Origin of the sequence: Vibrio tubiashii ATCC 19109 (assembly GCF_000772105.1) — a bacterium.
GTDB lineage: Bacteria > Pseudomonadota > Gammaproteobacteria > Enterobacterales > Vibrionaceae > Vibrio > Vibrio tubiashii.
This window is the reverse complement of sequence record NZ_CP009354.1, coordinates 1,093,349-1,324,034: the sequence shown is the minus strand read 5'-3', so window position 1 is coordinate 1,324,034 and position 230,686 is coordinate 1,093,349. Positions and strand designations below refer to the sequence as shown.

The following is a 230,686-nucleotide window of genomic DNA, read 5'->3' as shown; positions in this document are numbered from 1 at the left end:
TAGAACTGTGCATGATTAACGCCCCATCATCAGAGAGGATGATTGTATGGTGGTGAACTCTTCATCAAATAAAGGCCCTGCCCAGTTATCGGTTTCGTAACACAAGGTCACGCGATAGAGGGTTGCTCGGCGTCCCCATGAAGTCACCATAGAAAGGTCTTCCTGCTGCGAGATTGTTTGTCCCAAAGCGCATCCGGTGCCTTTGGAGATTCGCGTCGAAGATGGCTTGCCGTTAAGATCAAAAGTAAGCAGTTCAAACTCGCCACCCACATTACTGGCCTGATAACTGCCCATGGTTCTCTGCATTGAACCAGTGGCTATCTTATAAATATCGGTCACCATCTTGTTATCGATATCGTAATTGTCTTTACCATAGAACTGGGTACGCTCTTTGATCACATTAACTAGGGAATAAGACAATCTATCTAGCTTTCCTTGCACCGAGAGTTTACCCACAATGTCAGCAGTAAAAATCAACATGGTTGAGAATACGACCCCAAGCAAAGCAAACTCTATAGAGAACACACCACGTTGGTTAGATTTTAAATTGGTCACGCTCGAACTCCTGAATTACAACGACTTCTCTTGTCAGGCTGCTGCTCCCTTGCATAAAGAAGGCGAGCATTGGCGTGTAGTCATATTCGACTCTATATATCGCAAGCGCACTGTCTGTTGGATTTCCGCACTCCGCTTCACTTTGACTTTCGTTCTGTGAACAGGTGTCATCAATCGCTCCATTGTGACGACCTAACTCATCAATAGAAGCAAAGTAGTGTACGGTTAGTTTGTATTTGTTAGGGTCAATAATATTGCCAAGAACACCCGCTTGCTGACGAATGATTCGTTTGAACTCAGCCATAAACTGGGTTTGCTGTGAGCCTCGACTAGCAGCCATATTGGTGGTTTTAGCACTGCGTGAAGCTTCAGCAATTGCAAGGTCATTAGCGGAGGAAACGTAAGCCAAATAACCCATTTCGGCCCAGAGCATAATCATCAAGAAAAACGCCATAAAACCAAGGCCAAACTCTATAGACGCTACACCGCGTTGTTTGCGTAGAATTAACATGGTTTAAGACTCAAAGTTCGCATTGCTGAAATCACCAACGCGGATTGAATTTATGATTTGCTGTGTCTGTTTAGGATCATATTTGTCTTCAAGCATTTGCTGAGCTTGGTCGAGATCGCCTAACTTCACCAAAGCAATAACGAGGTTAGCTTCGGTTTTGGCATCTTTTGGATTAGCCTGATAAACAGAAAGTAATAAGTCGTAACTACGTTTGTAATGTCCCTGAATCAGATACAAGGTTGCTAGGTTGTTTTTCACTGCGTCATCGCTGTAGAACAGTTTTCTTGCCTCGATGAAGTTCTGCTCCGCTAGCTCAAATTTCCCTTCCACCGCAGCTAACACGCCAGCAAGATTATACGCTTCACCACTCTTAGGGTTTAACGACAGCGCTGCGGATACATTCTCAACTGACGGTTCGATCTCTCCTAGCTGAAAGTGAGCTTTGGCTAATATCAGATAAGCATCAAAACCTTTCGATTTTTCATCAAGTTGACTGATAGCAAAAATTGCGGACTCTGGGTCCTCTATCGCTAAATAGGTGCGCGCTAGTTTGATACGAATGTCAGCACTTTCCTGCTCGCGCAACTCTTGCTTGTAAAACTCAATGAGCTTTTCCTGGTTGTTTGCTTCAACATACATCTGCTCTTTATTCGCATTAATCACTGAACTAGGGTCTGAAGTCTGTGTGGTTGCGCAACCACTCAGTAGCAAAGCTGATAACAGTATTAATTTATACATGGTCCATAAACCTCATTACAGCAGGTGCCAAGATGATCACCACAATCGGCATCATGATGAATACAATCAATGGCATAGACATTTTTGCAGCCAGTTTGCCAATGCGCTCTTCAGCCGCGAGCATGTTGACGTCACGAATGTCTGACGCAAGCGTGGTCAGCACTTGATAAATGGATGAGCCATATTGCAGGCTCTGTTTTAAGGTCATGACAAAACTACGGATCTCAGGAGTCGGCAGTTTTTCATACAGTTCGTCTAGTGCCCTCTCTAGACTGACAATTTTTGCCCGGTCATCCACTTTAGTCAGTAGCAGAGCAAGTTCTTTATCAAACGCCCTTAGCTCTAAAGAGAGATACTTAATCGTTGCTTCTAGCGTCATGCCGGTTTGAACACAAATGGCCATCAGATCAAGCAAATAAGGTAACTGTCCGGAAATACGTTGCTGGCGCGCCTTCTTTTTTGCCGCGAGTAACGAGTCAGGAATAATGATACACGCAATAAACCAAACGGCCATACCCGCTATCATTTTTGAAGAAGGCAATGAGTACATATTTGCTACAAGGTAGATAAGAAAAACACCGAGTATTGATACCCCATACTTAAAGTGCATGTAGTACTTAGCTAAATTCTGATTGTGTAGGCCAGCCTCCTCTAACTTCTCCTTAATGTCATCTTCCTGAGAAGAGAATGAAGAAGTCAGTTTTTCTAATGCCTGTTCTAGATGGCTATCAGTATCGTGCTTCTTTTCTTGGCTTTTATCGTCCAGTAACGCGTAGGTTTTTAGCATCTTACGACGCTTGGCCGTACTCCAGATCTGGTAACCAACAATCGCGATACCTAGGGTGATAAGCACAAGGGTGATAAAAATGATCAAATGCGCTGACATTATTTTTGCGCCCCTCTCATCAACATCCAAACAATCAACAGACCGATAAATTCACTGCCAATCAAGTAGTAAAGGATGGGTTTTCCTGCCGGATCAAATAGCAAGAACTCAAAATTGTCAGGACTAACAAACTGGAGCAAGAACAGCACAGAAAAAGGGATCACCGCGACGATCTTCGCTGACATCCGCGCTTCCGCAGTCAGAGCGTATTTTTTCTTCTCTATTGCTCTCGCATCGAACATCAGTCGATTTAAGCGCGCAATAACATCTTTCAACTGACCGCCACGCTGCATGTTTGCGCGCAAGGTTATAACGAAAAAATAGAAAGAAGGATAAGGAAAGCGGTCACAAGATTTACGAAATACATTGTCTGGTGTTTCTCCGAGCTGAAGCCTCTCCCCCATACGCTTAAATTCATTACCAACTTCACCCTGTAGAGTACGTCCGACATAGATGATGGCATGCATAATACTCTCACCCGAACTTACCGCACTAGAAAGCATATTTAACGCATCAGGGAAGGCACTTTCGAAAGCCTGACGCTGACGCTTTTGCAACCATAAATAGCCAAATACCCAGCCAAGCACTAACACGCTTGAAACGACCACCAACAAGTTTGTCTGCAAATACTTATTGTTGAGCACTATTCCACCAATCACTAAGACGAGGCTAAAGATCGTCAATTTCACCTCAGCCATTTTGCCTAACTGACGCTTTACGTTTTTGCTTCTTGCTTTCAATACATCGATGAAGGTTTTGTCAGATAGCGCTTTAAGGTCAACCGCTTGTTGAGCTTCATCAATGGAACTAACCATTAATGATGTGTTTGCTTCTTCCAAATAGTAGTTTTTTTGCTCGCTTTTTCTTGGCCAAAACGCCACCAGCAAGGTCAATCCACCAAGAATCAAGGCCAACCAATAGATCATGCAGGTTCACCAACATTAAAGGCTTCGGTTAGCTGCTGTTCTAGACCAAAGTATTTGGCTTTCTCAACCAGAACCGAGCGCTGCATAAGGCCTGCAGTGACAAAGCGCCCACGAATTTTGCCATCTTCATTGCCCATTGAAGCGGGTTGAAAACGGAACATTTCTTCCAATACAACGTTTGAGCCTTCGATACCAACAACTTCAGTAATACTCATCACTTTGCGGCTACCATCGTGCAAGCGACTGATTTGCACCACGAGATCGACAGCACTAACAATCGTCCGGCGAATCGCTTCTAGTGGCAAACTGCTCGTCGCCATCATCACCATTGACTCTACCCTTGCCAGTGCATCTCGGGGGGTATTGGCGTGCAGAGTAGACATAGAACCATCGTGGCCGGTATTCATAGCCTGAAGCATTTCAAACGCTTCTGCGCCACGACATTCACCAACAATAATTCGATCAGGACGCATACGGAGTGAGTTGATCACTAAATCGCGCTGATTAATAGCACCTGAACCTTCGATACCTGCGGTACGAGTTTCCAAACGCACAACATGTGGCTGCAACAGTTTCAACTCCGCCGCGTCTTCGATAGTCACAATGCGTTCTTTCTCTGAGACGTATTGAGACAAGGCATTAAGCATGGTTGTCTTACCTGAACCCGTACCACCAGATATCAAAATATTGAGTCGGCAGCGAGCAGCAATCATTAAGATGCGTCCCATCTCAGGGCTCATCGCACCAAATTCAACCAGTTCAGAAAGCTCTATGGATTGCTTTTTAAATTTTCGGATTGAGATAGACGTACCATCAATCGCAATAGGTGGAATAACGATATTAACGCGACTTCCATCAGGCAATCGGGCATCACAGGTTGGCGAAGATTCATCAACACGTCTACCGACTCGGCTAGCGATACGCTTAGCAATTTGCTGTAACTGGTCTTCGTCAATAAAGGAGACATTGGCTTTCTCTACCAGGCCGTAGCGCTCGACAAACACGTTGTCACAGCCATTGATCATGATGTCACTGATCGACTCATCTTCCATTAAAGATTGCAAAGGACCGAGTCCATGCAACTCGTCGACAAGTCCTTTGACATACTCACGACGGATAATACTTGCTACTGAGAACCCAAGTTTGTCGATCAGCATATCGACGGCGTTAGATAGCTGAACCGTTAGCGCCTCTTTAGACAGACTTTGAACAACTTCCGCATCTAGCGCTTCGAAAATCTGCTTGCGGATCTGAACATAAGCTGACTTATTGATGTCCATTATTTGCCTCGCTTCAGCATTCGACCCAGCCAACTGTTTTTGTCGCCTTCATCGGATTGACCGAGCAGCATAGCGGTGAGCTTATGCAGGTTTTGGCTGACTTGATAGTCATGCTGGTAAATGTGTTTTTGTTCTAAAACTAACTTACTCATTCTTGGCTCATTCGGCAGAACCACATCAGGCTCACGGCCTAAAAACTCTTTAATGTCATCAGGGCTAATCGTTGCGGCTTTTTCTGCAATGGTGTAGTTCAGAACAAACAAGCAACGAGCGTTAGAATCCGCCATTTCCAAGCTACGCATCGTACGCTTAGCTTCGCGAACACTAGAGACCGTTGGCTCCATTAGCAACACAATCACATCGCAGGACGTTGAGATATAATCGAGATCTTGCTTAGAGTTACTCGCTCGGGACAAATCTTCGATAATGAAGTTGTAGTTGCCGGCAAGCTCTGCCGTTAGCGTACGAACGTACTCCTTCAGCTCTAGCTCATTAAGGTCATCCGATTCAAGCGACATGACCGCCAACATGTTGTCGACCTTTTTCACCATGCTCTTGGCATAGGTTGTATCGACGCTTGATGCGAGCGAGGCTCTCGAAACGGGTTTCTTCTCAAATCGCTTAAGACCCAAGAAGATATCCAAATTGCCGCCACGAAAATCATGATCGACCACCAAACTACTCGATTTTTTTAGGTTCGATAGTTCAAAAGCAATTTCAGCCGTCAACATAGTTGCGCCGACACCACCTTTTGTACCCCAAATACCGACTTTTTTTGCTGTGCGATCCTTACCTAAACCAGAGTTTCGTTGGCGGTTATTGTTTACGTTACGAACAAAATCTATCAGCTCTTGTTTAGTGATTGGCCAAAACACATAGTAAAAGCCCATCTCTTTTAGGTTACGAATGGTAGAAATTGCGTCTTCGCTACCAATAACAATCACCGAAGCACTGTTAGGCAGCAAGTGACTGATGCGTTCCATATCCTTAGTGACATTTTCACTAAGGTTCAACTCAACAATGACGATCTCTACCAGAGATTCACGCACATGCTGTTTAATCTTTTCATCGCCATTTGGCACCATAGTAGGAACATTGATGTTCTCGAAACGAAAGGCTTCATCAACCAGATCGACACACTCTTGGGTTTGATGAAACAAAACCGAGGTAATGGTCTCTTTTTTAACCGTATCCTCTAGAGGCTTGCTTTGTAGCTTATCGACTAAATCAAACATAAATCTGTCCCCTACTTAGCAACAGGCTGTGATGACAGCATTTTTTCTGGATTAACCATCGCTTGCCAACGCGCATTTTCAGCAAAGCAACCTTCAGAGTACGCGCCGAACTGGCCGATTTTACTTGGCGTGCACAGCTCTGTGACCACCTTGGTGTAATGAAACCGAACAGCGACATCCTTATTGTTACCTAAGCTCTCTTGGCTGAACGAAATCTGCTTTGCATCAACACCACGCTCGATTAGCTCCTGACGAAGCGAAGTTGCCAACTGCTTACCTCGATTTGTCGACCATTGGAGATCTAACCCTTTGTTCGCCACTAGATCCCAGTTCTTATTGATCAGCGTGCGTACATCTTGCTTAGCGCTTTCCAGACCCACCTGCTCAAATGAAGCAGACCAGGTATAAACCATTGGCACGGTGTGAATAGCTTGACCTTCTCGGGTTGAGACTGTTTCTGCACAGCCACCCAAAACAAAGAGCGTGCACAAACTCGCCGCTTGCCAAAGAGATTTACGAGTAATCTTCCTCATAGCTTGAAGCCTCCGGTGGCGTAGATTTCATTTGCCCATTTATTTTGTTCTATATTCGATGAGGTTGGTTCAACATTAAAAAATCGCTCAAGACTCGTGGTTCTCTGCATTGTTGGTAGTTGAACTGCACTTGGTTCAACGGGCTGAACAAGGTTGACCGTCGCTACAATCACGAGTTCGGTACGTGTTCTTTCAGTGCCTGAAGAACGGAACAGTGCACCTAACACCGGAATTTCACCAATGAACGGAATTTGGCTTAATGACTCTTTATCTTCGGTACTCAGTAATCCACCCAAAACGAAACTTTTACCATCAGCAAGCTGAACAGTGGTTCTGGCACGGCGAGTCTTTAATGCTGGCAAATTGTAAGAAGCATTACTGTACTGGGTATCTAGCGAGCTCACTTCTGGCATTAACGACAATTTAATCTTGTCGTCTTCAAGCACCTTGGCCATAAGGTCAAGACGGATACCGAACTCTTTGTACTCAACGTTAGTCGTTCCATCTACTACTGTGACTACTGGTAGTTCACCACCAACTAGGAAATTCGCTGTTTCACCAGACATAACTGAGAGATTCGGCTGGGCGAGAATTTGCCCGACTGTGTCATTACCCATTGCGGTAATAACCGAAATAATATCCGAAGCACTAAATGAGGTTAGCGGATTAACAAAAACACCCGCACTCTGGCCTTGGCTACCGTACTGAACACCAAACTCTTCAAGGAATGAGTGAGACACTTCCGCAATCGACAGTTTTACGTTAACTTGTTTTTGGGTAACGACTTCGATCTGATTGACAACGCCAGTGAAATGAAAGCGCTTCATAAACTCCATTTCATTGTCTTCATCACCATAATTCCATTCTATCGTGAATTCTTCTTTCTCTTTCTCTAACAGCTCACCGACCATCAGATTGATGGCATCTTTGGTTTTGTCGTTTGCAACGGTGCCAGTTAAGACCACATTGTCACCAATATGTGTCAGCTTTACGTTGGCATTGGGATACAACAGTTGAACTTGGCTTTCTAATTCCGTAAGCGAGGTATTCACTGTTACCTTGCGTTTAGTGAGTGTCTTTCCGCTAGTGCCAAATACAGCGAATCCAGTCTCACCTAAGGCTTTGCCGAATAAAGCAACTTTGCGTTTATCAATCACTTGATAGTCAGCCACTTTTGGGTTGGAAATAAAGACTGAGTCTATATCTTCGCCAACTGAGATTATTTCCATCTCACCTTCAGAGAGATAGGTACTTCTTTGCGCGCTTGAAATAGAAGGCACTAAAAAAAATAAGGCACAAAGAGAGATAAGTAACTTTTTCATTGAAGCCTCAGTTAATGGTTACATCGCTCGAGCGATATTCGACCACAGATTTGAAGTTAGATAGCACATCACCCGCATCAGCATGGAGATCTGACTTTTGGTATTCACCGATAGATTTATGAACTTCAAGTTCAGAGATTCTTTTTGCCACAGTAATGGTCGCAACTTGCTTACGAGTCAGCTCAAGGATTAAGTTAATTTCACTCGTTGCAGGGGTAGTGCGAGTCGCATCGATTACGCTTTTGTTTACTTGCAATACTTTGACACCAGTGAGTACTGGGGTAACAAACATATTTCGCTTACGTGTGGTTTGGGTCTCTGCCGTTTCGAGCGAGAATTCAGTGGGTAAAGAAAGCGCTAATACATCAATCATTGTGCCGTGGGTAATCACGCCACCAACAATGGATTGCGGCTGCACTTTTATTGCGTAAGGAACGCGATTATCACCAATCACGAGATCGACATAACCTTCTTGGTCTGGTGCAACGATCCGCTCTTTAAAGGCCAAATCACCCGCATTAAGGTTTTGGGCATAAATAGCCCCAGTTGCAAAATCAAATGACATATCTTTCGCCACACCTAAAGCATTGGCTTCACGCTCAGGTAAACGAACTAGCTCTATGTCATTTCGCTCTACCTTATCGCCAAGGTAGACATCTTTATTCAAGCGCCAAACTGATACATAGACTTCTTTTTTGGTTTCAGGTTGCACATTAGATTTTGGAGAACTGCTTAACGTTCCCGCCAGTCCGAACAGACCAAAAAGAACTGCAAAGCTTGCTACAACAAGAATTACTTTCTTTTTCAATTGAACTCCCTACATAGAAGCAACGATGCCGACTAACCCGCCAGCAGAAATAGCGATTCCATAGGGAATACCACTGAATGTGTTGCGACTAAGCATTTTTTTTATCAAATAAGCCAAGCTGACCAAGCCTCCAACCAAACAGATAGTGATAAGAGCTATGGGCAACACTTGCGGCTCTATCGCGATCGAGTAAGCACCAAAAAGCTTTGAGTCCGCACCACCTAAGATGTTGAACTGGCTAAGTAATAGCCCAACTAACAAAATAATAACTGGCGAAATAATTTGAACTTCAGAATATAAATAGGCGTAGCCAAAGCTGACAATTGCTATAAGGAAGCAAACCCTATTACTGATTTTTCTCTCTTTAATATCAATGTAGATAGCAAAAAGAGAAAGAGTAGCTAATAGGATTAGCCACTCTAATTTATAAGACAATTTAATGACTTAAGCTTTAGGAGTACCTGCGACTAAAGCATCCTTAACAGAATCAAAAATGTTGCTAAGGCGCGTTGAAATACTATCTTCTCCTAAGAAAGCTGCACCAACGACTACGGCAACACCAGCCGCAATTAGGCCGTATTCAATTGCAGTTACACCGCGCTCGTCATTTTTGTAGTTTTCTAGGGCTAATTTAGCGTGTACGTATAGTTTAGTTAACATGCTCTTTCCTTTCTGAATTGTGGTTTTAAATTCAATATTTAATTAATTTGAATCCGATAAAAATGAATTCGGATAATTTAGGGAGCGCATATTAGTAATTTAAAAATAGGCAATCAATCAAAAAATAAATCTTAATTAAATCGAATAAATAATATAAACAGAGTAAAAATGGATAAATTTATAAATTCAATCAAAAATAGATCAAAAATTTACCAATTATATGTAAGGCATTTCTTATAGTTATATTTTTAATTATTAATTTATATAACAATAGATCTTATATAGATCTATTAAATGTCACCGAGAGGCCAGAGTCTTACTTTTGAGACAAAATGAAAACTGTTACATCCAGTTAGTTCTCTACTCTAATCAAGATTTGTCAGTTTATTGTGCGAATTTTCTCACAATAGTTAGTTGTATTAACTTAAACGTGCAAGAGGTTCTTGTTGTTGAGATGCAAAAAAAGCGCCTATGTAGGCGCTTTAACAACTCTAGTTCGTTTGGTCTTACTTAAACCTGAGTACTTTCAACGAAGCCTCAGGGTCGATGTCTTCAAATTCCGTTGGGTTATCCAAACGTTCGACAAAGTTTAATTGCGGCGCCTCTTCCTGCATGCTGTCGATTAAAAACTGGCTTGTGACTTGAGGAGAGTTAACACATGCAATCACTTCACCGCCTTCCGCTAATAACTCAGGCAATTTTCTAAGGATACGTTTGTAATCTTTAGTTAAAGCAAAACTGCCTTTTTGAAATGAAGGGGGATCAATCACGATAAGATCATAGCGACCCATTTTTCTGATTTTTCCCCATGAGCGGAAAATATCGTAGCCTAAGAATTTAACTTGATTAACGTTGTGACCATTTAATTTATGGTTCTCACGCCCTTTAGATAATGAAGAGCGAGACATATCCACATTCACTACTTGGTCTGCCCCGCCTTCAATTGCAGCAACAGAAAAGCCACAGGTATAAGCGAAAAGGTTAAGGACATTTTTATGTTTGGCGTGCGCTTTTACCCAGTCACGGCCAAGACGCATATCCAGAAATAAACCAAAGTTCTGGTTACGGCCAATATCAAGCTGATATTTTAAGCCCGACTCTTCGACAATAGGTCGATTGTCCAATTCGCCTAGTAATATTTCTGACGGCGCGCCTTCAGCATAACGATACTGAACAACAATGACTTTCCCTTGCTTCTGTTGCCATAACTCACTTTCAGATAAGGTCTTCAGCCCTTGCTTTAACTCGTCAATAAAATCGTCGCTAACCTGCTTAAATAGGCTGACAATCAGCTGACCTTGAATCCAGTCACAGGTTAGTTGCTCTAAGCCGGCGAATTTACGCCCACGACCATGAAACAGGCGGCGAACCTCATTCGGTGCGATTTCGAGTTGAAGTTTCAATTGTTCAAAAAAGATAGGAAGTTGCTCTGACTGCATAGGTACAGGCATTACTTGTTGATCTTCGGCCATGATAGCTCCCAAGGTTTTAGCCAAGCCTCAATGCCTTGACTGGTAATTTCTTCATTCCACTTCTTGCCAAGCACGTTGTTGTTGCGTGGGTCACATACAAACTCGTAAGCTTGGTGATTCAGTTCGAAGCGAAGTGCAAACGCGTGTAAATAACCACGGTCAGACTCACTACCACTGTTGTATATCGGATCACCAACGATACCCGAACCTACGGACTTTAATGCAACGCGGATTTGATGCGTCTTACCTGTATGTGGCTTACATAGAAACAGTCTCTCTCCCGGCAAAGAGGACGTAGAAAAAAACTGGGTTACAGCGGGGTTATTTTGCGTGTTAGTCAGTTTCCAAGAAGCACGCCGAGAACGCTCCATGTCACCAATCACTAAGCCCTGCTTCTTCTTTGGTTTCTTACTGCCAATGGCGAGATAGAATTTCTCAACGCTACGCTGAGCAAATTGATTCGATAATTCTCTGGCAGCAGATGAGCTTCTCCCAAGCAATAAGATGCCTGACGTCATTTTGTCTAAACGGTGAATAAGAAAAAGCTGCTTATCTTTGGTTTGCTTAGCCACCTCTTGCAGTAGCATGGTATCGCCATCATCTTTGTGTACGGAAACATTAGGGTGTTTATTGATGACGATAAAGTCAGGATGGGTATATAAAATATCAAACATTCGACTGGCTCCACTTCGGAGGCATGAGTATACCCATTCTCCTTGTGAAAGCCAGCCTCGCTTGGTTTAGCTCAGTTTGAATTTACTGACTAAACTCTCTAGCTCCGCGACTTTAGAGTTCAAGCCGTTAACATTATCTGAACTGCTATTGGCTAACTGCAGTGATCGCTCAGATATATCACTAATGGCGGTAATATCGGCGGCAATCTCTTTAGTAACCGCGGTTTGCTCTTCCGCTGCTGTCGCAATGGAGTTGACCATAGATTGGACATTGGCTGCGCCAGCGACAATTTCTTCTAGCGCAGTAACTGCACCAGAGCTACGCTCCACACCAATTTCTACCAGTTTGCAGTTTTCTTGTGTATAGGTCACCGCTTCTTGCGTACCAGTTTGAATTTGCTGGATTATTCCGGCCACTTCCTGAGTTGCCGTCGTTGTTCGCTCGGCTAAAGCTCGAACCTCATCGGCAACGACAGCAAAGCCGCGACCAAATTCACCTGCCCTTGCGGCTTCAATTGCGGCATTCAATGCAAGCAAGTTTGTCTGCTCTGCAATACCTTCAATAACGCGAATAACCGACCCAATCTGCTCACCATGTGCACCAAGCTCGTTCATTTGCGTCGACATCTCCGTCATCTGCAAACTCACCTGTTGAATGGAATCCACCATTTCAGTAATAACGTTACGACCGGATTCCGCACTTTGCTCAGACTTCTGTGCTTCTTCAAATGTCGCAGAGCCTTGTTGCGCCACTTCAGAGATGGTTAAACTGAGTTCTTCCGCTGCGGTCGCAATCAGGTTAGCCTTATCTGCCTGCGACGATGCACCAGCAACAATATCTTGACTAACATTCGATAAGTCGGCTGTCACATGCTGAACTTGGTTGGAAACAGACGAGATAGAGCCGATCAAAGTGGTTAATGATGATTGCATCTTATTGATCGAGCTGGCTAGATTCGCCAGTTCATCTCCCGACTCATCCACAATATCATCCGCAGTTAAGTCCCCTTCTGCCACTTTCTGCGCCACAAAATCAAGGTTGGATAAACGGGTTGTTATCGAGTTGGATAGCCAATAGGCAATAATGCAGGTGAGGACTAACGCGATAACAAACAACACAACAATGGTGTTTTCAATCGTATCGAACGAATCGGTTAGATAAAGAAGAGAAGCATCGGTCTCGGTAATTTCAGCCGATGAAGCCTCATCAAGCAGTGCTTCGATAGGTGTTAGATATTCTTCATAAAGACTGCGTAGCTCGGTAATCTCTTGTTCTAGCGCACTTTTATCACCAAGAAGTGGCACTATGTCTCTTTCAAAGCCTTGGGTGAAGCCCTTCATCAGGCGTTCTATCTGTTCAATACGTTGATGATCAGCCCCGCCAGGAGTTTCCAGTTTTTTCACTGCTGCAATAGCATCCCAAAACTCTTGTTTATTCCTTTGGTAATCGCCTAACGCGCTCGCTACGCCTGTGATAGCTCCTGTCGCATCACGATAAACATCACCCGCTTCATCAATTAGGATTAGATAACCTACTACTTCTGGTACATCGTCATGACGAATTTCTGTCGCAACGTCATGCGATTGAGTCACTTCTGACCAAATAGCCCCTGCCATTACTGTCATGATGGCTAGGACACAACCAAAGCCAGCATAGAGTTTTTTCCGTACAGACCACTTCACAAAGCACCTTCCTTAACGACTTACATTTGGATTACATTCTTATACCGAATATTATCGGCTTAGTGATAAGACTCTTTAATAAAAGTAGCTGATAGAAACGAAAAAACCTCCCAGTTGGGAGGTTTTGTTTAACTTTAGTACGACTTCTAGTTTAAAGCTTCTTAGAGAAGACTCCGGCTAGAGCGATGATACCAATACCTAACAGCATGATTTCACCTTTACCGCTATCGAAACCAGACTTAATGCCCATGAATGCTACGATTGCGATTGCTACTGGGATGATGTACTTAACTAGGTTGTACCATAGACCAAATAGTGGGAAAGATACTTCACCATCGTTAGTGATCTCTTTCTCAAGCTCTGAGCGTGATAAGCGCCAGCCAGCAAAGATACACACCAACATACCGCCAACCGCTAGGAAGATCTTATCTGTTAGTAGGTCGAAGATATCGAACGCACCAGTGCCAAATAGCGTTGGTCCTACACCACCTAGAGAAAGTGATGCGAACACACATAGTGTTGCCATTACCGCACTTGCACTGATTACCGCTGTAGAACGTTTCATGCCTTTCTCATCGATTAGGTAAGAAACTACTACTTCAAGTAGAGATACAGAAGAAGTCAGTGCCGCTACGGTTAGACCAATGAAGAACATTAGTGCGAACAGAAGACCAATTACGCCGCCCATTTCAGCAAATAGCTGAGGTACAACAACGAATACTAGACCTGGACCTGCTGCTGGCTCCATACCGAATGCGAACATTGCAGGGAACATTGCCACACCCGCAAGGATTGCAACACCTGTGTCCATCGCGGTAACCATACCCGTGGTTTGAACTAGGTTCTCTTTCTTCTTCAAGTAAGAACCGTAAGTCAACATACAACCCATACCTAGACTTAGCGAGAAGAACGCTTGACCTAGAGCTGCAAGTACCACGCTGCTGTCTACTTTAGAGAAGTCTGGCATGAACAGGAATTCAAGACCTGCCATTGCGCCAGGTAGCATTAGACCTTTCACTGATACCACGATCAGGATTAGGAATAGTAGAGGCATTAGGATCTTACCTGCTTTCTCGATACCGCCGGAAACACCTTTCATAACGATAGCGATGTTAAGCATCAGGTAGATACCCATCCACATTAGAGGTTGAACAGGGTCTGAAATAAAACCACCGAAGCTATCACCGATTGCTTCAGGGGCGCTTAGTAGACCACCACCCACTTTAAAGATGTATGCCAGTGCCCAACCACCGACCACTGGGTAGAAACCCATGATCAGTAGACCACTTAACACACCCATAACACCTGTAAATGTCCAACGACGGTCTGTCGTTTTAAATGCACCTACAGCTGATAGACCTGTCTTACGGCCAATAGCGAATTCCGTTAACATTACGCTAAAGCCGATAAAAATTACGAAAAGAAGGTAAATTGCAACGAACGCGCCGCCGCCGCTTTCACCCGCCGTATAAGGAAATTTCCATATGTTGCCCAAACCAACAGCAGAACCTGCTGCGGCCATAACGAAGCCTAATTTAGACCCCCATGTATCACGGGCCTGTGCACTTGAACTAGTAGCCACGGTTACTCCATTAAATCGTTTTCTAAGTTGTGTTTGCTTCTGTTAGGCGTCTTAAAAAGTGGTGTATAATTATTTTTACACTTAATAAAATTATCAGTGACGCTAACGTTATGGCAAGTAAAGCAGTTTAAGATTAAAATTGGAAGCCCAATTAGTTTAATTTCCCACCACAGTTGTGAAAAATATGTTTAAATGCTGCTTTTTTAGCCTTTAACATCCACTATACACCAGATTTTACATTCTCATAACAGAATCATACTTTTTCTTTCTACTTCCTGTTCGTTACATTCTTTGAAAATTTGTCGCTTGTCGTCCTTCGTCCAGAGTTCTAATATTGGATAGCATTAGATTACCTAGGTTACTGAATGGAAAAGTTTTATCACTTTCTTACACTTGCTGGGATTGTCTTTTACTGGATTTTGGTTGCCGGTGTGACAATTCGAGTGGTGCTAAAGCGTCGTGCAGTGAGTGTTTCACTGGCCTGGCTGATGATCATTTACATCATTCCTATCTTAGGCGTTGCCTGTTATTTCCTGTTTGGCGAACTTAACCTTGGTCGAAAAAGAGCAGAACGCGCGAAGGAAATGCTTTCCCCTTTTGCAGACTGGTTCTCTAACCTTAACGACTGTCATGCTCACTCCCCAGAGAGCTTTGGTCGTCATATCTATCGCATTGATGAGCTGTGTAACAACCGCCTAGGCCTACCTGCTCTGTCAGGGAACTCGCTCTCTTTACAAAGCTCACCCGACGATATTCTGCGCTCAATTATCGAAGATATAGAAAATGCGCAAACCAGTATTCGTATGGTTTTCTACATTTGGCATCCAGGTGGACTGGCCGATTCTGTGGCTTCCGCTCTGATTCGAGCCGCAAAACGAGGCGTAAATGTTAAATTGCTGCTTGATTCTGCAGGGAGTCCGCGCTTCTTTCGTAGTGAATGGTTGAAGATGATGCGCAGTGCGGGTGTCGAAGTCGTTCAAGCATTAGAAGTCAGCCCTTGGCGTATCTTCCTGCGACGATTAGACCTTCGTCAACACCGTAAGATCATCGTAATAGACGAGAAGGTCGCCTACACAGGTTCAATGAACCTCGTCGATCCCGCCTACTTTAAGCAAGATTCTGGTGTTGGACAGTGGATCGATATAATGATTCGCGTTACTGGCCCTACTGTTAATGTCCTTTCCGCTATACATTGCTGGGACTGGGAAGTTGAAACGGGTTCACGTGCCTTTCCTTCTATTCCAGAATGCCGTATTAACCCTGAAGAGCCTCAACATCCAGTGCAAGTGGTTCCTTCAGGGCCTGGTATGCCGGAACATTTGATTTCTCAAGTTTTAACGCTTGCGATTAATCAGGCTAACCACTCGGTTCGTATCACGACCCCTTACTTTGTCCCGAGCTCTGACTTACTTGAAACTCTTAAGATGACAGCCCAACGTGGCATTAATGTAGAACTTATCATTCCACACAAAAATGACTCGTTGATGGTTCAATGGGCGTCACGCGCATTTTATAGCGAGCTGCTAAGCGCAGGTGTCAAGATCTACGAGTTTTACGGTGGATTACTCCATACAAAATCGGTTGTCATTGATGAGGAGTTTTGCCTCGTTGGGACAGTAAATATGGATATGAGAAGCTTATGGCTCAATTTCGAACTCACTTTAGCCATTGATGATCTTGCTTTCACCAAAGAGATGTTCTGGCTCCAGCAAAGTTATATGGAAGAATCGCATATCGTTGATATCGAAGAATGGAAAAAGCGAACGCTATTCTCTCGCTTTTTAGAGCGTGTATTTTATCTGTTTAATCCTCTGCTTTAATCCCTTGCTATTCATGCTTTGCCGTGGTTTAAATAAGGTAAAGTATTCGATAAGGACTTCCGATGTCAGAAAGTAAGCAGACCAAGTTCGTTACCGCTGGTCGCGATAAAAAGTGGACTAACGGTGTGGTTAACCCTTCCGTTCAAAGAGCCTCAACCGTCGTTTTTAACACCGTTGCAGAAAAGCATCACGCAACGGTGAACCGAGCAAACAAAACTCTGTTTTATGGTCGCCGCGGCACCACGACTCACTTTGCGTTCCAAGATGCAATGACAGAGATTGAAGGTGGTGCAGGTTGCGCCCTTTACCCATGTGGCACCGCCGCTATCTCTAATGCTATTTTGTCTTTTGTTGAAACGGGCGATCATATTCTTATGGTCGATACCTGTTATGAACCCACGCGCGACTTCTGCGACAAAATTCTCAAGAAGATGGGCGTAGAAACCACTTACTACGAACCAACGATTGGGGAAGGGATCAAAGAGCTCATCAAACCAAACACAAAAATTCTATTCCTTGAGTCTCCAGGCTCTATCACCATGGAAGTGCAAGACGTACCTACTCTGTCAAGCATTGCACATCAACACGATATCATCGTTATGCTCGATAATACTTGGGCGGCTGGGGTGAATTTCTCTCCATTTGAGCATGGTGTTGATATTTCAATTCAAGCGGCAACCAAATACATTGTCGGACACTCAGATGTGATGCTTGGCACTGCGGTAGCCAGCGAGCAATATTGGGATCAGTTACGTGAACAAAGCTACCTGATGGGTCAGTGCGTGTCTCCTGACGATGCCTACTTAGGCTTACGCGGAATTCGCACTTTAGATGTGCGCTTGCGTCAACACGCGGAGAACAGCTTGAAAGTGGCGCAGTGGCTTCAAAACAGACCAGAAGTCGATCATGTTCGCCACCCTGCCCTTGAAACCTGTCCTGGTCACGAGTTTTTCACACGTGATTTTACCGGTGGAAATGGCCTATTTTCATTTGTGCTGAAAACCAGTTACCCGCGAGCAACAACAGCCCTGTTAGATGGAATGAAGCATTTTAGCATGGGGTATTCTTGGGGCGGTTTTGAAAGTCTGATTCTTGCCAATGAACCGAAAAGCTTCAATAGTCTGCGTACAGTTGCTAACCCTAATTTTGAGGGAACCTTGATTCGTGTCCATATTGGACTTGAAGACGTCGATGATCTGATCGCTGATTTAGAAGCAGGACTAGAACGATACAACGCTCTGGTTCTCGAAAAAGAAGCGACCGCCTAGTACCTTCAAACAATTGATTATTTAGCCTCGCTCGCGAGGCTTTTTAATGCACTGATTTTATTAACAATTTAATCAAAACAGTTTTCTAAAACCTTTCGTTAATTAAAGCTGTTGTTTTTTAATTCAACATCACGTTTTAATCTTTCTTTAACAATTCATATTTCGTATAGCTCAATTTTTCTTCTACGTTTAAATATCTCATCAGAGGTCATACCAGAAGGAGCTAACATTGAAACTGATCTACTCACTTGTCCTGACTTGCGCACTCGCAATTGGACAACCGACACTCACCAACCTTGCCCACGCAGGTGGTTATACACAAACTCAACACCCCATTGTCCTCGTCCACGGACTCTTCGGCTTTGATACTCTCGCTGGTGTCGACTATTTCTACGGAATACCGCACTCGCTAACCCGAGACGGCGCGACTGTCTACGTTGCTCAGGTATCTGCCTCTAACAGTACTGAGGTCAGAGGCGAGCAACTTCTCAAACAAGTAGAAACACTGCTCGCTGCTACTGGGGCGACTAAAGTCAACCTAATAGGCCATAGTCATGGTGGACCAACGGCTCGGTACGTTGCATCCGTGAGACCGGACCTTGTCGCCTCTGTCACGAGTATTGGTGGTGTAAACAAAGGCTCAAAAGTCGCCGATCTGGTAAGAGGAACTGTCCCTGAAGGTTCAGGCTTAGAAGGATTGGCCGTGAAACTTGCTGGGGGTTTAACCACTCTTATCAATCTCCTATCAGGAGGTACAGATCTTGAGCAAGATCCTTTAGCCTCTTTGGAAGCACTGACTACTGAAGGCTCTCTGGCATTCAATCAGCATCATCCATATGGCATTCCTACCACTGCATGTGGCGACGGGGATCTTCTCGCCAGCAATGGCGTCTATTACTACTCATGGACAGGATCTTCCACTTTTACCAACCTTTTGGATCCAACTGATGGAGCGATGGTGATACTCGGCTGGGCATTTGACGAACCCAATGACGGACTTGTTGGGGCATGCAGTACTCACCTAGGCAAAGTGATTCGTGACGACTACAAAATGAATCATCTGGATGAAATAAACGGGCTCTTGGGCATTCACCACCTATTCGAAACTGATCCCGTCACACTCTATCGACAACACGCCAATCGCCTCAAACAACAAGGACTGTAAGGGTAAACCAATGAAAAAGACCGTTCTAATCACCATTTCTGTCATCACTTCAATTGGATTTGGAGCGGTCTTATATTTGTCCGAGAGGCAACAGGAAACTCCAGCCCCGATCCTTTCTCAAGCTGATGTAGACGTTGACACAACTACCCCCAAGCACTTTTTTGATTTTTCACTCAGCAGCTTAGGTGAACAAAATCTTGATGAGATAAAAAAGAAAGTGAATAAGCGTGCTTCAACAGAGAGCAAATTGAGTAACGAGGAAGTGTTGTTTGCCACTTATTTGGAGTACAAAGAAGCATTAGCGGAGCTTGAACCTTTACAAGCTGCCCAACTCACTGCTCTAGACCTCGAACAACTTCACTCTCAGATCTTAGCGTTACAGTCTCGCTACTTCTCTGAGCAGGAAATAAAGCTGCTATTTGAAGAAGAGAATCTGTTGCGACAATTGGCGATTAACAAAGCGAGAATCACTGAAAATGATTTGGATGCCGAGCAAAAAAAGAGCTTACTAGAAGACCAACTCAATAACATGCCTAACTACATTCAGGCAGCAGAAAAAAACAATCTGCTGGTTGTAGAATTGGACTCTGTCTCAAAGCTTGATGACCAAGACAAATACATCGCAAGAAGCGAGTTAGTTGGTGAGGACGGGGCTAAGCGATTAGCGGAACTCGATCAACAACGTGCAATATTTCAAACAGCACTGGATTCCTATTTAGTAAGCAGGGATGAACTACTCACGTCTAACTCTCTATCCGATCAAGACAAAAAGCGACAGATCGCACAGCTTAGAGAAAAGAGCTTCGATTCAACACAGTTGCGACGTGTCGAAGCACTTGAGAGGATTCATGACCAAAGTCGTTAGCCAAACATGTTGGCAGCACAAAGTGTGCCGCCTAATGCTATTTAGCCCCTTTCTTTGGGCAGTCAACTAGGTGATCATCAACCATACCGACCGCTTGCATGAAGGCGTAACAGATCGTTTCGCCAACAAACTTAAAGCCTTTCTTTTTGAGAAATTTGCTCATTGCCTTCGATTGCTCTGTCGAAGCAGGCACACCACTCATTTGCGTCCAGTTATTTACGATCGGTTTACCATCAACAAACTGCCACAAAGCGTTCGATAAGCTGCCATATTCTTCAATCAGTGCCAAAGCCGCACGCGCATTTCCAAATACAGAGGTAATCTTGCCTCGATGTTTGACGACATCATAATTTTCGATAATTTGCTCGACCTGACTTTCATCATACTGCGACAGACGAGACAAGTCATAGCCTTCAAACGCTGCTCGGTAACCCTCACGTTTCTTTAGAATCGTAATCCAACTCAGCCCTGCCTGAGCCCCTTCTAAGGTTATGAACTCAAACAGTACATTGTCATCATAAACCGGCACGCCCCATTCCGCATCGTGGTATTCGCGCTCAAGTTCATGATTCATCGCCCAAGCACAAGTTGTATCCTTGCTCATTGATTCTCTCCTTAAAAACAAACGCCCCCGACAAAGTCAGGGGCGTTTACTTCTAGTTTAGTTAGTTTGGCACTTTTACTTTGTGGAATAGACGATACAACACTGGTACGACAATAAGTGTCAGTACTGTCGCAAAACCTAAACCAAACATGATGGTTACCGCCATTGGCTTGAAGAAGATGTCTGGAAGCAAAGGAATCATACCCAAGATGGTCGTAATCGCCGCCATACAAACAGGACGAACACGACTTAATGCAGCGTCAACGACTGCCACATATGGGTCTTTGCCCGAGTGCATTTCAATCTCGATCTGATCCAGCAAGACAATCCCGTTCTTAAGCAACATACCCGACAAGCTCAAGAAACCGAGCAAGGCCATAAAGCCAAATGGGGTGTTCAGTGCCAGTAGGCCCGTTGTCACACCAATAATTGCCAGTGGTACTGTTAACCAGACGATCAACGGCTCTTTCACCGAGTTAAACAAGAACACGGTGACTAAGAACATAAACAGGTAGCCCATCGGCATGGTAGTAAAGAGTGACTCTTGGGCATCACCCGAAGACTCATACTCACCACCCCACTCTAATGAATAACCCGGCGGCAGCTCAATCGCTTCAATCTGCGGCATTAGACGAGCTTGAAGTGTCGCGGCAGTCTCTTCACCTAGCAAGTCAGGATCAGCAAAGACTGTTAGCATACGCTTACGGTTCTTACGCACTATGATTGGGTCTTCCCAACGAATTTCGTAGCCCATTGTGACTTGTTGCAGCGGGATGTACTCGCTAAGTGCAGGACTCCATATCTTCATACCTTCGATATTTCGAATGTCGACACGTTCATCTTCTGGTAAGCGTGCCACTATCGGCATCAAGGTCGTACCATCTCGGTAAACACCAATTGACTTGCCAGAGAATGACATCGCAAGAAACTCATCCACATCAGACTTACTGATACCGTAACGACGAGCTTGGCTTTCATTAAACTGCGGCTCAAGCACTTTCGTACGTTCACGCCAGTCGTGACGAATATTGGTGGTGCCTGGGTCCGCGTGCATGATGTCTTCAACTTGCTTGGCTATTCCACGCAGTACCGTTGGATCTGAGCCAATAATACGAGCTTCGATTTTCGCACCGCCACCTGGGCCAAGTTCAATCTGTTTAAGCTTGTAGTTAATTTCAGGGAACTTGTCCTCCAAGTGGAGCCTAAAGTTCGTCATTAAGCTGGCAAGTTGCTCGTAATCAGCCACCCTAGTCGTGATTTCACCATACGCCGCATAGCTCTTCTCTGGTGCATAGGTCAGCATAAAGCGTTGCAGACCTTTACCAGCAGTAGTGGTAATGTGCTCGACACCCTCTTGATCAGATAACCAAGATTCCAAGGCTTTCAGTTTCGTGTTTGTCGCACGAATATCGGTCCCTTCAGGCAACCAGATGTCTGCTTGGAAGATAGGCGTTGTTGAAGATGGGAAGAACGACTGCTTAACTTGCGTAAAGCCAACAATGCTCGCAGCTAAACCCAGAATAAGCACAACGACGGTTAACCAAGCTCGCTTCATACAGAACTCAAGGAAGCCTTTGTACACCACGAAGATCATTCCATTGTATGGATCGCTTTCTGCCCCATCTTGCTTGAACTTCTGACCTTTAAAGAAGATATCAGCAAAGAATGGAGTAAGAGAAATAGCCGTAAACCAGCTCAACATCAGCGAAATAAGAAGCACACTAAATAAGGTGCCACAATATTCACCTGTCGCGTCCTCCGACAAACCGATTGGCGCAAATGCCGTCACCGCAATCACTGTCGCACCGAGCAACGGCCATTTGGTTTGAGTCACGATATCTGTCGCGGCTTGCATCCGCGTCCGCCCTTTCTGCGTGCCAATCAATATCCCTTCGACCACCACAATGGCATTATCCACCAGCATACCTAAAGCGATAACCAGAGCACCTAGGGAGATACGTTGTAAATCGATAGCAAAGTACTTCATAAATATGAAAGTACCCAGAACGGTGAGTAGCAAAATAAGACCAATCAACAGGCCAGATCTTAGTCCCATAAAGAACAGCAGTACGATGATAACGATCGCGACCGCTTGACCTAGGCTGACGACAAATCCGCTTACAGACTTATCAACTTCTTTAGGTTGACTGTAGATCTCAGAGATCTCAACACCTACGGGCTGCTGGTACTTAAGCTCAGCTAAACGTCGATCAAAGCGTTGGCCTACTTCAACAACGTTTACCCCTTGAGCAAAGGAAACCCCTAAGTTAAGCGCTAGTTCACCATTGAAAGTGACAATATTGCTCGGAACTTCAACATAGCCACGAGTAATGTCTGCGACGTCTTTCAGGTAGATCAGTCCCTGTGCACCACTCTCAGTAATGATTAAATCACCGAGCTGATCCACATTTTTGAACTCACCGGTAGGATGAATTCGAATGTATTCATCACCGATTCGAATTGCGCCCGCATCAGAAACCACGTTCTGAGTGGATAACAAGTTAAATACCGTGTTCGGTGCGATTCCGAGGGTGCTCAAACGCTTCATCGAAATCTCGATAAAGACCTGCTCTTGCTGTTCTCCGGAGACCGAAACCTTACTGACACCATCTATAAGCTCCAGCTCTCGACGTAGATAGTCCACATAATCGAGTAGCTCTTTGTAGCTGTAGCCATCACCAGTTACCGCTAGTAAGATGCCGTAAACATCACCAAAGTCATCAATCACCGATGGGTCATTAACCCCCGGCGGTAGCTGACCTTTTAGATCGTTCACTTTTCGGCGTAACTCATCCCAAATCTGGGGTAAATCATCGGGGCCATAGTTGTTTTTCATCGAAACGGTTATTTGCGATAAACCGCGACTTGAAATGGAGTTGACTTCATCGACATAGGTTAGCTGCTGGATAGCCTTCTCTATAGGATAAGTCACCTCTTCTTCTACTTGCTGTGGCGTCGCACCCGGGTAGGAAGTCACAACCATAGCATCTTTGATGGTAAATGCAGGGTCTTCCAATCGACCTAAACCAAAGAAAGCCGCAGCACCACCAATCAAGAAGATTAACGAGATCATCCAACTGATCACACGGTTGCGGATAAAGTAAGCCGCGATACCCGTTACATCATCATCGCTTTGCGGCGAGTTGTTCTTATGTTCACTCATTACCCGCCTCCTGCTTAACTACTTGCACCTGCATACCTTCCCTTAATCTAGAAACACCTGCTATCACAACTGACTGCTCACTAGTTAATCCATCTAGAATTTGAATGGCGTCTTTACTCGCCTTGCCAGTCACGACTTTTCGCTTTGTAACAGAGTTATCTGGATTGAGTACCCAAACATATTTGCTTTGTCTATCCAGCGAGTCTCCATCACCATTGAAAATGGCTTCAATAGGTACTTGAACCCCACCTTTAAGCTCTAAACCAACATCTTTACCCTTAGACGTTACCTCTACTGCCATACCATCCAGAATGTACTCTTCTTCAGGCATAGGTAGTGTTAAAGTCACGGTAAATGTACCGGTCGCCGGGTCTGGCTCAGTGGTAAACTCTTTGATAGTCGCATTGTATTCATTGCCACTCGGTACTCGCACAACAGCTTCAATGTTTTCTAACGACTCTTGAGTCGGCTGGCTGGCATGGAGTTGGTCAGGAAGTTGTATCAACACCTCGACGCTCTCGACACTGTGGATATTGACGACTTGTTGACCGACCTGAATGTTCTCAAACTGATCAACGTTAACGCGTGAGATAATCCCATCAACAGGCGCTTTCAATTTAGTAAAAGATAAACGAAGTTTGGCTAATTGAAGCTCTGCATAAGCAATCTGACGGTTCGCTGCTATCTCGTCGAATTGAGACTTAGCCAGCAAACCTTTATCCACAAGCGGCTTTGAGCGCTTGTACTGACTATCTACCACGCTGTAACGCGCAGTGGCATTATCAACCTCAAGTTTGTAGTCGGTAGGGTCTAACTCTGCAATCAAGTCACCCTGTTTAAGGTGATCACCTTCTTTAACGTAAATTTTGCTGATTTCCCCTGCCACGCGGAAGCTTAAGTGCGAGCGTTCTGCTGCGTTTGCTACCGCAGGAAAATAGAGGCGGTCTTCGTTTACAACTTGGTTGGAAAGTGCCAACACTTTCACTTTAGGTGTACCAAAATCCACATACTGTGGTTCACCACCACACCCAGCTAACAGTGCAGCCGAAGAGAGCGCACATAGATTAAACCATTGCTTCATCTTACAGCCCTCGCTCTTTGATCCACTCTCGAACCTTAATCCCAGATTCGATGCCATTCACACCAGATATAACGACCTGATCGCCTTCGTTTAAGCCACTTTGCACTTGCTGTTTGTCATTTAATTCAACTAACGCTTTCGCAACAATGCCCTGTGAATCGACTCGCCAAACGTAAGTCTGACCGTTCTCTTCCATCAATGCAGACTGAGGAATTCGAGTAGCCCCCGTTGACTCGACCGCGACATGAATAGAGCCTGCCATACCCGGCAAAATGCCAACATCTTCGGGTCTTTCCATCACCATGGTCACTTTATAAGAGCCCGTTTTTGGATCGGCTTCGGTATCAACCTCTTGGAACATAAGTTCATATTGGGTTCCGGGAAAAGCATCAAAGGTCATGTGCGCTGTCAGATTAAGTCCACTAGCGAAGCGATTAAGAAGATGATCAGGAAGTTGGAAAATCACTTTCATCAATTGGGTCGTCTGAATGTTCATCACCCCTTCTTTGGCGGCAATGTATTCATGAGCTTCAGCAGGAACAATAGATATAGTGCCGTTGTACGGCGCCACTAAGCGCGTGTAGCGTAAGTTGGCTTGTGCTTGTTCCAATGTAGCTCTGGCAGAATTTCGTTTAGCTTTCGCTTCATCAAAGTCTTGCTCTGATACCACTTTGTCTTTACGAAGTTTCTTATAACGTTGGTACTGTACATCTGTAAGGCGATATTGTGCTTCCGCTTGCTTGGCTAAAAGAGTGTACTCGTCAGGGTTAAGTGCGGCCAGTACATCGCCTTTATTAACAGATTGCCCCGCAACTACATCAATAGACTGGAGTTGACCGGGAACACGAAAGGCAAGAACGGCTTTATCACCAGCTTCAGAAGTCGCTGGGAAGGTACGCTCAAACTGAGCATTACCGATGGAAACAGTAAATAGTTTAGCTGGCCTTGAATCAGGCTCGGGAACAGGAGGAAGTTCCTTGCCACAACCACTCAATACAGCAGCTGTCGCAAGAAACAAAATGGATTTGCGCATAATCAATCATCCGTTTGCAGCGATTAGTTACAAAGATAGATGAATGATACCGTCTCTTCCATAGAATAGGCAGGAAATATTATTAAAATTAATAATTTGCCTAATGAATGAGCGAATCGTCGCACTTTTAAGCCTTCACTGTGTCGGATGCACCTGAAGGCTCAATTTGGCTAACTCAACTAGGTCGTTATAGCGTTTTAAACTCTTTATCGACTTTAAACGCATCTGAAGTGACGTAAGCCTCAATATCGCGAATTTGGATTTCTAAGTTATGGAAGTCTTTCTCAATCGTGTTGAGTAACATTTCAGGGGTTTGACCTTGCTGCCAAGGCTTGTTTTTAAGCTTGTGCTCTTGCTCGGTTTTGATCGCTTCTACATAGTTAGGTGGCTGCTTTTCGATCATCAACGTCATCGCGATATAGGCGAGAATAACCAAGAAACTACCGCCCAGTAGAGCGGCTGAAATCACCAAGATGCGTACTAACCACACTTCCAACGCAAAGTAGTTCGCCAAACCTGCACATACGCCAGTGATCTTGCCATTTACAGTATCGCGGTATAACTCACGCTTATTCATAGCGGCGCCTCCAGCTCGGTGATTCTGCATCTAAAATACGCTCCAACGTATCGACTCGGCTCTGCATACTGGCAGCCTTCTCGGATAAAGACTCTAGTCGCTGTAAATCTTCTTGAGATAATCCTGTGCTTGCATTCTTCTTACTTCGGTAGTGTAAAAACAGCCATAGAGGAGCAACGAAAATCAGAAATACGATCAGTGGACCAGCAATGAAAAATGACGACATAAATAACTCCTTAATCAAAGGTAGATGAACGGCGCTCTGCACTAACGTTATCTACCTAAATAATTTAACAAAATAAAACTGGAATTACTTTTTATCTTCCATTTGCTTTTTAAGCTTTTCTAACTCTTTTTCAATTTCATCTTGAGCTTGCAGCTCCGCAAACTCTTGATCTAAAGATTTAGCGTTGCCCGTTTTTGCATACAAATCGGCTTCAGCTTCCATCTCATCAATCTTGCGCGAGTATTGCTCAAACTTAGCCATGGCTTCGCTAGTACGCGCAGTATGCAGATGTTTTTGAACATCTCGGCGGTTAGAGGCTGTTTGACTGCGAATCGCTAAAGCCTGTTGCTTAGCGCGAGTCTCGGTAATTTTGATTTCTAGCTTGCTGATTTCACCCGTCAACTTGTCGATTGTTTCTTCAACTAAGGTTTGCTCAGTGTGTAGACCTTTCAGCATATCTTGCAGTTTTTGCTTTTCAATCAATGCCGATCTTGCAAGATCTTCGCGCTGCTTAGTTAACGCTAAGGTCGCTTTTTGCTGCCACTCATCAATGGCCGCTTCCATTGACTCAACTTTGCGTGCCAACTCTTTTTTATCAGCAATCGCTTTTGCCGAGTTAGTTCTTACTTCAACTAACGTATCTTCCATTTCCTGAATGATTAAGCGGATCATTTTTTCAGGATCTTCTGCTTTATCCAATAGAGCACTGATGTTTGAATTAACGATGTCTGCGAATCGAGAGAAAATACCCATAGCTAGGCTCCTTGTTTTGTTGCAATCAGGTCATGCTAAGCATCACCATCAAATCTGTATTTGTTTTACTTCGGTAACTGACTCTTAGTATTCCAAGTTGCGTGCCAACTTTTCAACCCATAAAAATCAGATAGTTACGAAATAATTCATTGCAATCCTTTTTAACCTGTGTTGAATTTAACCTACAGTTGGTAAATTTCACCACGGAGCAATCATGCAGCAAAATCTTATTGGCGAATCCCCTGCCTTTCTTTCTGTATTAGACAAGGTATCTAAGTTAGCCGCTATTGAGCGACCAATATTGATCATTGGCGAACGAGGAACTGGTAAAGAATTGATTGCTCAGCGACTTCACTACTTATCTAAACGTTGGGATCAGCCGTTAATTTCACTCAACTGCTCTACCCTCAGCGAAGGCTTGATTGATTCAGAGCTTTTTGGTCATGAACAAGGCTCATTCACCGGCTCTAAGGGGCGTCATAAGGGGCGATTTGAGCGCGCTGAAAATGGCACCCTATTTTTAGATGAGTTGGCCACGGCACCATTACTTGTGCAAGAAAAACTTCTCCGAGTGATTGAATACGGTCAATATGAGCGTGTTGGTGGCCATCAGCTCTTGAATGCCAATGTGCGTCTAGTCTGTGCCACCAATGCAGATTTGCCTCAAATGGCGAGTGAAGGCGCTTTTCGTGCAGATTTACTCGACAGGCTGGCATTTGATGTTATCCATTTACCGCCTCTTCGCGAACGCCAAGAAGATATCCTATTACTGGCCGAATACTACGCAATAAAGATGTGCCGTGAGCTCGGCTTCGAGTACTTTGTCGGCTTTTCGACTCCAGCAGAACAAAGTTTGCTTAGCTATCATTGGCCAGGAAATGTGCGCGAGTTGAAAAACGTGATTGAAAGAGCGGTTTACCAACACGGCATGCAAGAAGACCCCATTGAACAACTCGTCTTTGACCCTTTCCAATCGTCTTGGCAAAGCATACGCCCAGAGGAAGAAACAACAGCAGGCCTTGAAACGCCTGAGTTTCAATTCCCAATTGACTATAAACAGTGGCAAGAACAACAGGACCAACTCATACTTACCGAAGCATTAAAGCAAAGCCAGTTTAATCAGAGGAAGGCGGCTGAACTACTTGGGTTAAGTTATCACCAATTGCGAGGCATGGTTCGTAAGTATGACCTGACCAATCTCAGTTAACCCACCAATTTTGTGGTTTTGCTTTGGTTACAACGGGTAATTAGTGGTAAATTATTAGGATCTTAAGGCATAATGGTGAGTTCCATTGTGCTTTGTCCCAGACACTTGTTCTTTCTATGAAAGCATTCATTCAGTTTACATTAGGTTTGTTCAGCCTCAGCCTATTAGCCGGTTGTGGTGAAGAAATTGACCATGACAAAATTCGTCAGAAGGGTTTTGTCTATTGTGGTCAAGGTGGTCCTTCGACTTTTAACCCTCAATTGGTCGATAGTGGCATTACAACCGAAACACTCAGCCCTCAGCTGTTTAATACCTTGCTGACCCTCGATAGCCAAACCTATCAGCCAGTGCCAAGCCTTGCGACTAAATGGTCAGTAAATAAAGAAGGTACGGAATACATCTTTACGTTGCGTAAAGGTGTCCAGTTCCAAACAACCGCTTGGTTTACACCTTCCAGATCGATGAACGCGGAAGATGTGGTCTTTAGTTTTAGACGCATTATTGATACTACCAACCCTTTTCACTATGTCGGAAGCGGTCTTTACCCTTGGTTCAGTGGTATTGATTTTCAAAACCTCGTTGTTGACGTATCAGCACTATCCCAACACAAAGTGATATTTACTCTTAACCGACCTGACAATAGCTTTCTGTCGAACATTGCGACCAGCCATGCGGTTATCCACTCTAAAGAGTATGCAGGGCAACTTGAACTTAGCGACGAGAAAAGTATGCTCGATAGCCATCCTGTTGGTACGGGTCCATTCTACCTAGCCGAGTATCAAGTCAACGATCTCATCCGTCTTAAACGTAATAATCGCTATTGGCAAGACAGACCAAAGATGGAACAGGTCGTATTCGACATATCTCAACGTGGTACAGGTACTTTGGCAAAACTGCTTCGCAGTGAATGTGACGTGCTCAACGCGCCGCTCTCTAGTCAGTTGCCAATTATCGAGCAAACATCAGATGTTGAGTTAACCGCAAAACCCGCAATGAACATCTCTTTCGTTGCCGTGAACACTTCTCACCCTGCTTTGAATGATGCTCGCGTGCGTAAAGCGCTTAACTATGCCATCAACCGTCAGAACATTTTGGATTCGGTCTACTACGGCACAGGCAGTCAGGCGTATTCCGTTTTACCGCCTTCTTCGTGGGCCTATCAAAAAGATTCGGTACAAATTCGCTATGATCGCAACTACGCTATCGCACTGTTACGTGAAGCGGGTTATAGCAAAGGATTAGAGCTGACAATGTCGGTCCCATTGGAGCCACGTGCCTACAACCCTAGTCCAAGAAAAACGGCAGAATTAATCCAAGCAAACCTAGCAGATGTCGGGATTAAGCTCAATTTGATGACAGATGATAGATACGATCGCAGCAATCTCAATGACAATACAAACATTGATCTCCACTTAACGGGTTGGATCGCCAATACCGGAGACCCTGACAACTTTTTAAGGCCGCTTCTTTCTTGTGAATCAAAACGCGCTGGCCTGAATGTTTCAAGTTGGTGTAATCCTGACTTCGATTTTCTGCTCGACCTTGCACTTGAAGTCGATAAGCCTCGCTATAGACAGAACCTTTATAAACAGGCGCAAAACATACTTAATGAAGAATTTCCTGTGATTCCACTAAATCATGGCATGCAGCTACAAGCGCATCACACCTCACTTCGAGGCTTTAAGGTTAGCCCATTCAACGCGCAGCCGTTTGATACTGTCGAGAGGTTCAAGTAATGCTGTTGTATTCTGTTCGACGCTTTAACCTGTTTATTATCACCTTACTGATGCTCACTATGGTGGGTTTCAGTATTTTAAGGCTAGAACCTAACTCTCCGTGGGCTATCCATGATTTCTGGAGCGGCTGGATGCTCTACGTTGGTGAGCTAATGCAGCTTAACCTCGGCGTGACCAAGTCAGGAACACCGATCATTGACGAGCTCAGCATTGTCTTTCCCGCGACGCTAGAGCTGTGTTTTATCGCCTTTGTAATTTCGCTGCTTGTTGGTATTCCTGTGGGAACATTAGCGGGAATGAAGCAAGGAAAGTGGATCGATACTGTGATTTCGTTTACTTCCATGTCTGGCTATTCTGCACCGCTGTTTTGGGTCGCGCTTTTGATGATCATGGTATTTTCTCTGCACTTTCAGGTATTCCCTGTCGCTGGTCGCTACGATTTACTCTATCAAATTGACCACGTAACAGGATTTGCGATTATTGATGCCTTCTTTGCAAGTGGTGAATATCGTGCTCATGCGCTGCAAAGTGTTTTGGAACACCTCATCCTGCCTTGCCTTGTGCTGGCCCTTGCGCCAACCACTCAGGTCATAGGTTTGATGCGAGCTTCCGTTGCTGAAGTGATGGGGCAAAACTATATTCGCGCTGCGCGTATTAAAGGTTTGTCTACGCACGAAATCGTGACCCAGCACGTGTTACGCAACGCTATCCCACCGATTATTCCAAAAATCGGTGTGCAGCTTTCTAGCATGCTAACCCTAGCCATTATTACTGAATCTATCTTTAACTGGCCGGGCATTGGTCGATGGTTACTTGATGCCCTCTCAAATCAAGATTACGTTGCCATACAAGCTGGGGTCATCGTCGTGGCGACGTTTGTCCTAACCGCTAACATCTTGTCTGATCTGATTGGTGCTATGGTCAATCCATTGGTAAGGAAGGAGTGGTATGCTAACCGATAATGTCTACCAAGAAGAGCGTATCCCTACCCAGTTTGAACGTTTCTGGCGTAGTTTCCGTGCAAACAATCTTGCTATGTTTGGCCTGTGGTGTTTACTACTGCTATGCCTAATTACACTTGTTTCACCTTGGATTACGCCTCATGACCCTCAAGCACAAAGTGGTGAGTTACTCGTGCCTCCATCTTGGAATCCAACTGGTACAGTTGAGTACTTCCTTGGAACCGATGATCTCGGCAGAGATATTCTTTCACGCTTAATTGAAGGCTCGCGACTTACCTTTGGAGCTGCTTTTCTGATAACTGTTATCGCTACAGTGATTGGATGTATCATCGGCGTATTGGCGGGAATGACCAAAGGCTTACTATCAAGTGTCTTAAACCACTTACTTGATACCGTCATGTCCATTCCATCGCTGCTGCTCGCGATTATTTTTGTCGCTTTCCTAGGCTTTGGCGAGTTCAATATTTTGCTGGCTATCTGTTTAGCCTTGATTCCAAGATTTGTCCGCTCGGTTTATATCGCAGTGCATACCGAAGTGGAAAAAGATTACATCATGGCTGCACGTCTTGATGGGGCAAACCAATTCTATCTACTTTGGAATTCGATATTGCCCAACATTCTTGTCGTCATTGCCACCGAAATCACTTTGGCATGGTCTATCGCTATTTTGGATATCACCGCTTTGGGTTTCCTTGGATTAGGCGCACAAGCACCTAGTACCGAGTGGGGAGCAATACTCGGTGATTCCGTTGAACTCATCTACCTTGCGCCTTGGACCGTTACCCTCCCCGGACTCGCAATAATGTTTACTGTTATTGTCATCAACCTTGTTGGTGAGGGTATCCGCCAAGCGCTTAATGCGGGGATCGAATAATGCCGTTATTAGATATTCGACATCTCACTATCGAGATTGAGACGCCTCAAGGGATGATGAAAGCCGTTGACCGAATGAGCCTGACCATGAACGAAGGTGAAATTCGCGGTTTAGTGGGTGAATCAGGCTCAGGGAAAAGTCTGGTCGCTAAAGCCATCGTTGGTGTATGTAAAGACAACTGGAAAGTGACCGCAGACCGAATGAGGCTCGGAAATGTCGATTTACTGCAGCTGACTCCTAAAGAGCGTCGACGCGTTATCGCCCGCGACATTGCGATGATCTTCCAAGAGCCATCAACCTGTTTAGATCCTTCAGAAGAAGTAGGCAAGCAGCTTATTGAAGCGATTCCCTCACGCTCTTTTGAAGGTAAATGGTGGGAACGCTTTAAGTGGCGCAAGAAGCAAGCCATCGCTCTGCTGCATAAAGTCGGTATTAAAGACCACCAGCAGATTATGGATAGCTTCCCATACGAGCTGACAGACGGTGAATGTCAGAAGATCATGATCGCGATGGCGATCGCTGCCAAACCAAAGCTATTGATCGCAGATGAGCCAACCAACGATTTAGACCCAATTACCCAATCACAGATCTTGCGCTTATTGAGTCGAATGAATCAGCTACACAATACTTCGATCATGCTAATTGGCCATGACCTGACAACCATTACTCAGTGGGCAACCCGCATTACGGTTATGTATTGTGGTCAGTCGGTTGAGTCTGCTGATACTTCTAAGATCTTAGACAAACCTAAACACCCATATACCGCGGCGCTGCTTAAAGCCATGCCCGACTTCAACGATTGGATTCCGCATAAAGAGAAGCTGCAATCCCTACCGGGTTCCATTCCACCGCTACAGCATTTACCGATTGGCTGCCGACTTGGTCCTCGCTGCCCATATGCGCAGCGCCAGTGTGTTGAAATACCGATGACACGTCGAATTAAAAACCACAAATTTGCATGTCACTTCCCACTGAACATGGATAAGAAAAAAGCATGAGTGCTCTATTAGAAGTTAACCAACTATCAAAGACTTTTGTGACTCGCTCAAGCCTGTTTCGCAAGAAGGTTCAAGAAGCCGTAAAACCGCTTAGCTTTAGCCTTGAAGCCGGACAAACCATTGGCTTTATCGGTCAAAACGGCTCAGGTAAATCGACATTAGCACGCATGTTAGCGGGGGTAGTAGAACCGACTTCGGGCGAAATTCGCGTTAATGGTGAGCTTTTGGAGCATAAAGACTACTCCACTCGCTGTAAGCTGATTCGCATGATTTTCCAAGATCCAAATACCTCTTTGAATCCTCGAATTCAGATTGGACGTATCTTAGAAGGGCCTCTAAAACGTAACACCAATATGCCGCCAGAGGCGCGCATAAAGCGCGTCAAAGAGACGCTTCTCAGAGTGGGGTTGCTACCAGAGCACGCTTATTTCTACCCTCAGATGCTCGCCACAGGCCAAAAACAGCGTGTTTGTTTGGCCCGTGCACTCATCCTTCAGCCATCAGTAATCGTTGCTGATGAAGCTTTGAATGGATTGGATATGGCCATGCGTTCGCAAATCATCAACTTGTTTCTTGAGCTTCAAGAAGAGATGGGGGTTTCGTTTATTTATGTGTCACAGCATATCGGCATTGTAAAACACATTACCGATAAAGTGATGGTGATGCATGAAGGGGAACTCGTCGAGAGCGGTGAAACCCATGAAGTGCTTAGTTGCCCAACACACCCTGTGACACAAAGATTAGTAGAAAGTCATTTCAATAAGGCGACCTGCTTTAAATAGGACTACTCATGCTAAGGAAAGCAATGCTTGGAATAATAGTGCTTGCCACTTCATTCCACTCTCAGGCATACACCACGCAACAAACTTGGCTCGATACCCAGTTTGTCGAGAAGGCTTTTATCAATGTTGCGCTGCGCAATGAATACTCGTCTGGAAGTAAACCATTAGTCAAATGGAATGAGCCTATAAAGATATGGGTTCAGCACAAAGTACCGGACAAAGCCCTTCACGATGAGCTCACAGATGCACATTTACGTCACTTAGTGCAGATAACTGGACACCGAATTCAAAGAGTGGCATCGCGTGAACAAGCGAATATCGTCTGGGTGTTTACTAAAGAATCTAAATGGCGTGAAGATATCGAACGAGAGCTAGGTAAACCAGCGCTTGCAAACGTATATGGCGCGATCTGCAAAGCAGGCTACCAAGTCGGTCGTAATGGCGCGCTTTCTCACGCCGCCATCATCATCCCTGTCGATCAAGCGAGGGAGCATGGTAAATTGCTTGCCTGCATCGTTGAGGAGATCACTCAAGTCTTAGGCTTACCGAACGACTCAGAGAGCGCTTTCCCTTCGATTTTTAATGATGAGACTCCCGAAGATCTGCTCTCTCCTCTTGATGTCGTTCTGTTGAAACTGCTCTACGAGCCGGAACTCAAACCTGGAATGAGTCAAAAGCAAGTCACACCTATCATTAGAAAGCTATTATCCAAATATAAAAAAGACGGCACATTAAATCGTGCCGTCTCTATTGCAAAGCAAGGAGAGCTGTTTCAGCTAATAGGCTATTAGTGTCTGCCCTATCCGCGCTTTTTCAGCTCGACTTCAAATTCGTCTGGGTATAGCACGACACCTTCTTCGTTGTCGTTAGGAAAAACAACAACAGATAGCTCGTCATCTTCAAGGCCGTACGTCCAACGACTAAACCATTTTGCCGTCGAAATTGGCTCTGCTTTACAATGCTCCCAGTCTCCGGTTGCCCACTGCTCAGCAAACTCTTGATGAGGCCACACTGGCACACAATCTTCGTCTTCGGTGTTGAGCATGACGCAGCCATGCTCATCAGTCAGAATCCAAACCTTACGGTTTTTGGCTATTTCTTTAATGCAGTAATTAAAGCGCTCATCTGGGCGCATTTTATTTACTGTCTCTAGCTGCTCATTTGATAGTGACATATTCACTTCCTCGCAAAGAAAACGCCCATGGCGTGACCATGGGCGTTAAGGTATACGTTATAGAGATAGAATTAAGCTAGTTCAGCTTGAAGCCAAGGCCAACCTTGCTTCTTACGACTTAGCGTATTTTCCATCATTAGCATGCCGTCTTTCTCATGCTTAACAAGTTTCTCAGCCCACTCACCTTTGTAAAGTAGACGAGTTTGAGCGGTAGTGATGTCTGTCAGCATTACTGCTGCAAACGCCAAACCTTGTTCAGCACAGCGGCTTTCTAGGTCTGCTTCTAGCGCTTCAATCATGCCGTCAACTTGCTCAAGAGTTGCAAGTTCAACCTGACCAACAACAACATCGCGACCATTGAATGGGTAACCTTTCAGGTCTTTTTCAACCAGCTCAGCCGCTGATAGGCCTTCGATGTTTGTTTTTGCGATAAGTAGATCTTTAATGAATGCATCTACATCGCATACGTCAGCGATTTTCGCTAGTTCTTCAACTGCATCTTTATCTTTTTGAGTACAAGTTGGAGAAGCAAAACCGACTGTGTCAGATAGGATTGCTGACATCATTAGCTTAGCGATCTTAGGCGTGATTTCGTGGCCTTCGATTTTAAACATGTTAAACAGTACTGTGTTAGTACAGCCAACAGGCCAGATCCAAGCTTCCATTGGGTTTACAGTCATCACGTCACCTAGGCGGTGGTGATCAACGATACCTAGGATTTCTGCGTCAGCCACATCATCCGGAGCTTGCGCTAGATCCGAGTAGTCTACTAACCAGATTTTCTCGCCCGCAACTGAAGTGCGTAGCTCAGGAACTTCTGCGCCAGCCACTTCTAGAATGTGTTGAGTTTCACGGTTAATTTCACCTTGGCGAATAGGCATTGCTTCAACACCACGAGCGGTTAGTAGCTCAGTTGCTACTAGTGCACTACAGATACTATCGCTATCAGGGTTCTTGTGACCTACAACTAGAATCATCTTTTTTCCTATCTGACTAAATTTCTTCCCAACAAGGGGCAATTACTCACAAACCCGATATTTTACCGAATTCTGATGATTTGTCATCGGTTGGATAGAGATTATTTGGTCATAAGCCATGACCAATCATCGTTATCAAACCTAACCCTCTCTTAAGTTTAGCACTAATGACATAACACCCATTAATAATTGGACTCACTTCACAGGTTGAGATGGCAACCACAATTGACAAAAACTTATTGCAAATAATTCTCATTAGCATATATTTGATAATAATTCGCATTTACATTTTTTGGTCGCCTATGGACACTTTACGATTTTCGCACCACTTACCCACTTGGTTGTCTCTTACTCAGTTTCGACCTGCGTACAAGCGTTTGTTGCTTCCTATTGCTCTCATTGTCTTATTACTTAGTGATACAACCAGAGATGTGTCTGTAAATACGCTTGCGGATGCGTTTTGGGCAGTCTCTAGTTATGTCGCCTTTACTCTGGCTATCTATCACTACTTGTCGGTTTTCTTTAGCAAGGAAAACCGCCTGGTAAACCTTTACCAGAGTTCACGTAATCATCAGGTGTTCTTCGCTGCCCTGCTAGGTGCTTTGCCTGGCTGTGGTGGGGCTATCATCGTCACGACCCAATTTGTTAGTGGCCGTGTTGGCTTTGGCGCCATTGTCGCGGTCTTAACCTCGACGATGGGTGATGCCGCATTCCTACTACTCGCGAGCAAACCTGATATCGGCTTTGCCGTCATTGGCCTAGGGGTCATGGTTGGCTGCGTTTCAGGCTGGGTGGTCAATGGTATCCATCGCGATGATTTTCTTCGACCTGAAGCAACGTCGGTTGCGAACCGTTTTAGTTGTGCCAGTGAAAGCTCAAACAGTCTTGAGCAGAAGGCCATTAATCTACAAGGTGCATTTTGGAAATGGCTTCTTGTTCCTGCAACCTTCATCGCTGCTCTGGGCTCTTTCCAAATAGATGTCAATCAACTGCTCCACCTACCTGAAATGACCATAGAATGGGTCGGTGCCATTCTTATCATTGTTAGTATGTTACTTTGGTCGTTAACCAAAGAAATCAAAGATTACGAGTCAACGGTCGCTGAAGATACAAAGCAAGTTTCGTCTCATCCGATACAAAAAGCAGCGCAAGATACCAATTTCGTTACAGCATGGGTCATTCTAGCTTTTATGGCCTTTGAGCTGATTACTTTCTTTGGTCAAATTGATCTTGCCACAACATTCTCTGGATGGGGAGTGTGGATGCCACTGATGGGCTTGACGGTAGGTTTACTGCCAGGTTGTGGACCGCAAATTCTCGTGACGAGTTTGTACATTTCTGGAGCCGCGCCATTATCTGCGCAATTAGCGAATGCGATATCAAACGATGGCGATGCTCTATTCCCTGCAATTGCCTTGGCCCCTAAAGCTGCTTTGGTCGCAACCATCTATTCAGCATTACCTGCTTTAGTTGTCGGTTACGGTTATTACTTCTTGTTCGAAATTTAATATTGACAACATTGGCTAAAAAAAAGCGCCCTCAATTGAGGGCGCTAGTTATTTGGAGGTCTGAGATTATTTGTGACGTTCTTTCAACTTGTTGACCACATCGTTCATCGACAGACCTTGATCTTGCAGAAGCACTAGTAGGTGGTAAATCAAATCCGCTGACTCGCACACTAGCTCCGCCTTATCACCCGACGTCGCCGCAAGCGCGACTTCAACGCCTTCTTCACCCACTTTCTGCGAAATACGCTTGGTGCCACGGGAATAGAGGTTGGCAGTATAAGAGGAATCAGGGTCGGCACTCTTGCGGGCAGCCAATAGCTGCTCAAGTTGATGAAGCCACACCATTTGCGACTCCTCTTGTGGGTCGACATCCCAACAAGTGGTGTTGCCCAAGTGACACGTAGGACCAATGGGATTTACTTTCACCAAGAGCGTATCGTTATCGCAATCTAGCTGCATGTTCACCAATTGCAATACATTGCCAGAGGTTTCACCTTTGGTCCACAAACGCTGCTTAGTGCGAGAGAAAAAGGTGACTTGACCTGTTTCACCTGTTTTCGCCAGTGCGTCTTGGTTCATGTAACCCATCATCAGCACTTGGCTCGATTGGAAATCTTGTACAATAGCAGGTACTAGACCATCCACCTTGTCCCAGTTGATACGCTCAGCTAAAGAACTTACTTCGGCGGTGTTTACACTCATAGTCGAACCTCAATACCTTGTTGTTTTAAATACTGCTTTAGTTCACCAATATTGATGACTTGCTTGTGGAAGACCGACGCGGCAAGCGCACCATCCACATTGGCCTTTTGGTAAGCTTCTGCAAAGTGCTCCATAGCCCCTGCACCGCCAGATGCAATCAATGGTACGTTACACACTTCTCGCACCATATTGAGCTGTTCGATATCGTAACCGTTACGCACGCCGTCTTGGTTCATCATGTTCAACACGATTTCACCTGCACCACGTTTTTGTACTTCTTGCACCCAATCGCGCGTTTCCCATTGGGTCGCTTTGGTGCGCTCTTCATCACCCGTAAACTGGTAAACCTGATACTTGCCCGTCTCTTTGTCATAGTACGAATCAATACCGACGACGATACACTGAACGCCAAATTTGTCCGCAAGGTCAGTGATTAACTGTGGGTTCGCCAATGCTGGTGAGTTGATAGATACCTTATCTGCACCAAACTCAAGAATACGCGCCGCGTCTTCCGCTGATTTAATGCCACCAGCCACACAAAACGGAATATCAATCACTTCTGCAACGCGAGCCACCCAACTTTTATCTACCACTCGGCCATCGCTAGAAGCGGTAATATCGTAGAACACGAGCTCGTCTGCGCCTTCTTCAGCATAACGCTGCGCAAGAGGAACGATATCGCCAATGATTTCGTGGTTACGGAACTGAACGCCCTTCACCACTTGTCCATCACGAACATCAAGACATGGAATTATTCGCTTTGCCAACATGCAAATGCCTCCTCTGCTGTGAACTTGCCATCAAGTAGTGCACGACCAACAATCACGCCAGCGACACCAGAGCCTTTCAGTGCTTCAATATCTGCTAATGAACCAATACCACCTGATGATTGGAATTGCACTTGTGGGTATTGTTTACATAGGTCTACATACAACTCTACGTTTGAGCCTTCTAGCGTACCGTCACGAGAAATATCGGTACAAAGCACATGCTGTAAGCCAACGGTTAGGTAATCATTAATCAGAGCTTCGATAGTCACGCCTGAGTCTTCTTGCCAACCAGAGATCGCTACCTTACGAGTGCCGTCTTGAGCGATGTTGATATCTAGCGCGAGAACAATTTTTTCCGCGCCGTATTTTTCCATCCAACCTTTTACCAGTTCAGGTTGTTTTACCGCTGTCGAGCCAACAACAACGCGCTGGGCACCGGCTTCGAGTAGATCGACAACGTCTTGCTCTGTACGTACACCACCACCGATTTGGATATTCGCTGGAGTGCTCGCGAGTAGCTTGGCAATCAAATCAAGTTGGCGCGCTGTCGTGTCTTTCGCACCTGTTAAGTCCACCAAGTGCAACCAGTTAGCACCGGCTTGGTGGTACAAGTTGAACTGCTCTGCTGGGTCGACTTTGTACTCGGTTACTTGGCCGTAATCACCTTGATAAAGGCGAACCACCTGTCCTTCAATTAAATCAAGAGCTGGAATAATCACACTAAATCCCTTTTATAATTCTAAGAAGTTTTGAATAAGCTTCGCGCCCGCTTTTGAAGAACGCTCAGGGTGGAATTGCACACCGTAGTAGTTACCGCTTTGCACAGCAGCCGTGAATGGATTTTCGTATTCACATTCTGCAATCGTGTACTCACCAACAGGCATAGCAAAGCTATGTACGAAATAGAAGTACTCTCCTTCTTCAATCCCTTTGAATAGTGGATTGCCTGTTTTAGCTGATACTGTATTCCACCCCATGTGAGGCAGTGGTAAATCGCCAGTTTCAAGTAGCTTCACTTCACCATCACAAAGCCCAAGGCACTCAACCAGCTCATCCGCTTTCTGCCCTTTTTCTTGCGATACTTTGCCTAACAGCTGCATACCTAAACAGATCCCTAGCAGCGGCTTTTCTACCTGTTTTACCAAGTTAATTAGATCGCGCTCTTCAAGGTTCTTCATCGCTTCACTTGCTGTCCCTACACCTGGTAGAAATAGCTTATCTGCTGCAAGCACTACTTGAGGGTCTTTAGAAATCGTTACATCATAACCTAAACGTTCAATGGCAAACTTCACCGAAGAAACGTTGGCACAACCAGTATCAATAATGACGACTTTCTGTTCTGTCACTGTTTTTCTCCTTGCTAACGTTAGCCTTAAAGTACGCCTTTACTACTTGGTAGCTCAGTGCCTTCTACTTTGATTGCTTGGCGTAGCGTACGACCAAACGCTTTAAATAGGCTCTCAATGATGTGGTGATCATTGTCGCCAGCTGAAGATAGGTGCAACGTACACGCTAGCGTATCTGTCAATGAGCGGAAGAAATGAACCACCATCTCTGTGGATAGGTCACCTACCTGCTCGCGACCGAACTCAGCGTCAAACTTAAGATAAGGACGACCAGACAGATCAAGTGCACATTGTGCCAAGCACTCATCCATTGGCAGGCTAAAGCCAAAACGACCGATGCCACGCTTGTCACCAAGTGCTTCTTTCAGCGCTTGCCCCAATGCAAGAGCGGTATCTTCTACCGTGTGGTGATCATCAATGTGTAAGTCACCTTCCACTTTGCACACCATCTGGAATCCGCCGTGAGTCGCGATTTGATCTAGCATGTGATCGAAGAAACCAAGACCAGTAGAGATTTGGTTGCTTCCCTGCTCATCAAGATTAACGGCAACTTTAATGTCCGTTTCTTTAGTGGTTCGAATCACTTCGGCAACACGTGCTTTGACGGTCAGATCTTTAAGGATCTGTTTCCAGTTCATGGTTTCTGGGTTGTATTGAATGCCACGAATTGCCATGTTTTCAGCAAGCTGCAGATCCGTTTGACGGTCGCCAATCACAACCGAGTTTTGGAAATCGACTTTTCCACCTTGAAGGTATTCTTTAACCAAACCCAATTTAGGCTTACGGCAAGAACAGTTGTCTTCATCAAAGTGAGGACAAATCAGCACATCATCGAACTTCACACCTTGAGATTCGAAGATCTCCATCATCATATTGTGTGGCGCATCAAAGTCTGCCTGTGGATAGCTGTCGGTGCCCAAACCGTCTTGGTTAGTCACCATCACTAGACGGTATCCCGCATCTTGAAGAGAGAGTAGACTTGGAATAACAAACGGCTCTAGCTTTAGTTTGTCTAATCGGTCTACTTGAAAGTCCACCGGCGGCTCAACAATTAAGGTGCCATCTCGGTCGATAAATAGAATTTTTTGTTGCTTGCTCACTCGAACTTCCTTATTTCAAATTTAGTGGCTCTCGCAAAGGCCAGAGCCAATGGTATTTAGCTGTAATAGTTTCTAATAAATCCGAGTGTCTTTTCGCACTCGTCTCGACTACCAATACTAATACGAACACAGTTTTCGATAGGAGAATTGCGTAAAATAATGCCGCTCTCCCATGCTGCTTTAAATAGTTCGTCACCTTGTGGGAATTTAACCAATAGGTAATTACCCCAACCTTCAAATATCTCTAAACCTTCAATCATTGATAAACCAACTTGTAGATACGCACGGTTTGCATTGAGGTCGAGAACTTGAAACTTCGCTCTAGCTAATCCCGCTTCAGATAACGCCTGAGTCGCGATTTCTGCTACTGGCACTGGCACTGGGTACGGGGCGATAACCTTAAGAAGTACATTAATCAGCTCTTCGTTTGCAAGGGTGAAACCGCAGCGCAAGCCCGCAAGCGCGAAAGCTTTAGACAGAGTACGCAAAATCGCTAGGTTCGGATATTGCGCTAATAAATCGACCGTCGACGCTTCAGGGCAGAAATCGATATACGCTTCATCCATCACGACAATGGCGCGATCTTTTGTCATCTCAAGCAGAGAGACAATATCTTCACGCTTAACTAGATTGCCCGTTGGGTTATTTGGCGAACAGACAAATACCAGTTTGGCATTATCTAGGTTGGCTTCGATGCCTTCTAGGTCGAGTTGCCAATCTGACGTTAGCGGCACAGTCTTACGCTCTACGCCAATGGTTTCTGCGCTAATTGCATACATTCCGTAAGTCGGTGGGCAATAAAGAATCGCATCTTCACCCGGCTCACAAAACGCACGAATCAATAATTCGATACCTTCGTCAGCTCCGCGAGAGGTCAATGTTTGCTCTGGTTTTACACCCGCATAAGCCGCATACGCTTCAATTAGCTCTTTTGGCTGACATTCGCTGTAGCGGTTCAAACGAGCAAAGTCTGTTTTGTATTCATTGTTGAATGGCGATTCATTCGCGTTCAACCAAACGTCGCCTGTACCACCAATTCGGCGAGCCGATAGGTAAGGAGTCAGTTGTTGGACTTGTTTACGCGCTAGCTTTTCCATCTCATTACCCTCTTACTTAGCTGCCAGTTTTTCGACACGAATCGTCACAGCACGCTTGTGCGCATCCAAACCTTCTGCTTCCGCCATGGTGACAACGGTTGGCGCTAACTCTTTCAGGCCATCTGCCGTAAGCTCTTGTACTGTCATTCGTTTAGAGAAATCAGCCAATCCAAGACTTGAGTAAGTACGGGTGTAACCGTAGGTAGGAAGAACGTGGTTTGTCCCTGACGCATAATCACCTGCTGACTCAGGGGACCAATCACCTAGGAAAATCGAACCTGCATTATCGAGTAGAGGCAGAAGCTCACGCGGATTCTTAGTTTGTACAATCAGGTGCTCAGGACCGTAATAGTTCGAAATCGACACTGCTTGAGTCAACGACTCAGAGATAATGATTAAACTTGATGCTAAGGCTTTTTCAGCAATATCTGCACGAGATAATTCTTTAAGCTGACGCTGAACTGCATCGGTAACCTGATCAGCAACAATCGGTGATGGTGTAACAAGCACGACTTGTGAATCTGGTCCGTGCTCCGCTTGGCTAAGCAAATCGGCAGCAATAAAATCTGGGTCAGCGGTTTCATCAGCCAAAACCAAGACTTCAGAAGGCCCTGCTGGCATATCAATCGCCGCACCACGGAAGTCATTGCTTACCTGACGCTTTGCTTCTGTCACGTAAGCATTACCCGGCCCGAAAATCTTATCTACTTTTGAAACGCTTTCGGTACCATACGCCATTGCAGCAACCGCTTGACCACCACCGACATTGTAGACTTCATCAATACCACATAGCTTCGCGACATATAGGATCTCATCTGCGATCGGCGGAGGAGAACAAAGAACCACTTTGCGACAACCTGCAATTTTCGCTGGCACCCCAAGCATCAAAACAGTCGATGGCAATGGTGCACTGCCACCCGGAATGTACAAGCCCACTTTTTGAATTGGACGAGTCACTTGCTCACACAAAACGCCAGGCTGAGTCTCAACCTTGATTGGCTGAGGTTTTTGCGCCTTATGGAACTTAGAGATATTGGCGTAGGCCTGCTCAAGCGCCTGTTTCATGTTGGAAGACAAGCGTTCACATGCCGCTTCTACCTCTTGCTCAGAGACACGAATCGACTCAGGCTTAACGCGATCAAACTTTTCTGTCAGCTCTAGTAACGCAGCATCGCCTTCTTCGCGAACCTTGGCGATCACTTGCGAAACCGCTGCGGTGATATTCGCACCTTCAGTAATTGCCGGACGCTCTAAAATAGAGTCTTGCTGAGATTCACTTAATGATTGCCAAACAACTGTTCTCATTGCGATTACTCCATCATTTTCTCAATTGGCAATACTAGGATTGAGCTCGCACCCAACTCTTTTAGCTGTTCCATTGTTTCCCAAAACAAGTTTTCAGTACTCACCAAGTGAACCGCGACTTTTTGCTGATCAGCCGAAAGAGGGAGAACCGTTGGATCTTCAGCGCCCGGTAGTAGAGATTTGATTTGGTCTAACTTATCCGTTGGAGCATGCAGCATGATGTATTTCGATTCTTTTGCTTGCTGTACGCCTTGCATACGAGTCAGTAGTTTTTCGATTAGCGCCACTTTGTCAGCATCAAAATCACCAGTACGTTGAATCAGTGTCGCCTTTGATTTGAAGATGATTTCTGCTTCTTTAAGGCCGTTCGCTTCGAGAGTTGCGCCAGTAGACACCAAATCTGCAATTGCATCTGCAAGACCCGCTCGCGGAGCTACTTCTACAGAGCCAGTGAGCATACAGGTCGAGAAAGGAACACCTTGCTCATCCATGTACGCTTTAAGTAGCTGAGGGTAAGTCGTTGCAATGCGTTTGCCTGCTAGGTCCTGAGGGCCGTTGTACTCTTCATCCTTATCAATCGCGATAGATAGACGACAGCCACCAAAATCTAGACGGCGCAGCTGAACAAACTCACTTGGCTCGCCCAACGCCTTACGATCTAAACGTACTTCTTCAAGTTCGTTTTCACCGATAAAGCCAAGGTCAACGACACCATCCATGATAAGACCTGGAATATCATCGTCGCGTACTAGCAATAGGTCAATTGGCATATTTAGTGAGTGAACAACAAGACGCTCACCCATGATATTGAATTTAACGCCGCACTTTTTAAGCAGAGTCTGACACTCTTTACTCAGGCGACCTTTCTTTTGGATTGCGATTCTTAGGCGTTGTGTTTGCATTGCTGTATCCCTGTGCAAGATTTTGAAATTTATAAACTTTTTAAGATTCAAATACTGAAAAACCCTCGGAAGAGTTGTTCTCCCGAGGGTTCTAAATCTTGTAGTTTGCGATTTTAGCCTCCGGGAGTTTCCTGTCTCCCGGGTATGCGTGCATCTCCCGAAAGACTAAACTGGGTGATGATGGTGATGAATGTTCATGACTAATTTACGCATACTTAATAAGCTCTTCTGTTCGCTTTGTTGATATCCACACTAACCAAGCCGAAAACATTTTTCAACCATTTATTTAAACTTTTTTCAATTTGTATATGACAAATAAAAAGGGAGCCTGAGCTCCCTTATCTAATAGCAATAACTTCAATCTGTTACGCGTTTTGGCAACTCGCCATCTTTGACTTAGACAGAACAGATAGCAAGACACAAATAGCGATAAATGCTACCGACGCCGCTGCGAATGACATGCCGATAGAAGCGGTCATACCTAGAGTAATAAAACCAATACACGACACGACTGCAACTGACAGTGCATATGGTAACTGAGTCGCTACGTGGTCGATGTGATTACAACGAGCACCTGTTGAAGAAAGAATGGTGGTATCTGAGATTGGTGAACAGTGGTCACCAAATACTGAACCCGCTAATACAGCACTTAGCATTGGTAGCATTAGCGCCAGATCCGTTGCACCTGCCATATCACCCGCGATTGGCAGCATGATACCGAATGTACCCCATGATGTACCTGTAGAAAACGCCATAAGGCCAGACAATAGGAACAAAATAACTGGCAACCAATGTGGGTTGATATTGCCTTGAGCTAAAGTCGACAAATACTTACCTGTGTTCATGTCACCGATAACTGAACCAATCGTCCAAGCAAACACCAGGATCAGGATCGCGCCAAACATTGATTTCGCACCAATCCAAAGCGTACGAGAGATCTCACTTACCGCAATACCTTGTTTAACAACGGTAAACAGCGCAACAGCCAAACCAACTAGGCCACCGTAAATAAGAGATGTACCTACATCAGTGTTTTCAAATGCGCCGAGTAAGTTAAACGCAATGCCGTCCGCAGCAAGAGCTTGACCACCGGTGTAAAGCATCGAAGCAACCGTCGCAACAATAAGTAAAACGATCGGCAAGATGAGATCAGAGACTTTACCCTTATCGCTCTCTTCGATATCCAACTCTTCGTTTAGCTCGTGAGCTTCTTCCGAGTCTTCCGCTTGCTCTTTTGCAAACCCGTGCCCACGTGACGCCGCAATTTCATGCTCACGCATCTTACCGATGTCTAGTCCGAACCAAGCAACAGCAAATACCATAAGTAGCGCGAATATCGCATAGAAGTTCATCGGAATTAGGCGAACGTATGCGCCAAGTGCTGAATACTCAGTAATACCATGCGAAACTAAGATGCCACCAATGATTGTCATGATGTAAGCACCCCAGCTAGAAGCAGGCATGATCACACACATTGGAGCAGCAGTTGAATCAAGGATATAAGCTAGCTTAGCTCGTGATACGTAGAAACGGTCAGTGACAGGACGAGAGATAGCACCCACAGCCAAGCTGTTAAAGTAATCATCAACAAAGATGAAAACACCTAAAAATGCAGCAAGAAGCTTAGAGCCACGCTTACTTTTAACGCGAGTTTGCGCCCACTCTGCAAACGCACGTGTACCACCGGATAGCGTCAATAGCGCTGTCATCATCCCTAGTAAAATTAGGAAGCCGACAATACTCATATTCCAAGTATTGATACCGCCATCTTCAATAAAGACACTTGAAACGGTAGAACCAACATATCCAAGCGCACTACCGAATGAGTAGTCGTTAAGTAGGATTGCGCCTAAAACAATACCGACACCAAGCGATACGAGTACGCGGCGGGTAATAATAGCAAGACTCAGTGCCACAATTGGCGGCAAAAGAGATAAAGGAGATGATGCAAAATCAATTAAATTCATGATCTTCAAAAACCAGTAATAAATGGTTAGAGATCTACTGCAGACTAATTGAAGGAAATCATTTCCAATCAATTAAGTTGAAATTAGCGATAGGTCAGCGAATGCGAAACCCAGCCCTACAGTAGCGCTCCATAGTTTTACAAATTATAGACTATGGCAGTGTTACCCCTTTCGAGTGTAACCCCAGCAAACCTCCTTGATGAGAGAATTCACTTCGGCGAAATAACCTTTTATGTTTGCTCATTGGCATCACCCCAGCAAACACTACTTATTTATTCCGCGCCTCTACCGCGATTGTTGAAACTTTAAACTACCGAAAAATCATTTTAACAATAATTTAACCAACAAAACGCATTAGGTTGCGCCCATTGTACTCATATCACCACCTCTTTCAACATAATATTCCATTTTCTACTGTTAAAAATATCGTTAGCCAACTTCGACTAAGCTTTCAAGATTGATGAATAGTCATCCAATTGGATAACTTATTGGCCCATCCATTGAACTCAAATGGTCTGATTTCTTAGAAATCCACTCTACTAATGACGTTTTTTTAACCATCCTTACATGACAGATACATTTTTTTGATACGCCAGACTTGTTTTTTTGTACTGATACATACTAAAGGCATATAGCTCAGGGATACGGTTATATTTTCGATAACATTTAATATGAAACCGGACTCCCAGATAGGCCTCTGTTAATATAAGAGATAAGCGCGATAGAAAATCTATTTATTGCAAGCAACTAAATTAATAATAAAACGGCTCTCAAACAACATTCTGATAGTTTATTTTACGTAAATTTATGTCAGTGAGATTGTAATATTAAATTTAGAGGTTTATGATTCATACATCGACAACTTATATTGTGAAGAGATGAATAAATGTCGGAACTAACAAAAACACTATTAAACATTCGTAGTCTACGTGCTTTTTCTCGAGAGCTAACACTTGAGCAATTAGAAGAAGCGTTAGATAAACTAACTACTGTTGTAGCTGAGCGTAAAGAAGCAGAAGAAGCTGAACGTGAAGCAGCTGCAGAGCAAGAAGCTAAATTAGCCGCCATTGCTGAACAGATTACTAAAGACGGCATCGACGTCGAAGCGCTTATTTCTGCATTGGCAGGTGAGTCTAAAGGAAGTAAGCCAAAAGCGAAGCGTGCTCCTCGCCCAGCAAAATATAAATATGTAGATGCTTCAGGTGAAGAGAAAACTTGGACAGGTCAAGGTCGTACACCTTCAGTAATCCAAGAGCAACTAGATGCCGGCAAGTCACTAGACGACTTCCTAATCTAATCACTTTTAATGATTTACAAAAAGCGCCTATATGGCGCTTTTTTATTATTGCCGCAAATAAAAAAGCCTCAATTTAATGAAGCTTTTATCGTTCAATAACGGAATTAACGTTCCCAGTACGCTTCTTCCAAGCTATCTTCTCGCTCAGGAAGTCCACGAGATAAACGCGGTGAATGCTGCACTAACACTTCGTAACTGGCGCGATTAGAGTATTTACATACTTGCGAGAACGATGAATAAGTTAAGTATGAATGTGCGTGCTTGCTTGAGTTAGGCACATTTTCTTTATGGTATTTGTTCGCTGCCATATCATGTAATAAAGCAGAAAGAGCGGCATCACCAGCACCATTGGTATTCTTAATTTTCTCTGGGCCACCCATATAAGGTGAAATATGCGAGTAAACTTTAATTGGATTATCGCAAAGCCCTTTTGAAGCAGGTCGGCTAAATTCGTAGCGGTTAAATTCTGCAATACTGCCTGGCAATAATGGTAAAGACGTTTCACGTTTTGCAGACTCTTCAGTATAACCCGCCATAAATAGGCCTACTGGCCCAGCGGTACATAATACTAAATCAACCCACTCTAGCGTTTTATCAGAAGCTGCAAGAGGATCGGATTCTCCGGTTAGTGCTTCCGCTTCATCTTCATTCATTGCTACTACTGAAACATGCTCGTTTAAAAAGTCTTGCCAGAACTTTGGATCATCTTGAATAACGAATTTAGTGCCTAGAGTCAGTACGACAGGTACGTCATGTTTTTTTGCGTACTCGATCGCTCTCATCGTCGCTTCAGGCATTGGGTCGCCTTTCTTGCAACGCACCAAGTAAGCGGTTAACACCAAAGCAGAAGCGTTTTTAAATATTTTCTCAGGAATGCTATCTGGATGGAGCTGGTTCATTTGCCCTTCACTAATAGCAAAAGTGCGCTCACCGTCTTCAGTAATTAATGCGAAACAGCGACCAATTGCCCCGTCGACACCTTGAAGGTGGTTTAGATCCATACGGCTTGATGTATTGCATAAGTAGCGGTAACCATAACTGCCAATTTTAATATCTTGGCTCATTACGCCTAAAAGCGTAGAGCGGTCATCAGCCAGTACTGAATAGTTGTGGAGCGTATTACCAATCGTACCACCAGCGTATTCATTGGTGATCAAATCACGTTCTTTGAGTTCGTTATATAGCGCTTCTGCAGTCTCATCATCAATAACGAGCGAGTGTCCCTTACTCAGTTGGTATTTTTCGATAAGCTCACTGCTTACTTTGGCCTCAATATCAACAAGAGTTTGATCAATGCCGATAATATGCGTGCGCGACATTTTTTTACTTTCTTGTGATTGACTCACTAATGGATCACGAGCGTGAACAGGAAAGTAATGCTTCGATTTACGTTGACCAGGAAATTTCATAACAATGCTTCTGCAGTAAAGAATCTGAATAAGGGATGAAAGGATGCCGGATTCTACCTTGCAGGTTTTAGGACGGCAACAAAAGGTATTATAGCAAACGTTTGCATCGGCAATTAAAATCTGAGCAGCTATGAATGTAATAAATAAGTGGGATGGTCGATTGATGAAGCACCCACTTTTGGTGAGTGCTCTTAGCGCTATAGGCTGGCTGTTTTATCGAAAGGAGTCGTGGCTTATTCACCTTCCATAAAGCTAAGGTCCGGTAAGCGATCTAGGTTCTCAGCATAGCGCTTCAAGTTGAACTCACCTTCGTTTTTCATTACATCAAAGATTTCAATCGCTACTGCGCACGCCATCATAGCGATAGCGTCTTCACGAGGCGTGCCCGTCATCATCAAACGCATTAAGGTCTCTTTTACCTTAACTGGATTTCCATCTTCTAGTTGGTTTTCGATAACTTCAATCAACTGGGCTTCTTCGATGATTTGGTTTTCTTCGCTCATTAGATTCACTCTGGCTCTCTTGAATTTTCGCCACTATGCCACATATACAGGTTAATAGTTAAGTTTCCGCGATTTTCACTAAGCAAACGTCTAATAAACGCCCGAAATCGAAGTGTGAGTTCGATCTCGGATCTGTCCCCTCGCTATGCTTTCTGATAAAATCTGCGTCCAGTTAAATTAAGTGGTGTTTAGTAATGTCTGACAACAGTCAAAAGAAAGTCATCGTTGGCATGTCCGGTGGCGTTGATTCATCTGTATCTGCGTATCTTCTTAAGCAGCAAGGCTATCAAGTTGAAGGCCTGTTTATGAAGAACTGGGAAGAAGATGACAACGAAGAATACTGTACAGCAGCTGAAGATCTTGCCGATGCGCAAGCGGTCTGTGACAAGCTAGGCATTCACCTGCACACGATTAACTTTGCTGCGGAATATTGGGATAACGTATTCGAGTATTTCCTTGCTGAATACAAAGCAGGTCGTACACCTAACCCAGATATTCTGTGCAACAAAGAGATCAAGTTTAAAGCATTCTTAGAGTTTGCGGATGAAGTGCTCGACGCAGACTATATCGCTATGGGTCACTATGTACGCCGTACATTCCCAACTCCAGAAGAAGTTGAAAATGGCGACAAGCCACGCATGCTTCGTGGTCTAGACAACAACAAAGACCAAAGCTACTTCCTGTACACGCTAAGCAGCGATCAGGTTGCACGCAGCCTATTCCCTGTTGGTGATTTAGAGAAACCAGAAGTTCGCCGCATAGCTGAAGAACAAGATCTGATCACAGCGAAGAAAAAAGACTCTACTGGTATCTGTTTCATTGGCGAACGTAAGTTCACAGATTTCCTAGGCCGCTATCTACCAGCGCAACCAGGCGACATTGAAACACCAGAAGGTAAAGTGATTGGTAAGCACAACGGATTGATGTACCACACCTTAGGTCAACGTAAAGGCCTGCATATCGGCGGCCAAAAAGGCGGTGGCGGTAATGAAGACCCGTGGTTCGTTGGTGACAAAGATCTTAAGCGCAATGTCTTAATTGCTGTTCAAGGTAAAGATCACCCAATGCTCAAATCTCAAGGTTTGATTGCATCTCAACTACACTGGGTTGCTCGTGAAGCGATTAAAGAACCGTTACAATGCACTGTAAAAACTCGCTACCGTCAAACAGATATCCCATGTACTATCATCCCTATCGATGATGAAAACATTAAAGTGATCTTTGACGAGCCTCAAATCGCTGTAACACCGGGGCAATCTGCTGTTTTCTATAAAGATGATGTTTGCTTAGGTGGCGGAATCATCGAAGAACGCATTTAATTTTAGGAGTAGAACTACGTGGCTAACACACTATATGACCGTACCATCGCCTTTGCAGGAATTTGCCAAGCTGTCGCCTTGGTCCAACAAGTCGCAAAAAACGGTCACTGTGACTCTGACGCGTTTGAAACATCCCTAAAAGCGATCTTAAACACCAGCCCAAATAATACCGTTGGTGTTTTCGGTCGTGAATCCGACCTCAAGCTTGGTCTAGAGTGTTTGGTTAAGGGGATCGACAGTACTCCTAATGGTAGCGAAATCACACGTTACATCATTAGCCTCATGGCGCTTGAGCGTAAGCTTCAGACTCGAAACGATGCCATGTCTCAGTTAGGCGATCGCATTCAAATGTTGGAACGCCAACTCGAGCATTTTGATCTACTTGATGAGCAGATGATTAGCAACCTTGCCAGCGTCTATCTCGATGTAATCAGCCCAGTTGGTCCACGTATTCAAGTCACTGGTACACCATCAGTGCTGCAACAGACATCGAACCAACACAAAGTTCGCGCTCTTCTTCTATCAGGTATTCGCAGTGCCGTTTTATGGCGTCAGGTTGGCGGCAAACGTCGTCACCTAATCTTTGGACGCAAGAAAATGGTTGAGCAGGCACAAATACTATTAGCTCGAATCTAACGTTAATTAGTAGCTCGCGCATGACGCGAGCTTCTTCTTTTATACCAAAGCACTTTCTATCCAAAATAAGAGCAAAGCAAACGTTTGCGCAATGTTCGTGACAAACGCTTTGGTAATTGGTATAAAGCACACAAAATTTAGAAACTCAATTTTCAGGAGAACATCATGGAACTGTCAGCATTGACTGCTGTTTCACCAGTAGACGGTCGTTACGGAAGCAAAACAATCGCACTTCGCAGCATCTTTAGTGAATTTGGACTACTAAAGTACCGCTCTATCGTTGAAATTCGTTGGTTACAAAAGCTTGCAGCTACAGATGCAATCACAGAAGTACCAGCATTCAGCGCTGAAGCAAACAAGTTCCTAGATGAGTTAGCAGCAAACTTCTCTGAAGAAGACGCAGCACGCATCAAAGAAATCGAGCGTACAACTAACCACGACGTTAAAGCGGTTGAGTACTTCCTAAAAGAAAAAGTGGCAGGAGTTCCTGAGCTTCACGCTGTAAACGAGTTCATTCACTTTGCTTGTACTTCAGAAGACATTAACAACACCTCTCACGCGCTAATGCTAAAAGAAGCTCGTGACGAAGTGATTCTTCCTGAAATCAAAAACATCATTGACGCTATCAAAGCACTTGCTGTTGAGTACCGTGACATCCCTCTTCTATCTCGTACACACGGCCAGCCTGCTTCTCCTTCTACTATGGGTAAAGAGATGGCGAACGTGGCGTACCGTATGGAGCGTCAATACAAGCAGATCGCTAACGTTGAAATCCTAGGTAAGATTAACGGTGCTGTAGGTAACTACAACGCTCACCTTTCTGCTTACCCAGAAGTAGATTGGCACCAGTTCTCTGAAGAGTTCATCACTGAGTCTCTAGGCGTAACGTGGAACCCATACACAACTCAAATCGAACCACACGATTACATCGCTGAACTGTTCGATGCAGTTGCACGTTTCAACACTATCCTAATCGACTTCGACCGTGACGTATGGGGCTACATCGCGCTAGGTCACTTCAAGCAGAAGACTATTGCTGGTGAGATCGGTTCTTCAACAATGCCACACAAAGTTAACCCGATCGACTTTGAAAACTCAGAAGGTAACCTAGGTCTTGCAAACGCAGTATTCGGCCACCTAGCGCAGAAACTACCAATCTCTCGCTGGCAGCGTGACCTAACTGACTCAACAGTCCTACGTAACCTAGGTGTTGGTGTGGGCTACGCAATCATCGCGTACACTTCAACACTAAAAGGCATCAGCAAGCTAGAAGTTAACCGTGAAGCACTGCTTGCGGAACTAGACCAAAACTGGGAAGTTCTAGCTGAGCCAGTACAAACTGTTATGCGCCGTTACGGCATCGAGAAACCATACGAGAAGCTAAAAGAGCTAACTCGTGGTAAGCGTGTAGATGGCGAAGCAATGCGTAACTTTATCGACGGTCTTGAGCTACCAGAGCACGAGAAAGCACGTCTAAAAGAGATGACGCCAGCAAACTACATCGGCCAAGCGATTGAGCTAACTGATAAGTTGTAAGAGCTGGAAAGCTGGAAAGCTGGAAAGCTGGAAAGCTGGAAAGCTGGAAAGCTGGAAAGCTGGAAAGCTGGAAAGCTGGAAAGCTGGAAAGCTGGAAAAATATGAGGGTTGACGTGAAAGCGTCAACCCTTTTTGTTTGGGAGATCTGGAAAACTGGAAAACTGGAAAACTGGAAAACTGGAAAACTGGAAAACTGGAAAACTAAGGTTGAGTGAGCACGCTAGAGAGTCAACTTTATATTTCCCGCAGGGCGAAGCCCGATCCCGTTTTCCAAAAGCGTAGCGTTCCATAGGACGAAGTCCGTTCCTTTCTCCCCTCACTGCTTCTGGAAAAACAGCGTAATTTTCCCGACTTCAATGCCAAACTTCTTAATCCTAGTTAGATTAAAGACATGATTTTTATCTTGGCGGTATAACCAATCATCGAAGCTCACGACCACGGTAGAGTCTTCCATCTGTAGTTCAAAATCATATTGCCACTGAAGTGCATTGCCAACTTCTCTCCCTGTTGCGACCCCAATGATGTCGTCAGCACTCCCTTGGTAGCGCCCATCCCCTAAACGTTCAATGGTCCAAATTCGTTGGGATTTTTCACCATCATCAAACACGAAATCTTCAACTAAGGTCAAAGTATTCTCTTTTACACTACCGACAATCACCACCTCAAAGCGGCGAGTTTGCTTGTTGGTGTAATCTTGCACCATGCCCCAAGCCATTGACTCCCCTTCAAAGTACTCAAACAAGTTGAATTCAGGTTTGCTGTCTCTGTAGTCATCTAAGTCGCTCGTACAACCTAAAGTAAGTTGAGTACATAGCAGTAGTAATATCGTCTGCCCTAGGCGCTTAAACATCAATTTCTCCCAATTAAACGTTCTCTGAGTCCCGGATACTCAGTATTTGGTGATAACCATATTGCGAGAAAAGCATCGTTAAACGCCTCTTCTTCAATAGAGCCGATAAGCCGATCGTTTACCATAGGTTTAGAATAGAAAAAGCTACCTCTGTACCCGTCTGTCACATAGGTCAGGCTGTTGCCTTCTTCTATGTCGGGGAAGATGTTTTCTAGCCTAGCCGCCCACTCTAGCATTTCACTCTGCTTGTAACCGAGTTTTTGCCACTGTTCGACCGTTGCGTCTAACAATTGTTTTTGAGAAATGTCTCTTTGATAAGTAATCGAAAGCGCGAGAGGGTGTGGCGTAATATCTTGATCAACAACATACCCACCATTTGGCGTCAGCAATTGTGACTCGTAAATATCAAAGAAAAACATCGTCAACTGAGCCTGCCCCACACTAGACCAGTTTTTCCAGCTCTCTACGTTATGTCTTGAGGACTCAGACGCAAAAACGTTACCGGTCAGCACTAGGAACGCTATTATTACTGTTATGCACTTCATGTCCATATACCTTCATAATCAATGCAATGATTAGAGTCCACTCTACGAGCAATATGCCCACAATAGTGAAAGTAGAAGCCCCAAAAGATACGGCTCCAAGGCTTTCTCCTGCTACATAGCTAAGTGCGCCTCCAATCCCTCCTACCATTGATACGATAGCTAATGGATACTGGCTCAGTATCGGGTACAAAAAATGCGTATACCAAGCAAAGATAAGCCACAATGCAAACAGCCATACCGGGAAGTATTCATGTTGAAACTGAAACCAGCCAATCGTTAGGTTGGTAAAATCAACCAACACGCCTATTACAACGATCAAAGCATACTTAAACCAACTCAAGTTCTCTTTAACGGCGGATATAGCGAGCGTCAGTACAACAAGTGAGAGCGTCGCATATTGCAGGTCATAATTGCCAATAACAGCGCAGAACCAAATAACTTGAAACCAAGTCGACACAATAAGTAACCGTTTCATTACCTGCTCCTTTAGTTCAGCTTCTATGGACGCTGAAACGTCATGTGAACTGTACTGATCGATTTGGCGCGGAAACCACCTTCACAATAGCAAAAGTAGTAATTCCACATTCGGACAAATCTGTCATCAAATCCCAGTTCAGAAACCTGTTCGCGCGCTTGGTTAAACTTCAAATACCAATCTTTAAGAGTCTTGGCATAGTCTTCCCCAATGTCGTAGAGATCTCTAAGAATTAGATCACTATGTTTTGTTGTGCACTGTGTTAATGCAGTGATCGACGGTAAAAAGCCACCAGGGAAGATATACTTCTGAATAAAATCAACGTTATTGCTGTAATAATCGTATCGTTGGTCTGCGATGGTGATGGCTTGGATTGCCATCAGTCCACCCGAATTCAATAATGATTGGCATTTTTGGATGTAGGAGGTCAAAAACTGCTTGCCAACAGCCTCGATCATTTCAATTGATACGAGCTTATCAAAGGTCCCTTCCAGCAAGCGGTAGTCTTGTTTGAGCAGGGTAATCTTGTCTTGCAAGCCCTTCTCTTCAATCTTCTGCTTTGTGTATTGGAACTGCTGCTCAGAAATAGTGGTAGTGGTAACGTGGCAACCATAGTTTTCTGTCATATAGATCGCCATTGCTCCCCACCCAGTTCCTATCTCAATCACGGAATCTCTAGACGAGAGCTTCAGTTGCTGACATAAGCGATCCATTTTATTAATCTGGGCTTGCTCTAGCGTGTCATTAGGCGATTCATAAATGCCTGATGAATAAAGCATGCGACTATCAAGGAATGTTTCGTAAAGTTCATTACTCAGATCGTAGTGAGCCTCAATGTTTTTTGCCGAGTTCTCTACCGTGTTGCGATTCAACCAGTGGCCAACTTGATAAATGAGCTTCGACAGAAAGCTTGAACGACTTTCTATAGTGTCTAAAGTTGACAGGTTCATTGCCATCAACTCCATTAAAGCGGTGAGATCAGGGCTTTCCCACCATCCGTCCATGTACGCTTCACCAGCAGCAATGCTGCCACCTTTCAGTAAGCGTGCATAAAAGGCAGGATTTTTAACCTCAATAATGGCACTAGGTTGCCCCTTCCGTGGACTACCAAAGCTCTCTCTGACTTGAGGAGCCCCTTGCGAACCAAAAGATTCGATGATGGTCAAAGAGCCATACTGGATCTTGTACAAACATGAAAATGCGATGTTTCGCGCTGTTTTTTGCACCGAAGTTAATTGCGTAGGCAAAGGTAGCGTTTGTGAATTAATCATTTCCTAGGCTCCTTGTTATTTTTCTATTTTCGCGCTTTGAGTCTGTTCAATTTCATCACCCTGCCTAAATTTGGGGTGAGAATAAAACGGCGCTCCTTTGATCCAGAGTTTTAATGCGTGCCAATAAATGCCCACAGTCACTTTTACTGCCATTATTGGAGTAACGATCAAATGTTTAAGTAGAACTCGCGAACACAGTGGTTCCCTAACCATTTTCATTGTGGCATCAAACTCTTTGTGGCTGCGATGACACTCCAAATGAATAGAAAGACGCTGGTCAATTGGCTTAATTTTCCAAACATACTCTTGCTCAATCGGATTAAAAGGCGAGACATGAAACGCTTTTGCGTGCCTCCAAGTGCCTTCGTCATTTGCATCCAATAAATAGTAGTAACGCTCATTCCAAGGTGTGTTACTAACCTCAGCCAGTAAGTAGCGCCACTTTCCGCTCTCATCGTAAATGTAGTAGAAATTAACTGGACTAAAGTAGATACCAAAATACCTTAGGTGAACCACCGCTTTGACGCTTCCTTTAGTGGCTTCTCCACCTAGATCAACGACCTTATTTAATACCGCCTGTTTTAAGTCCCCAGAGCCCAAATAATCTTCACGTTTAAATCGAGCCCAATGCCACCAGCGAGTACCGAATCCCCACACCTTGCCTTGTAAAGATTCAAGCTCATCTAAGTCGAGGCATGGCATAAACAAACGGTAGTTCAACGCATGTTGGATGGGAGTAAAGCGCCGGTGCCTTACATCCCCAACAAACAGGCAGCTCCCATTCCCTTCAGACATCTTAAGCCGCTCCCTGAGAACGCAGACTAGTATCAAGTAAGTTAATACCTCTCACTATGTCTAGAGCGCTACGTACGCCATCCTCATGAAAGCCGTTGTACCAATACGCACCACAGAACCAAGTTCGAGATAGACCGTTAATTTCGTCGCGTCGAGACTGAGCCTCTATTGATTGCTGGTTGAAGACTGGATGATGATAAACAAAGCGCTTCAATATCTTCTCTTGCTCAATCTGCTCACTACTGTTGAGTGAGACGCAGAAGGTTTTCGGTGCGTCAATGTGCTGCAATATGTTCATATTGTAGGTCAAAGTCGGCGCTCTACTCTGTTCACCTTCACTACCTTCAAGCCAATAGTTCCAAGACGCCCAAGCCGCTTTTCGCTTCGGCAGTAAGCTTTCATCGGTATGCAAAATGACTTCATTGGCTTGATAAGCGAGATTGGATAAAACAGATTGCTCAGTTGCGCTCGAATCTTTGAGAAGTTGCAATGCCTGATCACTATGGCAGGCAAACACAACTTGATCGAACCTCTCGGTCTGTCCATTGAAATGCAGCGTCACGCCAGCTTGATCTCTGACGACAGACTCAACGGGAGTGTTAAGGCGGATCTTATCGGCAAACCCTCGGGTAAGTGGCTTTATGTAGGCTCTTGACCCACCTTTAATGACATACCATTGCGGGCGATTGGTCACATCCAGTAGGCCGTGGTTAAGGAAGAATCTTGCAAAGAAAGGCAACGGAAACGCTCGCATATCTGCTAGCGTCGAAGACCAGATAGCTGCACCCATTGGCAAAATATAGTTGTCGCAAAAGTAGTCACTAAACTCACGCGAAGTGAGGAAGTCTCCGAGTGTTAAATCAACTATATTGGGCTGATTGGCTATCTCCTTCACTTCTTTGTTGAAGCGAAGAATTTCAAAGATAAAAGAGTAAAATTTAGGATTTAACCAATTGCGCTTTTGAGCAAACAGCGTCGACACTGTATGGCCATTATATTCAAGACCATTGCTATCGTTTCTTACGCTGAAGCTCATTTGGCTTGGTCTGCCCTCCACGCCAATCTCTTCCATCAAAGCGATAAAATTAGGGTATGTTCTGTCGTTGTAGACAATGAAGCCTGTATCGACAGAATAAGAGCGACCTTCTACCTCAACATCGACGGTAGCTGTATGCCCACCGATGTAATCATTCGCTTCAAACAAGGTGACGTCGTGCTCTCTATGTAAATAATAGCCACAAGTTAGTCCTGAGATTCCCGTTCCTATAATTGCTATTTTCATGGTCTTATTCCTATCCTTGAGCAAGTAGCTTGGCAGTCAGTGCGTTTTGCCAGCGATATGGGAGAGCGCCGATCAAGCGTAAAATTGAGGTGAACTTCCTAGGGAAATAGATATGGTCCTTTCCTTTCGCCAGCCCGTCTCTGATCTCTTGAGATGCCCTCTGTGGAGAGATCAACATCGGCATTTCAAAGGTGTTCTTGTCGGTGAGCGGTGTTTTGACAAATCCGGGGTAAATAATCGATACATCTATACCCTGCGGCTTAAGATCTACCTGAAGTGTTCGTGCTAGATAGCTCACTGCTGCTTTTGATGCGCCATAAGCTTCTGCTCTCGGCAGGGCGACTTCACTCGCTATCGACCCTACGATGGCGATTCGTTGTCCAGGTGCAAAATACTTCTGGCAAGCCTCGATGGCATTAGTGAGCCCGATAACGTTAATGTCGAAAACGCGCTTCATAAGCAGCGCATCAAGCTTGCCATCATCGATATACTCGCAATCCCCCGCATTCAAAATCCAGAGGTCCGGAATGCTGTGCAATTTACTCAGAGCATGAGTTGTGGCTGCTAGGTCAGTGAGATCAAAAGCGATCGGGTGTAAGTTGGTGTACGTGTCTTTGAGCTCGCTTAACCGCTCTTCATTTCTTCCGCAGGCATAGACCTCGAAGCCATTACCGGCGTAATCTGTTGCAAGTTGGAGACCAATCCCTGAAGTGGCTCCGGTTATCAATACCGTCTTCATTTGCCCAACCTTTGCTTAATCGTTTTAATCACTGAGCCGAGCAGAGGCAGGTTTTCATAGAGCATCTCACCAAGGTCAAAGTAATCGCGATGGTAAATCACTCGACCTTGCGAAAACTTTAGGTGGCTGACGCCATTCACGTGTACCACAGAACCTTTTGATAGCTTTGGATGCTCTAACGCCATCTGCCACGTTAGAAATCCGCTATTTCCCGTTTGTTGGTGCTCTAAAATATTGAAATCGCAACGCGTCACATTGGTATAAAGCGATTCAAAGTAGTTCTCTAACTCTTGCCACCCTTCTAGTCTGTGAGCAGCATCTTCAAACACTACCTCGTCATGATAAACATCAGACAAAAGATGAAGATTTGATTTGTTCAGCTGCTGATAAACCTCGCCTACCGCCTGTACATCCATTTAAAGCACCTCTCACAATCTTGTACATATATTTATTTTGTACAATAATTTAACCATAGATGATTTCTTAAAGTTGTACAAATTTTTATTTGTTTAATATTTTGTATAACTTGTACGAGAGGTTTTTTAAAAGGGATCAAAAAAAGGCTTGGTTATAAACCAAGCCTTTTCAATCAATTAAAAGTTAACTCTACGAATTGCGCAGTGCTGAGATACGTTTATCTAGCGGTGGGTGACTCATCAGTAGTTCTGTCATAGAGCGTTTGCCGTTGATGCCAAACGCCATCATAGAGCCTTCTAGTTGAGACTCGTGGCTTACTTTTAGTCGCTCTAGTGCTGCAATCATCTTATGCTTACCCACTAACTGGGCCGCACCTGCATCAGCATGAAACTCACGATGACGGCTGTACCACATGGTGATGAAGCTCGCCAAGAAGCCAAACAACAACTCCAACACCATACTTACACCAAAGTAGACCATCATGTTGCTGCCACCTTCTTCTTCATTGTCGTTAGACGCGACAATGTTGGCGATAAAACGCGATAAGAAGATGACAAAGGTGTTCACTACACCCTGCATCAAAGTCATGGTTACCATGTCACCATTTGCAATATGGCTCACTTCATGCGCCAGAACTGCTTCTGCCTCATCGCGGGTCATATTGTGAAGAAGACCTGTTGAGACAGCAACTAAAGAGTCATTACGCTTTGCGCCCGTCGCAAATGCGTTGATATCTGCTGAGTCGTAAATCGCAACTGTCGGCATACCAATACCCACTTGCTCTGATTGACGACGAACCGTTTCTAATAACCAATGTTCGGTCTCGTTACGTGGACTTTCAATGACCATGCCGCCAACAGAGCGAAGCGCCATTCCCTTTGACATCATCAATGAGATAAATGAACCACCGAAACCAAAAACAGCAGCCATCACAAGCAAGCCAGATAAGCTACCTGGTTGCATTCCCGTCATTGCATAAACAATGTTAAGAACAACACTTAACACCAGAACAACAGCTAAGTTGGTTGCAAGAAATAACATTACTCGCTTCATTACTTTTCTCCAAAAACCGGAAGCATTTTATTATCGCCCCTAAGAATCACTCTTGGGACTGTTCTTTACCTAATAGATATAGTCTATCCCCTTTAATTACAAGGTTAAGAAGTAAATTGAAACATTTGATTTCTAGAAAGTAAGTTTAGATTTAACACTTAACAAACAATAGATATGACAAATGATTGGAGAGCCAGAAATAAGGCTACGACTTTTGCGTTAGACTTTGGTCGTATTGTGACTGTTTTCAAACGTGCTAGATTTAGCTGAGATTAAAAATCCATGTAATAAGGGAACAAAATCATGGTTGAAACTAACAACTATCAAATGGCTATTGATCTGTTGTGTTGTCATCTAGGTATTTCTGAGGATGAAGCAAAGCAACAACTTGGAATCTCGGTAGAGGATCAAACTCAAAAACGCATTATCGAAACACAAAGTGCGTTAATGGGTTTAAACCAAGACAAGTAACAAAGACTAATGTTTAAAAGGCTGCCAGTTTGAATTGGCAGCCTTTTGCTTTTTATCGATTAAGAAGTGGCGAAACATCGATATACTTCGCCAGATCTTTGCGCTTAACTTTGGGAACATACGGAATTTCTCCAAGTTTTGGCGCTGCAATTTTGTTTTCAAGCATTTCAATAATTTCAGCGTAGTGCTCCGTGCCTGGGTTAACTCGGTTTGCTACCCAACCAATCACTTCCACACCATCGGCTTTAATCGCATCGAGCGTTAGCATTGCATGGCTAAGACACCCAAGTTTAATACCAACTACCAATACCACGGGCAGTTTTTCTTGCTGTACCCAACTTGATAAGCATTCCTGCTTTGAAACCGGGACGCGCCAACCGCCTGCACCTTCAACCAGTACGATATCCGAGTTTTGTTTGTGCTCAGAGAGTTTGTCACTCAATACTGAATATTCGATTTCCACATTCTCACGAATAGCGGCAATGTGAGGAGAGGCAGGAAGCTCTAATGCATAAGGATTTACGTCATCGTATGCAACACTCACTGTTGCAGCTTCTTGTAGATACAAAGCATCCGAGTTGCGGAAACCTTGCTCAGTTTTGTCACTGCCTGCCGCTACTGGCTTATAGCCAATCGTTTTTAAATCCTTTTCAGCAAGCGCATTCAAGATTGCTTTCGAAGCAACCGTTTTTCCAACATCGGTATCCGTACCCGCAATAAAAAATGCATCAATCATAGATTAATAACCCCTAAACAGACCTGATATGTTGCAGGTAGAAGACCCTGATGATTTCGATAAGTTTGATATTCATCTTCGACTCTGAGTAATGCACGACGACTTGTTAGTCCATTCGCTCGCCCATCGATGTGGGTAGCGCCTATGCCTTTTAAGTCACGCATTAGCGCAAAAGACGTTTCATACCAAACCTTGATAGGCGCTAAGTCTAGTTGATGCGCATGGCATTCAGATTGCGCTAACGCAATTTTTACCTGATTGAATGGAATAAAGTTGTTGACGTGTTGATATGAGTCAATTTTTGACCATGCCTGTTTAAGTTCAAGTAACGAACCATCGAGTAACGTGGATAAATACGCACATCCCTTCGGCTTCACTACACGTTTAATCTCTCTCAAAGGAATACTAAGGTCGTCGCACCACTGCAATGCTAGGCTAGAAAATACGTAATCGAACTCATTGCTCTTAAATGGCAAACACTCCGCATCTCCCTGCTGATAGTGAGCATTGACCACTCCACACCGTAGTTTAGCTTCTGCGAGCATCTTGTCAGATAGATCGAAGCAGACGACAGTTGCACCGCGCTTTAAAAGCTCAAATGAAAAATATCCGGTTCCGCAGCCGATATCGAGCACCGTTTTTCCAGTAAGGTTTTGAGGCATCTTGTCTAGTAAGCGATGTCCAACGTCACGTTGAAACGCAGCATGTTGATCGTAGGTATTTGCAGCTCGGCCAAATGCCTCAGCAATCGCCGCTTTGTTAACCATGTCCTTAGAATCTATCACTACAGCTTGATTCATTAACTTACATTCCTTTCACAGCTTGCTTAAGTGCATCAGCTAATTTGATGACATCTTGCCTATTGTGTTTGGCGGTGAGTGTAATTCTCAACCGTGCGCTGCCTGCTGGTACGGTAGGTGGGCGAATCGCCGTCACCCAGAAACCCTGTTGGCGAAGTTGATTGGATACACTCAGCGCTTTGTCAGCAGAGCCCAAAATGAAAGGCTTAATTGGGGTAATCGTCTCTCTGTAGCCTTCACAATCCTGAAGTTGCTCATCAAAACATTGAGACAGCTCAGCCAGTTTTTCTCTGCGCCACTCGTGTGTCTCGATCATCTCTGCTGCTTTACTTAGTGCCACAGCTTGAGAAGGAGGAATCGCCGTTGAGTAAACATGATGTTTAGCAAACTGGGTTAAGTAGTCTCCGACCGAGTTGCTACAAATAATAGCCGCTCCCGATAGACCAAACGCTTTCCCAAAGGTCACCACCAATATCTCTGGTTGGATCCCAGCGTAATCACAGCTGCCCTTCCCCTTGTTACCCAACACTCCTACACCATGAGCATCATCAACCGCTAACCAAGCGTTTTGTTCAATCGCCGATTTAATCGCCTCAAGCGGAGCAAGATCGCCATCCATGCTAAACACACCTTCAGTCACGACCAAGGCACTCTGAGTAAGTAAGGTTTTTAAGTGTGTAACGTCATTGTGCTTGAAGCGCTTCATCGTTGCGGGAGAAAGCGTGCCAGCCTCAATTAATGAAGCATGGTTCAACTTATCTTGCAGCAAAAGATCTTGTTTTGTTAGCAAAGAGAACAGTAGCGCTTGATTGGCAGAGAAACCGGATCCAAACAATATCGCTCGCTCAAAGCCAAGCCACTGACACAAGGTCTCTTCAAGCTTTTGGTGCGCAGAGCTAAAACCCGTGACGAGTGGAGACGCACCACTCCCATTGCCATATAGGTCGAGCCCTTCCTGCCATGCCTTAGTTAGCTCCTTATCTGAAGCTAAGCCAAGATAATCATTACTGGAGAAGTTTAGATACTCTTGCTCATCATGAGTTAAGCAGACGGTGTTGTTTGACTCTACAGCCTTAAGCGAGCGAGTTAAGCCCTTCGCGTTTCGCTCACTAAGGGCAGATTCAATACGTTGCTCAAACACTTGCATCGTAGAATAGGTCGTCTTTGGTTGGTCTCGCTGCAACACGCTCTACAACGCGATCAAGAAGATCATTCTCTTCAATTTCATCAGGCTTTTGAGAAACTTCTTGGCTGTTAATACCAAGCTTGTTAAATAGCTGCATATCTTTATCTTCTGACGGGTTTGGCGTTGTCAGCAATTTGCAGCCATAGAAAACTGAGTTAGCGCCAGCCATAAAGCATAATGCCTGCATTTGCTCATTCATGTTTTCACGGCCAGCCGAAAGACGAACAGCAGAGCCAGGCATCATGATACGTGCAATCGCGATAAGGCGGATAAAGTCGAATGGCTCAACATCATCAACCTCTTCTAGTGGTGTACCTTTCACTTTAACAAGCATGTTAATAGGCACACTTTCAGGGTGAGTAGGCAGATTCGCAAGCTCAACCAGTAAGCCAGCTCTATCATTAGCACTCTCGCCCATACCAATAATGCCGCCAGAACAAATCTTCATTCCCGCATCACGCACATGTGAAAGCGTGTCTAAGCGATCTTGGTAAGTACGCGTGGTGATGATGCTGCCATAGAACTCAGGTGAGGTATCTAGGTTATGGTTGTAATAGTCTAAACCTGCATCCGCAAGTGATTTTGCTTGGTCAGAGGTTAGCATACCCAGTGTCATACAGGTCTCGAGGCCCATCCCTTTGACACCTTTGATCATTTCAGTCAGGTGCGGCATGTCACGCTCTTTTGGGTTCTTCCACGCAGCGCCCATACAAAAACGCGTCGAACCTGCACTTTTCGCTTTTTGAGCAGCATCAAGCACGCGTTCAACTTCCATTAAGCGTTCTTTTTCAATATCCGTGGTGTAACGGGCACTTTGCGGGCAATACTTACAATCCTCTGGACAAGCCCCTGTTTTAATAGAAAGCAGCGTACTGACTTGTACATGGTTATGTTGTTGATATTGACGGTGAACCAATTGTGCTTCGAACAACAGATCCATAAATGGTTTTTCCATAAGGCCGCGAACTTGCTCAATAGTCCAGTTATGACGTACTTCCACGTGCTTTCCTTTGATTATTGTTGGTTTGATTACTTGGCTAGTCTACTGACACCATGTAGACTGTCAACACAACAAAAAATCAAAAGTTTACAATTGATTGTTTTTTAATCAATAAAGTTTCAGGAACTGGACATGGATCTCGCTTTCGACCGCCGTCATATATGGCATCCTTATACTTCAACGTTAACACCTCTGACCTGCTACCCCGTCACATCAGCAAAAGGGGTTCACTTACAACTCGAAGATGGAAAACAGCTCGTAGACGGTATGTCTTCTTGGTGGTCGGCAATACATGGCTATAATCATCCTCACCTCAATGAAGCGGCTCATACTCAGATTGATAAAGTGTCCCATGTTATGTTTGGCGGGATCACACATGACCCTGCAATCAATTTGTGTAAAAAATTACTCTCATTTGCGCCAAGTAATTTGCAGCATGTGTTTCTCGCAGACTCAGGGTCAGTAGCGGTTGAAGTCAGCTTAAAAATGGCTCTGCAATATTGGCATGCGAAGGGTGAGTCTCGACCTAAATTCTTAACCCTGCGTGACGGTTATCATGGCGATACATTTGCCGCAATGTCAGTCACCGATCCAGATAATTCCATGCACTCTCTGTACAAGGGCTTCCTACCTGAACACATTTTCGCAGCTTCGCCAAAATCAGGCTTTTGGCAAGATTGGGATCAAAGCGATCTTGATGACTTCAAGTCTAAAATTTCTCAGCACCACGAAGAGATTGCTGCCGTCATCTTAGAGCCGATTGTTCAGGGTGCCGGGGGAATGCGAATTTATCACCCAGAGTTCCTTAAAGGTGTACGAGAGCTGTGCGATCAATTTGGCGTTTTGTTGATTCTCGATGAAATCGCAACGGGATTTGGACGCACAGGCAAAATGTTTGCTTGCGAGCATGCAGAAATTCAGCCTGACATTTTATGTGTAGGCAAAGCATTAACCAGTGGTTATATGACGCTTTCAGCAACGCTAGCCTCAAGTGAAGTAGCAAATACCGTTTGCGGAGGTGAAGCGGGCTGCTTTATGCATGGCCCGACCTTTATGGGTAACCCACTAGCCTGCGCCGTCGCCACTGCGAGTATGGAGCTGCTAGAGAACAATAAATGGCAAAGCCAAACCAGCCAAATTGAACAGCTGTTTGCAGAACTGCTGCCTAAACTAAAAAAATATCAATTGGTTAAAGATGTTCGCTGGTTAGGTGCCATTGGCGTCGTTGAGACAACAGTTCCAGTTAATATGGAGAAGATTCAAGCGCTATTTGTTGAGCAAGGTGTGTGGATACGTCCATTTGGCAAGCTTATCTATATGATGCCACCTTATATCAGCGAGCCAGAACATATCGAAAAGCTAATTTCAGCAATAGAGGCTGCGCTAAACAGCCATGAGTGTTTTAGTTAGTTATTTGTATTACTTCTCGCGAAAACAAAACAGGCTTCCAATTGGAAGCCTATTTTAGATTCGATTCTAGTAACCATCACTCTTGGTCAATCATCCAACGGCGGAACGCTTTACGCTCTTCTTTAGATGCTTTTAGGTACCAAGCTTTTAGCTGTTCCACGTTGCTAGTCACCACTGGTTTAGCCGGAGAAGTTTTCTCGACTTTACTTGAAGTAGAAGTCACTGCAGCTGTCGTCGTTGCTGCTACAGCAATCGCTTGGACTTCAACTGGCTTGTCGATAAGTTGGCCGTTATTGAAGTAAATGCCTTTCGATTGGTTGTATTCAGAAACCAAATCATCAATGGCGAAGTATGGTAATAGTCCGCCTTTGGAAGGAAGTTTCTCTTGAGAGTAGCTGAGGTTTACATCGTCTTGACGTAATACCCATTTAGGTTGTTCATTGTTGAACGCTCTTGTCGCTTCTTGAACACTTCTTGCTTGCGGGTTGTTGATCTTAATCTCGTCACCCGTCACTTTAAAAGAAAGTACATAAGGCTCAGAAGTAAACACTTTCGCTGAACTGCCTCGACCTAATTCTTTATCCATTTTGATGACTAGTTGAACATCACCGTCAGGGATCTGCTGTTTACCTATTTTCGATTCTGCTTGCTGACCATTGACATACAGTACAGACAGCCCTTTCTCTGGAATTAATGTTGCTGCACCCGCTGACATCGATGAGAAAGCGAATAGAGTTAACATCCATTTCTTCATAATAATACTCTTTATTCCTGCGTAGTTTTGCTGTCAATTTTAACAAGGCATGTCGAAAGTGAAAAGCAATAAACATTTGTTATTTAGACAAAAAAAGCCACCCATTGGGTGGCTTCGTATTCAATCATAAAGCTTCAATTAGAATGTAGCTTTGATACCAACGCCGTAACCTACGTCAGTGTTTTTCTTGTCGTTGTCACCAACTTCTACGTAAACTGTAGTGTTTGGAGCAAGAGCGTAACCTGCGTTTAGGAACCACTCGTTGTAATCTTCTTTAGAAGCTACGCTGTTGTCGATTTTAGCGAAGCCACCAGCGAAAGTAGTCTTGTTCCAAGTGTAATCTGCTGCGATTGCAACTGTATCAGTGTCAGACTTAGTACCAGATTTTGGCTTAAGTTCTGTCTTGTAGTAACCAACTTCTAGGTTTAGGTTTTCGAAACCAGCGTAACGAGCTTCAAGAGCTAGTAGAGATTGGTCTGCATCGTAAGTAGTTGTTGCACGTGTAACTGTTACAACTTTAGTTGTTGCATCAACAGTTTCAGTATCTTTAGTTGTAGTACCTTTAAGCTCAGCAGCACCGTAGAATGCTGTGAAGTCAAAATCAGCTACACGGTAACCAAGTTTAGCATCGAAGTAGTTGCCGTCTTTACCGATTGCTTGTGCGTCGTGCTTATCTTGGATAAGACCTAGACCTGCGTAGAAAGAACCGTTGTCGTAGTCGTAACGAACTGCTTCTTCACCACCGAAACCTTGATCTTCGAAGAAAGAGCTAACACCGAACAGGTAGTCAGAACCGATACCAGCGTCATCTAGTTGAGTATCTAGTTTACCGATTTTAAGTGAACCAACAGTTGTGTGGTAGAAACCTACGTATACGTTACCAACTGAAGTTTTGTCGTTTGCACGGTCGCTGTTATCACCAGAGAACTCTAGGAAAGCGCCAACTTGTAGGTCATCGTTTACTGCGTAACGAGTGTCGAAGCCGAAGTCAGCATCATCGATTTCTTGCTTAGTAGTTTGGTCGTTACCGATCGCTTTCTTGTAACGTACTTCAACGTCACCAGTCATGTTAACTGTTACGCCGTCCTGGTTGTAAAGTTCGATAGCTTGAGCAGACGTCGCTGCCATAAGTACTGAAAGAGCTACTAGAGTCTTTTTCATAATAATCCACTGCCTTTTCTATAGAATGGGAATTCCTTGTCCGGTTCCCTTTATGTTTTTTGATGATGATTCCAATCTCTTAATGGTCGGATATCATCGCCACTTAATTTCGGGGTCTAGATTGCAAAAGATTATGCGACGTGTCAAATGTTCTAAAAAACTTTGATAAAAAAACATAAAACCCATACATATCAGTGACTTACATATTTTCAAGGTTAAATTTCGAGCGACATCATGGTTTAATGACGACTTTGTTAGTTTCTTCTAACAAAACTAATTTTAGATTTTTATCCCGAATATTCCGAAATAGTCAGCATCCAACAAGATAATCAACCACAAAAACAAAACCATTGGCGTGATATATTTTTTACATTTAGAATTAATTGTAAGTACCTGAAGGTTCAGTTTTTTTTTGTGAACAAGATCCACATTTGATTAATAAGGATTCTATTTCGTGAACTAAGTAGTACTTAGAGAACTGTGCTATGATGCGACACCCGCAATATAGGTCACAGTATGCTAACCAGTAAAATTCAACAATCCATTCGTACCAGTTATCAAAATCTACAATCACAGCTAGAAAACTTTGTACCTCGTCGAGCTCAGAACTATCTTGTTGCGGAGATAGCAAAAACATTGTGTGGCGAATATCACAAATCGACACGGATGATTGTCGCCGAAGCGGGCACAGGAATTGGTAAATCTCTCTCTTATTTAATGGCGACGATTCCTGTTGCCGTGCTGAATAATCGTAAAGTGGTTATTTCAACCGCAACCGTTGCTCTTCAAGAGCAATTGGTTGGAAAAGATCTGCCTCTATATAGAAGACTCACAGATCGAGAGTTTTCATTTATTTTGGCGAAAGGTCGCCAACGCTACTGCTGTGCAGAAAAACTGGCTTCAGCGAGTGGCGTTGATGGCGGTCAGCTCGCTATGTTTGAATCGAAACCAAAGAAGAAAGACGTTGAGCTACTCGAAACCATGTATAAGTCGCTAGCTCAAGGTAAGTGGGATGGTGATCGTGACAGTTGGCCCAAGCCAATCAAAGATGAAATCTGGCAATTGATAGTCAGTGATAAGCACAGCTGCAACCTTAGTATGCCTGCGCATAGAGATTGCCCGTTTCAAAAAGCGCGTTCTGAGCTTGATAAAGCCGATGTCATCATTGCTAACCATAGCTTGGTCATGGCCGATGCGGATCTTGGCGGCGGTGTCATTCTGCCAGAACCAGAAAACACCATTTATGTTTTTGATGAGGCTCACCACCTGCCTCACGTTGCTCGTGACCACTCTTCTGCCGCGGCGAGTTTAAAAGGCGCTGCGAGTTGGCTTGAAAGACTTAATCAATCGGTAACCAAGTTTGCCAATATGGCCGATGAGAAAAGAGTCGCTCGGTTTAGAAATGAATTACAAGATTCAGTTCAACAGCTCATTCCTTCATTGAGCCAACTAGCAACACGCTTTGACCCGGCTCATTTTGAAGAGAACATCTATCGTTTCGAAAATGGAGAACTGCCGAGCTGGCTTGAAGAAGAAGCCAAAGAGCTGAAAAAACTCTCCCAAAAAGGTGCACAGGCAGTCGCCAAGGTCGCGGACCTAATCTCAGAGCGAGTTAAAGATGGTGAGCTCGCTAACCGACTCGCAGAGCCCGCTTTAGCAGAATTAGGCTTCTACATTCAACGCATGGATAACCTCGCACAAGTTTGGAATCTAATGGCAGAGCCATTAAGAGAAAAAGGCGCCCCACTTGCCCGCTGGCTAGAAGTGAGCCCAGAGCGTGAAGGTGATTTTGTCGTCAATGTTTCTCCGCTCGAAGTTGGTTGGCAACTTGACCAACAAATATGGAGCCGCTGCGTAGGAGCTGTCCTCACATCCGCTACCATGCGAGCGCTTAATTCCTTTAGCTTTTTCTGCCGTCAGGCCGGCGTGAGTGAAAAGACGGAAGATGGCGTAAGGTTCCTCGCGCTCGCTTCTCCGTTTGACTATCAAAACCAGGCAGAGCTACATATACCCAAAATGTCCTGTGAACCTTCTGCGCCTCAGTTTACCGAACAGTTAATCGAAAAACTGCCTGAACTGATTGAAAGTAATAAGGCAAACCTCGTTCTGTTTTCTTCTTATTGGCAGATGAACCAAGTGGCCGACGCCCTCTCAGCAAATTTCGTAAAAAGGGGATGGGGCTTGCAGGTACAAGGGAAAGAGTCGCGCTCAGAAATACTAAAAAAACATAAAACACTGGTTCAATGCCAGAAAACGAGCGTTCTTTTTGGTACTGGGAGCTTCTCTGAAGGGCTAGATTTGCCAGGAGAACTATTAGAAAACTTAATTATCACCAAGATACCTTTCGCTGTTCCTACCTCTCCTGTTGAACAAGCTCACGCCGAATACATTGAAAGCCGTGGCGGAAACCCGTTTATGCAAATCACTGTACCAGAGGCAAGCAAAAAGTTGATTCAGTCGGTCGGTCGTTTGCTGCGTAAAGAGCGTGATTCTGGTAAAGTCATCATCCTTGATCGAAGAGTAGTGACGAAACGTTACGGCAGCGCGTTATTAGACTCACTCCCTCCGTTTAAACGTATTATTGAATAACAGAGGTCTACAGGCCTACTCCTACTCTCTATATATAGAAATAAAGAAGAATAACTATATGGAATTTTTCGAGCCAACCATGTTGTTGGTGTTGGCACTGGTCGCTTTCTTGGCGGGATTTATCGATGCGGTTGCGGGTGGTGGCGGTATGCTTACCGTCCCGGCTCTGCTCTCTTTGGGATTACCTCCGCATATTGCGTTGGGCACCAATAAGCTTGCTGCTACATTCGCATCATCTACTGCCGCATTTACCTACTATCGTAAAAAGTTATTTAAACCCCAATGTTGGCTTCGCGCGTTTGTTGCCACTTTAATTGGTGCCATATTAGGTACTCTGTTTGTTGACCTCATCAGTACCCAGTGGCTAGAAAAAATATTACCACTGGTCATTCTTGCTGCGGCGATTTATACCATTTGGCACAAAACGCCGAGTAATGTGAATAATGAATCTCCGCAACCTTGCCCTGTGTTAAACAAAAAGCAGTATGCGCAAGGTTTAACGCTTGGGTTCTATGATGGTGTTGCTGGCCCGGGTACAGGCGCATTTTGGACAGTCAGTTCAATGGCACTGTATCGACTCAATATTTTGCTCGCTTCCGGCTTAGCCAAGGCGATGAATTTCACCAGCAACTTCACTTCTTTAGTGACCTTCGCGATACTTGGTCATATAGATTGGGTACTTGGCTTGACCATGGGCGTGTGCTTAATGGCGGGCGCATTTGTTGGCGCTCACTCTGCGATACGCTTTGGCGCAAAATTCATTCGCCCTGTTTTTGTTACTGTCGTCAGTATCCTTGCAGTAAAACTCGCATACGAAGCTTGGTTTGTTAACCTTTAGGCCCATTTATGAGTAAAGTTAAGCAGTTACAATCAACGCTTGAACAACTCGCCATCAACGCTGCGGCTTTAGATCGACAGCGTGGTGAGCACCATCTCGCCCTTTTTGACGAGCGACTGTTTCGGTGTAAAGCCAAATTACTCGTTCCATGCGTCAAGGAAACTCAGTCGACACTAGACAGTATCATTCGCGAAGAAGATGCAGGAAAGCTGACGGCTATGCGTGCCGAGTACCTGACTGAACGTTTGCTGGCCCAGATCAGTGCTATTCAGCGTGAACTTGCCACCACAACTATTCGTAAAAACGAGCCCAAACACAGCAGCTATTTCAGAAAGCCGATCAACGAGCTCTACCAACATTTGGCGCAGCACCAAGAATGGGAGCGACGCTTAATGGAGATGGTACGCGATAAAGAACTTGCGCTTCAATACGCACCTCCTTTTCAGCAACAGTCTGCCCAACAAGCGCTAATGGCCACCGAGCAAAGACTTCAACGCTGCCAAGAAGCCAAACTCAAAATAGAAAAGCAAATTACTTACAGAGAGAGAAACCAGTAATGTCTTCGTCGAACTCAGGACTAGATAACGCGCCGGATGAGATCAAACTTGCGGTTGATCTTATCTACCTTTTGGAAAGCAATGAGGTTGATCCTAAAGTCGCACTCGAAGCCATCAAGATTGTCCAAGCGGATTTAGAAAGTAAGTTGGAGAACTCATGTACCAACTAAGCTTTGATCTTGAGCATTTCCTCGCAGAGTTTTGGCACAAGAAACCAACCGTCATTAAGGGTGGATTTACCAACTTCATTGATCCTATTTCTCCTGATGAGTTAGCTGGCCTCGCGATGGAAGAAGAAGTGGATTCACGCTTCATCACCAACAAAAATAACAATTGGACAGCGCAACATGGGCCGTTTGCTGAATCTCACTTCGAATCTTTAGATGAGTCACATTGGCAGTTGGTCGTGCAAGCGTGTAATCATTGGCACATAGGTGCCGCTGAGTTAATTGAACCTTTTAAACCATTACCTAACTGGTTGTTTGATGACTTAATGGTCTGCTTCTCGGCACCTAAAGGGGGGGTTGGTCCCCATATCGACCAATACGATGTATTTATTATTCAAGGTAGTGGTAAACGTCATTGGCGAGTTGGCGATAAAGACGTTGGCCAATACAAAGAGTCGATTCAAGCGGGCGCTTTACGACAAATTGAAGGGTTTGATGCGATTATTGATGAGATTTTAGAACCCGGCGACATTCTTTATATTCCACCTGGTTTCCCTCATGAGGGCGACACACTTGAACCAAGCATGAGCTACTCTATCGGCTATCGTTCACCGAAAGAGCAAGAGCTGCTCAGTAACTTTGCCGATTATGTCTTAGCGCATGATATGGGCGATGTTCATCTTCACAACCCAAATATGAAGCCTCAAGCAAGTTACGGCGAAATCTTATCTTCAGATACAGATTTGCTCGCTGACATGCTAATGAACGCTTTAAACTCTGACGCTGATATTAAGCAGTTCTTAGGTGCTATGCTCAGCCAATCTCGCCACCAGCTTGACGTTGTTGAGCCAGAAGAGTTACTGACCCCATCGGAGGTTTCCGAGCACCTTGATGCTTCGGGCACACTACGTAAAGTATCGGGAGTTCGTGCTTTATATCACCAGCACGATGCCAACGCGGCTTATATTAACGGCGAAGCTTTCCAAGTCAGTGAAAAGTGGCTACTTGATGCGTTATGTAATCATGAATGCATTGATATTCATTCTTTTACTAATGTGACCGATGAGCAGGTAGTAAGCCTTCTTACTGAGCTTGTCAACAAAGGCTATTGGTATCTCGATTAAGTCGCTAATTGACGCTAGGCACTGATACAAAAAGGGTTTCGTACAACGAAACCCTTTTTTTATTTTTTAACGGTGAGAATCCATTATCTAGACTTTAAACTGATTCACCAACTGCTGCTGCTTATCAGACAGATCGGCAATTTGGGCACTAACCGTCTCTGACTCTTCAGCTTGAGTGAGAATTTGCGCGCTCAAATCTCGGATATTGCTAACACTCTGGTTAACCTCTGCCGAAACAGATTGTTGCTCTTCGGCCGCCTTAACGATCTGAGTGTTCATATCATTGATTGATGCGATTGCTTCAAAAATCTGACCTAGCTCTTTCGCTGCATTTTGTACTTGAACAGCGGAATCATTGGCAAGGTCGTTGCCATCTTGAATCGCTTGAACCACATCTCGCGTGCCGTTTTGCACGTTTTCGATCACCTGCCTGATTTCACCAACGGATTCTTGAGTTCGGCTCGCAAGATTACGAACTTCGTCGGCAACGACCGCAAAGCCACGACCTTGATCTCCTGCCCTTGCCGCCTCAATAGCGGCGTTAAGTGCTAATAAATTTGTTTGCTCTGACACACCTTCTATCACCGATAAAATCTCCGTGATATTGGCGTTGTTCGCCGCGAGTTCTTCTACAACAGGAACCGCAGCTGTCATACGTTCCACCAAACGCAGCATTTCTTGTTGAGACTTATCTATCACATCTTGACCAGATGCAGCCGCTTCATTTGCTTTTTCAGCTTCTCTTACTGCAATTTCTGCATTTTGAACCACTAAGCCCGCCGTTTGTGTCATCTCTTCTGATGCCGTTGCGACTAGATCAACTTCTTTGAACTGCGAGTCGCTACTGGTGCGAGTTTGCTGCGCGGCAACTCGCGACTGTTGGGTTGTTGTTCCTACTTGAATCGTCGTATCGATAACTTCACTGATAATTGATTGCAGCTTATCTAAGAAGCGGTTGAAACCTATCGCGAGCTGTCCGATTTCATCTTGCGACTTCACCTCTAAGCGTTGGGTTAAGTCCCCTTCACCTGAAGCGATATCATCTAAGCGTACAACCACTTCTCGAATTGGCTTCACTAATCGCGAGGCAGAGAAGGCAATCGTAGCAAGACCAAGCACTACAAGCACAATACCTGCGATAAGCTCTGTCGCCACACTCGACTCGACTTGCTGGCTGATTATCTCATCTAGAGCCTCTGCATCTGCAAGCACACTAGAGCGGGGCAGATCAAATAGCACACCCCAAGTCTGATTCGCGACCATAATTGGTGCAAAAACATTAAGCCACTGGCCGTCTTCACTCCACTGTGTCTGAACGGATTGCCCAAACAGTAGGTCAGTTAACTTATCCGGGGAAACAATATCACTCACAAATGGCTGACCGACCGCACTAGATGGATTATCACTGGCGATCAATGACCCGTCTAAGCTGATCAGATTGACATGACCACTGCCAGAGAACAGCTGTTGATCAGAGTTAACGACAATCCCTGACAGACCATCTAATCGCAGGTCGATGCCAAAGAAGCCAATTGTTGTATCATCAATCAAGAGTGGAATTGAAATTGAACTGGTTAAGAATGCCCCGCCATCTTGAGTGACCACTCTTGGCGTGGTTATACAGGTTTCACCCGATGCTAATGGACAGTAGAAACGCTCACTGTTGGTTGCGTCTTCTAATACGGCTTCAGATAAAACACTCGAAACAATGTTTTCACCATTTTGCGCTGTCATCCAATATGGCGAAAATCGACCAATTTCATTGGAGCCAACATACTCCGCGTCAACATAGTTACTATCTTCGTTATCAAGCATATTGGGCCTAAACACCAAGTAGGCACCTTGTACACTGTCAAAATCTATAACCGCTCTGCGTACCATCTCATCCAATGCAGTTCGTAACTCCTCACTATCACCAAAGTTTTCTTCACTTAGGTTCTTTTGAAACATCACGCTAGATGCGAGCATCTCTGCTCGATACAAGGCTTCATTTAGAAACTCAGAAACTTGCGTTGCATTAAGCAAGGCGCGAGTCTCTACAATCTGTTCTGACTTGTCGATAACAGACTTTGAACTCTGCTGTTTGATCTGGTGTTGATTAGAAATCGCGTTATAAACGGAAAAGCCAATCAAAGAAAGAGAAGTGACAAGCAGGCAAAAACCTGCTAGGAGAGTGATTTTCCACTGCACTGATAACGTTCGCATAATACATCCTTATAGCAAACTCGGTGTTTCGAATAGACAAATTAATTAATAAGTATCCTTGGAATTACACCATAAACGAAGTAGATATCAATCGAAAGTTTAAAAAAATGTTAAATACTGCCAAGTGCGTTCATCGCCTTCGCCGCGACTGATAATTGATGCTAGTATTGCCTTACAAAAATTCGAACAGCCACAAGCAAGGAACGGAAATGAAAGTTATCTCTTTCAATATCAACGGTCTTCGTGCCCGCCTTCATCAACTACAAGCCGTGATCGATAAGCATCAACCTGATGTTATCGGCCTACAAGAAATCAAAGTGCACGACGAAGCCTTTCCTCTAGAAGATGTGGAAGCGATGGGTTACAAGGTGTACTTCCATGGGCAGAAAGCGCACTACGGCGTGGCTATGCTGTGTAAGAAAGAACCTATCTCAGTTCAAAAAGGTTTCCCAACCGATAACGAAGATCATCAAAAGCGTATGATCATGGTGACGTTAGAAGATGATAACGGTGAAAAGGTCACGGTACTTAATGGCTACTTCCCACAAGGCGATAACATCAGCCACGAAACCAAGTTCCCGTATAAGCGTCAGTTCTATAAAGACTTAATGACTTACCTGAACGATCATCACAACAATGATGAACAGCTTATCGTTATGGGCGACATTAACATCAGCCCAATTGACGCAGACATCGGCATTGGCGAGCCAAACCGTAAGCGTTGGCTGAAAACCGGTAAGTGTTCGTTCCAACCGGAAGAGCGCGAATGGTTGAAGACACTATTAGACTGGGGCTTTGTCGACACTTTCCGTCAAATCCACCCAGATGTAAACGATCGTTTCTCGTGGTTTGATTACCGCTCAAAAGGGTTCCCAGATAACCGCGGCCTACGTATCGATGTGGTTCTAGCCACTCCAAAACTTGCCGAGAAATGTATCGAATCAGATGTTGACTACGAATTACGTGGTATCGAAAAGCCTTCTGATCACGCACCGATTTGGTCGACGTTTAAGTAAAGAGCTGGAGAGCTGGAGAGCTGGAGAGCTGGAGAGCTGGAGAGCTGGAGAGCTGGAGAGCTGGAGAGCTGGAGAGCTGGAGAGCTGGAGAGCTGGAGAGCTGGAGAGCTGGAGAGCTGGAGAGCTGGAGAGCTGGAGAAAATTAAAGGGTTGGCACTATGTGTCAACCCTTTGTTTTTTATGTCATCCCCGAGAGGGAGGCACGACCGAGTTGGGGATCTCTTGAAACAAGTAGATAACTGATTGAGATTCCCTACTCGCTCCTTCGTCACTCTATGGAATGACTGAGTAATGCACGGGGTTCATCTCGAAGGGTAAAGCCCGATCTCGTTTTCTATAAGCGAAGAGTTCCATAGGACAAAGTCCGTTCCCGATCTCCACAAGCGAAGCGGTCTAGACTCTCGGAGCGCAGCGTTCCAAATCTAGATCGCAATAAAATCTGCTTTGTAGTCTGGGTTTACGTCAGCTTCGTAATCTACGCCTTCAACACCAAAGCCGAATAGCTTCAAGAACTCTTCTTTGTACTCAACGTAGTCAGTTAGCTCTTTTAGGTTTTCAGACGTGATTTGTGGCCATAGGTCACGACAGTGTTGCTGGATGTCGTCACGTAGTTCCCAGTCATCTAGACGTAGACGGTTTTTGTCGTCCACTTGTGGTGCACTACCGTCTTCTTTGTATAGACGCTCACTGAACATACGGAAGATCTGTTCCATACAGCCTTCATGTACGCCTTCAGCACGCATCTTCTTAAATACCATCGCAATGTATAGTGGCATTACAGGAATAGCAGAACTTGCTTGAGTTACAACAGACTTAAGTACTGCAACATTCGCCGTACCACCTGTTGCCGAAAGCTTGTCGTTAAGAGCCGTTGCAGCGCGGTCAAGGTCCATCTTCGCTTTACCTAGTGCACCATCCCAGTAGATTGGCCAAGTCAGTTCAGTACCAATGTAGCTGTATGCAACCGTCTTACAACCGTCAGCTAATACGCCTGCTTCAGATAGAGCGTTGATCCAAAGTTCCCAATCTTCACCGCCCATTACAGTAACAGTGTCTTTGATCTCTTCTTCTGTCGCCGGCTCAACGCTCGCTTCGATGATCACGTCTTTGTTGGTATCAACCGCTGTAGAAGTGTAAGTATCACCGATTGGCTTAAGTGATGAACGGATTAGTTCACCGGTTTCTGGCATCTTACGTACTGGAGAAGCCAGTGAGTAAACTACCATATCAATCTGACCAAGGTCTTCTTTGATCAATTCGATTGTCTTTTCTTTCGCTTCGTTAGAGAACGCATCGCCATTTAGGCTCTTTGCGTACAAACCTTCTTCACGAGCAAGCTTTTCAAACGCTACAGAGTTGTAGAAACCCGCTGTGCCAGGTTTTTTCTCTGTGCCTTCTTTCTCGAAGAAAACACCGATCGTTGAAGCACCGCCACCAAATGCCGCTGCGATACGAGAAGATAGACCGTAGCCACTTGAAGCACCAACAACAAGTACACGCTTAGGTGCATCTTTAATTGGGCCTTGCGCTTTTGTGTAAGTAATTTGTTCTTTTACGTTAGCTTCACAGCCCACTGGATGCGTTGTAGTACAGATAAATCCACGAATTCTAGGTTTGATGATCATATTCAACTTCCTTTAAAAAACCCCGCTAGGATAAAAGGTTCATCTAAAGATCGCATCTAATTTCTGTAAAAATGTCGCCAAAATGTAAGTGGTTGGAGCACTTTCAGCGGCTATCGAGATCTTTAGCAAAAAAGAAAGGCACCATCAGGTGCCTTTCGTATCTTTATTGTTACTTTGCTAAGCTGCAGTATTTAGCTTAGCTTTGCCCTTTTTTGGCTTACCATTGGTGTGAATCGCGCTAAAGTCATGGCTAAAGTGGTCCACTTGAATCGCTTTATAGCGAAGCTTGTCTGCCGCGACAATCTGATCTACTTCTTCCTGAGTTAGGACATCCGCTTCTAGTGCCTGTGCTAATCGGTCTGCCAGCAACCCTTTACGAGCAACCTTACCTTCCTTCGCCGCACGCATTAGCTTACGCTCCAGACCCTTAATGTCGTACATAGCTAAGAATGCCGTCTCCATCAGGCCAACACTGTCATTCTCATCTTTGCCAACGTAGCAAAGGTTAGTCAAGCGATCGCGCTGCGCACCTGGAGTCATCAAGGCTTCTGCTAGTTTCACCGTTAAATCATCACTAGGCTTCGCAAAATGGTTACCCAACGGGAAGATAAGTACTTTTAATAAACGTCCTACTGCTTTGTGAGGATAGTTAGTGAAGGCTTCTTGTAGTGCATTAGCCGCATTGTATAAACAGTGCTGAACAGCATAGTGAACAAAGTCTAGATCTTGTTGCTGACGACCTTCATCCTCATATTTCTTAAGCGCTGCTGAAGCCATGTATAGATAAGCAAGCACATCACCTAAACGAGCAGAAATCATTTCTTTACGTTTCAGATCTCCGCCTAACGTCGCCATCGCAATATCAGCACTCACTGCAAGCGCACGGCTTAGGCGAGTCATCTCTTTGTAGTATTTCTGAGTCGCACCGCTCATGTCGGCTTTAATGAATCGAGAACCTGTCAACGCCGCACCAAACGCACCGAAGGTATTACCCATCGCATGTTTAATATGCTTAAACAGCAAATCATCAAACTCTTTCGCACCTTGCTTGTGATCAGGATTTGCTGCCGCTTCCATCTCTTTAAGTACGTATGGATGACAACGTGTTGCACCTTGCCCAAAGATCATCAAGTTACGAGTAAGAATATTGGCACCTTCTACCGTAATCGCCACCGGAATACCCAAGTATGGCGATGCCAAGTAGTTCATTGGGCCATCCTGAATTGCACGACCAGAGTGAATATCCATTGAGTCATTAAGAATGGTACGGGCCATCTCTGTCATATGGTATTTAGCGATCGCGGTAACAATGCCCGGTTTCTCTTTAAGATCGAGAGAGGTTGTCGTCAGGGTTCGACTTGCTTCTAGTAGGTAAGTTAAACCACCAATTCGACCTAGCGATTCTGCTACCCCTTCAAACTTACCAATCGACATGCCAAATTGCTTACGAACATACGCATAAGCACCTGTCGTACGTGAAGTTAGGTGACCAACCGCAGTGCCCAATGCCGGAAGTGAAATACCACGACCTGCTGATAGACACTCAACGAGCATACGCCAGCCTTTACCTGCGTAATCTTGACCACCGATCAGCCAGTCCATTGGAATGAACACATCTTTACCAAAGGTTGGGCCGTTCATAAATGCTAACCCTAGTGGGTCATGGCGCTCACCGTTTTCAACACCTTTATGATCTGCTGGGATAAGAGCACAGGTGATACCCAATTCTTTCTTGTCACCCATCAAACCATCTGGATCGTACATCTTGAACGCTAAGCCAAGAACAGTCGCAACAGGTGCTAGTGTAATGTAGCGCTTGTTCCAGTTGATACGAACACCTAAGACTTCTTTGCCTTCATGCTCGCCGTAACAAACAATACCTTCATCTGGAATACCACCAGCATCAGAGCCCGCTTCTGGGCCAGTAAGCGCGAAACATGGGATATCAGTACCATCCGCTAGGCGAGGCAACCAATAATCTTTTTGTTCCTGAGTACCGTAGTGTGACAGAAGCTCACCTGGACCTAACGAGTTTGGTACCATCACACAAACCGCTGCACTGATACTACGGGTTGCAATTCGCGTTACAATTGTTGAGTTAGCCAATGATGAAAACTCACGACCACCGTACTCTTTTGAAATGATCAAAGAGAAGAAGCGCTCTTTACGCAGGTACTGCCAAACTTCAGGTGGCAAATCGCGATCTTCTTTTACGATCTTATGGTCATCTAGCATAGCTAGCAGAGTTTCTAGCTCGTTATCCATAAACGACTGCTCTTCAGCCGTTAGGGTTGGCTTCGGATAATGGTGAAGCTTAGTGAAGTCAGGGCGACCAGAGAAAAGCTCTCCATCCCACCAAACACTACCCGCTTCCATTGCTTCCTTTTCAGTACTCGATAGTGGTGGCAGCACTTTTTTAAACATTTTAAAAGCTGGGTCACTTACCCATTTTCTTCTTAGAGAGCCCATAATCAGATCCTTTTGTTCACTATTTAGTGGTCCAATATTTTTGTTATTTGTAGGTACTAGTTAAAACTTCTATTCTGCAGCGACGCCTGCTGCTAAGAATGGAATCAGTTGGTCGACAACGGACTTGGCATCCATTGCTTTTCCGTAATCATTTTCTGCAATCTCAAGTAACGCTTGGCTTGAAGCCATTGTGAAAACACAAGTTCCGAGCGTGAAATGTAAACGCCAGAACAACTCTTCTTGAGTGAGCTTCGGATTCGCTTTCATTACCGATTCAGTAAACAGAGATAATGCATCCGAATAACGAGTGGTGATAAACCAACGTAAATGGCCCTGCACATCGGTGTAACCGCGACCGATTAATAGCATAAAGCGACTGGTTCCATTTGGCCGTACATCATTTAGATTACGTAACGGACCGCGTAGAGACTCAAACACGTCAGCCATCTCAAAACTTTCATTTAGGTTGAGGTTAATCAATGCATCTTGAACGGCTGGCATAAATGCTTCGAGGTATCGATCCAACACCGCTCTCACCAAGGTTTTCTTATCACCAAAGTGATAGTTAACCGACGCTAAATTCACACCCGCTTTACTGGTAATAGTGCGTAGAGAGGTATCTTTGAAGCCATGTTCTGCAAACAGCGCTTCTGCTACATCAAGAATTTTCTCTTTGGTGGAGTTTCTACTTGCCATTTTAATCACTCGTATTAAACAACTGTTTGAAAATATACATCCGAAACAACAAAGCAACAAGCTGTTAACATCACATTTTTATAGATTGGTCTGACCACCTTGTCTGAATTGGGTTCTAAGCGCTTGAAAGAAGAAAATTAAATATTTTTTGAAAAAAGTTGGAACTGTTTTGAAAACGCCCGGTCTGAATAAGTGTAGTTAGCAGAGCATTCGAGGGTTTGGACAACCCACTAAGTTTACAGGCCGTCAAACTTGTTTTCTTACTGAAGCTACTAATTTACGCTGCTTTTTCTTATTAACTCCTATGTTTATTTGTATCCGCCCAGAGCCTGATTGCTCTGGGCTTTTTTTATTCTGCGCGTTTAATACCAACCTGAGCAAAAGCCCAACGAGAACTTAGCAAGTAATTACTCACCATCCCTACCAGTACCCCAGCAACTAAGGCGATCACTGGCCCAAGTCCTGCTTCTCCTAAAACAGATGACAACAGCTTAAACACCAAGAAGTTTGGCAAGGCAGAAAAGCTCGCTCCACACATAAACTTGATCCATTGCCGAACCACTTTTTGTTCTGTGTTTTGAAAAGTGAAGATGCGATTACCAAACCATGTCACCGTCGCGGCGCACACAAACGCCATTGCACGGGCAACCATAATTGGCGTGTCTGCAAGATAAAACAGAACCGAAAAAACCAAAGCATCGGCGATAAAGCCGATGCATCCAATCACTGCAAAGCGAAAAAACTTGCTGTTCATGACTGTTGACCACAACGATACAATGAGCGACGACTCTTTGCGGTAAACTCGATAATGCAGCTTAATAGCTTTTCTTTAACCAGTTTATCTACTGCATTGCGTTCACCAATCAGCTGCACCTGAGACAAGGCATTCAGTTCCGATTCATCACTGAGTAACTTTGCCTGACCAGAACTGTAAAACTGACCGGAGAAAGGACGTGAGCCAACATAGTAGGTCGCGACGTCAGGCTGAGCCATTCTAAGAATGACTTTGTCGCTACGTTTATCCCCGGCATCTAAATGAATAAATCCGACCGCAATCACCAGTAATGCGGGTACGATACTCGCGGTGACCTTAAACCACTTTTTATCTTGTTTTAGATCCGAAACCAGAATCGACATCAGCAAACCAATCGCTGGCACACCCGGCAGCACATAAGCGGGCAGAATATTTCCTGAGAAGGTAAATAGAACCAAAGGCGCTACCATCCAAAACAGTAAGAAGCTAACAATGCCATTTTTAGGTTTGATCCTTGATTTCAAACTGCGACGTTTTTTCCACAGTAAAATCGGCAACACAATTGACCAAGGCGCAGCGGAATATAGCCAGAACAACCAGATAGTGCCGCGAACTTCATTGTGTGCTGTCCCGTAAAGATCGCCCTCCCAACCACTGACTAGAAAGCGCTTAAAGTGCTCACCTACGATGAAATAATCGATAAAGCCCGGAGTTGCACGTTCTGCCAACACATACCAAGGTAAGGCAATGATTAGCATCAGCAGTGTCCCTGTTGCGATCGGGAAACGCTGCCAAAGCACTTTTAGCGCCTGAGTGAAACCATGCTGCAAAACAAGCCAAGGCACGACAGCAAGCCCCATTAACACAATCACAAGCGGCCCTTTAGCCAATAAGCCGATCGCTAAGCCGACAAAACCAATGTAGCCCCATCCCCTATTGGGCTTATCTTCCTCATAGCTAAGCCAGCATAAATAGAAACCAAGCATGGCGATGGTCATGCCTAGGGTTAGCGCCATATCCGTCATTACCGCGCCTGCAGCAATTGAAAAGATCCCACAGGTTGCTAAGACCAGTGCCGTGATTAAGCCGTTGTAACCTACCCGTTTGGCAAACAAGCCCATAAACAGCAAAATCAATATACCAGCCATCCAATGGGGAACTCGAACGGCAAACTCGTTGATACCGAACGTTTCGATACCCACTGCACTCATCCATGTAAACAATGGCGGCTTGCCCCAGAAAGGCACGCCATAGTCAAATTGAGGCGTAATCCAGTTGCCCGTCTCAATCATTAACCGCGCCATTTCACCGTATCTGGCTTCGGTGGTATCCATAAGTGGATAAGCGCCTAAAGTCAGCAGTCGAATCAAGAGTGCCGCGCCTAAAATCGCCCATAAGTGAACTCGGTTAAAACTCACGCCCGCTTCTCCCTTTTTTGTACTTGGTGCCTTGCTTGTTTTTCACTGACCGACTGCACTAGGTAGAGTGGCCTTTGTTTGGTTTCAATGAAGATTCGACCAATGTATTCGCCCAATACACCTATACTGAGAAGCTGAATGCCACCTAGTGCCAGTTGCACAACCATCATTGACGGATAACCGGTGACAGGATCACCAAACAGCAGTGTTTTAATCACGATCATCACGCCATAGATGAATGCGCCCCCTGCAATCAAGCTTCCAAGCACTGTGGCAATCCTAAGAGGACGAATTGAGAAAGAGGTAATACCATCAACGGCTAAACCGATCAGCTTGAGATAATTCCACTTCGTTTCGCCGCTAAATCGTGCATCGCGTTGAAACTGAATCGTTGCTTGCTTGAATCCCGGCCAAGCGAAGATCCCTTTCATGTAACGATTTCTCTCCGGGAGACGATTAATATGATCAACAACTTCTCTCGACAAAAGACGAAAATCTCCGACATTTTCAGGGATCTCAGATTTGACCATCGAATTAAGAAGGCGATAAAACACAGCCGCAGACTGACGTTTAAACCACGTTTCACCGAGCCTTTCTGCTCTTTGCATATTGACCACATCGTAACCCTCGCGCCATTTATCTAGCATTTGAGGAATTAGCTCAGGCGGATCTTGAAGATCGGAGTCAATGAGAATTACCGCTAAACCATGGCAGTGTTCTAGTCCTGCACTCATGGCTGCTTCTTTACCAAAGTTACGGCTTAGCGACACACTCTGAATCGATGAAGAACGACTGGTGAAGCTTTCCACAATTGCTAAGCTATTGTCTGTGCTACCATCATCGATGTAGATGATCTCACTGGTGTCAGCCAAGCTGTCTAAAACAGAGCTTAGTCGTTGGTGCAGTTCAGGCAGCACCTCTTGCTCGTTGAAGTAAGGGACAACAACGCTAAGAGTGACTGGTGACTGAGTATGACGTGGCACTGAGGTTACAATTCCCATATGGCCCCCTATTTGGGTTAAATTCTCAAACGCAGCTCAAGTGAACTGCTGTGTTGCGATCGAATCTATCAACGAGGGTGTGAAAAGCTTGTTGTTCACGTTTTTTTCACGGCGTCATTGAGATCATAAAGCCCCATAAAATGAGAGTGTGCGATGAACAGAGTATTACTGGTTGAAGATAACCGAGAGGTTGCGGGTATCTTGTTTGATTACTTCGAGTGTGAAGGAATGGAACTCGATTACGCAGACAACGGCGAACTAGGTCTGCAACTGGCACTGGAAGGCACTTTTGACTTAATACTGCTCGACCTCATGCTGCCGAGAATGGACGGTCTGACCGTGTGCAACAAGCTAAGAGAAACTGGCGTTAACACACCTGTGCTGATGCTGACTGCGCTTGATAATCGAGACGATATGCTTAACGGCTTTAAACATGGTGCCGATGACTATCTGACGAAACCGTTTGATTTAGAGATTCTTGAAGCGCGCATCCACGCTTTGATCAAACGCTACAAGGGCCAAGTCGCTAGCTCCGTTTTACAATTTGGCAGTTTGAAGATCGACCAGAGAACTCGCCAAGCTTATCGCCAAGATAAGCTATTGGCCTTAAACCCGACCACTTACACGATTCTAGAGATGCTTTGTCAGCGCGCCCCTGAGGTCGTGACTCGACAAGAGATCTCCGAAAAGCTGTGGCAAGAAAGCGAACCCAACAACGATGTTCTGCGCAGCCATATTTATCAGCTACGCAACCAGCTCGATAAGCCTTTTCATGCGCCGATGTTAACCACTATCCCTAAAATTGGCTTTCGCTTAGAGGACATCTGATGCCAAACGGTTTTCTCTCCAATACCCAAACGCTCACAGGAAGGCTTGCGGTATTTTTTACTGGTATGTCTTGCGTCATCGGGATTGTTACCTTTCTCATCTTCTACCTTGCGTTGCAATGGTCGGAGGATCGAGTAGGTGAACGCCGCATTCTTATTGACCGCGATAGTGCCGTTGAGCGCTTTCTAGCTGGAGAACAAGGAAAAATCCGCCTCGACTCACTCACTGTTGCCTACAACGACGCGGATTTAGTCCCCCAAGAATATCGAGGTTATGTTGAAAACCACGTAACCTTTCTCGGAGAAGTGGGCTCTTTGCTTTCTCCTCACGGACATATGGTTTACAAAGGTTACTATTCAGATAATGGCGAGCAAAAAACCATCGTACTGCTCTCTTTGATCGACAAAGTTGAGTTTGGCAACGAGGAAATTCTGTATTCAGGTATCATCGTCATCAGCTTTGTTTCTCTGCTGATGTTTACGTTTGGCGCGCTGTTGTTTCGCCTTTCTAGGCGCTTGATTGAGCCCGTTAATGACATCACTAAACAGCTTAATGAGCTATCAGGTGACACTACCAAAGCCTTTGAAATACATCATGAAGCAGCCGAAGAGTTCCAGCTACTGACGACCCACCTCAATCAATATCGTAATGAACTTAACCTTGCCTTAAAGCGAGAACAAGCGTTTGCTCGTTATGCTAGTCATGAACTAAGAACGCCACTCACTGTGGTAAAAGGGGCAAACAAGCTCCTTACGCGCTCTAACCCGGATGAGTTTCAGCATCGACAGATCTCGCGTATCGAAGACGCGACGTTAGAGATGATTACTATGGTTGACGCTTTGCTCTCTATCGTACGCTACGAACGCAATGTCGACGATGCGCCGCTGAGGAACATCGAGCATGAAGAGATCAATAACGTCGTCACGGCCAACAAGGTACATGCTGCAGAAAAAGATCTCGACATCAATGTGAGCTTCCTTGCGCAGCCTAAGCTAAGAGCAACTCCCGCGGTTCTAAACATGGTGCTGGGCAACCTAGTTCGTAATGCCATTGCCGCCTCTGATCATGGCAGAATCGATATCGAGGTTTCATCCGAGCATATTAAGGTGATTGACGACGGCCCGGGGCTCACGGACTCTCCAGACTCAGAAGGACATGGACTTGGGCTGCTGATTGTCGACGACCTCTGTCGACGCTACCAATGGCACTTTGAACTGACCAATCATCAAAACCGCGGTTGTTGCGCCACTATAAAATTTTGATCTAGATTGATACTCATGGTCGCCAATCCGTTAAGATAGGCGGCCAAATTTTCACGATCGATTTTTATGAAGCTCGCCAATACGCCCATCACACAGCACCAGTTTGCAGAGATACCGTTTTTCCTAAAACGCGATGATCAACTGCACAGCCATTTTAGTGGTAATAAAGCACGCAAATTTATGGCTGTGCTTGAGCAAGATTATCCGACCATTAAAACACTGATAAGTTACGGCAGCACTCAGTCGAATTCGCTTTACTCGTTGTCAGCGCTTGCTGCGATTAAGGGTTGGCAGCTAGAGTTTTATGTCGACCGCATCCCTCATTGGTTAGATGACAACCCACTTGGCAACTATCGAGGCGCATTAGAGTTAGGGGCTAATATCATCCCTACGGCGGAATACCACCTTCATCCGCTAGAGTATATCGAGCAGATTCGTCAGCCAGACAATTCTTGCCTGTTTTTGCCTGAAGGGGGACGGTCAAAGCTTGCTAAACAAGGAGTTAAGCAACTCGCAAGTGAAATCCTCTCTTGGACAAGATATGAGTCCAATCACCAATTTGTTGTTGCACTGCCTGCGGGTACTGGGGCAACAGCCCTCTATCTACATAAGTTTTTGAAGCCCCACTCTATCCCCGTATTAACTTGTCCATGCGTGGGCGGAAAAGAGTACTTAATCAAACAGTTTCAAGAGCTAGGCGAGAACGATTTTCCACAGATACTAGAGTTAGAAACAAAACATCATTTCGGTAAACTGTATCAACAAGATTATCGAATTTGGCAGCAATTACTTGATGAGACCGATATCGAGTTCGACCTTCTCTACGATCCTATGATGTGGCAGTGTCTACAATCATGGTATAAAGAGAATCAAGATAAGAGCATCATTTATGTTCATCAGGGAGGTTTGCTTGGTAATGAAAGCATGCTGCCACGATACGAACGTAAGTTTGGTCAACGCTTCGGAGAACAAAAATGAAGTCCTACATGATAGTACTAGTTGCTGCACTGGCTCTACCTGTGTCTGCCAATGTCATCTCAACTCCTGCTAAGCCGATCATCGGAATCAACGCCGGAGAAGTGGGCAAGCGCGTTTGTTACTACCAAGATAAAGCGTACTCTGATGGCGCTATCGTCCAAATCGATGAGTATTACATGATCTGCGCTGCTGCTAACGATTACGAACTCAATGGGGCATTAAAGTGGCACAGCATTGATCAATACCAAGCAGAACAATCCACCAGCAACGAGCAAAGTGGAAAACCAGTAAAAAGATACTCGGTAAACTAACCTCTTTCCTGATAACAATAGATAGGCACAGATTGATCACTCCAATAGCGGTTCGCCTCACCAAAGGCGATGACCTTAAGCAATGCATTCAACACTTGGTCACGGAACATAATATCAGTGCAGGTACCATCGCCTCTTGTGTAGGGTGCTTTACTCACCTAAAGATCCGCTTGGCTGGCGCAACGCAAACTCTCGAATTAAACGAGCCCGTAGAGATCGTCTCGGTAATGGGTACACTTACGCCCAATCATCAACATATCCACATCTCGGTTGCAAAACAAAGCGGGGAAGTTGTCGGTGGTCATTTGATGGTAGGTTGCCTGATCGATACCACTGCGGAACTGATCATTCACCAGTATCACAACTTAACCTTTAGCCGCCAAGCAGATCCGCAGACGGGATATACAGAACTCACGGTGAGTCAGTTAGGTCACTGACACACCTTTCTTCCCATTGGCAATTCAACTTTACAAGCCTACTCCTTATCCTTAACAACAGTGGTGAATAGCACTAGCTTTACTATCATTAGCAGAAAGAAGTAAAGTGAGATGCGCTATGAAAGACACGCAATCCGTCGGTCTCTTTGGCAATTTGTCCGTACGTTGGAAATTTCTGCTCGCCGCCGGGGGTAGCCTAATTATTACCGCTTCGGCATTGATGGTGTCATTTTTGTACGCCAGTGACCAAGCACAACAGCTCGTCCGTCGCCAAACTGAACACAACCTAAAACAGTCTGCCGAGCAGTACATCAGCGAACTTGCAAATCAACAATCGCTGAAAATGCAAAGCTTCTTTGACGGTTCCTTTGATCGAGCCGATATGCTGGTGAAAAACATTGTTTCACTAAAAGAAAATACTGACCAAGGGTTAGTCGACTCCGATTCACTACGGCCTCTCCTTAATCAAATCATCAAAAAAACCGTAAGTGACCACAGCGAGATGTTAGGTCTATACGTGGTGTCAGAAACAGAGGCACTTGATAACAGTGATGTGTATTACGTCGATAGTGAAGAAGCCGCGTCCAACGAAGCCGGTCGATTTGCGCCTTACTGGGCTCGCTCAAGTGATGGCAGCGTAGAGCTTGAGGTTCTGCTCGAAGAAGATATCAATGATACCGAACTCGACGAAAGCAATACCCCTATCAATGAATGGTATGCCTGCTCTATTCGCAATCGAAATGCCTGCGTTCTTAACCCATACCTAGATACTGTGGGTGACGAAGAAATACTGATGACCTCGCTTACTCTGCCCATTCAATCCAAAGGGCAGCTTATCGGTATGCTAGGCGTTGATTTTGGGTTAAATAAAATTCAGACCCTAATCACGCAGGCCGACCAAAATATGTTCTCAGGCCACGGTCAAGTATTATTGCTCAGTCATGGTGGGTATGTCGTCGGCTACGATGCGGATCAAAGCCTAGTGGGGACTCACTTATCCGAGACCAACATCACTGACTCTCAAGCACTTCTCAGCTGGCTTAGCCAACCTGCCTATTCCGTCAATTGGGAGGATAACGGTGAGACGCTGCGTGCCAAAATCCCCGTTAAATTATCAGCCAACTCGCAACCTTGGGGCCTCGTTTTTGATGTGCCACGACAAGACGTGATGCAACAAGCACTCGAACTAGAAAAGACGTTAAATCAAGCGAACCGTGAGTCGGTAGCAAATATCTTTCTAATTGGGGTCTTCATTACCGTCACAGTACTGATACTAAATGCTCTACTCGCCGCCAAATTAGTCAGCCCAATACGCGTGGTTGCTCGGAGCTTAGAAGATATCGCAGGTGGTGAAGGTGATTTAACCCGACGTTTGACAGTAAATAGTAATGACGAAATCGGTGCCCTCGCCTCTGGTTTTAACCAGTTTGTGAGCAAGCTACAAGGCATTGTGACACAGATTTCGACCTCGGTTTCCGGAGCAAAACTCAATGCTGAAGAAGCTTCAAGTATCTCTCAACGTACCAACCAAGGAATGCAGCAGCAATTTTCCGAAATTGATCTGGTCGCCAGTGCGTCTGCTCAACTCGCGTCGACGGCACAAGAAGTCGCCAACAGTGCCAGCCAAGCGGTAAATTCAGCCAAAGAGGCTAACGATGCGGCCGAACAAGGGAAAATCGTCATCGACTCTACCACTCACGCCATGGAATCTCTGGTTGCGGAGGTAAGTGCGGCTGTGCCTGTCGCAGACAATCTGGCGCAAAACAGTGAAAACATTACCTCGATTCTAGTGGTCATTGAAAGCATTGCTGAACAAACCAATCTATTGGCACTGAATGCGGCGATCGAAGCAGCCCGTGCCGGAGATCAGGGCAGAGGCTTTGCTGTTGTTGCAGATGAAGTTCGGACACTGGCAGGAAGAACTCAAGACTCAATCAGTGAGATTCGCGAAGTGATCAATCAGCTAAAAACGGGCACCAATGAGGTGGTTATTGCGGTGCAAAAAGGGAACGAAAATGCTCAACAGACCGCAGAACAAGTCAACAATACCGTGACCGTGCTGGAGCAGATCATTACTCACATCGTCAGCATAGATGAGATAAGTAACCGCATCTCTGAAGCCGCAATGGAACAACGCGGGGTTGCTGAAGAGTTAAGTCACAATGTCACCAATATACGAGACGTGAGTCAGTCGGTCAGCCAAGAGGCAGATTCTTCCGCTAGGGTGAGCCAAGAGCTATCGAACTCAATGTCTGAGCTGAAAGGATTGGTTCAGCAATTTAAAGTCGAATAACCCGAGTTGATAGATGTAAGCCCCATCAGATAAGAAAAAAGCTCCATCGGATGATGGAGCTTGGAGCATAAATAGTTCGGGGGAACTATTTGACTAAATTTCGTTTCGATTTGATCAACGCTGCCGCATTGTGCATGGCATCTTTGGTACTAACATCGATAATCGCAATATTGCTAAACCTTTCTGGCTCTTTTATTGCCACGTCATGAGCGAAGATAACCAGTTTTGCTCGCGCGATATCTAGCTCGGTGATGCGGTTGTTAATGCCATCTGCGCCTTGGGTTTCTACTTTAATTTTTATGCCCATAGAATAGGCTGCTTTCTCTAATGATTTAGCCGCTAGAAACGTATGGGCAACACCGGAAGGACATGAAGTCACCGCAAGTACATCGGCTTCCCCCTCTGTTTGCACTGAAGAGTATGCGCGGCGAAACGAGTCATACTCTTCATCTTCTCGGACCGTTTTTTTCAATAGAATAACAATACACGCCGTCGTGAGTGCGCCCGCAACGGTTCCGACGATATAGCCCAACTTGCCATCGACAACTGGAAGTACGATCCAACCTCCCCAAGGGGCATGGTTGATGACATGGAACATAAAGCCCGTCACATTACCGACAATACCACCAGCAACAATGGCAGGAAGAACACGCGCAGGGTCAGCGGTTGCAAACGGAATCGCCCCTTCGCTGATCCCAATCATGCCCATAATGCCAGCGGCCTTTCCGGCCTCACGTTCGTCACGCTTGAATTTATTGGGCGATATAAGTGTTGCTAAGGCTAAGCCAAGAGGAGGCGTACAAATTGCGATGCCAACGCCACCCATCAGCCAAGGCTGGGTGTTAACTTGTGTTTGGGCAAAGAGCGTCGCCACCTTATTGACTGGCCCACCCATGTCAAATGCAGTCATTGCACCAAGAACGGTTCCAAGCACCACTTTTCCTGAGCCTGCCATATCAGTCAAAAGCAGGTTCAATGCGTTCATGGTTGCGGAAATCGGAGCGCCTATTAGCCACATCACTAACCCACAAGTGGCAAATGTCCCTGCGAGCGGGTAAATGAAGATACTTCCTAGTGAGCTCATGCTATCTGGCAACTTAATCTGCTTGAGCAACAACACAAAGTAGCCGGCAAAAAAACCGACGACAATAGCACCGAGAAACCCGGTATTGTATTGATCAACCGCTACCCAAGAGCCAATCATTCCCGGTGCCAGTCCAGGTTTATCGGCAATTGAATACGCGATGTATCCACCCAGTACCGCGGTAAAAAGCGTTAAACCCGCGATTCCCATGTGCGCCATATCAGCCAGAATTCCCTGCTCTGGTAGTGCGGCATGGCCTGTCATCATCACCGACAGTGAAAGGAGAACCCCACCCGCGACAATAAACGGGATCATATGAGAAGTGCCAAACAATAAATGCTCTTTCACACGAGCTAAGTGCCTTTTGACAGGACTCATCGGCTCTAAGCGTGCATCTTGCGCGAGGTAATCCTGATCCAAAAATGGCTCGGGGGTACTTTCAGTAATCAGCTGCAACGCCGCCTCGACGCTTTGCGCTTGTTTTAGCTGATGGATAAACTCCTCTTCAATCAGCTTACTGGAAAGCTGCGCTAAAACCTCAATATGATGGTGGTCGTCTCCATCGGGGGAAGCGAGCATAAAGAAAACGTCCGAAAGCTCTCCATCCTCAGCGCCATAGTCAATCCCATTGCGGCTTATCCCTACCGCAACAGCGGGCTTAGCCACCGCAGAGCTTTTGGCGTGTGGAATCGCAATACCATCTTCAAAACCCGTATTACCAATTTCTTCGCGAGCCCATAAATCGGCAATAAATTGCGATTTGTCGGCAAGGTTTCCGGCAGCATCGAGTAACTCCACCAACTCCTTGAGCGCTTCTTCTTTGGTGGTTGCTTTTAGGTCGAGACATATCGTCTCCGCCTGAACCAGGTTTGTAATATCCATTATTTCTTACCTTGCCTTACTCGCGCTCGACTATAGATTAGTCACCTAGCCTTGCCCAATATATAGGACTAAAACGGCTTTAACTGGATTATTGTAACACTCGAATAAAAGTGTGAAGCCCATCTTTCAATTTATCGCTTTGAACCAAGGCAATCTGCTGCTGCTATGCTAATATCCGCGAAAATAGCCACAGAGAATTACTATGAAAATCATTGCTGTCACTGCCTGTCCAACAGGTATTGCACACACCTACATGGCAGCAGATGCACTAAAGAAAGCTGCGCCAAAACATAACGTGCAAATTAAAGTTGAGACCCAAGGTGCAATGGGGATCGAAAATCAACTCACTCCCCATGATATTACTTGTGCCGACAGGGTATTAATTGTCTCGGATATAGAGATTGAGCAATCGAGCAGATTTGATGGGTTACCTTGTGTAAGAATCCCCATTGAAGACGTACTGATTAACGTTGATAAAGTATTTATCCTCCACTGCCGAGCATAATGCTGCTAATGACAGAGTATCAAATTACCTTTCTTGTTAATGACTCCGGTGCCAGTGCTCACGCCACTAAACCGCTGTGTAGTCTTGCGAAAAAGTTCAAAAGCAACATACGCATTATCAACATCACGCGCAATCGTAGTGCTGACCTCACTAAATCTGTTGCCTTACTGCAAGCGGGATTGGTCGAAGGGGATTTGTGTCAGATTACCGCTTTTGGTATCGATGCCGAACTCGCCTGCTTTGTGCTCAAAGATGTCATCTCTGAGCACTATGCCTTAGTCGGCTCTAACATTAATTATGAGTTTTCCAATCAGTTAGCACAGCGATTACCGCAGCTAAAAACGCCAAGTGCAGTCAATTGGTACTATGCTAAGGCTCATACCGAACTGTCCAAGTTTGAATGTTTAAAAGGGTTGGCTCAGCTTATCTACCCTCAATCAGCCGATGATCTGATCCTTGCCTTCATCAAAAGAGAAGAACGTTCGTCAACCTGCGTAACGTCAGGCATAGCCTTACCTCATGTGATGTTCGATGGCATCAATGAGATCAACATCGCCGTAATAAGCAGTGATACACCGATTGATTGGGCTTCTAAAGTGGGACAGGTTCACTTAGCTATAGCACTGGTGATGCCTTCATCCCCTACTCGCGATCAAATAATTACCGCAACCAATTTGACCAGAAACCTACTCTGCGGCCAATTTGCAGAACGTCTCTTAATGACAAAAAGCAGTATCGATCTTCAAGCCCTGCTGATGTATTCCATGTCACGCTTAATTACATAACCGCTAGATTGATCCGCGATAGTCAGATGGGGTTCTGCCAGTGCGATTTTTGAATACTCGACAAAAGTAGTTCACATCCTTAAAGCCACACCTAACCGACACTTCATTAAGTTTAAAATTGTATTTCTTGAGCATGAATTTCGCTCGATCAATTCGGACCCAAGTGATGTAGTCTGCTAACGTCATGTGCCCTTGTTGGCGAAACAATCGCGATAAGTGATTGGCAGAGATGCTAAATCGAGCGGCGATACTGTCTCGGGTGATCTGGCGGTGGAAATTCTCCTGAATGTAGATACAGATCCCCTGATAAAGATCCTGAACTCGGTTGTGAGACTTTTCTAATGGCGTATCTAACATGGTTTTGCAGTATTGCAACAACGCCTGCAACAGCAGCTCATCCATTGGCTTTTTGGCATTTTCTCGTGCAAGCGAACTCAGCGCCTCAAGAATGTTATCGAGTGCGAAGCCAGAACGCGTCTGAATACTGTGCTTTTGGATGTCGTAAAAGTTGGTTTCCCCTTTACGCTTGCTAACTAAACTTAAGCCCAATTGACGTCGGCCAAACAGGATACTCAACACCGAACAATTGGTATCCCAATCAGGCTTGTTCCAGCAGTTCGGCGGAATAAAGATCGCGTCTCCAGCCTTAGCGATAACTTGAGTGACTTTACGCTCATGATCTTCCATTTCATTAATGTATTCGCCATCAAGCACCAACTCCAAGCGAGGAAAATTAACCTGATAACTGCATTCCGGTGGCGTGTGAAAATCTCCAGCAAACCATATGTGATGAAAAGCTTCTCTTTCACCGAGTACCGATGAAATTAAGTCATGAAATACCATTTGGATACTCTCAATAAATCGCGCGTGTGCTACGCGCATAGGTATACCGCTAGTAGAGACTTTGCGCTATTGAGCAAAATCACAATTTAAGATTAATGGTACAAAAATCCAGCCATGGCAATAAATTTATAGTTATCCAACTTCTAATCGACAGAGTAGACAAGCCAATAAACCCTCATAAACCATTGTTTTAAATGAGCTAAATCTTCTCAAACCAGTGTTATACCTGACTCATCCGGCGATCTAAATCACACCTCGAAAATACAGTTACAATCTTCTAGTAAATGCATTTTTTCTTCACTACAGACTCTTTCTCACAGCTTCCAAAATACCCCTGATACAACAATAAAATTATTAGGGGTTCACAATGATCACCAAACTCATCAATGAGAATTTGATTGCGCTCGATCTTAAAGCGCAATCCAAAGAAGAGGTTTTTCACGAGCTAATCGAGGTACTTTATTCACAGGGTAGAATCACCGACAAGCAGCAATTTCTCGCCGATATCAAGGCTCGCGAAGAGCTAGGCAATACAGGGTTTGAAGAAGGCGTAGCCCTCCCTCATGCCAAAAGTGCTGCAGTTATCGAACCCGCTGTCGTTATTGGCGTTCACCGTACAGGTATCGATTACGGCGCAGAAGATGGATTGCCATCAAAACTCTTTTTTATGATCGCCTCTCCAGATGGCGGTGACAATCATCACATCGAAGTACTGGCAGAACTCTCTTCTAAGTTGATTGAAGAGGGCTTCATTGAACGTTTCTTAAGCGCGACATCAAACCAACAAGCGTTAGAACTGCTACTGCAAAAACAGACTCAAAACGAAGTAGTTAGCGATACCTCCAATGGTTTTGTTATCGGAGTGACAGGGTGTCCGGCGGGCGTTGCACACACCTACTTAGCTGCAGAAGCTCTGGAGAAAGGAGCGGCCAAGTTAGGCTATGAAATCAAAGTCGAAACGAATGGCTCTATCGGCGTAAAGAACAGCCCGACAGCAGAAGAGATTGCCCGAGCAGACGCCATTATTGTTGCCTGTGATAAACAGGTTGATATGGCGCGCTTTGCAGGGAAACGCGTTGTAAAAACCAATGTAAAGGCACCGATTAAAGATGCACCGGGCTTGATCACACAGGCGTTAGATGCGCCGACTTATCACGCTGACACTCAAACCAATGATTCCTCTGTCGCAGATAAAGCTTCTCAGGCTCGCTCTGACTTGTACCGCTTTTTGATGAATGGCGTGTCTCACATGATCCCATTTGTTGTCACTGGCGGCCTATTGATCGCGCTAGCCCTAGCAATAGGCGGTGAACCAACTGAGTCCGGTATGGCGATTCCTGCCGGCAGCATGTGGAACCAAATCCTAGAAGTGGGTGTGGTCGCCTTCACGTTAATGATCCCGATTCTTGCTGGCTATATTGCTTACGCCATTGCAGACCGACCAGCTCTTGCTCCAGGTCTTATCGGTGGTTGGATTGCCAATAATGGCTCTTTCTATGGCGCAGAGGCTGGAACTGGGTTCATCGGAGCGATTGTTGCTGGCCTACTTGTCGGCTACTTCGTTAAATGGGTCACCTCGATCAACTACCACAAGTTTATCCAACCACTTGTGCCTATCATGATCGCTCCCATCACTGGCTCGCTATTTATTGCTGGCTTATTCATCTTTGTTATTGGCGCGCCGATTGCCGGACTGATGGATAGCTTAACAGCCCTTCTGACCTCAATGAGCACAGGTAACGTGGTATTGCTTGGCATTGTATTAGGTGGCATGGCTGGCTTTGACATGGGCGGCCCTTTCAACAAAGTCGCGTTCCTATTCTCTGTCGGCATGATTGCCAGTGGTCAAACTCAGTTTATGGGTGCGATGGCTTGTGCAATCCCTGTAGCACCTCTTGGTATGGCATTGGCAACTGCTCTGGGCCGTAAATTCGAGCTGTTCGAATCTTCAGAAATTGAAGCAGGTAAAGCAGCTGGCGCAATGGGCTTGGTTGGTATCTCTGAAGGCGCGATTCCATTTGCAGCTCAAGATCCCATGTCGGTCATCCCAGCCAATGTTCTTGGCTCTATGGTCGCCGCTGTTATGGCGTTCTCGTTTGGCATCACCAACAGCGTCGCACACGGCGGTCCAGTCGTCGCGCTTCTTGGTGCAATGAACTACCCGCTTCTTGCACTCGTGAGCATGGCTGCTGGTACTGCTGTTACCGCACTGACCTGTATCACGCTTAAAAAGCTACGCAAAGAAAAACTGGTTACCGCAGCAGCTTAACCCTTCTCCTTTAACGCTTATCTCCTTTAACGCTTAGTGGCTTGAGCTCCCTCAAGCCACTCTTTCCCTATGGTGAATGCAATGCCAGAACTCACAACGTCTGTTGCCAGTGAACAGTACACTTCAACCACAGCGGTTCCTGCTTTTGACCAGACTAAAAATCTTAACTTAGAGCTGTGCCAAGCCTTCTTTCCAATGAAGAACGTGATTCAAAACTACGCTTGGGGCAGTAAAACGTCACTGAATCAGCTGTTTGGAATCAGCAACTCAGAATCTGCTCCGCAAGCAGAAATGTGGATGGGCGCCCACCCAAATGGCTGCTCGTTGGTTACGAGCCAAGGTATTTCAGTCAAGCTTTCTGAACTTATCGCCAGTAACCCACAGCACTACCTTGGGGAACAAACCGCCAACACATTTGGCGAGCTGCCGTATCTATTTAAGATCCTAGCGGCAGAGCAAGCTCTATCAATACAAGTCCACCCGAGCAAAGCCCAAGCAGAATCTGGATATGCTAAAGAGCAACAGCTAGGGGTACCATTGACTGCGAGCCATCGTAATTACAAAGATCCCAACCACAAACCAGAATTGGTGTACGCCCTTACCCAATACCAAGCTATGAATGGCTTTAGACCAATCGAAGAGATCATTGAGAACTTCACCCAGTTAGCCATTCCAGAGCTTAATTGGTTACTTGAAGCGTTCACCGAAGAGCCAAATTCACACGGATTGGCGAGTTTCTTCTCTGGGATACTTTCCTTACAAGGTGAACAAAAAGAGATGGCACTCACCATGTTGATGGTCAAAGCCAAGCTCTCTATAGAACCTGTGTATGCGCTTATTACCGAATTGGAAAAACAGTACCCGAACGATGTTGGACTATTTGCACCCTTGATGCTTAACGTCATTACCTTACAACCAGGAGAGGCGATGTATCTAGACGCGCAGACGCCTCACGCATACTTGCATGGCACTGGGCTAGAGATCATGGCGAACTCTGACAATGTACTTCGAGCAGGACTGACACCTAAGCATATCGATGTCGAAGAGCTTGTCTCGTGCACTCAGTTTGTCTCAAAACCAAAGCATAGCCTAAAACTAGCGCCCTCAATTGACGCAGGAATTGAAAGCTTTGAGGTGCCAGTTGATGACTTTAAGTTTGCGATCCTTCATAACTCTGATAACCGTCACCTAACAGCGACCAGCGCTGAGATTCTACTACCACTAGACGAACCAATGACCTTAACGCATAACAATGGAGAAACATGCCAAATAGCTATTGGCGACTCGGTGTTTGTTGCGGCGAATACATGCAATTACACGCTCTCCTGCCAAGGACGAGTGGCACGAGCATACAGCTAAATTAATCCAATCACTTTATTGAGCCTCACCATCGTGGGGCTTTTTTCTATCTGGAGAAATAGGCGTTTATCGAAATAGTAATGACGCCAATCACAATTAAATTTAGCCGGTACAAAAGTATAGCTATAGCCTTATTTTTGCTATTTCGACGATAGCAGCAATGGATTAATTTTAACTCATCGAAAAGCATTCGTGAGTTTAGAAATGATTACACAATTAACCAATGTCAATTTAATTAAAAAGCAATTATCCGCGACAAATAAACAACAAGTATTCGAAGAGCTTGCTCAATTACTGGCAGACAACCAGCGCATTAATAATCTGGATAACTTCCTAGCAGATATCAAGGCTCGCGAAGCACTTAGCGTCACATCGATGGATGGCATCGCCTACCCTCACGCGAAAAGCAGCGCCGTATTGGAGCCTGCTATTGCTGTTGGCATCAAACCAACTGGCATTGATTACGATGACGAAGACGGTATTAACCCAACCCTATTTTTTATGATTGCCTCACCAGATAATGGTGCAGACCATCATATCTACGTTCTTCAAGAGCTATTTGGCAAGTTCAGCGAAGAATTTATAGAAAATATTATAAAAGCAAAAGATGAACATCAGATCTTAGATATTTTAATTAATTCATAAGGTAAATTAGATATGAGTACAATAACCGCTCAAGCTGCTAATAGTAGCGATCTTAAAAAAAACCTCAGTACCCTAAAGCAACATCTTCTATTTGGTACCTCACATATGTTGCCATTTATTGTCGCGGGCGGTGTCTTGCTCGCACTGGCAGTAATGGCATCAGGTAAAGGAGCAGTCCCAGCAGATGGTTTACTCGCTGATATTTCAAACATCGGCATTAAAGGTCTAGTCCTGTTCCCAATTATTCTCGGTGGTTTCATCGGTTATTCTATTGCCGATAAACCAGCGCTTGCACCTGCGATGATCTCTTCTGGCATCATGGCGGATATGGGCGGCGGTTTCTTAGGCTGTATTGTGGCAGGTTTTATCGCAGGTGGCGTGGTTTTCCAACTGAAGAAAATCCCTCTTTCTGCCAATATGACCGCGCTAGGTGCCTACTTTATCTACCCTCTTATCGGCACGTTAATCTCTGCAGGTATCGTTCTTTGGGGCATTGGTGAGCCAATCAAGATCTTTATGGCATCAATGAACGAGTTCTTGGCTTCAATGGCAGGCGCTTCTAAAGTTGTACTTGGTACCATTCTTGGCGGTATGACGGCGTTTGATATGGGCGGTCCAATCAACAAAGTAGCGACCCTATTTGCACAAACACAGGTTGATACTCAACCATGGCTGATGGGCGGCGTTGGTATTGCTATTTGTACGCCTCCGCTGGGTATGGCACTAGCCACTTTTCTATTTAAGAAGAAATTCACCAAACAAGAACAAGAAGCGGGCAAAGCTGCTGCGATCATGGGCTCTATCGGTATCTCTGAAGGGGCTATCCCATTCGCTGCCAACGACCCAATGCGCGTGCTTCCTTCCATCGTGGCTGGCGGTATCGTGGGCTGTGTATTTGGATTCTTAACCGATGTTCTACTGCATGCACCTTGGGGCGGTTTAATCACTGCGCCAGTTTCAAGCAACATCCCAATGTATGTAGTGGGCATTGCTCTTGGTTCATTAACAACGGCTTTAATTGTTGGCTTCTGGAAACCAGTAGCGGAAGAGTCAGAAGACGAAATCGAACAAGAAGCACCAGCGCAAACTCAAGCGGCTCCAGTAGCAGGCGAAGGCGAGTACGATATTGTTGCAGTCACTTGCTGCCCATCCGGTGTTGCCCATACCTTTATGGCAGCCAAGGCACTAGAAAAAGCAGGCGCTGCGGCTGGAATTAAGATTAAGGTAGAAACTCAAGGTCAAAACGGTATTCAGAACCGCATTACAGACCTAGACGTTGCTAATGCCAAACTGGTTATCTTAGCTCACGATATTCAAGTAAAAGATGCCCATCGTTTTGTCAACGCGAACGTGGTGGAATGTTCAACCAAAGAGGCAATGAAGAAAGCGAGCGAACTTATTCAAAACTAGATGTTTTGTGAAAATCAGAAACGAAAAAGCCCCAGCATTTCTGCTGGGGCTTTAGAATGTGGCGAGTGAGGGATTCGAATTACCTAGTTATCTTATTGAAAGTCAATAACTTATGGCAAGTCGACTTTCGGGAATATACACTCTGTCATACATGTCAATTTTGTGAAGCTAATCACTATTTTGTATATCAAAAAGCCCAGCTTTGTTACATGCTATTAAAAACGACCTTCTTAAAAATCGTTTATCTACAAAAGGATCGAGTTCTGTATCCAGTTCGATATTTTCTACGTACTGCTTAGTCGATAACTTAAGCTTATTAGAGCGTTCAAATACTTCCGATAACCATGCCTTACCTGAGTTTTTTGAGCAACATTCTGCTTTGTAGCGTTCAGAAATTCCGTACAAATCATCCCATGTATCAAGCTCTTGTTGAATAGAGTCTGGGCCCATGCTTAGAGTTACGTCAGTAGCTTCTAATTTTTTCCAATCTTGCGTTTTGATAGACAAAGATAAACTAATCAGATTCGTATGGTTTGCGTAAGGATAGAAAACCTTGCGAGGAACTCGTAAAGGATTTTTTGCCTTAGCCTTAGCGGTATCTGGCTTCTCTATATTGGGGTCTTTGACTAATTTATAGCTGCTGTTGCAATGTGGGCAGGCTGGGACCAAATTAAGGAAGTTAATACTGTTAAATGGATATTTACCTTTTGGGAAGTAATGGTCATAAGCTTCTCGTGGTTTAGTAAACTGATTTAAAATACCCGACAACCCACAAAATGGGCAGACATCTCGATCATTCAACTGAGTAAATTTCAAATTATGATCCGCGATGAGACCTATTCGATCTCTAACTGATGCTAGCTTTAGAAAATCGCCTGAGTAAATATTTTTATAAAACTTCTCAAGCTCGCTGACTAAACCAGGATACTGTTCATCTGGATATAGCTCCTTAACTGTTTTATAAGTAGCAGGTGTACACTGGTCACCATCTTCACAAAGCCTCTTAATATCATTATTAAGGGTAAACCAATCCTTAAACTGCTGCTTTTGGACACCATTTAACAGCTTGAACTTTTCAAAAAGAGAGTTTAAAGGGCCAAGAAAGTTCTTAGCTCCTTTAACTTCAACATCATGAATATCGAGCTCTTTTATCATATCCCTTAGGTCAGGTTTAGCAGCAAACAAAGTATCGATTTCATAGTCCATACCATCTATAGCAATACACCATACATCTTCTAAAATGAACTGGATGTATTCTTGCATTGTGTTCATTTTATGGTCTAAAAATTGATACGGGAAGAGCATCAGTCCTGCTCCTTTAAACTGTCCATAATCGTTTTCATGAGTAAGAGCTTTTCAACAGAATCGCCGAGTCTATTATCAATACGCTTTAACAAGCTATCAATATTAACCCCTTCTTTTTTAAATTCTTCTTTGAAATCATCCAATAATTTTTGTGCATAGCCGCCGATCGTCTCGTGCTTTCCAAACGTTTCGATGGTTATTTTGTTTATTGATGCTCCTAAGGTTTTATATTTAGGATGCTGGATAGTGACCTGATTACTTTCAGGATCTTTCTCAAAAACCATAACCTTATGACGCTCGCTATCAGAAATTAAAAACGGTGTGTGCGTCGTAATTAACATCTCATGGCTCGCTTGCTCTTTATTCTTTTCTGGAAAGCATGACCTTAACCGACTAATAAAGTTAGATCGCCATGCAGGATTGAAATGTGTCTCAGGTTCATCTAATAGAAATAAACTATTAGTGTCCTTGAATAGCAGGCACAGCCCAAGGCTATGTAATAGCTGATGTTCCCCATCAGACAAAGATTTAAGCAAAACTGGCTCTTGTATACCTTCTTTGTTAAACCAAAAGTTCTTAAAACGCATGATTCGTTGATCAGAAGCTAACGTGGGTACTGTTTCATTAACGTATAAACTATCTGATTTATATAAATCAGATTTAATTTGATTGCTAACCGTATACAAGTTCAATGACAACAAGACCTGAAAAGCTTGAAACAATTCGATAGGTGATTTGTTAACTTCAAAACTGAAATTTTCAGCAAAAGCCTCTCTGGTCGCACTATTGACACAATAGTCCAGATATAACGTATCTGTTTCTTCATCTACAAAGAAACAAGTAGCACATCGCTTTAATCTAGTGATCATAGGATCAAATCTATCTGAAGAGTCTTCATCTGCTTCTAACAAATCAACAAGGTTTAGTGTGTACCTATTGTGTTCCTCATCGACAGCCAGAGCAGGATGTTTCAGTCCAAACAAGTTAGCTTGCTCCAAGCTAATATCAATACGACGTTTGATGACAATACGAAACTCATGCAATGCACCTAACCCCATATCAAACTCAAAAAGCTCTCTCGCTCCTACTTCATCATATAGCAAATTACAAAGCAGAATCGCTTGGCTATACGAATTGTCCATATAAGCCATGCGTGTTTCTGGACTGCCAGAATAAGGAAGCTGATCTCTTAATGCACTCCAATACTCATCAAATTGAATAAACCTCATCTTGAAAAAAGGTAAACTCAGTACTTCGTTTTCACCAGAGGAATAACCTAATACAAAGTCTGGAAGTAACAGCTTAATTTCATCTGGTGATAGTGGATTATGGTCTTTATACAGTTGTTCACGGTTTAACCATTGCACTTTTGGCGATTCACCTGATTTCTTCGTGATTAATACATGCGCATTTATTCGAAAATCACTACTTCCAATCGGCATCAAGTACTCAATTTCAAAGCCATCAGGATTAGCTATGTCACTTCTAAAACCAGTATCATTAGTCTCTTCATCATACCCAAATGTCTGCGGAAGGTTATCTAAATACATGCATTCCAAGTGATAGAATATTGCAGCTAAAGCTTCTAGAAGATTAGACTTACCACTACCATTGGGTCCCGCACAAACAAAAGGTGCGAAGCCTTTTTCACTAAACTGAGGTAAGTCAGAGGATTCATCTTGTAGCGTCCATTCCGAACGAAAAACATGCTCAAACCCCGTTTGTAAACTGCGAAAGCCCGTTGGGTCTGTTATCTTAAGGCGAATTAATTTCATTTCTTATTCACCTTGAATTTTATACCATTCGACACTTCTTCATATTCTTGGAGGAGCACACCATTTCGAAGCTCGCTAAAAATAAAATCTTTATATACTTCATAGTCTTCTATTGAAAAACAATAGTTTTCACCATCTTCTGATGTAAAGTTACTGATCCAGTTTTGTGCTGACTCCCAAAAATCTTGCAGAGACAAGGACGTTGTATCATGGTCTGTTAAAAAATCCTTTAAAAGTTTAATTAACCACTTTTGACGTATTTTATCCTTACTAAAATCCAACATCATTTTAGGTAGAGCAATAGTTTCTAAACGTTTTGTAATTTGTTCGATCGGCCTTGTGAGGCTATCAATCTGTTCAAATGGCTTAGTAATACGGTTTATTTGCTCCAATTGCTTAGAGAAATGATCAATTTTTTCCAGTGGATTAGCAGATAAATTCCCCAAACCCTGATCTATTTTACTTATAAATTGAGGCTTATCTTCAACAATCTCCACTAGTTCTTCTTTATCATCAAACACTTCAGTTAAAGGTATATTTCTTAAATTCAACTCACCCTTAAATGCTTTATGACTTAATGACTCGCTTAACAGTTCGAGGTCCTTAAGGCTCACCTTATAAGAATTTTTTATCTCTTCAATCTTATTAACAACTTCAGAAAATTTAAGTTGTAAATCTATATCAGGAACCGGAATCAAAGCCGAATTTAAATTGGCTTTGGAAATATTAGGCATAGAGCCAGCAGCCCCACCTGCCAAACTTTGTATTTTTTTACGCTGAGAAGGATATGAAAGCAATTTCCATAAATAGATCGGATTAATTTCATTTTCATCTTCAATAACAAGACGAAAAATTAAGTCCGGTAGAAGAAGTTTAGAACGTGTTTCATGTACAAAAGCGGTTGCAGCAACTAACTCATAAGTGTTTTTTCGAGTAAAAAGTAAGTCACCAGCCTTTACTTCATGCTGAACCTTTGGTGCAACATTAGACAGCATTGCCTTATTTTCATCTTGCTTAAACACACCAGATGTAACTGCTCCAAGTTTCAAAACGCCCCATTGGTCGTTATTGGCTGGTACTGATTCACATTTAGGACTCCAACCACTATCGATTTGAGAAAGAAGCATACCTAAAGGTTTTTTATTCCACTGCTTATTATTCTGAACTGGATCGCCAAACATCTCAAAAAACACACTCTGAAGCAGTTCATCTAATTCTTGTAACTGATTTTTTCGTCGAAGAATAAGGGACTCTACCTTACACAACAAATAAGCAATACGTTTTTGATCGTTTATATTAGAAGGTACTGGGATTCTATATTTTTTTATATCTTTTAGACTAATCGAAGGATAAGCAGGGTCCCTAATTAATTTAGATGGAGAAAAATAATTTAATGCTAATCTTAAGTATGATTGGTCAATATTATCTTTTGGCAGCAGAATCGCCAGGTGACTAACAACATAAGCTGGGCTTTTAAGTGAATAAATACGCCCTTTGGTTGCCGACATCCCGCTTTTTGCAAAAAGAATAGAGCCTTTCGGATATAGTTTTAACTTTTTGATTTTTGCAGTTTCTTCGCTTATAAGCTCAAATTCGCTCTCTGACTGACCTTCTATAAGTCCTTTAAGAGAGCCAGCTCGAATAAATGGAGTACCGCTTTCTGAAAATTCACTTTTTTTAGGAGCACTTTGACCCGCTGAGACTTCGGCCACAGAACCAAGTTCGATCTCAATCACTGATCATACCTCGTAATACCACCAACTCTTTTACAATACCACTTTCTATTTTGACTAAGTCGCTATCAGAAACATTACCAACTTCAGCCGACAGTAGTCGTTCTAGAATAACGTCTGGTGCTTCATGATGAACCTTATCAAGTTTTTCTTTTTTATAGTGATTGAAACTAAGGTTATAACCATTCATTTCAATTTCAGTTCGAGGGATCGCAAAAAGCCTTTGGTTTCTATCCCATTCAAGGGATTCACCTTTTTCATCTAACCTTTTTTCATTACGAGTATGGTACTGAGCAACAATATCTTGCAAGTCACCACAATCGTCTTTTTTATTACGCTTATCATCTAAACTGTAACCGTCATCCTCCATATCATAGAACCAAACATTCTCAGTAGCAGGCGTGCTCACTTTGTCCTTTGGTCCCCATACTTTGGTGAAAATCAATATTGCAGTACTGACACCAGCATAGGGTTTAAATACACCACTAGGCATAGTTATAACAGCTCTAAAATCACAACGTTCAAGCAACAATTTACGGACGAACTGGAAAGCTTTTCCAGTACCAAACAGTACCCCTTGGGGTATAATTACGCCAGCAGTGCCGCCAACTTTAAGCAAGTGGTAGATGTTTTCTAAAAATAATAATTCAGACTTAGTGGTCCCAGATTGAAAGCGGTCATTGATATCCCCCTTATCAATACTACCTGTAAAAGGTGGGTTAGCCATGATGATGTCGTATTGGCCTTCTTCCTCGAAGCTTTTACTTAACGTATCTTTATAGTCAATTTGTGGTTCATTAATTCCATGCATCATCAGGTTCATTAAACCTAAACGTACCATAGTGCCATCGATGTCAAAGCCAAATAAACTGGTATCTAGTATCGCTTGAGCGTCAGGCGTTAAAGTAGAAGCCACTGACGTTCGAATAAAACCGTCTTCATCAGGGAGCAAATTCTTTGTACCAGCTTTGAGAGCAAGTTGAGTAACAATGTATTGGTAACCGCCAAGCAAGAAACCACCAGTACCGCATGCTGGATCGCAAATCTTATCACCAAGCTGTGGTTGAACTAACTCTGCCAAAAGTTTGATGATATGACGAGGAGTGCGAAATTGACCGTTTTTACCCGCAGTAGCAATCTCAGATAGTAGAAACTCGTATACATCACCTTGGATATCTTGAAAGTTTTGTCCTTGCTCAGCATCTTTCTCCATGATGACAAATATTTCATCAATGATTTTTACCGCTTCGACCAATAGGGATGGCTTGGGAATAATAAACACAGCATTTTTCATGTGGTGAGTAAAATTCGAATCTGCCCCGTTCAAGTCTTTTAGAAAGGGAAAAACCTTGGTTTGAACGTGCTGCAGCATTTGTTCCGCTGGCTTTTTATTAAATTGACTCCAGCGTAGCTCCCTTCTATCGATACCATGCTTTTTCTCGTCGTTAGCACGATACTCAATCTTCTCTGACTCAGAAGCATTGTCAGGAACTGTACTGCGTAACTCTGGTGGTACCCACTTACCTTCAAACTTTGATTTATAAGGCTCATCAGTCCATTCAGCATCCACCTGCTTCTTTAGATCTAGCTCATCTAAACGCTTCATAAAAAGTAAGTAGGTAATTTGTTCGATTGCCGTCAGGGGGTTTGAGATACCACCGGACCAAAACTTGTCCCAAAGTTGGTTGATTTTACTTTTGAGTTCTGCGTTATGCTGTAGCATGATTATTCTCTATTAATTAAGCAGCTAACTGCATTGTTAGCTGTAAAATGTCATTGATTTCATTAGGACTAAAGACGCCACGAATCCCTTGAGGATGTATCACGGTAAATGGTGTGCTAATGAGGTCTTTTTTCTCGATTTTTTCTCGCTCTATTATCACATTTTTTAGCAGTGACAAAAACTCTAACTGGCGGCTAGTAAGCGTAGTATGAGTATGAATAAACTGCTCAAACGCCTTACCAACCGTTTCTGGAAAACTATCCAGAACCTCAACACCAAGAATGTGGCGTATGAACTGAATAAACTGGGCTTTCTTATTTTTATATACTTGTCTAAGAAGGTCTTCTGTAATGTGAGGATGTTCTGCATGAAGAATGTCAGCAAGTTGAATGACTTCATCACCGCCAATATCTCCACCAGCTTGAATTTTCTGCAATATAGGATTGTTTTTCGTAAGTTCTAGTATCAGTTCTTCCACCATCTCTTTGTAGCGTGAAATACTCACTGCTTCATGCTGAGGACCGAACTCAACCATCTCTTTTTTGTGGAGGCTGTCTATAAGGTTGAGGTGGACCTGAGATTTACCATCACGTTCTTGTTCACGGAACTTCATCAATGGTCCTAACTTGTTACAAAGGTGGTCTAGATCACTTTCACTAATATTGCTCCAATAATGGTTACTTTGAGCATTACGTACTAATGTTTCCTCAATTTTTACAAAAGGTACAGTAAGAGGGAGTTCACTTACTTGCTCTACAATTCCGGCTTTTAGTGCCTGCGCTTTTTCTTTCTCTTCGCTTAAAGCAGCTAGCGAATACTCCAATAAGTCTCGTTCAAATCGCATTTCTTTAAAATCTGTATTCGATACAGTTCTAAATAGTGGCTTTATATCTGTTCGTAAAAATTCTAGTTTTTGATGATCTAGTGACTCCCAAAAACCAAGCTCAGTTAATCTATCTAAAAGCGCAGAAGCCTCTTTGATGATTACTGAGCTATTCGGTAACTGTTCGATTTGTTGCTGTAATTTTTTTGTCTCTCGTATAGCAACTTCTTGCTCTCCGATATCAATAGCTTTTTCAATTTTATCTATACGCAAACCAACTAACTTTACAGGTAAAGGAAGTTGGGGTTTGAGTTCCTTACCGTTAGGTTTAAGTTTGAAGTATTCAAAGTTATCCCAGCAATCAATTATTAAAAATGCGTCCTTCTCTGTACACCAAGGTTTGATTTTTTTTGGTTCAAGTAAGCGAGTTCCTCGTCCTATCATCTGCCAAAACTTGGTATAAGAATAAATTGGTTTCGCAAATACCAGATTCACCAACTCTCGAACATCAATACCTGTATCGAGCATATCAACACTAATAGCTACACGAGGCATGTCGTTGTTAGTAAATTGGTCTAAAAGCCCACCTTTACCGTACACTCTAGGGTCATCAGAGACTAATACTTTAGCTAACTCCCCAGTGTATTGTGGGAAAAGCTTGTCGAACGTACTTTCAATGCGGCGAGCGTGAGCTTTCGAAGAGCAAAAGAAAATTGTCTTCCCAGGTAAAACACCATCAGAGTCTTTAATGCACTCATCCATAAACTCTTTTACAATTAGAGTGTTAGTTCCTTGGTTAATGACCTGCTTTTCTAACTGAGTCCCTTCAAAATTGAGCTCTTCTATTTCTTTACCTTCAAGAATCAACTTTTTTTGATCTTCAAGTGAAATGGTGCGCTTGCTTATTCCTTCCATCTGGAATTTCGTTTGTATTTTCATTACCTGAAAATTGCTCAAATACGGAGGAGTATTGTTCACCGCTTCTTCGTAGGTATAGGCAAAGGTTGGTAAGCCGTCTTCACAATCAAAAAGCTCAAAAGTACTGCGGTCTATAGTGTTGACAGGCGTAGCAGTTAACCCTAATAAGGTGGCATTAAAATACTTTAGGATTTCGCCAAAGGTGTTGTAGATAGAGCGGTGGCTTTCATCTACAACAATGATGTCAAAAAAGTGAGGAGACAGGTGTTGTTGTTCGTCTTGAATGATATTAAGCATCGTTGGATAGGTTGAGACATAGATACGCCTATCTTTCGCTATTATTTTCTCACCAACATTAGGCCAACGAGGCTCGTTAGGTAAATGTTCTTTAAAAGCAGATAAAGCCTGCTCTCTTAGTGCTATTCTGTCGACAAGAAACAGGACTCGCTCTGCATACCCAGCCCGCATCATCGCATCGACATAAGCAATACAAGTACGAGTTTTCCCCGTACCCGTTGCCATCACTAGTAAGAACTCACGCTTTTTATTTTCTATACCTTCTAGTACTGAACGAATCGCTCTGATTTGATAATCTCGACCAGCTATATCTTTGTTAATAAATTCTTGAGTTAGTGATTTTTTGTTTCGGCGGATATATTGAAAACGCTCCAGATCACCTCTAGAAGGGAAACCAATAATTTTACGGGGGGGATAATTTTCAAGGTCCCAGAAATATATTTCATGTCCATTGGTATAAAAACAAAACGGAAGTTCAATACCTAACTGGTTTTGAATGTTGTAGCAGTACTGCTTGGCTTGCTCTCGACCTATTTCGGCATCTGTGCTCGATTTCTTAGCTTCAACGACAGCAAGTGGTTTTCCATCCTTCCCTAAAAGCACGTAATCGCTAAACTGATGACCTTGATAAGGAATTTGTGAATCTTGGACCTCTTCGGGTAGATCTACTAGGATGTCAAATTCATGCACTACCTGTGTAGGATCTGATATATTCCAACCTGAAATTTCTAATTGTTTGTCAATCAACTCCACACGAGTTTGTGCTTCTGACTTTGCCATTCCATTACCCTTAAACTTCAAAAAACTCTTCGTCTATTTTCTTCAGGTGTAACACCTGCTCATCTCGGCTACCAATGTTGTAGCGCAGCATCAGCTTAGCCAACTCTTTACCATTGATAAGCACTATGCGCATACCTAGGTCTTTCACTGTTTGGATAGCTGATGAGGTAAATTCTGATGTGGTAATGAAAATACCTTTTTGTGCTTTCTTCAGATTAAGCGCACCAAAGAAGTCTCGAATTTCACCAGCACCAACATTGTTACCGTCTGCATAACGCTTGGCCTGAATGTAAACCTGGTCAACCCCAAGTGGGTCTTGATTAATCACGCCATCGACACCGTTATCGCCGCTCTTTCCTAGCGTATGAGCCATACCCTCATCGTTCCCGCCATATCCCATTGCTAGTAGCAAGTCGATCAGTAGTTGTTCAAAGAAGGCTGGAGACACTTTACGGGTTCGAGATAAGATGTCTGAGGCTAACGCGTCGTTAATCTGTTTGTAAGCAGCTCTTAGTACTTCATCTGGTGTCGCATCATTGTCAGACACCGTTGCCTCTTCAACTTTGTCTGAATCACCGTTTTTTTGCTTAGTGAACGCATTGAAGTCATCAAAACGTTTTAGGTATTGGTTATTGATCTCTTCACCACTGTTTAGTGCATCTTGCCCCAATTCTGTTATCACGAAATGACCACGTCTTGTCGAATCCAAAAGCCCTGCTTTCGCTAAATAGGTTTTGGCCCATCCAACTCGGTTCGTGAATGCCGTTTGTCGTCCACTAGGAAGGAGCTCAGTTCTCTCGTCTTCTGACAGATTGAATTGCTCCGCTAGCAAGCCTACAACGTTGCTGAGCTTAACTTCTTCATTCTTCGCAGCCTCTAACACTGGCTTCATTAAATCCTGATAACTTGGAAGCACTACACACCCTAACCATTTTGACTTTTAGTTCGGCAATATACCAAGATATACAATCAGTTACATTGATATCCGTTACGTTTATTTGGACTTACCAGCCAATCCAACTATTAATGCTCCCAAGGCCGCTCCCGCTATGAAAGTACCTACATTGCTCCCCCCTTCAGACTTCGCTTTCGTTGCGTTACCTCTGAGTTGGGCTTGAACAGACACCTGTTCACTTTCCTTGAGATTATTAACTGTATTCACAACCGAATTAAAAAGTTCATCTGGAGCTATACGAAGAGCTTTAGCACATTCAAACATCTGATCAACAGAGAACGTTGACTTTCCTGATTCCAAACGACTATAGCTAGCTTGTGAGAGCCCCATTTTTTCAGCTAATACGCTCTGCTCTATGCCTAGTTCTTTGCGCTTATTCGCGACGACCACACCCAGAATCGATGAGTAAGAAACCATTTTATCTTGCATTTTTACCACCAATAACTAAATAACACTTGATCAATTAAGTGCATAGGTATAACTTAAATGCATTGATATACGTTTTACGCATTTCAATGTTAATTTTGAATACACATACTTTAAATCAAAAAGGGGAAATTATGAATAGTAATCTTAGTATTGGTGACCTACTTTATCGTTCAAAGCTGCTGGTAGAGCATGCCGGAATCTACCTAGGTAAAGGGCGAGTACTTCACAACTCGCCAGATGGCAACGTAGAAATTTGTGCCTTAGAAGAGTACGCGAATGGAAAACCAATCAAGGTAGTCTTAAGTCACCTATGTGACGAAAAGAAAAATGAACTGTTCAACCAAGCAGAGCAATTGATTAAGAAAGCGAGAAAATATGGGGTGTTAGATAATAACTGTGAGCATTTAGCCTCTACAGTACTACACGGCAAACCTTCAAGTGAGCAGCTACAAGGTGCAGGCCTTGGCGCTGTTGCAGGCTTACTTTTGTCTCACTACAACCAATCGAAAAACTCTTTGCTGTATATTTTAGCTGGTGGTCTTATCGGATGTATGGCTGTCAATGCAGCTCGTAAATACGATTGTGTTGTATAAACATGAAAGGAGTGGGATGCACATAACCCACTCCTTTCTGATATTTGCTAGAAAACTAATAGAATGCCCAAACAATGTGCTGTTCACATATTAGATTACCTGCATACCACATTGTTTCAAGTATTCGAACGTTTCCTGGTCATCACACTTTATGACCAAACCACTACGCCCACGACTGAGCAATACTCTATAACTCCCCTCCGTGTAATGTTCGTACTGGCGCCGGTCTTCAGCCACCAGCTTTCCTTTGCGATAGACCATATCCTGCCCCCAGTTAAACAGAGCAAGTGATAGTTCTAAACCTTGACAACTAAACTCAGTACAAGCCGCTTCAAATTGACAACATGAATTTTCAGAACTTGGTGGCTCAACGTACCAAGGGCCAATATGTTTCCCTGGTTTGTATTTATCTTTCTGGACTTCCTCAATAAACTTGCCACCTTGGCTGGACATCAACCAGCCTGTTCTAAAGGCATCTTGAAGCTTGTTTCCCTCGTGCATAGTTTGTTGTACACCCAGAGCATAAGTTTCAGCAGTTTGCTGGTTTTGAGTCAGTCGCAATGGGTAGTAAGCCTGAATATCCAAAGCGACTTTTTGAGCTTGGTCAGAATTGTTAGATAGAACCGCTTCAATCCACTTGTCTAAACTCTCTGTATAGGCCTGCCGAATGGGCGTTTTAAGGTTATACACGTCTTTCTTAATTGGCATAACGAGTTGCATTTTATCGGCGTGCAGCGATGGCATAATAGGGATGACTTTGCCGTTTTGCGCTCTTATTGCTGCATCTAGGTCTGCTAGCATCTGATCTAACTGCATCTCATTGCGATGGATCGCTTGACCATCCCCCACCAAAAGCACCAACACTCCAAACGGTTGACAAGCAAGCCAGTTACAAAACAACATTAACTCAGACGGTGATTGTGATTCTCTAGGGCTTGCTTTGTCCCACGCTCGCTGTGCTTCATCAAATACGACAAAAGTCTCTCTGCGTGATGTTAGTGAGCGCTTCAGATCCTTCTTGAACGGGAGCAGGTCTTGGATCATCACCCGACCATCAATGACCTTATCTCCTGTCCGGCCAACTGACTGCTTACCACTATAATCTAACGTATGTTGTAGCACCTGAACGAGAGGTCCATTGCCAGAAAGAAAAATAGGTTCGCTCTGCTTTGCGCTCTCACTACGTGCAATTTCCGCAACAGAACTAATGCCCAGTAGAGTCTTACCGGCACCAGGGCGCCCATGAACGACAACAACATATCTTTGCTGCTTGTCCCTAGCATGCTGATAAAGGTTTAACAGTGCCGCGCGTGCCTGGTCAATATTTTCACCGGCCGAGGTTTTTAGCGTAGGTATTTTAGCGTCGAAAAAGACCTGAGCAGTGCCATGCAATATGCTTGGTTGGCGATAAAATTCACCTTTTTCCCACTGGAGCACATTATAGTAACTAGGTTTACTTAATGACGTTATAAGCTGTGAAGCTAACTGGGGAGCCAGACCATCATCTGCGATGTCACACACAACATTTGGGTATTGGAACGGCTTAGCACCAGGTTTAGTGAGTACAACAAAGCCATGACCGACTAGGTCGATAGATTCACTGTGATAGCGTCGCATTGTTTGCAAATCAGAGTTTGCTCGAAGAATTTCGTATTCAGAGGCTTCTTGCTTATGTTTGAACTCGACTACAAACAATTCGCCAGCTGGAGTAACTAGGTTAACATCCGCCGCTCGTTTTCCGCCTTCACCAATCAATTCTTGTTCAAAGGCTATCCAGCACTTCTCTGGTTCCACTTGAGTTTCTGTAATAACGTGATTAAGGGTAGATGTCATTACATCGTATTCAGTTTCCCATGCGTAGCGTTGCGCAGGATCGAGATCTTGCGTCCAACTCAAACTACGATGGAAAGATACTAACGACTCTAGAAAACTAGCTTTGTCTGTAGAAAGAAAGTCTTGCCAAGTCCCATCCCAGCCTGCTTTTAGGTCCATTTTCGTAATCCTTCAGAACGTAGACTTGAGTTTTTCAACAGCCGGTATATCGGCCGCAGCCCAATCAACACCCCAAAGTTGGTCTTTCGATAACCAGCGAGAGTCAATATGCTCCGTGAGCTCAAGTTCGCGCGTTATTACCTCAATAACAAAGCAATGCATGGTGATATCAAAATCAGGGTAGCTATGCTCAATCGTCAACAAAAACTGTGGTTCAGTAACGGCAATTCTTAACTCTTCATCTAGCTCCCTGGTAATAGCTGCAACAAGCGTTTCTCCTGCTTCTACTTTACCGCCTGGAAACTCCCATTTTTCGCTAACATAATCTAGCTTTGATGGCGCTCTTTGTACGGCTAGGAATTCACCTTCATTTTTCAGTACAGCCGCAACGACTTCAATGTGTTTCTTACTCATTGATTTAGCTCTTCTAACAATTTATTGCTACGAGATTTTAAAACCTCAACATCCTTTGCGTCATCTACGATATGCATTTTCTTGTGGCAATTGGGGCATAATGCGACTGTATTTTCAACCGTATCGTCTCCACCTTTGGCGAGCCAAACAATATGGTGTGTCTCGAGATATGGCTCGCCTTTCGCATTTTTAAATGGCGCCGGTTGTAGACAAAGTTGGCACTGACCTTTAGCAAGGCGTTTAGCCAGTTCTGCTACCCAAATATTTCGCTCATAGCTGGTGGATTGTTGTTGGTACCGTGTAGCGATTTTTCCACCTTTTGTCGCCAAAGACTGAAGCTCCTCAAGAGTCAATTTCTTGGCCTTACGAACTCGGACACTCTCTACGTTCTCGCGATCTTCTTTTCTAACCTAGCGCTCACCCGTTATAAGCTTTAGAGGAAATATATATGCTCTTCTTGGGTTATCTTGTTCATCATCTTGCGTTTCCGAGTACGGTTCACCGTCGAGAGCGACTTCGCCAACATAGGTGTATTCTTGGTCCGTAAACACCTCAAATAAGTGAACAGCGACACCATTGGTTCTCGATTCAGCTAGCGTTTTATTCTGCTGAAACGTCAGGCTTTGATCGCCTTTAGAACCCATGCCAGTATAGTGGAGAACGTCCCCTACCCAGCGATCATCATAAATAGACTTGATATGGTTCGATACAATGACCAATGTATTGGTTTTATGAGAGCGACGCATCCCACCTTGTGGGCTACAACCGAAGACTTCGCATAACTCTGCGTTATTGAGTTTTGTGCCGGCGGGAAGAGAGTTATGTTCATACATGGTGCTATTTCCACTCTATTGCTGAAGTGTCGTTGTGCAGTAAGTATTGTTTTAGTTGATGAGCTCTATTTACTGCTTCAGGTTGATTGTAAATATAAAATCCATCATGCAACCAGTCCCAAAAGTTCAATAGTTTTCCCAACGCATCTGCATCTACTCGGCCATAAGCTTTTATGAATGCTTTGTTATAGTGCTCATTAATCAAGACAACTAATCGTTCAACGAACATATTTAGGGCTTCTTCAACCCAATCTTGTTCGTTAGCTTCTAGCTCTGAAGGGTCTTCAACGCGCAGCAATAATCCCGCCCTTTCGATTGAATCTCGATAAGTAGAATCAGGGTTCCAGGTCCCCATCAAATCTTTCCAATTGGTATTCAGAAATTGTGTTTTGGTCCTGTTCTTAATCTCATTCAGTTTCTCTTCAAACATTTGGGTTTCTGCAGGCGACTTATAGGTTAAGTACGCTGATTGCTGTTGCGACATCTCGATTGCCAATGGACTACGAGATTCAAAAAGTTGCATACGTTTCTCAAGTGAGTAGCTGAGAAGATCATTAGTGATTCTCCAGAGAGCCATAGGCTTAGGTAAATCTTTGGTAAGCAATTCTGTTTGGTCACCAATGTTTGTTAAAAGAAGATTCAAATAACGCTCCCAAACGCTAGAAGATAGATCACTAGATATAACATTCCAGTAATTACTCGCAACATCTGCCAGGCGGTACCTGAGCGATGTTAGTTCTTGAATTGTAATACTTTGTTTTAGCGCTTGTCGGACATAAATCAATTGATGCCGTAACCCTCTAAGCTCCTTGGCATGCTCTATGCGCTGAGCTTTCCTTTGTCGCTCTTCAAGCCTAGCTCTTTCTAGGGCGATTGTTTGACGAGTTAATCCAAGTAGGGAGCTCCGTTCATCATACTCCAGTAATACATAATCAAAGCACTCATTTATCTCATCTGATAAATGCGTCAGTGATAACGATGAAAGCTCACCCTTCTCTCCACAAGAAGCAATCTGATCAAGCACTTGATAGATTCGTTTTACTGACTGCCGAGACTCTCGTTGAGCCTTTTCCTGTATAGCAGCTGACAGTTCTTGTTGCTTTCCATGCAAAGCAGCTTTTGTATTGATTGCGTATGGTAGCCTTTCTGGAGACAATATTAAGTCACTCAAAACCACCATTTGACACCCATAGCTCATCTCTAAGAAAAGCTCTGTTGATTTAAAATCAAACTCGGGGAAATGTGCCTCGAAGTAGAACTCTCCACTCTCTTGGCTTTTATCTAACGCTTCTTGAGAGAAAACAAAGGCATTACATTGGATGTCTTTCACTTTGCTCTCAAACTCCGCAAAACTTTCAGGATGAGCCTCTAAGGCGGTACCGTACATGATGTAATAGAAAATAGAATCGCTTCGACCTTCACTAAACAACCAAATCAGGTTGATCTCTTCCCCTAAGAAGAACTGCTCGCGAGCATGAATTATTTCTGGGTCCAACCAACCTTGAATCAACTCTATCGCGAATCGATTACCATTGGTGTCTTCAAAGTAAATATCCGGCTTGCGCCATTTTTTGGAAGTGCCTTTTTCTGCAAAGACAAACTTTTCTACTTGGATAGAATCACGCTTTATCTGATCTGATTCCCTCAATGTACCGGCAATAAAGTGCTTTGTGCGAAAGTGCCATTGAGTTTCATGCATTTCGGCTTCAGTGAATACAAAGTCACCCTTGTAGTCACTGTGGAATGGACAATCGACCTCGTCTAATTCAGGAATATGCTTATGATAGAAAGCAGCCCTGCTAGTGGCGCTTCGTGCTCGATACCTTACAGGGAGACCACAATAACCACATTGAATAAAGTCTTCACCTTCCGCGTTATGAACTACAATTTTCTTCTTTATTGATGCTGTACGAGCTTCATCAGGTATCGAACCATAAAGCCCTAGATACTCACTGGCTAATATTGGGTCTTCGATACCTTTAATTTCAAGTTCCCACAAGCCATTTTTGTTTTCGCTGTTAATGTAATTCATAAAGGCCACCCGCCAGTGTGTTACGCTGTTCTGGTTACTCTCTTGACGATTTTCAGTTTCAACAATAATATGACGTCATTAACTACAGGTAAACACTGATTACATACACATGTCGCATAACTAGACAGGAACCAAATAATGAGTAAATGGCCAATAAGGTGGGATCTACTATTCCGGTATAGAATGATTGAAGTCATTGCTCAGTGGGAAGGAAGATTAACTACCAACCATTTGATTAAGAGCTTTGGTATTGGTAGGCAACAAGCGTCCAAAGACATCAACACTTACCTCGCCGATGTAGCACCTGGCAACCTCGTTTATGACAAGCAGTTAAAAGGCTACAAGCCCAGTGATAGCTTTATCCCACAATTGACGAGCGGTCATGCTGATGAATATCTACACATTCTTGCAAGGAGTGAAGATATTACGGTCACATTTGATGAGCTTGATATGGGTTTTGAGAATGTCGCTATGGTTCGCCCTGTTACGCGTAGTATCTCGCCGCAAGTATTGCGTCCACTCGTTCAAGCAATCCGAGAGAAAAAACGTGTCGATATTTGCTACACACCTTTAAAGGATGGCGAAGAAGTCGAGAGAATAATTTCTCCTCACACTCTAGTGTGCACGCCTATACGTTGGCATGTACGGGCTTATTGTGAACATGCCGGAGACTATCGAGATTTCGTATTGAGCCGCATTCAAGGGATACCTGAACTAAATGATAGCGCCAGCTTCAAGAAGCAAAGTGACACTTTGTGGAATAAGAGTGTTAATGTTGAATTGGTAGCAGACCAGAGATTTAGTGACAAGCAGAAAGCCGTTATCGAGAAAGACTATGCAATGAGGGAAGGCGTTTTAACAATCCCAACCAATGCTTCATTAGTTAGATATGTACTTGACGCCTACAACATTGATATTCATACACAAAAATCTAATCCACGCGGACAGCAGATCGTGCTCAGAAACGCAGATGAACTCATGAAGTATTTGTAAAGACACCAAGGCTGAAGACACTCAAAAAACGAAAAAGCCCCAGCATTTCTGCTGGGGCTTTAGAATGTGGCGGTGAGTGAGAGATTCGAACTCTCGATACGTTGCCGTATACACACTTTCCAGGCGTGCTCCTTCAGCCACTCGGACAACTCACCGAATCAAATTGTGGTTGGTTTCGTTAACCAACGAGGCGCTAATTTAATGATTCTATTGGGTTAGGTCAAGTCTAATCCCTAAAAAAACCGCACCATTAGGACTGTTTGGTTACTAACTGGCTAATTCGATCATGAATCAGTCAGTTTAGGCTTCTTGATAGTAGCCAGGAACGCGGAACCACTTACGGCACATATCTAAGAAGTAGCCATACAAAACACCCATTCCACATGAAACAACCGCATTAGAGGCCACGGCAGTAATGATCTGATCAGTCGATGCACCCACAACCAATAGAATTGCTGCGTACACTGGAGACTGGAACAGTACGTAAGCCAAAAGATCAGAGATGTTTTTCATAACGCCAGTGTCAGATAAACGAGCGCCTTGGCGTAATACGTAGTCGCGGAACAAACCGTATGGCCACGCGATGGCGATGTTAACTGGGATTGAAAGCGTTCGTGAAGCTAGCGATTGCTCGAAGGTCATACCGGATACAAAAATTTCAATGAACATTCCGGAAATAAAACAAAACACAACCATTGCAAACGTATCAGCAGCAGCGTTACGAATACAGAAAGGCCCACGAGACTTCATTCTTACCTCAACACAAATAACTAGAAATAAAACCAAAAAGCAAAACGAAAAACCAGCCAAACAACAATCAACCAGTCAATATCGCTATTAGAACATTATTTTTTCAGTTTTAGATTTCAAAGTTATTTAACAAAGGTAAATAAACAACCAAATTTCGTAGTAAAACTAGATTAAGTCGCTACCATTTCGCGTAAAGGTTATTATTTAAGCAATATCTCGTAATTTAGTTACAGTAATCTTTTACTTGTACAGCAAGTAGATCCAACTCTTCTTGCTGAGGGAATTCCCCTGCAATCAATCTAGACTCAATGTTAAATAAATTATCGTCTAGTATCGGAACCTGAATACCATCAAGGCTTTGCTTTATCTGGGCGAACTTACTTTTAGCATGAGGTAAGTCTTCGTTTTCTATTGCCATAAAGAACATCATCAATGGCTCTTCCAGCTCTATTTTGAGCTCATTTGAATTCGTAGAGCTGTTTAGAAGGTGAGGCTGAAATTGATACAGCTTGTCGGAATAATTAACCAATGCGTCATCGAGCTCCGTTTCATCTATCGGCTTCGAGATAATGTAATCAACACCCGCCCCCAACATTCGTTCTCTGGTATCTCTGAACACATCGGCGGTACAACCAAAAATCAGCATATTGGCTCTCTCATCAGCCAAGCTACGAATTGCTGTTGTGGCTTCGACACCATCCATCACGGGCATGTGGTTATCCATCAAAACAAGATCAAACCCACCTTGAGCAATAGCCTCAACACCAAGCTCTCCATTTTCAACACACTCACAAGAGAAGCCTTTATTGGTCATAAACGTATTCAGAATAATCGCATTAGTGCGGTTATCTTCGACGATCAAGACTCTTAAACCGTTATAGTTGAGCTTTCTTAGCTCGCGATATTCAGCAAAAGCAGGTTGGCTAATTTCAGCGCGAATGGCGGCTTCAAAGCTCGAACCAATTCCGAGCTCACTTTTTACCGTTACGGTGCCTCCCATTAGTTCACATAGCTGCTTTACAATCGCAAGGCCCAATCCGGTTCCACCAAAACGGCGCGTTGTAGAAGACTCAGCCTGTTCAAAAGGCTTAAATATCTTGCTTTGGGCTTCACGGGCAATCCCTATACCGGTATCTCGCACGCGAATAAGCAGGTAGTTTTCCTCGCCTCGTTGCTCTTCTTTGAAATACACTTCCACATAGCCACGAGAGGTAAACTTGACGGCATTGTTAAGAAGGTTAAACAGAATCTGTCTTAATCGCGCTTTATCACATAGGTACCAACGCTCATGGGGTACTTCAGAGTAGACCTTGAACTGCAACCCTTTCTCGGAACAGAGTGTAAAGTAAACACTGTTGATACTGCCGATAATCGACTCTAACGGGAAAGGTGATGATTCCAGCTCTAAATGCCCTTGCTCTACTTTCGAGAAGTCGAGAATCTCATTGAGCAGCGTCATCATATGCTCGCCAGATTCATACAGTGTTTTAAGATGCTTTCTCTGCTCTTCACTTAAATCGGTTTTTAAAAGTATTTGCGCGGTCCCCAGTACCCCATTCATTGGTGTACGGATCTCGTGAGATAAAGTGGCAAGGAATGCACTTTTTGCTTTCGTCGAAGCCTGAGCTTTAACCTTTTCTTCTTCGAGATAAACCGTTTTTTCATTTAAAGAGTCGATAAGGTATTTGATTTCATCTTGGCTATTGTAATCAATCTCTATTGCCCCTCCCTCTTTGGACTCATCGAGGCTACGTGCAATGACAACAATCGGTGAAATCAGAAAGCGGTTAATCAAAAAATAGCCTAGCATTACACAAGCAAGCATGATCGGTACAATGACGGCTTCGACTTTAGAGACCAGATCATACACCTGTTCGGCTACCAACCGTTTGGCGTTCACAACGTCAACACTCCAGTTAAAATCACCAAAGCTGTTTTGACTGATATAGATATTTTTAGCGAGCTGGAAGTTGTGCTCTGTGATGACATCTCCGTAACCGTCACGCAGGATCACGCCTAAGTCGTACTCTTCCGCATGCAGGCGAACAAACGCAACCAAGGTTTCTAATGAGATATCAATGGTTGCTACGCCAGCAAACTCACCATCAATGTAGTAAGGTGATGAGGCGGTGATCATCTGCACATGGGTAAAGGGGTCTATGTATACCGGAGACCAAGACACAGTTCCGCTTGGTTTTTTCACAACAGAGGTATACCAAGACTCTTTGTCGTATCCCCCTGACTCGGGGTTATCCCATGAGAGCACCCTGTCGATCTTGCCATCACTTGCTCGGTTAAAAAACAGACTTTTATAAGGGACTTGCTGATCAATCGAGTAAGGCGTCGGCCAAAGACCACCACTCACCGCAACCCCTTCAACAAGTGAAAAAAGCTTATGCAGCAAAACCGCTTGGTGTTCTTGAGTTTCGTGGTTACTACCGATACTGACCACGGCTTGCAAGATCCCGACGGAGCTATTTATCGGCTCTTCTATCTGAACAGAGATAAGCTCAGTTCGAAGATCGAGGTTTCTTTCTAGCTGCGCTCTGGTCGGCGGTTCAACGATCAAGTAGCTGACAGTACCGATAAGGGCGACAGCCATAGCTAGATAAATAGCTAAAGCAAAAATGCTCTTCCTTTTTAGCGATGAACGAATATCCATAAATCTTTGAATTTTGACCGTTTATAAAAAATTATAGCGAATATATCTGAGCAGCAACCTTTTTCTCACTTCTGTTGGCTGTTACCATTGCGATATCACAACTCCTGATTTACATAGGATGTCTATTTTGACCCTACAAGAACTTCTGTCCTTGCCTGAGCTTGAAGGTAAGTTGATTAACGAAGCCAAGACTCATGGTTTTGTTACCGCTATGGCTGCAGCGCCTCACACGTTGACTCCTCACGAATGGCTTCCATTCCTTTGGGGTGGTGAAGAAGTTGCCCCTTTTGCAGATGGCGAACAGTTAGAGATATACATTGAGCATATCATTGCCATTTGGAATGAGTCGCGTCCTGCCCTACTGGAAAATCGTTGGCAATGGCCTGAAGGTTGCGCTCTAGACGAAGAAGAAATCGTGACAGAAGCAACGCGCGACTTCTGTGAAGGAGTACTACAAGGTTGGCAACTTGCACGTGACGATTGGGAAACCATCATGCCAGAAGATAGCGAAGATAACGCCCTATTAGGCGGTGTGTTGCTATCTGTGAGCATGCTCTATGATCCTGAGACGTCAATCGCAACGCTTGCTGAACAAGGTATTGAGGGTCTTGAACAGTTTGAAGAGATCTTTAATGCAATGCCAACCATGCTATGTGGCTTGACGATGCGTGGTTCAATGCTGGCAGATCAAGAATAACAAAATAAAAAATCGCAGCTCAGGCTGCGATTTTTTGTTGTCAGGTTCACTCAATTTTTTGCCAATTAAAATCTTCAATACGCTCATCCGCAATATAGAATATCTTAGCGCTAGGTAAAATCTCCCTATCGAGTTCTGGGTTGAGTTCAATCCCTTGCCCTACATCCAATGCGATCAGCGTTGCTTGATAGTCTCGCTTCATAAACTGAAAAGCATCTTCCACTTTTATTGTTTTCTGCTCACTCGGATAAGTCGTCGAATATTGAGTCATGCCCCGAGTTGAAGCCAATAACTCTTGGTGCAGAGCGCTTGAACCCGGGTCTACCGCGGCTTTAGCGAGCATCTCTGCCCCTACTGCTGGAATACACTCAGCATTTGGGCAATGCTGGCTTAGAAGGTTACTGAGAGCCTCATCTTTAAAGTAAGCAAGCAGGTGAGCATTTGGGTTGATGTTGGCACTGTATAGCGCAGCTGACAAAGTAATGTCGTCTTCGAGGTTATCGACGACAATACAACTCGCTCTTTCAATTGCGGCTTTCTCCATCTCTTGCGAGTCGGTATAGCTGTTTACTTTTACAAATCCAATTTCGCCAGGAAGCGGGTTTTCAATATCTGAACGACTGCAAAGTACAATTGGACGTTTTCCCTCTTCTTCATGCTGTAACATGCGAATCAAATGCATGGTACGTTGCCCATTCCAACCTAAAAGTACGATATGATTTTCCACACCAATTCTCCGCTTTCCTAAAATACCTGCGCGCCAATACTCGACCATCCCCGCTGCCAGTCGACCAATCAAAGCCGCAAAAAGTGACAAGCCCCCAGGGATGACAAACAAGATAACGACCCACTTTCCCATTGAAGTTTCGGGCGAGTGATCACCGTAGCCGACGGTTGAAGCCGTCACCATCAAGAAATAGAGAAAAGTTGAGAGGTCATCGGTAAGCGCGTGCTCACTACTCGCTCTCAGTAGAATCCAAGAGGCGGCAATATAGATAACCAACAGCAAAGCTAAGTTACGATTACTAAGATTAAATATATTTGAGTTCAACCACTTTCTAAATGTTAGCCAAATAGACATAGTGCTCCTTCACTTGTTCGCTTAAGGGTATTTAAGCCTAAGAGCTAATACAAAAAAACCAGCCAATGAGGCTGGTCTTGATAACTGTGACAAATATCCGCTTAAGCGTTGCCTTTTACCTGCATGTTTAGTTGCTCGGCAAAATCTAGCATGCGGTTCAACGGGATAAGCGATTTAACACGTAGCTCTTCATCAACAAAGATTTCGTGCTCTTCACCACCATCACGTAGCGCAGCTTCAATCGCTTTTAGGCCGTTCATTGCCATCCAAGGGCAGTGTGCACAGCTACGACAAGTTGCACCTGCACCCGCAGTTGGCGCTTCAATCAGCTCTTTCTCTGGAACTAGCTGCTGCATTTTAAAGAAGATGCCTTTATCAGTCGCAACAATCATTTTCTGCTGTGGCAGCTCTTTTGCCGCTTTAATTAGCTGACTTGTAGAGCCGACAGCATCTGCTAATTCAACAACGCTAGCAGGTGACTCTGGGTGAACAAGAATGGCTGCGTCTGGATATAAACCTTTCATCTTACGCAGGGCATCAGCTGAAAACTCATCGTGAACCACACATTCACCTTGCCAAAGCAACATGTCTGCGCCAGTTTGGTTAGCAATGTACGAACCTAGGTGGCGATCAGGGCCCCAAATAATTGGCGTATCTTCAGAGTCTAGGTGTTCAACGATTTCTAATGCGATGCTCGATGTTACAACCCAGTCAGCGCGTGCTTTTACTGCAGCAGAGGTGTTTGCGTACACAACAACTTTGTGATCAGGGTGAGCATCACAAAACTCAGAAAACTTATCAGCAGGACAACCAAGATCTAGAGAACACTCCGCCTCTAGCGTTGGCATAAGAATACGCTTTTCAGGTGTCAGGATCTTAGCTGACTCACCCATAAAGCGCACACCACCGATGATCAGTGTGCTTGCTGGGTGGCGGTTACCAAACTTTGCCATTTCAAGTGAATCACCGACAAAACCGCCAGTCTCTTCTGCCAAAGCTTGGATCTCAGGATCTGTGTAATAGTGAGCAATCAATACCGCGTCTTTTTCTTTAAGCAACACTTTGATGTTGGCAATGTGTGCTTGTTTTTCTTCTTCTGTTAGCGGAATTGGTTTTGGTGGGAATGGGTAAACTGTCTCAATTGTATCTAATATGTGGCTCATTGCTTTTGCGCTACGCTACTTCCAGTAATCCGAGTATTGTAACCTTAACGCTATTGTAGATTCCAGCGTCGACACAAAGGAAAACAAAAAAGGAGCGCTTTGCACTCCTCTTCACTACAAATTATGAACGGTTAGAGACGCTCTTTTGCCAACTTAGCTGAAGCACTATTTGGATACTCATCAACCACTTGCTGATAGTACTTTGTCGCTTGAGCTTGGTTATTATTGCGAGCTGCGATATCACCAAGTTTCACCAAAGCATCTGCACGCTTGTTGGATTCTTTATAAGTGATCACGGCGGCAAAACTCTTCACTGCTTCTTTATCTTGCTTCTTGGCAAAATAAAGTTGGCCTAGCCAATAATGCGAGTTTGGCGTGAAGCTTGAGTCCGGGAAGTCTTTCTGAAACTGCTGGAATGCAGCAATTGCACCCGTATAGTCACGCTTCTTAAGGATTAAGTCTACCGAGTTCTGATACGCAGTCTGCTCATCTACATTAGAGCTAAACGTTCCGCCTGCAGGTTTCGCTGAGTCTTCCGGTGTCGTTTGAGCAACAGGCGTTGATGCTTGGCTGCGAACCTTATCTAACTCAATGAAGAGCTCTCTTTGACGCTGCAACATCTGCTGCATGTCATAAGTGCTTTTTTCTAATTGACCGCGAAGCTCACTGATTTCAAGAGCCATGTCATCGAGCTGTTGCTGCATTTGCAACTGGACGCGATTGCGGTTTTCCAATAGGCGCTCTAAGCGCTGAACATCAGTTTCGTTACCACGAACTGACGATGAAGAAGTGGCAGTATTGCTACCGCTTAGATCGGATACTGGAGCTGGTGCAGCGAGTACACTACTCGCTGCACTTGCCAGTAACGTAAGCGTAACAACGCGCTTAAGGTTACTGAACATGAGGCAATTCCTCAATTAGTACACTAGAACTGCGCGGCGGTTCTTAGCGTAAACATCTTCTGATTGACCTAGAAGAAGTGGCTTCTCTTCACCGTAGCTTACAACTTCGATTTGATCCGCTTGAACACCTAGAGCTTGTAGGTATTTCGCTACAGCTTCTGCACGGCGCTCGCCTAGTGCGATGTTGTATTCTGGAGTACCACGCTCATCTGCGTGACCTTCGATTTTAACTTCTAGAGATGGATCTTTGCTTAGGTAAGCTGCGTGAGCCGCTAGCATCTCTTCGTAGTCACCCGCGATAGTAGAGTTGTCGAAAGCAAAGTAGATTGTTGAAGTTTCGCGTAGTGCTTGCTCTTTAAGCTCTTGCTCAGAAAGCTGGCCATTTGCTTCTAGTGGAGAAACAGCTGTGTTATCTGTCGTTTGAACTTGGTTAGTTTCAGTAGAACCAGTAGAGTTCGCTGCGTCATCACTTGAGCTACATGCTGTAACCGCTAGAACTGGTAGCGCAATTAGAAGCCCTTTAAGAACTTTATTAAGTTGCATTGTTATAGTTTCCTTTGTTATTGATACTTACTTGCTACAAAAACGGTGACCATGCAGGTGCACGAACTCGACCATTTGTTGCCGGTAACCTTGCTTTAAAGCGTCCATCAATGGAGACCATTGAAAGAACATTGGTCTTGTTATAGATCGAGCTATAAATGACCATACCACCATTTGGCGCAATACTTGGTGATTCATCCAACAATGTTTTGGTTAGAATCTGCATCGCTCCGGTTTCCATATCTAGCTTGGCTAGATTGAACCCTGTATTGCTGCGATTCACCATCACTAAGAAGCGACCATCTGGTGTAATTTGCCCACCAAGGTTCTGGCTGCCTTGCCATGTTAAACGCTTGGTCGAATTACTTGCCAAATCTACTTGATAAATTTGAGGTTTTCCACCCCGATCCGAGGTAAAGATCAGAGATTTACCATCTGGATGCCAAAATGGTTCGGTATTATTCGATCTACCGCGGGTAATTTGAGTCAGTTTTCTGGTGTTCAGATCCAACGTATAAACTTGCAGGCTACCGGTTTTTGATAAAACCAAAGCAAGCTTACTGCCATCTGGAGAGAATCTTGGCGCACCATTGTGACGAGGGTATGACGTTACTTTCTCGCGTTCACCTGTGTAGATATTCATAATGAAGATCTCAGCTTGGCCGTTTTGGAAACTCACATAAGCAAGCTTTTTACCATCAGGAGACCAAGCTGGAGACATCAATGGCTGCTTAGAACGCAGTACTAGGCGCTCATTGTAACCATCATAATCAGATACGCGTAGCTGGTATGGGAAATTGTCTTTGTCATTGACAACAACGTAAGCAATACGAGTTAAAAACGCACCTTTTTCACCAGTTAATGCTTCATAGACTAGATCTGAGATTCTGTGCGCATATTCTCTAAGGCGCTTACCCGGTACTGTCGCTCGTTTGTTAAAAATCACATGATCTTTAGACAGAACTAGCTGACCATCGCCACTTAAAGACTTACTCTGGCCCTGAGTCAACTGACCTCTCACTACGTCTACCAGCTGATAGTTAATAACGTAGTTACCCTCTGCATTTTGCGAAATTGAACCTGTCACTAGAGCATCAACACCCAACCCAGTCCAAGCATTGAAATCAACTTCCGCTTCGCTGTATGGCGTTTGTGGCATTTTACTCGTTGCTACAGGGCTAAATTTACCACTGCGCTGCAAATCTGAAGCAATCACTTTTGATACATCTTCAGGAAGTTGTGTATTGCCTTCCCATTTAAATGGCACGATCGCGATTGGTCTTGCCGAATCGATACCATCTGTAATTACTAGCTCCAACGCCGCATTTGCCGTTTGGAACACGCTCATTACAGTGAGCACACATCCTATTACTAGTCGCTTTAACACAAGCTTTTCCTTATAACTCAGGTACTACGGTTAAATTGATATTCTTAATTTTATTCACAACGTCTGGATCTTTAGGCAGAGGAAAGCTGTTCACTTGCGCCACAGCACGCTTGGTCGCCGCGCATAAACGGCTATCACCATCCAGAACGGAAAGATTGCCAACAATTGCGTCTGCTCCCGTAGGGATCAAACGCAGGTTAACTCGACAAGACTTTCCCCGAAAACTGTCCTCCAGCAATAAATTTTGCTGAATGAGCTGAGTGTAAATTGCGCCATAACGGTCAGCCTCGCTAGAGACGTGGCTAGAACGCGCCGAGGTGTTCGCCTCAGCTTCCGTCTCTAATCCCGCAAAGATATCGTTCAATGCCGCTTCTTGCTCTTTACGCTCACGTTCAATGCGCTCTAAACGTTCTTTCTCTTTGCGCGCCTTCTCAGCCGCCTCTTTGGCTGCTTTCTCTTTCGCTATACGTTCTTTCTCAGCTTTCTCTGCCGCTTCACGTTGACGTCGCGCTTTCTCTTCCGCTTCTTTTGCCGCTTTTTCACGGGCAATACGCTCTTGCTCCGCTTTGGCAATCGCCGCTTCTTTCGCTAAGCGTTCTTGTTCTGCCTTCTTAATCGCTTGCTCTTTCGCTTTACGTTCCGCTTCAAGTTTGGCTACGCGCTCTTTTTCTTTTTTCACACGAGCTTCTTCAGCTTTACGCTCTTTCTCTTTAGCAACACGCTGTTTTTCTGCTTCACGAGCCGCTTTAGCCTCTTTCGCTTGTTGCTCTTTGAGCTTACGAATACGTTCTTCTTCGGCTTTGCGATTCTTTTCAAGCTGTTCACTTTCACGGCGGAGCTTGTCTAAACGATCTTGCTCTTTCTTCGCTGCTTCTTCACGCTTGCTACGAATTTGTTGTGCTTGCTGCCTGACAAGATCTGGGTCGATGACGACCGCTTGAACCAAACGCCCAGTAGGCTCCGGCTTAGACATTGTAAAGTCAGTGCCCCAAATCAAAGCCGCAATAAGAAGTCCATGCAAAGCAGCCGATATGATAATCGGCTTCTTGAAATCGTTCTTTTTAGATTTGTTCTCTTTCATCGCAGCGACGATTATTCCTTAATATCTGTCAGCAATCCGACTTTCGGAATGCCTGCACGACTCAATTCGTCTAATACCAAAACAACTTCTGCATAAGGCGTAGCGGCATCACCACCTACAGCAACAGGTGAGTCAGGCTTTAAAGACAGTTCTGCTTTAACACGAACAATCACGTCTTGTAGAGAGATACCGCGAGATACCTCTTCGTCATTGACGCTAAGACCAAGGTTTCCATCTTTATCGATTTCAACAATGATAAAGCTTGCGTCACTGTCGCCAGCCAGCTCGGAAGCAGGCTTGGCAGTGGCGGTTTTTGGCAGCTCAACGTCGACGCCTTGAGTGACGAAAGGTGATGTCACCATGAAAATGATCAACAGAACCAACATAACGTCGATATAAGGGACAACGTTAATCTCGGCAGTCATTTTGCGCTTTTTAGGTTGGTAACCAGCCATAGCAACTATTCCTTACTTGCAGTATCTCGACCAGCCATTGCCTGGCGGTGCAAAATACTATGGAACTCTTCTGAGAAGGTTGCGTAGTTGTGCTCTAGCTTACCCACTTTACTACTGAATCGGTTGTATGCCATTACCGCTGGAATTGCAGCAAATAGACCCATCGCCGTTGCAACTAGCGCTTCTGCGATACCAGGAGCTACCATTGCGAGTGTTGCCTGTTTTACTTCACCCAACGCAATGAAAGCATGCATGATGCCCCATACGGTACCAAACAGACCAATGTAAGGGCTGATTGAGCCAACAGTTGCTAGGAATGGAAGGTTGGTTTCAAGCTCATCCACTTCACGCGCCACAGCGACACGCATTGAACGGCCAGTTCCTTCCATAATGAAATCTGGAGAGTCAGCGTTAGATTTGCGAAGACGAGCAAACTCAGTAAAACCTGAGTAGAAGATCTCTTCTGTACCCGCTAAGTCATCCTTACGCTTTTTGGCGTTTTGATAAAGAATCGATAGATCGGTACCTGACCAAAACTTATCTTCGAAGGTTTCCGCATCTTTTGACGCTTGAGAAAGCACTTTACTGCGCTTAATGATCATTGCCCAAGAAACAATCGACATGCCTAAAAGGATCAGCATAACCATTTTAACCAACAGGCTTGCCTGCAAGAAAAGGTCTAGCATCGAAATATCAGCGGTCACTATTCGTTAACTCCATAACTATTGATTGAGGCATTGCTTTTGGCCTCATTTTTATATTGTCGATACATGCTACCTTAACCATTGCCTTACACAATGACTTACCCTCAGGATTAACGATCTCCTGACAGAAAGTGAGTGAAGCTTTTTTAAGGTCAGCAATTTTTGTCCTTACAGTGAGATGATCGTCAAGACGCGCACCCTGTAAAAAATCGATGTCCATGTGTCGGACTACGAAACCGATGTTTTGTTCCAAAAGGACTTGTTGAGATACACCAATAGTGCGAAGTAGTTCAGTTCTTGCACGTTCAAAGAACTTTAGGTAGTTAGAATGGTACACCACGCCACCAGCGTCAGTGTCTTCATAATAAACCGTTACTGGCCATTCAAATATCAATGCCTGATCTTGCACTATAGCGCCCAAAATTTGTTTTTCTAGACGGATACTATAACGCAACTCATTACTATCTATGCAAGACTTAATAAGTGAATTCAAAGCTTGAAACAAAAAAAAACGCAACCCATTCAATGAGTCGCGCTTTTTTTATACAAAATGAGCGGAGTTTAGCCCTTACAATAGACGAACTACCGTGAGGTAAATAAGAATCGTCAATGAGCAGTACGGACTAAACAGCACCTGCCAATACCAGTTACGAGGTTTGAAACCTAGACCAGATACCATGCTTGAGCAAATTGCCCAAATCAGTAGTGGTGAAATAATGGCATTGAAACCGCCGATTGAAGCGGAATACAGTTCTGGGTCCCACATAACCATAGCTACGTGATAAAAACCAAGAACCAGTGATAAGGCTCGAAACAGAGCCTTATCAACAGGAGCATGTAGCTTAGCTACCTGCGCAGCGAGGTTACTCACTGTCTTTGTCCATCATTTCAGAGTGCTCTAACCAAAGAGCGTTGATGATGCCGAATGCACAAGCGAGTAATACACCCAGAATCCATGCGAAATACCACATAATCGTTACTCCTTAGTAAGCTGAAACGTCGTTGTCTTCGATGTGTTTCTTATCAAGACGACCAAACATTTTGTAGTATGTCCAAGTCGTGTAGCCAAGAATCACAGGCACCATTACCGCAGCAACAAGTGTCATCAGACCAAGTGTCAGTTCACTTGCTGTTGAGTCCCACATCGTTAAGCTGTGGCTAGGTACTAAGCTTGAAGGCATTACGAATGGGAACATCGCAAAACCAGCCGTTAGAATCACACCTGCGTTAGCAAGACTTGAGAACAAGAAAGCAAAACCACCGCGTTCTACGCGAGACGCTAATACCGCTAGCAGTGGCATTAGCACACCGATAACTGGCGCTGCCCACATTGCAGGGTAAGTTTCAAAGTTCTGCATCCATGCACCTGCTTGGATTGCCACTTCTTTATTCAGAGGGTTTGATGCTGCCATCGTATCGATAGCACTTGTAATCACGTAACCGTCGATAGATTGAACCCAAAAACCGCCAAGAACAAATAGTACCGCTACGATCAAACCTGATACTTGAGCAACGTTACGTGCACGTACGTGTAGCGCTTCTGTTGTCTTCATCTGTAACCAAGTTGCACCTTGAAGTACGAATAGCATCAAGCTAAGCACACCACACAGCAGAGCAAATGGGTTAAGTAGCGCAAAGAATGAACCTTTGTACTCAGACATTAGTAGGTCGTTCAGTTCAAATGGAACACCTTGAAGCAGGTTACCAAATGCCACGCCAAAGATGATTGGTGGCACTGTACCGCTCACACAAAGCGCGTAGTCCCAAGCATGACGCCATTTTGGATCTTCGATCTTTGAACGGTAATCAAGACCAAGCGGACGTAACCAAAGCGCAGCTAGAGTTATGTACATTGCTAGGTAGAAGCCAGAAAACGACGTTGCGTAAACTAGTGGCCATGCTGCAAATAGTGCACCACCTGCTGTGATCAACCAAACTTGGTTACCATCCCAGTGAGGAGCAATAGTGTTGAGCATAATACGACGCTCAGTGTCGCTTTTACCGATAACAGGCGAAAGCGAAGCAACACCCATATCGAAACCATCTGTAACAGCGAAACCAACTAGCAGAACACCAATCAGAACCCACCAGATAAGTCGTAAGATTTCGTAATCAAACATAATATTCCCTCACTTAAACTTCGACTGAACGGCCGACTTTGTCTTCAACAGAGTTAGCTTCTTGTTCGAAGTGGTAGCGACCAGTTTTCAGGCTGCTAGGACCTTTACGTGCAAATTTAAGCATTAGGTAAACTTCAGCAATCAAGAACACTGTGTACAGTGCTAGGATAGCGAATAGAGAAGTCCATAATTCACCAATTGTTAGAGCTGAAGCAGCAACATGTGTCGGAAGGATTTCACCTACCGCCCATGGCTGACGACCATACTCGGCAACAAACCAACCTGCTTCAATTGCAATCCAAGGAAGAGGAATGCTGAATAGCGCCGCTTTAAAAATCCAAGGTTTTTGCTCGATTTTCTGGCGACATGTTTGAACGAATGCAGCACCAAATACGAATAGCATGATAAAGCCACACGCAACCATGATACGGAACGACCAGAATAGAGGCCAAACCGTTGGGATAGAATCATCCGCTGCCGCTTGAATTTGCTCTTCTGTCGCATCAACAACATTTTCAGTGTAACGCTTCAGAAGTAGGCCATAACCTAGGTCACCTTTCACTTCATCAAACGCTGCCATGTTTTCTTCTGATTTATCACCCGCACGTAGCTTCTCTAGAAGCTCATACGCGTACATACCAGTACGAACACGTTCAACGTGGTCATCACGCAGATCGCGTAGACCTGTTACTTGCTCATCTAGAGAACGCGTCGCGATAATGCCCATAACGTAAGGGATCTTAATCGCATAGTCTGTGTGCATTGTCTCTTGATTAGGCATACCGAACAGCGTAAATGCCGCAGGAGCAGGCTCTGTGTGCCATTCCGCTTCAATCGCAGCAAGTTTCACCTTCTGAACTTCACCAAGCTCATAGCCAGATTCATCACCAAGAACGATAACAGATAAGATAGCTGCCATACCGAAAGAAGCTGCGATAGCAAATGAACGACGAGCGAATGCGATGTCACGACCTTTTAATAGGTAGTAGGAGCTGATGCCTAGAATGAACATTGCGCCAGTCGTGTAGCCAGATGCTACGGTATGAACGAATTTAACCTGAGCAACTGGGTTTAGAACAACCTCAGCAAAGCTCACCATTTCCATACGCATGGTTTCAAAGTTAAATTCAGCGCCAACTGGGTTTTGCATCCAGCCGTTTGCTACCAAGATCCAAAGTGCAGAGAAGTTAGAACCTAGCGCAACTAACCAAGTAACAACAAGGTGTTGACGTTTTGAGAGACGATCCCAGCCAAAGAAGAAAAGACCTACAAAGGTGGACTCTAAGAAGAAGGCAACTAAGGCTTCAATCGCCAAAGGTGCGCCGAAAATATCACCTACGTAATGCGAATAGTAAGACCAGTTAGTACCGAACTGGAACTCCATGGTAAGGCCGGTAGCCACACCAAGTGCAAAGTTAATACCGAATAGCTTACCCCAGAACTTTGTCATGTCCTTATAGATTTGCTTGTTCGTCATTACGTACATTGATTCCATGATAGCCAGTAAGAAGGCCATACCTAGAGTCAACGGTACGAATAGGAAGTGATACATCGCTGTCAGTGCAAACTGCAACCGCGATAGATCAACAACATCGATCATGATTACTCCTATGTGTCGGCTGAAGACACTTTCTACATTAATGCATTGTTATTAAGCGTTGAGCAAACTTAAACAGTGTTATAAAAGATAGCCAACCTGTTGCAAAAATGTACCGTAATGGTTAGTTAATTGTTAAGCATCAGCTAATATAGCTGGCGCTAATATTACTGCTAAAAACAGGTTGTTTCAAAAGGTTTATAGCCAGAGTTCGCTTTGATTTGTATCAAGTTTTGTACTGCATTTTTGACTAAAAAACCATCACATTGATCTACATCAACAGTTTGAAGGGTGTTTTGTTACGAAGGGGTTATTGGTGACAGGCCATTAAGTATTTATGCAAAACAAGCAGTTAACAAGTCACTCAATTGCGCTACCTATTAAGTAGTAAGTAAATTACATTAGTGTGATATAGATCACCAAAAGAAAAAGCCAGCTTCTGAGAGCTGGCTACTGAAAACTTATTTTTCAATTCCGAAATGAAGATAAGCGCGATCTGTGGCAATTCTTCCGCGTGGTGTTCGTTGCAGGTAGCCTTGCTGAATCAGGTAAGGTTCAAGAACATCTTCAATGGTGTCTTTTTCCTCACCTATTGCAGCCGCCATGTTGTCCAATCCGACAGGACCGCCACCAAACTTCTCCATAATCGCCAGAAGCAACTTTCTATCCATATAGTCGAAGCCTTGCGCATCGACATCCAGCATATTGAGTGCTTTGTCTGCGACCTCTGCGCAGATGTGACCGTTACCTTTCACTTCTGCATAGTCACGAACTCGTCGTAACAGGCGGTTGGCGATTCGCGGTGTCCCACGGGCACGTCTTGCCACTTCCAGCGCTCCCTCAGACTCCATAGATAGACCTAAACAGTCAGCACTGCGCTGAACAATGTTTTGCAAGTCTGGGATTTTGTAGTACTCCAAACGCTGAGTAATACCAAAGCGATCGCGCAATGGCGAAGTCAACGAGCCTGCGCGCGTCGTTGCCCCAATCAGAGTAAAGGGAGGCAAATCGATTTTTATAGAACGAGCAGCCGGGCCTTCACCAATCATGATATCAAGTTGGTAATCTTCCATCGCCGGATAAAGTACCTCTTCAACCATAGGGCTAAGTCGGTGAATCTCGTCAATGAAAAGAACGTCATTCTCTTCGAGGTTGGTGAGTAGCGCTGCCAGATCGCCAGCCTTTTCAAGTACCGGACCAGAGGTAGTACGAATATTCACGTCCATCTCGTTGGCAACAATATTGGCAAGTGTTGTTTTACCCAAACCAGGAGGACCAAATATCAATAAATGATCGAGCGCTTCACTACGTAGCTGTGCTGCTTTGATGAAGATCTCCATCTGATCACGAACATGATCTTGGCCTTTGTAGTCTTCGAGTTTCTTCGGACGTATCGCACGATCGATAACATCCTCTTCTTTATACACCGTGTTATCTGGTGCGATTAATCGATCCGCTTCAATCATTGTTCAAGCCTTTTCTATACCATCGACTTCAGCGCTTCACGAATAAGCTGCTCACTGCTCATCTCGTCTGTCTTCACCTGTGAAACCACTTTAGATGCCTGAGTCGGCTTATAGCCTAACGCCAGTAGCGCACTGATCGCTTCTTCCTCAGCATTTGACTGAGCGGGTTGCGGCGCTGAGTCTACAGGAGCAGCATCAGTAAACGGAGTAAATAGGTCACCCGCGCTCCAACCTTTTAGCCTGTCCTTCATTTCTACTACAAGGCGCTCTGCTGTTTTCTTACCCACACCCGGCAATTTAACTAAGGTCGAAACATCTTCACGCTCAACACTGGCGACAAACTGACTCGCTGTCATTCCCGAAAGAATCGCTAAACCGAGCTTAGGACCGACACCATTGGCCTTAATCACTTCACGGAACAAGGCGCGCTCTTTAACGGTATTGAAACCATACAGTAACTGGGCATCTTCTCGGACAACAAAGTGAGTATAGATGATCGCTTCTTCACCGATACTCGGTAGCTCATAGAAGCAGCTCATTGGCATTTGCACTTCGTAGCCAATGCCGTTAACTTCAATCAGTAGTTCAGGGGGTTGTTTCTCGATAAGAATGCCGCGCAGACGTCCAATCACGGTAGTTACTCTTTGGAAATGAATTTGCGACAGGATAATAAAGAACTGGATAGACATCCAGTCCTTTATGATTTGGAGCTAGATTTTTGAGACAACTTGATCAAGTTGCGAAGTTAAGGTTCTTACTGCGTCTACCTGTGAGGTCAATTGCGCACCATTTTGCGCTACGTTTTCGGAAATTGTTTTCGTTTCAACCACGCCATTTGCCACTTCACTGCTCGCTTGGTCGAGCTCTTTCAGTGCCATCATTTGATTGGACATGATATTGGCAAGTCCGTTGACGTCTTGTGAGATGGCAGAAACTTCGGCAATCATCGACTTCATTTTCACCGCACTTGAATTGACGACATCCTGTCCGTGTTTGACTTCCTGCTCGCTGCGATCGAGCAAGTTTCTAATCTCTATCACCGACTGGCTACTTTTAGCGGAAAGGTCACGCACTTGCTCGGCCACTACGGCAAAACCGCGACCTTGCTCCCCCGCCCTCGCCGCTTCAATTGCAGCATTGAGCGCCAGTAAGTTAGTTTGTTCTGCAACAGAGGTGATCAAATCGGCTACTTTCATGATCTCTTCATGGCTACCAATAATTTGACTAATTGCTGAGGTTGAGTCTTCTAGCAACTGCGAACTGGTTTCCGCTTGTTGGTGAACGGCATCACTGCGCTCTCTGAGCTCATCGACAAAACGGGTTGAACCTTCTATTCCTTCGGCAAGTTGGTGAACTTGCTGGCTCATCTGCTCTGCCGCACTAGCCTGAGATTCACAGTTGATGTTCAAGTTCGAGACCTGATCGTCTAGCGTCAATGACTGAGATTCCAGCGTTTGAGAGACATCTTTAAGCTGAATTGAGTTTTGATTGGCTTGCTCAAGAACATGGGATAGATTCTGTTCACCGAGTGTGGCTTTCTCTGCAATCGCTTCACTATCACTTTTAGCCCGCTCGGCGATCTCTATCGCTTTATCTCTTTGCTTAGCGGTGAACGCCTGAGCAATACAGATCACCACTAAAGGCAATACCGTTCCAGACCAAATTTCAACACGTTGCGCAGATTCAGAGAGCTCTAACACCGGAAACGAACGGCCAGAAACATGCATAAAGGTCATGATGGCGGAACACAAGATAACCGTCACACTCCAACTGATCGCAACCATTCGTGTACCGGATAGGAAGAACGCCACCACAAGTAAGGGAACCCAGTAAGTTTGGGTCGACTCCACCACACCGCCACTTTGGTAAATGATATTAAGGGCATGCACCGACATACCGATAAAACCGAGGTTAAGTGCAATTGTCGGGTTCTTTAACAGTTTTAGGCAAACGGCAGCAAAGAGCTCGAATCCAATCAGCAGTATCGAAGTCATAATTAAGCCATCATGACCGTGCTTAGACCACTTTATCAGGCTATAAACGCCGACGAGAAAGGCGATGAAAGTAAATAGAGAGAGGGTGTCCGCCTGACGCTGTTGATTTTTCGTCCATTGAGATTGCTTGGGCATACAGAATTGTCGCCACACGTTGACAGGGTTCATGTTCAATCTTCCTTGACTGATATCTTATTAGACCTCTGACCACTATATTAATGCAACATTTTTATAACAAACCCAGTAATCAGATCTGTTTTATATGTCTCAGTTTTGCACCAATAGGAAGTAAATAGTGTGGAATGGCTAACGGTAACGTCCGCGTCTCGCGCTGGTCGCTTTGCCTGCTAAAGCTACCAAGGTTTTGTTGGTGTTGGCGTGACAGATTGCGACACCGAGGGCATCGGCCGCATCAGCTTGAGGCTTAGACGGGAGTTTAAGCATATGTTGAACCATATGCTGCACTTGCTCTTTATCCGCAGCACCTGTACCAACCACGGCTTGCTTAATCAGACGAGCCGCATACTCGTAAACGGGCAAATCGGCGTTGACCGCTGCTACAATTGCGCTGCCGCGAGCTTGACCAAGTTTGAGCGCAGAGTCTGCATTTCGTGCCATAAAGACCTGCTCGATGGCGAACACATCAGGTTGAAACTGAGTGATGATCTCTGATACACCCGCGTAGATTTGCTTAAGGCGACCGGGCAGCTCTTTTTCGGAGGTACGAATACAGCCGCTACCAAGATATTGCAGATGGCGACCCGTTTGACGAATCACACCATAGCCTGTGATACGAGAACCCGGGTCAATACCAAGTATGATTGACATTGTTTTCTTTATTATCGCGTTAATCTAGCTCGACATCTTAATCTAGCTCAGAGGCTATAGCGAGGTAATTATCGCTCGGCTAGACAATCCCGATTCTAATCCCACCTCTAATACTTGGGTCGGTTCATGAACCAGCTTTTCCCCAGTCCAGTAATCGTACCAATAGACAGGGAAGTTGGCAGTTAACGTGACTTCTCTGGCGGTACTTTGATAATTGAACAAACAGTGGAGATCATTTCGCTCAGTCAGTTGCAGAAAAGCATGGTGAAGATTGAGCGCCGTGAATCTTGCTGCCTCCTGATTGTGTCTATGTCGAATAGTCAGTTTAGCCAACGTTTTTTTAGCGAATGGCGTGAGTTCCGGTAACGGATCACCAGAAAGTAACAAGCCCCCACTCGCCAACAGCGCATCTCGATGGAACTCGTAATACTTCCTCTCGGTTGCCTGATTGGCTAAAGAGACAAACGTCGCGCAGTCCGGATCGATTTGCCATAGTTTTCTATGCTGCCAACTGCGGTAAAACGTCTCTTTGGCAATCTGTTCAAACCTTGTCGCGCAGCGTTCTACGTCATCAGACACTCGCATGGCATCCACCAGCCCCAACGATGGCCACATTGGCGCATTGCATCCAAGTACTAATGCATCCCCCGCCCCTTCAATAATGGCTTGCATGCCTAAGCGATAGGCTTCGACACCTGTGACACCTGACTGACTGCGAACCCCTTTCAATGTTCCCCAGTAGTTAGCGTCAAGTTTAAACATTTCGACGCCCCACTCTTCACGCATGGTACGAACGACACGCGTTAGGTGTTCTTGGACTTGTAGATTAGTGGTATCGAGGATATACCATGGAGTGCAGCGCCAACCGGCATAAGTGACATCTTCGGCTTTGAGCAATCTTCCATCTTCATGACGAACAAACCAATCGGGATGATTGCGGAAAATCTCAGACTCGGGCTGCGCAATAAAAGGCGCAAGCCAAATAGCAGGCTTTTTACCATTTGAGCAGATTTCTCTGAGGACAGATTTAATACCAGAAGGGAATTTGTCAGAGGGCGTTAACCAATCTCCCATGAATGCTTGGTATCCATCATCAAGCAGGACGTAGTCAAACGGCTTTAGATGCTCACGCATCTGTTCAACATTGGCGTGTATATTTTGCTCGGTCACTTCAGCGTAGTAGGCATACCATGAGCACCATCCTAGAGGCGAATCTTGTGTCACGCCTTTCCGTACCGGATGCTGACCCTGTATCAAACGACTGTATTGCAGATAGAGCTCAGACAAAGACTCTCCCCTTAAAACCACAACGGATTCTAAACGATTCGTTGACCAATCTTGCGGGGCAGTTTGCTCCCCATCTATGTAAGCATTGATCTTAACTCGGCCATTCTCATCGCTCACAGTGAAATACCCAGCAAAACGATGACAAGAGGTAAAGCCGAACAACGCATAGCCAAGCGAGTCTTCTACCACTAGGTAATTGTAGTAACGTTTAGGAGCTTTAGAAGCGTAGAGTCGATAGCTAGAGCTGTTGTCTGGGCAGCGACCAATATCAACTGGATCTTCGTAAGTACCAGTGGTTTGAGCCAGCATTTGAAAACCGTCCCCCAACAAGGTGGCGCGACGTTCAAAATCAAAATCTGTCTGAAAAATCAGAAACTGATCATCGACGGGATCATTGGATAACCCCCGATAAGTAAAGGTAACCTGATTACCGATAGCTTCAGCACTCAGATCGCTGTTAGGAATAGTAAGGATACGCTCGTGGGCTAAATGCAGGAGTTGCGACATATCACGCTCTGCTTTGTCGTTATTTTTCTCAATTAGAGCATTGGTGTAATTCGATGTCTATTTGGTCATCAACGCATTACGTAACGGCGATCACGTTTCTATCATCCTTGGAGGCGAGACAACCCAATTTTTCTCATTAAGTGAAAAACGAAAAAACCCTCCAACTCCGGGAGGGTCTCAACACAAAGCGTTACACTGCAGCCCAGTTTAGATGAAGACCAACGCCGACATCTTCCACTTTTGAGTGCTTGGCCAACGCAATCTTGTATTTTAGGCTCGTACAATGACAAGGGTGAATCACGTCTATGTTTTGTTGAGTGAAATACTCCAGTGTACCTACCGCTTGATGCTCTGTCGGTTCTATTAGGTGGAAACCACCAATAACATCGATAACTCTATCTTCATCAATGAGTGTCTTAGCTTGATCAATAATGTTGCAAATTCCAGCGTGCGAGCAACCGGTAACAATTGCGATTCCATCAGGGAGTTTAATGGCTAGTGCAGAATCATCTTTAACAAAGTCGTTAATCAACGCGCCCGAACACTCACACTTGCCAACCGGTTCGGTATTTTCAAAATCGTTGCTTCGTGCAATCTCTCCTAAAAACAGCATGTTCTCAGTTACCCAAACGGGCTCGCGCGACAACTTCAAATCAAAGTGTTTGGCCAATTCCTCACGGCTCAGCGTAGCCCCGATTGACTCACTCTCATACTCTTTGTGATTAAAAGCCTCTGGATGAGCGATAAGTGTCGGTTTATGTCCATTTCCTTGTGATTCAAGCAGCTTGGTAAGAGGCAATAAACCGCCGGTATGGTCATTGTGGCCATGAGAAATCACAACGTAGTCGATATCGACAAGCGTTTCGCCCATCTGTTGAGCATTTTTAATAAAAATGTCGGAATAGCCGACATCGAACAGTACCTTGTGAGTTCCGTCCTTGATTAGATACGATACAGCGGGTTCCCCCAAATAGTAACGGTCGATAATGGTGTTATTATCGACTAAGACTTTTAATTCCACTTTACTCATGCCTTAAGTTAACAAATGGGACAAATTGCTTATCAAGCTAACAAAAACTGACATGCTCAACAATCCATTGTCGCTGGATATGCGACGACAAAGTTAGAAACGAAAAAACCCTCCAACTCCGGAGGGTGAAAAGGCAGTGGATTGTGCGTTAAGCGTCCTGCTTATAAAAGCCCACCGAAGTGGGCTACAAACGTAGAGGTGAAGAGAATCTTAGAATGCGTAAGCCAGTTTTAGGAATGACTCGATATCACCTTTCTGCAGACCCGTTCCTTTTGCAGAATCGTAGCCTTCGTCAGATACGTGGTATGCGATATCAACCAGTGCCGTAAAGTTATCTGTGAACGCGTAAGAACCACCGAAGTTAACCGCTTCGCGTGTCTCTTCAATCGTTACGTAACCTGCAGCTAGGTAAAGAGCGTCAAGTGTGTAGCCAACTGACGTGTTGTACATTTTAACTTTCTTACCGTCAGCAAATTCTTCTTCAGCAACGGTTGCACCAATACCTACTGCGCCAAGATTAACTGCACCGTTTACTAGGTATAGCTTATCTGTCTCACCTTCAGTTTCATCGTTATCTTCGTAACCAAGGTTAACCATAAATGTTTCGTTTTCGTAACCTAGGTAGCCGTTGTAACCACTTTGACGATCGGTGCCTTCATAGTTACGGTCACCAAAATAAGAGATACCGTATTTAACACCTTCTTTGTCGCCTTCAAACTTCACCACTTGGCGAGCATCTGACGCATCGTTTGGTGACCATAGGAACTCGATAGTTTTATCCGCTGCACCGTCAACTGCATCTAGCGCTGTGTCGTTTGCGTAACCGATAGACGCTACACCAGCACCCGTTTTGTAACCAACCCACGTGTCAGTGATCGTAAACGTAGAATCAGAAGTTCCGTAGTCGTCTTCAATATCAAACTCACCACCAAACTTACCAACAATGTTGCCATTTTCGTAGTCAGCGAAAATATCAAAACCCGTTACGCCACCGTTATAGAACTCTTCGTCTTTAGCTGATGAGTCATTATTAACCTCACCACCTTCTTTACGGTTTTCTTGGTAATAACCACCGATAGCAAACTCACCTGATACAGTGAACTGATCACCTGAAAGTGCTTCTGCCGCTACTGCTGACCCGGCTACAAGAGATAGTGCTACTGCTAGTGCTGTCTTTTTCATTTCTTTGTTCCTATAGATTTTTATTTATGAGCGTCAAATGCCATCTGCACGCTCTGAAAACAAAAACTATTGGCGCTAGTAATGATTCACAAATGAATCAATAAAAAAGCAGCTCTGCGATTGTGATTAAGGGTAAATGAAAAAACTAAATTCACCTGAATATCAGCAGAAGAGGCCAATTAAACTAAGGCATTTCTGAGTAATCAAGCGATTAGTCCACACGAGCTATTTTGCAAAAGAAGGCCGCATACAAAGTTCAAAACCTCAACGAAAAATTCCTGCGGTGGGTGCATGTAAACACACATTTTTATCTTTCTATGCCTAAACTTAAGGGTGAGTTGATAGTTGGACATATCAGGTGAAGAGAGAAAAATCGAACAAACTCATCCTTCTTATCTGCTGGCTTTGGTGTAGCCTCTCCTTCGCAGCGCCATTGAAAGTCGCACAAGACTTATGGCCTCCTTATGTAATGAACTCTGCCCTCGGCAGTGGTATTGCTCATGACTTAGTGATTGAAGGATTGATTTCTGCGGGTTTTGAAGTGGATTACTCGGTTAAACCTTGGACACGAGTTCTTAAAGAAACTATCAATGGTAAAAATGATGTAATCATCGCGATTTGGAAAACTGAACAGCGATCTAGGGATTACATTTTTACTGATATGTACATGCACAACAGAATGGCGGTCGTTTCACGCCAAGAAGCTAATTTCGAGTTTTCCTCTCTCGATAGCTTGGCGGGAATTCGCGTAGCGATGATCGATAACTATGCCTACGGAGCAAAGCTTATAGATTACCAAGAACTAATTCCAATAAGCTCGATTCATTTGCCCAATAGTATTCGCCTTATCCTGACGGATAGAGCAGATGTCCTAGTCACCGACGAAGCCGTTGGTCGCTGGACAATTAAAGAAATGAGAGTTGATGCTTCGAAACTGAGTTTCAGTCCAGTCTATCTCGATACAACCCCACTCTATGCAGCCGTGAGAAAAAGCCACCCTCAAGCACAACAGATCGTCTCTGCCCTTAACGCCTATTTCAAAAATCATGGCAAACAGAAGCTTGATGCACTTAAAATTAAGTATGGCCTCTCAGAAAATTGAAGCTCATTTCAATAAGCAAAAAAATACCAGCCGCTTGGCTGGTATTTTTAGTTCTAGTGTCGATTATGCCACTTCGATAGGGCCACCGAACGACGTCACTGGCGGAACTTTACCAGTGAACTTCTCGAAGTCCACGATACAAGTGTTAGCCGATGTCGCCTGTGCTAGCTCTGAAGAACCGATGTCTTGAGTTAGCGTGTTTGGATCGCCGTAAGTACAGATTGCGCCCTCTTTCTCGTTTAGAGGACCATACCATGCACCTTCCTCGATACGGATAACACCGCGAGGGTAGCTATCAGTAACCACAGCACCTGCTAGAAGCTGACCACGGTCATTGAAGACGTGCACTAGGTCACCATCTTTGATACCCTTCGCTTTCGCATCCACAGGGTTGATGTAAACAGGTTCACGACCTTGTACCGCATACGTTGCGCGGAACTCTTCAGATTCACACATCTGAGAGTGCAGACGCTTATCTGGGTGACAAGATTGTAGCCAGTACGGGTGTTTGTCTGAACCAGGACCACCGTGTGAACGTTCTGATTTCTCGAACCACATTGGGTGCTCTTGACAGTGCTCGTAACCGTAACGACCGATCTTACGAGAAGTGATCTCGATGAAGCCAGACGGCGTACCTAGAGCGTTGATTTCTGGGTCTTTACGGAAGTCAGCATGACGAACCCAAGGCTTGCCTTGACCGAAGTCTAGTACGCTTTTCTCCCAGAACTCAGCAAACTCTGGCATCTCAAACTTGCCTTCGTTGGCTTTCTTACAATCATTGTACAGGCTTTCGATCCATTCCATCTCGCTCATACCACGCGTGTACTCGTCACGACGACCAAAGCGTTGAGTTAGCTCACTCATGATCTGGAAGTCAGGCTTAGATTGGAACAATGGATCGACAAGGCGATGCATTGCGATCAAACCTTTGCTTGAGTACGAACCGTATACGTCGATGTCGTTACGTTCCCACTGAGTACAAGCAGGCAGTACGATGTCTGAGAAACGACACGTTGCAGTCCAAGCAAACTCAACAGTCACAACCGTTTGAAGTTTCTTGAATGCTTTCTTCATGCGGTTACGATCTTGGTGGTGGTGCCAAGGATTGTTACCTGAGATCACCATCATTTTGAAGTCAGGCAGTTTAACTTTACCGCCGTTGTAACGGATCTCTTTACCCGGCTCCAATAGACAGTCGATCCAGCGCGCTACAGGAATAGTGCGGCTATAACCGTTAAAGTCATTGTTATCCCATTTAGGCTTCATACCCGTATCTAGGTTACGAGGGAAGCCACCAGGGCCCGCAAAGCCCGTTGAAGGAACACCGATACTTGAGTAGTGGTGACCGTAAGAAATACCACCACCCGGTAGACCAATTTGACCGACCATTGCAGCCACAACAGCACCTGCCCAGTATGGCTGTTCACCATGCTCTTGGCGTTGGATACACCATCCCATTAGGATCTGAGTACGGCCGCTTACAAGCATACGTGCAAACTCACGAATCTTGTCCGCTTTCACGCCACAGATTTCCGCAGCCCATTCAGGTGTTTTCACCACTTTATCTTTGGTTTCGCCCTGAACGTACTGAATGAACTCATCAAAACCTAGACAGTAAGTGTCGATAAACTTCTTGTCGTAAAGGTCTTCGTTGTAAAGAACGTGTGCCACAGCCAGCATGAAGGCAACGTCTGTCATTGGGTTAATGTACAGATGGTCGTTCTCTAGGTAACGCTGAGTTTTGTTCTTCACTGGGTCAACAGAAAGTACGTTGATCTCGCCTTTTGCTACTTTCTCTTTTAGCTGAGCTAAGTAGTCAAATGACTCGTGAGTTTCACAGTTCCAACCGACTTGCAGGTTCTTCACAGGGTCATTTGCCCAAAGAATAATGTTGTCTGCATTTTCTAGAATTTCAGACCAAGAAGTACCTTGTGCGTATACTTCTGTAGAACCTAGTACGTATGGCAGAATCGTTTGACCAGCACCTGTCGAGTAGTCACCCACTTTAGTGATGAAGTTACCGTGCATACCAACCGCGCGCTGCATGTGCGCAGTACAGTTGTTGAAAGCACCAGTTTGGTTCCAACCCGTTTGACCTGCATGCAGTGCCCACGGACCGTAGTCTTTCTGCACACGCTCAAGTTCACGGTAGAACAAGTCTAAAGCTTCATCCCAAGTAACACGGATGAAACGGTTGTCACCGCGTGTCTCTGCGCTGTATTTATGTTTCTTAAGCCAATCTAGACGCACCATAGGGTAACGTACACGTGATGGGCTGTAGATAATACCTTTGATGCCGTTCAGCATCTCTGTCGGGTTTTTATCTGTTTCTAGCGGTTTGATTTCTTGAACTTTACCCGCGTAGATGTGGGCGCGGAATGCGCCCCAGTGTGAACCAGTTACCTTCCAAGTCCCTGTCGTTTCCGCAGCGCTTGCAGAAGCAGATGCCAATAAGCTTGGACCGATGACTGATGCTGCGCTCGTTGTCGCTACACCTTTTAGAAAACTTCTTCGTGTAATAGCCATTTCAAATACTCCGTCTGACGCTTATTAGTGGTGGCCTTCAGCATAATCTGAAGAGTGCTTCTGTAGGTACTTCAAGATCAGTGCTTCACTATCTGTATCTAGGTTAACGAACGCAAGCATACCGTCGAACATACCTGGCCAAGTGTTCGCATCGAAGTGCGCTTCATCTGGTTGGGTGTGACATACAGAACAGTTTGTCTTATACGCTTCTTTCGATTTTTCCCAAACTGGAGTGATGTCGTTCAACATTGACTCTTTCTTCAGCCATACTGTTGCTGCCACTTTCTCCCATGGAAGACCTGTCAGCTCATCCACTTTCTTCTCGCCAGTCGTCACAATACTATCGTCTGTTGATGCTTCTTTAAGAAGAGACGCAACAGCAATGTTTTTACCAAAGTCTTCTTGGATTACACGACCGAAGCCTTTCGCTTTACGCCAGCCGTCGATTTCAATTGAAACAAAATCGCCTTTCTCTTCCAGTACTTTTACTGAAGAAGCTGGATTTAGAAGACCGGCTTCTTTTTGACCTTCTGCGTCAAAGTAGATAGGTAGGTGACGCACACTCACTAATGTTTGGCCTGCATCGTAGCTAGTGTTCGAAGCTAGAGATTCTAGATCGCCGACGATACCACCAATGCTATCCATACCCGCAGGCAGTTTGTGGGCAATACCTTTGTGACAGTCAACACAGCTCTGATCTTTTTCTGCCGCTTGCTTCATCTGGATACGAGCCGTTGGAGACATTTGCTCGAAGTCCATCGATTCATAGTTGTGACAGTTTTTACACTCTAGGGATTTGTTTGCAGAGAAACGATCCCATTCATGTTTAGCAAGCTCGATACGACGCTCTTCAAATACACCTGGTTCATCATAGTTACCAAATACTTGTGCGAATACTTCTTTAGAAGCCTGCATCTTACGTGCAATTTTGTCTGTCCAGTTATGAGGAACGTGACAGTCAGGACAAGTCGCGCGCACACCAGAGTGGTTTTTCCAGTGAACGGTTTCTTGTAGCTCAACGTATACATTGTCACGCATGGTATGACAACTAATACAGAATTCTTCAGTGTTGGTCGCTTCTAAAGCAGTGTTGAAACCACCCCAGAAGATAACACCCGCGATAAAGCCGCCCATCGTCAGCACACCTAGGCTGATATGAACCGCTGGGCGCGTCATGGTGCGCCACAGTTTAACAATCAATGATTTCATGGTTTGCTCTCTTAAAATTTTTATAAAAATGTGGAATTGAGCTCAATGGCTTACATGCCATGGGCGCCAGGTGGTCCCATTACGAATACTTGAAGCATCCATACTAGGAATCCGTAGCCACCTACGAATGCCACACTTAAAACTGGGAAGAGAACAACCGCGATGAAGAGGAATGACTTCCACTCCAGAGAGCGTTTTTCACCACTCTCGATTTTGTTAACATCACTCATACATTTGCCTATTTTGTATCTAGTGTTTTTGGTTAGCTCTTGTCGTCGAGCCAATTTTTTTACTATCTCTAAGTAGAAATGTTAGACCATACTAATCGTAGGGTTCAATCAAATCCGCCCTTTCCAGCCTTGTTATTCAACACTTTTTTGAGCTCATCCAGAGATGTGTTTGATCGTGTTTTTATATATAAATTTGCCACCAAATATGAACAATTGTTAACGGAAACAAATCCATCAAAGACAACCAAAATGCGCAACATTTCAACAACAAAACGCAACATCTACCACGTTAGAGGCACACCATTCACGTGCTAACTTTAGCTCATTTGTAAATAAAATGTTTCAAAACCTGTCAATAAATCAGAGTGTTTTCGAATTTAATACAAGATGACGCACAACCAAATTCGCGTACAATATGCGGTGTTCGTGAGGGGGATATATGGATAGTGTGGTAGATATTTCGTGGTCAGTATTGGCACTGTTTTTTGGCCTACTCGTTATTCCGCTGTTCGTCAGCCAACACTACAAACTGAAGATCGGCAACGAAATCATTGTCAGTGTCGCTCGAATGACAGTGCAATTGCTGATGGTCGGTTTCTATCTGCAATACCTCTTTCAATTGAACAGCTTAACCATCAATGCACTTTGGCTATTGTTAATGACATTGATTGGCGCCAGCGCTATTGTTGGTAAAGCTAGATTGCCCAAAAAAGCCCTGTTGCTGCCAGTCACATTCGCCTTAATCGCAGGGCTATTCCCTATGCTTACGATTATCTCAGTGCTTGTGATTCAGCCACAGCCTCTATACAGCGCTCAATATATGATCCCATTGGCAGGGATGCTGCTGGGCAACTCTATGAGTGGCAATATTGTCGCACTGCAGAACGTGTTTACTGCTTTAGATGAGAGAAAAAGTGAATATGAGGCCGCCATATCACTCGGAGCCTCTCCTAAATATGCCACGCTACCTTTTGTGCAAGATGCAATGCGACGCTCACTCGCCCCAACTCTAGCCACAATGAGCACCACGGGGTTAGTTACTTTACCAGGTATGATGACGGGACAAATTTTAGGCGGGGCAAGTCCACTAGTTGCTATCAAATATCAGATTCTCATTATGGTGGCGATTCTGGTTATGATGTCTCTCTCTGTTATGCTCTCCTTACAACTGACGATCAAGAAATGCATTAATAACGAAGGAAGAGTACTGGTTAAGATCAAATCAGCCGACTGATCTTTAGTCGTCGATCCGCTGCCCTCAAGATCTTATCCACAGATTCTGTGGATAACCGTGGTGATACATAGGAAACAACTGGTCTAGCCAGAGTTCAAGTAAAATTTCGATAAAAATTTTCTTTGCATTCATACGCATATAATTTAATTCGAATAGCGTAATAAAACTGTCATTCAAAGCGTCTAGGTTCATACTAGCTAACCTAAGGAGGGCGTTATGCTGAACCTAACCAAGACTCATTGTGTGGATGTTGCAGAGATCGAGCTGAGCAATGCTCAAGATTGGCTGATCGACGAACCAGAGCAGATTGTTGCGATAGAAGAGATGTTTAGTGCTGAAGTGTATAGCTGGCATTAAAAAGGCCCACGTCTTGTGAGCCTTCAAATAAGTAAATGGCCTAGTCGCGTAGGTAGATGAGCCAGTACCACATGCCAACGAAAACGCCACCACCAATGATATTGCCAAGTGTCACTGGGATCAGGTTGTTGGTAATAAAGTCGATCATATTTAAGTCGGCGTAATCGGCAATGTTAGTACCTGTCATCTGCCAGAATTCCACTGGGGCAAAATTCTTGATACCAATAGCCATAGGCACTTGGAACATGTTAGCGATACAGTGTTCAAAGCCTGCGGAAACAAACATGGCAACTGGCAGGATCATCACCGCGATTTTGTCAGTTAGCGTACGGCCACTGAAGGTCATCCACACCGCGATACATACTAGAACATTACACATGACGCCAAGCGCAACCGCAGAAAGGAAGGTGTGATGCAGTTTGTGCTGGGAGATCGCCATTGCATTCAAACCCACTTGGCCATGATCGAACATGTATTGCTTGGTCAGAAGCATACAGATAACAAGTAGTAAGGCGCCCACTAAGTTACCGGCATACACGACTGCCCAGTGCTTAAACAGCATTTTCCAAGAGATTTTGCCACTTGCGCGCGCAACTAAAGTCAGCACCGAACTAGTAAACAGTTCACCGCCTGTCACGACCACTAGAATCAACCCTAAGCTAAAGGCTAACCCACCGAGCAGGCGTGTAATTCCCCAAGGTAAGTCACCAGCACCTGTCGTTACTATGGTATAGAAGACGAAAGCGATACCAATATGAATACCTGCTGAAATAGCTAATAGAAAAGATTTAACCGGATCTTTGGTCGCTTTGCCTACGCCGATTTCAGCAGCGCGCTCAGCCATTTGTGGTGGAAGTAGAGAATCAAACTGGTGGTTTAAGTTCATCATGGGTGAAACATTTTGCAACAAGTGGATTAGTGGAGGCGGATAATTACTCGATTTTTATTCAAATACAAGCGTTAATTAACCTCACAGAACAAAATGTTATTAATTGAAGAAAACTCGCGCCAAACTCTAAAAATCAACGACTAAAAATCACTAAATTAGTTTTCAATAATGAGAGAAAGATTCTTTCATATCAATAAATTAAAAACAAAATTAGTCTCGATTTTTTGTTCAAATACGATTTTAGTCTTATTTTTCATATTAATAGCCATTATTATTCATTATCGGCATTAAGACATACTCTACGTGCTACTAACCAGCAAAAACAGATAAGAATCTTTGATTCTGATCTATTCACAATGCGATTGAACAACTCCTAATCAATCCTAGCGATTCCTATAGCGAAAGTAAGGCTTAGCTAACACTTCTCAACTCGTAACATTGCCGATTTGTAACTTCATGATTAAGTTGAAATCAGTACTTTCGAAAAGGATTCAAATATGAAATTTACGCCTGAACATATGTCTGAACTAAACCTATTACTCCAGTTTGACATCAGCAGCGCTGCGACGGGTATTAAGGTTCATCATGAAGCGACTGAAGAGATGCAGGCGGCAGTTCAACGCCTTTACGAAAAAGGGTTGTGTACCTTACCTGACGGCGGCTACCTGACCGATGAAGGTATCGAAATGGCGGAACACGCAGATAAAGCGCTAAGAGTCCTTTCTAGTTAGCGCGAAAAGGCACAATTGGAGAATTGATGCCTTTGGTTGTCGAGAGATAGCGGTTATATCTCTCAACAATAGAGGAAACATCGATTTTCTTTAAACCTTCATTAAATACATCACGCCAGTTGTGTCCCTCTGGCGTGTTTTTGAATGCCAGATACAGCTCTTTGCTCGCAAGCAAGCGGCTGTTCATTTTAACGCGATTAGCTAGCATGTCTGATCTAGGATCAATGCCAATGAGATAGTCGAGTACATTTGAGTCGATAACCGCGGCATCGAGTCGTCCTTTAGCCACTTTATAGATGTTGCGTATATCATTAGCTGACGCTTCTACCTGAATCATTCCCTCTTCAACCAACAAGTCGAACTCAGCCGTATTCACATATCCTTGAACAACACCAATTCGGTATAAGGTTAGATCTTCCAGTGAACTCCACTCAATCGGAAACTTGATGTTCTCAACCAGTCCTAACGGTCCGCTGCCAATAGAGTCTGAGAAAACAAACTCGTCGGTGTTAAAGTAATATTCTGGAAAGTAGCCAACATACTTATCGTTTTTGCTGGCGAGCGCGACAGCACGTACCCAAGGTTTGAATTCGATAACAAGCTCATACCCCATTGCCGCAAACGCTTCGCGCGCAACTGCAACAGACAGGCCATATCCTTCGAGTTCTTCTCCTGAATAAGGGGGCCACTCTAGAGACGTCATATAGACTCTCTGAGTCGCCCCACTAGGAAATACGCTGACAATGAGTACTACCGCTAACAACCACTTCATGCTCACCTCTAACTCGCAGGCAGACACCACCTACATAGTTAATAATAGGCACAGTGGTTTATTTATCTAGGCACGCTCAAAACACCATTTGTATGGTTGAAGACGATCGTAGAGCCAGTTGAAGCCAGTCGCGTAAAAGAAAAAGAACACGAGAAATCCTGCTTCAAGCATAAGTGCTTGGAAGTAAGTAATATTTAGGAACCAAGCTATTGTCGGTAAAGTAATGAAAATCAACCCTCCCTCAAAGCCGACCGTATGCCAAATACGGGTTGATAGTGATCGCTCTGATCTAGGCGTTTCACATAGACGGTCAAAGCCAATGTTGTAAAAATAGTTCCACACTACGGTAAACAAACTCAGCCCGACGCCAACTACAACCAACTCACTCGCCCCTTTGCCCGAAAACATTGAGGCAACGGGAATAATGAGTGCTAAAGCAATCAGCTCAAAAAACAGTGCGTGGAAGATACGTTCTTTAGTTTGCATAATATTTTCTCTCTTTAATCACAAACAGTGGGCGTATATTCATCTATAATCTAGATACTTAAAAGTTAGATACCATCAGTAAAAACGATATGTTTAGTATTGAGCAGTTAGAGGCTTTTGTTGCCACCGTTGAAACTGGCTCCTTTTCAGCAGCCGCACGAAAGTTGGGGAAAGTTCAATCCGCCATCAGCCAACATGTTATGAACCTTGAGCTCGATTGTGGCGTTGAACTGTTTAACCGAGACGGACGCTACCCTGCGCTAACCGAGGAAGGTAAAAAGCTGCTTCCTCATGCCAACGCTACACTAAAGCAGCATAAGCGCTTAATAGAGTGCTCAGCCTCACTGTTTAAGGACGAAGAGTCGAGCATCAGCATCGCCATCGACGAAGGTATACCCGTAGAGAATTTCTCGCACGCACTAGAGACCGTATCCTCGACGTTTCCAAATCTAAAAGTAGAAATTCTTGTGGCTTCCAGTATCGATATTATCGAACTAGTCGCCGAAAAGCGTGTTACGACTGGTCTGGTATTTTCAGAGATAGAACTTCCACCCAACATCGACTTTGAATCCGTCGGTCACATTGAATTTGACCTCTACGTTGGTCAGACACATCCACTTGCAAATCAGCTCTCCGAGAACATCGACCAACTCTTGCTTCATAGGCAGTTGTTGTTACGCTCAAGAAATGCCAAAGTAAGTGGATTCCAGCAGGCTCATAGTCCAGAACTATGGTATGCAGACAGCTACTACGTACTATTGGAATTAATCAGTAAAGGATTTGGATGGGGGTTCTTACCTACTCATATCGCTTCTGCGTATGAGGAAAGTGGAAAAATCACCCGAATTCCAGTGCGCTATGAACAGCTTTACTGGCAAGCGAATGTCGACGTAATACAGCATCAAGGCTACGGCTTTAAACCGATACACCAACTCTTACGCAGTGAACTACGTAAGCTACTATCAAGGACGCAGGAATGAAAACACTCTCAATTGTCGGAGGCGGTTGGCTTGGAAAGCCTTTAGCTCAGTATTTAACGTCTATCGGCCATAAAGTATATGTGAGTAAAACCACCTCGGACGGCGTTGACGAGCTAAAAAAAGAGGGGCTCGAAGGCTTTAAATGCGATCTCAATAGTGGTGGAGAAGAACTTGGTCGCCATCTGACGCATTTCCCAAGCGAGATTGTCATTGGGTGCTTCCCTCCTGGGTTTCGTAAAGGCGGTGGACAGCAATACGTCAACCAATGGAAAGCGCTAATTGAAGCTGCTAAACAGAACGGTGTGTCTCGCGTAATCATGGTTAGTTCAACCACTGTATACCCTAGCCTTGCCACTGACATGGCCGAAGAAGACGCCTCCCTTGCCATCGCTGAAGGCAACCCTGATTTTAGCGACAACGCCACCATTATGCTTCAAGCTGAGAATGCGCTGATAAGCTCGGGGCTGAAGTTTGCCATTGTGCGATGCAGCGGATTGGTTGGCCCGGACCGTCACCCTTCTCGGTTTGCTAGCAAACTAAAACAAGTCAGCGCGCTTGCCCCTGCCAACATGATTCACTTACAAGACGCGATTGGCGCAGTCAGTTTTATGGCTTTGAACAATTCTTGTGAAGTCGTTAACGCGACAACGCCTAACACAGTGAGCAAAGCAGGGTTTTATCAAGCGGCTTTAAATAGTGTCGGAGCGACTGAACCTCTACCACCCGTTACCCAGCATCCTGACAAGAAAATTATCGCCAATAAGTTGGTAAGTCTAGGTTACCGATTCCACTACCAACACACATTAGAGTTGGTTTAACCACCAGAGAGTAAGTTATGAGCCAGCTAAAACTATATCAACACATTGAGCGACTTTGGTCTTACATGCAGCTTAATCACTCGCTAAAAAAATCTGACTGTATTTTTGTGTTGGGTAGCAACGACATAAGAGTCGCTGAATATGCCGCTCAATTGTTTCTGGAAGGATGGGCCAAAAAGCTTGTTTTCTCTGGAGGTGTAGGTCGCCTTACCGAAGGTGTGTTTGAATCATCGGAAGCACAAACCTTTGCTAACGTGGCGCGCGATATGGGTGTGCCTGCGGACAGTATCCTTATCGAGGGCAAGGCGACTAACACCGGCGAGAATGTACGATTTACCTATCAGCTAATGAAGCAATCAGGTGAAGATTTTAAGTCAATCATTTTGGTCCAGAAGCCCTATATGGAAAGGCGTACATACGCAACGTTTGCCAAACAATGGCCTGACTCTTACCAACATGTTTGCGTTACCTCGCCAAAGACTTCATTTTGTGACTATTTCAATGACGAGATCGATTTAGATATGGTCGTCACAGCTATGCTTGGTGACTTCGAAAGAATCAAAACTTATCCGGCGAAAGGCTTCCAGATAGAGCAAGAGGTGCCTGAAGAGGTTGATTCGTCCTACCGAGCAATAAGACAAGTATTTGGCTAGAGAAGAGATGAGGCCTAACTGGTAGGCCTCGTATTCGATTAGAAGTAGTAAGAGATGCCCACTTCAAATTTATGGTCATGATCTTTTTCAGCAAATTTAATCTGCTTAACTTCCATATCTGAGCGAGTGTAGGTATGTGACGCTTCAATCCACCACTTACCATCAGTAGAAATTGGCTGACCATAACCCGTTTTTACTTTAAAAACATTCGCATCTAGCATCTGATTATTGGCATCTTTAAATTTGCCATCAAGATGCATAAATTGCGGCTGGAATACCACATATTGACCCTTTTCACCAATCGACAAAGAGCCAAACAGGTTTACTTGATAGCCTGATAAATCTGCTTTAGTTTTGTCTTTAACATCTTCACCCTGCGCAGAACCTGCGACATAAGCCACATTTGGGAAGATAGATAAGCTTTCCCACGGAGTGGTGACTTTCGCAATTGCGCCCAGTGCAACAATATCGCTACCGATACCATTCGACTTTTTCCAGCCTTTCATATAATCAACCGAGAAACCTGCTTGAGGCATCGCATCTAAACCAGTGTCGAGTACCTGAAAGTAACGTAAACGTGAATTCTGATCTTTCTTACCTATTGCATTGTTTTTCGTCGCCGAGCCGTGCTCTACCAGACCGATGAAGTTGTTACCCTCACTGTACGCACCAGCAATACCAACCATACCTTTTAGTGTGCCATCATTATCCAGCGTACCAAATGCAAACGAGTTAACTTTAGTCAGGTCACTCGGATCTGGTGTATTGTCTTCTGATGCATGAGCAGATATGGCAACAGAAGCCGCAATAGCGGTTAGCGATAAGGTAGCTAGAGTTTTTGCAAATTTGTTTTTCATAAGGATTACCCCAAGCGACTATGAGCAACATATGTCATAGATGAATAAAATTGATAGTGACTTTGTCGCACATGTCCTTGAATCTCGGAGCTGTTAGCTAGGAGTTTCGTCGAAAAGTTATCTTAACGAACATATTAAACTAACAAAGGCATCAATTAAACCCCAAAATGAAACACAAATGGGTGCATTAAATCATTTTTGAAACACAGTTTAGCTAAAAGCCTTATTTAACGGTGCTTTAAGAGACATATTCGATTACAGATTAATTGTAATTTTGTTGACTTAAATCAATATTGATAATTTGAGGATTGATTTTAGGCAATTGTGACTTTTAGTTAGCAAGCCCCCGAGGGTATTCGATCTGAGACCCATAAAAAAGCCGGAGCAGTTGCTCCGGCTTAGATTTACCTATCTCTAAGATGGTTAATGAATAGCGGCTTCTTTCTCGCTTAAGTATTTAAACTTGAGCTCATCGCCTTTGAGGTCAACTTTCACCGTACCACCGTCAACCAAAGAACCAAACAGTAGTTCGTTGGCTAAAGGCTTTTTAACCTGATCTTGAATCACTCGACCCATTGGGCGAGCGCCCATAGCCTTGTCATAACCTTTCAGCGCTAACCAGTGGCGAGCATCATCTGATACTTCAAGCGACACACCACGTACATCAAGTTGAGCTTGCAGCTCTACGATGAACTTATCGACAACTTGGTGGATTACATGCTCATCTAAGCTGTTGAACCAAATGATGTTATCCAGACGGTTACGGAACTCTGGGGTAAATACCTTCTTGATTTCAGACATAGCATCGTGACTATGATCTTGTTGGATCAAACCGATCGATTTCTTCTCTGTCATCTGAACGCCCGCGTTCGTCGTCATTACGACAATAACGTTGCGGAAATCCGCTTTACGACCGTTGTTGTCAGTCAGTGTACCGTTGTCCATTACCTGCAATAGCAGATTAAAGATATCTGGGTGAGCTTTCTCAATCTCATCAAGTAACACAACAGAGTGAGGATGTTTGATAACTGCATCAGTAAGCAGACCACCTTGGTCATAACCAACATAACCAGGAGGCGCACCAATCAAGCGGCTAACTGAGTGACGCTCGCCATACTCAGACATATCGAAGCGAAGTAGCTCGATACCTAGTAACTTAGAAAGCTGCACGGTGACTTCTGTTTTACCCACCCCTGTAGGGCCTGCAAATAAGAATGAACCTACTGGCTTATTGTCAGCACCAAGACCTGCACGAGTCAGCTTAATCGCTTCACTGAGCACATCAATCGCATCGTCTTGGCCAAACACCAACATCTTCATCTTCTCATCTAGATTTTGCAGAATCTCTTTATCTGATGATGAAACAGACTTCTCTGGGATACGAGCCATTTTAGCGACCATCGCCTCAATATCGGCTACGCCAACTGTTTTCTTACGACGACTGGCTGGTGCTAGACGACTACGCGCACCCGCTTCATCAATCACATCGATCGCTTTATCAGGTAAGTGGCGTTCATTGATGTATTTGGCAGAAAGCTCAACCGCAGCACGAAGCGCTTTATTGGTGTAACGCACTTCATGGTGAGCTTCATACTTAGGTTTCAGGCCAATTAAGATCTTAGTGGTGTCATCTAGAGATGGCTCAACGATATCAATCTTCTGGAAGCGTCGAGACAGCGCGCGCTCTTTCTCAAAGATGTTGCTGTACTCTTGATAAGTTGTCGAACCGATACAGCGTAACTTACCGCTACTTAGTAGAGGTTTGATTAAGTTGGCAGCATCAACTTGACCACCAGAAGCCGCACCGGCACCGATAATGGTGTGGATCTCGTCGATAAATAGAATTGCATCTTCTTCTTTTTCAAGCTGCTTCAAAATGGCCTTAAAGCGTTTCTCGAAATCACCACGATATTTAGTGCCCGCAAGAAGTGAACCGATATCTAACGAGTAGATAACGCTATCTGCGATAATATCTGGAACTTGGCCTTCAACAATTCTCCAAGCAAGACCTTCCGCGATCGCCGTTTTACCGACACCGGCTTCACCAACAAGAAGCGGGTTATTTTTACGGCGACGACACAATACTTGGATAGTGCGCTCTAACTCTTTGTCACGACCAATCAGTGGGTCGATCTGGCCTTGTTTAGCGAGCTGATTCAAGTTGGTTGCGAAGCTTTCTAGACGTTCTTCTGAACCAGTTTCTTCAACGCTCTCACTACCAAAGGAATCTGAAGAAGAAGGCTCGTCGCCTGAGCTAGAGGCTTTGGTAATACCGTGAGAGATAAAGTTAACAATATCTAAGCGACTGATATCATTTTTCTTAAGAAGGTAAGCCGCATGAGATTCTTGTTCACTAAAAATAGCCACCAGCACATTTGCACCTGTGACTTCACTGCGTCCTGATGACTGAACATGGAACACAGCTCTTTGCAAAACGCGTTGAAAACTCAAAGTGGGTTGCGTTTCGCGAGTTTCGTCGTTTTCTGGGATAAGAGGTGTAGTTTGATCAATGAATACATCGAGTTCACCGCGAAGGGCCTCGATATCTGCCTGACACGCTTGCAGGGCCTCTCGCGCAGCATCGTTTTCTAGCAATGCTAACAGGAGGTGCTCGACGGTCATAAACTCATGTCTTTTGTCTCTAGCGCGAGCAAATGCGCCGTTCAGACTCGACTCCAATTCTTTATTCAGCATAAGTACCTCCTTTAAGAACAACTTAGGTTGCTCGAACAAGCGTTATGCTTGTTCCATTGTACAAAGCAAAGGATGCTCATTCTCTTTCGAATACATAGTAACTTGCGCTACCTTCGTCTCAGCAACTTCTGCAGTATACGTGCCACAAATTGCCTTGCCTTCATAATGCACCTTGAGCATCACTTGTGTCGCCTTGTCGATATCCATAGAAAAAAAGCGCTCTAGGATTTCAATCACAAAGTCCATCGGAGTGTAATCATCGTTATTTAACACGACGTTATACATAGATGGTGGCTTAACTTTTGTTTTTTCTAACTCCAGCAGATCGGATCCGGGAGTGACCCATTCAAAATGTTTGCTCATGACTCATCGTTGTTAATGTTTTTGTCTCTGTTAATTTTACCACTTCATGGAGCGAAAGTTTTGAATTTAGTTCTTACTATTTAGAACAAAATACTTCTAAAAAATTTTGTCCTTACTTAGAGACTAATGCAGCAATTGAGTCGCTGCAAATAAAAGATTTCACTTATCGGAAGAGCTGTATCTAATTGATTAAAAAGAAACCAAAAACCATTCACAGCGTCTATACTTGAGCTCAAATGAGTAGTTTGCAAGTTGCAAAAATGTAAATCTCAAAAGTGATTTGTTTGCAAATATGTCGACTATAATACCTTTTTCCTATTGACTGTGACCAATCATTGGCTACATTGGTCAAATAGTGACTAAAAATTTGGCAGCGGCTGAATGATAATTCACTTTCTGTTTACAAGGATTCAATGTAAGCACTTAAACAACATCAGTAACAATATGCATGAGGGATGTATAGCATGGCTACAGGTACAGTAAAATGGTTTAACAACGCCAAAGGATTTGGTTTTATTTGTCCAGAGGGAGAAGATGGTGATGTGTTCGCGCACTACTCCACCATTAAAATGGACGGTTATCGTACTCTGAAAGCTGGCCAACAAGTGAGTTTTGAAGTGGAAGAAGGACCTAAAGGCTATCACGCTAGCTCTGTGGTTCCGGTTGAGGCTCAACCAGCAAAATAACCGCTGCCTACTTAAACAAATTTTAAATCGTTTAAAAACTAAAAAACCCGCCATTTGGCGGGTTTAGTTATTTATGTAGCTTGGATTAGCCGTTGATAACACCATTGAGTGTCGCACTCGGACGCATCAGAGGCGCAGCCTTATCAAACTCAGGTGCGTAGTACCCACCTAGTTCACCCGCAACACCTTGTGCGCCATTTAGCTCTGCAACAATCTTCTCTTCGTTTGAAGAGAGTGCTTGTGCAATCGGAGCAAACTCAGCAGCGAGATCAGCATCCGTTGTTTGAGCTGCAAGCGCTTGTGCCCAGTATGTTGCTAGGTAGTAGTGGCTACCACGGTTATCTAGCTCACCCACACGGCGTGATGGCGACTTGTTATTGTCTAAGAAGTCACCCGTCGCTTTATCTAGGGCGTCGGCCAAAACTTGCGCTTTCGCGTTACCAGTTACTGTGCTTAGATGCTCTAGAGAAGCCGCTAGCGCTAGGAACTCGCCTAAAGAGTCCCAACGTAGGTGGTTTTCTTTTTCAACCTGCTGAACGTGCTTAGGTGCAGAGCCACCAGCGCCTGTTTCAAATAGGCCGCCACCATTCATTAGTGGAACAATCGATAGCATCTTAGCCGAAGTACCAAGCTCAAGAATTGGGAACAAGTCAGTTAGGTAGTCACGTAGTACGTTACCTGTTACTGAAATTGTATCCTGACCTTGTTTGATTCGAACAAGTGAGAACTGACACGCTTCTAGTGGTGCTAGGATCTTAATCTCTAGACCTGAAGTATCGTGGTTCGGTAAGTAGGCATTCACTTTCTTGATCAGCTGAGCATCGTGTGCGCGGTTTTCATCTAACCAGAATACTGCTGGTACACCTGTCGCACGAGCGCGAGTTACCGCTAGTTTCACCCAATCTTGAATCGGAGCGTCTTTAACCTGACACATACGGAAGATATCACCTTCCTCAACAGATTGCTCAAGTAGCACCGCACCAGAAGCGTCAACCACTCGAACTGTGCCTGCCGTATCTAGAATGAATGTCTTGTCGTGTGAGCCGTACTCTTCTGCTTTCTGTGCCATTAGGCCCACATTCGGTACACTACCCATAGTGGTAGGATCGAACGCACCGTTTTCTTTACAGAAGTCGATAACTGCTTGATAGATACCCGCGTAGCTACGATCAGGGATCATCGCTTTGGTATCTTTCTGCTTACCATCTGGGCCCCACATTTGACCAGATGAACGCAGCATTGCAGGCATAGAAGCGTCAACAATGATGTCACTTGGTACGTGTAGGTTGGTGATACCACGGTCTGAATCAACCATTGCTAGCGGTGGCTGAGTTTCGTATACCGCCTGTAGTGCAGCTTCGATCTCTTCTTTTTGAGCAGCAGGAAGCGCTTGAATCTTAGCGTAAACGTCACCAATACCGTTGTTGACATCGACACCTAGCTTCTCGAATACATCACCGTATTTCGCGAAAACGTCTTTGTAGTAAACCTTAACCGCGTGACCAAAGATCACTGGGTCAGACACTTTCATCATGGTCGCTTTCATATGCAGAGACAGCAGAACGTCTTGCTCTTTTGCTTCGGCGATTTGTGCTTCGAAGAACTCAACCAGTGCTTTCTTGTTCATTACTGAACAATCGATGATCTCTTTATCTTGCAGTGGGAAAGCGCCTTTAAGCTCTTTTACTGCACCGTCGGCTGCAACAAACTCAATTTTAACCTCTGTCGCGCCTTCTACTGTGTGCGATTTTTCGCTACCGAAGAAATCGTTGCCAGACATGCTAGAAACATGCGACTTAGAATCCGCTGACCATGCACCCATTGAGTGTGGGTTCTTCTTCGCATAGTTCTTTACAGAAAGTGGAGCACGACGGTCAGAGTTACCTTCACGTAGTACTGGGTTTACTGCACTACCTTTGATCTTGTCGTACGTTGCTTTGATTGCTTCTTCTTCGTACGTGCTTGGCTCTTCAGGGTAATTAGGTAGGTTGTAACCTTTGTCTTGAAGCTCTTTGATTGCGGCTTGCAATTGAGGAATCGAAGCTGAAATGTTTGGCAGCTTAATGATGTTTGCTTCTGGTGTTTTTGCGAGTTCACCTAGCTCAGCTAGTGCGTCACCAATACGTTGTTCTTCTGTTAGATGTTCTGGGAAGTTGGCAATAAGACGCCCAGCTAGAGAGATATCACGAGTGTCGACATTGATACCTGAAGAAGCAGTAAATGATTGAATAATCGGTAGTAGTGAGTAGGTTGCTAGCGCAGGTGCTTCATCAGTAATAGTGTAAATAATTGTAGGTTTTTCTGTAGGCATGAAATTTCCCTATTGTTCTAACCGGACCTGTTGAGTGTAGGTCCTATGTGTGTGTCCGCTAACAAGTTATGAATAATCCCCTCACTTGTTGCGATTTGTCCGTCTCTTTTTGTTTTCGTCACTTAGTCAGCGACATCCTTGAGAGCGATCAGGGTCTGTTAACCTTTTGAGGTTAAATTTTGTTCGAGATAAAAGCGTTTTAGTCGCGGCGAGAGGTTTGCCGCCTAGTCACTCTAAGCAAAACACCTCTTAACAAAGAATAAAACGCTTTTAGCCGAACCCTTCGGGCAGCGTTTGTGGCTCCTTTCTACTGCGTTATCGGCTTATCAGGTAGAACAACTACATTTCAAAACCTCTGCCTTGTATAAAGAACCCACAAACTGCTGCAAAAGTCATCTCAAAAGGTCAACAGACCCTCAATATAATTAAACAAAATTGAAAGAATAGTCTATTATCTTGTTCGCCAATCCTGTTTTCGGGCGCGCAAATGGTAGCTTATTCCGCATCTCGTTAAAAGTTTTACCCACACTTCGTTTACATTTTTGCAAGGTAGTTAACATGTCGCCACGTTCACAACGTGACTCTAAACCCTCTTCATCACGTCGCGGGAATTCCGGTTTTAAACGTCCCTCTTCAGCGAAAGGAGTGAATAAACATTCCTCTAAAAATCGTAGAAAACCGACGAGTACTAAACCCAAGATCGCACCTGAAGATCGTAAGGTCATCGTGTTCAATAAGCCTTATGACACTCTAAGCCAATTCACTGATGGTGATGGCAGAAAAACCTTAGCCGACTTTATTACCGTCAAAGATGTTTACTCCGCAGGTAGACTTGATAGAGATAGCGAAGGCCTATTAGTTCTAACCAATGATGGCATCTTGCAAGCCAAGCTGACTCAACCTACATCTAAATCACCAAAGACTTATTGGGTGCAAGTTGACGGCGCGCCATCAGAGGCGGATTTAGACAAGCTCCGTAAAGGTGTTGAACTAAAGGATGGCATGACACTTCCGGCCAAAGTTGAAGTAATGGAAGAACCTCAAGTGTGGGAGCGTAAACCACCAGTTCGCTTCAGAGCCAACATTCCAACCACATGGCTATCAATTACCATTATTGAAGGCCGTAACCGCCAAGTTCGCCGCATGACTGCCAATATTGGCTTCCCTACTCTACGCTTGATTCGTTATTCGATGGGAGAGATTAAGCTCGAAGATTTGCAGCCAGGTGAGTGGAGAGAGATAGAGTATTAGAATCACTTTGCTGGATAGGCACTTAGTAAGCATTTCTTGTTGCTGTCATCCTCAAGAGTGAGGTACGAACGAGTTGGGGATCTCATATAGCAAGTCGAAAGCCTATTCAGGTTCCCTAGGCGTTCCGCGTTACTCTAAAGAATGACACGCTTGCTTACCTCACAAAACAAAAAACGGCGCTTCAATTGAAGCGCCGTTTTTATTTAGCTATTCGCTAGAACAAAGAATTAGTCTTCTTTCTTCTCTGCTAGTTTCACTGCAATCGCTAACTCTTCAAGCGCAGCTGGGTTAGCAACACTTGGTGCGTCTGTTAGTAGACACGCAGCTGCTGTTGTTTTAGGGAACGCGATTACATCACGGATGTTCTCTGTACCACATAGCAGCATCACTAGACGGTCAAGACCGAATGCTAGACCTGCGTGAGGAGGCGTACCAAACTTCAGTGCGTCCAATAGGAAACCAAACTTAAGCTGCTGCTCTTCTGCATCAATACCTAGAATGTCGAACACAGCTGCTTGCATCTCTGCATTGTGGATACGAACCGAACCACCACCAACTTCATAGCCGTTTAGAACCATGTCGTATGCGTTTGAGTTTGCTGCTGCTGGGTTTGCTTTTAGCTCTTCTGCATTCACGCCTAGAGGTGATGTGAATGGGTGGTGCATTGCATGAAGGTTGCCTTCGTCATCTTCTTCGAACATTGGGAAGTCAACAACCCATAGCGGTGCCCATGCGTTTTCGTCTGTTAGCTCTAGATCTTTACCTAGTTTCAGACGTAGCGCACCCATTGCTTCAGCAACTGTGTTCGCTTTGTCTGCGCCGAATAGGATGATGTCGCCTGACTCAGCTTGAGTGCGGTCTAGAATACCGTTGATAACATCTTCACTCAGGAATTTAGCTACTGGAGATTGGATACCTTCCATACCTGCAGCACGGTCATTAACCTTCATCCAAGCTAGACCTTTCGCGCCGTAGATACCTACGAACTCACCGTAGCTGTCAATTTGCTTACGAGTTAGCTTAGCACCACCTGGAACGCGTATTACTGCAACACGACCTTTTTCATCGTTTGCAGGGCCTGAGAATACTTTGAATTCTACGTCTTTTACTAGGTCAGCAACATCAACGAGCTCTAGTGGGTTACGTAGGTCTGGCTTATCGCTACCGAAACGACGGATCGCTTCAGAGAATGGCATTACTGGGAAATCACCTAGGTCTACATTCAGTAGCTCTTGCCACATATCGCGAACCATCTTCTCAGTGGTTGCACGAACTTCGTCAGCCGTCATGAATGACGTTTCGATATCGATCTGAGTGAATTCTGGCTGACGGTCCGCACGTAAGTCTTCATCACGGAAACACTTAACGATTTGGTAGTAACGGTCAAAACCAGACATCATTAGCAGCTGTTTGAATAGCTGTGGAGACTGTGGAAGTGCGTAGAAGCTACCTTTGTGAACACGGCTTGGCACCAAGTAGTCACGTGCGCCTTCTGGCGTCGCTTTAGTCAGTACTGGCGTTTCAATGTCTAGGAAACCATTGTCATCTAGGAAACGACGAACAAAGCTAGAAGCTTTAGCACGCAGCTTGATGCGATCGCTCATTTCAGGGCGACGCAGGTCTAGGTAACGATACTTTAGACGCTGCTCTTCAGAGTTCTTCTGGTTGAAGTCTAGTGGTAGAACGTCTGCGCGGTTGATGATCTCAAGACCTTTAGCGATGATCTCAACTTCACCCGTTGCCATATCTTTGTTTACTTGGCTATCTGGGCGAACACGTACTTCACCAGTTAGCTTGATACAGAATTCATTACGCAGCGTGTTAGCCACTTCGTACGCATCAGCCATATCTGGATCGACAACTACCTGAACAACGCCTTCACGATCTCGCATATCGATAAAAATAAGACCGCCTAAATCACGACGACGGTTAACCCAGCCGCAAAGTTCTACAGTTTGTCCTGCAAGGGACTTGTTCAGGTGACCACAGTAATGGGTACGCATAATGAATTTCCCAATCTCTTAAAATTTGTTGATTACTATCTATCGATGTTAAGTTTACCGATAGAGCAAAGTTCCATTTATACGCTGAAAGTGGGCCGAGATCGACTACCTAGCGTACAATTTATTGCGATTTATCATCTATTGATGCTTTTTAAACCAACAAAGGCGTAAAACAGCAGCAATATGAAAAAATTGGCGCTGATTATAGCCCTAATCTGGGTGGTTCGGCAAAACTCTCATTCAATCGATTCAAACTAGAGAATGTAGCAGCGAATATGGACAGTTTACCCATCAGGCTCGGGCTCACCATGTGGTCACACAACAATTGGCAGCAGAGCTTTTATGGCAGTGGCACCAAGCCCAATGAAAGATTGGAAAAATACGCCAGTGTCTTTCACACGGTTGAAGGAAACACGACCTTTTACGCCACGCCAAATAGTGTCACCGTCAACAACTGGCGAGCGGCAACGCATGATGATTTTCGTTTTACCTTCAAACTGCCGCAAAGCATTACCCACCAGCAAATGCTGCGTGGTTGTCAGGCTGAGCTAAAAAGCTTTATGGCGATTATGGAGCCACTGCATGAGCGTATCGGTCAGTGGACGATACAACTGCCTGCTGCCTTTGGCCCCGAACACCTAGAAAACCTCAAGCAATTTTGCGCTCTGTTTCCACCTCACTACCCTATTGGTATTGAAGTTCGTCATCCTGCCTTTTTTGCCAAAGGCGATGCCGAAAAAGCGCTCAATGCTTGGCTCATTGAGCTAGGGTACGATCGCATCATCATGGACAGTCGCCCTGTCTTTGCAGCTAAGCCAGACAATGAAGCCATTATCGACGCCCAGCAAAAGAAACCAAAAGTGCCCGTTCATGCCATTGCAACGTCAGACAATCCTATGATTCGCTTTATAGGCCACCCTCAGGAAGAGAAAAACTATGAATTCTTTACCCCTTGGCTGAGTAAAATTCCTCAGTGGATCGAGCAAGGTAAACAGCCCTATGTGATGATTCATACAGCGGATAATATCGTCTCGCCCGAACTTGCCGCTAATCTCTATAAACAGTTGCAAGAAACGGTAAAACTGCCGGACTTAAATGACTTTCCTGCGGTAGATGGCAACACACAGATACAGATGTTTTAGTCCATCTATGCTCAATACATGACAGAGGCGCGAAATTCACATAAAATACGCGCCTTTTTAATGGCTGTAGACTTGAGAGCACGGCATCTCACGTTGAGAGAACTGAGTTATGAACCCTAAGAGCAATCCAGATACTATTTTTTCGGCTCCAATCGATAAAATTGGGGATTTCACCTTCGACGAACGTGTTGCGGAAGTCTTTCCAGACATGATTCAACGCTCAGTACCCGGCTACAGCAATATTATTTCTGCTATCGGCATGCTGGCTGAACGCTTTGTAAAGCCGCATTCCAATATCTATGACTTGGGCTGTTCTCTTGGGGCGGCGACACTTTCTATGCGTCGTCACATCAATCAAGAAGGCTGTCAGATTATCGCCGTCGATAACTCTTCAGCAATGGTTGAGCGATGCAAACTGCACGTTAACGCTTATCGTAGCGATACGCCTGTTGATGTCGTTGAAGCAGACATTCGCGATATCGAAATCGACAATGCTTCTGTGGTCGTACTTAACTTTACGCTTCAGTTCTTATCACCAGAAGATCGCTACACCTTGCTCGAAAAGATCTATGCAGGTCTTCGCCCAGGTGGGATTTTGATTCTTTCAGAGAAGTTTGTCTTTGAAGATCAAGTGTCGAATGAGCTGCTGATCGATTTACATCACGACTTTAAACGTGCCAATGGCTATAGCGAACTAGAAATCAGCCAAAAACGCAGCGCGATTGAGAATGTGATGCGCCCAGACTCGAAAAAAGAGCACAAAGAGCGCTTCGCTAAAATCGGCTTTAGCAGCTACGATGTCTGGTTCCAGTGCTTTAACTTCGGTTCGATGTTCGCGATAAAATAGCGAGAAGCACACACAGCGTGCTCTCATTAGGACGTCATCCTCAAGAGAGAGGAACGAGCGAGTTGGGGATCTCTTATCAAAAAAGATAAAAACCGAGATTCCCTATCACGTTCGTCCCTCACTGTAGGGAATGACAAACTTGACTTTTACACCACAAAATCAGTGAAAAACTATGTTTAACTTTGCCAATTTTTATCAGTTAATTGCCTCAGACACCCGTCTTCAACCTTGGCTGAATGTCTTACCTCAACAGCTAACCGATTGGCAAAACGCAGAACATGGTGATTTTGGTCGCTGGCTAAAAGCGCTTAACAAGATCCCAGAAGGTTACCCAGACCAAATTGATATTAAAAATGCGGTTGTGCTGGCTAACGATACCCCTTTTCATAGCGGCGAACTAAAAAAGCTCGAAAGTCTACTGCGCACCTTCCACCCTTGGCGTAAAGGCCCATACACGGTTCATGGTATTCATATTGATACTGAGTGGCGCAGTGACTGGAAATGGGATCGAGTACTACCTCATATTTCTCCACTAAAAAACCGCAGCGTGTTGGATGTTGGCTGTGGTAATGGCTACCACATGTGGCGCATGCTTGGTGAAGGTGCTCGACTGACTGTTGGCATTGATCCTTCACACCTGTTTCTGATCCAATTCGAAGCCATTCGTAAATTAATGGGTGGCGACCAACGCGCACACTTGTTACCACTTGGCATCGAGCAACTACCTAAGCTCGAAGCATTCGATACCGTGTTTAGCATGGGTGTGCTTTACCACCGCTGTTCACCGCTTGATCATCTTATCCAACTGAAGAACCAGTTGGTTTCTGGTGGTGAACTGGTACTTGAAACACTAGTCATTGAAGGTGATGAAACTTCAGTGCTTGTTCCAGTGGACCGCTACGCTCAAATGCGCAACGTCTATTTCTTCCCATCCGCGAAAGCACTCAAAGTCTGGCTAGAAAACGTCGGCTTTGAAAATGTGCGTATTGTGGATGAAAACGTGACAACCACAGGCGAACAACGAACGACTGAGTGGATGACACACAATTCACTGCCTGACTACTTAGACCCGAACGACCCGACAAAAACAGTCGAAGGTCACCCAGCTCCTCGCCGAGCGGTATTAGTAGCAACTAAGCCATAAAATAGTCGCGAATTGACAGAGAGTTAACTCAACTCACACGGGAAATCATTTCGCAGACACGCAATCCCCAATACAATACCAAGGATGCATCGCATCCTTGTTTTTTTAAGCGTAAGCCTCTTTAAATCGTTTTATTGAGAATCTGACACAATTCGCTGCTTGTTTGTGACAAATTTATTACGCTAAACTTCTTATTTATCTATTGTTTTAATTACTTTCAGGTTTATCAATGTTGACAAGATTTACCCCTATCGTGGCACTTATGTTGCTGTCTGGTTGTACGCTTACAAATAGTGAGCAATACCACCAAGAAACGTTAGCCGCCATTCAAGCTTCAGAAACAAATCTAACCAACCAATATACAAACCTAAACTTGCAGTTAAGTAATCAGTCTGACTATATAGAAAGTCTCGAAGACCAAGTTCATGAACTTGAGAAAAAACTCGCGGCATTCAAATCAGAAGCATTAGAAGAAGTGCGCAAAAAGCCAGACCCAGTTGTCATCCCTGCTGCTGCACCTGTTGAAGCGACACCAAGTCATGAAATCGTGTTAGGTGAAGTTGAGAAAGTCACCATCGACTCAATCAAACAATCTTTTGATGCCCGTGTTGATACGGGCGCAGCAACGTCTTCATTAAACGCTATCGACATAGAACAGTTCGAGCGCAATGGTAAAAATTGGGTTCGTTTCCACCTCTCTGATGGAGAGAAAGAACTCAATGACACAAACTGGATCGAAGCGCCAATTATACGCTTTGTAAAAATCCGTCAGTCAACGAATGAAGAAGTCGAACGTCGCGCTGTAGTTGAATTGTGGGTCAAACTCGGAAAAATCCATGAAAAAGCGCAATTTACCTTGGCAGATCGCTCGCAAATGAGTCATCCTGTACTCTTAGGTCGCGAGTTTATCCGTGATATCGCAGTGGTTGATGTAAGTAAAAAATACATACACACGGAAGTTCCTCAGAAACAATAAGGTAGCGTAGGCTTATGACGTCCAAAATTCCTTTCTATATATCAGTTGCGTTAATCATTGCAGCTGGTGTTGCTTTAAGTATCTTTCGTCACCAAAACTACGGTGTTCCATGGACACCAGGTGAAACTCGACAAGTCTGGGACATTGAAGCGCGCGTCGAGTTTAATGGCCAAGGTAAACCAGTAAAAGCCTCTTTAGCAGCTCCTCACACCCAAACTGGTTTTACCCTGATTAACGAATCTTCTTCCTCACCAGGTTATGGTGTCTCTTACATTCAAACGGATACTGGACGCCGAGCTGAGTGGTCTATCCGCAATGCGACGGGACCACAAACCATCTACTACAAAACTCAATTCCTTGTTGACCCTCAAGCAAACGTTGAGCCTATCGCACCGAACGATGAGATTAACCCTCCTACGTTCGATGGCCCTGTTGAAGCTGCAGCAATCGCTCTCATTGAGCGTGCGAACGAACGTTCTGCTGACGATATCACTTTCACACGTGAGCTGATTAAATCGCTCAATGACTCAGACAGCCAAAACGCCTCTTTGATTCTCAACCGTATGTCGAAAGTTGATGCTGTCGATAAGATCCTTGCTTACGCGAAAATCCCAAGCAAAGTAGTTGGTGTCATCGAGCTAGAAGATGGTCGTCGTCGCCAAACAATTCAGCAAATGAACCAAGTTTGGAATGGTGAAAACTGGATCTTGTTCAACCCGAATAACGCTAACCAAGTGATCAAAGAGAATATCCTTGTTTGGGATGAATCTAACGTGTCACTGCTTGATTTGATCGGCGGTCAAAACAGCCAAGTGCATTTCTCAATGATTGCGCAAGATGTGACACCATCACAAGCAACTCAAGATAAAGTAGAAGCTGACGGGCTACTTAACTTCTCAATCCATAGCCTGCCTCTTGAAGAACAAGCCATGTTTAAAACCATCATGCTTATTCCGATTGGTGCGCTTATCGTTGTTTTCTTGCGAGTAATTATTGGCTTGAAAACGTCAGGTACCTTCATGCCAGTCCTGATTGCTGTGGCGTTTGTACAAACACAACTAGTTACAGGTATTGTCGGCTTCCTACTGATTGTCGGCACAGGCTTGGTTATTCGTAGTTATCTCTCCAAGCTTAACTTGTTGCTCGTGGCGAGGATCTCAGCAGTAATTATCACGGTGATTATGATCATCTCGGTCTTTACCGTTGTTGCGTTCAAGATTGGCCTGACTGAAGGTCTATCGATTACCTTCTTCCCTATGATCATTCTTTCTTGGACGATTGAGCGTATGTCGATTCTTTGGGAAGAAGAAGGGGCGAAAGAAGTGGTGCTTCAAGGTGGCGGCTCGCTACTTACCGCTGTATTGGTTTATCTAGCAATGACAAACCCATTCATTCAGCACCTTACGTTTAACTTTATTGGCCTACAGTTGATTGTCTTAGGTGGCATTCTACTATTAGGTACTTACACAGGTTATCGCCTAACTGAGCTTCGTCGCTTTAAACCACTTGCGGAGGACTAAACATGTTTTCACGTTTTACCTCTCAATTTACAACCCCTGGTAAGCTTCACCATAAAGGTATTATGGGGATGAACCAGCGCAACCACAGTTACATTGGGCGATATAATGACCGCTCAAAGTACCCACTGGTTGATGATAAGCTCAAAACCAAGATCATTGCCCAACAACATGGTGCGACCACACCAGAATTGATAGGCGTGATCAGTAGCCAAGTTGAAGTAAAAACCATTCATAAGATGGTAAAAGATTGGCCGGGTTTTGTTATCAAGCCTGCTCAAGGGAGTGGCGGTAAAGGTATTCTGGTTATCACGTCACACAAAGATGGCGTTTATACTAAACCTTCTGGCGCAACGATTAATCAAGAAGATGTCGAACGCCATATCAGTAACGCACTGGCCGGGCTTTTTTCACTTGGTGGTAAAAATGACGTTGCCGTGGTTGAAAACTTAATCAAGTTTGATGACTGCTTTGACGGCTTTAGTTATGAAGGTGTACCGGACGTGCGTATTATTGTTTTCAAAGGCTACCCTGTGATGGCGATGATGCGTTGTTCTACTGCCGCTTCAGACGGTAAGGCTAACTTACACCAAGGCGCGGTGGGTGTCGGTATTGATATCGCAACCGGACGCGCGGTTAGAGCGGTTCAGTTTGACCAACCAATCACCCACCATCCAGACACTGGCAAAGAGCTTGCTACACTGCAAGTCCCACATTGGGAGCGCTTATTAACGTTAGCTTCTAGTGCTTGGGAAATGACAGGTCTTGGTTATATGGGTACCGATATGGTACTCGATAAAGAAGAAGGGCCAATGGTACTTGAACTCAATGCTCGCCCGGGTCTAGCCATTCAAATTGCTAATGGCGCTGGTTTGTTGCCAAGGCTTCATCACATTGAAAACTTAGGTCTGGGTATCGAATATCCAAAACCTGCTGAACGTGTCGCGTATGCTGCTAGGCAATTTGGTATCTTTGCCAAAGAAGTGACTAGCTAAACCTCTTATAACAAAAGCCCGCTAAATGCGGGTTTTTTAATCGCTTTAGTTCAACTATTAATCCAAACGTTCGCCAATATGCTCTTGGCACAAACCGTACTTTAACTTAATTTTATCCGCCACTTTTTCGGCAATCATTATCGTCGGCGCATTGGTGTTTCCACCGATTAAAGTGGGCATAACTGAGGCATCAACTACTCTTAAACCCTCTAATCCGTAGACACAAAGTTGATTGTCTACCACAGCGAGTGGGTCTTGCTCCGTCCCCATTTTACAGGTTCCGACGGGATGATACTGAGTGTCAGCGCGATTACGAATATCTTGCTCTATCGCTTTATCATCAATTGCATCGACAGGATAGAAGCTTTCTCCTCGTACATCGTCAAACGCCTCACTTTCTAACATTTGATGCTGTTTTTTCCACGCCTTAATCATGACAGGCATATCATCAGGATGGCTAAAAAACGCGGGATCAATGCGGGGAGAGTCGTACGGATCTGCGCTTCTTAGTTTCACCGTGCCTTTGCTCTTAGGCCGCAGCAAGGTGACGTGGCTACTGAATCCATGACTTAAGTGGATTTTCCTAGCATGGTCGTCAACCACAGCGACAACGAAAACAAATTCAACATCCGGAATTTTCACATCATCATCTGAGCAAAAGAACCCTATTCCCTCAGCATAATTGCTGGTTAGTTTTCCGCTCCGATGACGCCGCCATTCAGGAAGCGCCTTGCTCATCTCCGCGGCCATTTGAAGTGATACACCAAATGTCGACTTCTTTGCACTGCATTTATAGGAATGGATCAGATCAATATGATCTTGCAAGTTCTCACCGACACCAGCCAGTTCATGAACCTGATAAATGCCGTGTTTGTCCAACTCTTGTTTAGGACCCACACCCGAAAGCAATAGGAGTTGTGGCGAACCAAATGCGCCAGCCGAAAGGATCACTTCTTTGCGACACTTAATCTGGAATCGTTTTCCCGCTAAGCCATACTCCACACCGATCGCACGCTTATCGCGAAACAAGACTTTATGTGTCGTGGCTTTAGTCACTACCGTTAGATTAGGGCGAGATAAATTGGGAGTAAGGTAGGCTTTGGCAGCACTACAACGCTCACCATTGAGTTGAGTCACTTGGGTGGCCATCGCGCCAAGCTGATCTGAGCCGTTGATGTCTTTGTTACGCGGCACACCGACCGACTCACAAGCCTGTAGATACTTCTCTAGCATCTCACTTGGACAACGCAGATCAGCAACATTCAGTGGCCCACCTTGACCATGAAACTCATCATTATGGACTTCGTTATGTTCGGCTTTTTTGAAGTAAGGTAAACACTCATCATAGCTCCATCCTTCGTTGCCTAAGCTTGCCCAAAAATCATAGTCATAGCGGTGTCCACGGGCATACATCATGGCGTTAATTGAGCTAGAACCACCCAACGTTTTACCCCGTGGCTGATAACCTTTGCGTCCATTGAGCCCCGGCTGAGCTACCGTTTCAAATCCCCAGTTGTTGTATTTTGTCGGCATCATGGCAACCATACCAACTGGAGTGTGAATAAAGGGGCTGGTGTCTTTACCACCAGCTTCCAACAGGCAAACACTGGTATTGGGGTCTTCGGACAGACGAGCTGCTAGTACGCAACCCGCTGAGCCGCCACCAACAATAATGAAATCATAGCTGTCCATAGCATCTCCGATTAATTACAGCTTCAAAGCTATTTCTTTAAGCTCTGGTCCGGCTTACCAACAAACAAACGAACCGCCAGTTTTTGAATTGGATGACCATACGGAGGTGCAAACAACTCAATTGGAAACCACTTGCGCATTTGGAACACACTTCGTGCATGGCTAAGTTCACGGAATCCTTCTTCACCGTGATAGTTACCGATACCAGAGTTGCCCACTCCGCCAAATGGCACCGAGTGATTCAGTACATGCCATCCCCAATCATTGATAGTCACGCCGCCGCTGTGGGTTCGAGTAAGCAAAATTTCACGCTGTTGCTGATCATGACTAAACAAATAACAAGCCAGAGGTCTTGGACGCTGCGTAATATAATCAATGACTTGTTCTATGTTCTGGTAGCCATGCACAGGAAGAAGTGGGCCAAAAATCTCTTCTTGGCTGATGCGCATATCTGGGGTTAATTGGGTGGCAATATACAAAGGTGTTTTGCGCTCTTCTCCATCCTCTAAGCATTGAGTAATGACCGCCCCCTTTTGGCGAGCGTCGTCTAGCAACTCATGAAAGCGTTGCGACTGAGCATCATCAACCAGTGAGGTATAGTCATGATTCCCTTCGATAGTGGTGTACATTTCTTTGTGCGCATGGGACACCGCAGCGACAAACTGGTCAACTTTCTCTTCGGGCACAAAGGCATAGTCAGGTGCAATACAGATCTGCCCAGAGTTAAATCCTTTGCCATGAGCGATACGTTGTGCTGCCTGCTCGATATCGTAATCATCAAAAACAACAACCGGAGACTTGCCACCTAGCTCCAAAGTAACTGGAGTTAGGTTCGCTGCCGCGTTCGCCATAATGACCTTGCCACTCTTTGGAGAACCAGTAAAAATGAGATGATTGAACGGCAGGTTCGAAATTACCATCGCTTGAGGGTGATTCCCCTCGACAATACGGACGATGTCGGTTGAATAGATCTCACTGAGGAGCTGAGTAAGCACTTTAGTGGTTGCAGGACAGTTCGGCGGCATTTTGATCATGCAACGGTTGCCTGCCGCAAGCGCGGTAATCAGTGGGCCAACGGAGAGATAAATTGGGAAATTCCAAGGGCAGATAATCCCCACCACACCTTTTGGCTGGTATCTCACCTCTAGCTTATTACCTTTGAATAACCATTCCGTTGGACGCCTGCTTGGCTTCATCCACTTGCCGACATGACTTAATACATGATTAATATCCAGTATCGGCGCGAGAACATCCGCCATAATCGACTCGGTATGACTGCGTCCGCCAAAGTCTTCACTCATCGCGTCCGCTAACACATCTTGGTAACGCGAAAGCTGTTTTTTAAGGGCTTTTAAACGCTGTTTTCTTACCGCTAAACTTGGTAGTGGTTCTTTTTTGTATCCCAGTTGAAGTTCTTTAAACCAAGCTGTCAGTTCACTCTCCGGACTATCGCAGTGTTGTGTCTCTTGCTCGGCTAAATTGGTTGTCATCATGTTCATCTGAGGTACCTCGCTTATCTCAATGGCTTATTACAACATTTCATTAACATCATGCACAGGTGTGAGAAAGACATAAATCGGTGAAATTCGGACACGAATAACAGACCTAGTCAAATCATTGCGCTATAAATAAGCCTGAAACTAGCATCACATTAAGGAAGGGAAATGGAGTATAGCGCGGTTTATGAACCCGACATGCAGGCATTTGGCATTCTTGACGTGCAATTACTGACAAGATATCTAGAGAACCAGATTCCGGTCGAGGAACTGCTTGAAGGAAGTGGTATATCGCTTGCCAAGCTTTATTGCCCCGAAACGCATATCACCCTCGCCCAGAAATTGATCATTTTTAGCAATGCTGTGAGCCTATCTAATGAGCCTGATCTGGGCTTAAAAGTTGGTCAACAGGCGCGCTTCAGTGACTTTGGTGTTCTGGGCTATGCCGCCTTTAGTAGCAGCACTTTGCTCGATGCTTTATTGCTTGGCTTCAAATATCTACGCCTTGCCGGCCCCGTGCTGCGAAAGAAAATGTGGATTGAACAAGACCGTGGTTACTTTCGCGCCGAGCAACTGATCGACCTCGATTCACTGCTACCTTTTTGCTGTGAATATTGGTTTGCAGCAATTCAAAATCTGTGTGAAGAAGTCATGCAGCAGCCTTTTCCTTCCTATGTGCTTAAATTCCCATACCCCAAGCCAGAATATGGCGACGCCTACAACGAACTATTTCGCTGCCAAATCGAGTTCGATTGCCAAGAGCTAGAATGGGAGTTTGACGCAAGTAGCTTGCACGACCCACTACCATCAGCGAATGCCATGACACTGCAGATGTGCTTGAAGTCTTGCGATGAGATGTTAGCGAAAGTCAGCAGTACGCCAAGCTTAAAAGAGAAGATTACTCAGATGTTTGTCGAAAGCCCGGGCTGCTATCCATCTATTGAAGTACTTTCCACAGAGCTCGGAATGTCATCTCGAACACTGAGACGGCACCTAAAAGCTGAACAAACAAGCTACCAACAGCTCCTCGACCACGTTCGTTTTCATCTGGCCAAACACTACCTTGTCTCAACAGGCTTAAACATTGAGGAAATTTCCGAGCGGATAGGTTTTTCTGACAGTGCCAATTTCCGCCATGCGTTTCGCAGGTGGAGCGGTTACTCACCTAAACAGTTTCGAAACCAAGCAACTACCACTCAATAAAAATGCCCGCTAAGATAGCGGGCATTTACCATTTGGCTTGTGTTTATAGCTCTTCAACGAGTTGTTGAACTTCGCTAGTGGCCTTTTTCTCCTGACCAAAGCCTCTCAAGCCCACTACGTGTACATGCTCGTGATCTTTAAACACTTTACGTACTAGTTTGTAGGTGGTGCCTTTTTCAGGGCTGATGTTCTCTGGTGCGGCAATCAGAAGCTGCATGTCTAGACGGTCACACAGTTCAAACAAGGTCGATATCGACTTAGCATCCAAACGAGCGGCCTCATCAAGGAACAACAGACGACAAGGAACAATGTCTTTACTTCGCAGACGACGCGACTCTTCTTCCCAGCTTTGTACCACCATAAGAAGAATCGATTGACCTGTACCGATCGCTTCACCCGTAGATAGCGCGCCGGATTCGGCTTGTAGCCAACCATCTGAGCCACGGTTAACTTCAACGCTCAGCTCTAGGTAGTTACGGTAATCAAGAAGCTCTTCGCCCAATACTTGTGGAGAGCGCTGTCCCATATCAATATGTGGGTTAACGCGCTGGAACAACTTAGCCATAGCTTCCGAGAAGGTGTAGCGAGGCGATTCAAACAAGTCTTTATGCTGCTCTTGTTGCGCTGACAAGCCATTGAGAAGCACTTCGTGACTTTCACGAATCTTAACGTTGAGACGTACACCTTTCACCTGACCAAACGAGATGTTTGACAGACCTTGGTTGAGCATACGAATACGGTTTTGCTCACGCTGAATCGTCTTCTTAATAATGCTCGCCACAGACTCTGAGCTGATTGCCAATCGGTTTTCACGCTGAGTCAGCTCTTCGGTGAGTCGAGCCAGCTCAACTTCCATCTCTTCAATCGCTTCAACCGGGTCATCGGTACGGATAATATCCTGACGAATACGCTCACGTAGATGTTGGTAAACGGCAATATAGAACAGAACTTTGCGCTCTGGTCGTGCATTATCTTCAGATAGACGAAGCGCATCACGTAGGTCTTCGTTATCGGCCACAGCCAGGCGAAGCGCGCCGAGTGATTTATCTGACATAGAGCGTAATTCGTTATCAGACATGTAAGCCAGTTCGCGCTTATGCAGGCGACGTTCAACATCGTTCTCACGCGCCAAACGCAGCACTGAGCACCAACCCGCTTTCGCAGCTACAACGAAAGTACGCAGTTCAACGTACTCTTTCTGAACCTTCTTCAAACGCTTAGCGAGCGACTTCATCTCAAGTTCAGTAGACGTAATGGTGCGCTCATATTCACTCTTACGTGAACGAGACGTATGCAGTCGCTCCTGAAGCTCATCGCGGCGACGCATAGCACGTTCTGCCGCACCTTCATCAGCAGTCACACCGTATTCTTGAAGCTCTTGTTTGAACTCCTGAACCGTTTCTAGCTTGGCTTGATGCGAGCTTTTCAGTGATGCCAATACTTGGTTGTATTGGTTCATTTGAGCTTGTGCTTGCTTAAGCTCATCACGAGAGCGAGTACGCGCGCGTTCTGCTTCAACCAGTTTCGCTTTTAGCTGTTCGCTTAGCTCACTGCTTTGGTTAAGCAAATCAACCGAGTCAGAGTAAGCAAAGTAGTGACGACGTTCGACCAGATCAGACAGGGCAAAGATCTGTTTCTTCAACTGCTGAAGTTTTTGATCAGCCGCTTGATATTCAGCTTCTAGCGCATCAAATTGCTCTGGGTCAGCATCCAGTGCTGAAACGATATTCTCTAGCTCAGTAATGGCTTTGCCGTAGTTGGTAACAAAAGACTTGGCTTCCGTTAACTTGGCAAGATTCTGTTCTAGCTCTTCAAATTGAGCCGATAGCGCATCATCTTCAATCAGCGCCATGTTCGGTGCAATTTTATCCAGCGATGCTAAGGCTTGTTTGCTGCCGAGTAGTTGGCTGCGCTGCTGTTGCTCTTTAGCATCAAGATCAGCCAGAACGCGTACAAGCTGATTACGCTTGTCACGAATGGTCGCCAGAGCTTGTTCGGGGTCAGCTTCAAATGCCACCTGAATATGTTTCGCAACAAAGCTGTTGAACGCTTGGTACATACGCTGCAGTTTTTGCGAGTCGAATGCAGCTTTAGCGTGCTCTTCAACCACTTCTTCACGTTCGTTGCGCAGTAACTCTAAACGCTGTTCACGCGCAGCGCGACCAAACAAAGGAATCTCTGGTAAACGAGAGTAACGCATTTGGCGGTCGTTCATACGAACACATACTGCGCCTTCGAGCTCTTCTGCATCGAACGAACTGTCATCAAACGCATCGACATCACCTTCAATGATATAAAGGTCTTCAGGACAGTCATCCAACTCCACCAGCTTCTCTTCAATGCCAGATAGATCGGATACAACGATCGCATGACGAGCAGGGCCATACATGGCACTGAAATATGGCGCGTCACCAATAGTGATATCGTCATAAATTTCAGACAGTAATACGCCACCAAGCGTATCGGCTAACCCTTTCAGGCGTGGGTCATTGGATCCACCTGGAGACGCTAAACGCTCAATCTCACCTTCAAGCTGAGTGCGGCGCTCTGCCAACTTATCTTTAGCAACAGACTGCTTCTTCTCTTCTTCTAACACAACCTGCATATGACTCATAACAGACTGGCTATCGTAGAGGTCAGCACCACTTTGCTCGCGTAGAGACTCGAGTGCATCGTGCGCTGCAATCCAAGTTGGCGCTATGGCCTCTAGCTTTTTGATTTCAGCAGAAGCGTCTTGCTCTAGGCGGCGCTGTTCACTGCGCTGCTCACGAACCTCTTCTTGAGACATCTCTAGCGATTCAATTTGCATCGCATGGCGTTCACGCTCTTGCTCAAACGTCAGTTCATCAATCAAATCAACATGGTGCTGCTTTTGATATTCGCCCACCAGCTCTTGAGTCTGACGCTGCTTATGCAAACGACGCTCGACATCACGATGCTGCGCGCGCCACTGCTGTTCATTCTGTACCAGCTGCTGCGCTTCTCGACCTTGAGCGATGGCCGCTTTCGCTGACTGGGACGCTTGGTTACGTTCCACATCGCCAACAATACTCTTAACCAGTTTTAACGCCGTTTCAAACTGCTCTGCAGCAGCAGATGACATATCAAGCTTGTGCTTAGTAGACAGCAAGTCATTGGTGCTTTGCGCTTCGTTGTCTTTTAGCTGTGCAACCAATGACTGCGCTGATTCTGGCGTTAGATCTTCGTTTTGCAAAAGCAGCTTAGCTTTTTCAAGTGCCTGTACCGCTTGTTGGTATTGAAGCGCACGAGTCTGCTGCACATCCAATGCCTGTTGGTAATCGGCAAGCTGAGTTTTCAAGCTATCGACTTCTTCCTCAGAAACCGTCGCTTGTTCCTCAACCATAAGCACACGTTCTTGCGCTTCTTCTACTACCATCATCTGCTCTTCAAGGCGTTCTTGAAGCTCTTCAAGATCTTCTTGGTAGCGTTCAATTTTCTCTTGCTGACGCAGTGCGTTTTGAACTAGCTGCAAGTGGTCTGAAGCCGCCTGATAGTCTTGCTCTAGCGACGACTCAGATTCAACCAGTAGCTCTAGCTCTTCTTGGACGCGGTTGAGCAGGTTGTTTTGTTCTAGCAAAGTCTCACGCGAGCTAAACAGCTCAGAGCGCAGTGACAAGGTCTGCTCAAGTTTGTTGCGACGATCATTAGCATGGCGCATGTAATCCGCCGCCACATAGTTAGTCGATTCGGTGATTAAATGCTTAAACAAGTCGCGATCAGCCTGAGTGGTTTTAATCGCCTCAAGTGTCATGCGGTTTTCACGCAGCGCTGATTCCATATCTTGGAACGCTTTTTTAACACCGCCGTTTTGTGGCAAGAGGTAGTCGCGAAGTGAACGAGTAATCGCACTTGAGATACCACCGTATAGCGATGCCTCGATCAGACGGTAGAACTTGGAGCGGTCACTAGAGTTACGTAGTTTCTTCGGAATAACGCCGAACTCAAACATTTGAGAGTGGTAGTCGACAATCGAAGAAAAGGCTTTGAACTGCACACCTTCAATTTGGCCGATCGACTCTTTGACCTCGTTGATCTGGCGAACACGAGCTTGAGTATCTGAAACGCTTTCGATCAACACATCAGTCGGTTTGATATGGCTTGGTAAGCCTTGGATCACAAACGGTTTGATATCGACTTTTTTGTCTCGACCAGCGACCTGCTGCAGCTTAACGGCAAACAATAAACGTTGGTTACGCGAGTTCACGACATCAAGAGCGGCGTAACAGGCACCAGCTTGTAGTTTACCGTACAGACCTTTATCACGAGAAGATTGGCTACTACCCGCTTCCGTCGTGTTACGGAAGTGAAGCAAGGTTTGGTCGGGAATCAAAGCAGTAATGAAAGCTGCCATAGTCGTCGACTTACCTGCACCGTTACCACCAGAAAGAGTGGTGACTAGCCCATCGATATCAAAAGTACGCGCAAAAAAGCCGTTCCAGTTGACCATGGTTAGCGATTGATATTTACCTCTTTCAATCATGCTTCACCCTCTTCCATCATTTCTTGTTCAGCGTTTTCGTCGCTGTCAGTTTGTTCTAGTAAGCTACCTTGGCTTGGCTCTTTAGTATGCACTACCGCTTCACCATCACGAATTAGGCGCAGCTGCGCTTCACGCATATCGTCACCAACTCGTACATCAGCACCAAAGCGGAAAACCGACTCACTGATGCTAAATTTACCCGTTTCACCAATGTTGATGATCATACCTAGGCGGCGCAAGCGGCGCAGTGAAGTACGGACTTTTTCAAATAGCTTCTCTTTATCTAAATCAGAGCCGGTTGCACGATTGGTCACTAGCTTCATGAGCTTTTCTTCATCGGCAAGGGCCAATAGCTCTTCGTACAACTCTTGGTTAGTAAAGATACCTTCATGCGCCAAACGCTCTGGGCTGAGGTAAAGGAAACACAATACCTTACCCACCAACATATCAAGCTCTGAAAGCACACTACGACCTATCAGTGACGTCGAACGCGGTCGCAGATAGAAAAAGCCTTCTGGCGCTTTCACGAGTTCCGTGTTGTAGCGTTGATAGAAAGAGGACAACTCAACTTCGAAGTCTGACAACAGCGCGTGGTTATCAAGATCTTCGCTAGAAATATGACGCCCTGCTCGCAGCATACTGTCTAGTGCTGGGAACAGAGGGTTTGAAATTGCTTTTGCCAGATTATCTGACATGTATTCATTAATATCGGTCGATGACATTTGCTTGTACCTTTGCACCAAATTCGTTGATCGCTTGCCAGTCCGGTTGAATGGCTTGGTAGTCAGACTCTGAGTAGCCTAAACGTACCGCTTGGTCGATAACAATTCGAGCTAAATCAAAATGATGAGTTTGCGGATGCTGTGCTAGGTAGTCACGTAGCACTAAGCCCAAATCGATAGGTGCGCCTTGCTCTTTATGAACTTTAAGCATGCCTGCAATACGATCTGACAATTCATCATTGACCTGTTGGAACTCTTCGTATTCCACTTCTAGTGGTACTTGGCCGGTAACTTCATCATCTCTCAGTACCAAGGCCTCATCACGAAGATCGGTTAAGCGCTCGGCATCTGCGTAAGTCAGGTACCAAGGCATATCGAAATACTCTTTGACGGATTGACGCAGACGCGAACTGAATGCTCGGTTTTTATCCATATCAATCGCGGTTCGAATAAATTTGTGAACGTGGCGGTCATAACCGATCCAAAGATCGATCGCTTGCTGACCCCAACTGGTGATGCGATCAAGCTTCATTTGCAGACCAAACAGCGTTTCTGCGATGAATTCCAGCTCGTCATCGCCATAAACCAGTTCTTGAATATCAAGAATCTGCGTCTGTAGCTCGTCGCCCGCGGCTTGAAGCGTATCTTGTAGCTCTTTGAGGGTATTAGATGTCTCAGAAAGCAACGCTTCACAGTTGTTGATGGCGTCGCGCCAGTCTTTGTTTAACAGTTCAGCAATCTGAATCTTAACCGACTGCTGCTGCTCATCCATCACACGCTGGTTCAGATCGATCTGATCGAAGATCTCTCCCACGGAGTACTTAAGCACACCATAGACGTTCTTACGCCAGTGACCTGGCGTTCCGCCTTGACGTGCAGACTCAATCGCCTTCGACATTTCGTCAGCAACCATTGAAAGCTGGATCGATAGCTTAAGTTTGGAAAATTCGCGATGTCGGACGTAGTAATCTGTAATCCCTATCGCAAGTGGTGACAGACGATAGATACTGGCTCCATCGGTCACTTCACTGGTAAAACGGCTAATCAGTCGTTGTTTGACCATTTCGTTAATCGCGTTGTTAGCGCGAAACGCCGACGCGTCACCCGTTTCTTCAAATAATCGGGTAACAATGGTAAACGCATCATGCAATTCACCTTCACCTAATTCTTCATCGAACCTTTCATTACTGAGCACAGCAATAGCGATTAGAAATGCCAGTCGCTCTGTTGTCAGGTTCAATGAGAAATCATGCTGCTTAACCCAACCGACCAATTCATCGATCGGCTGCTCAGCATTTAGAGTCATCTCACTCATTGTTAGTCCTGCTTATCTTTCTTTTGTGCCCATACATGTATGTATCGGCCTAACGAGAGGTATGGCTCTTCTCTGCACAGTTGTCTTTCTAGTGCCAACACATCTTCATACTGGTAATCGCCCATGTACTCCATATTGCCTATGTAGTCACTAAAGCAGCGGATACCAGATTTGCCACAAATTGAAAAACCAGCGTCTTCAATCCACTGGTAGACCTCTTCAGGTTTTAAGCCTTTTTGCGGCTGTAATTTAAATCTTTTGCGATGCGGCATTCCGTCTAATACATGAGGAATGTTGCCGCACACGACATTCTTGTAGACCAAACCATGGTGGTTATAGAACATAATAGAAGCCATACCACCCGGCTTTACTTGTTCTAGTACTTTCTCTAGCGCAGGTTTAGGATCTGCTAACCACTCCATCACCGCATGAAACAGGACCACATCCACTTGGGATTCTAGGTGCTGGTCAAGCGATTGGACTGGCGAATGAATGAAGCGATACTGCTCAAGCAGGCCATTTATTGCAATATCCTGCTCTGCCAATAGCAACATTTCAGAAGATAGATCACATAACGCGACATGATGTCCGAGCTTAGCTAGCTTTTGCGACATTTGTGCCAAACCGCCACCCGCATCTAGCACATTGAGTTGCTGATTTGCCCCATCAACAGTATTAAGTATCTGTTGAAGATCTTCCCAAACAATGACTTGGCGAATCTCTCCTTTGTCAGAACCGTAAATATTTTTTGCAAATTTGTGGGCAATATCGTCGAAATTGCGGTCTTCAGTCACAGCAGCTTAGGTTATCATGTCTAATCGTGCTGCTATTCTGTCATAAGAAAAGCAGGAATAAAGAGGCTTTCTCTTAAATTATAATCAATTGATGTTTTTTCGGACTATTTAGTATGTTTGAGCTGAAAAAAGTTGTGTCTTCTCTACTTATGCCGCTTCCCGCGATGCTAATCATCGGTCTATTCGGCTTAATGTTGATCATGTTTACCCGTAAACAGAAGACAGGCTGCTTTGTTGTTCTATTCTCTTTCATCGGTATCTTCCTCATCGCTTTTCAACCCGTTTCTTCTCGTTTGTTGATGCCGCTTGAACGCCAATACTCGGCCTTTTTTCCGGTCGACCAATCGATCGATTACGTTATGGTGCTCGGCAGTGGTCATGTCGTAGACGATAAGATCCCGCCCACTTCTGAATTAAGCCGAACCGGTTTGATGCGCCTTGCCGAAGGTATTCGCATCATGCGAATTTACCCTGGGTCTAAATTGATTTTGTCTGGCTATGCGGGCGGCTCTGAAGTGAGCAATGCCCGTATGATGGCGAAAGTGGCTCTCGCCCTTGGCGTCTCGAAATCTGACATTATTCTGTTAGAAACCGCCAAAGATACTTGGGAAGAAGCTCGACAAGCGGCAGCATTCGTTAATACCAAAAAGCTGGTTGTTGTAACGTCAGCCAGTCATATGGAGCGTGCTCTGAATGAATTCTACTCGGCAGGATTAAAGCCGTACCCTGCACCTACCAATTACCTTGCGCATGATAAAGTTACACAAGCATGGGCTAAATACACACCTAAAGCGGTGTATTTGGAGCAAACCGAGCGTTATTGGCACGAAACCTTAGGTCAAATTTGGCAAACGCTTAGGAATTGGGCGTCAGATTATGAAGAGCAAGCGCTGCAAGCTTCTGAAAGCAAAGTTTGATACCAAGTAAACTATGAATCCTAGATAGAAAAATACCGAGTCAAGCCTCGGTATTTTTATGTCTGTTGACGCGGTAACATTTAGTCACCTGCAAACATATAGCCTTCGCCATGAACGGTGACAAAAATTTGTGGATTCTTTGGATCGAATTCCATTTTTGCTCGCATGCGACGAATCAAGACATCAATTGTGCGATCGTTTGGTGCATCAACACGGTGGCTGATCATATTTAAGATACGTTCACGGCTGAGAACCTGATTCGGATAAGAGGATAAAGCCACTAGCAGTTCATATTCTGCTTTAGTCAGCTTAACCGGCTCACCGTTACGACTCAGTGCACGGCGCTGAACGTCAAACGTCCACTCACCAAAGCGAACAACATTATCATCTTGCTTCGCTGCGCTGTCAGAGCCTGACGAGTTACGTGCAGCGGAAATTCGCCACAGTAAATTCTTAACTCGAACCAATAGCTCGCGTAATTCAAAAGGTTTAGTGACATAGTCATCGGCGCCCATTTCAAGGCCAACGATTTTGTCGATGCTGTCCGTGCGTCCTGTTACCAGGATAATTCCAATGTCTGATTGACTGCGAAGTTCGCGAGTTAGCATTAATCCATCTTCACCGGGTAGATTAATATCCAACATCACCAAATCAATCGCGTTGCTTTGTAGCATGTCTCGCATCTGCTCGCCGCTTTCTGCTTCGCTGACTTGGTAACCTTCATTCTGAAAGTAGCCAACGAGCTTGCTGCGAGTCACTACGTCGTCTTCTACTACTAGTACGTGATAACTCATCTGCACCACTTAATTTGCATTGGGAATAGTTCTATCATTTATTCTATTCATAAATAGTAACATTTCTAGTATTTATCACTTTAAAAACGAGAAAGATGATTTTTTATTGATTCAAGACAAAACCGCCGCCTTTGTTAATAAATGCTCATAATTCGTCTTTTATTGTCACGTAAGCCATTACCGCTATTCATTTTTATTAGTTACACTAATAGGTAGTTATTTTGGGAGTGATACCTAATGCAAGAAATCAAAGCATTCAACGAGAAACGTGCGGAAATCTATTGGTGGCTTTCAAGCCTTTACGCCAAAGAATTAACGGAAGAGAACCTTGAACAGTACCATTCAGCTCAAATCCGCTCTTTCCTTACTGGCCTTGGCGAGAATGCCGATCTAAAGCCGTCGATTGATCGTGTCATTGATGCACTCAATCGCCTTATCGATCGCGAAGATGCACAACTAGAGCTTGCCGCTGATTTTTGTGATCTATTTTTGAAGTCTGATCGCGACTCTGCACTACCTTACGCTTCAATGTACATTGGAGAGACTGGCCTGCTTAACGACAAACCAGCGAAAGAGATGGAAGCGTTAATGCTAGAGCATGGTGTTGCTGTCGATGAAGGCTTAAATGAACCTGCTGACCATATTGCCATTGAGCTGGATTTTCTCGGCAACCTCATCATTCGCTCTAATGAGCTTGAGCAAGAGCGTCATATTGAAGAAGCACTGATCGAGCAAGAGGGCTTCATTCGTCAGCACCTTCTAAGTTGGACCCCTAAGTTTTCAGCTAAGTGTCAAACACTCGATGAGTTCGGTTTTTACTCGGCGATCGCTTCTCTCACAGTGGCATTCTTAGAGTTAGATTGCACATACTTAATCGGTGAATAGAGTCTGACAATGTGAACTGACACAGGTCAGTTCGAAGAAATGTGTTTGCCCTAAGTCGGATTGCGGTCTAAAATCGTGACCGCAAACGATAAAAATGAACTATTCAAATACAAACCGCTAAATAAGAGCGGTTTTTGTGTTTCTGATACTTTCTGCCAACTTATTCTAAACTGAATATATTCTCGTGGCAGTCATCGACAGGACAAAATTTATGGCCACTATTAAAGACGTTGCTCGCCTTGCTGGTGTTTCAACAACCACTGTGTCTCACGTGATTAACAAAACACGCTTTGTTGCCGAAGCGACACAAGAAAAAGTGATGGAAGCGGTAACCGAGCTTAATTATGCACCGAGTGCAGTTGCTCGTAGTCTTAAGTGCAACACTACTCGTACAATCGGTATGTTAGTGACACAATCGACGAACCTATTTTTCTCAGAAGTTATCGACGGCGTAGAAAGCTACTGTTACCGCCAAGGTTACACCTTGATTCTGTGTAATACAGGCGGCATCTATGAAAAACAACGCGACTACATTCGCATGTTGGCTGAAAAGCGTGTAGATGGCATCCTAGTGATGTGTTCAGATCTGACTGAAGAGCTGAGCGAAATGCTTGATCGCCACAAAGATATTCCAAAAGTAGTTATGGATTGGGGCCCAGAGAGTTCTCAAGCAGATAAGATCATCGATAACTCAGAAGAAGGCGGCTACTTAGCAACCAAATACCTAATTGAACGTGGTCACACTGACATTGCTTGTTTAAGTGGTCACTTCGAAAAAGCAGCATGTGTTGAGCGTATTAGTGGCTTTAAGCGTGCCATGGCCGAAGCGGAACTACCGGTAAATGAAGATTGGATTCTTGAAGGTAACTTCGAATGTGATACAGCGGTATTGGCGGCAGATAAAATTGTTGCAATGGATAAAAAGCCAACAGCCGTGTTCTGTTTTAATGACACCATGGCACTTGGTTTAATGAGCCGCCTGCAACAAAAAGGCATTCAAATCCCACAAGATATTTCCGTAATTGGTTACGATAATATTGAACTGGCCGAGTACTTCTCTCCGCCGTTAACAACGGTTCACCAACCAAAACGTCGTGTTGGTAAGAATGCCTTTGAAATTCTTCTTGAGCGAATTAAAGACAAAGAGCACGAAAAACGCGTGTTTGAGATGCACCCAGAGATTGTTGAGCGTAATACCGTTCGTAATCTAAATAAATAACCTTAACTCAGACGCTTAGCTAGTAGCCGTACTATTGGCTAAGCGTATATCTCCCCTCTATTTATTGAACCAATGTCACATTTATCCTATACAAACGTGATGTTCTGCGCAGAATTTATTTATTCTTAAAGTGTTCGATTAATGCCACGAACAGGGCAAACCATTCCGAAAGGATGGGACGCAAAGCCTCCGGCCTTAAACAATTTATTGTCTGGTAGCGGGGTTGCCGATGGCGAATATGCAAACTGTCATACCGCTTTTACTTGCACTCGTATGACACCTTACTGACAATGTCTCTGCATAATTTTGCTAATCTCTCGGACCTGCATTGGTGGCGTATACTTATACACCGAGAAAACACAGCATGGATAAACCAATACTAAAAGACTCAATGCGTTTATTTGAGCAGTTAGGACATATCAAGTCTCGCTCAATGTTTGGTGGCTTTGGCATTTTTGCTGATGACACTATGTTCGCACTTGTCGTCAACGATAAGCTTCACGTACGCGCGGACGCGGCTCTCGCTAAACAATTTAAGTCTCAAGGGCTAGAACCTTACGTATACAAAAAACGCGGCTTTCCCGTCGTGACAAAGTATTTTGCGCTTTGTGATGACTGGGCAGCAGACGCAGGTAAAACGTTAAAGATTGCTAGCGTCGCGTTAAAAGCCGCAAACCAAGAGAAACAATGCCAATCGCAGGCGAAACCGAATCGCTTGAAGGATCTTCCTAATTTAAGGCTAGCGACAGAACGCATGCTTAAGAAAGCAGGCATAGACACTGTCGAAAACTTAGAAGAGGTGGGCGCCGTACACGCTTTTAAGGCTATCCAGTCTACACACTCTGCCGATGTTAACATCGAACTTCTCTGGGCTTTAGAAGGTGCTATTAAAGGCACGCACTGGTCGGTTATCCCACAAAGCCGACGTCAGGAACTGTTAACGCAAGTTAGCTAATCTAAAACAATATATCTAGAAGAAGTCAGCCTTAGTGCTGACTTTTTTATTGTTTTTTATCTGCCACCTTGAAATTTGTCGCTTGCTTTCCCTGTCTTGTCTAGTAACACTAATATTTGATATCCATGAAATTAAATGGAGCTGCTCAACATGAATAAAAAGATCATCCTAGGAATTGTTTTCGTCGCATTGATTGTTTTACTTGGCGTCAATTTTGGCCAGTATCTCACGCTAGACAATGCCAAAGCCCAGCAAGCTGAGCTTGCGGCATTTATTGCTGACAACTTTACTATCGCCGCGGCGAGCTATTTTATCGCCTATGTTGCCATCACCGCTTTTTCGATTCCTGGCGCTGCGGTCGTGACTCTTTTGGGTGCTGCCCTTTTCGGTTTCTGGACAAGCTTACTGCTGGTTTCTTTCGCTAGCACCATAGGTGCAACACTCGCATTTTTGAGCAGCCGATACTTATTGCGTGATTGGGTACAAAGCAAATTTGGTGAAAAGCTCAATGCCATCAACCAAGGCGTTGAAAAAGATGGCGCATTTTATCTGTTCTCACTGAGATTAATTCCAGTGTTCCCATTCTTCCTCATCAACTTGTTAATGGGTTTAACACCTATCGCGACGGCTCGATTCTATTTGGTGAGTCAACTCGGTATGTTGCCAGGAACTGCGGTTTACCTGAATGCTGGTACTCAACTGGCTCAAATAGACAGCTTGTCGGGTATCGTATCTCCAACCGTTTTAGCCTCTTTTGCACTTCTCGGCTTATTCCCTGTCATTGCAAAATGGATTATGGCTAAAATTAAGAGCTCCCCTTCAACATCAAATGGAAATGCTTAATGAGGATCTATTCCGCATCGACGCCTACCGAAGCTCACATTGTTTGTGAGCTTCTTAAGTCTCAACAGATTGACTGTGAAGTTCGCGGTGAAGGCGTGTTTGGGCTCCAAGGTGAAATACCTTTTGGCGAGAGTAGCGAACCTTATGTCTGGTTACTTGACCCAGAACAAGCCAAGCATGCCAATACGGTTATCGAACAATTTAACAATGCAGATGTTGGCAGTAATTGGCTTTGTAACCAATGCGGGGAAATGAACGAGCCTCAATTTGGCGCATGTTGGCAATGCGGACAAGCAGCACCTTAACCGATTTTAGGCGCTTCAATTTGCTGCTGAATAAATGAAATTGAATGGTGATTGAACTCTTCTGGTCGCTCGACGTTACATACATGGCCGCAATCGGCAATCTCAAGTAACTTACTTTTACGATGTGCTGCGACCATCTCTTTCACAGGTTGAATAAACATATAGTCTTTCTCACCCATCAAATAGAGCGTTGGGATTGGCAGTTCTCTATCCTTAAAATACTTCATCAGTGGGTTAACTTCCGAAGTGAGAATAAACCAACGCTTAAACTCTTTCTGGCAAAGCTTCTTTGCTTCGCGGATAAATAAGTGCCTTGATTCCCTCTGAGTACGCTGCGGCATCACAATATAAGCAAAAAGGCTGTATAACCACATATAAGGGATAACGTGTTTGCACATGCCACCTAGCCTAACCAATATCTGCGAACGGACGTTAAATCGCGTTACAGCGCCACCTAGCACCATCGACTTGACTCTATCTGTTGCAAGTTCCGCTAGGTTTCGAACAATTATCGTGCCGAGAGACATACCAACAAAATGAGCCGAACGTATCTTTAAGTGATCAAGCACCTTAAGAATGTCCATTGTCACCGCTTGAAACGTATAGCGGTTTGCCATTAGCTCTTTGATCAATTGATTCGACTTACCGTGACCACGAAGATCGATAAGTAATAGATTAAAATGCTGTTTATACGCTTTGATTTGCTTAAACCAAATTGAGGAACTTCCCCCTGCGCCATGCACAAAGACTACCCATTCATCACTTGTGGGATGGGTAAAGGTTTTGTGAAATAGCAAGGTATCACTCATATCGAAAAGGGTTTACTCAGCAATAAAATTGGTTACGGAGAGTACCATAAACATAGGGGGATTTACGTCAATTTACCTCAATTCTTAATTATTCTTTTATTAAAAGTGTAAGTAACCATCAAAAAAGGCGCCCTCAAGACGCCTAGTTTCATATTAGCTTTTGTTCAACGCACTGTGATACAAGGATAGATATTCATCTGCCGATTTGTTCCAACAGAAATTTTGCTCCATCGCATACAATTGAACGCGTTTGACTTCGTTAGGTTGCTGCGCGTGCAGCAGTAAAGAACGCTGCAACACGTTAAGCAAAGCACTTGGCTTTGGTTCATCAAATACAAAACCCGTTGCATTTTCAGGCTCAGCATCATAGTCATTAACGCTGTCGCGCAACCCACCAACGCCGCGAACGATAGGGAGTGTACCGTAAGCCATGCTGTAGATCTGATTCAAACCACACGGCTCAAACTCAGAAGGCATAATAAAGAAGTCCGATCCCGCCTCAACCAAATGCGCTAACTCATTGTCATACGCCTCAACAAAAACAAACTTGTCGCTATGCAGCGCTGCAATCTCTTTTAGCTGAGACGCTAGAACAGGGTCACCTGTGCCGACAATCACCACCTGAACCTGATACTTAAGAAAATCACTTAAGATCGGCAATAGATAGTGCACACCTTTTTGGTGTGTCAGGCGACAGACCATGCCATAGACTGCGACCTCTTGAGTTTCTAGTCCCACCCTTTGCTGTAACTCTCGTTTACACGCTTTTTTACCCCTAACCATACTTTGGCGAGTCGCCTTGTAGTTCACAGGTAAGTAAGCATCACTTTGAGGATTCCAAGCGCTGTAGTCGCATCCGTTAAGTATGCCGACTAAATCGTCTGAGCGCTGTTGAAACTCTGCTGCCATGCCATGGCTGCCAAGTTCTGTTTTTAGCTCTTCAGCGTAAGTTGGACTGACAGCATTGATCTTATCCGCATTCATCACCCCCGCTCTTAGCATCGTAATGTGCGTCGCACTGACTGCCGCATCCAGCGCATAACGCGTGTGCATCTCTGGCAGAGACTGCAGTTCATCGTAACTAAATACCCCCTTAAACACCGCGTTGTGTACCGACAATACACTCTTAGTATGAGTGAAAAAGTCATGCGAATGATAGCGGTGTTTAAGCAAGTATGGGACAAATCCAGTATGCCAGTCGTTGGCATGAATAATATCTGCTTTGAATCCGAGCTTAGGTAACATATCTAGACTAGCGGCACTAAAAAACGCAAAACGTTCACCGTTATCGACGTACGCTTGATTGTTTTCCGCGTACATCTCTGGCCTATCGAAATACTTCGGACAATCGATGGCATACACGGGCACGCCAACGATCTCTAGCTGTTTAACCCGATATTCAGTGTGAGGCCAATGCTCTAACTGAGTTTCAAGCACCACTTGGGCTTGCTCAATACCCGCCAACTTTTGGTAAGCAGGTAAAGTAATACGAACATCTTGCTGCAGTGCGAGTAGTGCTTCAGGCAGTGCCTTGGCAACGTCTGCCAAGCCACCACTCTTAATTAACCCTTCAACTTCCGATGCTACAAATAGAATAGATAAATTCTTAGTAGCCAACTCTTGCTCCTTTAGGAATAACAACGATGCCATCTTCCGAAACGTGGAAGTGCTTTTTATCTTCGGATAGGTTTACACCAATCTGGGTGCCCGGTGCAATATCGACATCTTTATCGATGATTACACGGCGTAGTACACAACCATCACCGACCTTAACATCACCAAGTAGAATACACTCACTGATATCACAAGCAGAAGCAATATTACTGCGGAAGCCTAATACTGACTTCTCAATACGTGAACCACGCACATAGCTGCCATTACAAACCAAGCTATCAATGATCTGCACGCGGCCATTGACGGAGTCTGTAAATGTCGCAGGTGGCAGAGGTGGGTAGAATGTATGCAGAGGCCATTTACGGTTATAAAGCGAGAATGGCGCATCTTTCTCAAGCAGATCCATGTGTGCTTGCCAGTACGCTCCAATGGTACCGACGTCACGCCAATAAACTTCCTCTTTCTCACCAGTAATTCGGTTAGTGCTGAAGTCATAAACAAACACATCACCACGTGGGAACATCTTTGGAATAATGTCTTTACCGAAGTCATGAGAAGAGTCTGGGTTGTCAGCATCTTCGATCAGTTCTGAAAACAGTGGTTGAGCTTCAAAAACATAGTTGCCCATCGAAACAAGCGCGTGTTCAGGATCTCCTGGAATCGATTTAGGATTAGCCGGTTTTTCTTCGAAGCCAATCATTCGTCCTTCTGCATCGACCTCAATAACACCAAACTCTGAAGCTTCACTCAAAGGCATACGCAAAGCGGATACGGTTAATGACGCCTCTTTCTCTTTGTGGAAATCAAGCATCTGTTTGATATCCATTTTGTAGATGTGGTCTGAACCAAAAATACATACTTGCTCTGGCTCAGCTAACTCCATGAAGCGCAGGTTTTGGTAGATAGCATCCGCTGTGCCTTCGTACCAACGCTTACCTGTGCGCATTTGTGCTGGAATTGGGTCAATAAATCGGTCGGTAATACCACTGATGTTCCAACCTTTTTTCAGGTGGTGGAATAGCGATTGGGATTTAAATTGAGTTAGTACATAAACGCGCATCAAATCGGCATTTACAAAGTTGTTTAGAGCGAAGTCGATAAGACGGTAACTGCCGCCAAAAGGAACCGAGGGTTTACTACGAGATTCTGTAAGAGGACGAAGGCGCGACCCTTCTCCACCAGCAAGGATCATTCCCAAAACACCAGCCATTTATATTTCTCCATTTTATTTATTGTTGTGATAAGCCCGTTTTTAGGGGGCGGACTTATCAATATTCTCTATAGATATGCCATTCCTATTTGGCACACCATGCAGCAAGAGTCACTCTGCCAACGCCTTTTGTGACGGTAGTTATACGCCATTGTGCCTTGTGCAAAAGGTTTATTATAACTTATCGTATTTCAGCAAGATTACAATTTAAAATATGCTGTACTATCGAGCTCACACTTATTACTTTTTCGCCTCCTGCGATAGCTCACAGAATCCCATGAACAAGACACATCTCGATAACATACCATCTACATTAATGTGACCTTGCTCGCAAAGAGGTACGATGACTTACCATAGAAAGATGTAGAGAGTTGAGATCTAACTGCTAAGCAGCATTCGATGCTTGGTGGATATAGATCGCGTCTTTGGTTTCTGATTTAGCAATGTATAAGGAGCTATCTGCTAGTGCTAATGCTTGTTGCATAGTGACGTTTGGTTTAATCAATGTCCCGCCCACTGATAGCTTATTAACTAAATGGAGGTAGTTTGAATCTCTAGTCTGAACTTGTTCGACATACTGCTTAATACGACACGCTATCTGTAACAAAATCTTATTGCTATCTGTGCGAACAAGGAGCAAAAACTCCCCGTCATCCCATCTTGCCGCGACATCATATTCGCGAATAGCTTTGGTCAAACATGACGCGACAGCTTTAAGTGCGTCCTGATGCTTTTCATTATCGAACACACCACCACTTCTAGGCGACAGTCCAGCATCAATCCATATGAGGCCAAATTGATGCTGTTCGCGTGATGAGCGTGCAAGCTCGGCACGTAACTCGCGCTCCAGCCCTCTTCGATTGTGCAGCCCGGTAATGAAATCAAATATGGCAAGCTTATCTATCTGCTCGGTACGTGAGGCGACTAATTCCTCCAACCCTGTTCTCGCAGAAGTGAGTTCATGCTCAATCAAATCGACTGCCTCATCAAGGGTTTGATTCGCTGACTTAAACCTAGTGAGCTTTGCGAGTCGCTCACCGATCCGTTCGACTGGCGAGATCCAGTATTTAACCAGATAGAAATAACTCAGCAGTGCGCACAGAAATACTAAGCCCATCAATGGTAAATAAAGGCTCGTTGCAGTCCAACTAGGAACCATGGCGTCAATGCTGACAAAGGTCAGCTCGTACCACCCCAAAGCTTCAATATAATGAATCGCTACTACGGCTTTTCCTGACTCTTGCTGAACCATCAAAATTTCGGCTTCTTCACCAGACTTCTGACGCTGCATTAGCGTTTCTATCGCGGAGTATTCATCAGAGTTAGGAACATAGTCACTCAACGTGGGCTTAGTATTTTCACTGTCTCTTAGAGGGTAGTGAAATTTGTGGGAATCGACTGAAAACTGGACTCTTCGCCCTTCGTCAACGAACAATGTTTTTAACGCGTGAGAGTGATGTTCATCGAAACGTTCAAACAGCAGATTAGTGTCGATTCCCGTTCCAACAACACCGAGGAAGCGACCACTGTCAACAATGCTGTGATTGATCCAAACTCGCGTTAGATTTAAATGCGCATCTCTAGCGATATTAACGCTAAAGTCTACACCGCTATCTCTCTGCTCAAAATACCAATTGTCTTGGACTGAAGCAGGGTCGAGATAATAGCGAAGAAAGGTTTGCTCCCGTACGCTTTGTACATCGTTGTAGTGATAGGCCAGATTTTCATCAAGCACGATGAAGAAGTTTTTTGATTTTAATTGCCAACGGTATCGGTCCAGGGTTTCCTCAGCGACAGCGCGGTATACGTCATCATTGCTGTTCATTCCCCATGAAGTCACATTCGGGTGTTCCGCCAACTCACTGATGAGATTCACTTCTTTAATAATTGGCGCGAGCAATGTTTCAGCATCATGGTGTGCAGAGATCTGTGCGTATTTCCACAGCAGTTCCTTAACGATACCGTCAACAACTTGTTTGGAGATGCTATGCGCAGCAAATAGAAAGATAGCACTGACACAGGCTAAAAAAGTCAGCAGCTTGAGTCTCTGTTTCATGATGTCCTTCCGTGGGTCATCTAAATCAATAGAAGCTACTTACTATATTGTCAAAAATGCAATTGAGAATCTTTACATTCACACTATCAATATGTAAATAATTTTATATACCTCTCATCAAAATGAAAACGGATGATCATTCGGCTCATAAAAAAAGCAGCCTAGTTAAGGCTGCTTTTTATCCAAGTGAAGGACTTACTTTTTCTTGGCTGGCTTTTTACGCTTATCGGTAATTTCCCATTTGCCATCGACGTAGAGTGCCGTGTAACCCGAAGGCTTGCCATCCACCTCTGAACGGACGTAGTTCTCTTTCGACTTACGGCTAAAGCGTACCACCATAGGCAAACCATCAGGATCTTGCTGAGGGGCGTCAGTCAAATAGTGGAACTTAGGTGAAATACGGTCCTTGAAGCGCACAAGTTCTTCAACCAAAGGTGCACGAGTTTCGCGCGATTTCGGGAATGTGCTTGCTGCTAAGAACAGACCAGAAGCACCATCACGAAGAACGAAGTAAGCATCTGAGTTTTCACATGGTAGCTCTGGCAAATGCACAGGATCTTCTTTTGGCGGAGCAACTTCGCCATTTTTCAGGATCTTACGAGTGTTCTTACACTCTTCACTCGTACAGTCCATGTACTTACCGAAACGGCCGTTCTTAAGCACCATGTCGCTGCCACACTTGTCACATTCGACAACTGGACCATCGTAACCTTTAACTTTGTACTCACCGTGTTCAACAATGTAACCTTCACAGTTCGGGTTATTACCACAAACATGCAGTTTACGTTTGTCATCGATTAAGTACGCATCCATCGCCGTTTCACAGATTGGACAGCGCTTTTTCGCACGCAGTGCAGCCGTCTCAACATCCTCTTCAAGAACGTTGATAACACCATCTTCATCGCCTAGGTTGATGGTCGTCTTACAACGCTCTTTAGGAGGCAATGCGTAACCTGAACAACCTAGGAAAACACCTGTAGAAGCAGTACGGATACCCATCTCACGAGAACAGGTCGGACACTCGATATCAGTGTAGACGATATGGTTTGGCTTCATGCCGCCCAGTTCTTCGTCTTGTTCCGCTTTCTCTAAATCACCGGTAAAGTCTTTAAAGAAGTCATCTAGCACACCTTTCCAGTTGGCATCGCCTTCTGCAATTTGGTCTAGCTTTTCTTCCATACGAGATGTGAACTCGTAGTTCATTAGCTCATCGAAGCTACCATCTAGACGGTCAGTGACGATTTCACCCATCTTCTCAGCATAGAAGCGACGCTGTTCGACTTTCACATAACCACGATCTTGGATGGTTGAAATGATTGACGCATACGTTGAAGGGCGACCAATACCACGTTTTTCAAGCTCTTTAACCAAGGCTGCTTCGGTGAAACGCGCTGGCGGCTTTGTGAAGTGCTGCTTAGGGTCAAGAGTAACAAGCTCAATCGCATCACCCACCTGTACTGCAGGTAGAATCTGGTCTTCGTTTTTACCTAATGGACGTTGAACACGAGTCCAACCGTCAAATTTCAATATACGACCTTTCGCTTTAAGCGTGTACTCAGCCGCTTTCACGCTCACGGTAGTTGAATCGTATTTTGCCGGTGTCATCTGACACGCCACAAACTGATTCCAGATTAGCGAGTAAAGTTTGTGCGCATCTGATTCCATACCATTGAGATCATCCGCTTTCACAGATACATCAGATGGTCGAATCGCTTCGTGCGCCTCTTGGGCGCCCTCTTTGCTACCGTAAACAATTGCTTTGCTAGGCAGGTAAGCGTCGCCAAATTCAGTCGCGATAAAACCACGGGCAGCTTCTACCGCTTCAGAACTCAAGTTAGTCGAGTCGGTACGCATATAGGTGATGTAACCCGCTTCATACAGACGCTGAGCCAACATCATGGTTTTCTTAACGCCGTAACCTAAACGAGTACTCGCTGCCTGCTGCAATGTCGAGGTAATGTAAGGTGCTGAAGGTTTGCTTGAAGTCGGGCGATCTTCGCGCTTACAAACTTCATAACGTGCTTTCTCAAGCACAGCCATCGCCGCTTTGGTTTCAGCTTCATTGACGGGCTTAAACGCAACGCCTTCTTTCTGCGCCACCTGCAAACGGAAGTCAGTTTTATCTTGAGTCTTAGTATCTGCGTGGATATCCCAGAACTCTTCTGGAATAAACGCTTTGATTTCACGCTCACGCTCTACCAGCAACTTCACCGCTACAGACTGTACACGACCCGCAGATAGACCACGTGCAACCTTTTTCCAAAGCAGTGGTGACACCATAAAGCCAACCACGCGGTCCATAAAACGGCGCGCTTGCTGTGCGTTAACACCATCCATACTTAGCTCGCCCGGTTTCTCGAACGCCTGCTGGATAGCATTTTTGGTAATCTCGTTGAATACAACGCGTTTGTATCGCTCTTCATCACCACCGATGATCTCACGAAGGTGCCAAGCGATAGCCTCTCCCTCGCGATCCAAATCGGTTGCGAGATAAACGCTGTCTGCGTCTTTCGCAAGCTTTTGCAGCTCTGCCACTACTTTCTCTTTGCCTGGCAGAACCTGATAGTTCGCTTCCCAACCATGATATGGGTCGATACCCATTTTTTTGATTAGTGACTTGCGATCTTTTTCTTTTTTGATTCGTGCTTTTTCTTCAGCACTTAAGCCCTTGGTTGATACCGCAGCAGCTTTCTGACCAGTGCTTTGGCCAGCAGTCGGTAGATCACGTACGTGACCTACACTGGACTTTACAATGAAGTCCTTACCTAAATACTTATTGATGGTCTTCGCTTTGGCTGGCGACTCCACAATAACCAGTGACTTACCCATAATTGACTCAAGTGTCCTTTATCGAGTGCGATAATATCGCACGACATACTTAATACTTTGCTTCTTTTTTTACTATTGAGCGAGATTACAAGAAGATCAATATCTTTTTTTAATTTCTATCTTGACTGCTCGACAATTCAGCGATGTTTCTACTTCTGATAATCAATTGTGGCTTGCTGAACACTTCGTGCTTCTTACCGAGTCAGAAAACGCCACATACTAAACGGCACAATATCTCTGACGCCAATGAAAGATGATGTTTTTTGCCACCAGTCACAAAACCCACTAACCTAATCGAGCATTAGCTTTTATGCCATTGATCTACCGCAATTGAAATTACGTGCGAACTGCCTACAATTCCACTCATCGCTTCTTTTATATAGAAGACAAATTTAACAAAGGTACTTCCATGAGTGACAAAAAGGCCATCTCTCAGTTTGAATTGTTAATGATCGCCAATCAAATTATCCAAGACCACGAAGACTATCTCGAAGGCATGCGCGCAGAGAGCGTAGAAGAGAAAGACGATGTGTTGGTGTTTAAAGGAAACTACTTTCTCGATGATAACGGCTTACCAACAGCTAAAACGACAGCCGTATTTAATATGTTTAAGTATCTAGCGCACCATTTGTCGAAAGAGTTTACGATTGAAGGATAACTGGATAACTGGATAACTGGATAACTGGATAACTGGATAACTGGATAACTGGAAATTAGCGAGGGTTGGCATATGGTGCCAACCCTTTTTAATTTGGGATGTTTCACTGCGGAAAACGGATGCGGTAACGGACTTCGTCCTACCGAGAACCAGAGAACCAGAGAACTAGAGAACTAGAGAACTAGAATAGTGAACAAAGACGTATCAACTACTCCAGTTTTCTAGCAGCGCAGCGATCCGTAGGGCGAAGCCCGTTCTAGATTCCCGCGGGCGCAGCCCGATCTCGAAGCGCAGCGCCCTCTACGAACTCAAGCCTTCCAACTTATCGAAGTAGTCAGGGAAAGTCTTTGAGGTACACTTAGGATCGTTGATGGTCACGGGCGTGTCGCTTAGCGCAACAAGCGAGAAACACATTGCCATGCGGTGATCGTCATAAGTGTCAATCGCAGCGTGGGTAAGTTTGGCTGGCGGCGTGACAATAATGTAATCCTCACCCTCTTCAACTTCTGCACCGACTTTACGTAGTTCGGTCGCCATTGCTGCTAATCGATCCGTCTCTTTAACACGCCAGTTGTATACGTTGCGAATCGCGGTAGTACCTTCTGCAAACAGTGCGGTAGTAGCAATCGTCATCGCTGCATCTGGGATGTGGTTAAAGTCCATATCAACCGCTTTGAGCTCACCGACGCGAGAGATAACGTAGTCGTCACCCCATTCGATTTGTGCGCCCATTTTCTCTAGTGCATCTGCAAATTGAATATCGCCTTGGATACTCTTTTTACCGATACCGGTTACTTTAATTTCGCCACCTTTTATCGCTGCTGCCGCTAAGAAGTAAGACGCTGAAGAAGCATCGCCTTCAACTAGGAAATCTCCTGGTGCAACATACGATTGGCCTTTACGAACCACGAACTCTTGGTAGTCATTGTTTTCTACTTCTACACCAAACTGAGCCATGATATGCAGCGTGATATCAATGTATGGTTTCGAAACCAGTTCACCGATAATTTTAATCGTCACATCATCTTGCGCGAGCGGCGCAGACATTAGAAACGCTGTTAAAAACTGACTTGAGATAGAACCATCGATTTCAACTGTACCGCCTTTGAGGCCAGTACCTAAAATCTTGAGTGGTGGGTAATCTTCGTTTTCAAGGTATTCAACCTCAGCCCCAGCTTGACGCAGAGCATTGACTAGGTGACCAATTGGGCGCTCTTTCATGCGTGGTTCACCCGTTAGAACGTATTCACCACCACCTAAACATAAAGCGGCAGCAAGTGGACGCATCGCAGTACCTGCGTTACCCAAAAAGAGCTCTAACGCTTGTGGCGCATCAAATGGCTTTCCTAGACCTTCGACTTCACATACTGTTTTGTCTTCAGACAGTGAATAAGACACACCAAGTTGAGTCAGTGCATTCAGCATATGACGGATGTCGTCACTGTCGAGTAAGTTGGTGAGTCGAGTTTTCCCACTTGCTAGTGCTGCAAGAAGTAAAGCTCGGTTAGAAACACTTTTTGAACCAGGTAAGTTGACCTCACCATTGACTTTGTTGATAGGTTGTAACGTAAGGCTTTCCATTAAAATTGATATTCCTTGCTCACCCCGCCTTCCTAAGCGGGACGATGAAAAATTCTTCGTACTTGCAGCCTATCTAAATTCCCTGTGTAAAACCAGACCCAAATCACGAATAGCGCTGAATAATTATCTCACCCAACCGCTGGTAACAAACCCTATCAATATTCCTTATCGACGCGTACCCCATCATCGAAATAGAGAATACGAACTTTGTCTCCTCGCTCAAACAACATGGTGTTATCGACGTCTTGGATAACGTCAATCAACTTACCCTTGTCCGTTTCAATCAGTATTTCTACCAATTTATACTCCACTGAGTATTCTTGATTGGCTTGGCTTCGCGCGATACCTGCCCCTGCAACCGCTCCAACTGCTGTCGCCACTTCTTTTCCGCTACCACCGCCAAACTGGTTGCCAACTAAACCACCCACAACGGCTCCTAACAGCGTTTCCCACCCTGAACCTTTCGATTTAATAATATCTTGCTGGGTGATGTATCTCACTGTCTCTACCTGACCAAACACAACTTCGTTGACTGGGCGAGCCGTATTTCTTTGGTAGGCCGCATTGGCAATTAAGGGAAAAACCAATATGATCCAAAGTAACTTCTTCATTTTCTTTCCTCATTTCATTCATGGCGATTTATCTCACTGAACTTGATCCCGACAAACTTTGGTTTCCATCCACCTTTGATGCGTTATCTGACCCTAATGGTTTACTCGCCTTTGGTGGAGACCTCAGTGCAGAAAGGCTAATACTCGCCTATCAAAATGGCATCTTCCCATGGTATGGACCCGGAGAGCCTATTCTTTGGTGGAGCCCATCGCCACGTGCTGTCTTTAATCCTAAGACATTTCAACCAGCCAAAAGTCTCAAAAAATTTCAAAGAAAACTGGCTTACCGCGTGACGATTAACCATGCGACTGAACAAGTCATCGACTACTGCGCCTCGACCCGAAGCAAAGAAGAGACATGGCTTAATGAAGAAATGCGCAGTGCTTATAAAACCTTGGCACAGCAAGGGCACTGTCACTCAGTTGAGGTGTGGCACGCTGATAAGTTGATTGGCGGTCTGTATGGGATTTCAATTGGACAAGTTTTTTGTGGTGAGTCGATGTTTAGTTTAGAAACGAACGCATCTAAGATCGCGCTGTGGTATTTTTGCCGCCATTTTGAACAACACGGCGGTAAGCTAATCGATTGTCAGGTGATAAACCCTCATCTTGCTTCTCTTGGCGCAATTGAGCTCAATCGTGAAGACTTTATTCAAACACTGCTATCCTATAATAATGAACCGCTACTGGAGAACTGTTTCTCAAAACAGCAATTAACCAGTGAATCATGGGGAGAATAATGAGTTCGGATCTGCAACAAATACGCATTGGATTAACCGATTGCCACCCTTGTAGCTATCTGGCAGATAGGCAAGAGCGCGTTGCGGTCGCTCTCGATCCGACGATGCATTGCGGTTCGAGCTACGAGGTCTTGCTCGCCAACGGATTCAGACGCAGTGGCGATACCATCTATAAACCCCACTGCGATCTATGTAGTGCGTGCCAAGCTATCCGAGTGTCTATCCCTGATTTTGTTACGTCTCGCAACCAAAAACGACTGCTGAATAAAGCAAAAGCCTTCTCATGGCAGCTAAAAGAGCAGATGGATGATAACTGGTTTGAACTCTATTCACGTTACATTGAAGCAAGGCATCGTAACGGAACTATGTACCCACCCAAGCAAAAAGAGTTCGCTCAGTTTTCTCAATGTGCTTGGCTTAATACTCAATATTTGCATATCTACGACCAAGACAAGCTCATTGCCATCGCGGTCACCGATATTCTTTCCAATAGCGTGAGTGCTTTCTACACCTATTTTGACCCGGATTATGCGCTTTCTCTCGGTACACTGGCGGTATTATTCCAAATCCAATACTGCCAAGAGCAAGGTAAACAATGGCTTTACCTAGGCTATCAAATCGATGAATGCCCAGCGATGAACTATAAAGTCCGATTTCAGCGTCATCAAAGGCTAGTAAATCAGCGTTGGCAAGGGTAGAATACGCCCCAACTTTACTTAATTCATTTTTATCGGCATTATGCGCCGGTTGAAATCGTCCATTTTTAAAAGAGGATTAAATGGCTAAAGAAGACGTAATTGAGATGCAAGGCACTGTCCTTGATACTCTACCAAACACAATGTTCCGTGTTGAGCTAGAAAACGGTCACGTAGTTACTGCTCACATCTCTGGTAAAATGCGTAAGAACTACATCCGTATTCTTACTGGTGACAAAGTAACTGTAGAGATGACTCCATACGATCTATCAAAAGGTCGCATCGTCTTCCGTGCTCGTTAATCTCTGACTGCCTAGCGCATTCCGAATTATTCGAATACAGACAAAAAAGCGAAGCTCATGGCTTCGCTTTTTTGTTTCCATTTGACTATACCCGAAATAATTGGAATTGCAGCGCGGCAACAAGACAATTCAGCCCTATGAGCATAGGTGTTCTATGTGATTAGGGTGAATTGGCGCAGTTAACAAAGCTGCAACTTCAAGAATGAAGGGGATTGAGGTTTATTTGCCTAGTGCCTCTTTATAATGCTCGCGACAAACGGATACATAGCGGTCATTGCCACCAATCGCGACTTGGTCACCCTCTTTAATCGCTACGCCATGTTCGTCAGTGCGAATCACCATGTTGGCTTTACGTCCACAGTGACAAATAGTTTTTAGCTCTATCAATTTGTCTGCCCAAGACAGTAGGTATTTACTCCCTTCAAACAGCTCACCAAGAAAGTCTGTTCTCAGCCCGTAACAAAGCACAGGAATATGCAGTTTATCTACGACTTCGGTCAGTTGGTAAACTTGCTCTTTACTCAGAAACTGACACTCATCGACCAAAATACAGTGACGTTTTTCAACTTCATTTAGCGCAGAGATCTCTTGATACAGGTTTGTCTCGGCATTGAATAGCTGAGCATCTGACTGCAAACCAATACGTGAGCTCACTTTACCAATACCATAGCGGTCATCTAGAGCAGCGGTAAAAATCACTGGGTTCATGCCGCGTTCTTGATAGTTAAAAGAAGACTGAAGAAGAGTGGTTGATTTACCCGCATTCATTGCTGAGTAATAGAAGTACATCTGTGCCACTGTTTGTTACCCGTATAAAAATAATAAAATTTAAAGAAAAGGGCTGAATTAACAGCCCTTAAATATTTGTATGCGTATCGCTTACTTACGACGCCACGTTGTCCCTTCTGGGCCGTCTTCAAGAACAATGCCCATTTCTGTCAGCTTATCGCGTGCCATATCTGCATTTGCCCAATCTTTGGCTGCGCGAGAGTCATTACGTAGCTTAATCAGTGCTTCGATTTCTGCCACTTCGTCGTCGCTGCCAGAATCACCTTTTAGGAAAGCTTCTGGATCTTGGTGAAGAATACCGATCACATCTGCTAGTTCGCGCATTAAAGAACCCAGTGCGCTTGCGGTGGCGATATCTTCTGTCTTCACGCGGTTAATTTCACGCGCCATGTCAAACAGCACTGAGTATGCTTCTGGCGTGTTGAAATCATCGTTCATCGCTTCAGTGAAACGCTTCACGTACTCTTCACCACCAGCGGCTGGCGTTGATAGGTCAAGACCACGCAAAGAGGTGTATAGACGCTCTAGAGATGCGCGCGCTTGATTTAGGTTCTCTTCACTGTAGTTTAGCTGGCTACGGTAGTGGCCTGACATCAGGAAGTAACGTACAGTTTCAGGATCATAATGGCCAAGCACATCGCGAATAGTGAAGAAGTTACCGAGTGATTTCGACATCTTCTCGCGATCAACCATAACCATGCCACTGTGCATCCAAGTGTTCACGTAATCTGTTCCGTGCGCACAGCATGATTGAGCGATTTCATTTTCATGGTGCGGGAACTGCAGGTCTGAACCACCACCGTGAATATCAAAGTGGTTTCCAAGAATCGAAGAGTTCATCGCTGAACACTCGATATGCCAACCCGGACGGCCTGGGCCCCATGGTGATTCCCATGTTGGTTCACCTGGCTTAGACATCTTCCAAAGTACAAAGTCTAAAGAGCTACGCTTTGCACTTTCAATCTCGACACGAGCGCCTGCTTGTAGCTGCTCTAGGTCTTGGCGTGACAGTTTGCCGTAATCATCATATTTTGCGATTTCAAACATAACGTCGCCATTGTCAGCAACATAAGCAAATCCACGCTCTATAAGCTTTTGAACCAGTTCAATGATCTCTGCGATGTATTCCGTCGCACGAGGTTCGATGTCAGGGCGCTTCATGTTCAAAGCATCAAAATCAGCGTGCATTTCACCGATTAAACGCTCAGTCAGAGAGTCACAAGTCTCGCCGTTTTCGTTCGCGCGCTTGATGATCTTGTCGTCGATATCCGTGATGTTGCGAACAAAGGTTAAGTCATAGCCTAAGTAGCGTAAGTAACGTGAAACAACGTCAAAAGAAACAAACGTACGACCATGTCCTATATGACAGAGATCATAGATGGTTACCCCACAGACATACATGCCAACTTTGCCAGCATTGATTGGTTTGAATTCCTCTTTCTGTCTTGTGAGTGTGTTATATATCTTTAACATGATCTCTTTCTAATATTTGGGTGAAACAAAATAGTGGCTCAGTATATCAAGTCACGCTCTATTAGGTAATCCCTGAATCGAGCAAAAAGCCATCATTAACACCTATACTCAAGTCTCAACCCTTACTTTTCACGTATTAATGTCTGAAAAGTTAAGTTAGAATCTTGGGCTCAAAGCAAAATACTCAGCTAAAGGAAAAAATCATGATCACCCTTCACACAAATTTTGGTGACATCAAAATTCAACTAAACGAAGAGAAAGCACCTGAAACAAGTGCAAACTTCCTACAGTACTGCCGTGATGGTTTTTACGACAACACGTTGTTCCACCGTGTTATCGACGGTTTCATGATTCAAGGTGGTGGCATGGAGTCTGGCCTAAAAGAGAAGGCAACTCGTGCACCAATCAAAAACGAAGCAAACAATGGCCTAAGCAACAAAGTGGGCACGCTTGCTATGGCGCGTACAATGGAGCCGCACTCTGCTAGCTCTCAGTTCTTCATCAACGTTAACAACAACACGTTCCTAGACTTCCGTAGCGAAAGCCTTGACGGTTGGGGTTACTGTGTATTCGGTGAAGTGATCGAAGGCATGGAGATCGTGAACAAGATCAAAGGCGTGAGCACAGGTTCTTACGGCATGCACCAAGATGTACCACTAGAAGATGTACTTATCACTGGTACAACAATCGAAGAATAATCTATAAAAAAGAGCGCGTTATGCGCTCTTTTGCTATTTACCTATGACCACACTTTTTATATCTGATTTACACCTTTCCCCGACAACTCCCGACATCACTCGATGTTTTGTTCGCTTTATGCGTGAAGAAGCAATCCATGCCGATGCACTTTACGTCCTTGGCGATTTGTTTGAGTTTTGGATTGGCGATGATGACCGTTCGGATTTCGCTTCATCTATCCGTGCTGAATTTAAAACCCTCACTGACAAAGGTATTCCTTGTTTCTTTACCCAAGGCAATCGAGACTTTCTTGTTGGAAAACGATTCAGTCGACAGACAGGGGTGACATTACTTGGCGATGAGACTGTCATAGACCTTTATGGGCGTAAGGCGATTGTCCTACATGGAGACACGCTCTGTACCCAAGATGTGAAGTACCTCGAATATCGCGCTAAAGTTCACCAACCTTGGTTGCAGTGGGTATTCAATCGTATTCCAATGTTCGTTAAGAAGAAAATTGTCAATAAGGTCCAGTCTGATATCAAAACGGATAAACAGACTAAATCACTCGATATTATGGACGTGACTCAATCTGAAGTCGAAAACGTTATGCAGCATCACAATGTTGATCTAATGATACATGGGCATACACATAGACCTAAGGTTCATTCCTTCCAAATTCTAGAAACGGACTATACTAGAATTGTGCTAGGTGACTGGTACACACAAGGCTCGGTCTTGGTGTACGATAAAAATGGGTTTGAGTTACAGCAGCGGCCTTTTGCAGGTTAAGTCACTTATTTTTCACGTTATTTAGTTCATTCTTAATGAAGACTAATTTTCCTCAACTTGAACATGGAACGTGGTATAGATCTTGACTTACTCATATATAGCTAGGCAACCAATACTCAACAGAGATAAGCAAACTGTTGGGTATGAACTTCTTTTTAGAGATGGGCCGCAAAACACTTTTCCTGAAATCGATCCTGAACATGCAACAAGCCGCTTGCTATCAGATCATTTTCTCTCGACACACTATGAGACACTTGGCGATAAACTAGGGTTCGTTAACTTCCCTTACCAAAGCCTATTGAATAAGGTGCCCACCCTATTCCCAGCCGATAACCTCGTTGTTGAGATCTTAGAGGATTGCCCACCGACAAAAGAATTACTCGATGTCGTCAAAGAGATGGCTGCCGCGGGTTATAAAATTGCGTTAGATGACTTTATCCCAAGTAAAGAGTGGCGAGCCTTCTTACCTTATATCTCAATCATCAAATTCGATATTCGCCTCGTCCCGATAGAAAAGGCACGCAACTTTATTCTTCGTTTAGCGGGTACCAACATAAAGTTTCTTGCTGAAAAAGTAGAAACTTACGAAGAATTTGAACAATCGAAGCAAGCTGGCTTTGAATATTTCCAAGGTTACTTCTTTAGTAAACCAGAGATGATAACGCGTAAGTCACTTGAGCCTTCATTTATGACGGTTATTCAGTTACTTACCGAAATTTCCAAGCAAGATATGGATTATGAGTCGATTGAGTCGCTAATCAGCAAAGACGTTACCCTTTCTTATAAGCTACTGACATTTGTTAACTCATCCTCGATAGTTCAAACCAAGATCCAATCCTTCAAGCAAGCCTTGGTTTACCTAGGTGAAGACAAACTACGCAAGTTCATTTCGCTCGTATCTCTCGCTTCGAGCCAAGAGAGCAAGCCAGATTATCTTTATGGATTATCGATCCAAAGAGCAAGATACTGTGAGTTACTTGCCTCACGATTAGACGCCAAGTTTGAGTCAGGGCAAGCATTTTTAACGGGTATGTTCTCACTGCTTGATAGCTTGTTGGATAGGCCACTAGAGCAAATCGTTGAAGAAATCTCTGTCGATGAGTCAATAAAACTCGCAATCACAAAGAATGAAGGCATACTAGGCGAAATTTTGATGCTGACTAAAGCATACGAACAAGCCCAATGGGAAGAAGTTCGCCGCCACTGTGACTCAATCGGTGTTGATGAAATCGTTTTGAGTGAATGTTATGACTCGTCTGTTAAATGGACGGCTGATCTTCTTTCTGTAAAAACGAATTAATCGGAGTTTTTATGAATTCGTGTCCTTGTGGAAACCCAAAGGATTACAGTGAGTGCTGCGAGCCAATCCATCACGACCACTCAAAGGCTAAAACACCTGAAAAACTGATGCGTTCTCGTTACTCAGCTCACGTAAAGGGCTTGGTCGATTACGTGATCAATACCTACCACCCAAGTTGCCATGCAGAGCAAGAACGCGAAGCCATCGCAGACTCAATCAATAGCGACTGGTGTGGCTTAGAAGTGATCGGCGCTGAGCCCGGCAGCCATAGCAACGAAGGGTTTGTTACTTTTAAAGCTCACTTTAAACAGGGTGGGCAAGAGTATTGTCTTGAAGAACGCTCGCGCTTTCTCAAGGAGCAAGAGCTTTGGTACTACATTGACGGCTCATTCCCACAAACGCAGGAACCTGAACAGCCACTTGATCCAAGACTGTCACAACCTGTTCAAAACTTAAAAGTGGGTCGCAACGATCCTTGCATTTGCGGTAGTGGTAAGAAATTTAAAAAGTGCTGTGGTTAAGATAAAGAAAAGGCAGGATTCGAACCTGCCTTTTTACATCTTAAGTTAATCGTTTGGATTCACTCGAACAATATCTTCTTGCCCCTGCTGAAACTGTTTTTTTAGTTCAGCTTTCGACTTAAAGCTAATTTCTCCGCCCTGAGCAACTGTCATATGTTGCGCTTCTGCATTATGCTTAGATTGATACAACATCACAGCTTGCATACAAGAGTCTCGCTGCTCTTGAGAAAGTGGGGTACCCTCAGGCCACTTACCTGTTTCTACAGCAAAAAGTAGACGCTCATAAGCCTCAGGTGTGATGGCATTAATTAACTGCTCTGCGTCCATGGTCTATCCTTAAAATCAGTCGCGATAAGCGAACCTTAACTGGCCAGTAGACTCAGTCAAGAAAACTACAATAAATAAGTGTAACGGATCACAAGCAACGACAGTATGAAATCATTCAAGCTACTTACTCTTTTTGGTATCAGTGCCACCCTCGTTGGGTGCTTTGAAGGCAACAAAAACACCGAACAGCTGTGTGAAAGCAATCCCGCTTTGCAATGTGAGCGCTTAAATATGGGCGACGGTCAATGTCGAGTTCCACGGACTGATTTGGTATGGCACCGATTCGAAGTATTAAAAAACCCGACAGACAATAATCGGATTAAAGAGTATGAGTATGTTGCGGCATATAAAAAATGTTTAGAGCTGGCTTCTCAGATACAGCCACTAGACCAAAAAGGGGTCAAGCAGCAGCGTTTTACTGCTCTGGTTAATTCCGGGGAAGATTTAGACAGCATTGTCGCAATACTCAAAAAGTCAGACTCACCACAATCACTTTACTTTTTGTGGAGCCAGATTGGCAGCGATGATGCGCGCCGAAGCTTCCTTCAGCTTGAAGGGACGAAAGCATTAGAAACCGCAGAAATGCAGTATGCCCTCGCAACCTTTTACACCAGCCGAGACCAAGCAAAAACGCGTCAGCTTCTGATCCACACCCTAGAGCTAACTAACCAAAGCAATATCAATAATGAAGTGTTCAAATCCCTAGCTAGCACAACTTACCGACTAGGAATGAAGAAAGAAGCTTACGTTTGGACTATGGTTGCGCAAAAATTTGAGGTTCCTATTGCTTCGGAAAGTGAACTTCAGCTTCTTTATGGATTTGATAGCAGTATTTATAAGCAACTCGACGAAATTGCTGATCAGTTTGAAGATGCCATCATGAGCGGCACCTTCGATGCTGCGATGATCCCTAAGTTTAAGCAATCTTAAACACATGTAAGGATGAAACAGAGAGCGGTGATTAAATCACCGCTTTTTTATGAATTGTTGAAAATTAACGACACTGAGTTAACACAAAATCTCTCACCTGTTGTTTTCGGTCCATCAGGGAAAACGTGACCTAAATGGCTATCACAGGCTGCACATCTTATCTCTGTACGCACCATTCCGTGACTTAGATCTTCTAAATAACGAATAGCCTCACTTGATGCAGGGGCATCAAAACTCGGCCAACCACACCCAGAGTCGTATTTATTGTCAGAGCTGAAAAGAGGCGCTTGGCAACAGGTACATGAGTAAATACCCGTCTGTTTGTTATGCAACAACTTACCGCTAAAAGGCGCTTCTGTCCCTTGCTCTCGACACACTCTATATTCTTCATCTGATAGCACTTCACGCCAGTGCTCATCAGGCTTCATCATTTTTTCTTTGTTTTGTTCCACGGCAACAAATCTCCATGTTCTCATTTTTAATTATGACTTTTTTTTGAAAAACTTGCACTCAATTACTTTTGTAGCACATACTTTGAAACCATAACAGGATGGTTAAACTTTCAGCATTGCTGTCGACATCTGAACTATTTTACGTCAACTGGTTAGGGAAAAAATCAGTTTTCCGTTCAAAACATCGCCAATTAAGACTAATTGTGAAAAAAAGCGACGCTTTTTTTTGACTTTAAACAAGTTAAGTCCGATTATCTGTTGCAGATTTTGACTGGATTCTGTAATTTTACTACCAGTTATCTTTAATCAGAAATTAAGTTGTGGAGCAACTATAATGACTATCAAAGTAGGTATTAACGGTTTTGGCCGTATCGGCCGTTTCGTTTTCCGTGCAGCGCAAGAGCGTAACGACATCGAAGTTGTAGGTATTAACGACCTTATCGACGTAGAGTACATGGCATACATGCTTAAGTACGACTCAACTCACGGCCGTTTCAACGGTACTGTTGAAGTTGAAGGTGGTAACCTAATCGTTAACGGTAAGACTGTACGTGTTACTGCTGAGCGTAACCCAGAAGATCTAAAATGGGATGCTATCGACGTTGACGTTGTAGCTGAAGCTACTGGTCTTTTCCTAACAGACGAGACTGCTCGTAAGCACATCACTGCTGGCGCGAAGAAAGTTGTTCTAACTGGTCCTTCAAAAGACGCTACTCCAATGTTCGTAATGGGCGTTAACCAAGACACTTACGCTGGTCAAGACATCGTTTCTAACGCTTCTTGTACTACTAACTGTCTAGCGCCTATCGCTAAAGTTCTTAACGACGAGTTCGGTATCGAATCTGGTCTTATGACTACAGTTCACGCGACTACAGCAACTCAAAAAACTGTAGACGGTCCTTCTGCTAAAGACTGGCGCGGTGGTCGTGGTGCTTCTCAGAACATCATCCCATCTTCAACTGGTGCTGCTAAAGCTGTAGGCGTTGTTCTTCCAGAACTAAACGGCAAACTAACTGGTATGGCTTTCCGCGTACCAACTGCTAACGTTTCTGTAGTTGACCTAACTGTTAACCTTAAAAACGGTGCATCTTACGAAGCTATCTGTGCAGCTATGAAAGCAGCATCTGAAGGCGCTCTTAAAGGTGTTCTAGGTTACACTGAAGACCAAGTTGTTTCTCAAGACTTCATCGGCGAAGTTCAAACTTCAGTATTCGATGCTAAAGCTGGTATCGCTCTAACTGATAACTTCGTTAAAGTTGTATCTTGGTACGACAACGAAATCGGTTACTCAAACAAAGTTCTAGACCTAATCGCACACATCTCTAAGTAATCATTACTTAAAGATTAGCGTTTAGCGCAGAATCTTGTAAAAGGCGACTTTCGAGTCGCCTTTTTTGTATCTGAATTTTGAGTCTCTAATTGAACTAGGAAACAGAACATGGATTTAACCACTCTCCCTGCCCTTACTGTTCTCTCTGATAACGTCACAATCGTAGAAATCGATCAAGTGAAGGTCGTTCGCGTCATACATGATAAAGCGACCGCTGGTATTGCCCTTCACGGTGGACATGTCCTTTCATTTAAACCCCAAGGTCAACAAGACCTCATCTGGATGAGCAAGCAAGCTGTCTTTGATGGTAAAGCGGCCCTGCGTGGCGGTATTCCAGTTTGCTGGCCGTGGTTTGGTCGTATCGCTGCACCTGCACATGGTTTTGCGCGCAACAGTGAATGGACACTGCTTGAACATCGTGAGAATGAAAATGGTGTAATCATTGAGCTTGGTTTATTGCCATCCGAATCAACACTAGCAGTCTGGCCTCACCAGTTCCAAGCTCACTTACTGGTTGAGATTGGCGATGAACTCAAAGTCACACTAGATGTGACCAATACCGATGACCAGCCTTGGACATTCTCTGGTGCGCTTCACACCTACTTAACCGTCGGTGATATTGAGCAAGCGAAAACAACTGGCATGGGTGCTGAGTACATTGATAGCCTGAAAGGTGGCGAAGTCTATCAAGGTGGCGATGTACTGCAACTGACTGACACCATTGACCGCGTTTACACTCAACCGTCAGAGCAGATTGTTGTTGAAGACTCGGCACTGAATCGTTCGGTAGTCATTGAAAACCAAGGCCACAATTCCGCTGTGCTGTGGAATCCATGGGCGGAAGGCGCTAAAGGAATGGCAGATATGCAGGACGATGGATACAAAACTTTCCTGTGTGTCGAGTCAACCCTGCATGCACCGTCAATCGACCAAGGTAAAACACTGCAACCCAATGAAAGTCATCAACTGATCACTAAGATTGCCACCAAGTAGATGAATTGTCGCGGGTAGCGATACCCGCGCTTTGCCTTTCTGCCGAAATTTCTTCTTGCTCCATCCGGTCTTTTGCTTTTAGGCGTGCAGCCTTTATACCTTCGACTCCGTTATCTTTAAAATCATTAATACGAATCAATTATAGACATTTTATAAATCGCTATTATTATTCCTGATTTTTTGCTGCTGAAAGATTCATTTTTCAATGATAACAAGAGTCTATTAAAGACAGGATAACTAGAAATGTTCGAAAAACTCAAAAACCAAAGCGTCGGTTTTCAGTTGAAACTGGTCATACTGCTTTGTTTGCTAATTTCATTCGCGGGTACAGCGACACTCGTTTACCGCAACGCTTCCAAAGTACTGCTCGATACTACTCTGAAAGGACACCAGTCAGAAGTAGAAGCCATGGCGATGACCATCGCAGGTCAATTTGATGCCTATTTGCATACTGCTAAAGTGCTCGAATCTACCTTTAGAAATGGCTATCTTGCCGGTGTTTATGTCGAGGATTACAGCGTCGATTTTAACGGCAAGTCGATCCCCAATATTACCCAGTATGGCGAGAGCTTAATTGGTGATACTAAGCTTGTAGATAGTTTTACTCGTGACACAGGCGCAGTAGCCACTATCTTCGCTCCCCTGAACGGTGATTTCATTCGCGTTGCAACTTCTTTAAAAAATCCTTCTGGACAACGCGTTGTCGGTTCAACTCTAGGAAAGAACCATCCTGGCTATAACCAATTGATGAATGGCCAGCCCTACTACGCGCAGGTCAAACTGTTTGGTGAAAGCTATATCACCTACTACGCTCCGATCAAAAATGCCTCTGGACAAGTGAACGGTCTCTCTTTCATTGGACTGCCTGTCGAGCAAGCAACACAAGATCTCTATAAGTCTTTGGAATCTATTAAATGGGGAGAGACGGGATACACTATTGTGGTCGACAACCGAGAAGATAACCTTGGTAAATACTTGCTACATCCAGTCCATGATGAGAGTGCCCCGTCAATCATTGAGGTATCTGACTACAACGGCAATAAACCGTTTCACCAGATCTTTGAGCAAAAAAGTGGTTTGATTCGTTACCCTTATGAATATCAAGGTACGGTTGGGGAAAAGTATCTTGTTTATACCGAAGTCCCTGGTTGGAACTGGAAGCTACTCGGTGGCACCTTCATCAAGGAGGTGACCAAAGGAAGTGACACGCTGCTTAAGCTCATCATTACCATTGCTACTATTGTCGCGATTGCTACGTTCATCATTCTAACCGTTTTCCTCAATCGTAATCTAAAGCCACTGACCGTATTAAATGGCTACATGACGAGACTGGCAAAAGGAGAAGTTAGCCTAGATATCCCTTCTACGGGTAAAAAGTCAAACAACGAGATTATTAACCTCAGCAATGGGGTTGCGAATATGGCAACGCAACTAAACACCTTAGTGGGTGAAATCCGTTCGACCAGTGACTCTGTGCAGGCTGCATCACAAAGCGTGTCTAGCGACGCCGCGCGCAATTTAAGCCAATCTGATATTCAGCAACAACAAGTAGAACAAGTTGCCACTGCCATCGAAGAAATGGCCTCTTCAGCACAAGCGGTTGCTCAGCAGGTGGAAGCGATTGCCGAAAATGTTCGCTTGACCAATCAAGACAGTCAATCAGGGCTCGATGTTGTTGAAACTGTCTGTATCGATGTTGCCCAACTTAACGACCAGTTAGACAACTCTGCGAAGGCGATTGAGCAGGTCAACCTTGACAGCGAAGCGATTCAAACCGTAACTAAGATGATCGATGAGATCGCTGAGCAAACTAACCTACTGGCGCTTAATGCGGCAATCGAAGCGGCGCGGGCGGGCGAGCAAGGTCGTGGGTTTGCAGTCGTTGCTGATGAAGTGCGAACTCTCGCCCACAGAACTCAAACATCAGTGAAAGACGTGGTGTCTATCATTGATAAGCTTAAAGGCTCAACCAGTAATGCGGTAGATATGATGAACAAGAGCCAAGTCAATGCCAATCAGGTGTTGGACAAAGCACAAGAAGCGGGCATAGCACTCGAAACGATTGCCTCTCAAGTTCAGTCAATTGCGGGTCAGGCGGATACCATTGCCGCGACTTCCGAAGAGCAAGCCAATGTCTCTCAAGAGATTGCCTCTAACGCAAATTCTATCAGTGAGTTGAACCGAGAGAGTCGTGAGACAAGCGCTAAAACGACCCAAAGTGCCGATCATTTGATTAAGCAAGCTGCGTCATTGAAACAACAAGTGGACTTCTTCCACTAAGTTTCTAGCTTTCACAATCGTAAGCAGCGCCGCGGCGCTGCTTTTTTGTTGAGTCAGCACTCTGCTTGCTAGTTTGACTTTACGCTTCCTGATAAACTCCGCCTTGTTAGTTTTCACCAGAGCCTGTTATGTCTTACACCTGCCCTTTATGTCACGAGAATCTTACGCTTTCAGAGCGCACATATCGTTGTCAGAACAATCACGCCTTTGACCTAGCGAAGGAAGGTTATATCAATCTGATGCCTGTTCAGCACAAGCGTTCTAAAGATCCCGGCGATAATAAAGAAATGATGCAGGCGCGTCGTCGCTTTCTCGAAAAAGATCACTATCGCCCACTCAAAGAGCGTGTGGCTCAATTGTGTGCTGAGATCCTTTCGGGATCACAGCATCGGCTTCTTGATATTGGTTGCGGTGAAGGTTACTACACGACAGAAGTGGCCTCCCATCTAACAAACCAATATGCGCAGTCTAAGACCTACGGATTAGATATCTCTAAAGTTGCGATTCGCTACGCCGCTAAGCGCTACTCGAACTGTCACTTTTCGGTTGCTTCAAGCCATCGACTACCGTTTGAAAACGGCAGCCTAGATGCGGTACTACGTATCTACGCGCCATGCAAAGCTGAAGAGCTGTCTCGCGTGGTTGCTGACTCGGGCATTGTTGTCACTGTGACTCCCGCAGGACGCCATCTCTACCAGCTCAGAGACGAAATCTATCCTGATGTTAGGCTTCACAGTGAAGAGGCTGAAATCATTGCCGGTTTTGAGTTAGAACAGCAAGAGAAATTGTCATACGTAATGCAGCTCGGCGATGGTGATGGTTACGATCTGCTCCAGATGACGCCATTTGCATGGAAAGCGTCTGATACTCTTCGCGACAAGCTAAAGTCAGCTACACTTTTTGAGTGTGAGGCTGATTTTATGATCCGCATTTATCGTAAGAAAGCACCCCAATAGATAATAATTCTCATTTTTATTGAACTCTATTCTGGCCTCCATTACTATTGCCGAACAATCTAATGGAGGCCATTTATGTTTAGGCTCATTGCCACTTCTCTAAGCTGCTTTGCTCTTGCCGCTTGTTCAAGTTCCCCTCTTTCTCCCGAGCAACAATCAATTAGCAGCTACTACGACTACCGGCTCTACACCCCTCAAAAACAAGTCGTTTCTATTGATTCGCTTCCAGAAGCACTGAAAACTGCCGATGTTATTCTTGTTGGTGAATGGCACACCCATGCAGGCATCCATCGCTTCCAAGTCGATCTGTTTAAACAACTCGTCAATCAAAGCAAAGACGTCGCGCTTTCCATGGAGCAATTCTCACGCGATAAACAAAGCGTTGTTGACTCTTATCTAGCAAGCGAGATTGGTGAACAGGTACTGATCAAACAAGGCGCTGCTTGGCCAAACTATGAAAGTGACTACCGCCCTTTAGTTGAGCTTGCGAAAGCAAATCAGCTAGATGTCATTGCAGCGAATGCACCTAAGCCCATCGTGCGCTGCATCGGGCGGCAAGGGGTTGGCTACCTAGACAAGCTGACTTCCAGCGAACGACAGCAATTGGCTGCAACCATAGATACGTCTAACAGCGCCTATAAAGAGAAGTTCATGGCCTCTATGCACCATGGCAAGCCAGAACAAACTGAACGCCAATTTGCCGCTCAAGTGACTTGGGATGAAACCATGGCGGAAAGCATCGTTAATTACTTGGCAAGTAACCCAAGTAAACAAGTCATCCACATCGCAGGAAAATTCCATTCAGAGCAAGGATTTGGTACAAAGGCGTCGATTCTTAAGCGCAATCCGAATCTTAATGTCGTCGTCATCACTCCAACAGATTCACCAGTAGAGTTAGAGGGGCAGGATTACCCACTTGAAGTCTTAGCGCCACCTGTTCGCTATATAAAAATGGAAAATAGAATGGCGGCTTATAAACATCTGTCTAAGCGAAACGATGATTTAGCGTGTAAATAGGCACTGTAATTGCTCTTCTTACCATCAAGTCCCATCAAATGAGAAAGGCTAGCTTGAAAGTTATAAATTGGGCACGATTTATGCTTTGTTATTTTTAATTCAAATTTTAAATAATTTGCACAAGTTTTTAACTAAGCGGTCGATATATTGTCTGAGGATGATGTAAGGAGAGCATTATGACACCAGTAGGAATGGAGGCGGCAAAGCTGTCACCAACCCAGCAGGTAAAGCCTCAAGCAACGGCACCCGAATCGAATGCGGGTCAAGCCCCACTTAAGGTTGAACAAAATAAAGTCACGCTTTCAGATGAAGGAAAAGCGCTATTGGCTGCGCTTCAAGAAATCGAAAAAGAGAGTAAAGTACCCAAGGAAGGAGATAAAACCGTTGGTGATAAAGTCGAGTCTTTCGCTCACGGTGCTTTAGGTATTGACCACCCTGATAAAATTGAAGAAGAGCAAGATGGCTCATATTCGGCGGGGCAATATCTTTCCGCAGCGGCAACAGTCGGAGGCATTCTTTTAGCCATCCTATAGTTTCTTAAAGCTTATATCGACAATAGACGCCTTTTCTCCTCACGACAAAGGATGTCATTTGTCGTAGATAGCATACGCATTCCATAATTTTGTCTTTCAAGATTATGGATTTTACGCTGTGCGAAACACCTTTTCACTTATCGATAAGCCTACCTTTTTTGGCGCTATCGCACTGCTTGTTGCCATTGTTTTCCCTTTGATTCTGTTTCCCCAACAAGGGGCAGATTGGATAGCAATTGCTAAAAGCTTTATGACCGATAAACTCGGTTTCCTCTACCTTGCTCTTGGCCTTGGTGCTTTCTTCTTTATGATTTATGTCGTGTTCAGCGATATGGGTCAAATCAAGCTTGGTGACCCTGATGAAAAACCCGAGTTTGCCACTTCGTCTTGGGCGGCAATGCTGTTTTGCGGTGGTATTGGCGCGAGTATTCTTTACTGGGGATGTATCGAATGGGCCTACTACTATCAATCCCCGCCTTTTCAACTAGAGCCAGGCAGTGAAGAAGCGGTTCGATGGGCAGCCACTTACGGGATTTTCCACTGGGGTCCGATAGCTTGGGCTATCTACCTCATTCCTGCACTCCCTATCGCTTACTTCTTTTATGTGCGAAAGCAGCCTGTGCTTAAGGTGTCTAGTGCTTTAATGCCTGTGCTGGGAGAGGAACGCACCAAAGGAGCGGCTGGTAAAATCGTCGACGTTTTGTTTATCTTCGGTCTACTAGGTGGAGCAGCAACAACATTGGGTTTAGCCGCTCCCCTCATTGGCGAAGGGTTAAACTTTCTGTTTGGCATCCCGCAATCTACCTTGAGTCAGGTAGGGGTGCTGTTGGTTTGTACCGCCATTTTTGCTTACTCTTCCTATGCGGGGATGGAAAAAGGCATCAAGGTACTCAGCAATATCAATTTCTGGGGCGCAATGGGGCTTTTGGCTTTTGTCCTTATCGCGGGCCCGACCATTTTTATGCTTGAGACGGGCTTAGATTCTATCGGTCGCATGCTGTCTAACTTCTTCGTGATGGCAACTTGGGCAGAACCATTTGGTGGGTACGGAAGTTTTGAGAATACTCACTTCCCACAAGATTGGACCATCTTCTACTGGGCATGGTGGCTCGTCTTTGCGCCAAGCATGGGTCTGTTTGTCGCACGTATCTCGCGCGGAAGAACAATCAAACAAATGGTGTCGGGTTCGATCTTCTTTGGTTCGCTAGGTTGCTTCCTTTTCTTCATGATTCTCGGTAACTACGGCCTCTCACTGCAGCTCTCTGGCGAAATGGATATCGTAGGCATTCTTAATACACAAGGTGCCACCAAGGCGATCTTCTCAATGCTCAGCGCTCTGCCTATGGGCACATTAGTGATTGCGGTATTTACCATTCTGTGTGTGATCTTTACCGCCACGACTTTTGACTCCATCTCTTATATCTTGGCCTCTGTGGTCCAAAACAATGTCACCGAAGAGCCAATGCGTTGGAACCGTATGTTCTGGGCATTCACCCTATCGTTCCTGCCAACCGTATTAATGTTCCTAGGCGGTCTTAGCACGTTACAAACGGCCGCTATCATTGGAGGTTTACCTTTATTGGTGATTTCAGTGATGTTGATGATTTCAGCGGTACGAGCCACCAGCTTAGATCTGCGCCACCAAGAGGACTACGTTGAGCCGACGATTAACATTGAAGACTTACCCGAAATGGATCCTTGGTCATCTGAAGGTATTGCACTGGCAAGGTTCGAACGCAGTCGTGACGCCGCACAAGAAGCAGCAGAATTAGAGCGCGAGGCATTTGCTGAAGTGCACAAAGTGAAAAAGCGCATTCGCGCCTTTGCGCTTGAGCACGATGGTGAAGAAGAGTTCGGTGCTCACCAAATTCCACAAGACCTACAAAATGAGCTGCAAGCAGCCCTAGATGCGGTAGCTAAGGCGCAAGATAAAAAACAAGAAGCCTCCGAGCAAGCACAACTTGCGCGCGGAGAGTTTAACCAAGCCGTCACGGCCGCCTCAGTTTCTTAGCCTTTACTCAACTCTCCACGATGATAAAAGCTCACCACTGGTGAGTTTTTTCAACGTTCAATCTAGCTAGAAACGCAATCAATTATTGACGGGCGAGTAATAAAAAGACCAGAATGCTCGCTTTAAGCCTAGCGTTCCCCAATGTTATGTGTGAAGTATTTTCCAATCAACCGAAAGAAAATTATCAGACTGTTGCCCGTTCAATTCGTATCGATGGTCATGCAACAAGTATCAAATTAGAGTCGAGCTTCTGGCAAATCCTTGAAGAGATGGCCACGCAGCAAGATATGACTCTGCCACGCTTTATCAGCAATATCTATCTTGAAGCGTTAAACTACAATGGTGAGATAAATAACTTCACCTCACTGCTTAGATGTGCCTGCCTTATCTATCTACGCCAACCCAATCCAGCGATGGAAATTGTTAAGCAGCAAGCGGCTGAGCAATAAAGCAAACGACGCTGTCGTACTCTAGTACTACCAACAGCAATTTAAATCCCTTTAAGCTAGCGAAAAATAGCTAAGGGATAACTCATGCCTAAAATGATTCACAGCATGGTGAGAGTCAGCGACCTCACCCGTTCGCTCGACTTTTACCGTGCCGCACTGCAACTGGAAATCAAAGACCAATTCGTTTTTGACAGCTTTACGCTGACCTACCTTGCCAATCCAGACACTGAGTTTGAACTAGAACTGACCTATAACCACGCTCAAACGCAAGCCTACACACATGGCACTGGCTATGGGCATCTTGCAGTTAGCGTCGATGATATTGAATCGAGTCATGCGCAACTACTCGCCCTAGGTATTGAGGCGTCAGATATCAAAGCAATCAGCCATCAAGACACCCCGCTCGCGCGCTTCTTTTTTATTACCGATCCGGATGGATACAAGATCGAGTTTCTTCAACGTCAAGGAAGATACCTTTAACACAACAAAAACAGAGCAAACACAATGATCAATTTAACCGCAAAATTTCACGCAACAGCTGGACAGGAAGCAAGCTTAGAGAAGCTCCTCGTCGCTATGATAGCGCCAACACGCAGCGAACCTGGCTGTATCAAATACACACTTCTACGCGACAAGGCAAACCCTAGCGTGTTCCTTTTCCAAGAGCAGTTTGCCAGCCAAGCTGATTTCGATTTTCACTGTGAGCAACCTTATTTCAAGCAGTTGCTTGAGGACTTAACCGGACTACTTACCACAGAACCTGAGATCCATTTCTACAGCGAGCTATCAGCAAGCTAAAAAAAAGAGCGCCACGATTAGCGCTCTTAACTAATCTTTTAGATTATTGCTCTGAAGATTCTTTAACCATATGCAGATGAACGTCTTGTTGAGGAAATGGAATCGAGATGCCTTCACGGTCAAATCTGAGTTTCACCTCTTTAGTGACATCCCAGTACACATCCCAGTAGTCATCTGTTTTGACCCAAGGGCGAACAATAAAATCCACTGAAGAAGTATTTAGTGTATGGACGCGAATATTAGGCTCAGGAGTGCGCAGTACCGCTGGGTGCGTGGTGACAATTTCGGTAAGAATGCTTTCTGCCTTGAGTAAGTCGTCGCTATAACCAATACCAAAGACCATATCGACACGTCTTACCCGTTCATGGGTCACATTCTTAATCACATCTCCCCAAATCTTACCGTTAGGGATAATAATGATCTGGTTGTCGAAGGTCTTAATCGTGGTGTTCACTAAACTCATATGGCTAACTTTACCGTCTACGCCACCAGCGAAGACAAAGTCACCGACATCAAAAGGCTTGTATATCAATAACATCATACCAGCGGCAAAGTTAGATAGGGTATCTTGCAGCGCAAAGCCGATAATCACACCCGCAATACCAAAACCAGTCAACACAGGTGCAAGGTTCAAGCCTATCTGCGACAAACCAACCAAAATACCGATAACCCACACAACATTGCCCGACATGCCAATAAAGAAGTCTTGCATCAATTGGGACAACTTAAGGTTCTTTGACACTACCGTTTTACTGGTGATTTTACGTACAAGCTTCGCGAGTAAGCTAGTTGAGAAAATGATCAGGGCAAAGATAAATAAGTGAAATACATGTTGAGGGGCGTTGTTGGCAACCCAATCCCAAAGTTTGTCTGACCAATGCGAAATGATAGAGAGGATGACTCTACCCTCGAGCAAGTCTTGAGTGATGCTCCCGGTCACTTCAAAAATTAGGCGTTTGTATTCTGCCGTATCTAGCCCGACTTGGTCTGCAATAGAAATCAGCGAACTAAGGCTATCAACCGTTATGTTCATACGCTGCTGAATAATCAGTTGGCCTAACTGTAAAGAAGCAAGTTCCGATTCCGGGCTCACGGCTAGCTGACGCCCTACCACACTGATTTGTTGGTTAAAATACTCTACCGATGCAGACATCAAGCGCAGGCGTTTGTTTAATGAATCTTTAAATTGAGCTTGGGCGATAGATTCGTCCTGGCCAAGCTCGTTTAACCACTCAATGTTTTCCCACGCAGACTCCATAACAATATCAAAGTAGTGCTGCAACTCTTGGTAATCATTGAGCATTGTGAGTTTGTCTTCACTCTTGGCCGAGTCAATTTTATTGTTGACTGCTTTAATTTTCTCTTCAAGGTATTCAGACGCACCACTGACGTAAGTTTGCTGCATCCTTATGTAGCTGATGAGTTTATCGTCGGGGATGCTACTTGAATTGACCGCTGATTCTAGCGCCGTTCTTAAGCTTTCATTTTTTTGGAAAAGCTTAAGCTGCAGGGCATCTTTAGCCCCCCCTGTCGCAGTTTCAATCGAATCGACTAGCTCAATAAACTCATTAGTGATCTTTTCAACTTCTCTTTCCTGCTTCGAAAGCTGTTCGCCCTCTTGTGCGGCATAAGCACTAGCACCGAAGAGAAATCCAAAAGAGATAACTAACCCTACGACCAACGCACGTAGTTTTTTTAAAGACATTAAGTCCATGATGACCTCAAAAGAATGAATACAAGTCTTTGTTTCTTATATTGATGCCCTTAATTGTACACCACAAAACTCAAACGTTTGCATATTGAGTGTTAACTAGGCGCAAATACAAAAACAGCCGCCAATGGCGACTGTTTGAATCTAAGCTCGATTTGGGTGATTGAGGATGTGGTCTTCCCAATCCACAACATCAATCTCGTATACCACTTTGTTGCGAACACTTTCGCCAGCAGCATGCATGGCTGACTTTGAGCCTGTAATGAGTGGGTGCCACTCTGGCAGAGGCTGCTTTTCCGCAAGCAAGCGGTAAGCGCAGGTGTGCGGTAACCAAGTGAAGTCATCGATATCATCACGAGTTAACTTGGTGCACTCCTCACCTGAGGTAAAACGATTTGGGTAATCCTTACACGAGCATGTTTTGCTGTTTAGCCAACTACATGCAACGTTGGTGTAATAGATCTCGTCGCTGTCCTCATCCATCAGTTTGTGAAGACAACATTTACCACAACCGTCACAAAGCGATTCCCATTCATCTTCGGTCATCTCTTCGAGAGCTTTTTGCTGCCAAAACTGCGTCATGTGGTAACCCCAAGTGTTCAAATATCAGTGTGGAAAAAGGAAAGCCGAATTTATATAGATCCTTTATCCAAAGTGCAAGTGATTCTGTTAGGAGGGCTAAATTCAAACTAAGCGAGGGCTACGTCACCGACTAAAGTTGTACAGCTATTGTTTAGCGTTCCTTCAAACGACTATCCCGTTTGATCAACCATTTACCCCCTACCGCATCGAACATTCCTGAAGGTAGCCCTATAGTTTTCCAAAGCTATAAAAGCATATAAAGAAAAAGCGCCTTACAGCGCTTTCTATACATCTCTTACCCATACATCTTTGACGTGTTTTTTGAGTAGCTCAATCACGCTTTCATGTATAAACACCAAGCCATTTCAAACCTTGCTGGAGCAACGACTGTACAATACCGATTACTGCATACATCGGAAATCGTTTTTCAAACTACTATCATAGCACCAATAAAACCCCGATTCTAAAAGTGAACGAGTCTTCATCAAAACTCGTTCGAGTAAAATGATAAGATTTCTTCTTCTACTATCACGATATAAATTAAGAATCTACAGACTGGAATCCTTTTCCCAATTAGACACTTTGAAAAGATCGTATTTCATTATGCGAGACACATATTCAGATGTTAAAATATCTCATATCAAGTTCAATGATATTATCCATTAAATTCAACATAGATATACTCACTATTAATTCGATGAGAGTTTCTACACTAAGTATAGAACATAGATTTAATAAGTACCTAACGCATGCTCAGGGTACTTAATTTTACGGTAGTAAAACATTGTACAAATAGCAAACAGCTTGCGGTTTAATTTAATAAACTTGGATTCATCAACCGATTGCTTTATGGAAACAACAAATTGGTTTATTGAAACTCATCACCGAATTCATATTCACTGACTTTATAAAACTTCACACCTTGAACTGATAGCTTCCTAAATATGCTTACAATTTTCTCATGAACAAAAACAGGTTCAGTGCTTGTATTCGACATTTTAAATATTAGTCTTTCTTCTTCTGGAATTGATGAAAGCAATTCAAAATCAAGTGAATACTTTAATACCGAACCACTCATTGATAGACCATCAACACTCTCGGGAATAGTTTTAACATCAGATTTATTTTCATCTAAAGCATCAAGCATGTCATAGGTATTAAGAACCCAAAAATCATCTCTTACTCCTTGGTCTTCTCCGACAATAATTGCAGGAAAGAATTGAGATCCATATAGGCCAAAGTCTATTTTTTCTTTAAGCTCTGTATTCACAAGAAATGAAGGACCATCGTAAAGAAAAATATAAGAAGATTTAAAATCTCCTACATCACTGATTTCTGCGTGAAACTTTAAAGGCTTAGTTCCTAGTACTAACTCATCATAATCGTAGTCAAAGTTTGATGAAGACTCGGATGGATATGCTGCATTATCTTCGAAGGAGTAGTCCTGTTCAATAATATAGTATTCATCATTATAATTTTTCATTACCTACCTCTCTTAAGTGTATAGCCTGTTGACGGAAATGAATTGTACTCTGAATGAACGCGATCGCAAGTACACGGGATATTCAGTTTGATTTTCTTCGCTAAACTACCAACTTCTTTTTCACCCAAACGCCCAACCGCACCTGATTTAAAAGCTTTAAAGACCCTCGTCAATGGTAATCTAAAGTCAGATATATCATCTAATATAACTTGACTATGCAGATTTAAATACGCTTGTACTTTTTGTATATCATTCGTTTTACATTTTGTTTTTATTTCTCTGACAGCTGGCTTTAGCATTTTTTTCACATAAGTGTGATAAGACATTGGGTGCACCTTATCACTGTCGTTATCCTCAATAGGAGTAGTATTGTAGTGACCTTCTTAGCACCTCCCGCAAAACGTGCTACTAGCGTCGCAATACGAGCCGCTGCTCCTGTGCCTAACGTACAAATAGCCAGCACAACGGTGAGAATCAGTTCAAGGATCAAATATGTACCCGCTTTACCGCCGTAGTAGAAATAGAAGTTAAGTGGAATAGCCTCAAGCATTAAAGACAGATAAGTCACATAAGTCAGAATCGTATCGTGGTCTTCTATGATTGCCATTGCGTTAGGGAACTGTTCGTGGCCCTTTATTTCCTGTGCCCAATCAGGGTCAAGCTCGATCAACACTGTGTCAACAAAGGTTTCAACCGCATCGATATCACCATTAGAGATTTTCTGTGGCAATTCTGGAATCGTCTGCCGATGCTTAGCAATACACTCTAGCTTTCGCACAACATCTTGACTTTCCGCGTACAGCTTACTTACATCTTCAATTGCTTCATCGACAGATTCAAAAACACTGTCTTGGAATGAATCAAACTCTCTTCCTAATGTTTCCAATACCCAAGTTGGATTTTTCAGTTGCCCCTTCTCGTTAAGCATTGCCTTGGTGATCGATGAAATACATATTAGAGGTCGTCATAGAAATCATTTTCCTCATCCACTGAAGTAAAAGCACCTCCAATAGACCAGTCTCTTACTTTGATGAAATCCATCCCTGTAAGTCCCGCCGCTTTAAATTCTGCAACAACTGATTCATGATATAAGTATTTCACGGCTTCATTTAGCCTAAATACTAATCGTTCTTCAAGAGGGACATTATCTAAAACCTTTTCATCCAGTGATGAGTTTTTCAAGGACAAAGTCATTGTCAATGTAGCTGCCTTTGATTTTAGAACGTCCTTGATGAATTACCCGATAGTTATGCCAGATATGAACGAGATAGTGATCACTCCAGACCCTACCATTATTTTCAATATCTGTTTCATAGAAGTCCACTCCTTGTAAATCGAATTTTTCAAGGACTTCTTTGAATCTATAAGATACGACTCCCGCAGGAATAACCCAATGATAGTCACAAGGTGAAAACTGACTTTCATCCCCCATAGTCAGGTGTACATGCCCACGTCCTTTCACATAGCGCTTAATTGAACGCTCAGCCAAAAGTCTTAAATCTTTATCTGACTTTTGACTTTCGCCAAGCATAAAAGCCCCCGAACATGTATTTTCTACTATTAAATAATATTGGTTATCGTATTTCATCTATTTTCCTAATCTAAGGATCTTTAGAAAGTGTTGGCTTTGTTCATGTCATTTGATCGGACAGGCGACATACGCCCTTGCCTTCAAACTTAACCGTTAGTGAGGCTGAAATGAATTTCGCTTCGGCTTCTATCGTGCCGGATGCGACGCCTTTTTATCGCCGCCCGCATCACTGGTACTTTTTTGAGAATGTGCATCTACATAATTTATCGATTAAATCTTATGCCAAATGAAAAAGCGCCTTTCAGCGCTTTTTATACTTCTCTTACCCATACATCTTTGACGTGTTTTTTGAGTAGCTCAATCACGCTTTCGTGTATAAACACCAAGCCATAGTCTTCTTCTAGCTTAAATATTAAACGCTCTTCAAGAGGCACATGCTCAAGCTTAGAGAAATCGAACTCGGCAGAATCAACGTCTAACCAGTTCAACTTACCGTATTGTTTTTCTTTGTCCGTCAACTTATAGGTTTTATGGATGTACGGCATTCTATAATCTTCGTAAACCTTGATTTGGTCATCTGAAGGCTGGCTAGGAGAGCAATCGACACGAGCATCTAGCCATTCCACACCGTGCTTCACTAACTGCTCTACCTTCGAGGCAATATCACCAATAATAAATAGCTTTGGCGAGAAGGTCATTTCCAGTAGTAAGTCTGGCTCAACTGGTACAATCGGTTGTGGCGTTTGTTGGAATGGAAATTCTTTAAGTCCATTTTTCTCTAATATAAAATATTCTGAATTCATCATGGTTCCTAAAATTTAGGTGCACGCATTTTGGTGTTCTTTTTTAACTTTCTTAATAGGGCAAAACGGCTATCATCCTTTATCAAGTCAAAGATCTCCGGAGCAAAAAAAACAGCCGTATCAGCATCTTTGGATCTATAAATTATTCGCTTATTAAATGGTATTCTTGATATTTTATCAGAACAAAGAAATAATCGATGAACGATTAAATCACCATTATAGGGTGATTTTTCTACAACACTACGATCAAAATCCACAACATCTTGTATATTATTTATAGCGAGTATGTATCGATTATTAATCTCCTCGTCTTTTGTTACTAGCGAAGCAGGGTACACCTCTACTCCATATGGATCGAAACTCATTATTATTTCTGCTAAGTCTTTTGTAACACATATGTCACCATTATCAGCGATTGGGTGTACCATGGAGGACATGATATTTTTATCCTCCCATTTAATTGAGCTCTCTGAAGTTGTAGGGTGATAGTTATTTGTACTGTAGAAAAACTCCCGACTATCCACGCATTGGAATGCAGTCGAGCTTCTCATAAAGTCCTCAGAGATTACCGAAAACTCCATTTACACCTCTTTTATTTACTAGTTTCCATTAAATCACACATAACTAAAACTTATGTCCCCCGGATAGTTGATATACATTTAATTAAACTCCGAGTACCCATCTACAGGAAAGAATTCAATATCTTTCACGTTTTCAGACATTATCTGATCAACAATCAACTTGTGATAAAATATTTTATCCCTCCATCCAGGGTCTCTAAAAATGAGCCTTTCCTCGATATCAATGCTATTAATCAGCTCTTCATTTACTACCAACCGATTCATTCCGGAAATAAATTCCCCACCTTCGAAATTATCGTAAAAGTCGAAATCACTTCTCATCCTGTCTACAATTTTAATCTCATTACATAGCTGAAGTGTTTTATATTTATGCCTCCCTTTATCAAGTAGAAATACATCCACCCAATTTACACCAAAAACATCATGTAAGGACAGTCTTACAAATAAGTCATAACGAATACTCAACGACGGAGTTAAAAAAACTTCTGCAATTTTGTATTCTCCAATCGGGCCAAACTTTTTTATAAGTGGGATTGCTTGGTTTGGGTATGTAAAGACATTTGATGGAACAGAGTCAGAAAACTCTTCTGGAAAATCATATAAAGGAGTATCAGTAACCTCTCGAGAAAAATAATAATCGCTCATTTCACAACCTCTAATGTTCTTTTTCTATCTTATGGCCTTGATGATTCATAATGTATGAAATGCTTTATTTACGCGGTATATACCATAACTTCGAATTTTAGCCATATTTTGAGGGAGACCATAGCACATCCTACTGTACTTACTAGTGAATAATCATAACCACAAGTCGAGAAAAGAAAAAGCGCCTTTCGGCGCTCATTGTATTTGACTTACCTGGAAAATAGCTCACAAGCTTAACTGTCTATGCATCACCGTTACTGGTTTACAGCTAATTAACGCATTAACTAGAGCTTCAGATAAATACACCCCACTTTCATCATATGTTATGTGAGAAATGCTATCTGATGACTGGCCTTTCGGAACAGCTTGAATGAATTCATACCCATAATTTTCCTTTGATGTGACACTCACCATTGCGTGGTGTGACTCAAATGCTTCATCTAGGTCCAAATTATCACTTACATATAACCCTGGGTATATTGTAAAGTCGAAAAGAAGGTCTGGAGTTTTCAGCAAGCTATCTACTTTTACATTATGTGAGAACAATTCAGTCCCTAAGTATGTTTGTTTTTTCCAGTTCATTTACACCACCTCCACTTCATAAAAAGCAACGCCGGTAAAGCCATTGGACTCAAACAATTGCTTTACTCTTTCATTAGCAATGATATGGTCAGGGCACTCAGAACAACGAAAGATGTCATGCATAACATTAACTTTACTCAGTTTGTCTTTATCCAAAACTGTTTGAACTAAGCTAGTGTAGGCATCATAGTCATCATCAAAATCCTCCGCCTCGGACTCGCTGATATTTAAAACTGGATAACGAGCAAAAACATTCATAAACCAGTAATCATTGTAAATAGTATCATCTACGTTCACCTCAACTGGAAGTAACTGAATACCACTAATTTGTTGCGATAACAGTTGTTGAACCACTTTCTTATGAGGCAAAAAATCTATCGCTTTCAACATATCAGACATTTGACGCTGCTCGTAAACCTGAGCAACATATACTTTTACAGGAGTAGTGTAAGCCTTAATATTAGGGTAATAGATATCATTAAGGCGATACCTAACCTCTTCTATAGAAAATGACGCCTCATCTTCTATAAACTTCCATTCCATATGATAATAGTTCATTTATTTACCTATCTGCGTTTTGTTGCTCTCGAAGATGAGGATAACCAGTATTGCTTTTTGCTACAGAACTACACCTACTTTGTCAGATAAACCAATGTTCAGAGGAGCAAAAAAACTATAAATCGCCAAAGTCATCATCACTAAACATTGCTGCGGGTCCCCACTGGTCAACTCTTATGAAACCAACCCCGGTAAGATTTGCCGCTTTTATCGCATCAACCACTGTTTCATGGAATAGAAATTGTGGTTTTTCTTGAAGTCGAAAAACGAGCCGTTCTTCTAAAGGCACCTTGTCTAACAGCGTTTCATCTAACGACAATGCTTCTAAGAAAAATCTATTATTCACATACGTCCCATCAATGATTGAACGGCCTTGATGTATAGCTCTATAGTTATTCCAAATATGCATCATGAAATAGTTCGACCAGACTTTGTCACCGTTAGTCACTTCTGTTGGATAAAAATCGACCCCCGGAAGCTCAAACGGCAATAAAACCTGTCTAAATTTTTCCGATACCATTTGCTCTGCAATTTCATGGTAATCACAAGGGGAGAAGCTCTTTTTGTTCCCCTCACACACTTCCACCTTACCAAGACCTTTGACTTCCCGCTTTAATGAACGTTTTGCCATCAGATGCTCAAGTCCTTCGTCAGAGTCTTCAGTCTGCCCAAGCATATGAAAACCTGCATGACCAGACTCACACAGTAAATAATATTGCTTATCGTATTTCATCTATTTTCCTATTCTAAGGATCTTTAGAAAGTGTTGGCTTTGTTCATGTCATTTGATCGGACAGGCGACATACGCCCTTGCCTTCAAACTTCACAGTCGGTGAAGCGGAGATAAATTCGGCTTCTGCTTCTATTGTTCCTGAAGATACGCCGATTTGTCTTCCAAAGTAATGAAAGCATATAAAGAAAAAGCGCCTCTCGGCGCCCTTATAAATTATTCATTTACAAACGCTTACTCAGCCCAACGAACCCAAATATCTTGCATTTTGGCGTTCAGCATAGCGTCTACAACACTATCATGTACGAACATAAATGAAGGGTCTTGCTCAAGCTTAAACAAAAGACGTTGTTGCAGAGGGATCGCATTGAGTTTGTTTTCATCCAAAATAGGGACAGCAACTGCACCGATTGAAGGTATATCGCAATTCCACTGTGTTGCGTCTTTGTCCAGCACATCATAGCGATTAAAGACATGGAAAAAGACATAGTCGACATCATCAATCGTTTCCAACTCTTGCTCAGTTCCGATATCAATTTGAACGTCTGCATCTAGAGCTGGACGATAAGGGTTTTTCAGGCGTTCGACGCCTACTGGCTCCATCGCTGACAGAATGTCCGCGTACTTTTCCGCAAAAAATAGCCGTGGACATTGACAAAAATCCACCACCAAATCCGGTTGGATTTCCATCATTCTTACTTTGTTAGCCTGTATAACGCGGTTATTTTTCTGATAGTGAACACTACGATGAAAAATCTGATACTCATTCATCACTATTTTCCTTTTAAATTGTCATGCCGAAGCGATCATCCCATTGCAATAATGGCACCAGGTGAAGCCCACTTGCATTCAAGGCAATTAATGGCTCTGCGATGCTGCTATGGACCAAATAATCCATCATGCCCGGTATAAAAAAAATACGACGCTTATCCAGAGGAATGGAAGCGAGTTTAGTGGGGTCTAATCGACAGTTTCTAGGGTTTCCAACTTCACCGTCATCTAAACGTTCAGAGTATTGACCGTTGTCAAAATCGTAAGCATCGATATCATTGTTGACGACTAACACTGAATACGGGTACTCATTATCATCATTATGGGTGTACACAGCAGGAAGTAGTTGAACCCTATAAAGATCATAATATTCTAGTACTTTTGTTATTCTCTCCGATAGTACAGGGTCACTTGGTGCAGCCATCGCTTCGATAAGTGGCACACTCTTTTGCGCTTCTGCAGCGGATTCAATCTGGATAGGAACCTTGAGTGACATGGGCTTTTGGTAAATTAGGTAGTGACTTTTACTACAAGAAACGTAAGGGGAAGGAACTTCACCAGAGCCACATACAAGCACGTAATATTCTTCGTTAATATCTGACATTATTATTGTCCAATTTGTAGGTCATAGTTTTCGATTTGCTGCTTCGTTTTTAGATGTAGAATCTTATGTCCTTTGTTACAGTTTGAGCGACACCCCACATATGGCTGTATCTTAGGATCATAATTTTGTCCATCACTAGTAACAAACCAACGAAAGTTCGCAATTTTTCCGAAGATGTATTTGCTAGACTCATTGAATTTAGCAATTAACGAGGAGTTGGTCGTTTTTGAGCAGCTACCGTTATCTTCTCTTTTTTGAAGGTCTTTACTTAATTTTTTATGAGCCAGCTTTACACATTCATTGGTGTAGTTGAATTCATTTCGGTCGTGGCCACCTGAATGCCTAGGCTTGTTTAAAAAACATGCAGTTTCTTTTTTATTTGGTAGTCCAACGCCATTTTTCCAGAAATCAATATTGTATGCACACATTTGGGCTATTCGCCGCAGGAACATCATTTTTTCTCGAACTTGTTTGCTCTTTGTATTTTTTAGTTTGAATACACTTTTAGGAATAAGATGATGGGCCTGCACCGCGTTCGCACCATGCCACCAAGGGTGACTTTTACTGTCGTCTGACGAGGAAATTTGCTGTTATTATGAGGCACCTCAACACTCTTCAGGTCATACTGACTCAACTATAGATCAGGTCTGAATTAGTACATATTAGGGTTGTAATTACCATGAATACGATACCAAACCTCTTCTGTAGAAAATGACGCCTCATCTTCTATAAACTTCCACATCATTCGATAATAGTTCACCTATTTACCTATCTGCGTTTTGTTTTTCTCGAAGATGAGGATAACCAGTATTGCTTTTTGCTACAGAACTACACCTACTTTGTCAGATAAACCAATGTTCAGAGGAGCAAAAAAACTATAAATCGCCGAGGTCATCATCACTAAACATTGCAGCAGGTCCCCACTGGTCAACCCTTATGAAACCAACCCCGGAAAGATCTGCCGCTTTTAAAGCATCAACCACTGTTTCATGGAATAGAAATCGTGGATCTTCTTGAAGTCGAAAAACGAGCCGTTCTTCTAAAGGCACCTTGTCTAACAGCGTTTCATCTAACGACAATGCTTCTAAGAAAAAGTCATCGTCA

The 230,686-nt window shown here is 44.4% G+C and carries 221 protein-coding genes, 1 tRNA gene, 2 pseudogenes, 2 riboswitches and 1 other annotated feature (2 of these 227 cut by a window edge); of the genes and pseudogenes, 80 read left to right on the top strand and 144 right to left on the bottom strand.

Features of this window, described 5'->3' with window-relative positions; all coding sequences use genetic code 11:
- The 17 genes from IX91_RS06025 to IX91_RS05945 all read right to left on the bottom strand — a co-directional run.
- Nucleotides 1-13 carry the 5' end (the start) of a pilus assembly protein TadG-related protein gene (locus tag IX91_RS06025; RefSeq protein WP_004746725.1) on the bottom strand. Its footprint begins 1,271 nt before the window's first position, so only the first 13 of its 1,284 coding nucleotides appear in the window; the start codon lies at nucleotides 11-13; the stop codon falls past the left edge of the window.
- 2 nt (nucleotides 14-15) lie between these two features.
- Nucleotides 16-555: a tight adherence pilus pseudopilin TadF gene (tadF, locus tag IX91_RS06020; protein WP_004746727.1), complete on the bottom strand. Its 540-nt coding sequence runs from the start codon at nucleotides 553-555 to the stop codon at nucleotides 16-18.
- Nucleotides 536-1,066: a TadE/TadG family type IV pilus assembly protein gene (locus IX91_RS06015; protein WP_004746728.1), complete on the bottom strand. Its 531-nt coding sequence runs from the start codon at nucleotides 1,064-1,066 to the stop codon at nucleotides 536-538. The genes tadF and IX91_RS06015 overlap by 20 nt, the downstream gene beginning before the upstream one ends.
- Nucleotides 1,067-1,069: 3 nt before the next feature.
- The gene (locus tag IX91_RS06010; RefSeq protein ID WP_004746730.1) at nucleotides 1,070-1,804 is read right to left on the bottom strand and encodes a tetratricopeptide repeat protein; all 735 of its coding nucleotides are present in this window, start codon (nucleotides 1,802-1,804) and stop codon (nucleotides 1,070-1,072) included.
- The gene (locus IX91_RS06005) at nucleotides 1,797-2,690 is read right to left on the bottom strand and encodes a type II secretion system F family protein (RefSeq protein ID WP_004746733.1); all 894 of its coding nucleotides are present in this window, start codon (nucleotides 2,688-2,690) and stop codon (nucleotides 1,797-1,799) included. Before IX91_RS06005 ends, IX91_RS06010 begins: the two co-directional genes overlap by 8 nt.
- Nucleotides 2,690-3,616 (bottom strand): type II secretion system F family protein, encoded by a 927-nt coding sequence (locus IX91_RS06000; protein ID WP_004746735.1) that lies wholly within the window; start codon nucleotides 3,614-3,616, stop codon nucleotides 2,690-2,692. Before IX91_RS06000 ends, IX91_RS06005 begins: the two co-directional genes overlap by 1 nt.
- A complete protein-coding gene (locus IX91_RS05995; protein ID WP_004746736.1) occupies nucleotides 3,613-4,896 on the bottom strand; it encodes a CpaF family protein in 1,284 nt (427 codons plus the stop codon). The genes IX91_RS06000 and IX91_RS05995 overlap by 4 nt, the downstream gene beginning before the upstream one ends.
- Nucleotides 4,896-6,131, bottom strand: a complete 1,236-nt coding sequence (locus IX91_RS05990; RefSeq protein ID WP_004746738.1) for an AAA family ATPase — start codon at nucleotides 6,129-6,131, stop codon at nucleotides 4,896-4,898. Before IX91_RS05990 ends, IX91_RS05995 begins: the two co-directional genes overlap by 1 nt.
- 11 nt (nucleotides 6,132-6,142) lie before the next feature.
- Nucleotides 6,143-6,664 carry a hypothetical protein gene (locus tag IX91_RS05985; RefSeq protein ID WP_004746740.1) on the bottom strand — a complete coding sequence of 174 codons (522 nt, stop codon included), beginning with the start codon at nucleotides 6,662-6,664 and terminating at the stop codon, nucleotides 6,143-6,145.
- A complete protein-coding gene (locus IX91_RS05980; RefSeq protein ID WP_004746741.1) occupies nucleotides 6,661-7,986 on the bottom strand; it encodes a type II and III secretion system protein family protein in 1,326 nt (441 codons plus the stop codon). The genes IX91_RS05985 and IX91_RS05980 overlap by 4 nt, the downstream gene beginning before the upstream one ends.
- Nucleotides 7,987-7,993: 7 nt before the next feature.
- The gene (cpaB, locus tag IX91_RS05975; protein WP_004749100.1) at nucleotides 7,994-8,794 is read right to left on the bottom strand and encodes a Flp pilus assembly protein CpaB; all 801 of its coding nucleotides are present in this window, start codon (nucleotides 8,792-8,794) and stop codon (nucleotides 7,994-7,996) included.
- A 9-nt stretch (nucleotides 8,795-8,803) separates the two neighbouring features.
- Complete coding sequence (locus IX91_RS05970; protein ID WP_004748015.1) at nucleotides 8,804-9,229, bottom strand: A24 family peptidase; 426 nt, start codon at nucleotides 9,227-9,229, stop codon at nucleotides 8,804-8,806.
- A 9-nt stretch (nucleotides 9,230-9,238) separates the two neighbouring features.
- Nucleotides 9,239-9,454 (bottom strand): Flp family type IVb pilin, encoded by a 216-nt coding sequence (locus IX91_RS05965; RefSeq protein ID WP_004748017.1) that lies wholly within the window; start codon nucleotides 9,452-9,454, stop codon nucleotides 9,239-9,241.
- Nucleotides 9,455-9,960: 506 nt separating this feature from the next.
- Entirely contained in the window at nucleotides 9,961-10,893 is a 933-nt protein-coding gene (locus tag IX91_RS05960; protein ID WP_004748019.1) for a class I SAM-dependent methyltransferase, read from the bottom strand.
- Between the two features lie 11 nt (nucleotides 10,894-10,904).
- Nucleotides 10,905-11,600 (bottom strand): TIGR01621 family pseudouridine synthase, encoded by a 696-nt coding sequence (locus IX91_RS05955; protein ID WP_004748021.1) that lies wholly within the window; start codon nucleotides 11,598-11,600, stop codon nucleotides 10,905-10,907.
- A 66-nt stretch (nucleotides 11,601-11,666) separates the two neighbouring features.
- A complete protein-coding gene (locus tag IX91_RS05950; protein WP_004748022.1) occupies nucleotides 11,667-13,283 on the bottom strand; it encodes a methyl-accepting chemotaxis protein in 1,617 nt (538 codons plus the stop codon).
- 151 nt (nucleotides 13,284-13,434) lie between these two features.
- A complete protein-coding gene (locus tag IX91_RS05945) occupies nucleotides 13,435-14,805 on the bottom strand; it encodes a sodium-dependent transporter (RefSeq protein ID WP_216607412.1) in 1,371 nt (456 codons plus the stop codon).
- Between the two features lie 425 nt (nucleotides 14,806-15,230).
- Here IX91_RS05945 and cls point away from each other — a divergent pair, with 425 nt between their 5' ends.
- The 4 genes from cls (at nucleotide 15,231) to IX91_RS05925 (ending at nucleotide 19,983) form a co-directional block, all read left to right on the top strand.
- Nucleotides 15,231-16,685 (top strand): cardiolipin synthase, encoded by a 1,455-nt coding sequence (cls, locus tag IX91_RS05940; RefSeq protein ID WP_004748024.1) that lies wholly within the window; start codon nucleotides 15,231-15,233, stop codon nucleotides 16,683-16,685.
- 62 nt (nucleotides 16,686-16,747) lie between these two features.
- Complete coding sequence (locus tag IX91_RS05935; RefSeq protein ID WP_004748026.1) at nucleotides 16,748-17,953, top strand: cystathionine beta-lyase; 1,206 nt, start codon at nucleotides 16,748-16,750, stop codon at nucleotides 17,951-17,953.
- 229 nt (nucleotides 17,954-18,182) lie between these two features.
- Entirely contained in the window at nucleotides 18,183-19,118 is a 936-nt protein-coding gene (locus IX91_RS05930) for an esterase/lipase family protein (protein WP_004748028.1), read from the top strand.
- A 10-nt stretch (nucleotides 19,119-19,128) separates the two neighbouring features.
- Entirely contained in the window at nucleotides 19,129-19,983 is an 855-nt protein-coding gene (locus tag IX91_RS05925; RefSeq protein ID WP_004748030.1) for a lipase secretion chaperone, read from the top strand.
- 37 nt (nucleotides 19,984-20,020) lie between these two features.
- Here the strand turns inward: IX91_RS05925 and IX91_RS05920 are convergent, their stop codons facing one another.
- From IX91_RS05920 to pspA, 7 genes are all read right to left on the bottom strand, one after another.
- Nucleotides 20,021-20,587, bottom strand: a complete 567-nt coding sequence (locus tag IX91_RS05920; protein ID WP_004748031.1) for a DNA-3-methyladenine glycosylase I — start codon at nucleotides 20,585-20,587, stop codon at nucleotides 20,021-20,023.
- Nucleotides 20,588-20,648: 61 nt separating this feature from the next.
- Complete coding sequence (locus tag IX91_RS05915; RefSeq protein WP_004748033.1) at nucleotides 20,649-23,750, bottom strand: efflux RND transporter permease subunit; 3,102 nt, start codon at nucleotides 23,748-23,750, stop codon at nucleotides 20,649-20,651.
- Nucleotides 23,743-24,831 carry an efflux RND transporter periplasmic adaptor subunit gene (locus IX91_RS05910; RefSeq protein ID WP_004748036.1) on the bottom strand — a complete coding sequence of 363 codons (1,089 nt, stop codon included), beginning with the start codon at nucleotides 24,829-24,831 and terminating at the stop codon, nucleotides 23,743-23,745. The genes IX91_RS05915 and IX91_RS05910 overlap by 8 nt, the downstream gene beginning before the upstream one ends.
- A gap of 1 nt (nucleotide 24,832) precedes the next feature.
- Complete coding sequence (locus IX91_RS05905) at nucleotides 24,833-25,864, bottom strand: efflux RND transporter periplasmic adaptor subunit (RefSeq protein ID WP_004748039.1); 1,032 nt, start codon at nucleotides 25,862-25,864, stop codon at nucleotides 24,833-24,835.
- Between the two features lie 187 nt (nucleotides 25,865-26,051).
- Nucleotides 26,052-26,441 carry an envelope stress response membrane protein PspC gene (gene pspC, locus IX91_RS05900; protein ID WP_004748040.1) on the bottom strand — a complete coding sequence of 130 codons (390 nt, stop codon included), beginning with the start codon at nucleotides 26,439-26,441 and terminating at the stop codon, nucleotides 26,052-26,054.
- Nucleotides 26,434-26,667, bottom strand: coding sequence for an envelope stress response membrane protein PspB (gene pspB, locus IX91_RS05895; protein WP_004748042.1), 234 nt, complete (start codon nucleotides 26,665-26,667; stop codon nucleotides 26,434-26,436). Before pspB ends, pspC begins: the two co-directional genes overlap by 8 nt.
- Nucleotides 26,668-26,751: 84 nt before the next feature.
- Complete coding sequence (gene pspA, locus IX91_RS05890; protein ID WP_004748044.1) at nucleotides 26,752-27,420, bottom strand: phage shock protein PspA; 669 nt, start codon at nucleotides 27,418-27,420, stop codon at nucleotides 26,752-26,754.
- Nucleotides 27,421-27,634: 214 nt separating this feature from the next.
- Between pspA and pspF the strand changes: the two genes are divergently transcribed.
- The 7 genes from pspF to IX91_RS05855 all read left to right on the top strand — a co-directional run bounded on the left by pspF (nucleotide 27,635) and on the right by IX91_RS05855 (nucleotide 34,770).
- Nucleotides 27,635-28,627: a phage shock protein operon transcriptional activator gene (gene pspF, locus IX91_RS05885; protein WP_004748046.1), complete on the top strand. Its 993-nt coding sequence runs from the start codon at nucleotides 27,635-27,637 to the stop codon at nucleotides 28,625-28,627.
- A 116-nt stretch (nucleotides 28,628-28,743) separates the two neighbouring features.
- A complete protein-coding gene (gene sapA, locus IX91_RS05880) occupies nucleotides 28,744-30,363 on the top strand; it encodes an ABC transporter substrate-binding protein SapA (RefSeq protein WP_004748048.1) in 1,620 nt (539 codons plus the stop codon).
- Nucleotides 30,363-31,325, top strand: a complete 963-nt coding sequence (locus IX91_RS05875; protein WP_004748050.1) for an ABC transporter permease — start codon at nucleotides 30,363-30,365, stop codon at nucleotides 31,323-31,325. Before sapA ends, IX91_RS05875 begins: the two co-directional genes overlap by 1 nt.
- Entirely contained in the window at nucleotides 31,312-32,199 is an 888-nt protein-coding gene (gene sapC, locus IX91_RS05870) for a putrescine export ABC transporter permease SapC (RefSeq protein WP_004748052.1), read from the top strand. Before IX91_RS05875 ends, sapC begins: the two co-directional genes overlap by 14 nt.
- A complete protein-coding gene (locus IX91_RS05865) occupies nucleotides 32,199-33,197 on the top strand; it encodes a peptide ABC transporter ATP-binding protein (RefSeq protein ID WP_004748054.1) in 999 nt (332 codons plus the stop codon). The genes sapC and IX91_RS05865 overlap by 1 nt, the downstream gene beginning before the upstream one ends.
- Nucleotides 33,194-33,979, top strand: coding sequence for a peptide ABC transporter ATP-binding protein (locus IX91_RS05860; protein WP_004748056.1), 786 nt, complete (start codon nucleotides 33,194-33,196; stop codon nucleotides 33,977-33,979). Before IX91_RS05865 ends, IX91_RS05860 begins: the two co-directional genes overlap by 4 nt.
- 8 nt (nucleotides 33,980-33,987) lie before the next feature.
- On the top strand, nucleotides 33,988-34,770 hold the full coding sequence (locus IX91_RS05855; RefSeq protein WP_038197882.1) for a DUF2927 domain-containing protein: 783 nt from the start codon (nucleotides 33,988-33,990) through the stop codon (nucleotides 34,768-34,770).
- Nucleotides 34,771-34,778: 8 nt separating this feature from the next.
- Here IX91_RS05855 and IX91_RS05850 read toward each other — a convergent pair whose 3' ends face one another.
- On the bottom strand, nucleotides 34,779-35,153 hold the full coding sequence (locus tag IX91_RS05850) for a DUF2750 domain-containing protein (protein WP_004748058.1): 375 nt from the start codon (nucleotides 35,151-35,153) through the stop codon (nucleotides 34,779-34,781).
- Between the two features lie 71 nt (nucleotides 35,154-35,224).
- Nucleotides 35,225-36,130, bottom strand: coding sequence for a manganese-dependent inorganic pyrophosphatase (locus tag IX91_RS05845; protein WP_004749839.1), 906 nt, complete (start codon nucleotides 36,128-36,130; stop codon nucleotides 35,225-35,227).
- 302 nt (nucleotides 36,131-36,432) lie between these two features.
- On the opposite strand from IX91_RS05845, the gene IX91_RS05840 reads away from it, so the two are divergent.
- Entirely contained in the window at nucleotides 36,433-37,638 is a 1,206-nt protein-coding gene (locus IX91_RS05840) for a putative manganese transporter (protein WP_004743969.1), read from the top strand.
- 66 nt (nucleotides 37,639-37,704) lie between these two features.
- On the opposite strand, the gene hisIE is transcribed toward IX91_RS05840, so the two are convergent.
- The 9 genes from hisIE to tet(35) all read right to left on the bottom strand — a co-directional run bounded on the left by hisIE (nucleotide 37,705) and on the right by tet(35) (nucleotide 46,827).
- The gene (hisIE, locus tag IX91_RS05835) at nucleotides 37,705-38,340 is read right to left on the bottom strand and encodes a bifunctional phosphoribosyl-AMP cyclohydrolase/phosphoribosyl-ATP diphosphatase HisIE (protein ID WP_004743970.1); all 636 of its coding nucleotides are present in this window, start codon (nucleotides 38,338-38,340) and stop codon (nucleotides 37,705-37,707) included.
- Nucleotides 38,337-39,110, bottom strand: a complete 774-nt coding sequence (gene hisF, locus IX91_RS05830) for an imidazole glycerol phosphate synthase subunit HisF (RefSeq protein WP_004749837.1) — start codon at nucleotides 39,108-39,110, stop codon at nucleotides 38,337-38,339. Before hisF ends, hisIE begins: the two co-directional genes overlap by 4 nt.
- Nucleotides 39,092-39,829 (bottom strand): 1-(5-phosphoribosyl)-5-[(5-phosphoribosylamino)methylideneamino]imidazole-4-carboxamide isomerase, encoded by a 738-nt coding sequence (gene hisA, locus IX91_RS05825; RefSeq protein ID WP_004743847.1) that lies wholly within the window; start codon nucleotides 39,827-39,829, stop codon nucleotides 39,092-39,094. Before hisA ends, hisF begins: the two co-directional genes overlap by 19 nt.
- A gap of 12 nt (nucleotides 39,830-39,841) precedes the next feature.
- Nucleotides 39,842-40,456, bottom strand: a complete 615-nt coding sequence (gene hisH, locus IX91_RS05820) for an imidazole glycerol phosphate synthase subunit HisH (RefSeq protein WP_004743846.1) — start codon at nucleotides 40,454-40,456, stop codon at nucleotides 39,842-39,844.
- A 26-nt stretch (nucleotides 40,457-40,482) separates the two neighbouring features.
- Nucleotides 40,483-41,556 (bottom strand): bifunctional histidinol-phosphatase/imidazoleglycerol-phosphate dehydratase HisB, encoded by a 1,074-nt coding sequence (gene hisB, locus IX91_RS05815; protein WP_004743845.1) that lies wholly within the window; start codon nucleotides 41,554-41,556, stop codon nucleotides 40,483-40,485.
- A gap of 56 nt (nucleotides 41,557-41,612) precedes the next feature.
- Nucleotides 41,613-42,653, bottom strand: a complete 1,041-nt coding sequence (hisC, locus tag IX91_RS05810; protein ID WP_004743844.1) for a histidinol-phosphate transaminase — start codon at nucleotides 42,651-42,653, stop codon at nucleotides 41,613-41,615.
- A 12-nt stretch (nucleotides 42,654-42,665) separates the two neighbouring features.
- Nucleotides 42,666-43,958: a histidinol dehydrogenase gene (gene hisD, locus IX91_RS05805; RefSeq protein ID WP_004749828.1), complete on the bottom strand. Its 1,293-nt coding sequence runs from the start codon at nucleotides 43,956-43,958 to the stop codon at nucleotides 42,666-42,668.
- 5 nt (nucleotides 43,959-43,963) lie between these two features.
- Entirely contained in the window at nucleotides 43,964-44,860 is an 897-nt protein-coding gene (gene hisG, locus IX91_RS05800; protein ID WP_004746862.1) for an ATP phosphoribosyltransferase, read from the bottom strand.
- A gap of 53 nt (nucleotides 44,861-44,913) precedes the next feature.
- Nucleotides 44,914-45,050 (bottom strand) — a sequence feature (His leader region).
- A gap of 175 nt (nucleotides 45,051-45,225) precedes the next feature.
- Nucleotides 45,226-46,827: a tetracycline efflux Na+/H+ antiporter family transporter Tet(35) gene (tet(35), locus tag IX91_RS05795; protein WP_004746863.1), complete on the bottom strand. Its 1,602-nt coding sequence runs from the start codon at nucleotides 46,825-46,827 to the stop codon at nucleotides 45,226-45,228.
- Between the two features lie 114 nt (nucleotides 46,828-46,941).
- Nucleotides 46,942-47,123, bottom strand: a riboswitch (Lysine riboswitch).
- Nucleotides 47,124-47,713: 590 nt separating this feature from the next.
- Here tet(35) and IX91_RS05790 point away from each other — a divergent pair.
- On the top strand, nucleotides 47,714-48,124 hold the full coding sequence (locus IX91_RS05790) for an H-NS family histone-like protein (RefSeq protein WP_004746864.1): 411 nt from the start codon (nucleotides 47,714-47,716) through the stop codon (nucleotides 48,122-48,124).
- Nucleotides 48,125-48,228: 104 nt separating this feature from the next.
- Here the strand turns inward: IX91_RS05790 and IX91_RS05785 are convergent, their stop codons facing one another.
- Both IX91_RS05785 and IX91_RS05780 read right to left on the bottom strand, forming a co-directional pair.
- The gene (locus IX91_RS05785; RefSeq protein WP_004746865.1) at nucleotides 48,229-49,533 is read right to left on the bottom strand and encodes an inosine/guanosine kinase; all 1,305 of its coding nucleotides are present in this window, start codon (nucleotides 49,531-49,533) and stop codon (nucleotides 48,229-48,231) included.
- Nucleotides 49,534-49,766: 233 nt separating this feature from the next.
- Nucleotides 49,767-50,036, bottom strand: coding sequence for a hypothetical protein (locus tag IX91_RS05780; RefSeq protein ID WP_004746866.1), 270 nt, complete (start codon nucleotides 50,034-50,036; stop codon nucleotides 49,767-49,769).
- Nucleotides 50,037-50,230: 194 nt separating this feature from the next.
- On the opposite strand from IX91_RS05780, the gene mnmA reads away from it, so the two are divergent.
- From mnmA to purB, 3 genes are all read left to right on the top strand, one after another.
- On the top strand, nucleotides 50,231-51,355 hold the full coding sequence (mnmA, locus tag IX91_RS05775) for a tRNA 2-thiouridine(34) synthase MnmA (protein WP_004746867.1): 1,125 nt from the start codon (nucleotides 50,231-50,233) through the stop codon (nucleotides 51,353-51,355).
- Nucleotides 51,356-51,373: 18 nt separating this feature from the next.
- Nucleotides 51,374-51,991 carry a high frequency lysogenization protein HflD gene (gene hflD / locus IX91_RS05770; protein WP_004746869.1) on the top strand — a complete coding sequence of 206 codons (618 nt, stop codon included), beginning with the start codon at nucleotides 51,374-51,376 and terminating at the stop codon, nucleotides 51,989-51,991.
- Between the two features lie 165 nt (nucleotides 51,992-52,156).
- On the top strand, nucleotides 52,157-53,527 hold the full coding sequence (purB, locus tag IX91_RS05765) for an adenylosuccinate lyase (protein ID WP_004746870.1): 1,371 nt from the start codon (nucleotides 52,157-52,159) through the stop codon (nucleotides 53,525-53,527).
- A 316-nt stretch (nucleotides 53,528-53,843) separates the two neighbouring features.
- Here the strand turns inward: purB and IX91_RS05760 are convergent, their stop codons facing one another.
- From IX91_RS05760 to htpX, 9 genes are all read right to left on the bottom strand, one after another.
- Nucleotides 53,844-54,377: a DUF3833 domain-containing protein gene (locus tag IX91_RS05760; RefSeq protein ID WP_004746872.1), complete on the bottom strand. Its 534-nt coding sequence runs from the start codon at nucleotides 54,375-54,377 to the stop codon at nucleotides 53,844-53,846.
- Nucleotides 54,377-54,922 carry a chalcone isomerase family protein gene (locus tag IX91_RS05755; RefSeq protein ID WP_004746873.1) on the bottom strand — a complete coding sequence of 182 codons (546 nt, stop codon included), beginning with the start codon at nucleotides 54,920-54,922 and terminating at the stop codon, nucleotides 54,377-54,379. The genes IX91_RS05760 and IX91_RS05755 overlap by 1 nt, the downstream gene beginning before the upstream one ends.
- Entirely contained in the window at nucleotides 54,876-55,397 is a 522-nt protein-coding gene (locus IX91_RS05750; protein WP_004746874.1) for a DUF2878 domain-containing protein, read from the bottom strand. The genes IX91_RS05755 and IX91_RS05750 overlap by 47 nt, the downstream gene beginning before the upstream one ends.
- A gap of 23 nt (nucleotides 55,398-55,420) precedes the next feature.
- Nucleotides 55,421-56,668 carry an SAM-dependent methyltransferase gene (locus IX91_RS05745; protein WP_004746875.1) on the bottom strand — a complete coding sequence of 416 codons (1,248 nt, stop codon included), beginning with the start codon at nucleotides 56,666-56,668 and terminating at the stop codon, nucleotides 55,421-55,423.
- A gap of 15 nt (nucleotides 56,669-56,683) precedes the next feature.
- Entirely contained in the window at nucleotides 56,684-57,463 is a 780-nt protein-coding gene (locus tag IX91_RS05740; RefSeq protein WP_004746876.1) for a DUF1365 domain-containing protein, read from the bottom strand.
- 1 nt (nucleotide 57,464) lies between these two features.
- A complete protein-coding gene (locus IX91_RS05735) occupies nucleotides 57,465-58,745 on the bottom strand; it encodes an NAD(P)/FAD-dependent oxidoreductase (protein ID WP_004746877.1) in 1,281 nt (426 codons plus the stop codon).
- A 10-nt stretch (nucleotides 58,746-58,755) separates the two neighbouring features.
- Nucleotides 58,756-59,484 carry an SDR family NAD(P)-dependent oxidoreductase gene (locus tag IX91_RS05730; protein ID WP_004746878.1) on the bottom strand — a complete coding sequence of 243 codons (729 nt, stop codon included), beginning with the start codon at nucleotides 59,482-59,484 and terminating at the stop codon, nucleotides 58,756-58,758.
- Nucleotides 59,481-59,900 carry a nuclear transport factor 2 family protein gene (locus IX91_RS05725; RefSeq protein WP_004746879.1) on the bottom strand — a complete coding sequence of 140 codons (420 nt, stop codon included), beginning with the start codon at nucleotides 59,898-59,900 and terminating at the stop codon, nucleotides 59,481-59,483. Before IX91_RS05725 ends, IX91_RS05730 begins: the two co-directional genes overlap by 4 nt.
- A 190-nt stretch (nucleotides 59,901-60,090) precedes the next feature.
- The gene (gene htpX, locus IX91_RS05720) at nucleotides 60,091-60,954 is read right to left on the bottom strand and encodes a protease HtpX (protein WP_004746881.1); all 864 of its coding nucleotides are present in this window, start codon (nucleotides 60,952-60,954) and stop codon (nucleotides 60,091-60,093) included.
- Between the two features lie 303 nt (nucleotides 60,955-61,257).
- Here htpX and IX91_RS26630 point away from each other — a divergent pair, with 303 nt between their 5' ends.
- Nucleotides 61,258-61,425: a hypothetical protein gene (locus IX91_RS26630; RefSeq protein WP_004746882.1), complete on the top strand. Its 168-nt coding sequence runs from the start codon at nucleotides 61,258-61,260 to the stop codon at nucleotides 61,423-61,425.
- A gap of 52 nt (nucleotides 61,426-61,477) precedes the next feature.
- On the opposite strand, the gene bioD is transcribed toward IX91_RS26630, so the two are convergent.
- Genes bioD through bioB form a run of 4 tightly spaced genes read right to left on the bottom strand, consistent with a single transcriptional unit; the run spans nucleotide 61,478 to nucleotide 65,147 of the window.
- A complete protein-coding gene (bioD, locus tag IX91_RS05715; protein WP_004746885.1) occupies nucleotides 61,478-62,161 on the bottom strand; it encodes a dethiobiotin synthase in 684 nt (227 codons plus the stop codon).
- Nucleotides 62,158-62,961, bottom strand: a complete 804-nt coding sequence (gene bioC / locus IX91_RS05710; RefSeq protein ID WP_004746887.1) for a malonyl-ACP O-methyltransferase BioC — start codon at nucleotides 62,959-62,961, stop codon at nucleotides 62,158-62,160. The genes bioD and bioC overlap by 4 nt, the downstream gene beginning before the upstream one ends.
- Before the next feature lie 4 nt (nucleotides 62,962-62,965).
- Nucleotides 62,966-64,108, bottom strand: coding sequence for an 8-amino-7-oxononanoate synthase (bioF, locus tag IX91_RS05705; protein WP_004746888.1), 1,143 nt, complete (start codon nucleotides 64,106-64,108; stop codon nucleotides 62,966-62,968).
- Nucleotides 64,095-65,147 carry a biotin synthase BioB gene (bioB, locus tag IX91_RS05700; protein WP_004746890.1) on the bottom strand — a complete coding sequence of 351 codons (1,053 nt, stop codon included), beginning with the start codon at nucleotides 65,145-65,147 and terminating at the stop codon, nucleotides 64,095-64,097. Before bioB ends, bioF begins: the two co-directional genes overlap by 14 nt.
- Before the next feature lie 132 nt (nucleotides 65,148-65,279).
- Between bioB and bioA the strand changes: the two genes are divergently transcribed.
- Nucleotides 65,280-66,557, top strand: coding sequence for an adenosylmethionine--8-amino-7-oxononanoate transaminase (bioA, locus tag IX91_RS05695; RefSeq protein ID WP_004746892.1), 1,278 nt, complete (start codon nucleotides 65,280-65,282; stop codon nucleotides 66,555-66,557).
- A 76-nt stretch (nucleotides 66,558-66,633) separates the two neighbouring features.
- Here bioA and IX91_RS05690 read toward each other — a convergent pair whose 3' ends face one another.
- Nucleotides 66,634-67,311, bottom strand: coding sequence for a DUF2057 family protein (locus tag IX91_RS05690; RefSeq protein WP_004746895.1), 678 nt, complete (start codon nucleotides 67,309-67,311; stop codon nucleotides 66,634-66,636).
- 138 nt (nucleotides 67,312-67,449) lie between these two features.
- Nucleotides 67,450-68,472 (bottom strand): porin, encoded by a 1,023-nt coding sequence (locus IX91_RS05685; RefSeq protein WP_004746898.1) that lies wholly within the window; start codon nucleotides 68,470-68,472, stop codon nucleotides 67,450-67,452.
- 516 nt (nucleotides 68,473-68,988) lie between these two features.
- On the opposite strand from IX91_RS05685, the gene dinG reads away from it, so the two are divergent.
- From dinG to IX91_RS05660, 5 genes are read left to right on the top strand one after another with little or no spacing between them, the layout of a single operon-like run.
- Nucleotides 68,989-71,061, top strand: a complete 2,073-nt coding sequence (gene dinG / locus IX91_RS05680; RefSeq protein ID WP_004746900.1) for an ATP-dependent DNA helicase DinG — start codon at nucleotides 68,989-68,991, stop codon at nucleotides 71,059-71,061.
- Nucleotides 71,062-71,119: 58 nt separating this feature from the next.
- On the top strand, nucleotides 71,120-71,899 hold the full coding sequence (locus IX91_RS05675) for a sulfite exporter TauE/SafE family protein (protein WP_004746904.1): 780 nt from the start codon (nucleotides 71,120-71,122) through the stop codon (nucleotides 71,897-71,899).
- 8 nt (nucleotides 71,900-71,907) lie between these two features.
- Complete coding sequence (locus tag IX91_RS05670) at nucleotides 71,908-72,456, top strand: primosomal replication protein (RefSeq protein WP_004746906.1); 549 nt, start codon at nucleotides 71,908-71,910, stop codon at nucleotides 72,454-72,456.
- A complete protein-coding gene (gene rsmS, locus IX91_RS05665) occupies nucleotides 72,456-72,626 on the top strand; it encodes a pleiotropic regulatory protein RsmS (protein ID WP_004746908.1) in 171 nt (56 codons plus the stop codon). Before IX91_RS05670 ends, rsmS begins: the two co-directional genes overlap by 1 nt.
- A complete protein-coding gene (locus IX91_RS05660; protein WP_004746909.1) occupies nucleotides 72,614-73,747 on the top strand; it encodes a ribosomal protein uL16 3-hydroxylase in 1,134 nt (377 codons plus the stop codon). Before rsmS ends, IX91_RS05660 begins: the two co-directional genes overlap by 13 nt.
- Before the next feature lie 87 nt (nucleotides 73,748-73,834).
- Here the strand turns inward: IX91_RS05660 and IX91_RS05655 are convergent, their stop codons facing one another.
- Nucleotides 73,835-75,952 (bottom strand): methyl-accepting chemotaxis protein, encoded by a 2,118-nt coding sequence (locus IX91_RS05655; RefSeq protein ID WP_004746911.1) that lies wholly within the window; start codon nucleotides 75,950-75,952, stop codon nucleotides 73,835-73,837.
- A gap of 209 nt (nucleotides 75,953-76,161) precedes the next feature.
- On the opposite strand from IX91_RS05655, the gene xthA reads away from it, so the two are divergent.
- Nucleotides 76,162-76,968 carry an exodeoxyribonuclease III gene (gene xthA, locus IX91_RS05650; protein ID WP_004749767.1) on the top strand — a complete coding sequence of 269 codons (807 nt, stop codon included), beginning with the start codon at nucleotides 76,162-76,164 and terminating at the stop codon, nucleotides 76,966-76,968.
- A 422-nt stretch (nucleotides 76,969-77,390) separates the two neighbouring features.
- Here xthA and fabV read toward each other — a convergent pair whose 3' ends face one another.
- The 6 genes from fabV to IX91_RS05620 all read right to left on the bottom strand — a co-directional run bounded on the left by fabV (nucleotide 77,391) and on the right by IX91_RS05620 (nucleotide 84,931).
- Nucleotides 77,391-78,593 (bottom strand): enoyl-ACP reductase FabV, encoded by a 1,203-nt coding sequence (fabV, locus tag IX91_RS05645; protein ID WP_004745807.1) that lies wholly within the window; start codon nucleotides 78,591-78,593, stop codon nucleotides 77,391-77,393.
- A 177-nt stretch (nucleotides 78,594-78,770) separates the two neighbouring features.
- Nucleotides 78,771-81,062, bottom strand: a complete 2,292-nt coding sequence (locus tag IX91_RS05640) for an acyl-CoA dehydrogenase (RefSeq protein ID WP_004745808.1) — start codon at nucleotides 81,060-81,062, stop codon at nucleotides 78,771-78,773.
- Nucleotides 81,063-81,131: 69 nt separating this feature from the next.
- Entirely contained in the window at nucleotides 81,132-81,758 is a 627-nt protein-coding gene (locus IX91_RS05635) for a TetR/AcrR family transcriptional regulator (protein WP_004745809.1), read from the bottom strand.
- Between the two features lie 349 nt (nucleotides 81,759-82,107).
- Nucleotides 82,108-82,512 carry a GtrA family protein gene (locus IX91_RS05630; protein ID WP_004745810.1) on the bottom strand — a complete coding sequence of 135 codons (405 nt, stop codon included), beginning with the start codon at nucleotides 82,510-82,512 and terminating at the stop codon, nucleotides 82,108-82,110.
- Nucleotides 82,509-83,930 (bottom strand): ArnT family glycosyltransferase, encoded by a 1,422-nt coding sequence (locus IX91_RS05625; RefSeq protein ID WP_004745811.1) that lies wholly within the window; start codon nucleotides 83,928-83,930, stop codon nucleotides 82,509-82,511. Before IX91_RS05625 ends, IX91_RS05630 begins: the two co-directional genes overlap by 4 nt.
- Nucleotides 83,927-84,931 carry a glycosyltransferase family 2 protein gene (locus tag IX91_RS05620; RefSeq protein ID WP_004745812.1) on the bottom strand — a complete coding sequence of 335 codons (1,005 nt, stop codon included), beginning with the start codon at nucleotides 84,929-84,931 and terminating at the stop codon, nucleotides 83,927-83,929. The genes IX91_RS05625 and IX91_RS05620 overlap by 4 nt, the downstream gene beginning before the upstream one ends.
- Nucleotides 84,932-85,084: 153 nt before the next feature.
- Here IX91_RS05620 and IX91_RS05615 point away from each other — a divergent pair, with 153 nt between their 5' ends.
- The 6 genes from IX91_RS05615 to IX91_RS05590 all read left to right on the top strand — a co-directional run bounded on the left by IX91_RS05615 (nucleotide 85,085) and on the right by IX91_RS05590 (nucleotide 91,040).
- Entirely contained in the window at nucleotides 85,085-85,759 is a 675-nt protein-coding gene (locus IX91_RS05615) for a response regulator transcription factor (RefSeq protein ID WP_004745813.1), read from the top strand.
- Nucleotides 85,759-87,021 (top strand): sensor histidine kinase, encoded by a 1,263-nt coding sequence (locus IX91_RS05610; protein ID WP_004745814.1) that lies wholly within the window; start codon nucleotides 85,759-85,761, stop codon nucleotides 87,019-87,021. Before IX91_RS05615 ends, IX91_RS05610 begins: the two co-directional genes overlap by 1 nt.
- A 66-nt stretch (nucleotides 87,022-87,087) precedes the next feature.
- Nucleotides 87,088-87,999 (top strand): 1-aminocyclopropane-1-carboxylate deaminase/D-cysteine desulfhydrase, encoded by a 912-nt coding sequence (locus IX91_RS05605; protein WP_004745815.1) that lies wholly within the window; start codon nucleotides 87,088-87,090, stop codon nucleotides 87,997-87,999.
- Complete coding sequence (locus IX91_RS05600; RefSeq protein WP_004745816.1) at nucleotides 87,996-88,310, top strand: DUF1496 domain-containing protein; 315 nt, start codon at nucleotides 87,996-87,998, stop codon at nucleotides 88,308-88,310. Before IX91_RS05605 ends, IX91_RS05600 begins: the two co-directional genes overlap by 4 nt.
- 32 nt (nucleotides 88,311-88,342) lie before the next feature.
- Complete coding sequence (locus tag IX91_RS05595) at nucleotides 88,343-88,747, top strand: PPC domain-containing DNA-binding protein (RefSeq protein WP_004749764.1); 405 nt, start codon at nucleotides 88,343-88,345, stop codon at nucleotides 88,745-88,747.
- A 118-nt stretch (nucleotides 88,748-88,865) separates the two neighbouring features.
- Nucleotides 88,866-91,040, top strand: coding sequence for a methyl-accepting chemotaxis protein (locus IX91_RS05590; RefSeq protein ID WP_004745818.1), 2,175 nt, complete (start codon nucleotides 88,866-88,868; stop codon nucleotides 91,038-91,040).
- Between the two features lie 85 nt (nucleotides 91,041-91,125).
- Here the strand turns inward: IX91_RS05590 and IX91_RS05585 are convergent, their stop codons facing one another.
- Nucleotides 91,126-93,006, bottom strand: coding sequence for a fructose-specific PTS transporter subunit EIIC (locus IX91_RS05585; protein ID WP_004745819.1), 1,881 nt, complete (start codon nucleotides 93,004-93,006; stop codon nucleotides 91,126-91,128).
- 202 nt (nucleotides 93,007-93,208) lie between these two features.
- Here IX91_RS05585 and IX91_RS05580 point away from each other — a divergent pair, with 202 nt between their 5' ends.
- Both IX91_RS05580 and IX91_RS05575 read left to right on the top strand, forming a co-directional pair.
- Nucleotides 93,209-93,511 (top strand): PTS fructose transporter subunit IIB, encoded by a 303-nt coding sequence (locus IX91_RS05580; RefSeq protein ID WP_004745820.1) that lies wholly within the window; start codon nucleotides 93,209-93,211, stop codon nucleotides 93,509-93,511.
- An 8-nt stretch (nucleotides 93,512-93,519) separates the two neighbouring features.
- The gene (locus tag IX91_RS05575; protein WP_038197848.1) at nucleotides 93,520-94,296 is read left to right on the top strand and encodes a PTS sugar transporter subunit IIA; all 777 of its coding nucleotides are present in this window, start codon (nucleotides 93,520-93,522) and stop codon (nucleotides 94,294-94,296) included.
- 3 nt (nucleotides 94,297-94,299) lie between these two features.
- On the opposite strand, the gene IX91_RS05570 is transcribed toward IX91_RS05575, so the two are convergent.
- Nucleotides 94,300-95,139, bottom strand: coding sequence for a helix-turn-helix domain-containing protein (locus tag IX91_RS05570; protein WP_004745822.1), 840 nt, complete (start codon nucleotides 95,137-95,139; stop codon nucleotides 94,300-94,302).
- Nucleotides 95,140-95,506: 367 nt separating this feature from the next.
- Here IX91_RS05570 and IX91_RS05565 point away from each other — a divergent pair, with 367 nt between their 5' ends.
- The 4 genes from IX91_RS05565 (at nucleotide 95,507) to IX91_RS05550 (ending at nucleotide 100,822) form a co-directional block, all read left to right on the top strand.
- Nucleotides 95,507-97,408 (top strand): PTS fructose transporter subunit IIABC, encoded by a 1,902-nt coding sequence (locus IX91_RS05565; RefSeq protein WP_004745823.1) that lies wholly within the window; start codon nucleotides 95,507-95,509, stop codon nucleotides 97,406-97,408.
- A gap of 195 nt (nucleotides 97,409-97,603) precedes the next feature.
- Nucleotides 97,604-98,767 carry a mannose-6-phosphate isomerase, class I gene (gene manA / locus IX91_RS05560; RefSeq protein ID WP_174329865.1) on the top strand — a complete coding sequence of 388 codons (1,164 nt, stop codon included), beginning with the start codon at nucleotides 97,604-97,606 and terminating at the stop codon, nucleotides 98,765-98,767.
- A 204-nt stretch (nucleotides 98,768-98,971) separates the two neighbouring features.
- Entirely contained in the window at nucleotides 98,972-99,412 is a 441-nt protein-coding gene (locus IX91_RS05555) for a PTS sugar transporter subunit IIA (protein WP_004749760.1), read from the top strand.
- 12 nt (nucleotides 99,413-99,424) lie between these two features.
- Nucleotides 99,425-100,822 carry a fructose-specific PTS transporter subunit EIIC gene (locus IX91_RS05550; RefSeq protein ID WP_004745825.1) on the top strand — a complete coding sequence of 466 codons (1,398 nt, stop codon included), beginning with the start codon at nucleotides 99,425-99,427 and terminating at the stop codon, nucleotides 100,820-100,822.
- Nucleotides 100,823-100,990: 168 nt separating this feature from the next.
- Here the strand turns inward: IX91_RS05550 and IX91_RS05545 are convergent, their stop codons facing one another.
- The 7 genes from IX91_RS05545 to IX91_RS05515 all read right to left on the bottom strand — a co-directional run bounded on the left by IX91_RS05545 (nucleotide 100,991) and on the right by IX91_RS05515 (nucleotide 111,560).
- On the bottom strand, nucleotides 100,991-102,085 hold the full coding sequence (locus IX91_RS05545; RefSeq protein ID WP_236642860.1) for an HNH endonuclease: 1,095 nt from the start codon (nucleotides 102,083-102,085) through the stop codon (nucleotides 100,991-100,993).
- Between the two features lie 41 nt (nucleotides 102,086-102,126).
- The gene (locus IX91_RS05540; protein WP_004745827.1) at nucleotides 102,127-103,902 is read right to left on the bottom strand and encodes a restriction system-associated AAA family ATPase; all 1,776 of its coding nucleotides are present in this window, start codon (nucleotides 103,900-103,902) and stop codon (nucleotides 102,127-102,129) included.
- Nucleotides 103,899-105,638: a restriction endonuclease subunit S gene (locus IX91_RS05535; protein ID WP_004745828.1), complete on the bottom strand. Its 1,740-nt coding sequence runs from the start codon at nucleotides 105,636-105,638 to the stop codon at nucleotides 103,899-103,901. Before IX91_RS05535 ends, IX91_RS05540 begins: the two co-directional genes overlap by 4 nt.
- Nucleotides 105,631-107,358 (bottom strand): type I restriction-modification system subunit M, encoded by a 1,728-nt coding sequence (locus tag IX91_RS05530; protein ID WP_004745829.1) that lies wholly within the window; start codon nucleotides 107,356-107,358, stop codon nucleotides 105,631-105,633. Before IX91_RS05530 ends, IX91_RS05535 begins: the two co-directional genes overlap by 8 nt.
- A gap of 16 nt (nucleotides 107,359-107,374) precedes the next feature.
- Nucleotides 107,375-110,176, bottom strand: coding sequence for a type I restriction endonuclease subunit R (locus IX91_RS05525; RefSeq protein ID WP_004745830.1), 2,802 nt, complete (start codon nucleotides 110,174-110,176; stop codon nucleotides 107,375-107,377).
- A 10-nt stretch (nucleotides 110,177-110,186) separates the two neighbouring features.
- Nucleotides 110,187-111,092, bottom strand: coding sequence for a restriction endonuclease (locus tag IX91_RS05520; protein WP_179944697.1), 906 nt, complete (start codon nucleotides 111,090-111,092; stop codon nucleotides 110,187-110,189).
- Nucleotides 111,093-111,170: 78 nt separating this feature from the next.
- Nucleotides 111,171-111,560 (bottom strand): helix-turn-helix domain-containing protein, encoded by a 390-nt coding sequence (locus IX91_RS05515; RefSeq protein WP_004745832.1) that lies wholly within the window; start codon nucleotides 111,558-111,560, stop codon nucleotides 111,171-111,173.
- Between the two features lie 131 nt (nucleotides 111,561-111,691).
- Between IX91_RS05515 and IX91_RS05510 the strand changes: the two genes are divergently transcribed.
- Complete coding sequence (locus IX91_RS05510; protein ID WP_004745833.1) at nucleotides 111,692-112,153, top strand: NlpC/P60 family protein; 462 nt, start codon at nucleotides 111,692-111,694, stop codon at nucleotides 112,151-112,153.
- 90 nt (nucleotides 112,154-112,243) lie between these two features.
- Here IX91_RS05510 and IX91_RS05505 read toward each other — a convergent pair whose 3' ends face one another.
- The 5 genes from IX91_RS05505 to IX91_RS05490 all read right to left on the bottom strand — a co-directional run bounded on the left by IX91_RS05505 (nucleotide 112,244) and on the right by IX91_RS05490 (nucleotide 117,424).
- On the bottom strand, nucleotides 112,244-114,145 hold the full coding sequence (locus IX91_RS05505; protein ID WP_004745834.1) for a DNA/RNA helicase domain-containing protein: 1,902 nt from the start codon (nucleotides 114,143-114,145) through the stop codon (nucleotides 112,244-112,246).
- A 12-nt stretch (nucleotides 114,146-114,157) separates the two neighbouring features.
- Complete coding sequence (locus IX91_RS05500) at nucleotides 114,158-114,559, bottom strand: (deoxy)nucleoside triphosphate pyrophosphohydrolase (protein WP_004745835.1); 402 nt, start codon at nucleotides 114,557-114,559, stop codon at nucleotides 114,158-114,160.
- Entirely contained in the window at nucleotides 114,556-114,888 is a 333-nt protein-coding gene (locus IX91_RS26800; protein WP_236642858.1) for an HNH endonuclease, read from the bottom strand. The genes IX91_RS05500 and IX91_RS26800 overlap by 4 nt, the downstream gene beginning before the upstream one ends.
- Before the next feature lie 81 nt (nucleotides 114,889-114,969).
- Nucleotides 114,970-115,392 carry a hypothetical protein gene (locus IX91_RS26795; RefSeq protein ID WP_236642856.1) on the bottom strand — a complete coding sequence of 141 codons (423 nt, stop codon included), beginning with the start codon at nucleotides 115,390-115,392 and terminating at the stop codon, nucleotides 114,970-114,972.
- Nucleotides 115,393-115,396: 4 nt separating this feature from the next.
- A complete protein-coding gene (locus tag IX91_RS05490; protein WP_004745836.1) occupies nucleotides 115,397-117,424 on the bottom strand; it encodes a competence protein CoiA family protein in 2,028 nt (675 codons plus the stop codon).
- 138 nt (nucleotides 117,425-117,562) lie between these two features.
- Here IX91_RS05490 and IX91_RS05485 point away from each other — a divergent pair, with 138 nt between their 5' ends.
- On the top strand, nucleotides 117,563-118,417 hold the full coding sequence (locus IX91_RS05485) for a helix-turn-helix transcriptional regulator (RefSeq protein WP_004745837.1): 855 nt from the start codon (nucleotides 117,563-117,565) through the stop codon (nucleotides 118,415-118,417).
- Nucleotides 118,418-118,484: 67 nt separating this feature from the next.
- Here the strand turns inward: IX91_RS05485 and IX91_RS05480 are convergent.
- The 3 genes from IX91_RS05480 to IX91_RS05470 form a co-directional block, all read right to left on the bottom strand.
- Nucleotides 118,485-118,572, bottom strand: a tRNA-Ser gene (locus IX91_RS05480).
- A gap of 145 nt (nucleotides 118,573-118,717) precedes the next feature.
- On the bottom strand, nucleotides 118,718-119,167 hold the full coding sequence (locus tag IX91_RS05475) for an L-alanine exporter AlaE (RefSeq protein ID WP_004745838.1): 450 nt from the start codon (nucleotides 119,165-119,167) through the stop codon (nucleotides 118,718-118,720).
- A 223-nt stretch (nucleotides 119,168-119,390) separates the two neighbouring features.
- Nucleotides 119,391-121,829, bottom strand: coding sequence for an ATP-binding protein (locus tag IX91_RS05470; RefSeq protein ID WP_004745839.1), 2,439 nt, complete (start codon nucleotides 121,827-121,829; stop codon nucleotides 119,391-119,393).
- 127 nt (nucleotides 121,830-121,956) lie between these two features.
- On the opposite strand from IX91_RS05470, the gene IX91_RS05465 reads away from it, so the two are divergent.
- The gene (locus IX91_RS05465) at nucleotides 121,957-122,526 is read left to right on the top strand and encodes a UPF0149 family protein (protein WP_004749755.1); all 570 of its coding nucleotides are present in this window, start codon (nucleotides 121,957-121,959) and stop codon (nucleotides 122,524-122,526) included.
- Nucleotides 122,527-122,572: 46 nt separating this feature from the next.
- Here IX91_RS05465 and IX91_RS05460 read toward each other — a convergent pair whose 3' ends face one another.
- From IX91_RS05460 to IX91_RS05365, 20 genes are all read right to left on the bottom strand, one after another.
- Nucleotides 122,573-123,607, bottom strand: a complete 1,035-nt coding sequence (locus IX91_RS05460; protein ID WP_004749753.1) for a potassium channel protein — start codon at nucleotides 123,605-123,607, stop codon at nucleotides 122,573-122,575.
- Nucleotides 123,608-123,708: 101 nt separating this feature from the next.
- Nucleotides 123,709-124,770: a quinolinate synthase NadA gene (gene nadA / locus IX91_RS05455; protein ID WP_004749750.1), complete on the bottom strand. Its 1,062-nt coding sequence runs from the start codon at nucleotides 124,768-124,770 to the stop codon at nucleotides 123,709-123,711.
- Between the two features lie 131 nt (nucleotides 124,771-124,901).
- A complete protein-coding gene (ybgF, locus tag IX91_RS05450; RefSeq protein ID WP_004743340.1) occupies nucleotides 124,902-125,672 on the bottom strand; it encodes a tol-pal system protein YbgF in 771 nt (256 codons plus the stop codon).
- Nucleotides 125,673-125,687: 15 nt separating this feature from the next.
- Complete coding sequence (pal, locus tag IX91_RS05445) at nucleotides 125,688-126,215, bottom strand: peptidoglycan-associated lipoprotein Pal (protein WP_004743339.1); 528 nt, start codon at nucleotides 126,213-126,215, stop codon at nucleotides 125,688-125,690.
- 34 nt (nucleotides 126,216-126,249) lie between these two features.
- Nucleotides 126,250-127,563, bottom strand: a complete 1,314-nt coding sequence (gene tolB, locus IX91_RS05440) for a Tol-Pal system beta propeller repeat protein TolB (protein ID WP_004743338.1) — start codon at nucleotides 127,561-127,563, stop codon at nucleotides 126,250-126,252.
- Nucleotides 127,564-127,612: 49 nt separating this feature from the next.
- On the bottom strand, nucleotides 127,613-128,683 hold the full coding sequence (tolA, locus tag IX91_RS05435; RefSeq protein ID WP_004743337.1) for a cell envelope integrity protein TolA: 1,071 nt from the start codon (nucleotides 128,681-128,683) through the stop codon (nucleotides 127,613-127,615).
- A gap of 11 nt (nucleotides 128,684-128,694) precedes the next feature.
- A complete protein-coding gene (gene tolR, locus IX91_RS05430) occupies nucleotides 128,695-129,138 on the bottom strand; it encodes a protein TolR (RefSeq protein WP_004743336.1) in 444 nt (147 codons plus the stop codon).
- A gap of 5 nt (nucleotides 129,139-129,143) precedes the next feature.
- Nucleotides 129,144-129,842 (bottom strand): protein TolQ, encoded by a 699-nt coding sequence (gene tolQ / locus IX91_RS05425; RefSeq protein ID WP_004743335.1) that lies wholly within the window; start codon nucleotides 129,840-129,842, stop codon nucleotides 129,144-129,146.
- Nucleotides 129,832-130,251 carry a tol-pal system-associated acyl-CoA thioesterase gene (ybgC, locus tag IX91_RS05420; protein ID WP_038197846.1) on the bottom strand — a complete coding sequence of 140 codons (420 nt, stop codon included), beginning with the start codon at nucleotides 130,249-130,251 and terminating at the stop codon, nucleotides 129,832-129,834. The genes tolQ and ybgC overlap by 11 nt, the downstream gene beginning before the upstream one ends.
- 159 nt (nucleotides 130,252-130,410) lie before the next feature.
- On the bottom strand, nucleotides 130,411-130,713 hold the full coding sequence (gene ybgE, locus IX91_RS05415; RefSeq protein ID WP_004743333.1) for a cyd operon protein YbgE: 303 nt from the start codon (nucleotides 130,711-130,713) through the stop codon (nucleotides 130,411-130,413).
- On the bottom strand, nucleotides 130,706-130,813 hold the full coding sequence (cydX, locus tag IX91_RS25630; protein WP_000270284.1) for a cytochrome bd-I oxidase subunit CydX: 108 nt from the start codon (nucleotides 130,811-130,813) through the stop codon (nucleotides 130,706-130,708). Before cydX ends, ybgE begins: the two co-directional genes overlap by 8 nt.
- 12 nt (nucleotides 130,814-130,825) lie before the next feature.
- Nucleotides 130,826-131,962, bottom strand: a complete 1,137-nt coding sequence (cydB, locus tag IX91_RS05405; protein ID WP_004743332.1) for a cytochrome d ubiquinol oxidase subunit II — start codon at nucleotides 131,960-131,962, stop codon at nucleotides 130,826-130,828.
- A gap of 13 nt (nucleotides 131,963-131,975) precedes the next feature.
- Nucleotides 131,976-133,562, bottom strand: coding sequence for a cytochrome ubiquinol oxidase subunit I (gene cydA / locus IX91_RS05400; protein WP_004749746.1), 1,587 nt, complete (start codon nucleotides 133,560-133,562; stop codon nucleotides 131,976-131,978).
- A gap of 458 nt (nucleotides 133,563-134,020) precedes the next feature.
- Nucleotides 134,021-135,025 (bottom strand): Holliday junction branch migration DNA helicase RuvB, encoded by a 1,005-nt coding sequence (ruvB, locus tag IX91_RS05395; RefSeq protein ID WP_004744292.1) that lies wholly within the window; start codon nucleotides 135,023-135,025, stop codon nucleotides 134,021-134,023.
- 14 nt (nucleotides 135,026-135,039) lie between these two features.
- Entirely contained in the window at nucleotides 135,040-135,657 is a 618-nt protein-coding gene (ruvA, locus tag IX91_RS05390; RefSeq protein WP_004744293.1) for a Holliday junction branch migration protein RuvA, read from the bottom strand.
- A 78-nt stretch (nucleotides 135,658-135,735) separates the two neighbouring features.
- Entirely contained in the window at nucleotides 135,736-137,187 is a 1,452-nt protein-coding gene (locus tag IX91_RS05385) for a methyl-accepting chemotaxis protein (protein ID WP_004744294.1), read from the bottom strand.
- Nucleotides 137,188-137,325: 138 nt separating this feature from the next.
- Nucleotides 137,326-137,847 (bottom strand): crossover junction endodeoxyribonuclease RuvC, encoded by a 522-nt coding sequence (ruvC, locus tag IX91_RS05380; RefSeq protein ID WP_004744295.1) that lies wholly within the window; start codon nucleotides 137,845-137,847, stop codon nucleotides 137,326-137,328.
- A gap of 54 nt (nucleotides 137,848-137,901) precedes the next feature.
- On the bottom strand, nucleotides 137,902-139,641 hold the full coding sequence (locus tag IX91_RS05375) for a glycoside hydrolase family 36 protein (protein WP_004744296.1): 1,740 nt from the start codon (nucleotides 139,639-139,641) through the stop codon (nucleotides 137,902-137,904).
- A 190-nt stretch (nucleotides 139,642-139,831) separates the two neighbouring features.
- A complete protein-coding gene (locus IX91_RS05370; RefSeq protein WP_236642854.1) occupies nucleotides 139,832-140,671 on the bottom strand; it encodes an MBL fold metallo-hydrolase in 840 nt (279 codons plus the stop codon).
- 210 nt (nucleotides 140,672-140,881) lie between these two features.
- Nucleotides 140,882-141,853: a porin gene (locus IX91_RS05365; RefSeq protein WP_004744298.1), complete on the bottom strand. Its 972-nt coding sequence runs from the start codon at nucleotides 141,851-141,853 to the stop codon at nucleotides 140,882-140,884.
- Nucleotides 141,854-142,211: 358 nt separating this feature from the next.
- On the opposite strand from IX91_RS05365, the gene IX91_RS05360 reads away from it, so the two are divergent.
- Nucleotides 142,212-142,955, top strand: coding sequence for a substrate-binding periplasmic protein (locus IX91_RS05360; protein WP_004744299.1), 744 nt, complete (start codon nucleotides 142,212-142,214; stop codon nucleotides 142,953-142,955).
- Between the two features lie 63 nt (nucleotides 142,956-143,018).
- Here the strand turns inward: IX91_RS05360 and torA are convergent, their stop codons facing one another.
- The 3 genes from torA to torE are packed head-to-tail and all read right to left on the bottom strand — an operon-like array spanning nucleotide 143,019 to nucleotide 146,920.
- Complete coding sequence (gene torA, locus IX91_RS05355; protein ID WP_004744300.1) at nucleotides 143,019-145,481, bottom strand: trimethylamine-N-oxide reductase TorA; 2,463 nt, start codon at nucleotides 145,479-145,481, stop codon at nucleotides 143,019-143,021.
- Nucleotides 145,482-145,505: 24 nt separating this feature from the next.
- Nucleotides 145,506-146,690, bottom strand: a complete 1,185-nt coding sequence (torC, locus tag IX91_RS05350; RefSeq protein ID WP_004744301.1) for a pentaheme c-type cytochrome TorC — start codon at nucleotides 146,688-146,690, stop codon at nucleotides 145,506-145,508.
- Nucleotides 146,691-146,740: 50 nt separating this feature from the next.
- Nucleotides 146,741-146,920, bottom strand: coding sequence for a trimethylamine N-oxide reductase system protein TorE (gene torE / locus IX91_RS05345; RefSeq protein ID WP_004744302.1), 180 nt, complete (start codon nucleotides 146,918-146,920; stop codon nucleotides 146,741-146,743).
- 439 nt (nucleotides 146,921-147,359) lie between these two features.
- Here torE and IX91_RS05340 point away from each other — a divergent pair, with 439 nt between their 5' ends.
- Together IX91_RS05340 and IX91_RS26480 are read left to right on the top strand one after the other, a co-directional pair.
- Nucleotides 147,360-148,154 (top strand): ABC transporter permease, encoded by a 795-nt coding sequence (locus tag IX91_RS05340; protein ID WP_004744303.1) that lies wholly within the window; start codon nucleotides 147,360-147,362, stop codon nucleotides 148,152-148,154.
- Between the two features lie 216 nt (nucleotides 148,155-148,370).
- Nucleotides 148,371-148,511, top strand: a complete 141-nt coding sequence (locus tag IX91_RS26480) for a hypothetical protein (RefSeq protein ID WP_004744305.1) — start codon at nucleotides 148,371-148,373, stop codon at nucleotides 148,509-148,511.
- 40 nt (nucleotides 148,512-148,551) lie between these two features.
- Here the strand turns inward: IX91_RS26480 and focA are convergent, their stop codons facing one another.
- Complete coding sequence (gene focA / locus IX91_RS05335) at nucleotides 148,552-149,397, bottom strand: formate transporter FocA (RefSeq protein ID WP_004744306.1); 846 nt, start codon at nucleotides 149,395-149,397, stop codon at nucleotides 148,552-148,554.
- A gap of 500 nt (nucleotides 149,398-149,897) precedes the next feature.
- Here focA and IX91_RS05330 point away from each other — a divergent pair, with 500 nt between their 5' ends.
- Nucleotides 149,898-150,131: a TIGR02647 family protein gene (locus tag IX91_RS05330; RefSeq protein ID WP_004744307.1), complete on the top strand. Its 234-nt coding sequence runs from the start codon at nucleotides 149,898-149,900 to the stop codon at nucleotides 150,129-150,131.
- Here the strand turns inward: IX91_RS05330 and IX91_RS05325 are convergent.
- Nucleotides 150,124-150,903: a substrate-binding periplasmic protein gene (locus IX91_RS05325; protein ID WP_004744308.1), complete on the bottom strand. Its 780-nt coding sequence runs from the start codon at nucleotides 150,901-150,903 to the stop codon at nucleotides 150,124-150,126. The two genes, IX91_RS05330 and IX91_RS05325, sit on opposite strands and share 8 nt — an antisense overlap.
- Nucleotides 150,904-150,969: 66 nt before the next feature.
- Nucleotides 150,970-151,389 carry a PACE efflux transporter gene (locus IX91_RS05320; protein ID WP_004744309.1) on the bottom strand — a complete coding sequence of 140 codons (420 nt, stop codon included), beginning with the start codon at nucleotides 151,387-151,389 and terminating at the stop codon, nucleotides 150,970-150,972.
- A gap of 89 nt (nucleotides 151,390-151,478) precedes the next feature.
- Here IX91_RS05320 and IX91_RS05315 point away from each other — a divergent pair, with 89 nt between their 5' ends.
- From IX91_RS05315 to IX91_RS05305, 3 genes are read left to right on the top strand one after another with little or no spacing between them, the layout of a single operon-like run.
- Entirely contained in the window at nucleotides 151,479-152,369 is an 891-nt protein-coding gene (locus IX91_RS05315; RefSeq protein ID WP_004744310.1) for a LysR family transcriptional regulator, read from the top strand.
- Nucleotides 152,366-153,187, top strand: coding sequence for an NAD(P)H-binding protein (locus IX91_RS05310; protein ID WP_004744311.1), 822 nt, complete (start codon nucleotides 152,366-152,368; stop codon nucleotides 153,185-153,187). The genes IX91_RS05315 and IX91_RS05310 overlap by 4 nt, the downstream gene beginning before the upstream one ends.
- Before the next feature lie 17 nt (nucleotides 153,188-153,204).
- Complete coding sequence (locus IX91_RS05305; RefSeq protein WP_004744312.1) at nucleotides 153,205-153,840, top strand: YdcF family protein; 636 nt, start codon at nucleotides 153,205-153,207, stop codon at nucleotides 153,838-153,840.
- Between the two features lie 38 nt (nucleotides 153,841-153,878).
- Here IX91_RS05305 and IX91_RS05300 read toward each other — a convergent pair whose 3' ends face one another.
- The 3 genes from IX91_RS05300 to clpS form a co-directional block, all read right to left on the bottom strand.
- Complete coding sequence (locus IX91_RS05300; protein WP_004744313.1) at nucleotides 153,879-154,697, bottom strand: hypothetical protein; 819 nt, start codon at nucleotides 154,695-154,697, stop codon at nucleotides 153,879-153,881.
- Nucleotides 154,698-155,120: 423 nt separating this feature from the next.
- Entirely contained in the window at nucleotides 155,121-157,391 is a 2,271-nt protein-coding gene (gene clpA / locus IX91_RS05295; protein ID WP_004744314.1) for an ATP-dependent Clp protease ATP-binding subunit ClpA, read from the bottom strand.
- Between the two features lie 42 nt (nucleotides 157,392-157,433).
- Complete coding sequence (gene clpS / locus IX91_RS05290) at nucleotides 157,434-157,754, bottom strand: ATP-dependent Clp protease adapter ClpS (protein WP_004744315.1); 321 nt, start codon at nucleotides 157,752-157,754, stop codon at nucleotides 157,434-157,436.
- 464 nt (nucleotides 157,755-158,218) lie between these two features.
- Between clpS and cspD the strand changes: the two genes are divergently transcribed.
- Nucleotides 158,219-158,440 carry a cold shock domain-containing protein CspD gene (gene cspD, locus IX91_RS05285; RefSeq protein ID WP_004744316.1) on the top strand — a complete coding sequence of 74 codons (222 nt, stop codon included), beginning with the start codon at nucleotides 158,219-158,221 and terminating at the stop codon, nucleotides 158,438-158,440.
- Nucleotides 158,441-158,525: 85 nt separating this feature from the next.
- Here cspD and IX91_RS05280 read toward each other — a convergent pair whose 3' ends face one another.
- Nucleotides 158,526-160,751 carry an NADP-dependent isocitrate dehydrogenase gene (locus IX91_RS05280; protein ID WP_004744317.1) on the bottom strand — a complete coding sequence of 742 codons (2,226 nt, stop codon included), beginning with the start codon at nucleotides 160,749-160,751 and terminating at the stop codon, nucleotides 158,526-158,528.
- 558 nt (nucleotides 160,752-161,309) lie between these two features.
- Here IX91_RS05280 and IX91_RS05275 point away from each other — a divergent pair.
- Nucleotides 161,310-162,002, top strand: a complete 693-nt coding sequence (locus IX91_RS05275; protein ID WP_004744318.1) for a pseudouridine synthase — start codon at nucleotides 161,310-161,312, stop codon at nucleotides 162,000-162,002.
- Between the two features lie 227 nt (nucleotides 162,003-162,229).
- On the opposite strand, the gene aspS is transcribed toward IX91_RS05275, so the two are convergent.
- Entirely contained in the window at nucleotides 162,230-164,005 is a 1,776-nt protein-coding gene (aspS, locus tag IX91_RS05270; RefSeq protein ID WP_004744319.1) for an aspartate--tRNA ligase, read from the bottom strand.
- A 275-nt stretch (nucleotides 164,006-164,280) separates the two neighbouring features.
- Here aspS and IX91_RS05265 point away from each other — a divergent pair, with 275 nt between their 5' ends.
- The 6 genes from IX91_RS05265 to IX91_RS05240 all read left to right on the top strand — a co-directional run bounded on the left by IX91_RS05265 (nucleotide 164,281) and on the right by IX91_RS05240 (nucleotide 170,626).
- Nucleotides 164,281-165,147: a DUF72 domain-containing protein gene (locus IX91_RS05265; protein WP_004744320.1), complete on the top strand. Its 867-nt coding sequence runs from the start codon at nucleotides 164,281-164,283 to the stop codon at nucleotides 165,145-165,147.
- A gap of 109 nt (nucleotides 165,148-165,256) precedes the next feature.
- Nucleotides 165,257-165,994, top strand: a complete 738-nt coding sequence (cmoA, locus tag IX91_RS05260; RefSeq protein ID WP_004744321.1) for a carboxy-S-adenosyl-L-methionine synthase CmoA — start codon at nucleotides 165,257-165,259, stop codon at nucleotides 165,992-165,994.
- 172 nt (nucleotides 165,995-166,166) lie between these two features.
- On the top strand, nucleotides 166,167-167,138 hold the full coding sequence (gene cmoB, locus IX91_RS05255) for a tRNA 5-methoxyuridine(34)/uridine 5-oxyacetic acid(34) synthase CmoB (RefSeq protein WP_004744322.1): 972 nt from the start codon (nucleotides 166,167-166,169) through the stop codon (nucleotides 167,136-167,138).
- A gap of 229 nt (nucleotides 167,139-167,367) precedes the next feature.
- Nucleotides 167,368-168,114: an ATP-dependent zinc protease family protein gene (locus IX91_RS05250; RefSeq protein WP_004744323.1), complete on the top strand. Its 747-nt coding sequence runs from the start codon at nucleotides 167,368-167,370 to the stop codon at nucleotides 168,112-168,114.
- Nucleotides 168,115-168,128: 14 nt separating this feature from the next.
- Nucleotides 168,129-169,634, top strand: a complete 1,506-nt coding sequence (locus IX91_RS05245; RefSeq protein WP_004744324.1) for an inactive transglutaminase family protein — start codon at nucleotides 168,129-168,131, stop codon at nucleotides 169,632-169,634.
- A 2-nt stretch (nucleotides 169,635-169,636) separates the two neighbouring features.
- Nucleotides 169,637-170,626, top strand: coding sequence for an alpha-L-glutamate ligase-like protein (locus tag IX91_RS05240; protein WP_004744325.1), 990 nt, complete (start codon nucleotides 169,637-169,639; stop codon nucleotides 170,624-170,626).
- Between the two features lie 57 nt (nucleotides 170,627-170,683).
- Here the strand turns inward: IX91_RS05240 and IX91_RS05235 are convergent, their stop codons facing one another.
- On the bottom strand, nucleotides 170,684-172,318 hold the full coding sequence (locus IX91_RS05235; RefSeq protein ID WP_004744326.1) for a GMC family oxidoreductase: 1,635 nt from the start codon (nucleotides 172,316-172,318) through the stop codon (nucleotides 170,684-170,686).
- A 29-nt stretch (nucleotides 172,319-172,347) separates the two neighbouring features.
- Complete coding sequence (locus IX91_RS05230; RefSeq protein ID WP_004744327.1) at nucleotides 172,348-173,817, bottom strand: coniferyl aldehyde dehydrogenase; 1,470 nt, start codon at nucleotides 173,815-173,817, stop codon at nucleotides 172,348-172,350.
- A gap of 165 nt (nucleotides 173,818-173,982) precedes the next feature.
- Between IX91_RS05230 and IX91_RS05225 the strand changes: the two genes are divergently transcribed.
- Nucleotides 173,983-175,017: an AraC family transcriptional regulator gene (locus IX91_RS05225; protein WP_004744328.1), complete on the top strand. Its 1,035-nt coding sequence runs from the start codon at nucleotides 173,983-173,985 to the stop codon at nucleotides 175,015-175,017.
- Nucleotides 175,018-175,060: 43 nt separating this feature from the next.
- Here the strand turns inward: IX91_RS05225 and mukB are convergent, their stop codons facing one another.
- From mukB to cmoM, 4 genes are read right to left on the bottom strand one after another with little or no spacing between them, the layout of a single operon-like run.
- On the bottom strand, nucleotides 175,061-179,518 hold the full coding sequence (mukB, locus tag IX91_RS05220; RefSeq protein ID WP_004744329.1) for a chromosome partition protein MukB: 4,458 nt from the start codon (nucleotides 179,516-179,518) through the stop codon (nucleotides 175,061-175,063).
- A complete protein-coding gene (gene mukE / locus IX91_RS05215) occupies nucleotides 179,515-180,240 on the bottom strand; it encodes a chromosome partition protein MukE (protein WP_004744330.1) in 726 nt (241 codons plus the stop codon). Before mukE ends, mukB begins: the two co-directional genes overlap by 4 nt.
- Entirely contained in the window at nucleotides 180,221-181,555 is a 1,335-nt protein-coding gene (mukF, locus tag IX91_RS05210; protein ID WP_004744331.1) for a chromosome partition protein MukF, read from the bottom strand. Before mukF ends, mukE begins: the two co-directional genes overlap by 20 nt.
- A gap of 2 nt (nucleotides 181,556-181,557) precedes the next feature.
- Nucleotides 181,558-182,349 carry a tRNA uridine 5-oxyacetic acid(34) methyltransferase CmoM gene (cmoM, locus tag IX91_RS05205; RefSeq protein WP_004744332.1) on the bottom strand — a complete coding sequence of 264 codons (792 nt, stop codon included), beginning with the start codon at nucleotides 182,347-182,349 and terminating at the stop codon, nucleotides 181,558-181,560.
- Between the two features lie 113 nt (nucleotides 182,350-182,462).
- On the opposite strand from cmoM, the gene elyC reads away from it, so the two are divergent.
- The gene (elyC, locus tag IX91_RS05200) at nucleotides 182,463-183,266 is read left to right on the top strand and encodes an envelope biogenesis factor ElyC (protein WP_004744333.1); all 804 of its coding nucleotides are present in this window, start codon (nucleotides 182,463-182,465) and stop codon (nucleotides 183,264-183,266) included.
- A gap of 80 nt (nucleotides 183,267-183,346) precedes the next feature.
- Here the strand turns inward: elyC and torR are convergent, their stop codons facing one another.
- Nucleotides 183,347-184,060, bottom strand: coding sequence for a two-component system response regulator TorR (gene torR, locus IX91_RS05195; RefSeq protein WP_004744334.1), 714 nt, complete (start codon nucleotides 184,058-184,060; stop codon nucleotides 183,347-183,349).
- 237 nt (nucleotides 184,061-184,297) lie between these two features.
- Between torR and torD the strand changes: the two genes are divergently transcribed.
- The 5 genes from torD (at nucleotide 184,298) to IX91_RS05170 (ending at nucleotide 188,267) form a co-directional block, all read left to right on the top strand.
- Nucleotides 184,298-184,945 carry a molecular chaperone TorD gene (gene torD / locus IX91_RS05190; RefSeq protein WP_004744335.1) on the top strand — a complete coding sequence of 216 codons (648 nt, stop codon included), beginning with the start codon at nucleotides 184,298-184,300 and terminating at the stop codon, nucleotides 184,943-184,945.
- 211 nt (nucleotides 184,946-185,156) lie between these two features.
- Complete coding sequence (gene purR, locus IX91_RS05185; protein WP_004744336.1) at nucleotides 185,157-186,164, top strand: HTH-type transcriptional repressor PurR; 1,008 nt, start codon at nucleotides 185,157-185,159, stop codon at nucleotides 186,162-186,164.
- Nucleotides 186,165-186,308: 144 nt separating this feature from the next.
- Nucleotides 186,309-186,395: riboswitch (cyclic di-GMP riboswitch) on the top strand.
- A gap of 133 nt (nucleotides 186,396-186,528) precedes the next feature.
- Nucleotides 186,529-187,119: a TfoX/Sxy family DNA transformation protein gene (locus tag IX91_RS05180; protein ID WP_004744337.1), complete on the top strand. Its 591-nt coding sequence runs from the start codon at nucleotides 186,529-186,531 to the stop codon at nucleotides 187,117-187,119.
- A gap of 150 nt (nucleotides 187,120-187,269) precedes the next feature.
- Complete coding sequence (locus tag IX91_RS05175) at nucleotides 187,270-187,962, top strand: TVP38/TMEM64 family protein (protein ID WP_004744338.1); 693 nt, start codon at nucleotides 187,270-187,272, stop codon at nucleotides 187,960-187,962.
- Entirely contained in the window at nucleotides 187,962-188,267 is a 306-nt protein-coding gene (locus IX91_RS05170; protein ID WP_004744339.1) for a putative signal transducing protein, read from the top strand. The genes IX91_RS05175 and IX91_RS05170 overlap by 1 nt, the downstream gene beginning before the upstream one ends.
- Here IX91_RS05170 and IX91_RS05165 read toward each other — a convergent pair.
- From IX91_RS05165 to topA, 5 genes are all read right to left on the bottom strand, one after another.
- Complete coding sequence (locus tag IX91_RS05165; protein ID WP_004744340.1) at nucleotides 188,264-189,076, bottom strand: alpha/beta fold hydrolase; 813 nt, start codon at nucleotides 189,074-189,076, stop codon at nucleotides 188,264-188,266. The genes IX91_RS05170 and IX91_RS05165 overlap by 4 nt on opposite strands.
- Nucleotides 189,077-189,229: 153 nt before the next feature.
- On the bottom strand, nucleotides 189,230-190,693 hold the full coding sequence (glgA, locus tag IX91_RS05160; protein ID WP_004744341.1) for a glycogen synthase GlgA: 1,464 nt from the start codon (nucleotides 190,691-190,693) through the stop codon (nucleotides 189,230-189,232).
- A complete protein-coding gene (gene glgC / locus IX91_RS05155) occupies nucleotides 190,683-191,900 on the bottom strand; it encodes a glucose-1-phosphate adenylyltransferase (protein ID WP_004744342.1) in 1,218 nt (405 codons plus the stop codon). Before glgC ends, glgA begins: the two co-directional genes overlap by 11 nt.
- Nucleotides 191,901-192,285: 385 nt before the next feature.
- On the bottom strand, nucleotides 192,286-193,956 hold the full coding sequence (locus IX91_RS05150) for a GGDEF domain-containing protein (RefSeq protein ID WP_004744343.1): 1,671 nt from the start codon (nucleotides 193,954-193,956) through the stop codon (nucleotides 192,286-192,288).
- A 195-nt stretch (nucleotides 193,957-194,151) separates the two neighbouring features.
- Nucleotides 194,152-196,785, bottom strand: a complete 2,634-nt coding sequence (gene topA / locus IX91_RS05145; RefSeq protein ID WP_004744344.1) for a type I DNA topoisomerase — start codon at nucleotides 196,783-196,785, stop codon at nucleotides 194,152-194,154.
- A 409-nt stretch (nucleotides 196,786-197,194) separates the two neighbouring features.
- On the opposite strand from topA, the gene IX91_RS05140 reads away from it, so the two are divergent.
- Nucleotides 197,195-197,443 (top strand): YciN family protein, encoded by a 249-nt coding sequence (locus IX91_RS05140; protein ID WP_004744345.1) that lies wholly within the window; start codon nucleotides 197,195-197,197, stop codon nucleotides 197,441-197,443.
- A 300-nt stretch (nucleotides 197,444-197,743) separates the two neighbouring features.
- Here IX91_RS05140 and aroA read toward each other — a convergent pair whose 3' ends face one another.
- Nucleotides 197,744-199,024 (bottom strand): 3-phosphoshikimate 1-carboxyvinyltransferase, encoded by a 1,281-nt coding sequence (gene aroA / locus IX91_RS05135; protein WP_004744346.1) that lies wholly within the window; start codon nucleotides 199,022-199,024, stop codon nucleotides 197,744-197,746.
- 155 nt (nucleotides 199,025-199,179) lie between these two features.
- Entirely contained in the window at nucleotides 199,180-199,635 is a 456-nt protein-coding gene (locus IX91_RS05130; RefSeq protein WP_004744347.1) for an outer membrane lipoprotein, read from the bottom strand.
- A 20-nt stretch (nucleotides 199,636-199,655) separates the two neighbouring features.
- Here IX91_RS05130 and aat point away from each other — a divergent pair, with 20 nt between their 5' ends.
- The 3 genes from aat (at nucleotide 199,656) to infA (ending at nucleotide 201,372) form a co-directional block, all read left to right on the top strand.
- A complete protein-coding gene (gene aat, locus IX91_RS05125) occupies nucleotides 199,656-200,375 on the top strand; it encodes a leucyl/phenylalanyl-tRNA--protein transferase (protein ID WP_004744348.1) in 720 nt (239 codons plus the stop codon).
- Nucleotides 200,375-201,073, top strand: coding sequence for an arginyltransferase (locus tag IX91_RS05120; protein ID WP_004744349.1), 699 nt, complete (start codon nucleotides 200,375-200,377; stop codon nucleotides 201,071-201,073). Before aat ends, IX91_RS05120 begins: the two co-directional genes overlap by 1 nt.
- Before the next feature lie 80 nt (nucleotides 201,074-201,153).
- Complete coding sequence (gene infA / locus IX91_RS05115) at nucleotides 201,154-201,372, top strand: translation initiation factor IF-1 (RefSeq protein WP_001040192.1); 219 nt, start codon at nucleotides 201,154-201,156, stop codon at nucleotides 201,370-201,372.
- A 219-nt stretch (nucleotides 201,373-201,591) separates the two neighbouring features.
- Here the strand turns inward: infA and IX91_RS05110 are convergent, their stop codons facing one another.
- Entirely contained in the window at nucleotides 201,592-202,170 is a 579-nt protein-coding gene (locus IX91_RS05110; protein WP_004744350.1) for a thymidine kinase, read from the bottom strand.
- An 81-nt stretch (nucleotides 202,171-202,251) separates the two neighbouring features.
- Entirely contained in the window at nucleotides 202,252-203,634 is a 1,383-nt protein-coding gene (gene cysS, locus IX91_RS05105; RefSeq protein ID WP_004749722.1) for a cysteine--tRNA ligase, read from the bottom strand.
- Between the two features lie 203 nt (nucleotides 203,635-203,837).
- Between cysS and IX91_RS05100 the strand changes: the two genes are divergently transcribed.
- The 4 genes from IX91_RS05100 (at nucleotide 203,838) to IX91_RS05085 (ending at nucleotide 206,925) form a co-directional block, all read left to right on the top strand.
- Complete coding sequence (locus tag IX91_RS05100; RefSeq protein ID WP_004743696.1) at nucleotides 203,838-204,332, top strand: peptidylprolyl isomerase; 495 nt, start codon at nucleotides 203,838-203,840, stop codon at nucleotides 204,330-204,332.
- Nucleotides 204,333-204,375: 43 nt separating this feature from the next.
- On the top strand, nucleotides 204,376-205,104 hold the full coding sequence (gene lpxH / locus IX91_RS05095) for a UDP-2,3-diacylglucosamine diphosphatase (RefSeq protein WP_004743695.1): 729 nt from the start codon (nucleotides 204,376-204,378) through the stop codon (nucleotides 205,102-205,104).
- A gap of 82 nt (nucleotides 205,105-205,186) precedes the next feature.
- Nucleotides 205,187-206,404 (top strand): EAL and HDOD domain-containing protein, encoded by a 1,218-nt coding sequence (locus IX91_RS05090; protein ID WP_004743694.1) that lies wholly within the window; start codon nucleotides 205,187-205,189, stop codon nucleotides 206,402-206,404.
- A gap of 11 nt (nucleotides 206,405-206,415) precedes the next feature.
- A complete protein-coding gene (locus IX91_RS05085; protein WP_004743693.1) occupies nucleotides 206,416-206,925 on the top strand; it encodes a YchJ family protein in 510 nt (169 codons plus the stop codon).
- A gap of 45 nt (nucleotides 206,926-206,970) precedes the next feature.
- Here IX91_RS05085 and IX91_RS05080 read toward each other — a convergent pair whose 3' ends face one another.
- A complete protein-coding gene (locus tag IX91_RS05080) occupies nucleotides 206,971-207,252 on the bottom strand; it encodes a YeaC family protein (protein ID WP_004749720.1) in 282 nt (93 codons plus the stop codon).
- Nucleotides 207,253-207,357: 105 nt separating this feature from the next.
- On the opposite strand from IX91_RS05080, the gene IX91_RS05075 reads away from it, so the two are divergent.
- A complete protein-coding gene (locus IX91_RS05075) occupies nucleotides 207,358-208,182 on the top strand; it encodes a DUF2989 domain-containing protein (RefSeq protein WP_004748685.1) in 825 nt (274 codons plus the stop codon).
- A gap of 47 nt (nucleotides 208,183-208,229) precedes the next feature.
- Here IX91_RS05075 and msrB read toward each other — a convergent pair whose 3' ends face one another.
- On the bottom strand, nucleotides 208,230-208,658 hold the full coding sequence (gene msrB, locus IX91_RS05070; protein WP_086017205.1) for a peptide-methionine (R)-S-oxide reductase MsrB: 429 nt from the start codon (nucleotides 208,656-208,658) through the stop codon (nucleotides 208,230-208,232).
- Nucleotides 208,659-208,968: 310 nt separating this feature from the next.
- Between msrB and gap the strand changes: the two genes are divergently transcribed.
- The 10 genes from gap to IX91_RS05020 all read left to right on the top strand — a co-directional run bounded on the left by gap (nucleotide 208,969) and on the right by IX91_RS05020 (nucleotide 219,001).
- Nucleotides 208,969-209,964, top strand: a complete 996-nt coding sequence (gap, locus tag IX91_RS05065) for a type I glyceraldehyde-3-phosphate dehydrogenase (RefSeq protein WP_004748683.1) — start codon at nucleotides 208,969-208,971, stop codon at nucleotides 209,962-209,964.
- Nucleotides 209,965-210,072: 108 nt separating this feature from the next.
- Entirely contained in the window at nucleotides 210,073-210,957 is an 885-nt protein-coding gene (locus tag IX91_RS05060; RefSeq protein ID WP_004748682.1) for a D-hexose-6-phosphate mutarotase, read from the top strand.
- Between the two features lie 243 nt (nucleotides 210,958-211,200).
- Nucleotides 211,201-213,237: a methyl-accepting chemotaxis protein gene (locus IX91_RS05055; RefSeq protein ID WP_004748681.1), complete on the top strand. Its 2,037-nt coding sequence runs from the start codon at nucleotides 211,201-211,203 to the stop codon at nucleotides 213,235-213,237.
- 128 nt (nucleotides 213,238-213,365) lie between these two features.
- Entirely contained in the window at nucleotides 213,366-214,193 is an 828-nt protein-coding gene (rlmA, locus tag IX91_RS05050; protein WP_004748679.1) for a 23S rRNA (guanine(745)-N(1))-methyltransferase, read from the top strand.
- 75 nt (nucleotides 214,194-214,268) lie between these two features.
- Nucleotides 214,269-215,210 carry a ChaN family lipoprotein gene (locus IX91_RS05045; protein WP_004748678.1) on the top strand — a complete coding sequence of 314 codons (942 nt, stop codon included), beginning with the start codon at nucleotides 214,269-214,271 and terminating at the stop codon, nucleotides 215,208-215,210.
- Nucleotides 215,211-215,386: 176 nt separating this feature from the next.
- Nucleotides 215,387-215,743: a hypothetical protein gene (locus tag IX91_RS05040; protein WP_004748677.1), complete on the top strand. Its 357-nt coding sequence runs from the start codon at nucleotides 215,387-215,389 to the stop codon at nucleotides 215,741-215,743.
- 118 nt (nucleotides 215,744-215,861) lie between these two features.
- Nucleotides 215,862-217,754 carry a BCCT family transporter gene (locus tag IX91_RS05035; protein ID WP_004748676.1) on the top strand — a complete coding sequence of 631 codons (1,893 nt, stop codon included), beginning with the start codon at nucleotides 215,862-215,864 and terminating at the stop codon, nucleotides 217,752-217,754.
- A gap of 146 nt (nucleotides 217,755-217,900) precedes the next feature.
- Nucleotides 217,901-218,203, top strand: coding sequence for a ribbon-helix-helix domain-containing protein (locus IX91_RS05030; RefSeq protein ID WP_038197836.1), 303 nt, complete (start codon nucleotides 217,901-217,903; stop codon nucleotides 218,201-218,203).
- Nucleotides 218,204-218,287: 84 nt separating this feature from the next.
- The gene (locus IX91_RS05025) at nucleotides 218,288-218,683 is read left to right on the top strand and encodes a VOC family protein (protein ID WP_004748674.1); all 396 of its coding nucleotides are present in this window, start codon (nucleotides 218,288-218,290) and stop codon (nucleotides 218,681-218,683) included.
- A gap of 24 nt (nucleotides 218,684-218,707) precedes the next feature.
- Nucleotides 218,708-219,001: a putative quinol monooxygenase gene (locus IX91_RS05020; protein ID WP_004748673.1), complete on the top strand. Its 294-nt coding sequence runs from the start codon at nucleotides 218,708-218,710 to the stop codon at nucleotides 218,999-219,001.
- A 43-nt stretch (nucleotides 219,002-219,044) separates the two neighbouring features.
- On the opposite strand, the gene IX91_RS05015 is transcribed toward IX91_RS05020, so the two are convergent.
- The 19 genes and pseudogenes from IX91_RS05015 to IX91_RS04935 form a co-directional block, all read right to left on the bottom strand.
- Entirely contained in the window at nucleotides 219,045-220,715 is a 1,671-nt protein-coding gene (locus IX91_RS05015; RefSeq protein WP_004749715.1) for a mechanosensitive ion channel family protein, read from the bottom strand.
- A 141-nt stretch (nucleotides 220,716-220,856) separates the two neighbouring features.
- Nucleotides 220,857-221,294, bottom strand: a complete 438-nt coding sequence (locus tag IX91_RS05010; protein ID WP_004748671.1) for a YcgN family cysteine cluster protein — start codon at nucleotides 221,292-221,294, stop codon at nucleotides 220,857-220,859.
- 868 nt (nucleotides 221,295-222,162) lie between these two features.
- Nucleotides 222,163-222,777: an imm11 family protein gene (locus IX91_RS05005; RefSeq protein ID WP_004748670.1), complete on the bottom strand. Its 615-nt coding sequence runs from the start codon at nucleotides 222,775-222,777 to the stop codon at nucleotides 222,163-222,165.
- Nucleotides 222,777-223,103: a hypothetical protein gene (locus IX91_RS05000; RefSeq protein WP_004748669.1), complete on the bottom strand. Its 327-nt coding sequence runs from the start codon at nucleotides 223,101-223,103 to the stop codon at nucleotides 222,777-222,779. The genes IX91_RS05005 and IX91_RS05000 overlap by 1 nt, the downstream gene beginning before the upstream one ends.
- Nucleotides 223,082-223,705, bottom strand: a complete 624-nt coding sequence (locus IX91_RS04995; RefSeq protein ID WP_004748668.1) for a hypothetical protein — start codon at nucleotides 223,703-223,705, stop codon at nucleotides 223,082-223,084. The genes IX91_RS05000 and IX91_RS04995 overlap by 22 nt, the downstream gene beginning before the upstream one ends.
- Nucleotides 223,706-223,731: 26 nt before the next feature.
- Nucleotides 223,732-223,959, bottom strand: a complete 228-nt coding sequence (locus tag IX91_RS26790) for a hypothetical protein (protein ID WP_004749709.1) — start codon at nucleotides 223,957-223,959, stop codon at nucleotides 223,732-223,734.
- On the bottom strand, nucleotides 223,937-224,365 hold the full coding sequence (locus IX91_RS04985; protein ID WP_004748666.1) for an imm11 family protein: 429 nt from the start codon (nucleotides 224,363-224,365) through the stop codon (nucleotides 223,937-223,939). The genes IX91_RS26790 and IX91_RS04985 overlap by 23 nt, the downstream gene beginning before the upstream one ends.
- A gap of 29 nt (nucleotides 224,366-224,394) precedes the next feature.
- Nucleotides 224,395-224,548 (bottom strand): annotated as a pseudogene (locus IX91_RS26330) (PAAR-like domain-containing protein); the annotation flags it as partial.
- 71 nt (nucleotides 224,549-224,619) lie between these two features.
- Nucleotides 224,620-225,111 carry a hypothetical protein gene (locus tag IX91_RS04980; RefSeq protein ID WP_004748665.1) on the bottom strand — a complete coding sequence of 164 codons (492 nt, stop codon included), beginning with the start codon at nucleotides 225,109-225,111 and terminating at the stop codon, nucleotides 224,620-224,622.
- An 8-nt stretch (nucleotides 225,112-225,119) separates the two neighbouring features.
- The gene (locus IX91_RS04975) at nucleotides 225,120-225,692 is read right to left on the bottom strand and encodes a hypothetical protein (RefSeq protein WP_004748664.1); all 573 of its coding nucleotides are present in this window, start codon (nucleotides 225,690-225,692) and stop codon (nucleotides 225,120-225,122) included.
- A gap of 78 nt (nucleotides 225,693-225,770) precedes the next feature.
- Nucleotides 225,771-226,337 (bottom strand): hypothetical protein, encoded by a 567-nt coding sequence (locus tag IX91_RS04970; protein ID WP_004748663.1) that lies wholly within the window; start codon nucleotides 226,335-226,337, stop codon nucleotides 225,771-225,773.
- Between the two features lie 225 nt (nucleotides 226,338-226,562).
- Nucleotides 226,563-226,919 (bottom strand): hypothetical protein, encoded by a 357-nt coding sequence (locus tag IX91_RS04965; RefSeq protein ID WP_004748662.1) that lies wholly within the window; start codon nucleotides 226,917-226,919, stop codon nucleotides 226,563-226,565.
- The gene (locus IX91_RS04960) at nucleotides 226,920-227,477 is read right to left on the bottom strand and encodes an imm11 family protein (protein WP_004748661.1); all 558 of its coding nucleotides are present in this window, start codon (nucleotides 227,475-227,477) and stop codon (nucleotides 226,920-226,922) included.
- A gap of 115 nt (nucleotides 227,478-227,592) precedes the next feature.
- Entirely contained in the window at nucleotides 227,593-228,210 is a 618-nt protein-coding gene (locus tag IX91_RS04955) for an imm11 family protein (RefSeq protein ID WP_004748660.1), read from the bottom strand.
- A 29-nt stretch (nucleotides 228,211-228,239) separates the two neighbouring features.
- Nucleotides 228,240-228,373 (bottom strand): annotated as a pseudogene (locus IX91_RS26325) (PAAR-like domain-containing protein); the annotation flags it as partial.
- A 68-nt stretch (nucleotides 228,374-228,441) separates the two neighbouring features.
- A complete protein-coding gene (locus IX91_RS04950; protein WP_004748975.1) occupies nucleotides 228,442-228,978 on the bottom strand; it encodes a hypothetical protein in 537 nt (178 codons plus the stop codon).
- A gap of 13 nt (nucleotides 228,979-228,991) precedes the next feature.
- Nucleotides 228,992-229,582: a hypothetical protein gene (locus IX91_RS04945; RefSeq protein ID WP_004748974.1), complete on the bottom strand. Its 591-nt coding sequence runs from the start codon at nucleotides 229,580-229,582 to the stop codon at nucleotides 228,992-228,994.
- Between the two features lie 2 nt (nucleotides 229,583-229,584).
- Nucleotides 229,585-230,112, bottom strand: coding sequence for an AHH domain-containing protein (locus IX91_RS04940; protein ID WP_004748973.1), 528 nt, complete (start codon nucleotides 230,110-230,112; stop codon nucleotides 229,585-229,587).
- Nucleotides 230,113-230,457: 345 nt separating this feature from the next.
- Nucleotides 230,458-230,686 carry the end of an imm11 family protein gene (locus IX91_RS04935; RefSeq protein WP_004748972.1) on the bottom strand. It continues 389 nt past the right edge of the window, so the window shows 229 of its 618 coding nt (coding positions 390-618); its start codon lies off the right edge, out of view; its stop codon occupies nucleotides 230,458-230,460.

Excerpts from the sequence above, each read along its gene's own strand:
- IX91_RS06015 (WP_004746728.1), bottom strand. The coding sequence starts at position 1,066 with ATGTTAATTCTACGCAAACAACGCGGTGTAGCGTCTATAGAGTTTGGC.
- IX91_RS06010 (WP_004746730.1), bottom strand. The coding sequence starts at position 1,804 with ATGTATAAATTAATACTGTTATCAGCTTTGCTACTGAGTGGTTGCGCA.
- IX91_RS06005 (WP_004746733.1), bottom strand. The coding sequence starts at position 2,690 with ATGTCAGCGCATTTGATCATTTTTATCACCCTTGTGCTTATCACCCTA.
- IX91_RS06000 (WP_004746735.1), bottom strand. The coding sequence starts at position 3,616 with ATGATCTATTGGTTGGCCTTGATTCTTGGTGGATTGACCTTGCTGGTG.
- IX91_RS05995 (WP_004746736.1), bottom strand. The coding sequence starts at position 4,896 with ATGGACATCAATAAGTCAGCTTATGTTCAGATCCGCAAGCAGATTTTC.
- IX91_RS05990 (WP_004746738.1), bottom strand. The coding sequence starts at position 6,131 with ATGTTTGATTTAGTCGATAAGCTACAAAGCAAGCCTCTAGAGGATACG.
- IX91_RS05985 (WP_004746740.1), bottom strand. The coding sequence starts at position 6,664 with ATGAGGAAGATTACTCGTAAATCTCTTTGGCAAGCGGCGAGTTTGTGC.
- IX91_RS05980 (WP_004746741.1), bottom strand. The coding sequence starts at position 7,986 with ATGAAAAAGTTACTTATCTCTCTTTGTGCCTTATTTTTTTTAGTGCCT.
- IX91_RS05965 (WP_004748017.1), bottom strand. The coding sequence starts at position 9,454 with ATGTTAACTAAACTATACGTACACGCTAAATTAGCCCTAGAAAACTAC.
- IX91_RS05960 (WP_004748019.1), bottom strand. The coding sequence starts at position 10,893 with ATGCAGTCAGAGCAACTTCCTATCTTTTTTGAACAATTGAAACTTCAA.
- IX91_RS05955 (WP_004748021.1), bottom strand. The coding sequence starts at position 11,600 with ATGTTTGATATTTTATATACCCATCCTGACTTTATCGTCATCAATAAA.
- IX91_RS05945 (WP_216607412.1), bottom strand. The coding sequence starts at position 14,805 with ATGGCCGCAGCAGGTTCTGCTGTTGGTTTGGGCAACATATGGAAATTT.
- cls (WP_004748024.1), top strand. The coding sequence starts at position 15,231 with ATGGAAAAGTTTTATCACTTTCTTACACTTGCTGGGATTGTCTTTTAC.
- IX91_RS05935 (WP_004748026.1), top strand. The coding sequence starts at position 16,748 with ATGTCAGAAAGTAAGCAGACCAAGTTCGTTACCGCTGGTCGCGATAAA.
- IX91_RS05925 (WP_004748030.1), top strand. The coding sequence starts at position 19,129 with ATGAAAAAGACCGTTCTAATCACCATTTCTGTCATCACTTCAATTGGA.
- IX91_RS05920 (WP_004748031.1), bottom strand. The coding sequence starts at position 20,587 with ATGAGCAAGGATACAACTTGTGCTTGGGCGATGAATCATGAACTTGAG.
- IX91_RS05915 (WP_004748033.1), bottom strand. The coding sequence starts at position 23,750 with ATGAGTGAACATAAGAACAACTCGCCGCAAAGCGATGATGATGTAACG.
- IX91_RS05910 (WP_004748036.1), bottom strand. The coding sequence starts at position 24,831 with ATGAAGCAATGGTTTAATCTATGTGCGCTCTCTTCGGCTGCACTGTTA.
- IX91_RS05905 (WP_004748039.1), bottom strand. The coding sequence starts at position 25,864 with ATGCGCAAATCCATTTTGTTTCTTGCGACAGCTGCTGTATTGAGTGGT.
- pspC (WP_004748040.1), bottom strand. The coding sequence starts at position 26,441 with ATGAATAAGCGTGAGTTATACCGCGATACTGTAAATGGCAAGATCACT.
- pspB (WP_004748042.1), bottom strand. The coding sequence starts at position 26,667 with ATGTCGTCATTTTTCATTGCTGGTCCACTGATCGTATTTCTGATTTTC.
- pspA (WP_004748044.1), bottom strand. The coding sequence starts at position 27,420 with ATGGGTATTTTCTCTCGATTCGCAGACATCGTTAATTCAAACATCAGT.
- pspF (WP_004748046.1), top strand. The coding sequence starts at position 27,635 with ATGCAGCAAAATCTTATTGGCGAATCCCCTGCCTTTCTTTCTGTATTA.
- sapA (WP_004748048.1), top strand. The coding sequence starts at position 28,744 with ATGAAAGCATTCATTCAGTTTACATTAGGTTTGTTCAGCCTCAGCCTA.
- IX91_RS05875 (WP_004748050.1), top strand. The coding sequence starts at position 30,363 with ATGCTGTTGTATTCTGTTCGACGCTTTAACCTGTTTATTATCACCTTA.
- sapC (WP_004748052.1), top strand. The coding sequence starts at position 31,312 with ATGCTAACCGATAATGTCTACCAAGAAGAGCGTATCCCTACCCAGTTT.
- IX91_RS05865 (WP_004748054.1), top strand. The coding sequence starts at position 32,199 with ATGCCGTTATTAGATATTCGACATCTCACTATCGAGATTGAGACGCCT.
- IX91_RS05860 (WP_004748056.1), top strand. The coding sequence starts at position 33,194 with ATGAGTGCTCTATTAGAAGTTAACCAACTATCAAAGACTTTTGTGACT.
- IX91_RS05855 (WP_038197882.1), top strand. The coding sequence starts at position 33,988 with ATGCTAAGGAAAGCAATGCTTGGAATAATAGTGCTTGCCACTTCATTC.
- IX91_RS05850 (WP_004748058.1), bottom strand. The coding sequence starts at position 35,153 with ATGTCACTATCAAATGAGCAGCTAGAGACAGTAAATAAAATGCGCCCA.
- IX91_RS05845 (WP_004749839.1), bottom strand. The coding sequence starts at position 36,130 with ATGATTCTAGTTGTAGGTCACAAGAACCCTGATAGCGATAGTATCTGT.
- IX91_RS05840 (WP_004743969.1), top strand. The coding sequence starts at position 36,433 with ATGGACACTTTACGATTTTCGCACCACTTACCCACTTGGTTGTCTCTT.
- hisIE (WP_004743970.1), bottom strand. The coding sequence starts at position 38,340 with ATGAGTGTAAACACCGCCGAAGTAAGTTCTTTAGCTGAGCGTATCAAC.
- hisF (WP_004749837.1), bottom strand. The coding sequence starts at position 39,110 with ATGTTGGCAAAGCGAATAATTCCATGTCTTGATGTTCGTGATGGACAA.
- hisC (WP_004743844.1), bottom strand. The coding sequence starts at position 42,653 with ATGGAAAAGCTAGCGCGTAAACAAGTCCAACAACTGACTCCTTACCTA.
- hisD (WP_004749828.1), bottom strand. The coding sequence starts at position 43,958 with ATGAGAACAGTTGTTTGGCAATCATTAAGTGAATCTCAGCAAGACTCT.
- hisG (WP_004746862.1), bottom strand. The coding sequence starts at position 44,860 with ATGCAAACACAACGCCTAAGAATCGCAATCCAAAAGAAAGGTCGCCTG.
- IX91_RS05790 (WP_004746864.1), top strand. The coding sequence starts at position 47,714 with ATGTCGGAACTAACAAAAACACTATTAAACATTCGTAGTCTACGTGCT.
- IX91_RS05785 (WP_004746865.1), bottom strand. The coding sequence starts at position 49,533 with ATGAAATTTCCTGGTCAACGTAAATCGAAGCATTACTTTCCTGTTCAC.
- IX91_RS05780 (WP_004746866.1), bottom strand. The coding sequence starts at position 50,036 with ATGAGCGAAGAAAACCAAATCATCGAAGAAGCCCAGTTGATTGAAGTT.
- mnmA (WP_004746867.1), top strand. The coding sequence starts at position 50,231 with ATGTCTGACAACAGTCAAAAGAAAGTCATCGTTGGCATGTCCGGTGGC.
- purB (WP_004746870.1), top strand. The coding sequence starts at position 52,157 with ATGGAACTGTCAGCATTGACTGCTGTTTCACCAGTAGACGGTCGTTAC.
- IX91_RS05760 (WP_004746872.1), bottom strand. The coding sequence starts at position 54,377 with ATGTTTAAGCGCCTAGGGCAGACGATATTACTACTGCTATGTACTCAA.
- IX91_RS05755 (WP_004746873.1), bottom strand. The coding sequence starts at position 54,922 with ATGAAGTGCATAACAGTAATAATAGCGTTCCTAGTGCTGACCGGTAAC.
- IX91_RS05750 (WP_004746874.1), bottom strand. The coding sequence starts at position 55,397 with ATGAAACGGTTACTTATTGTGTCGACTTGGTTTCAAGTTATTTGGTTC.
- IX91_RS05745 (WP_004746875.1), bottom strand. The coding sequence starts at position 56,668 with ATGATTAATTCACAAACGCTACCTTTGCCTACGCAATTAACTTCGGTG.
- IX91_RS05740 (WP_004746876.1), bottom strand. The coding sequence starts at position 57,463 with ATGTCTGAAGGGAATGGGAGCTGCCTGTTTGTTGGGGATGTAAGGCAC.
- IX91_RS05735 (WP_004746877.1), bottom strand. The coding sequence starts at position 58,745 with ATGAAAATAGCAATTATAGGAACGGGAATCTCAGGACTAACTTGTGGC.
- IX91_RS05730 (WP_004746878.1), bottom strand. The coding sequence starts at position 59,484 with ATGAAGACGGTATTGATAACCGGAGCCACTTCAGGGATTGGTCTCCAA.
- IX91_RS05725 (WP_004746879.1), bottom strand. The coding sequence starts at position 59,900 with ATGGATGTACAGGCGGTAGGCGAGGTTTATCAGCAGCTGAACAAATCA.
- htpX (WP_004746881.1), bottom strand. The coding sequence starts at position 60,954 with ATGAAGCGAGTAATGTTATTTCTTGCAACCAACTTAGCTGTTGTTCTG.
- IX91_RS26630 (WP_004746882.1), top strand. The coding sequence starts at position 61,258 with ATGGTTGAAACTAACAACTATCAAATGGCTATTGATCTGTTGTGTTGT.
- bioD (WP_004746885.1), bottom strand. The coding sequence starts at position 62,161 with ATGATTGATGCATTTTTTATTGCGGGTACGGATACCGATGTTGGAAAA.
- bioC (WP_004746887.1), bottom strand. The coding sequence starts at position 62,961 with ATGAATCAAGCTGTAGTGATAGATTCTAAGGACATGGTTAACAAAGCG.
- bioF (WP_004746888.1), bottom strand. The coding sequence starts at position 64,108 with ATGCAAGTGTTTGAGCAACGTATTGAATCTGCCCTTAGTGAGCGAAAC.
- bioA (WP_004746892.1), top strand. The coding sequence starts at position 65,280 with ATGGATCTCGCTTTCGACCGCCGTCATATATGGCATCCTTATACTTCA.
- IX91_RS05690 (WP_004746895.1), bottom strand. The coding sequence starts at position 67,311 with ATGAAGAAATGGATGTTAACTCTATTCGCTTTCTCATCGATGTCAGCG.
- IX91_RS05685 (WP_004746898.1), bottom strand. The coding sequence starts at position 68,472 with ATGAAAAAGACTCTAGTAGCTCTTTCAGTACTTATGGCAGCGACGTCT.
- dinG (WP_004746900.1), top strand. The coding sequence starts at position 68,989 with ATGCTAACCAGTAAAATTCAACAATCCATTCGTACCAGTTATCAAAAT.
- IX91_RS05675 (WP_004746904.1), top strand. The coding sequence starts at position 71,120 with ATGGAATTTTTCGAGCCAACCATGTTGTTGGTGTTGGCACTGGTCGCT.
- IX91_RS05670 (WP_004746906.1), top strand. The coding sequence starts at position 71,908 with ATGAGTAAAGTTAAGCAGTTACAATCAACGCTTGAACAACTCGCCATC.
- rsmS (WP_004746908.1), top strand. The coding sequence starts at position 72,456 with ATGTCTTCGTCGAACTCAGGACTAGATAACGCGCCGGATGAGATCAAA.
- IX91_RS05660 (WP_004746909.1), top strand. The coding sequence starts at position 72,614 with ATGTACCAACTAAGCTTTGATCTTGAGCATTTCCTCGCAGAGTTTTGG.
- IX91_RS05655 (WP_004746911.1), bottom strand. The coding sequence starts at position 75,952 with ATGCGAACGTTATCAGTGCAGTGGAAAATCACTCTCCTAGCAGGTTTT.
- xthA (WP_004749767.1), top strand. The coding sequence starts at position 76,162 with ATGAAAGTTATCTCTTTCAATATCAACGGTCTTCGTGCCCGCCTTCAT.
- fabV (WP_004745807.1), bottom strand. The coding sequence starts at position 78,593 with ATGATCATCAAACCTAGAATTCGTGGATTTATCTGTACTACAACGCAT.
- IX91_RS05640 (WP_004745808.1), bottom strand. The coding sequence starts at position 81,062 with ATGGGCTCTCTAAGAAGAAAATGGGTAAGTGACCCAGCTTTTAAAATG.
- IX91_RS05635 (WP_004745809.1), bottom strand. The coding sequence starts at position 81,758 with ATGGCAAGTAGAAACTCCACCAAAGAGAAAATTCTTGATGTAGCAGAA.
- IX91_RS05630 (WP_004745810.1), bottom strand. The coding sequence starts at position 82,512 with ATGAACAGCAAGTTTTTTCGCTTTGCAGTGATTGGATGCATCGGCTTT.
- IX91_RS05620 (WP_004745812.1), bottom strand. The coding sequence starts at position 84,931 with ATGGGAATTGTAACCTCAGTGCCACGTCATACTCAGTCACCAGTCACT.
- IX91_RS05615 (WP_004745813.1), top strand. The coding sequence starts at position 85,085 with ATGAACAGAGTATTACTGGTTGAAGATAACCGAGAGGTTGCGGGTATC.
- IX91_RS05610 (WP_004745814.1), top strand. The coding sequence starts at position 85,759 with ATGCCAAACGGTTTTCTCTCCAATACCCAAACGCTCACAGGAAGGCTT.
- IX91_RS05605 (WP_004745815.1), top strand. The coding sequence starts at position 87,088 with ATGAAGCTCGCCAATACGCCCATCACACAGCACCAGTTTGCAGAGATA.
- IX91_RS05600 (WP_004745816.1), top strand. The coding sequence starts at position 87,996 with ATGAAGTCCTACATGATAGTACTAGTTGCTGCACTGGCTCTACCTGTG.
- IX91_RS05590 (WP_004745818.1), top strand. The coding sequence starts at position 88,866 with ATGAAAGACACGCAATCCGTCGGTCTCTTTGGCAATTTGTCCGTACGT.
- IX91_RS05585 (WP_004745819.1), bottom strand. The coding sequence starts at position 93,006 with ATGGATATTACAAACCTGGTTCAGGCGGAGACGATATGTCTCGACCTA.
- IX91_RS05580 (WP_004745820.1), top strand. The coding sequence starts at position 93,209 with ATGAAAATCATTGCTGTCACTGCCTGTCCAACAGGTATTGCACACACC.
- IX91_RS05575 (WP_038197848.1), top strand. The coding sequence starts at position 93,520 with ATGACAGAGTATCAAATTACCTTTCTTGTTAATGACTCCGGTGCCAGT.
- IX91_RS05570 (WP_004745822.1), bottom strand. The coding sequence starts at position 95,139 with ATGGTATTTCATGACTTAATTTCATCGGTACTCGGTGAAAGAGAAGCT.
- IX91_RS05565 (WP_004745823.1), top strand. The coding sequence starts at position 95,507 with ATGATCACCAAACTCATCAATGAGAATTTGATTGCGCTCGATCTTAAA.
- manA (WP_174329865.1), top strand. The coding sequence starts at position 97,604 with ATGAAGAACGTGATTCAAAACTACGCTTGGGGCAGTAAAACGTCACTG.
- IX91_RS05555 (WP_004749760.1), top strand. The coding sequence starts at position 98,972 with ATGATTACACAATTAACCAATGTCAATTTAATTAAAAAGCAATTATCC.
- IX91_RS05550 (WP_004745825.1), top strand. The coding sequence starts at position 99,425 with ATGAGTACAATAACCGCTCAAGCTGCTAATAGTAGCGATCTTAAAAAA.
- IX91_RS05545 (WP_236642860.1), bottom strand. The coding sequence starts at position 102,085 with ATGCAAGAATACATCCAGTTCATTTTAGAAGATGTATGGTGTATTGCT.
- IX91_RS05540 (WP_004745827.1), bottom strand. The coding sequence starts at position 103,902 with ATGAAATTAATTCGCCTTAAGATAACAGACCCAACGGGCTTTCGCAGT.
- IX91_RS05530 (WP_004745829.1), bottom strand. The coding sequence starts at position 107,358 with ATGCTACAGCATAACGCAGAACTCAAAAGTAAAATCAACCAACTTTGG.
- IX91_RS05525 (WP_004745830.1), bottom strand. The coding sequence starts at position 110,176 with ATGGCAAAGTCAGAAGCACAAACTCGTGTGGAGTTGATTGACAAACAA.
- IX91_RS05515 (WP_004745832.1), bottom strand. The coding sequence starts at position 111,560 with ATGCAAGATAAAATGGTTTCTTACTCATCGATTCTGGGTGTGGTCGTC.
- IX91_RS05510 (WP_004745833.1), top strand. The coding sequence starts at position 111,692 with ATGAATAGTAATCTTAGTATTGGTGACCTACTTTATCGTTCAAAGCTG.
- IX91_RS05505 (WP_004745834.1), bottom strand. The coding sequence starts at position 114,145 with ATGGACCTAAAAGCAGGCTGGGATGGGACTTGGCAAGACTTTCTTTCT.
- IX91_RS05500 (WP_004745835.1), bottom strand. The coding sequence starts at position 114,559 with ATGAGTAAGAAACACATTGAAGTCGTTGCGGCTGTACTGAAAAATGAA.
- IX91_RS26795 (WP_236642856.1), bottom strand. The coding sequence starts at position 115,392 with ATGTATGAACATAACTCTCTTCCCGCCGGCACAAAACTCAATAACGCA.
- IX91_RS05490 (WP_004745836.1), bottom strand. The coding sequence starts at position 117,424 with ATGAATTACATTAACAGCGAAAACAAAAATGGCTTGTGGGAACTTGAA.
- IX91_RS05485 (WP_004745837.1), top strand. The coding sequence starts at position 117,563 with ATGAGTAAATGGCCAATAAGGTGGGATCTACTATTCCGGTATAGAATG.
- IX91_RS05475 (WP_004745838.1), bottom strand. The coding sequence starts at position 119,167 with ATGAAGTCTCGTGGGCCTTTCTGTATTCGTAACGCTGCTGCTGATACG.
- IX91_RS05470 (WP_004745839.1), bottom strand. The coding sequence starts at position 121,829 with ATGGATATTCGTTCATCGCTAAAAAGGAAGAGCATTTTTGCTTTAGCT.
- IX91_RS05460 (WP_004749753.1), bottom strand. The coding sequence starts at position 123,607 with ATGTCTATTTGGCTAACATTTAGAAAGTGGTTGAACTCAAATATATTT.
- nadA (WP_004749750.1), bottom strand. The coding sequence starts at position 124,770 with ATGAGCCACATATTAGATACAATTGAGACAGTTTACCCATTCCCACCA.
- ybgF (WP_004743340.1), bottom strand. The coding sequence starts at position 125,672 with ATGTTCAGTAACCTTAAGCGCGTTGTTACGCTTACGTTACTGGCAAGT.
- pal (WP_004743339.1), bottom strand. The coding sequence starts at position 126,215 with ATGCAACTTAATAAAGTTCTTAAAGGGCTTCTAATTGCGCTACCAGTT.
- tolB (WP_004743338.1), bottom strand. The coding sequence starts at position 127,563 with ATGAGCGTGTTCCAAACGGCAAATGCGGCGTTGGAGCTAGTAATTACA.
- tolA (WP_004743337.1), bottom strand. The coding sequence starts at position 128,683 with ATGAAAGAGAACAAATCTAAAAAGAACGATTTCAAGAAGCCGATTATC.
- tolR (WP_004743336.1), bottom strand. The coding sequence starts at position 129,138 with ATGGCTGGTTACCAACCTAAAAAGCGCAAAATGACTGCCGAGATTAAC.
- cydX (WP_000270284.1), bottom strand. The coding sequence starts at position 130,813 with ATGTGGTATTTCGCATGGATTCTGGGTGTATTACTCGCTTGTGCATTC.
- cydB (WP_004743332.1), bottom strand. The coding sequence starts at position 131,962 with ATGTTTGATTACGAAATCTTACGACTTATCTGGTGGGTTCTGATTGGT.
- cydA (WP_004749746.1), bottom strand. The coding sequence starts at position 133,562 with ATGATCGATGTTGTTGATCTATCGCGGTTGCAGTTTGCACTGACAGCG.
- ruvB (WP_004744292.1), bottom strand. The coding sequence starts at position 135,025 with ATGATTGAAGCGGATCGATTAATCGCACCAGATAACACGGTGTATAAA.
- IX91_RS05385 (WP_004744294.1), bottom strand. The coding sequence starts at position 137,187 with ATGAACCCTGTCAACGTGTGGCGACAATTCTGTATGCCCAAGCAATCT.
- ruvC (WP_004744295.1), bottom strand. The coding sequence starts at position 137,847 with ATGTCAATCATACTTGGTATTGACCCGGGTTCTCGTATCACAGGCTAT.
- IX91_RS05375 (WP_004744296.1), bottom strand. The coding sequence starts at position 139,641 with ATGTCGCAACTCCTGCATTTAGCCCACGAGCGTATCCTTACTATTCCT.
- IX91_RS05370 (WP_236642854.1), bottom strand. The coding sequence starts at position 140,671 with ATGAGTAAAGTGGAATTAAAAGTCTTAGTCGATAATAACACCATTATC.
- IX91_RS05365 (WP_004744298.1), bottom strand. The coding sequence starts at position 141,853 with ATGAAAAAGACAGCACTAGCAGTAGCACTATCTCTTGTAGCCGGGTCA.
- torA (WP_004744300.1), bottom strand. The coding sequence starts at position 145,481 with ATGGCTATTACACGAAGAAGTTTTCTAAAAGGTGTAGCGACAACGAGC.
- torC (WP_004744301.1), bottom strand. The coding sequence starts at position 146,690 with ATGAAATCATTGATTGTTAAACTGTGGCGCACCATGACGCGCCCAGCG.
- torE (WP_004744302.1), bottom strand. The coding sequence starts at position 146,920 with ATGAGTGATGTTAACAAAATCGAGAGTGGTGAAAAACGCTCTCTGGAG.
- IX91_RS05340 (WP_004744303.1), top strand. The coding sequence starts at position 147,360 with ATGGATAGTGTGGTAGATATTTCGTGGTCAGTATTGGCACTGTTTTTT.
- IX91_RS26480 (WP_004744305.1), top strand. The coding sequence starts at position 148,371 with ATGCTGAACCTAACCAAGACTCATTGTGTGGATGTTGCAGAGATCGAG.
- focA (WP_004744306.1), bottom strand. The coding sequence starts at position 149,397 with ATGAACTTAAACCACCAGTTTGATTCTCTACTTCCACCACAAATGGCT.
- IX91_RS05330 (WP_004744307.1), top strand. The coding sequence starts at position 149,898 with ATGAAATTTACGCCTGAACATATGTCTGAACTAAACCTATTACTCCAG.
- IX91_RS05325 (WP_004744308.1), bottom strand. The coding sequence starts at position 150,903 with ATGAAGTGGTTGTTAGCGGTAGTACTCATTGTCAGCGTATTTCCTAGT.
- IX91_RS05320 (WP_004744309.1), bottom strand. The coding sequence starts at position 151,389 with ATGCAAACTAAAGAACGTATCTTCCACGCACTGTTTTTTGAGCTGATT.
- IX91_RS05315 (WP_004744310.1), top strand. The coding sequence starts at position 151,479 with ATGTTTAGTATTGAGCAGTTAGAGGCTTTTGTTGCCACCGTTGAAACT.
- IX91_RS05310 (WP_004744311.1), top strand. The coding sequence starts at position 152,366 with ATGAAAACACTCTCAATTGTCGGAGGCGGTTGGCTTGGAAAGCCTTTA.
- IX91_RS05305 (WP_004744312.1), top strand. The coding sequence starts at position 153,205 with ATGAGCCAGCTAAAACTATATCAACACATTGAGCGACTTTGGTCTTAC.
- IX91_RS05300 (WP_004744313.1), bottom strand. The coding sequence starts at position 154,697 with ATGAAAAACAAATTTGCAAAAACTCTAGCTACCTTATCGCTAACCGCT.
- clpA (WP_004744314.1), bottom strand. The coding sequence starts at position 157,391 with ATGCTGAATAAAGAATTGGAGTCGAGTCTGAACGGCGCATTTGCTCGC.
- clpS (WP_004744315.1), bottom strand. The coding sequence starts at position 157,754 with ATGAGCAAACATTTTGAATGGGTCACTCCCGGATCCGATCTGCTGGAG.
- cspD (WP_004744316.1), top strand. The coding sequence starts at position 158,219 with ATGGCTACAGGTACAGTAAAATGGTTTAACAACGCCAAAGGATTTGGT.
- IX91_RS05280 (WP_004744317.1), bottom strand. The coding sequence starts at position 160,751 with ATGCCTACAGAAAAACCTACAATTATTTACACTATTACTGATGAAGCA.
- IX91_RS05275 (WP_004744318.1), top strand. The coding sequence starts at position 161,310 with ATGTCGCCACGTTCACAACGTGACTCTAAACCCTCTTCATCACGTCGC.
- aspS (WP_004744319.1), bottom strand. The coding sequence starts at position 164,005 with ATGCGTACCCATTACTGTGGTCACCTGAACAAGTCCCTTGCAGGACAA.
- IX91_RS05265 (WP_004744320.1), top strand. The coding sequence starts at position 164,281 with ATGGACAGTTTACCCATCAGGCTCGGGCTCACCATGTGGTCACACAAC.
- cmoA (WP_004744321.1), top strand. The coding sequence starts at position 165,257 with ATGAACCCTAAGAGCAATCCAGATACTATTTTTTCGGCTCCAATCGAT.
- cmoB (WP_004744322.1), top strand. The coding sequence starts at position 166,167 with ATGTTTAACTTTGCCAATTTTTATCAGTTAATTGCCTCAGACACCCGT.
- IX91_RS05250 (WP_004744323.1), top strand. The coding sequence starts at position 167,368 with ATGTTGACAAGATTTACCCCTATCGTGGCACTTATGTTGCTGTCTGGT.
- IX91_RS05245 (WP_004744324.1), top strand. The coding sequence starts at position 168,129 with ATGACGTCCAAAATTCCTTTCTATATATCAGTTGCGTTAATCATTGCA.
- IX91_RS05240 (WP_004744325.1), top strand. The coding sequence starts at position 169,637 with ATGTTTTCACGTTTTACCTCTCAATTTACAACCCCTGGTAAGCTTCAC.
- IX91_RS05235 (WP_004744326.1), bottom strand. The coding sequence starts at position 172,318 with ATGGACAGCTATGATTTCATTATTGTTGGTGGCGGCTCAGCGGGTTGC.
- IX91_RS05230 (WP_004744327.1), bottom strand. The coding sequence starts at position 173,817 with ATGAACATGATGACAACCAATTTAGCCGAGCAAGAGACACAACACTGC.
- IX91_RS05225 (WP_004744328.1), top strand. The coding sequence starts at position 173,983 with ATGGAGTATAGCGCGGTTTATGAACCCGACATGCAGGCATTTGGCATT.
- mukB (WP_004744329.1), bottom strand. The coding sequence starts at position 179,518 with ATGATTGAAAGAGGTAAATATCAATCGCTAACCATGGTCAACTGGAAC.
- mukE (WP_004744330.1), bottom strand. The coding sequence starts at position 180,240 with ATGTCATCGACCGATATTAATGAATACATGTCAGATAATCTGGCAAAA.
- mukF (WP_004744331.1), bottom strand. The coding sequence starts at position 181,555 with ATGAGTGAGATGACTCTAAATGCTGAGCAGCCGATCGATGAATTGGTC.
- elyC (WP_004744333.1), top strand. The coding sequence starts at position 182,463 with ATGTTTGAGCTGAAAAAAGTTGTGTCTTCTCTACTTATGCCGCTTCCC.
- torR (WP_004744334.1), bottom strand. The coding sequence starts at position 184,060 with ATGAGTTATCACGTACTAGTAGTAGAAGACGACGTAGTGACTCGCAGC.
- torD (WP_004744335.1), top strand. The coding sequence starts at position 184,298 with ATGCAAGAAATCAAAGCATTCAACGAGAAACGTGCGGAAATCTATTGG.
- purR (WP_004744336.1), top strand. The coding sequence starts at position 185,157 with ATGGCCACTATTAAAGACGTTGCTCGCCTTGCTGGTGTTTCAACAACC.
- IX91_RS05180 (WP_004744337.1), top strand. The coding sequence starts at position 186,529 with ATGGATAAACCAATACTAAAAGACTCAATGCGTTTATTTGAGCAGTTA.
- IX91_RS05175 (WP_004744338.1), top strand. The coding sequence starts at position 187,270 with ATGAATAAAAAGATCATCCTAGGAATTGTTTTCGTCGCATTGATTGTT.
- IX91_RS05170 (WP_004744339.1), top strand. The coding sequence starts at position 187,962 with ATGAGGATCTATTCCGCATCGACGCCTACCGAAGCTCACATTGTTTGT.
- IX91_RS05165 (WP_004744340.1), bottom strand. The coding sequence starts at position 189,076 with ATGAGTGATACCTTGCTATTTCACAAAACCTTTACCCATCCCACAAGT.
- glgC (WP_004744342.1), bottom strand. The coding sequence starts at position 191,900 with ATGGCTGGTGTTTTGGGAATGATCCTTGCTGGTGGAGAAGGGTCGCGC.
- IX91_RS05150 (WP_004744343.1), bottom strand. The coding sequence starts at position 193,956 with ATGAAACAGAGACTCAAGCTGCTGACTTTTTTAGCCTGTGTCAGTGCT.
- topA (WP_004744344.1), bottom strand. The coding sequence starts at position 196,785 with ATGGGTAAGTCACTGGTTATTGTGGAGTCGCCAGCCAAAGCGAAGACC.
- IX91_RS05140 (WP_004744345.1), top strand. The coding sequence starts at position 197,195 with ATGAGTGACAAAAAGGCCATCTCTCAGTTTGAATTGTTAATGATCGCC.
- aroA (WP_004744346.1), bottom strand. The coding sequence starts at position 199,024 with ATGGAAAGCCTTACGTTACAACCTATCAACAAAGTCAATGGTGAGGTC.
- IX91_RS05130 (WP_004744347.1), bottom strand. The coding sequence starts at position 199,635 with ATGAAGAAGTTACTTTGGATCATATTGGTTTTTCCCTTAATTGCCAAT.
- aat (WP_004744348.1), top strand. The coding sequence starts at position 199,656 with ATGGCGATTTATCTCACTGAACTTGATCCCGACAAACTTTGGTTTCCA.
- IX91_RS05120 (WP_004744349.1), top strand. The coding sequence starts at position 200,375 with ATGAGTTCGGATCTGCAACAAATACGCATTGGATTAACCGATTGCCAC.
- infA (WP_001040192.1), top strand. The coding sequence starts at position 201,154 with ATGGCTAAAGAAGACGTAATTGAGATGCAAGGCACTGTCCTTGATACT.
- cysS (WP_004749722.1), bottom strand. The coding sequence starts at position 203,634 with ATGTTAAAGATATATAACACACTCACAAGACAGAAAGAGGAATTCAAA.
- IX91_RS05100 (WP_004743696.1), top strand. The coding sequence starts at position 203,838 with ATGATCACCCTTCACACAAATTTTGGTGACATCAAAATTCAACTAAAC.
- lpxH (WP_004743695.1), top strand. The coding sequence starts at position 204,376 with ATGACCACACTTTTTATATCTGATTTACACCTTTCCCCGACAACTCCC.
- IX91_RS05085 (WP_004743693.1), top strand. The coding sequence starts at position 206,416 with ATGAATTCGTGTCCTTGTGGAAACCCAAAGGATTACAGTGAGTGCTGC.
- IX91_RS05080 (WP_004749720.1), bottom strand. The coding sequence starts at position 207,252 with ATGGACGCAGAGCAGTTAATTAATGCCATCACACCTGAGGCTTATGAG.
- IX91_RS05075 (WP_004748685.1), top strand. The coding sequence starts at position 207,358 with ATGAAATCATTCAAGCTACTTACTCTTTTTGGTATCAGTGCCACCCTC.
- msrB (WP_086017205.1), bottom strand. The coding sequence starts at position 208,658 with ATGAGAACATGGAGATTTGTTGCCGTGGAACAAAACAAAGAAAAAATG.
- gap (WP_004748683.1), top strand. The coding sequence starts at position 208,969 with ATGACTATCAAAGTAGGTATTAACGGTTTTGGCCGTATCGGCCGTTTC.
- IX91_RS05060 (WP_004748682.1), top strand. The coding sequence starts at position 210,073 with ATGGATTTAACCACTCTCCCTGCCCTTACTGTTCTCTCTGATAACGTC.
- IX91_RS05055 (WP_004748681.1), top strand. The coding sequence starts at position 211,201 with ATGTTCGAAAAACTCAAAAACCAAAGCGTCGGTTTTCAGTTGAAACTG.
- rlmA (WP_004748679.1), top strand. The coding sequence starts at position 213,366 with ATGTCTTACACCTGCCCTTTATGTCACGAGAATCTTACGCTTTCAGAG.
- IX91_RS05045 (WP_004748678.1), top strand. The coding sequence starts at position 214,269 with ATGTTTAGGCTCATTGCCACTTCTCTAAGCTGCTTTGCTCTTGCCGCT.
- IX91_RS05040 (WP_004748677.1), top strand. The coding sequence starts at position 215,387 with ATGACACCAGTAGGAATGGAGGCGGCAAAGCTGTCACCAACCCAGCAG.
- IX91_RS05030 (WP_038197836.1), top strand. The coding sequence starts at position 217,901 with ATGTGTGAAGTATTTTCCAATCAACCGAAAGAAAATTATCAGACTGTT.
- IX91_RS05025 (WP_004748674.1), top strand. The coding sequence starts at position 218,288 with ATGCCTAAAATGATTCACAGCATGGTGAGAGTCAGCGACCTCACCCGT.
- IX91_RS05020 (WP_004748673.1), top strand. The coding sequence starts at position 218,708 with ATGATCAATTTAACCGCAAAATTTCACGCAACAGCTGGACAGGAAGCA.
- IX91_RS05015 (WP_004749715.1), bottom strand. The coding sequence starts at position 220,715 with ATGGACTTAATGTCTTTAAAAAAACTACGTGCGTTGGTCGTAGGGTTA.
- IX91_RS05010 (WP_004748671.1), bottom strand. The coding sequence starts at position 221,294 with ATGACGCAGTTTTGGCAGCAAAAAGCTCTCGAAGAGATGACCGAAGAT.
- IX91_RS05005 (WP_004748670.1), bottom strand. The coding sequence starts at position 222,777 with ATGAAAAATTATAATGATGAATACTATATTATTGAACAGGACTACTCC.
- IX91_RS05000 (WP_004748669.1), bottom strand. The coding sequence starts at position 223,103 with ATGTCTTATCACACTTATGTGAAAAAAATGCTAAAGCCAGCTGTCAGA.
- IX91_RS04995 (WP_004748668.1), bottom strand. The coding sequence starts at position 223,705 with ATGCTTAACGAGAAGGGGCAACTGAAAAATCCAACTTGGGTATTGGAA.
- IX91_RS04985 (WP_004748666.1), bottom strand. The coding sequence starts at position 224,365 with ATGAAATACGATAACCAATATTATTTAATAGTAGAAAATACATGTTCG.
- IX91_RS04980 (WP_004748665.1), bottom strand. The coding sequence starts at position 225,111 with ATGAATTCAGAATATTTTATATTAGAGAAAAATGGACTTAAAGAATTT.
- IX91_RS04975 (WP_004748664.1), bottom strand. The coding sequence starts at position 225,692 with ATGGAGTTTTCGGTAATCTCTGAGGACTTTATGAGAAGCTCGACTGCA.
- IX91_RS04970 (WP_004748663.1), bottom strand. The coding sequence starts at position 226,337 with ATGAGCGATTATTATTTTTCTCGAGAGGTTACTGATACTCCTTTATAT.
- IX91_RS04965 (WP_004748662.1), bottom strand. The coding sequence starts at position 226,919 with ATGAACTGGAAAAAACAAACATACTTAGGGACTGAATTGTTCTCACAT.
- IX91_RS04960 (WP_004748661.1), bottom strand. The coding sequence starts at position 227,477 with ATGAACTATTATCATATGGAATGGAAGTTTATAGAAGATGAGGCGTCA.
- IX91_RS04955 (WP_004748660.1), bottom strand. The coding sequence starts at position 228,210 with ATGAAATACGATAAGCAATATTATTTACTGTGTGAGTCTGGTCATGCA.
- IX91_RS04950 (WP_004748975.1), bottom strand. The coding sequence starts at position 228,978 with ATGAATGAGTATCAGATTTTTCATCGTAGTGTTCACTATCAGAAAAAT.
- IX91_RS04945 (WP_004748974.1), bottom strand. The coding sequence starts at position 229,582 with ATGTCAGATATTAACGAAGAATATTACGTGCTTGTATGTGGCTCTGGT.